The organism is Pseudosulfitobacter sp. SM2401 (assembly GCF_042932805.1).
Classification (GTDB): domain Bacteria; phylum Pseudomonadota; class Alphaproteobacteria; order Rhodobacterales; family Rhodobacteraceae; genus Ascidiaceihabitans.
Window position 1 is genome coordinate 2,620,174 of record NZ_CP170633.1, and the last position, 228,703, is coordinate 2,848,876.

Here is a 228,703-nt window from a genome sequence, read left to right on the forward strand (position 1 = left end):
AGCGGTTCGGATTTGTGCCCGAAGGTGCGGCATTGGTGATCGAGGTTTTATCCGCCGAGGCCATCGGCGAAACCGGCGAAACCGTGACGTTGACTGAGGAAACAAGCGGTCTGAGCACTACGCAAAACAGCGCCATGTGGTCGGACGGCGTACTGCACGACACGCCCGTGGTCGACCGCACCCGAATGGCCAAAGGCGATGTGATCCAAGGCCCCGCGATCCTGACAGAACCCACTGGCACCAACATTTTGGAACTTGGTTGGCAGGCAGAATGCGTCGCAGGGGGTTGCCTTGTTTTGACCCGCACCAAGCCGCTGGCCCGCACAGAGGCCATCGGCACCAAGGCCGATCCGGTGATGCTGGAAGTCTTCAACAACCTGTTCATGTCCATCGCCGATCAGATGGGCGCGACCCTCGCCAACACCGCGTATTCTGTGAACATCAAAGAACGCTACGATTTCTCTTGTGCGATCTTTGACGAAAATGGCGATCTGGTCGCCAATGCGCCGCATGTTCCGGTCCACTTGGGTTCAATGTCCGAAAGCGTGCGCGTTATCCTTGCGCAAAATCACGGCAAAATTCGCCCCGGCGATGTGTTCATGATGAACAACCCGTTTAACGGCGGCACCCATCTGCCAGATGTCACCGTGATCACCCCTGTCTTTGACGCAGCCGGCACGCGAATAATCTACACTGTCGCCAGTCGCGGACACCACGCGGACATTGGTGGGAAAACACCGGGCTCTGCGCCGCCAGACAGCCGCACGATTGATGAAGAGGGCGTTTTGATCGACAACTTCTTGTTGGTCGAACAGGGTCAGTTGCGCGATGTCCAGACCCGCGCGCTGCTTGCGTCAGGTGTCTATCCTTGCCGTAACATTGATCAAAACATGGCCGATCTGTCGGCGCAAATCGCGGCCAACACCACAGGCCTGAAAGAGCTACAAAAGATCACCACGCAGTTTGGCGTCGATACCGTGCACGCCTACATGACCCATGTTCAGGCCAACGCAGAAGAAAGCGTGCGCCGCGTTTTAGACGTGCTGCACGATTGCGAATTCATCTATCCGCTGGACAGCGGTGACCAGATCAAAGTTGCGATTACGGTTCACAAAGCCCAGCGCACAGCGACCCTCGATTTCACGGGCACGTCGCCTCAAAACGAATGGAACTACAATGCGCCGCTGGCGATTTGCCGGGCGGTGGTTTTGTATGTCTTTCGCACGCTGGTTGGCAATGACATCCCCATGAACGAGGGGTGCCTCAAGCCGCTGACCCTTGTTGTGCCCAAGGGCAGCATGATCAATCCCGACGCGCCAGCCGCGGTTATTTCGGGCAATACCGAAGTCAGCCAAGCCATCGCCGACACGCTGTATGGTGCATTGGGGGTGATCGCAGGCAGCCAAGGGACGATGAACAATTTTGTCTACGGCAATGACAGCTATCAGAACTACGAAACCATTTGCGGCGGGACCGGTGCGGGTGATGGGTTTCATGGCACAAGTGCGGTGCACAGCCACATGACCAATACCCGAATGACCGATCCAGAGGTCTTGGAAACCCGGTTTCCTGTGCGTTTGGATGCGTTTTCGATACGGACCGGATCAGGCGGGATCGGCAAATTCAACGGCGGGGATGGCATTGTCAGACGTCTGCGGTTTCTGGACCCCACAACCGTGACTGTCTTGTCCTCGCACCGCAAAATCCCGCCGCACGGCGCGATGGGCGGCGGTGCTGGCGCAACCGGAGAGAACAGCATTGAACGTGCAAACGGGGCGATAGAACAGCTGAGCGGCAACGACGAAGCCGACATGCTGCCCGGTGACGTGTTTGTTCTGAAGTCCCCCGGCGGGGGCGGATTTGGGCAGAAATAGCTATAGCTGAACAGCGGTTTTCATATTTTGGTTTCGGGCGACTTTGGGTCACGTCGCCCGAAACGCTATCTCGTCAAGCGACGAGAATACCATCCGACAGACCATCCAGCGTGTTGGCCCACAACAACGTAATCACGTCTCCATCGCCGAAATCCAGCTCGACGTTGCTGTCCACAACCGAACCGAATGCCTCGACCACATCCGTGCCGGTTGTCTCGCCGTTCAGCAGGTCGCTGTTGATGCGCAGGGTGTCCTCGGAGCTATCAAAGCTGTGGATTTCATCCGCGCCCATGCCTTCTGCGAACACGAATACGTCGGATCCAACGCCGCCTTTCAGGTAGTCGTCGCCGGTGCCGCCGTTCAGCGTGTCATCGCCGCCACCACCGTTCAGGCGGTCAGCACCGGCACCGCCCAAAATCGCGTCATTATCGGCATTTCCGACCATCGTATCGTTCCCGGTGCCACCCCACATTGTGTCGGCACCAACGCCGCCGCGCACATAGTCAGTGCCAGTGCCGCCTTGCAGGAAATCGTTCCCGCCGCCGCCATTCACCGTATCGCCATCAGCACCACCAATCAGCGTGTCATCGCCGCTTTGACCGTACAGCTTGTCAGCGCCACTGCCCCCGGAAATGGAATCGTCGCCGTTGCCGCCTTTGATTTCGTCATCCGCGGTGCCGCCGGTCAGCACGTCATCACTGCCGGTTCCCGATAGGCTGTCGTCGCCAGATTCGACCGTGGCCGAGGTATCGCCATCGGTGCTCGCGAAATTCTGCGTGACGACCACGGCATCCCAACCGTCCATATCGCCTTCTTCGATGCCAATCCCGATTTCTGTGAAATTAGCGTTAAGAATGTTCTCCCGGTGTCCGGTGCTTTCCATCAGGCTTTCGTGCAGATCCACAACGTCATCGGTAATTCCTTCATCACCGCGCTCGGATTGCCACGCGATATTTTCGCCTGACGACCATGAACCCTCAAAAGGGTAATTGGCGGCCTCCATACGCTCTGTGGCTGAGGAGCCATCCTCGCCCGTATGGGAGAATTGATCTGTCTCGATCATCCAGCTGCTGTGATCCTCGCTGGAATCATTCAAAAGCGTGTTGAGCACCAATGCCCCCACACCCACCGCCGCTCTCTCCTCGTTGATCAGGTCCAGCATTTGTTGCTCTGCTGTGCTTGCTAGTGACATTTGTCTTCCTTTCATTGCCTATTTTCGAAAGAAACCCGACTAGGCAGGTCGAAAATATCTGTTGCAATGCACCGCCCAAAAACCAGCCGACTATTGCCGAATGCGCGTTGAAATCCGGCAGCATGCCGCTAAGAATTCTTATGCCGAAGGTGGGCAAAAAACGGCGTTCTACCGCCTAAATGTGCGCGACACCTGCGTCATCCATGGCCATCCGACTGTTTTTCGGTTTTATTCTGTCGCTAATCGAAAACCGGAGAAAGGATTTCCCCAACCATCCGCAACCGTACGGTGGATTTGAGCCTTCTAAGGGTTTGATCACCCAAGCTTCAATATCTTGCAAAAACGGTCGCGACTTCGAATGCCAGCGCTCAGGCTCCAATAGCCCCCGTTTCGTCAATTAACTGGACATTTACGTTTCTATCCCCATATTGATGTCAGAGGTGGCATTTTGCTACCCGCGCTTTGGATGGAGTTTTTATGGCCCAATCTGTCAAACTTGCTGACGATGTCATGTCGGTTGTACGCCGCGAATCCGGTCTGCAAAGCCGGTCTGTGGCCGGACAAATCACCCATTGGATCAACATTGGACGCGCCATCGAAAAATCCAGCGCTTTTGATTATCAACACATCAATGCCGCCCTTGCAGGCACGTTGTCCCCGGATGATCTCAGCGCCGAGGAACAAGAAGTGTGGTTCGAGCAGTTTGCCGATGATGTCGCCGCACCGACACCTCAGGAAGAAGCATTTTTCGCCGCGCGCCGCCAATTGGGACGCGGCGTTGGCCTGAGTGACAAGGGCGAACTGATCTATCCCGAGGCTGCAGCCTAAGAGTGGCCCCCGCCCCGCGGCCGACACTTGTGATGCTTGCCGGTCCCAACGGATCCGGCAAATCCACACTCTATGACACGCGCATCGCACCTAAATTTGCTGTGCCCTTCATCAACGCTGACATCATCCAACGGGACGAGCTGCAAGACGGCGACGTGAATGCAGCCTATGCCGCAGCGCAGATCGCATCCCGGCGGCGTGCATCCCTGCTGGCGGATCGCAAAAGTTTTGCAACTGAAACCGTGTTTTCCCATCCCTCCAAGCTTGATCTGATTGCCGAGGCCAAGGGGCTTGGGTACCGCGTCATGACGTTTCACATCAGTGTTGAGCATCCTGATCTGTCGGTCGCCCGTGTCTGGGAACGGGTCAAAGAAGGCGGCCATCCCGTGCCCGAGGAAAAGATCCGAAATCGCTACGATCGCTCTGGCCCGTTGATCCGGCAAGCGATCCTGCAAAGCGACATCGGCCATGTGTTTGACAACTCGCGTTTGAACCATCCGCCCGTGCGGGCCTTGTCGTTCGCGAATGGCACGCTGACCTTTGCGCTGCCGCAGCTGCCAACATGGGTTCTCGATCTCTACCAAGACGAACTGGTTCTGTAGCGCGCTTGCGGCTGTCCGAAACGTGTCTCGTACGGGATTAACCCCCACACTCTGGATTTTCAGCCTAAATGCGGGTTATTCAGCCACCAACTGCTCACCTTCAACCACCTTAAAGGGCGTGGGTGGCGTCGTTTTGCTGACCCAAAAATACGCGCCGGCGTATTCCATCACGTACCAGCCCTCCCAGTCTTTATCGCTTGGCCAAATACTAAGGTATTCGTCGCGCACAGGGTCCACGCGCCATTCTCCGCGTGCAGATCGCGCGTCCTCTTGGGCATAAATTGTGACGCCGTCCGGGCCAAAAAACTGACGATACTTTGCACCTGCCCACGTCCCGACAGCCGTATTCCCGCTGAGCAACGTGGTGATCTGATCCGCGTTCAGCTTGACCGATTGCGCCGTGGCTGTGCTGGCGGCAAACGCCAGACCTAACGCAAATATCAGTGGTTTCATTGTGCTACTTTCCCATCGTTAACCAAGATCAACGCAACACGCCGCAGCGTCGCCCGCATCCGGTCAATATGCGCGCCAGTGTGGCCCAAACTGTCGAGCGTTTTGTCCATCGTCGCAAGCCACATTTCCGCATCTTGCGTCAAGATTGGCACATGCGCGTGGATGTCTTTCACGTTCATATGCCGGTGTTTTTCCAGGTAATACGCGCGCCCACCCAAAAAACCGGACAGGAATTCGAACTGTTCGATCCGCGTGTGCGCAATGCCGTGCCCGTCCATGTGCAGAATGCGCAGGTTTTCAGTTTCAGGCAGGGATTCGACCAAATCATAGAAAGTCTCGACCAGATCACGCAGGGCACCTTCGCCGCCCATCTGGTCAAGAACCGAACTCATGATCGCGGGCGCGACTTGGTCGGATCGTAATGCGCAAACGGCACGACCTCGGCAGGGATACGCATTTGATGCCCATCCAGCTTGCCGATCTCGACTTTGGTTCCGATGTCCGCATGCGCCACATCCAAACGGGCCAGCGCGATGTTTTTCCCCAACAAAGGCGAGCGCATGGACGACGTCACTTCGCCAATTTGCGCGCGCCCGATGTGGATGCAATCGCCGTGACCCACGTCGATGTTGCTGTCGATATCAAGGCCGACCAATTTGCGCATCGGGTTCTCTTTGCGCCGGATCAAGGCGTCGCGCCCGATGAAATCATCGGTTTTGGATTTCAGCGGCACGGTAAAGCCAATGCCCGCCTCAAACGGATCCGTCTGGTCGGTGAAATCGTAACCGGCAAAGATCAACCCGCTTTCGATGCGCACCATGTCCAGCGCCTCAAGCCCCATCGGTTTAATGCCGTGCTCTTGGCCTGCCTCCCAGATTGCGTCGAACAATTCGGGCGCGTCTTTGGGGTGGCACATGACCTCGTAACCCAGTTCGCCAGTGTAGCCCGTGCGCGACACAACAAACGGCGTGCCGCTCTCATTCTTCAGGCGCGCAGGCGTGAAACGGAACCAACCCAGCTGATCAAATTCGGGATTATGCGGTGCAGTCCAAACCAGTTTACGCAGCAGATCGCGCGATTCCGGCCCTTGGACCGCGACGTTGTGCATTTGGTCCGTGGACGAGCGGATCAGCACCTTCAGCCCCAGCTTTTCCGCCTGCTCGCGCATCCATTCGCCGCCGTAGTCATTGCCGCCGATCCAACGGAAATTATCCTTACCCAGACGGAACACAGTGCCATCGTCGATCATGCCGCCGTGCTCGTAACACATCGCAGTGTAGACGACCCCGCCCACGGCCAAAGTCTTCATGTTGCGGGTGAAAATATACTGGCACAGGGCTTCGGCATCCGGCCCCATGATCTCGAATTTGCGCAAAGGCGACAGATCAAGGATCACACATTTTTCGCGGCAAGCATGGTATTCTTCGATCGGTCCAGCCTCGGCAAAACAGTTCGCCAGCCAATAGCCGTTGTATTCGATGAAATTGCGCGTGTGCTGCGCGAATTTGTCGTGAAAACCGGTTTGTTTGGTCATGATTGGGTCCGCATCTGGTGTGGGGCGGTACGCGACCGACCGTTGAAATGTCTCGACGCCGCTGTAGGTGCGCACGTGAATATCTGTGGGATTCCAGCCATTTGCGGCTGTGGTATCATCAGGACAGGCAGAGCTGACGCAGACGATATCGGTCAAGGCACGCAACAACACAAAATCGCCCGGGCGCGACCAGGGTTCGTCCGCATACATGACCCCGTAATCGTCCAAAAACGTGTTGAAGAAAAAGTTGATCGCCATCCAGCCCGGTCGTGCGGTGACGTTAAATTCGGACAACGCTTTGTTAAAGTTCTCAGAGCAATTCACATGTCCAGGATAGCCGATGTCGTCATAGTATTTCGCCGAACATGCCAGTGCAAATGCGTCGTGGCGCCCACAGGTGTCTTGGACCACTTCGATCAAGGGCAGCATTTCCTGATCGTAATATTTCGCGTGCAGACCCGGCATCGGATAGGCGTGACCCATCAAAGTGCGGGTCGTGGTGACGTCCAGCGCGTGTTCGATGCCTTTGTCCAGTTTGCGCGCGCTAAAGCATTCGAAATCGGTGCACTGACGCCCGTCCACGTCGATAATTTGAATGTAATCGCCAGCTTTGACAAAAAACGCCTCGGCGGTTTGCGTGTGCACCCGGATGTCGGCGATCGGGTCCGCCAGCGGGTCCGGTACCTGAAATTTTGTGTGGCTTTTGATGAGCGCACGTTTGATCATGATTGTCAGCGGTGTCGTGGTGTTTTGCGCTTCGGCGTCCATCGGCCCACCGGGGGCTGCTATGATGACCGCGCCGTCGCGTTGCGTGCGAAAGGTCTCTTGGGATTTGGCGGCCGTGGTGGGGTCAAACAGATGCACCGCCTGCGCACCGCCCAAGTTGATGCTGCGCGCCTCAAGCCCCATGCGCATGCCGCGCAAAGATTGATCCGAACTGGTCAACAGCGCGCGCAAACCATCGGCTGAGCCATTCGCCGAGGCCCCGATTACACCTGCATCAATGACGCCTTTGTCGCCGGTCGCCACGATTTCGCAACGCTGCCCGCCTTCGTCGTTGATCACAGTGATTTGGTCGCCCGCCTCGACGGGAATCAGAACCGCGCCGTTGCCTTCGACCACATAGCGTTCCGTGCCTTGGGGCATCGAAAACTGCACAGGCTTGTACACCTGACTGGGGCGCGGCGGCCCGGGCTGAACCTTGGGATACGGATCGTCGAGCATGTTTCAACCTCGGCTAAGGACCACGCGAGCATTTGTTGCCTGAGTGGAATAATTATTTAACAAGGAGAATATCAATTTTCGCAAGCCACGCAAGAGATTCGCGGCACGTGCGCTAACCCTACTGAAAGCCGATCAAATCCACAGACTTGCGTTCACGCATCTTTGTGGGGGTCACGCCGTATTCGTCTTTGACGGCTTTGGCCAACATCGCGCTGGATCCGAACCCCGTGGCAACGGCCACATCGATGATAGGCAGCAAAGTTTCCTGCAGCATTGCCCGCGCCCGCTTTGACCGCAAACGTTTGTAAAATTTAGCGGGCGTGTCGTTGAACACTTCGCGGAACTGGCGTTCAAGCTGGCGCGTAGAGACGCCCAACTGCTCGGTCAATTCCGTCATCGCCAGCGGTTCCGAAATCGTATTTTCCATCAGCTGGATTGCGGCGGTAATACGTTGATCAAACAGCCCTTCGTTGTGGGCAATGTCGCGGGGTTGCTCGGCATTCGTGGTGCGAATGTTTTGCAGCAACAACCGGTTGCCCAGCTCGGCCACTTTGGGCCCGTCGCACAGCGGAGAGATCATCGCAATCATCAGCTCTTGGGTCGATGACCCGCCTGCCGCAGTGATGATCCCATCCGAACTTTCGGCCAGATTGAACGTCATGTTGGGGTGGTACCCCGTCTCGCTTAGCATCACGGCGTCGCGCCAATGGGTCGTGACCTTGCCCGCCGGATTTTTGGTGTTTTCGATAAACGATGTGGCCGCATCAGACAGCAAAACCACCAACAGGGATCGGCGCTGCATGGCGCGTGCACGCTGGGCCCATGGTTCAGGCTTGCGACGGCGCCCGCCCACAACAACCATCACATCAGCAAAACCGTGATCCGCGATCGCGGGTTCCGCGCGCACCAACATGTCGTTGGCGCCAGAAACAACACCCGGCGTTTCCGACACGTAGCGCCATTCGAACATAGTTTCGGCCATGACTTTGTTGGCCAGCGACAGAGTATGGGTGACGGCCGCGACTTCGAGTTCGCAAAAGCCCTTGGATACAAAAATCTCGAAACGGATCGTTTTTGGCTCGGGACTGCGACCGCCATGCACAAGGCCAAATGCCTCTAGCTTAGAACTTGAATGTTGCATCGCACGCCCCCTTGGTCACCGTTTTGAGCCGATATCCTAGCTAAGATACGTATCGCTTCGATTCGTCGAGTTCAGATGCATTGCGCACGACTCATGTCCGCGCCGAAAGCACCCAATTCATTCATACTGTTAAACATTTTTTCCTGTCAGTCAATTGATGTCGAAAAAGGCACCTCCCTGCCCTCTTTGACACCCAATATCGCGCGTTTCCTTAGCTGTTAGGACGCACGCGCGCGGCGCTTTTGTCAGCAAAGGCGGCCAAACGACTGCGCGCATCGGGCTGCGTGTTCACAACGCCAGCAACAACCGCCTCGGCATAGGCACCATCCATCGCCGACATGTTCTGGATGTGGCTGACCGCAGAGCAAATCGCAAAATTGGACAGCGGCAAATTCTGCGCTGTTTTGCGCGCCAGTTCCAGTGCCGTATCAAAGCTGGAGCCCTCGACAATATACTGCGCCAGCCCCAGATCAACGGCCTCTTGGCCCTGGTAGACGCGGCCGGTCAGCATCATGTCGATCATGCGTGATTTCCCAACCAGATCGGTCACGCGAATCGTTGCACCACCGCCTGTGAACAGCCCACGCTGCCCCTCTGGTAAGGCAAAATAAGCAGTTTTGTCCATCACCCGAATGTGGGCTGAACTGGCCAATTCCAGACCACCGCCCACCACGGCCCCTTGTAGGGCTGCGATCACCGGAACGCCGCCGTATTCCATTTTGTTGAACGCCTCGTGCCAGCGCAGGCACACGTGCATGAAATCGGCCGGGCTGCGATCTTGGTCGTGGTGTTCGATCAAATCCAAACCCGCGCAAAAGTGATCCCCCGCACCCGCAAGAACCACAGCACGCACGCCCGCACGCGGTGCCAGCGAAAAGAAATCGACCAGCTCGTCGATGGTGTGAATGTCTAGCGCGTTACGTTTGCTCGGACGATTTAGGGTCACAATCCAAACGCCGTCATCGTGTTCCTGAAGCGCAAGATTTGTGTAGCGAGAGATATCGATCTGAATGGCCATGGTGGTGTCCTTGGAAAGAGGGTGGAATCAGTGTCAAAGCGATCAGTTGAACCTTTGCATGTGTGTCCTTCCTTTGGGAGTTGATCGCGACGTCATTTTACTGCGTCATGTTGGCCCAGATCGATAAATCATTCCCAGCGCGATGGAATACCACAGGTCGCGGGCACTTTAATCTTGATTAACGCTATGCCTTTCTCTCTTTGCAATTTTATGTAAAACCCTTTCAATAATTTTTGTTTCTTAACGAGGGCATAGATCATGGCCACCATTGCACTTTCAGGAATTTCCGTTCGTTACTCTTATGATAGCGAGGGCAACACTGTCCGCGAAGCATACGCAGATGCGACTTTGGCATCCGTCGGATCCGATGATTGGGAATTCGAATAAAGCCGAAACCCTAACGGAACGATTGAAACGGAAGACACGACAGGTCAAACATATGGCGGCATATTAACAGGCGTTGACGGCCCCGTGTTTGGCCCCGGCGGTCCGGATTATAACGCCCCGAACATCCAGGAATTCAGCTATGTTTACCTGACCACGTGGGATGACAATGGTGTCACGCGTCTGACCTACACCGTCGAATTCGGCTATTTTGATTCCTTGACGGGCAAAGGTACCTTTCAAATGTTCGCCATCGGCGGCGATCCGTTCCCGGCCATGAGCACTGTCGCGGACTATGAGGCATGGCGCGCGACGGTAGCCTCGTTTTCTTCAATTCAGACTGAAGGCACGCCGTTTGCGGCAGGCACGCCCATCGATCTGGCGAATGCACCGGGCGCAATTGTCACAGACGACGACACGGTTGTGGGCCAGGACATTGCAGAGCTGATCAACATCGGCGCAGGCAACGACACTGTTGTTGGCAATGACGGCAACGACACGATCAACGGCGGATCCGGCAACGACAGCTTGAACGGCAACATCGGTAACGATGTTCTGAACGGCGGCGAAGGTGACGACACAGTTGTGGGCGGCCAAGGCGCCGACATGATCCAAGGCGGCGACGGCAAGGACAACATCCGTGGCGGCGACGACAACGACACGATTTACGGCAACGCAGACGACGATTACATCCAAGGCGGCGACGGCGCGGACGAAATCAATGGCGGCAGCGGCGTTAACAAAATGTTTGGCCAACGCGGCGAAGACACTCTGGTGGGTGGGTCGGACAATGACACGCTGAACGGCGGCGGCGGCTCTGACTTTATGAAAGGCGCGCAAGGCAACGATTGGTTCCGCGCGGGCAACGGCAACGACACCCTTTGGGGCGGCAACGGGCGCGACACGATGTTCGGGAATTCCGATGCTGACGAACTGCTGGGCGGCGGCGGCGATGACCGCCTGAACGGCGGCGGTGGTGATGACACATTGCGCGGAGGCACCGGCGACGACTATCTAAAGGGTGGCGCAGGTGCTGACACATTCATCTTTGATGCGGGCATGGGCGCGGACGAAATCTCCGCCTACAACCGCACCGAAGACATCCTGCGCATCGACAGCGACCTGCTGACAGGCCAAACAACCGGCCAACAAGTGATGGACGATTTTGCATCCATTGTCGGCGGCAACATGGTGTTGGATTTCGGTGCTGGCAACTCGATCACGTTCCTCGGGTTTACCACGTTCAGCGGCTTTGAGGACGACATCGTCATATTTTAAAACTGGGGCTTTCCCCTGCCCGCAGGTTTCGTGTGGAATCTGCGGGCGTCAAATTTGCCGAACAAACTGACGCAAAAACAGGTCACAGCTGCGCGCAAGTGAACAAAGCGAATTTCTACGTCGCCACGCCCCATAAGCCACTGTAAAATATATCAATCTGATGCCGGGCATCACGAACGTCGCCAGAATTGAACCACGCACTCATTCTCAAAATGCAGATATTCTAGCGACTGGGGTGTCGATAGCCCTACAATCACATGACCTGTGCTGATCCACCGCATAATAAGTTCGCGATATTGCACATAAATCTCGCATGTGGTGTTGCGATTCCACCTCAGGCTTGCGTAACTGGCGGTGTCGATCAGATCAGGAGTTCACGTGTCCCTCTTTTTTATCGTTGCTTTACCCTTCTTTGGCGCGCTTTTGCCCGGTCTGATGAATTCTGCGGGGCGATCTGCCTGCGCTGGCGTGACTTTTACCGTGTCTCTGGCGGCCTTCATCGGGCTATTAACCAATCTGCCAACTGTTCTGGCAGGCGAGGTCGTAATGGCGCGCATCGACTGGCTGCCGATCTTGGGGCTGAACTTTACGTTGATGCTGGATGGGCTCGGATTTTTCTTTGCCCTGTTGATCCTCGGCATTGGCCTTTTGATCATCGCCTACGCCCGTCACTACCTAAGCCGTGACGACAACATGGGCGAATTTTTCACTTACTTGCTGCTGTTTCAAGGCGCGATGGTGGGCATAGTTCTATCCGATAACATCCTGCTTTTGCTGGTGTTCTGGGAACTTACCTCGCTGTCATCCTTCCTGCTGATCGGCTATTGGAAACACCTGCCCGAGGGACGCCAAGGCGCGCGCATGGCTCTGACCGTGACCGGCATGGGCGGGCTTGCAATGATCGGTGGCATGCTGATCCTTGGGCAAATCGCGGGCAGCTATGATCTGTCCGTCATCCTGCAAAACCGTGATCTGATCCAAGCGGATCCGCTGTACGTTCCTGCGCTGGTCCTGATTTTGCTGGGCTGTTTCACGAAATCAGCGCAGTTTCCGTTTCACTTCTGGCTGCCGCACGCCATGGCCGCGCCAACGCCTGTGTCCGCCTACTTGCACTCTGCGACGATGGTCAAAGCCGGTATTTTCCTGATGGCGCGCATGTGGCCGGTGCTGTCTGGCACGCCTGAATGGTTCATGATCGTGACCTCGGCCGGTTTGATCACGATGGTTCTGGGCGCTGTGATCGCGCTGTTCAAACATGACCTCAAGGCGCTGCTGGCGTTTTCAACTGTCAGTCATTTGGGGCTGATCACGATGCTTTTGGGCACCGGCACGGCGTTCGGCGCAATGGCGGCTGTGTTCCACATCCTGAACCACGCAACATTCAAAGCGGCGCTGTTCATGTCCGCAGGCATCATCGATCACGAGGCCCACACCCGCGACATTCGCCGCCTTGGTGGCTTGCGCAAACTGATGCCGGTGACCTTTGTGATCGCCTCGCTTGCCGCGCTTTCGATGGCCGGAATTCCGTTGCTGAACGGCTTTTTGTCCAAAGAAATGATGCTAGAAGAAGCCAACCACACAGTCCTGTTCAGCACCCCTTGGCTGGTGCCTGCGCTCGCAACCTTCGGATCGCTGTTTTCTGCCGCCTACTGTTTCCGCCTGATCGGGCATGTGTTCTTTGGGCCCGTGCGCGATGATTATCCGGCCAAGCCGCATGATCCCGGTGCTGGCCTGTGGATGCCGCCGGCCATTCTGGTGGTCTTGGTTGTCGTGATTGGCATCGCGCCATTCCTCGCCGAACCCTTTGTGAAAATCGTGACCGCGTCCGTTTTGGGCGAGACCGCAGATGTGCCGAAGGCGTATTTCAAAATCTGGCATGGACTGGTTCCTGCCCTCTACATGTCAATCATCGCTGTGGTTGGCGGTCTGCTGATGTTGACGATTTTCAACCCTGCTTTGCGGATCTGGGAAAACACTCCGCGCCCCGAGGCAAAACCGATCTTTGAGGGCATTGTGGACGCCACTGCCCGTCTGGCACGCGTCCTGATCTTGCCCCTGCACAACGGCGCGTTTTCACGCTACGCCGCTATCGGATCAATCGCTATTGTTGCCGCTGGCTATCACGCGTGGGTCACCGGTACAGTCGGTGCGGCCACCCGCGAAATCCAAGCCGCAGGACCGGTCGCCATCGCAGGCTGGCTGATGCTGGTCGCGGCCACTGGCGGCATGGTGGTCATGCACCGCAACCGGCTTTTGTCGCTGATCCTGATCGGGATTGTCGGCCTGATGGTGTCCATCGGCTTTGTGTTTTTCAGCGCGCCGGATTTGGCGATGACCCAGTTCACCGTCGAAGTTGTGACGATCATCCTCCTGCTGCTCGCCCTCAATTTCCTGCCAAATCGCACACCAGTCGAAAGCTCGGTCTTGCGCCGTGTGCGGGATGCATCGGTAGCAATTGTTGGCGGGTTGGCGACGTTTTCGCTGGCGTACTACTACCTGTTGCGCGACGCGGCCGGCCCGTCGATTTCTGAATTCCACCTCGCAAATTCCTACAAAGGCGGTGGTGGCACAAACGTGGTTAACGTGATTCTCGTCGATTTTCGTGGCTTTGATACCTACGGCGAAATCATCGTTTTGGGCATCGCAGCACTGCTGATCTACGCGCTGACGGAAACGCTGCTCAGCGGGCCCGTTCGCGCACGATTGCTGAACCGCAAACCGGACCAAGCGCGCGCTGGCGACACCCATCCGATGATGATGGTTGTGCTGACCCGCGTGCTGATGCCGGTCATTTTGATGGTCGGGTTCTACATCTTTTTGCGCGGTCACAACGAACCGGGTGGCGGTTTCATCGCCGGCCTCATCGTGTCGATTGCTGTGGTGATGCAGTACATGGCCAGCGGGTTTTCCTGGGCCTCGGCCCGTCTAAGATACCCCTACCACGGCGTGATTGGCGCAGGCGTTTTGATTGCTGGTCTGACCGGCATCGGGTCGTGGTTCGTGGGCAAACCATTCTTGACCTCGGATTTCACCTACGTGCGCATTCCGCCCTTTGAAAAATTCGAATTGGCCACCGCCGCCCTGTTTGATCTGGGCGTGTTCCTTGCGGTCGTTGGTGCGGTGATGCTGTCCCTCGAGAGCTTCTCCCGCCTTGCGCGCAGCGCCCACACATCCGAAAGCGACGAACCGATGGATATCGACCCCTCCAGAGACGATCCAGCACAGGAGGGCGTGTAATGGAATTGCTCGTTGCATCTGCCATTGGCATTCTAACGGCTGGCGGTCTGTATCTGACGCTGCGGCTGCGGACGTTCCCGGTGATTTTGGGGATTTCGCTGCTGACCTACGCTGTGAACGTGTTCTTGTTTGCCTCCGGGCGGCTCACGGTTGGGGCACCTCCGATCTTGCGCGACGGCGTGACGACCTACGCTGATCCATTGCCGCAAGCCTTGGTGCTGACGGCGATTGTGATCTCGTTCGGGATGACAGCCGTGGTGGTGATGATTGGTCTGGGGGCGTTCCTGGGGTCCGACGATGACCACGTGGACGACATGCCTGAACCCTCGAACGACACGACACAGGAGCCCACATCATGAGCCACTGGATCATTGCCCCCGTCGTGCTGCCCGCCATGGTCGCACCGTTCATCGTGCTGGCCGCGCGTTACCACATCGGCATCCAGCGCGCGTTTTCCGTCGCGGGTGTGCTGGCGCTGATTGCCGTGGCCTTGGGGCTGGCGGTACAAGTCGCTGACGGATCGGTTGTGCTGTATCAGCTCGGCGATTGGGCGGCCCCTTTTGGCATCGTGCTGGTTGGTGATCGTCTGTCTACACTGATGGTTCTGCTCACCGCGGTGCTGGCGCTGTTTGTGCTGCTGTATGCCATCGGCTCTGGCTGGGATGATCGCGGGCGGCATTTTCATGCGCTGTTCCAGTTCCAGCTGATGGGCATCATGGGCGCGTTCCTGACCGGCGATTTGTTCAACATGTTCGTGTTCTTCGAAGTGCTGTTGATCGCCTCATACGGCCTGATGATCCACGCAGGTGGCAATGCGCGGCTGCGCGCGGGCGTGCAGTACGTGCTGTTCAACCTGATCGGATCGACGTTGTTTTTGTTCGCGCTCGGGTCGATTTACGCGGAAACCGGCACGCTGAACATGGCGGACCTTGCCAATCGCGTGGCCTTGATCGGGCCCGAAGATACGGTTGGCATTCGTGTTGCCGCTGTCCTGTTACTGCTGGTCTTTGCGATCAAAGCCGCCCTAGTGCCATTGCACTTCTGGCTGCCCTCCAGCTACGCCGAAGCACCCGCCCCCATCGCCGCCCTGTTCGCGATCATGACCAAGGTCGGAGCCTACGCGATCATCCGCGTCTACACGCTGATTTTCCCGCCAGAGCTGTCGGTCACCCAAGGCCTGCACGACGTCTGGCTGCAACCCGCCGCGTTGCTGTCCGTCGCCGTGGGCATGGTCGGGGTTCTGGCCGCCAAACGGCTGGATCGCTTGGTTGCGTTTTCCGTGATCGGGTCGATGGGCATGGTGATGATCGCGATTGCGCTGTTCACACCCCAAGGCATTGCCGCCGCTCTTTACTACATCGTGCACTCGACTTTGGCGGGGGCGACGTTGTTCCTGATCTCTGATCTGGTGCGAACCGGACGCGGCAATCTGGTGCTGACCCCGCAGCCTGCAATCGCGGGCAACGCGCTGACTGCCGCGTTGTTTTTCGCAGGCGCAATCGCGATGGCCGGCTTGCCGCCGCTATCCGGTTTCATCGGCAAACTCTTGGTGCTGCAAGCCTCCTATAGTTCTGACCTGATGGTCTGGATCTGGGTCGTCGTGCTAGGATCAAGCCTGATCAGCATCGTCGGGTTCGCGCGCGCAGGCAGCATCCTGTTCTGGAAGGCGCACAGCGTCACGCCAACGGAGGATGCACCAACACGCCCCGCCGCGCTGTCGTATGTGGCTGTCGGTGGACTGGTGACCTTGCTGATTGCGCATACGGTTTTTGCAGGTCAAATGCATGGCTACAGCACCAAGATGGCCGCCCAACTGTTTGGTCCGGAACCGTATATTTCAACCGTGTTGGACACGCCCGGCAAGCTAAGCAAACCATCCAAGGAGGAGCATTGATATGGGTCGCGCATTTAACTGGTTAATACCGCATCCATTTTTGACGCTTTTGTTGGCTGTGGTTTGGACGCTGTTGCAGAACCAAATCTCGGCCGGAATGGTTGTGTTCGGCATCATCCTCGGGGTGCTCATTCCGTGGGGCACATCGATTTGGTGGCCCGACACGCCCAAAGGATTTCGTCTGGGCAAAATGGTGACCTACAGCGTCATGGTGCTTTGGGATATCATCATCGCCAACATCCAAGTCGCATGGATCGTGCTGACTGTTCCGAATTCAAAACTAAAGCCCGCATGGATCGTGGTCCCGCTAGAATTGCGCCAACCCGAGGCAATCACAGTGCTGGCGGGCACCATTACGCTGACCCCCGGTACGGTGTCTGCGGACCTGTCCGATGGCGGTCACAGCCTGCTGGTGCACGTGCTGCACACCGATGACGCCGATGCTGTGCGCGACGAAATCATGACCCGCTACCAGAGCCGCCTAAAGGAGATTTTCCTATGATGAATGCGTCTGCAATGATGGACATCGCGCTGATCATCGCCTTTATCACGCTGGCGCTGGGGCAAATTCTGTCGATGGTTCGACTGGTACTGGGTCCGACACCAGGGGACCGCATTTTGGCGCTGGATACGATGGTCGTGAACGCCTTGGGGCTGGTGGTCGTGCTGGGCATTCACCAAGGCTTGCAAATCTATTTCGAGGTGTCGCTGCTGATTGCCATGCTCGGCTTTGTGTCGACGGTCGCCTTGGCGCGCTTTATTTTGCGGGGGGACATCATCGAATGACTGTTCAAATTATCGGAACCTATGCCACGGCGCTTTGCTTGTTGATCGGGTCGGGTTTCATCATTGTGGGCGTCATCGGGCTGTTGAAATTCAACGACCCCATGACCCGCCTGCACGCCCCGACAAAGGTTGGAACCATCGGCATCGGCATGCTGCTGTTGGCGTCGATCTGCCACTCTTTTGTGTTGGGCGATGCATCCGTCCACGAGCTGCTGATCATGGCGTTCTTGTTTGTGACAGCACCGATTTCCGCGAACTTTATCGCCAAGGTAAACATCCACCGCGGTGCCTGCGAAACGCCACCGTCGCCGCCGCGTGACGACACGTGGTCCACGCTGGATACACCGAATGCTGATCTGCAAATGGAAAGCGACGCACAGAAATAACCGGGCTTTTAGTGCGTCGCCCTGTAAAAACCGGCGCTGCAAATCCCGCAGCAACGCCAACTTTAATCAGGCCTTTTTATGCCACTCGAACGCTTGGAACGGCGCATCAACCGGTGTGTGTGCGACGTGGTTGGTAAAGTTTGACATCACCTTTTGCGCCTGACCCAAAATGACCTCTAGAACATGGCGCTGCGTGTAACCTGCGTTCAGAAACGCCTGCATCTGCGCCTCGTTTACAACACCGCGTTCGCACACAACAATCAGGGTAAACGTGCGCAACGCCGCAAGCTTGTCGAACGGCAGCGGCGTCTCGTTTCGCAGCGCCTCGGTGATCGCGTCATCGACCTTCATCATTTTGGCGATTCCGGTGTGCGTAAGAACGCAATAATGACAGGAATTCTCGACGTTGATTGCCTGCCAGACAACCGTTTTTTCGTCATTGTCAAAACTGGAGTTCATGAATTGCTGATGGACAAAAGAATAGGCCGCAAACAGGCCCGACGCTTCGGCCATTGTAGCATGAAGACCGGGTAGAAACCCGTTTTACTTTTTGGACGCCACAATCAGTGGCTTGCTTTCGTCCGGTGCCGTTTCTTCGGTATGCAGGGTAAAGTGGGTCATTTTTCTCTCCGGAGATTAGGGGGCATTTATCGTTTCGTGACCCCATGCATCCGTGATTTGAGTGATCACTCAATCGTGACACAAGTTCTTTCATTCTTAGGCGGGACAAATCGGAAAAAGTCACCTATTTTGAAACCGTCATGAGCAGAGCGCACCCATATAACCGAGAGACCGCGATAGACGCCGCGCTGACCATTTTTTGGAAAAAAGGCTATCACGCGACCTCGCTGAAGGACCTTGAGGGCGCATTGAACATGAAACCGGGCAGCATCTATGCGGCCTTTTCCAGCAAGGAGACGCTGTTTGGATTGGCGCTAGAACGCTACTTTGACACCAGCCGCTCCGATTTTTTAGCCTCCGTGCACGCCGCCCCATCTCCGCTTGTTGGTCTCACGCGCTTTGTCCAAAAACTAGGTCGCACCGCAGACGATGACACCCAAAGCCGGGCTTGTATGCTGGTCAAAACCGTCTTGAACGCCACCCAACTGGACCAAGCGATGTCAGCGCAAGCAGAGCGTTATCTGTCATCGATGGAAGACGAGATGCGATGGTTTTTGAGCAAGCAGTCGCAGCGGGCGAATTGCCAAAAGGGTCCGACACCCGCCGCCTCGCACGCCGATATCAATCGGGCATAACCGCGCTCAGGATCGAAGCGCACCGCAACACAGATCCAGCAGATCTTTCGCGGTCTGCGGATGATTTGGCGCGCACTTTCGACGCGCTGAGACCGCCTTCAAATTGATTGCCCATTCCAAAGAAAGCCACCGCATGAGCGACACTTCGTCCGAGATCATTCTACACAATTACCCCCAGTCCCCTGTCGCCGAAAAGGCACGAATTGCGTTCGGGATCAAAGGATTGGCATGGCGTTCTGTCGAAATTCCGCGACTGACACCCAAACCAATGCTGACGAAATTAACCGGTGGGTACAGGCGCACACCCGTGATGCAGATCGGGGCCGATATTTACTGCGACACGCAGTGCATCTTGCGCGAACTGGAACGCCGCCATCCGTTGCCCACGTTCTTTCCCACGCCGGATGCAGGGCTAATGTGGTGTCTCAGCAGATGGACCGATGGCGCGCTGTTTGATCTGACTGTAAAGGTCATTCTGGGTTCTGCCGGTGACGGGTTGCCACAGGATTTTGCCGAAGACCGCGGGCGCTTGTACTTTGGTCCCGATTGGGCCGCAGGGCTCAGGGCCGCTAACGCCGCCCTGCCCCACCTTGCCGCGCAACTGCGCGCGCCGTTGCATTGGGCGAACGATCAGTTGTCAGACAACCGGACGTTTCTGCTGGGCAAAGATCCCGCCGCGATCGACGCCCAACTTTACCACATGATCTGGTTTTTGCGCGGTCGCTGGGACCAAGGTCCGACGTTCCTGTCCGAATTCACGCACCTCGCACGTTGGGAAGAAAACGTAAGCAACATCGGGCACGGAACCATGACTGGAATGTCCCCGGAAGATGCGATTTCGCGCGCCGCAGCGCATGAACCCGTCACAAAACCAGCTACCGATCCGCGTGACCCCCAAGGCCTGAAACCCGGCATGCAGGTGACAGTGTCCCCCGATCTTGATGGCGGCGAACAACCGGTCGAAGGCAAGATCGTCGTTGCCAACAGCGACACGGTGTGTGTCCTCAGACAAGACCCCGACATCGGCCACGTCTGCGTACATTTTCCAAGGGCAGGATACCGCGTCGACATTGACGATGCGTGATTTACCTGCCTTGGATTTTAACCTTAAAGGACCGTTGCGCGCCTGACGGTGGCACAGGAAATGGCCCGGCTTTGCGCACCAATGTCACCGCGTCCTGATCAAGCTGCGCCGAGCCCGAGCTTTGGGCAAGCCCCGCACGCGCCACCCCGCCATTTGCCGCAATCGTAAAGGCGACTACAGCCGTGCCTTTAGACGCGGCACGAGGGCGTCGTTGCCGGGCGAGCCGACGCATAACCTGCCCCGGATAATTGCTGACTGCTGCGTTTGCGGCTTTGGTTGACGCCGCCGACTTGCGAGGTGCCGCAACGGGCGCCGAAGCCCCCGATGTCCCGTCAGACACTCCTGCACGCGCTTGGGTTTTGGCGTTGCCGCGCGGTTCGGGTTTGGGGCGTGTGGCGGCCAACGTATCCTCAAGCGTTTTTGGCCGAACCGCAGGCCTGCGCGACACCCGCACGGAAGCCTCCGGTGGCTCTGGCAACGCGTCCTGAACGGGCTGTGACAAACTTTGCGTTGTCTCAGGAGGCACCGGTTGGGAGTGCGTTGGGGTGGCAGGAAAAACCGCGTTTGCCTGCGGTTGCAACGGCAGCATTGGCGAGTTCTGATCACTCACTACGGTTTGATTGTCTTCCGCAATGGGTTGCACGGGTTGTGCGACATCTGGCGCGTCGGGTTGTTCCGTCGTCGCCGCAGGCGCAGGCGCTGGCTGCACATCTGTCGTGGGTTCGGCCGTCAGCACGCCGACGGCCATGTCTTGAAAACTATTACCCAATTGCGCGACACTTGCCGCAGCACCGCCAGCAATTGATGCATCCTTGGCCTGCTTTTTTGCGCCCAATACTGCACCGTGCAACGCCAATGACGCCGCGAATACGCCAACCGCAACCACATACCGCCGGCGGATCATTGTGCCACCTTTTGCGTCAAAATCACCACGCGCTGCGCGCCGTTTTGACGCAATTTGCGCGCCACTTCGATCATCCGCAACGCCGCAGTATCCTGATCTGGCATCAGGCGCGCGGTGCCGGTTTCGCGGTCGAACTGGTCCAAGAACTCAGCAAGATCTTCGACAACAGCCCCTTGGCTCATCAACGTTCCATCGGCCATGATCACCAACACATCTGCGGGTTCTGTCCCGTCCAAATCCTGCGTTTTGACCAGTTTTAGATCGGGGTCAATCGGGGCAGCCAACGTCCCAGCAACCATGAAGAAAACCAACATCAAGAACACGACATTGATCAGGGCAATCGTTGGTTCCCGGTTTTTTTTCAAAACGTCACGGCGCATCACAAAGCCCCCATGACACTGACAGTAAGATCCGGAATGGTGCGCACGGCGACCAGAATATCCGCGAGGCGTTGCGCCGTGACAGCGTCGCTTACGTTCACCAGCAAAACGACCGGTTCAACGGAGTGCAACGCACGCACCCGCGCGTCCAAATCAGCGAGCGTGACGGGCGTGCCGTTCAGTGTCACGCCTGACTGATCCGCGCGCAAAAACACCAAATTTGGGTCTGGCGTGCCAGTTTGCCCACTGGCTGCTGCTTGCAATTCGATTTCCGCAAAACGCGAAAACGTTGAGGACAACATAAAGAACAACAGCAACAGGAAAATGACGTCGATCAAGGACGTCATCGACAGTTTTCGACGTCTGCGGGCGGTGTTAAGCGACATCGGTTTGCGGGCTTTGTTCGGGTGCCAAAATCGTCGTCATTGCCAGTTCTGCAAACACGCGCTCTGCGCTCATGCGCGCCTCGAACCACGACAAAACAACTGACGTCGGCATCGCAACCCCAAGCCCGACAGCCGTGGTTAACAGCGCCACCCAAATGCCGCCTGCCAGCAGCGACGGATCAACCGAGGACCCAGCATCCTGCAAGGCTTGGAACGCCTCGATCATCCCCAAGACGGTGCCAAACAGCCCCAGCAACGGGGCCAGCTGCGCAACCGTGTCCAGCAATCGAAATCCGCGTTCCAGCTTTAGGAATTGCGCTTCGGCTTCGGCCTCAAGACGCGCGGCGGCGTCCGGTCTGTGGGCGGCCTTCATCGCGTGGGTGACAACGGGGGCGAGGTAACTTTTGGACGTTCCCAAGACCTGCCCGGCCTTGGTTAGCTGCCCGATGTCCCATTCAGACAGGGCGGCGCGGATGGCTGTATGATGACCCACGCGCGCGGCGCGAAACTGCACCAATTTGTACAAAATCACGCTAAGGGTGACGACCGAAACGCCGATCAGAACTGCGACGACCGGCCCCCCGAGGGTAAAAACAGCTAGGATTTGGTCAAAATCAAACATACGGATCACCCCTGCAACTTGATCGAAAGACGGCTTGAGGTCCTAAGGTTTTGGCCACACACAGGCGCGTCCTTGCCCGCAACTGTGCACCTGTTTGCGCCGTTGATCAGGACCATCCCGATGCGGGAACACGAGGTGTCGGCGACCTGAAACTGGCGTACGCGTGGTACCTTGGACGGCAATGCGCCAAAGTCGAACAAGGTTAACATCAGCACCTGACCATCGTCGGAAAACAGCACGGTTTCGTAGATCGCCTTGTCCACTGCCACCTCTGACTTGTTGGTGATGACAAAGGTGACCCGGCAGGATTCACCCACCAAATCAGCAGCGTTCAATTCCAAATTGATGCCTTTGGGTGCGCTAGTTTCTTGGGCCGAAACCGCAGCGCCCCCCAGCGCTGCGATCAATGGAACGACAAACGTCATGTTGCGAAATAGCTGCATTGTGTCTCCTTAGAAGGTTTTGGATAGGCTGACTTTTAGGTTCCGGCCCGTCGAGAGACGGGTGGACAGGCGCGGTTGGTAGGCTTTGTCGAACGCGTTTTCGAGGCCGATGCGGATTTGTGTATCGCGTAACATTCCGGCCTGCGGCACGTAAGTAGCGCGCAGGCTGTGTACGCCATAACCCGCCGACACGGTGCCGCCTTCGTCGTAGCGTTTGGCAGCTTCGATTTCCCAGCTAAGGTCTAATGCCTCGCCGAATTTCTTGCCCAAGGTCAGGCGGAAACTGTCCGCCGGGTTTTGGGCCCAGTCGCTGGTGGTGCCTGTTTCGATCGTCGCTGTGCCGTTTGAAACATGGGCATTGGCGTCGATGTAGAACCCGTTTTGCAAGGCATAGGCCGCCTCAAGCTCGATCCCCTGACGCTCGATTGCGATGGTCGATCCGCCCGGCACAAAGCTGCGGTACGTCGTCAAATCCCACAAATTGGTGGTGTAATAATTCACTTTTGCAGACAGCTGATCACCGCCGGTAAACACATCTGCACGGTCAAACGCCACGCCAAATTCGTAGGTGCGCCCGCGTTCCGACTGGTTAATCAAAACCGGATTCGCGATGTCATCGATGATTGGCAAATTTTCTGTGTAGGCGGCAGAGCCGAACACAGACCAGCCGTTTGCAAAGGCATAGCGCGCCGAAACCCCGCCCATCAAACCGTCCTTGTCATAGGTCGATGTGCCGTTCACAGGGTCTTGGGTGATGGTTTGGTTTTCGTAGCGCAGCGCTGGCGTGATCGTCCATCCTTCGCCGATTTGCATCTCGTCGACAACAAACACCGCTACCGTTTCTTTGGTGCCACCCGGCGCGGATCCGGCCGAGGCATCCTGACGCGTGCGCTGAATGAATTCGACCCCTGTGCGCAATTCGTGATCGACGGATCCGGTCACAAACAGGGCAGAGTTTTTGACCCGCAGCGTCGTGGTTTGATAGCGATTGTCGGCGTCTAGCAATGCGTTGGCCGCACCGATTGCCTCGCTCAGAACCAGTTCATCGGAATAGGTCAGCTCAGCGGTGAGGTTCAGCCAATTGCGATCCACGGGATTAAAGTTGTAACGCAGCGCGGCGACTTCGTTTTCGATCAGGCGATCGACGTTGCCAAATGCGGTCGTCCCGAACGTGTCGTAGGGCACATCGAACTGCTCTTGTTGGGTTTTGGAATAGCTAAAGCTAAGACTGTGATCGCGGTTTTCCCCAAAGGTGTATTTCGCCTTGAGCACGTAGGATGGATCATCGACATCACCGGCCAAGGGGTTGATATCATTCCCGTTCCCGTCTGTACGCGTCCCCAAAGTCCGCCGTGTGTAATTCAGCAAAAACTCCATGTCTGTCGTGGGTTGCCACGCCAAAGTTGTCGAACTGGATATGCCGCCGCCGTTTGACGTGAACTCCAGCGTTTGGCGCCCGACAAAGCCGACCTCGCCCCCGGTCAAATCCGATGCATCAATGGTTTCCAGCAGCACAACGCCGCCAAAAACACCTGATCCGTATTCGAACGATCCGATGGTACCGCGCAGCACCTCGATCTGCTTGTACAGGTAGGGATCGGTGTAAAGCTGGGTGCCGATGCGGTACAATTCTTCGCTGCCTTTCGTCGCCCCGTCGATCTGGATCAAGACTTTTTGATCGGTCCCGAACGTGCTGTTTGCGCCGTACCCACGAATGTTGATGCCAGAGCCCGAGGCCGTCGATCCGTTGACCAACGTCACACCCGGAACGGAATCGATCAGCTCGGCAATTGTGCCGGCTTGACGGTCTTCGATTTCGTCTTGATCAACGATTGTGGTCGGGATCGCAGTGTCGGTTTGAACGTCCCGTTTACTTTCGCCCAACACAATTGTGCCCAAGACGTCTGTGTCGTCAGATGTCTCTTGCGCCTGTGCGATTGCCCCGAATGACAGCGCCATAACGACTGCGGTGGACGCGCTTAGCTGCGCCCTTCTCGATTTGAAAAACATGCTTTTCCCCTTGCAAAACATTGGTTTGGACCGGTGCTTGCAAAAGGCTGGCGTGGTATTTTTGGACTATTTGGCAAAGTTGTATCCTTGCCTCTTGCGTCCGTCTAAAAAAACATACTAAAATTGTCAACAATAGTTTTGGGCAGCGCATTCTGCGACCCAACAGCCACGTCCCCCTGTGTGGATGCAGCCAATCTTTCCGGTAGCCATCATATCAAAAGGGGATGACATGACCCAATTCAATGTCCCGACGACACACGCCATTCGCACGTTCCACGCGGACAATCCAAACATGCGCGAACGCGATATCGCCACGAAACTGGGGATCAGCGAAGCACAATTGATTGCCGCACATGTCGGTCACGGGGCCACGCAAATTGTGGCGCACCCCGATCAGGTGATGCACGCGGCCAGCACATTGGGCGAGGTCATGGCCCTGACCCGCAACGCGTCCTGCGTCAGTGAAAAAGTCGGCGTTTACGAAAATTATCACACAGGTGTACACGCCGCGATGGTCTTGACCGAAGACATCGACTTGCGCATGTTTCCCAGCCATTGGTGCCACGCCTTTATGGTCGAAAAACCAACCGACGGCGGGATACGCCGGTCTTTGCAGGTGTTTGATGCGGCAGGCGACGCGGTGCACAAAGTGTTCATGCGCGACGACGCATACGTCGATCACTGGGACGCCGCCAAAGCCGAAATCGCCCTGCCCGATCAGACCGGTTCCATCGACGTTGCAGCGCGCAAACCCACAGAAGCCGCCAAGGCCGACGCCTCTAAGGTCGACATCCTGCGCAAGGAATGGTCGCGCATGACCGACACCCACCAGTTCATGCGTTTGACGTCCAAGTTAAAGATGAATCGCCTTGGCGCGTACCGCATTGCAGGTGCGCCGTTCGTGCGCCCGTTGGTGTGCTCGGCTGTTGATCAAATGCTGCACGCGGTCCAAACTGCGGGCATCGAAATCATGCTGTTCGTCGGCAACAAAGGCTGCATTCAAATTCACACCGGCCCGATTACCACGCTGAAGTCCATGGGGCCGTGGCAGAATGTTTTGGACCCGCGGTTTAATCTGCATCTGCGGCTCGATCATGTGGCCGAAGTTTGGGCGGTCGACAAACCAACACAGCGCGGTCCGGCAATGTCGCTCGAGGCGTTTGATGCGGACGGGATGCTGATCTTTCAAGTCTTCGGGGTTGGCAAAGACGGGCGCGACAGTCGCACCGCGTGGCGCAAAATTGTCGAAAATCTGCAAGAGCTGAGCATGGAGACGGCGCAATGAGATTGCCAGAGTTTCACGGCCAGCGCGCGACCCATTGGTCGGCCCCGATCTGGCTGCTGGTGGTCTTGATTTTGATCGCAGTTGCGCCGCGCATTTTGGCAGCACAAACCAGCGACCGGATCGTATCACTGGGCGGATCCGTCACCGAAATCATCTATGCGTTGGGCGAACAAGATCGCTTGGTGGCGCGGGATTCAACATCGCTGTTTCCTGATGCGACCAGCGATTTACCGGACGTGGGCTACATCCGTGCCCTCGCCTCCGAAGGCGTGCTGAGCGTTCAGCCCACCATGATCATCACCGAGGACGGCGCTGGCCCACCCGAGGCGATCGAAGTGTTGCAAGCGGCGGCCATTCCGATGATCACCATCCCCGACAGCTATTCAAGCGAGGGCATCATCGCAAAAATCCTCGCTGTTGGGGATGCGTTGGGTGTGCCGGGCAAGGCACAAACCTTGGCAGCCCAGGTTCAAGCCGACTTGGATGCGGTTCGCGCGGCTGTGACCTCATCCTCGCAGGCCCCCAAAACAGTGCTGTTCATCCTCAGTACAAGCGGAGGGCGCATCACGGCATCCGGCGCGAACACTGCGGCCGATGGCATCATCACAATGGCTGGTGCGCGCAATGCGATCACCAGTTTTGAGGGGTACAAACAACTGACCGCAGAGGCCATCGCGGCTGCCGCCCCTGATGTAATCTTGATGATGGATCGCAGTGGCGATCATTCGTCTACCTTGGACGATTTGTTCGCGATGCCTGCACTGATCACGACGCCGGCTGCGGCGAACCTTGCATTGGTCCGCATGAACGGGCTGCTGCTGTTGGGCTTTGGCCCGCGCGCGCCGGGTGCAGCCGAGCAGTTGCACAACGCGATTTATGGAGCCAGCTGATGGTTGTGACAGACGCGACCACAGGCATCGTGCCGTTTGTGGATCGCCAAAACATTGCGCGGCGGGCGCATGTTTGGCTTGCGGTTCTGCTGGGCCTAACGTGTATTGCCAGCCTCGCGGTCGGGGCGTCTGGCACGTCCCTTTGGGGGGCGTTGTTAAAGCTGGTGCAGGGGCAGGAATTGACCCTGACGGAACAGGTGGTTCTGCGCGATATTCGCGCGCCACGCATGATTATGGGCGTGTGTGTCGGGGCCGCTTTGGCTGTGTCAGGCGCGGTGATGCAAGGGTTGTTTCGCAATCCTTTGGCCGATCCCGGCCTGCTGGGCGTTAGCACAGGTGCTTCGCTTGGTGCGATTGGCGTCATCGTTCTGGGGGCCAGCCTGCCTGCGGGCGTCGTTGCGATTGCCGGCGACGGATTGCTGCCCATCGCCGCCTTTGCCTGCGCGTGGGGCTGCATGATGTTGCTGTACAAAGTGTCTACACGCGCCGGGCGCACGTCCGTTGCCACCATGCTGCTGGCAGGCATCGCGCTGAGCGCTTTGTTCGGGGCGCTCAGCGGCGTTTTGGTTTACGTCGCAGATGATTTACAACTGCGCGAACTGACATTCTGGTCGCTCGGATCCTTGTCGGGGGCGTCGTGGGTCAAGGTCAGCGTGGCAGGGCCGGTGATCGCAGGCGCGCTGGTTTTGTCCTGCACGCTTGGGCGCGGGTTAAACGGTTTGGCCTTGGGCGAAGCGACAGCCCACCACATGGGCTTGCCCGTCGAGCGGATCAAAAACATCGCGATTTTCGCCGTCGCGGCGGCAACCGGGGCTGCGGTCGCAATTTCAGGCGGCATCGGGTTTATCGGCATCGTTGTGCCGCATCTTTTGCGTCTCGCCACGGGTCCCGATCATCGCAGTTTGCTGATCAATTCCGGCCTGTTGGGCGCATCCCTTTTGCTGGGTGCCGACATGGTGGCGCGTGTCATCGTCGCCCCTGCAGAATTGCCCATCGGCATCATCACCGCCGTGATGGGCGCGCCGGTTTTCCTTTGGATATTGCTGCGTAAACGCGGCTTGGTGGACATGTGATGCTGCACGCACAAAACATTTCGGTCAGCTACGGCGCCACAACGATTATCGACGGGTTGGATTTCACGGCACAGGCAGGTGCGCTAACCGCGATTGTCGGGCCCAACGGCTCTGGCAAAACAACGTTGCTGCGGGCGCTGACGGCGGAAACTTCGTTTTCAGGCACCATCCAGTTGAACGGTTTGGACATCTCGAAAACCCCCGCTTGGGTTTTGGCCAGCCAGCGTGCGGTTCTGTCCCAAGCGACGTCATTGGCATTTCCATTTCAGGCCATCGAAGTCGTCCGTTTGGGTCTGCAATCGGGGTCAGAAACCGACGATCATCTGGCACAAACAGCCCTGCACCGCGTTGGTCTTGCGGGCTACGAGAGCCGATTTTACCAAGAATTATCCGGGGGCGAACAGCAACGCGTGCAGCTGGCCCGCGTGTTGTGTCAGGTCTGGCAGCCTGTGCAAAACGGAACCCCGCGCTGGTTGCTGCTGGATGAACCGGTTTCGAGCCTTGATATCGGGCATCAGTTGATGGTCATGCGCATCGCCCGCAGTTTTGCGCAGGCCGGCGGCGGCGTGATCGCGGTGATGCATGATCTGAACCTTAGTGCGATGTTCGCGCAGACCGTGGTGTTGATGAGCCACGGCAAGATCGTTGCCAGCGGCACCCCCGCAACCGTGCTGAGCGATCACAACGTCACGCGCGCGTACCAATGCGAGGTGCGCACTTGCACGCAGCCCGCAGCGGACGAGTGGTTCATGCTGCCGCAAGCTGCAGGGCTTGTGCCTTAGGCCGCGATCAAGATGCCCGTCATTCTGACGTTTTTGACTTGGTCGTGTCCGGTGTTCTTGCCCGCGTCGGAAAGCCTGCGCGTTTTAGAATGGTTCCGGTCTCGTCAACGACAAACCGAATGGTTCGCGCCCCATAATAAAACGTCAAGCGCGCGCGCCCTGCGTCATCACCAACGCCGGTTTCACTTAGCGACGTGATTTTGCCGCCGCGCATAAGCGATTGAACATCCTCGGCTTTCAGGTCGAACGCATCAGCCAGCAACGTCGCATCGATCACAAAGCCATCCTGATTTATTTCTATCTGCGTCATGATTTGCTCTCCGGAATCAGTCTTTGTTTGCTGAAAAATTCAGGGGTCGGTCAGACTGGTAGGTGCCTTGGACGTCACCTGTCTGGTGATGATGCGCGCCGCATTTTGCCCTGTCAGGAACGACCACATCCAGCTCCAGGCGACCACAACCCGGCTTCGGGTGCCGATCAGGAAAAAGATATGTGCAATGCCCCAAACCCACCATGCGAACGGGCCTTTTAGCTGCACGCGGCCAAAATCTGCAATCGCGGCTCTTCGGCCCAGCGTCGCCAGACTGCCGCTGTGGCGATAGACAAACGGGGGCGGCGCGTGCGATCCCGACAGCCGTTGGCCAATGACGCGCCCCACATAATTGCCCATCTGTTTGGCGGCCGGCGCGATCCCCGGAACCGGTTTGCCAGTGGAATCCTGCACCGCCGCAGTGTCACCGATGATAAAAACGTCGCTGTGGTTTGGCGCGCTCAGGTCGGGGTCAACAATTGCACGGCCGGCACGATCGCTTTGCGTTCCGATCCAATTTGCAGCACCCGAGGCTTGGACACCCGCCGCCCAAATGATGGTTCTGCACGGGATCATCACACCGCCGGTTTCGATAGATCCGTCGTTACACGCGGTGACCGCATCGCCCAACAAGACCTCGACCCCAAGATCCGAAAGCGACTTTGCCGCATACTCTGACAGCTTTGGGGCAAATGCCGGCAGGACCTGAGCGCCCGCTTCGATCAGTAAAATTCGAGCCGCGCGCGTGTCGATGTTGCGAAATTCGCTGGGCAAAATCCGGTGGGCAAGTTCTGCGATGATGCCCGCCAATTCCACGCCAGTTGGCCCTGCCCCAATCACTGCAAAAGTCAGATGCGCCTTTTGTGCCTCGGGGTCATCGGATTTCTCGGCGGCCTCAAAGGCTGACAGAATACCGCGCCGAATTGTTGTGGCGTCTTCTAGGGTTTTCAGCCCGGGTGCGTGTTCTTCCCACCCTGAATTGCCGAAATACGAATGCTGCGCACCGGTGGCCAACACCAGCGTGTCGTAGTCAATCGTTGATCCGTCATCCAACGCGACCCGCTTGGCATCAGGGTTAACACCCAACACCCGCGCCATCAGCGTGGTGACATCTTTGCGGTGGCGAAACACCTGCCGCAGGGGCCAGGCAATTTCGGACGGGGCAAGGATCGTTGTCGCGACCTGATACAACAGCGGCTGGAACAGGTGGTGATTGCGCTGGTCCACAAGTGTGATCCGCACATTAGCCCGCTTGAGCGATTTGATGCATTGGATGCCGCCAAAGCCGCCGCCGACCACAACAACGTGGTGACGATCATCCGGTGTCAGGTTCTGTGTGCCTGTCATATCTGCGTCTCTTCCACGTTTAATTGCGCAAGCAACCGTGCCATTGGCGCGTCGTTTTTTGTTAAATCAGCCAGCGTAATTTTGTCTAGTGAAGCATAAAACGCATCCTGTGCGTTTCGCAGCGCCGAGGTCAGCCCGCAATTGGGCGACAACAGGCAATTGCCGCCGTCGGGTCGCAAACATTCCACCAACTCTGTTTGGCTTTCCAACCCGCGCACGATGGATCCGATATTCACGTCTCCGGTGTTTTTCGCCAGCCGCAACCCGCCCGTGCGACCACGCACCGATGCCACGTATCCCTCGCGGACCAACCACTGCGTGACCTTTGCAAGGTGATTGTATTTCGCGTCATGAATACCGGCAATCTGGCGGGTGGTCAGCATGTGTTCATCCGCCACCGCAAGATGCATCAACGTGCGCAGGGCGTAATCGGTAAATTTGGTTAATTGCATGGCATTATCCGTATCACACGTGTCTGGTAACTACAGGCCCTAGATAAGGCTGCCTTCGACATTAGAACAGCGGAACTGCACCACGCGGTCTTGCCGCTTCGCGAAGCCCAAGGGACAGGCCCCGCCCGATCCGATGCACCAACGCTGACCACTGATCGCGCTGCGGTGCGTCGATCATGCTGTGCAGAACGTCGTCAAACAGCGCCAGCCAGCGATCGAAATGCGCGGCGTGGACGTTGCCTGCCTGCATGTGCGCGGTCATCGGATTGCCATCATAAGAGCCCTCGAACAGGATTGCGCTCGCCCAAAAACGGGTGATTTTTGCCTCGTGTTCGGGCCAGTTTTCGACGTGCCCTGCAAAAATCGGACCCAACACATCATCCTGCCTGACCCGCGCATAAAAGGCCGCGACAACCTGCGAAATTGCGTCGCGATTTAGATCAATACGAGGCGGGATCATGCAGTCACGGCCCACACGATCGACAGCAACACGACCAGATAAACAATCATGTTGAACATTGATCGGATCAGCCCTGCATCTGCTTCGGGATCGACCCCGAGGCGTTGGCAAATTTTGGTACCAGGCCACAAAAGAACATTCACAATCGACATCGGTTTTCCTTTCCAGAGTTGTTGACTCTGTTTTATCAAAATAATACGCATTGTAAATACCTATTAAATGACACCTCTAGAAAGGCCACCTATGACGCATTCAAACATCAATGCTATTTTGATCACGGCGCTGCTGATCTGGGCCGGTGCTTGCATCGGTGCCAACATGATCGCCGCCCCCGCCAAGTTCCAAGTGGCCGATCTGACGCGGCCCGTCGCCCTGCAAGTCGGGCGGATGCAATTCCAATGGGTTGGTTACCTTGAGTATCTTTTGGCCATCATCGCAGCCCTTGCCACCCTAACCGCAACGCCGCGTACAAGGCTTTTGGTGGGCGTGGCAATCGCCCTTTTTATCGTTCAGCGGCTGATCATTCTGCCGCAGTTGTCAGGGCGTACAGATCAGATCATCGCCGGCACGAACCCGCAAGGTTCATCGCTGCATCTGTATTTCATTCTCTGTGAATCGACCAAAATCATCGCGCTGATGATCGGCGCAATCCTGGCCTTGTCCGCCATGTCACTTCGATCCGAAAGCATCTGATACGCGAGGGTGCGACGCCGTGTGAAAAAACGTGCGATTGACAAAAGAACAAATCGGCCCCTTCCAAACGCGCTACGTTTTGACGATGCTTGGCTCATTTGGGGCTTTTACTCTGCCCGGCGTAAAGCCCACGAGAAACCTCCTCCCGTTCATTGAGGTACAAAGCACATCGTGACTGCCTGCGTTCCGGTGGCCGGAATCCACAGGACAAAGCGACCTGATGCAACTGCAAACATTGCTAACACAGCAGTTCTCCACAGTTGTGACAGGCGTGTTCCGGTGATGCGGTCTGTGTCGTGGAAGTAACGCACAAAAATTTCTGGTTTATCGCTCGAGTTAAGAGTCCCTAAACCGAAAGACTATAGAGCCAGCCTTTACGGAAACATCGTTGAGGAGAGCTTGAGTGCATAGACAGGTTGTTGAATTTATGCACTGCATCATTGTGGCGCTTGCCCTTGTGATCTTCTTTTCCGTGCCAGTGACCTTTGCGCAGACTGACAAGATTCAGCCTGTGAGAATGGCATACCTAGAATACGCCCCTTATTCTTTTACAGACACCGATGGTTCCCCGAAAGGGCTTGCTATCGACTTGGCGAGGCGGCTTGTCGGTGTAATTGGCGCCGAGTTGGAGTTTGTATCTGTCGCAAATCCAACCGAGATGATGGAGTTGATCAGATCCGGTACTGTGGACATTGCGGGGTTGCTTGCATCAACCAAAGATCGTCTCGAAATAGCCCCCATGACTGCACCTGTAGACTCGTTTCGCACAAGTTTGTTTGTGAAGAAGAGTTTGGGGGCTCGGACGCTCGAAGAATTTGATGGGCGAAAAGTCGGCGGCCTTGAAGGGTCTGTCATACTCCAGGCCGCCAGTAAGATCCCCAACGCCCAAATTTTCACATATCCGACCTCAGACGAACGCCTATTAGCGCTTCTGAGAGGGGATATTGACGGGACTGTCAGTACATTAAATGGCTTTTCCGCAACCCTGCGCTCAATTGGTGCTGACGTTTTGATCCACGCCATCGAACCGCCGCTCGAGGAAACCACTGTTGGGTTTTACGTCACCAAATCGCAAACCGCTTTGCTAGAGGCCCTGAACCGGGAAATCACAAACCACCTCACTCAGAAAGAAATGCGCGCGTTCCACGATATTTGGTTTGGAACGCCGACACGCTTGTGGGAACACCAAGTGGTTTTCTGGGGTAGCATTGCCAGTGCTTGTTTCCTTGTTATTGCCGTCTTCGGGTTGATTGCCTTGCAGTTTCAAAGAGCTAAGGCACGGATTCTGCGTGGAGAAAAGGATCAACACCAACTCCTGATTGACGCACTTGATGGCGTGGATGCTGCTATCGTCATCTTTAATGATAAGCTTGAAGCCATTCACTGGAACAAAGGATTTTCCAAAAGCTTACCGCTTGTTTCCGGCATTTTGGAACAGGGGACCGGGCTGCGCGACATGATCGCCGGTTCTTACAAGTCGGGTGCGATGGTGTCATCAATGGACGAGGCCGAGGCGATTGCTTTCGCAGATCACATTTGCGAAAACCTCAAAGCTGGCAAAACAATGAATCGCATCGTTCACGCGTCCGACGGGCGTGTATTGGATGCGACCGATTTTTCGATTGGGCGCAATCAATTCGCGTCCGTGCGTGTTGATGTCACAAAGTTACACCAACAAGCTGCCACCATCTTGGAACAACAGTCCGACCTGTCAGACGCAAATGAGAAGCTCGCGATGTTTGCGACCATTGCGGCGCATGATCTGCGGGCACCTCTGATGCAACAAACAAACCTTATCGAATTCATTAAGGAGGACCTCGAAAAAGCTTCCTTGGAGCTCTCAGAGGACATTCAGCAGTATTTTGGCCTCCTGACCGACAGCTCCACGAGAATGCAGAACTTGATTGTCGATTTGCTAGAACATGCCAAAGCTGCCCAAACGTTGATATGGATTGACCCAAATGAGCGGATGCCAAAGATTCTCGTATTGGCGGGGCTGCCATCGCAGTTCGTCGTGAAAATTGAAGCAGGGCTACCAAACGTTTTTGTCGACCCTACGAGCTTTGACACAGTTATGCGCAACTTGATTTCAAACGCCGTAAAACACCATGATTGCGATGAAGGTGTCATCAGAATTTTCGGCCACGAAGAGAGGGGCATAGCCATCATAAAAATTGAAGACGACGGCACCGGTATTCCTGAAGAATATCGTACGTCTATTTTCGAACCATTCAAACGCTTGTCGTCCAAGGTAGAGGGCAGCGGACTAGGACTGTCCTTCGTTTACAAAACCGTGACAAAATGGGGCGGCAATATTCACGTAGAATGTGCGAACCCACGCGGATCTACGTTTGTTCTGACAATCCCGAATGGAGCCAAAAAGGATGGGTCTTCTAGCTCAGAGCGCCAGACATCGTTGGCCGCGTAGGCAGAAAATCGAGTACACAGCATGGACTCGATCCGGACCTTAGCTGCAACGCGGACAAAGCATGGGTAATCGGGGTGACCATGATGATGGGTCAGGTTCTTGATAGAGTTGCAGAAGTTTTTGCAATTTGGGGAGAACAAAATGGACTACTATTTTGGACTGGATGTATCGCTAAAAACTGTTGCAGTTTGCGTGATCAATGCTGATGGCAAGCTGATCTTTGAGCGCTCGGTTGCCTGCGAGATCGAAGACATCGTCGAATGTTTAGGGGACGTGCCGTCCGCCGCCCTGCACATTGGCTTTGAAGGAGGGCCAATGTGCCAACATTTGTTTAGGGGCCTTCGCGCCGCAGGCTTTGATGTTGTTTGCATGGAAGCGCGCCAGGTGAATGCGGCGCTATCGGCGATGCGCAACAAGACAGATAAGACCGACGCGCGCGGAATTGCACAGGTGCTGCGTTCCGGTTGGTTCAATCCAGTTTACATCAAAAGCCGTGAAGCCCACGCGCTTCGGGCGCTTTTGAGTAGTCGCAAAGCGATCCAGAAGAAGTGTATTGATTTGGCCAATGAAGTCCGTGGATTGTTCAAGATATTTGGTATCCGACTTTCTTCTCGCGTCAAGCAAGGCTCTTGTGATGAGCAGGTGAGACCCTTGGTCGAAGCGGACCCTGATTTGTCCCATGCGCTCTTGCCTTTGCTTGATGCACGGGCCGTGCTTTACACAATTTACCGCGAGCTTTACAGACGCGTAAAACAGGCGGCCAACCGAGACGAAGCCTGCATGCGTTTCATGGCCATTCCGGGCGTCGGGCCAATTGCAGCACTGACCTTTAGGGCTGCCGTTGATGATCCATGGCGCTTTACCAGCTCGCGTACTGTGGCCGCACATTTTGGGCTTACGCCACGGCGATACCAATCTGGCGAAAAGGACAATCCGGGACGCATCTCAAAAGCAGGTGCCTCTGATGTTCGAGCAACACTTTACAGCGCCGCGAACGCCATGATGATGCGCTGGATCGGTCATGCAAGGTCTTGAAGCGAGGCGGTACACTGGTCTCGATCTGTCCGTCGTCAGGGTTTTTGGAACCAATGGCAGCTTAAGCTAAGACAGAGTTTGGCTCATCTGGTTGGTTTGATTATGCGGCGCGTTGTCTGTGATGCAAGCGTCGCGTTTCGAGCGTCTTATGTTTGATCCTTTCTCGTTGCTGTAGAATGGCTTTGTACCGTCCGAAGTAGACATCAGACGGTGTGACGTTGCTCAGGCTCTCGTGGAAGCGCCGATGATTGTAGTGATCGACGAAGGCTTCAATCTGGGCTTCGAGATCACCGGGTAGGAAGTAGTTTTCCAGCAAGATGCGGTTCTTCAAAGTCTGATGCCAACGCTCGATCTTGCCCTGGGTTTGCGGATGATACGGCGCACCGCGCGAGTGCTTCATACCTTTATTCTGCAACCATTCGGCCAGTTCCCCCGAGACGTAGCTGGAGCCGTTGTCGCTGAGCAGTCGCGGCTTGTGGACGACATGAACTTGGTCACATCCCGACGCTGCTAAAGCCAGATCCAACGTGTCAGTGACGTCGCGGGTCCGCATATTGGTGCAAAGCTTCCACGCGATGATGTAACGGCTGTAGTCGTCCAGGATCGTGCTGAGATAGAACCAGCCCCAACCGATGATCTTCAGATAGGTGAAGTCGGTCTGCCACAGCTGATTGATGGCCGTCGTTTTGTCTTTGAACTCACTGGCGGCCTTGATCACAATGAAGGCAGGACTGGTGATCAGATCGTGCGCCTTCAAGATCCGATACGTTGAAGCCTCTGATACAAAGTAGCTTTCTGTATCTGTGAACGTCACCGCCAGTTCTCGCGGTGACAACTCTGTCTCCTTCAACGCCAGTTTGACCACCTTGCGACGCACGTCGTCAGGGATGCGGTTCCAGACGTGCTTGGGCCTGGGAGACTGGTCCTGCAGCCCAGCCTCACCACGCTGGAGGTAGCGATCATACCAACGGTAGAATGTGGTGCGGGGGATACCGAGCTTGGCGAGCGTCAGGCGGGCTGACAGGTGGCTTTCTTCGACCAACCGGATGATCTCTAGTTTCTCAGATGCAGGGTATCTCATTCGGGGTCGCCCCCACCGTCGAACATGCTTTTTTTGAGAAGACGCAGTTCCAGCGTCTGTTCAGCCACCACTTCCTTCAGATCACGGGCTTCGCGGCGCAGGTCCTTAACCTCATCTGTGTTTGCAGCACGTGCCGTATCGCCAGCTAGCCGCCGTTTGCCAGCCTCCATGAAGTCCTTGGACCATTTGTAATAGATGCCCTGTGATATGCCTTCACGGCGGCACAGTTCGGCGATGCTGTCTTCTCCACGCAGACCGTCCAGGACGATCCTGATCTTCTCTTCGGATGAATAATGCTTGCGCGTGGCCCGCTTGATGTCTTTGACGATCTTCTCGCCAGGGCTTTTGCGTGTTCCAGTTGTCTGTCTCATGTCCCACTCCTCAGTGGTTACGATGAGCCAACAACTCTCTCTTATCAAATATACCTATTTGGACCCATAAGCGCTGACGTCAGACAGTTCCAGCCCATGGTGTTGGAGTAGCGGAAATCGGTTTTCATCTTGCCGCAGATTGTAGCGATCCAGACCAGATGGATGCGAGAGGCGATCAGCGCCATGTTCCAGAGGGGGGCGTCGTAGAGGGCGAAGGCTTGATTTGTCGTAACTGCATTTGACGACTTCAAATCCGTTGGAATGTAATCACGAGATTCTGATGAAACGGTCGGCACCAGAATTAAATGGTGTTTTGCAGTATTTCGGTCGCGATACTGGTGAGAGCTCAATGCAAGCTTGTTTAGGGACTTATCGCGGCTGGCCAAACGAGTTTCTTTGACCGCTTCGATCCGTCGAGCCATTTCAGCGTTGGCCTGCGCCGTTTCCAAATCTTCGTCATCAATCCAAAGGCAATAACGCGATAAGCCTTTTATGAACTCTTGAGCCCCATATACAGGTCGGATCAAAGACTCGAGTTCTGGATTGCGGTCCAGAAGCTGGATACGTTCCGCTCCGCTTAAGGTCAGGTGGTTTCCATCACCGGGATAATTCCCATAATTCATGTGGGTTAGCTGGCTCAACGGGGTAGATCTTTTGGTTACGATAAAATCAGGTGCCGCGACCAAGTAGGCGTTGATATTATCGCTTTCTTTCAGAACAATCTCACCGTCCCCACTCAGTGCATAAAGCTTACGCCCCTGCCCTGCATGGTTTGATATGCCCACTATCGCTACGGTCACGCCCGCATTGTGACTGGCAAGGTTCGCCCATTTGAACGAGGTATGGGCAAAGGCAATCTCGTGCCCTGTCTCGAAAATCAACGGCCATAGGATCGGCACTTGCTGGCCCTGACAGATTGAGTTGGTAGACACGAAGGCTGTTACCGTGGGCGTATGCAACCCGTAATCGGCGGCCTTCATGAACCAGCCCGCAACATAATCCAGCGACTTCCAGCTTTTAGCGCGCCCGTCAAAGATGCGGCCAAGGTCTTCTTTCTGTTCGGTGCTTTGTTCTCGTGAACCCAGATAGGGCGGGTTGCCGCAGATATACGTCTCGCCGCCTTCATTCTCGAAATCAATCTGGGCCTGCTCCAGCGGTGACATGAACAGATCATCCGATTGAAACTTCACTCCCGTCCCCGTGGGCGGGCAGATCGACAGCCAGTCGAGCCGCAGCGCGTTGCCACAGGTGATCCAGTTGCGCGCATCCAGCGGCAGGAACTCGGCCAGCGCCTCTTTCTGGCCCAGATAGGTCACATCGCATTGATACTCCGCGATGATCAGCGCAAGGCGGGCAATCTCGGCCGAGAAATCCCGCAGCTCGATCCCACGATAGTTGGTCAGGGGAATGTCGCTGCGCCGCCCAGGCTCGCCGCTGCGTTTGTTCAGCTCGAACTCCAGCGCGCGGATTTCCTTGTAGGCGATCACAAGGAAGTTGCCCGACCCACAGGCGGGATCAAACACCCGTATCTTGGCCATGCGCGCGCGCAGGTTTGCCAGCTTGCGGGCATTGTCCCCCGCCGCCTCCAGCGCCTCACGCAGATCATCAAGGAACAACGGGTTCAGCACCTTCAGGATGTTCGGCACGGAGGTGTAATGCATCCCCAGTGCGCCGCGCTCCTCATCATCCGCCACGGCCTGGATCATCGAGCCGAAGATGTCCGGATTGATCTGGGTCCAGTCGAGCGAGCCGATATGGCTGAGGTAGCGCTGCGCGATCTTGGAAAAATGTGGTGCCTCGGTGCTACCCGAGAACAGGCCGCCGTTCACATAGGGAAAGGCATCGGCCCAGCGGGGCAGCTTGGCCCCTGCCCTGTCCGGAATAGCGGTGTTCATCGCGCGGAATATTTCGCTGATGATCTCATGCGTGTTGGAGCCGTCGCGGTTCGACATCTGGTCGATCGTGGCAGTGAACAGATTGTCGCTGACAAAGATATCGGTGTCTTCGGCAAAGAAGCAGAAGATCAGCCGCGCCATGAAGTGGTTCATATCAGGACGGCGGGCGGACGTGCCCCATTCGGAGTTATCCTCGATCAACTTTATGTAGAGGCGGTTGAGACGGCTGGTCGCGCGGATGTCGAACGCACTTTCGCGGATCTGCTTGACGGTGGAGATGCCCGCCAGTGGCAGGAAAAACCCAAAGTGATCGGGGAAATCAATATAGGCGCAGGCGATGGTTTCGCCGGTGGTGATGTCCTCAGCCTCAAGGTCGAAGCCATCGGTGGCAAGGATGAACTTCGCCTTGGCCTTGGTGGTCGTGGGGCTGGCTTTGAGATCCGTGAGGGTCTGTCCTACCTCACCGTTCGCACAGGTCTTAAGATGAATGTTGTTGGTTTGTAGGACGCCGCCTTGATCGGATTTGTTCGTGGCTCCCGTACGCAATCGCTTGATGGTGGTTTCTTTGTTGCCGAAGGCCAGCAGGAAGTCGTAGGGAAACTCATCGGCATCGAAGGGCTGCTCGGCCAGATCGGTGATTGCTTCTTCGATTTCGACAGCGTTCATGCTTCATCCCTCACGCAGAATCTCTAATGGTGGTTTTAATTGGTAGAAACCACTTACGCCGCTCGAAAGATAGTCTTCGCAAACCAGCCACGAAAGAGGCGCGCGAGCCAAAGGCACCGAAAATCACGGGAGTGGGCAGCCACTATTGGTATTGAGCAAGAGAACTGCGCTTGTTCAAATACCAAATTGTAAATATCGTAAAAAAAGGCGCTAAATTAATAATTTAGAGCAAGTCTTGGAGAGTTAAAACCCTATGTCTTATGCCACCGATACGATCGCCGAGGCCGGCACAAGAACAACAAGCGGGATCATTTGGGTTGCTGAGCAGCTGACAAAGTCTGACAGTTCTCCGGGAATTATTGCGTTGATCCTTTTCGCGACGCTTGCTGCTGCCAGCATTTTCTATTTCATTCGTACCAACATACAAAAATCTGCAATTGCTGAGATGTCAAAGAGCGTCTTTGAAGTATCTGATATCGAAAAGTTTGCAGAAAACTACCCAGATTTGCAGCATACTCTGTCTTTAAGAGGTTCGGGGAAAAAGGGGCCTCGAAAATCGCTCTGGGAAGCATGGGACGAATTCAGCGAAACGATCGTCCCTGACGACATTGATGGACCTCTGCGACTGCGAAACTCGATCCGTCCTGCGTCATTCCTCAACATCGAGGATTTGGGATTTGGTCCTGCCCTTTACCGCATACTACCAAATACATTTGTTTCGGCAGGCCTTTTTCTGACATTCCTCGGATTGGTCGCAGCGCTGCACCAATTTGCGCAGACCATGACAGGTAGTGGCAATAGTATGGATACTGCGATGCAGGATTTCATGCAAATCGCCTCCGCCAAGTTCATAATGTCCCTTGTCGGTCTATTGTGTTCGATTGTCTTCACAGTTTTACTGCGCGCTCGATCCAATTCAATTGATCGTGAGCTTCATAAACTCTGCATCGGTATCGAGCGTCGGTTGGTCTTCGTAAGCTTAGAAGACCTCGGCTTTAGACAGCTACGCGCGGCAACGGAGCAAAGAGAACATCTGCGAGAGATCGGCATGGGAATGGTCGCAGAATTACAGAAACCATTGGAAGCTCTCCCCGATCGAATAACAAGCGCGATTGCAGACAGAATGGATCCGATTTTTGACCGCGTTACTGCAATGGGGACATCAAATATGGAAGGGATGGTTGGTGACTTATCAACACAACTATCTCAATCGGTTGGGAATGCGCTTACCCGCGCGAGCGAGTCCCTTGGCGAAGCAACAGATCGCATCGGTTTAATGGTGGACCGCATGGGCGCGACCAACACGCAGGCAGGTGAAGGTTTACAAACTGCTCTCAACCAGATGGCGACTGCAGTTTCAGACATGCGAAACGAAGTGGCTACAAGCGGCCAGACAGCATCAGATGCGATGAACGCCGGTGCTGAGAACCTGCTTTCTGTTATGAATGAGACATTGACGGGTATTCGTGACAACACAAGTCAGGGTGCTGAGGCAATGCGTACCGCTGCACAAGATATGGGTAAAGCTGCAGAAGGGTTCCGCGATACGCTTGCAGCAGCAAGTGCCGACAGTGCGGAGGCTGCAAAATCAAGGATAGCCGAAAGCACCAATCAGGCCGGTGCCGCGATTGACGGGGCTGGTAAGAGCCTTCTCGACAGCTTTGGCAAAACGAGCCGTGAGATTGCAAAACTTGGTACTGATATGAGCAGCACCATCGGCGATGAAATCCTATCGCGAATGGAAGCGATGAGTACACAACTCGAAGAAACAGCCGACGCGATCCAGCGTAGCACGTCCAGTGCAAATAGCGTGGCGACTGGCATGAACAGTAGTGCCGACGCGATCAATGGTGCATCTGAGAGTTTCAGAAGTGCCGGCCGAGAATTGGTTTCAGCCGCCGAGCCTTTGCGGAATTCGCATGAACGCATCGAAAGCGGATTGCGTCAGCTTGGCGGTACCGTCGAGACTGTGTCTGAAACTCTCATCAGAAACTCCGCTTCAGTCGCTACCAATGCAGCTCAAGTGCTGGAAACCGCCGTTGCTGCATTGGGCTCTGAGCGTGACGGCATCCGCAGCACAATGGAGGCAACCCGCGCCGCTCTTTCACAGCTTTCCAACGAAGCAGAAAAGCTTGATGAAATCGACGAGATGCTGGGCCGAGCCCTGCAACAATACAATGCACAACTCGATGCGGCGCTGGGATCGGCTCAGGACTATGTCACTCAGATGCGTGATACACTTACACCGGGCGTTGACGCTTTGAAGAACGTTGTTGAGCAGGCCGAGAACTTCATGCCTGCACAGAAAAGGTCCGCGCCATGAGGGCACAGGGCAAGCGGGTCCATCACGAGGAAGAAGAAGAGAGCGCCTTTGTTTCAATGACCGACATGACTGTCGGGTTCTTGTTCATCATGATGATACTTCTTGCATTTTTTGTCAGCCAGACCCGTGATAATGAAACCGTGCCTCGAGATCTGTATGAAGACGTCAAACAAGAACGCGACGATGCACTTAAGTTGGCGCAAACTCAGTCCGAAACGATAGTTCGGCTTGAAATTGAGCTGGCGAAGCTGCGCGAAGAACGAGCTGCACTTGTGGAGGAACGAAACCAGATTTTAAAAGAGTTGAAAGATGCGCGCAGCCAAGTGGCGTCACTCAGCGCTCGCATCAAAACTTTAGAAGAAACCTTGGCAAAACTTCTTGTCGAAATTGTCGAAAAGGACGCCCAAATAGAGGAATTGCGTGCCGAATTGGAACGATTGAAACAGGTCGACCCGCTGGAAGCCTATCTTGCTCGGGTTGCTCAGGTCAGGCGCGATGTATTGCGACAATTGCGAGACGCCATACGTTTGGACTTTCCGGATCTTCTGGTGGAGCTGAGCGAAGAAAGTGATGCTCTACGCTTCCAGGGCGAGGGACTTTTTGCGTCAAATCGCTCAAACTTAACCTCGCAGAAGTCCGCTATCGTTGAGCGTCTTTCACAGCGTTTGGACGAAGTTTTACCATGTTTCACTATTGGTCCAGCATCAATTTTTTCCGAAGATTGCAACCCTGGGTTTGTCATGATCGAAGCTGTCCAGATCGAAGGGCATACAGACAACCAAGGCACCGATGTGCGTAATCGAACACTCTCCGCTGAACGTGCAAACAACACATTTTTCGCAATGACTCGTGCAGCAACCCGCATTATTGAACACCGCAATCTAAAAGGCCAACCTGTCCTCTCTGTTGCCGCTTATGGTCCTGACAGACCAGTGACGTCGAACGATAGCCCTGCAGGACGGGCAACAAATCGGCGCATCGATTTGCGCTTTATCATGGTAACGCCTCAGGACACCAACGGCATTGAAACAATCCGAGACGCCTTGAGTTCCATCTCCGAGATACAACAATGAGAGGCTCTGAAGAACTGCGCCACTCGCCCGAGTTAATGGTCCGTGTCCTGCCCCCTCTCGATCCTGTCCGACGTAGCATAGAGCGGGTTATCCAGCGGTGGCCTGATGCGGTTTCTTCACCGCAACCCAAAGAACGCGAGCAGATCGCACAGGACATGTGCCGGCGAGTGCGTGAATGGGATTGGAAAGATATAACCACCCAGCGGATTGCTTCGGCGGCAGTGGCCGTTTTTGACGCCGAGCGTTGCAACCGTGATGATTTGGCCTTGGTAAGAGATTTTTATCTTGCTGAAATCTCAGCTTGCCAGCCGGGGCCGTTTCTGGACGCGATGCTTGGCGTCTACATCGACAGCTTTGCTTCAGAGTTGGTGCATACTCAACGCCTCGCACGCGCTATCGAGACCCGGGCAAATGATCTCGGGCCCCGACACAGTCGATTACTTGTAGCCGTGCCCGACTTATTGAAACCAGACCTCGCACCTGTAAGGTTGGCAGCTATCATGCTGGCGGCTGATGATCCGTTCCAAGCGGTGAGAGAACTTGGATTGCGCAGCCCGCACGGCGCGGGTTTGATGCAATCTACACATATTGCTTTCATCGCTGGCATCAGCAAAAAGCTCGGGAGAGCCGAAGAGCGGCAGCGCCTATTCAATTGGCTGATGCCCAAAGGAGGCACTGTTTTAGAAACTGGTGCAGCGTCTGCGATCGAGGCCCTTTTGGCCATTTGGCGAATTGAATCACCGCCTGAGGCGCTCCGGCAGGACCTCAGCGAGACCATCGTCGCCGCATATAATGATCCGCGTTTGCACCGCGGCGGAATCTGGTCGGGCTTTGACCCGGAACTTAAACAGATCTTGCTGCGTTGGCTGACACGCCAGCACATGAAATATTTCTGTGATATGGTTACGGCAACTCAGGACAGCCACATGTGGGGGCCTCGGCGCGACTTCTGGCTCCAACTTGACGAAGACAAACGCATCGACGAGGCATGGGTTGCTTTTGGTGCATCCGCTCGCCGATATGCGCAACACAACTTTATTCGGAATGATCGCCAAACGCGGGGCCAACAATTTGGAAGTCAGCAAGATCGAGGAGGGAGTACCTCTTTGCTGATTATGCGGATTGGCAACAAAATTGTCGTCGACGGCTGTCATAGTTATAAAACGCACATATTCCGGCAAGATGATCCAATGGCACCCAAACTTTATCAATCGCAATACTATTGCGATGACATCATGCGCAGCGCCCGCAACTCAAAACCCCACAATTCAATTTCTGCTTGGTCACAATGGGTTCTACAACATGTCTGAAAATACCCCTCACGCTTCCTTTGGCGAAGACGCTGTCGAAATCCGATTTCCTGAAGGTAAACATGGCATAATTAGACGTCTCATTTCGTCAAATGACCGACGCTCCTTCACTGAGCTGGGTAAAAACGATCGAGACTTGCTGTTTGCCATAGCGGATTTGCGTAATTGGCAAGATCAGCACCCGCAAGACGTAGAGATAACCGACGACCATCTACGACTATCACACGACGCTGCAGCAAGCTTGTCGGCGGCTGCCGCAGAAGCCATCGGACTGCCGCCTACGGTTGAGTTTACTCTTAAAACGGATGTAACCGGCGTTCTTGGCGGGCAGGATTTCAAGTTACACTACGAGTGGATGCGTCATGGACAGCGCGAAACAGCCAAGCGGATGGGGTCAGTTCTGACCACTTCAAAAGGCAAACGACGCGTCCCGTTGTGGATGAAACGCGCTCTTGATATTGCCGATGACTTCGATGCAAGCCAGCCAATGGAAACACACTGGCGGGCTTTGGCACAATTTCGCCATGCGCTTGAACCCGAAGACATGGTGCCCGAAACAATGCCAGAGAACCGAGAAATGGCGGGCCTTTCGATGACCGCTTTTTTACGCGGTCTTGAAGTGCGGATTGCTGACCGGTTTTCAATTTCCCCTGATCGCACTCTGGGTGAGTTTGAAGTTGTGCCCTATTCCGCAGAACAATTGGCATCAAAAGGCCTTGGTGAAGATGACATTTCGGAATCCGATTCAGAGCTTGATGGTGAAGCGCTGGCAGTGTTCCAGCATAAGCTACGTAGCAGGGGTCCCCGACCAGCATATCAGCTTGGAAGCAACGCGTATTTGGTAATTGACCGAGGAGCCGCACCAATCTTGGAAGAGATGGCACGTGTACAAAGAGCATCAAGGGAGGAACGGCGCACGTTCGTCGAAAATCCGCGTGCTTACATCACCGAAGCGGTGAACCGTCATTTGTCTGAGCAAGGGGCCTTTGAAGGGCTTGATGCCATCGGACAGGAAGAGTTGGTAGAGTCTGTCGCTGGCCCGGCATTAATCGAAAGCCGTGAGTATTCAGATCGCGTGACCGGGACAACAATCTATAAAAAGCCGCCCACCGATTTCGAGAGCAGTGGAACAGCCTGGTTGCCTGAAGTTTTTGATGCCGCGGTCACAGAAACGATCCGTAATATGCCAGTACAAGCGCTGCGTGACTTACATGCGCACATGACTGATGTCTTGGAGAAAAATAGCGACGCACCCGCGCAAATCGAAGAGCACACCATTGCTGTAACACATGGGCGACTGGCCGCTTTGGCCGGTGAGTTAGATCGCCGTGACCGCGAAGAGATGGGCGGCGATGAAAGTACAGAGAAGACCGCAGACGATACAATCGGCCCAATCATACTCGACACGCTCGACAATTTCGAAGAGCTTTCTTGGCATGCAGAACTTGAGCCACGCACGCCTACTCTGCCCTTTGTCCTGCCAGAAACGATCACAACGACGCTTCGAAATCATCAGACCGAAGGCTTTGACTGGGCCACTCGCGCTTGGCAAAGCGGATTGCCGGGAATACTCAACGCCGATGAGCAAGGGCTCGGCAAAACGCTGCAAACACTTTCTTTTTTGGCATGGCTGAAAGAGCACATGAAAAGCTCAGACGCCGCGATCCGTGGACCGATCTTGATCGTGGCACCGACATCCCTTTTGCGCAACTGGGAACAAGAGGTCGAAACCCACGTCGCTGCGCGCGGCTTTGGCACTTTAATTCGGCTCTATGGATCGTCGATTTCGACACAAAAGAAAAACGGTTCCCAAGGGACCGAAACCAACACAGGCCTGCCACTGCTGGATTTCGATTGGCTGGATGAAGCATTTGAAGACGGCCGCGCGCACCGCTATTGGATTTTGACCACATACACGACTTTGGCAAATTACCAACATTCGCTCGGACGCATTCGCTTTTCAGCTCTTGTCATGGACGAGATACAGAACATCAAGAACCGTTCTACACTCGCCTCCAAAGCTGCCGAAGCCATGAACGCTGATTTCCGTCTTGGATTGACCGGCACGCCCATCGAAAACTCGGCCATGGACCTATGGACGATTATGGACAGAATTGCCCCCGGCTCGCTTGGCGCGGGAACCGACTTTAAAAAACAGTACACTCCACCAGATGCAGATAATATGTTGGAACTACATCGTCGGGTTTTCGAGCCACAGGAAAATCATCCACCTTTGGGACTGCGGCGATTGAAAGACGAAGTTGCGCGTGAACTTCCTTCAAAAAGCAGGTTCTTGCACCCCAGACTGATGCCGCAAGTTCAGGCGCTGGCCTACGATCAAGCTCAGCAAAAACTGTCAGCTGGTGGACCCGGTGCTGCTCTACGGATGCTGCATCATATTCGTTCAGTCTCGGTTCATCCTGGTCCATCTGAAGTGAAAATTCCCGACGAATTTGTAGCGATGAGCGCGCGGCTTGATGCAACGATGGAGATTTTGCACAATATTAGATCGCGAAAGGAGCGTGTTCTTGTATTTATTGAGCATCGCGAGATGCAATTCAGATTTGCCGAGATTGTTCGGCATTTTCTTGGGCTGGAGCGTATTGATGTTATCAACGGCGACACTCCAATTTCTCGCCGGCAAGAAATCGTAAATCGATTTCAACGCCACCTGTCGCAAGATGACGGCTTCGACATGTTAATCCTTGGCCCGAAATCTGCCGGTACGGGCCTTACACTTACGGCTGCCACACATGTTATACATCTATCGCGTTGGTGGAATCCTGCTGTTGAGGAGCAATGCAATGACAGGGTTCATCGCATCGGCCAGACCAAGCCAGTGCAAGTACATGTTCCTATGGCAATCCATCCGGGATTGGGGGCGCAAAGCTTTGACTGCCTGCTTCAAAGCTTAATGCAACGCAAACGTCGGCTGGCGGCACAGGCGCTTTGGCCGATGGGTGATACCAAGGCAGACCTATCTATTCTTTTGGACGGTCTGACACAGAACCCGCCAGCAGGCACTCACACATCACTTAATGATTGTATGGCAGAACTCTACCGACGCGATGGCCTCGCCTCCACGGAAGCAAACGCCGACAAAGCTTGGCCAATGCCATAATGAGTAGGGTTTATAACATATATGATTAATGTCGAAATGACCGCAGACGAGCGGCTTCAAAACCCATCAAGTGAGGCAGCATGAGCAATGATAGTGATATCTGGGTGGGGGACCTGGATGGATACGTTAACATTGATGCAATCTCACGTGACCATGAGGCTGAGCAAAAACAAGCTCAATTAGACAGGGATATCGACGAAATCGGCGATATCCCTTTGTTCGGAGGAAAGAGCATTTCGTCGTGGATGCTCTTTTCGCATGGTATAATGACACTCGCCTGGGAGCTGACAAGTCTCGTTGCCTCGAGTCCTGCGACTCTTGGAAGACATCCTTTCAATGCCAGATCAACCAGCCAATATGCAAAAAAGTGAGATTTTTGATCATTAGGCCTATTATCCAAAAACCACTGACATAGCTCAACCTCAGAACATAGAGGATTTTGACATGTTAAAAGAACACGAAAACCTGCCCGGTTGGCTTTCAAAAAACGCCTACTGCAGAGTAAAGGATCTCATGCGATTGTTTGGCGTATCTCGCGCGACAATTGATAGGTGGTGCCGCCAAAACCCTGCATTTCCACAGAAAATAAAACTTGGCACCTCGCGCTGCGAACACTGTAGCACGAGATTTCTTGTGACTGAAGTCGCCGACTATTTCGATGAAGTAAATCGGAAACGGTAATCAATAATGTAACCGACTGTTAGAAGAGCGTGTTTGCCCTCTCCCGTATGATATGTCATTTCTGGATGAGAGAAGTGTTCCTCGGGAGAACACGATAAGCAACCAATCCAGAGGGCGCATGCCGATGTCTTGAGGAGTGCGTGATATGATCAGTCCAAAGCAAGTCCAACGAAACTCGATATGACAACACCACAAGCTGACTCGCAGATCGACCCTTTTGCAGAACTCGAAATGATCCGATGGAAGCAGGCGCGCTTCCAACAAATTACCGAAGTTGTGGAGGGAGCTCTCCCCGAGCTCATGGCGAATATTGAAAAAACTATCGCTGCGCTGCCGTCAATTGCTGTGAGTAAGGCACAGATTTTTCCAGACACCCTTTGGAAAGGGCTCTTTATGCCTTGGGCGACGCAAACCGCCAATCTTATTGAGGCGCAGATCGAAAAAGAAATCGGTGAGCTCGCTGCATCTTCCTCAGAAAAGGGTACTATCCAAGAAGCCTTAAGAGTTGCGCGACCAGCTCTCGCCGGAGCCGGGGTACTCGCCGCATCTCTGGCCGCGATACCCTCCGTTATCTCGCTTGCCACGGTGAGCACGACGTCCTTTTTCGTCTTCACCACGGCAACGATTTCTTGGCCAGTCTTCGCATTGGGCGGTGCCGGTCTTGCCGCAGCAACGTTTGCAGGCAGCAGAGGTGTCAAATGGCTCGGCGACCGAAATCGCTCTAATCTCATCGCCCGCATTCAACGACGGGCTCGCACCGCAGCGATGGGACATGGGCTTGTGTCAAGTGAGCGCAATCTCGTAACTGATCTCCAGGTTGCTGTACTGCGCAGCCTCGAAGCCCGTTTGGAGACCTTTTGATGCCCCTTCTCTATGACATACCTCTCAACATTGTTAATCGGGTTTCGTCCGGCGAAGCTGAGCTTGTTGGCGCCGTCATCAAGGAGGTCGCATCTGGTAGGATTCTGGCTCATGTCCAGCCCACCCAAGGTTTTTACCAGGCGGTTGCTCAGGCTCGTGGAGCCCTGGCACAAAGCGGTTTTTCTCCCCTTGGAGTCATCGGGGCCGTACAGAACGAACAAATCAAGACTTCCCTCGAAAAGTTGGGCCAGGGCTTGGGACTGCTACAAGATCTACAGATCGCCAATATAGCGCTCACAGGCATTGGGATCGGCGTGTCAGTCGCAGGCTTCGCGATCATAAACATGCGCCTGAATGCCATTGAAAAACACCTCGGAAATCTGCGCGAAGAAGTCAGCGAGATCGGCAGGATGTTTCAGGAGGCCGAACTCCGCCGCCTTTTCAGTGAAATCCGCGCTGCGCTCAAGGATCTTGATAGCGTGGCCACCCGAACTGATTATCTTGCCCTTTCGAGTTCTCTACAAAGACAATTTTCCTCCCACCTGAGCACGCTTTCTGATCTTTTGGTGGAAGCGATGACCCCTGGCAGGGCAACCACCCTTCCCGTGGAGCGACTGGATTTGATTTGGACCTTGAGCTCAGCGAAATGGCTCTGCGAGGAGGCCGAGCTACAGGCGCTCTTCGTCTCGGAGGACTTGGACCATGTCGGTGATTTTGCGGGGCGCTACATAAACGACAACCTCAGGTGTCTGGACCAACTGAACCCCGACGCACTGGCCCGCTTGGTTGCCGCGACTGAAGGCGATCTGATCGCCTCGGTCTCCAAACGCCGGCAAGCGGCTCAACACCTCGGCCTTGTCGCAGACGGCTTTGCAGGTGCCATCGACAGTCTCAGCCAACAACAGTCGCTGTCATTGGCACTCCTTGGGGCCGGGATCGGCGGGCGTGAGTATATTGAGGCCACCTCTAAAGAAACAAAAAAACATTTTCTGATTGTCATGCCTGTCGGATAGGCTGTCGTATCTGCTTCTTCACATGGCACTCGCACAGATAAGCAGAGGCCGTCTACTATTGAGAAACAGATAGAATCTTGTCGCAACGCCCGAAGCTATGAGGCCGAAACAGCCTTGCCTTACAATGCACTTCGTATAAGCGCCGAACGTCTAATTTCCAAGAAATCGAAAAAGGTACGCCCGATCAGTCTGTGTCACCAGTGTGTCACGAACGCAAAACAACACCAAATAGCATAGATTGCCTCTTGAAAGGCAATCATCGCAAGTAACTGATATTAAATAAAATTTAAATGGTGCCCGAGGGCGGAATCGAACCACCGACACGAGGATTTTCAATCCACTGCTCTACCCCTGAGCTACTCGGGCACCTTTAACCGCAAAAGCGGTTGGGTGAGGGCGTGATAGGCCGAAGCTGGCAGGCTGTCCAGACCAAAACGGCAAAAATCTGACGCCATTCAAATCACTTGGAACGATTAGCGCCATATAGCTACGGCTGGGGCGGATCAGTGCGGTAAATCTCGCGCGATCTCTTGATCCAGATCGATGTCGTTTTCGTCTTCGCGCTCGGACGGGACGGCGTAGGATCCGTTCACCCAGCGCGCCAGATCGACGTCTGCACAACGCTTGGAACAAAACGGGCGGAATTTCGCATCGGTGTCGCGGGCGCAGATCGGGCAGCTCATTTCAGCACGTCCCCCAAAGGCAGACGCACGCGTTTGCGTTGCAATTCGTAGTGCCCCAAAGGCGTCCAGCCGACCAAAGCCGTCTCGATGTCGTCCGCCTTGAACGCGCCGCGTAGGGCGTCCTCGAACGGGCGGCGATCTTTTTTGGGCATCGGGGCCAGATCCAGCGTGATTTGCCCTGCAAGGCCGCGCACACGCAACGCTTGGGGCAACAGGCGCGCGCAGGTCATGTTGGCCTTGATGCCCGCCGCCAACGACACGTCAGCGCCGGTGTTCACGTCCACAGCGACCAGCGCGCGCGTGGGTTCGACGTACATGCCGCCAGACTTGCCAAAGCTGACGAAGGCACCGCGCGCGTCCTCTAGCGCGTCCAGCACGCCGTGATCGTCAAAGCTGCCGTCTGCGGTGACAACTTCGGCCGGTTCGACCCAGTCGCGCCACGCTAAAACATGGGGGCCATCGCCGCCCAGCAACGTTTCCATTTCTGTGCCGTCGTCCGACATCACCCGCGTTGCGACCTCGAGCATGGTTTCAATGTCGTCACCGATGTCGTCCACGGGCGCCGCCGCGCAGCACGAACGAAGGATCAAGCCCATCTCGGTGTCGTCCATCGCAGCGTCGGCAATTTGCAGCAGCGTGTCGCGCAAATCATCGTCGCGGATGCTGCGCGAAATATTGCGCCCCGGTGCCTCAGGTGTGACGATCGCATAGCGGCTTTTGAACAGCACCTTTTGCGTGACCGGAATGGCTTTGCCCGGCTCGGCGTATCCGGTGACCTGCACCAGCAACGCCTGACCCGGCGCGAGGCCCTTGACCTGACGCAAGAACGCTGACCCATCAGGGGTTTTCAGGAACATGCCGCCCTGCCCTTTGACGGGGCGATCCGCGATGGCGCGGTAAATCGTGCCGGGGGCTGGCGCATCTGCTTCGATCAGAAAATCGCTAAGACGTCCGTCGACCATCAAGGCCGCTGCTTCGCGGTCCTGAACATGGTCCAAAATGATCGTGCGGCCCTTCATGGCGTGTCCTTGTACAATGGGTATCCGGCCGCGATCAGCAGTCCGGCGGTTTCGGTCAGGGGTAGGCCGACGATGCCGGTGAACGATCCGCTGATCCACGGAATGAAGGCGCTGGCGGCCCCCTGGATGCCGTAGCCGCCGGCCTTGCCCTGCCAGTCGCCCGAGGCGATGTAGGCGGCGACTTCGTCCTTGCTGAGGTTCTTCATGCGGACCGTGCTGACCACGTCCTTTTGCCAGACCTGATCGCCACGTTTGACGGCGACCGACGTGATCACCTTGTGGCGACGGCCGGACATCGACCACAGAAATTTCGCGGCTTCATCAGCATCCGCAGGCTTGCCCAGAATGCGACGACCCAACGCGACGGTGGTATCGGCGCACAGCACGATATCATCGACCTCGGCAGGAACCGCCGCCACCTTTTCACGGGTGATGCGCGCACAATACGGGCGCGGCAATTCGGCTTTGATCGGATCTTCGTTGATGTCAGGGGCGCGCACATCGTGCGGCACAACGCCAATTTGCCCCAGCAGCTCAAGGCGGCGGGGGCTTCCTGAACCTAAGATAAACTTCATCCGATCATTCCACATCTTATCCGAAAACCGGTGCCCACTTTTCGGGACGTGGACATACGTTTATTTAAAGCGGTAGTTGATCCGACCCTTGGTCAGATCGTACGGCGTCATTTCGACCTGGACTTTGTCCCCTGCCAAAACACGGATGCGGTTTTTGCGCATCTTGCCTGCCGTGTGTGCGATGATCTCATGGCCGTTTTCCAGCTCGACCCGAAACGTCGCATTCGGCAGGAGTTCCCGCACAACACCGGGAAATTCGAGCAATTCTTCCTTGGCCATGGTTTCTCCTACATGGATTTGCGCCCACCAACTGTGGACGAGGCTGTAGATGAGCGCTTTTTCCTAAGGTTTCAAGGGAACAATCGGCGCTAATCCACTTTTGTGACTGCCACGTCACGTCACAGGCCATGAGACTGCCGAGGCTATTGAATTTGCGTTTAACAAAATGACGCCAGCCTGCTTGTCAATTTTTAAAGCTTTTGTTACGTATCAAATTAACATTTCACAAATAAATACAGGTGAAACCATGATTGCAAAAGGTGTCACACTGCGTGGGCTCGAGGTTTTTGAAGCTTTGGCCAGCAGTGGATCAGTTGCGCAAACGGCCAAAATGACGGGACTCAGTCAGCCCGCCGTCAGCCAACAACTCAGCAAACTCGAGGACGCGCTGGCCACAGGACTGATCGAACACAACCGTCGCCCCATGCGCTTGACGCCTGCTGGCCACAGCTTTTTGACGCGTGCAAAGTCGGCGTTGGCCGAGCTGCGCCTTGCGCACACCGAACTGACGGTGATGGATCTGGCGCACCTCAAGGCGCTCAGCATCGGACTGATTGATGACTTTGACAACGACCTGACGCCGCGCCTTGCGACCATTCTGGCCGACAGTTTGACGGGCTGTAAATTCAAACTGATCACCGCGCCCAGCCACGAAATCTCCAAGGCGATCGAGGACAAATCGCTGCACATGGCGATCTCTGCGAACACCGGCACGATGATGGACGGCGTGCTGGAATACCCGATTGTGCGCGACCCGTTTATCTTGGTGGTGCCCAAAGGCACGGTCAGCAGCACCGCCGCTGCGATGGCCGAGCTAAGCAAAATTCCGTTCATCCGTTACGATCAGGATCAGCTGATCAGCCGCCAGATCGAGGCGCATCTGAAACGCCAGAAACTGGATTTCCCGCACCGGTTCGAGGTCGGCAGCCACCTTGCCTTGATCGCAATGGTCGCGCGTGGGATCGGCTGGACCGTGACCACGCCGCTGGGCTACATGCGCGCCGAACGCTTCCACAACGAGGTCGAGGCATTGCCCCTGCCCTTCAAGCCGTTCTCGCGCGAGATCACGCTGTATGCCAGCGCCGATTGGGCTGGCGATGTGCCCAATGACGTCGCCCAAACCATGCGCCGTTTGGTGCAGCGCCACATCATCGACCCCGCACTGGATCAATTGCCGTGGCTCGCAGGCGAGTTGCGGATTTTGGACGCGTAAAGACGTCGGGCACTACCGGCAGCTTTCACGACAACTTTTCGGCCAGATGATCGAAAACCAATCTGATGCGTCGGCTGGTTTTCATTTCGCTGTGCGTGACCAGCCATGTCGGTATGCGAAAGCTCTCTAAATCGCTTAGGATGTGTTTGAAGTCGAAAAGCCCGTGCGCAATCCGTTCCGGCACAATGATCATTCCCATTCCCCGACGTGCCATTTCCAAGGCCACCAGTTGCGACGACGAGGTTCTGCGAAAATTCGCTTTTGTGAGATCGAGCCCGGCAGGACGCAAGTAATCCAGCATCCGCTCTGCATCGACATAACTGATAATCTGGTGGTCAGACACGTTGGCCACTGTCGGTTCACCCCATGCCCCAAGATAGGTGGGGCTGGCGTAGAATTGCATAACCTCGTCGCGCACACGCCGCATAAGCAAGTTGGGCTGATCAGGGCGTACGTGCCGGATCGCGATGTCAGCCTCACGTCGCACAAGGTCTCGCACGCTATTGTCGGCCACAACGTCGATTTCTAGCGCCGGGGCTTGCGTGCTGAGCGCGTCGAGGATGGGTGGCAAAACGTAGGCCGACATCAGTTCGGATGCGGTAATGCGCACCTGACCAGCGACTGATTGCGATTGCCCCGACGCCGCCAGCGAAACCATATTCGCGCCAACGGCCATTGCGCGCACATGGTCCAGCAACTCGATGCCGAATTGCGTCAACTCAACAGACCGGCGGGTGCGTTCAAACAACGTGACGCTGAGTGATTTCTCAAGCGCCGCGATCTGTCGGCTGACTGTGGGTTGCGTCTGCCCAAGCGTCCGCGCCGCTGCAGAAAGGGACCCCTGATCTGCGACGGCAAGGAAAGTCTTTGCAAGATTCCAATCAAACGTCACGCGGCTAGAGTATGCAATAATTGCATACTCGGACAACATGTTTGTTCAATTTACCTCGAATCCGCGCATAGGTTATTCTCTGGTGCAAAGACTGAGGGGGTCTATCCCACAGACACTGTTAGGAGAGAGAATGTGAAGCTGGTGATTTTGGGTGCGAATGGGCGGACCGGACGGCATGTGGTACAAGAGGCGCGCGACCGAGGGGCAAACGTCACAGCGGTTGTGCGGTCCGATGCCAAGCGCCCCACGGTCAAGCATGACCAATTGCAGGTTGCTGTCGGTGATCCGTGTGACCCAGAATTCTTGTCCAAAGTGTTTCGGGATCAAGACGCCGTAATTTCCACGCTTGGTGGTCGCACTCCGACAAAAAAGGCGACGTCAATCTATTGGAAATCAGCGGATGCGATTGTCGAGGCCGCTTGGGATACTGGCCTGCAAAAAATCGCCGTGACCTCAAGTGCGCTTCTCTTTCCGCCGCAACGGTTGATCGACAGGGTTCTTACAATCCTCGTGCACAATATCGTTCAAAGTGCCACGCGTATGGAGCAGAAATTGTGCAACGCAAACCTCGATGTGAGTGTCGCGCGGTGCGGTTTCCTGCACGACGCCGAGGAAACAAGATATCGCGCCGAACGTGGCGTGCTGCCAAAGGACGGCTCGTCTGTTTCGCGCATTGCTCTTGCCCGGTTTCTTGTCGATCAAATCCATACCCCCTGCTCAGGCTGTCAGGTTTACGGCGTATCAGGGCCGACAGCATAACGGTGATTGCAGCGATTTTGGAAAACGTCGTTTCTCTCCCTAGCGTAATCCTCTTTTGTGGTGTGAGTGGTCCCGGGTCGGTCTGGTCTGGATCGGGTCAGTTTTCCAAAAGCTCGATGCGGTAGCCGTCGGGGTCAGCGATATGGGCCAGCGTGTATTTGCGGCACTCGCCGTATCCCATGAAGACGGCTGTGAACTTGGCATCTGGATAGGTTTCGCGGCCAAGCTCGGTCATGCCGAGCAGGTCACGATAAAAACCAACCGATTGCTCCAGATCGCGCACGCGCAACATGGTGAATAGCAATCGGTTGGGGGCAATTTTAGGCGAAACTGGCATAGGTGTTTTCCAAAATGTTTAGGTCTGGCAATTGGGCGAGCGTCGCGTGTCAGTTTCCGGAATGTGTGTCGTAGACCTTGCCGCTGATCTTCCATGCGCCATCGTGTTTGTAGAGCACGAAGAAATCGGTGAAGCGGTTGCCAAGCCAGTTCACGAACTCGACCTTGGCAGCCGCTGCCGGACCCGAGATGTCGATCCACGCGATCTGATGCTCGACGTCGCCAGAGGGGCCCCCGGCTTGGACCGCATCGCGAAAACTGTCCGCGTCCATGTTGTAGAACGTGCCACCCATTGATCCAACGATATGCGCGTGATCGTAAAATGCAGTGCGAATATGGGCCCCATCACCGGTTGTGGCGCTGTCGATATAAGGCTTAAGGGCGTCTGCGACGGCCCTAATGTCTGCAAAACTCTCGGCGTCTGATTTTGATACTGGCATGATGTGCCTCCAATGGTTCAGGTAAGTTGGATCTTTAGGCTGGGCGGGTGTCCTCGCTGACCTAGAAGGAACAGATAGACCATCCTGATAAATCTTTTGGGTATGGATTTAATACCTATCAAGTATGGCTATGATGACGGACATAAACGCCAACCCAACGAGAGAGCCCATGGATCTGAACCTCAAACGCGTGCGCTATTTCCTGGCACTCGCGCAAACCCTCAACATCTCTCAGGCCGCGCGAAAACTGGGCATGTCCCAACCCGCTTTGACAAAGGCTGTCCAGCGGCTCGAGGAAGAGGTCGGCGGCCAATTGATCCGTCGCGAAGGTCGCCACACGCATCTGACGCAATTGGGCTCGTCCCTGATCGGCCTCTTCGAAAGCCTTGTCACCAACGCAAATTACATCGAGCAAACAGCGCAATCCCTGGTGAGCGGAGAAAACCCCGTTCTGCGCATTGGTGTGATGTGCAGTGTTGGACCAAGTCCGATTGCCGGCTTTCTTGCCGAACACCAGCAGGCCCATCCGAAACTCGAAATCCAGCTACAAGATTACACCCGCTCCGAAATCGCGCCGGCATTGCTAGAAGGACGCATTGATCTCGCCATTCTTGGGGCCACAGTTAAGGATGAAACGCGGTTTCGCTATGCCCGCCTGTACAACGAAACCATGGTTGTAGCGTGCGCTGCGGACGACCCACTGGCAGGGCGCACGTCTGTTGGTCTAAAGGACGTAGCACGCCGGCCCTATCTGGACCGATCACAATGTGAATTTCGACACCTCTTTCTGAGTGCATCGCAGCGAATCGGATTTGTCCCCAAACTTTTCGCGCGCAGTGACAACGAAGACTGGATTCAAAACATGATCCAAGCAGGGGCGGGCGTCGCGATTGTTCCCGATCGATGGGTCACGTTGCCCGGAATAACAAAGATCAAACTGAAAGATCCAAAACTAGTGCGCACGGTGTCGGTTGCGACGACAATTGGGCGCGCAGACAATTCCTCCTTGCAGGCGATTCTACAGGCCCTACGACAGTTCAATTGGGCGTCATCCTGATAAGTTTTGGGTGGGCAATCACGGACAACTTTTGATTGCTCCAAACAGGCTTGCAGCGGTTACGTGTTTGATCTCGCTCCATCGAGCGGTGGACAGGCCGGACGTATCCGGCCCGCGCCTTTAGTCAGATTTATGATCCATGGATCCGTGGGTGCCTTTGCGTTCGTTATCCACCGGAATTTCGATCACAACGTCGCCCGCATTTTCGAATATTAACGTGACCTCAACCGTCTCGCCCTGCACCAGTGGTCCGTTCAAACCCATCAGCATGACGTGGTCGCCGCCGCGCTGCATCATGTGCGCACCACCCGCAGGAATAACGATGCCGCCTTCGATCTGGGTCATCTGCATGACGCCTTCGCCCTTGTCGATGTGGGTGTGCAATTCGACCCGTTTGGCAGCATCAGATCGCACCCCGATCAGCCGGTCGTCCGTGTCTGTGTGGTTCTCGATCATCATGAACGCAGCCCCGGCTTTGGCCGCAGGCGACGCGGCCCGCGCGTAGGGGTCCTTGGCCATGATGCCGTCCGCAAAAGCGCTCGTAGCAAGCATGATCGTTCCGGCCATGGCCGCGGTGAATGTGGTTTTGAAAGACATGTGTTCTGCCCTTTGTCTGAGTGGTTTTGATTTGGGATCGGATCGAAATCAAACCAACGCAGGCGGTGCCCGAGACAAGTAGGCAACCGCGCGTTGCTGGGCATAAATCGCCTGGGTAGCTGGCCGCGGAACCGCCCATTCAGACAAGCGTGCCGCCAGCGTGACAGGCGCGTCGTGGACCGCAATCAGCGACAGGGTGCAGTCGGGGCAAATATGCGGGGCAGCTGTCGGCGCACCGGTGTCGTCCATGTAAACAACGGTTGTGCCGCTGCCCGTACACAGCACCATCTGACCCGTAGCGGGGGCGGATCCACGCGCCACAGCCATGCTTTGCCCCGTCAGGGCCAGCACAAAGGCCAAGCAAATGGCGACAAAACTGCGGTGCGTCTTCATGGGTCCAAACTACCCCGTGCCATCCAGCACTTCAACTGCGACATGAACGACAAAACCCCGCCTGTTGCCAGACGAGGTCTAAAATCTTCGTGATCAAGTGATCAGGCTTAAGCGGCGGCTGCCAGCGCTTTTGCGATCTCTTTTTTCACTTTCAACGCGCTGTCAGACAGCTCGTCTACTTTGGCTTTGGCCATGAAGCCGTCCAAACCACCGCGGTGGTCAACGGTGCGCAAAGCAGCCGCAGAGATACGGAACTTGATGCCGCGACCCAGAACTTCGGACTGCAAAGTCACATCGTTCAGGTTCGGCAAGAACCGACGCTTTGTTTTGTTGTTCGCATGGCTGACATTGTTGCCAGACATGGGGCCTTTACCGGTCAATTCGCAACGACGCGACATGGGATCATCCTTTTGCTACAGTCACAACCAAAGCGGTCTTTGGATAATGACAAAGGGCGCAGCCACGGCCGTGCCCGGAAATTCGTTCGCTCGACTTAGGGGGAATCGCACAGGTGGTCAACCCGAATTGCACCCTTTTGCATCCCTCATCCGTGCAAAAAGGCCGTAACGGAACATCGCATGCCCGCTTGCCCCTGTATACCCTAGGGTGCCACGCTACATCTAGACGCAAATTGAAGGAGCTCCACCAATGTCGACAACAGGTTTTGACCTTATCGTGAACCGTTCGGATTTGACGCAAACGCAAGTCGTCGAGACGGCGTTTTCAGGCACATTGGCCGAGGGAACTTGCCTGTTGCGCATCGACCGTTTTGCGCTGACAGCCAACAATATCACCTACGCGGTTGCGCCCGACGCCATGGGGTACTGGAACTTTTTCCCCAGCGAACAGGACGGTTTTGGCCGCGTACCGGTGTGGGGCTACGCCCAAGTCATCGCCTCGGCCCACCCCCAAGTCATCAAGGGCACCCGCGTCTATGGCTACTTGCCGATGTCCACGCATCTGTTGATCCAGCCGGGCCAAGTCAACGCGTTTTCGATGATGGATGTGACGCCGCACCGCCAAGAAATGTCGGCGATTTACAACCAATACAGCTTTACCAGTCACGACCCCGCCTACGCGCCTGACCGCGAGGGTCTGATCAGTCTGTTTCGCCCGTTGTTTACCACCTCGTTCTTGCTGGACGATTGGCACCGGCGCGAAAACTGCTTTGGGGCGAACACACTTGTGCTGTCCAGCGCCTCTAGCAAAACCGCGCTCGGAATGGCGTTTTTGATGGCGCGCAACAAGCCCGAGGGGCTGACGATTGTTGGCCTGACCAGCCCCGGTAACGTGTCGTTCACGCAAAATCTGGGCTGCTACGATTCTGTGCTGACTTACGCCGATCTTGAAACGCTGCCCCAAACCAAAACCGCGTTTGTGGACATGGCTGGTGACGCGGAATTATTGCGCCGCATCCACGCGCATTTCGACGACAATCTGACCAGCAGCTGCCGCGTTGGGCTGACCCACTGGCAATCAACGTCAAATTTTGTCGACGGGCTAAAAGGCGGGCCAAAACCTGCGTTCTTTTTCGCCCCTACCTACGCCCAAGAGCGGATCAAAGACTGGGGCCCGCAGGATTTCCAGAAACGTGTGGGCGAAGCATCGGCTGCATTCTATCAAGACGCCGCAAAATGGGTTCAGATCAGCGAAACAGCGGGGCCAGAGGCGGTCACCGCATCCTACCTCGAAATGCTCGCTGGGCGCATTGATCCGGCCAAAGGGCACATCCTGTCGATGCACACCTGACGTCAATCGCGCAGCGCGGCCAACATCTGCGTCGCGGCCACAGCGGGGTCTAATTCCCCCGTCGCTACCTGATCGCCCAAGGCTTGCATCGTAGTGCGCATTTGCGGTTGATCCAGTTGTGCCAACAACGCCGCACGCACGTCTTGTTCAAACCAGTATTGCGCCTGCGTGGCCCGCGTTGTGTCGAAAAACCCGTTCTCGACACGCCAGGTGTTCAGCTCTTGCAGTGTCTCCCACGCGGCCTGCAAACCGTCTTCTTCCAAGGCTGAAACCGTTGTTGCCATTGGAAACCCATCAGGGTCTTGGGGTCGTTTGCGCATCAGCCGCAAGGCACCGGAATAATCCGCGCAGGTGCGCATCGCCGCGTGTTTCAGATCGCCGTCTGCCTTGTTCACAAGGATCACGTCGGCCATTTCCATGATCCCACGTTTGACGCCCTGCAATTCATCCCCGCCCGCAGGGGCCAGCAGCAGCAAAAACAAATCCGCCATCTGCGCGACAACCGTTTCGGACTGCCCGACGCCCACGGTTTCGATCAGCACAACGTCAAATCCTGCACCTTCGCACAGGGCCACTGCCTCGCGGGTGCGGCGCGCCACGCCGCCCAAATGCGTCTGGCTGGGCGACGGACGGATGAACGCGTTGGGATCACGGCTGAGCCGATCCATGCGGGTTTTGTCGCCCAAGATCGAACCACCCGAGCGCGCCGACGATGGATCAACCGCCAGCACTGCGACGCGCAACCCCTGCGCCGTCAGCATCATTCCAAAGCTTTCGATGAACGTCGATTTGCCCACGCCTGGCGTGCCAGACAGACCGATCCGCAACGCTTGGCGGTCTTTGGGCAGCTTGCCCAGCAGCGCCGCCGTCTGCGCACGATGATCCGCGCGCGTGCTTTCCACCAGCGTGATCGCCCGCGCCAAAGCCCGCCGTTCGCCTGTCATCAGACGGGATGCAAGATCGTCCAAGTCCATCGTGATCACCTTTTGCCGTTTGCATTGGTTGTCTTGTAGCGCGCCTAAAATGTCTAGTGTGTGGTTGGGCTTGGCCTCTGCGACGCTTTGACAGATAAGACAAGGCATGAGCCAAACCCTTCCTATTGACGCCGTCATGCCACAGGTGATCGACGCGCTGCGCACCCACGGTCGCCTTGTGCTGCAAGCGCCACCCGGGGCCGGTAAAACCACGCGCGTGCCACTGGCGATGTTGGACGCAAACCTGACGGACCAACGCATTTTGATGCTGGAACCGCGCAGATTGGCGGCGCGTGCGGCGGCGGAACGGATGGCGCAGACCTTGGGCGAACCAGTTGGGCAAACCGTCGGCTACCGTGTGCGCGGTGTGTCGAAAGTGGGTAAAGACACGCGGATCGAGGTCGTGACCGAAGGCATCCTGACCCGCATGTTGCAGCACGCGCCGGACCTGCCGGGCATCGGCGCTGTGATCTTTGATGAATTCCACGAACGCAGCCTGAACGCTGATCTTGGCCTTGCCCTGTGCCTCGAGGTTGCGGGTGCGCTGCGCGATGATCTGTTGTTGGTCGCGATGTCTGCGACACTGGATGCAGAGCCGATTGCGCAGGTGATGGACGCCCCGATTGCGACCTCGCAGGGCCGCTCGTTTGACGTGACGCCGCATTGGCTTGCGCGCCCCATCGACAAATCCACGCGGCTGGAACAGGCCGTCACCGACACCACCCTGCGCGCATTGCAAGAAACCACGGGCAGCGCCTTGGTCTTTCTGCCCGGCGAAGGCGAAATTCGGCGGGTCCAAGGGTTGCTGGATGCGCGCGTCCCTGCCGATTGCACCGTCGCCCCGCTGTTTGGCGCGATGGATTTTAGCGCTCAGCGTGACGCTATTTCACCCGCCAAAACCGGCCGCAAAATCGTGCTGGCCACGTCCATCGCCGAAACCTCGCTGACCATCCCCGACATCAAGGTGGTGATCGACGGTGGCCGGTCCCGACGCGCGCGGTTTGACCCCGCCAGCGGCATGTCGCGCCTGATCACCGAACGGGTCACAAAAGCCGAAGCCACACAACGCGCAGGTCGCGCAGGACGTATGCAGCCGGGCGATTGCTACAAGGTCTGGACCAAAGGCGAAGACGGCGCGCTGGCCGCTTACCCGCCTGCCGAAATTGACGTCGGTGATTTGACCGCCTTTGCATTGGAATTGGCGCTGTGGGGCTCTGGCCCTGACGATTTGTCCTTTGTCACGCCGCCGCACGAGGGGCGACTGGCTGAGGCCCGATCTGTCCTACAGATGCTCGAGGCATTGGACGGCGCGGGGCGCATTACAACCCACGGACGGGCCTTGGCCGCCTACCCGCTGCACCCCCGTTTGGCGCACATGCTGGAACGGGCGGGACGTGACGCCGCGCAGGTCGCTGCGGTCTTGGCCGAACGTGATCCGGTGCGCGGGCAGTCGGTTGATCTGGCCCGCACCATGCAAGCGATCAAGGAACCTGCTCGCTTTGGCACTGCGCTAAACCGCGCTACAGTGGAACGGATCAAGCAAGAAACCAAACGACTAGACAAACGCGCGCCAGAACGCGCGGGCCGCCTGTCGTTGGGTGCGCAAGCCGCACTTGCCTACCCCGACCGCGTCGGTTTGCGCCGCAAAGGCGACGCGCCGCGCTACGTTTTGTCAGGCGGCAAAGGCGCGATCATGCCGCTGGAGGATCCAATGGGCGGGCACCGCTTGATTGTGGCCACCGACCTTGACGGCGACCCGCGCGAGGCGCGCATTCGCAAAGCAGCCCCCCTAAACGACACCGAATTGCACGATTTGTTCGCAGACCAGATCGCATGGCACGACGTCTGCTTGTGGTCGCGTCGCGAAGGACGTGTGTTGGCCCGTCGCCAACAACGTTTTGGCGCGTTGGTGCTAGAGGATCAGCCGTGGGGCAATGCACCAGCCGACGCAATTGCCAGCGCGATGCTGGACGGTGTGCGCCAGATCGGGCTGAGCCCAACAGCGGCGGCCAAACGGTTCATCGCGCGTTGTGCGTTGATGTCCGCGCAGGATGCAACCTTTCCCGATTTTGGTGACGAGACGTTGATGGACACGCTGCAAGACTGGCTTTTGCCGCATCTGAACGGCGTGCGCACCTCTGGCGATTGGAAGGGGTTTGACATCACACCTGCCCTGCGACTGCGGCTGAATTGGGACCAAACCCAAGCGCTGGATGCCTCAGCCCCCGGTAAGTTCGAGACGCCGCTGGGCCGGTCCGTACCGATTGATTATTCCGGTGCCCAGCCGCAAATCGCGCTGCGTCTACAAGAGGTGTTCGGGGTAACGCGCCATCCCACCGTTGCAGGCCAACCGTTGCAAATGACGCTGCTGTCACCCGCCCAGCGCCCTGTGCAAGTGACCACTGATTTGCCCGGATTTTGGGCCGGCAGCTACGCGGATGTACGCAAAGACATGCGCGCAAAATACCCGCGTCATCCGTGGCCCGAGGACCCAACGCAAGCTGATCCGACGCTACGTGCCAAGCCGCGAAAGTAGACTAGACGTCGTTCCACGTTCCGTGATGTTTGCCGTCTTCGTCCAGACGTTCGAACCCGTGCGCACCAAAGAAATCGCGCTGCGCCTGGATCATGTTTGCCGTCCCGCGACCCAGCGCCATCGTGTCGTGCCACGCCAGCGCTGCGGCCAAGGCGGGCATCGGTTGGCCCAGCAACACGCCCGCCGCCACGACACGGCGCAGCCCCGGCAAAGCGGTTGCCAAACGCGCGCGCATGTCAGGCGCAAGGATCAAGTGACCGTGCGGTAATTCAGCACGAAACGCAGCTGCGAAATCATCCAGCAAAGCGGACCGGATGATGCAACCTGCACGCCAGATTTCGGCGATGCGGGCCATGTCTAGCGACCATTCGAATTCGTCAGATGCTGACGACAAAATCCGAAAGCCCTGCGCGTGCCCCAAAATGCGCCCCGCCAGCATCGCGTTTTCCATGTCGTCGACGCTTGGCATGTCGGTGGTTTGCGCGCTGCGATCCAACAATTGATCCGCCGCCATGCGTGTGTCTTTTTCCGACGACCAGCCACGCGCGCCAACTGCCGCCTCGATTGTGTTGGCGGATTGGCCCAGCTTTAATGCCTCGACCAAGGTCCACCGGCCCGTGCCTTTTTGCCCTGCTTTATCGAGGATCACGTCCACCATAGGCTTGCCGGTTTTGTCGTCGACGGATTTGAGGGCAGCCGCCGAAATCTCGATCAGGTACGAACCAAGCACGCCCTTTGACCAGCCTTCAAACACGTCGCCAATCGCGCCCGCGTCCTGCCCGCCTTGGTCCCGCATCAGACCGTAAATTTCGGCGATCATCTGCATGTCGGCGTATTCGATGCCATTGTGAACCGTCTTGACGAAATGCCCGGCGCCGTCGGGGCCAAGGTGATCGACGCAAGGCGCGCCTTCGAATTTAGCCGCAATCGCTTCGGCCATCGGTTTCAGTTGCGCCCACGAATGTTGCGTGCCGCCAACCATCATCGACGGGCCAAAGCGCGCGCCATCCGCCCCCCCCGACACGCCCATGCCAACGTAGTGCAACCCCGTGCCTTTCATTGCGGCAGAGCGGCGGCGCGTTTCGTTGAAATCAGCGTTGCCGCCGTCGATGATCGTGTCGCCGTCCGACAACAAAGGCGAGATCGCCTCGATCATCATGTCCATCGGTTTGCCCGACGGGATCATGAACAGGATCGTGCGTGGCGCTTTGATCGCATTGACGAATTCAGCAAGATCGGCGTGCCCGCTTAACTTGGGTGTCAAGTCACCTGCGTCCTGCATGAACCCGTCGATCCAGTCTGCCTCGCGGTTGGTTACCGCCACCTGAAACCCTTTGTCCGCAAGGTTCAACGCAAGCGCGCTGCCCATAGTTCCTAGCCCGTATACGCCGATGTCTGCCGCCATGTTTTGGTCCTTTGCGAAGTTTTGCTCAACGTACACGCAAAGACGGCGGGTACAAGGTGGGGCATCTCAGACTTCGATGTCAGTCGGGGCCAAGCCGGGCGGACCATTGCCAGCGGCTTCGGCGTCATGGATCAGCGCGCGGATACGGGTGTTCAACGGTGCGCTTTGGCCTGATTTGGCGGCCAGACCGATGATCACACCCTGCAACGCCTCGACTTCGGTTTGACGGCGCTGGGTCAGATCATCCCACATTGAGGACCGCGCCTTGGGGTCAATCGTCAGCATTTGCGCAGCGACACGGCGAAAGATCGGCGTTGGCAGGCGCAGGATAAACGGCAGCGCCTTGGGTGGGGCGGCCGTGGTTTTCGCAGGCACGATCCCGTTGGCTTTTAAGATGCCCAGCGCTTCGGCCATCTGGTCCGCCATCAATTTGCGCCATGCCCACTGGTTCAACATCTCAAGCAGCGGCAGATCGGACAGAGCGTTCAAGGCATTGCCCAGATTGATCAGCAGCTTGCCCCATTGCACGGCCTCGATATTGTCGACGCTGCGCCACGCGATGTGCGCAGTGTCGAGGGCGGGCAACGATCCAGCTTGCACCTCGATCTCACCCGAAGTTGCGCGGTGATACGCCGCCTCGCCCACCGGCACGACGTTGAACGGCACCATCGCGGCGCGCACATCGTGATCGGGCAATCCAGCACGTAACACGCCGACATTCCCCACGCCGTTTTGCAGTGAAATGATCAACGCATCCGGTTTTGCGTGGCTCCTAATCAGGGCGGCTATTTCAGCCGTGGCTGAGGATTTCACCGTCACTAGGATCACATCCGCAGTGCCCAAAACCGACGGGTCCTCAGAAAAATCAGGCGTCGCCACTGAGGCGTTCAACCCGTTGTAATCCGAAAGCTTTAGCGCGCCCATTTTCGACAGGCCCGCCACAACCCGTGCCCGCGCCAAAAACCGCACATCGTGACCCGCCAGCGCCAAAACGCCGCCCACGTAGCAGCCAATGCTGCCCGCGCCAGCAACTGTGATCTTTAGGCTCATTCTGATTTTCCCCGCATTTGGCGACGGTCTTTCATCGCGCTGTGCGACTCTGCTGTTCCATTGTGAAACGTCCCGAACCACTTGTCCCACGGCATTTCAAGATTGCCATAATTCACCTCAAAATAGCGGTGGTGCATTTGGTGGTGAAACGTGCCCAGCGACAGTGACTTGCGATCTTTGACCAACAACGCCTCGAACCCCGTGTGCGAGGTCGCCGCCGTTAACGCTTGGTGTTGCATGTGGAACAGAATGTGCAACGGATGTGCTGGCAGAATGAAATGGATCAAGACCGACGAAAAGAACGCAATGTGTTCAATCGGATGCATCGATAGCCCTGACCAAGGACCAACATTGACGTTCTTGTGGTGCAGCGCATGGGCCAGCTTGTACAGCGGACCCCAATGCAAAGCGCGATGGATCCAGTAGAAATGCAACGAGATAATAACCGGCGTCAGCACGAACAGCGCGCAGAACCAAACCGGGCTATCAGACCACGTCAAAACCGGCGCATAGCCGTTCGCCATCGCGTGAAACAGCAGCACCTCGTAGGCGGTCCAAAACCCGACACCACTGGTCAGCGTCCAAAACATGTTGTCGCGCACTTGGCCGCCAAAATTGAACTGCTTGCCTGTGCGCGCTAGATCGCGGGGATCAAATTTCAGCCGCGCCGCCTGCCCGCGCGCGATGTAGAAAAACCAGTGCAAGCCCCCCGCAACCAGCACCATCAACACCAGATTGCGCAGCCAGAGTTGCGCGATCCAGCTCAATTGCAGTGTTTCCATCTGCACCAACGCGGGTTGCGTCAACATCCAAACGACCAACGCAATCACGACAATAACCGTATTTTCGGCAATGCGTAGCCACCGTGCAGCAAGCCAGCTGACCATGCGCGTAGGTTCAGGCGGCCAACTGAAAAACGGACTGACGCGGATCGGCACTTCGGGTAAATGTGCCCAACCCGCCAGCTTGGGGTCCTGTGGTTGCTCCGGCATAATGCTCTCCCGTCTGTCGATCTTGTGACGATGCCCAAGGCGTGCGTCCTTGACAAGAGGCGATGCTTGACAGGGCAGCGCGAAAACCGTGACTTTAGGTTAAACCAACCCCAAGGACACCACATGATCAAAGCATATGAAACCGTCGGCATCATCGGCGGGTCCGGCATGTTGGGGCATGCGATTTCGACCGCCATCGTGCGACGCAATGCCATTTCAGCAGAACATTTCTGGATGTCGAGCCGGTCTGGTAAGGCCGCCCCGATCGGGCGCAAATCGGTGAACATAACCACCGACAACCAAGCGCTGGCGGACAACTGCGATGTGATCATCCTGTGCGTGCCACCCGCCGCTTTGGACACCATCAAAATCGACGCGCCTGACAAGCTGATCCTGTCCGTGATGGCCGGTGCCAGCCTTGCTACGATCAGTGAAATCACCGGATCGCTCCGCGTGGTGCGGGCCATGAGCAGCCCTGCCGCCGCCCAAGGCCTCGCGTATTCGCCGTGGATCGCAAGTGCAACAATCACCGACAACGACCGCGCGTGGGTCACCCATTTGCTGGGCGCATGCGGCACCACAGACGAGATTTTCGACGAGGCTCACATCGATCATTTCACCGCCATGACCGGCCCTGTCCCCGGTTTTGTCGCCTATTTTGCCCAGTGCATGGTCGATTATGCAACCGATGCTGGCATTTCCCCCGACGTGGCGGATCGCGCCATCCGGCAGCTATTTTTGGCGGGCGGTACGATGCTTGCCAAAGACGGACCAACACCGGCAGAACACGTCGCTGGCATGATCGATTACGCAGGCACAACAGCAGCCGGATTGGCGTCGATGCAGGCCTCGCCCATCGCGAGATCCATTTCCGACGGTCTAGACGCCGCCGTGGCAAAAGCACGGTCGATGGGCTAGGATTTCAGCCATGATGAAATGCAGCGGGGTTTTTCTGGTGTGGTTGGTGCTCGCCAGTTTTTCCTTTTGGGTGACGCGCCCATCCCAGCCTGACGTACGGTTTTGAACTGCTTTGCAGCACCGGTATTGTACACGCCGGGCGCTCGCTAGGACTAAACCCTGTTGCGCTGATCAATCAAGCCGACAAATGCTATCGTGAAAACGCACGCCTGTTGATGAACGGCGCCGGGTTCATCACCGCGCATTTTGCGTCAAACCAGGGCAGCTTAGCAACGAATACGAAAAACCCGCGTTGTTGGTTTACGGCGATCCCCATGAACATGTTTTTTTCAGCCCTACGCCGATCATCGCCCGTTTCTGACAGCGCTCGAAGTCTATGGATATCCTGTTATAAAAGCCGTCGAGGTCGAAGTGCGTCTTGGCACCCGCAAGCCGTGCACGCTAGGACGCGTGTTCAGCGACTGTTGCAGCTTAGGCAAACGGCCGCGTTAACGCCCGCTCGAGCATCTCAAGCCGGTCTTGACCGTAAAACATGTCGCCCTGCACAAAATACGTGGGCGAGCCGAAAACATCCCGCTCAATCGCCTCTGCGGTATTGGCCGCGTATTCGGCCTGAACCGCGTCCGAAACTGCTGCCTCTAGCAAAACATCAGCGTCAAAACCCTGCGTTGTGGCGATCCGGTGCAAGGTCGCATGATCTGCAACATCGCTGTCATCTGCCCAGTGCGATTGCAAAATGGCGAACGACAAAGCATCCGCATCCGTGCCCGCATTTTGCGCGGCAATGATCAAACCGCCAGCAATGTGCAGCGGATTGTCGTGATGCGTCGGCCTGCCCGCCATGATTGGCAGATCACGCCATTCGCCCCATCGCGCAATTTCACGCCCAAAGAAATAGGCGGTGTGCGCAGCCGACCGCGCCCCCGAATGATGCGGATTGGCAGTGTTCACCACCGGCCAAAAATCCATCGGGCGGTGGTGAATTTTGCAGCCGTGGGCAGTCGCAATTTCGGACAATTTGCGCGCGCCCAGATAGGCAAATGCAGAATGTCCTGAATAAAAATACTCAATCTTTTTCTGCCCCATGCCTATTTCCCCAAGCAATGACGCATGATCGCTTTTTGCGCGTGCAGTCGGTTTTCCGCCTCGTCAAAGATGACTGACGCAGGGCCGTCCATGACCGAACTGGTGACTTCCTCTTCGCGGTGCGCGGGCAGGCAATGCATGAAAAGCGCGTCGGGTTTGGCATGTGCCATCAGTGCGTCGTTGACCTGATACGGGCGCAGCAGATTATGGCGGCGTTCCTTGGTCGACTGGCTGTCGTGCATCGACACCCACGTGTCCGCGACCACCAGATCAGCCCCTTGCACGGCGGTTTCTGCGTCCCGTTCGATCTGGATCGTGGACCCTGCACGCCGCGCCAACCCAACGAATTCATCCTCGGGATCAAGCTGCGCAGGACCGGTAAATGTCAGGTCAAACTGGAACTGCGCGGCCGCATGCAACAGCGATGCACAGACATTGTTGCCATCCCCGCACCAAACGACTTTCTTACCTTTGATCGATCCGCGATGTTCCTGATAGGTCATCACATCCGCCATGATCTGGCAGGGGTGCGTGCGATCGGTCAGCCCGTTGATCACCGGCACATCGGCAAATTCCGCCATCTCAAGCAGCACGGATTCATCAAAGGTCCGGATCATGATCAGGTCGACATAACGCGACATAACCCGGGCCGTGTCAGCGATGGTTTCACCATGCCCCAACTGCATGTCGGCCCCCGATAGCACCATCGATTGCCCGCCCATCTGGCGCACACCGACGTCAAAACTGACACGTGTGCGGGTCGACGGTTTTTCGAAAATCAGTGCAACCATGTGCCCGTCCAGCGGCAGATCATCATCCAGTGCTGCGCGTGGTCGCCCCGCACGGGCTGTCTTCATCGCGTGCGCCTGATCAAGGATGCTGTTCAATGCAGCGCTGTCGGTTTTGTGGACGTCTAAAAAGTGGTTCATGTGGTATCTCTGAATAGGGTGAGCCTGCTGGCCCCGGAAAATTATGTGACCGCGATGGCTGTTGCGGCGGCATCAAGGCGAAAGACAGCCTCGTTGATTTCATCGTCCGTGATGGTCAGGGGCGGCAACAGACGGATCACGTTGTCTGCTGCGGGCACTGTGATCACCTCGGCGGCGTAGCCTGCGTTGACGATGTCGATGTTGCTGGCTTTGCATTTCAGACCCAGCATCAGGCCCGACCCGCGCACGCATTCGAACACATCCGGATGCGCAGCGATCAACCCTTCGAGCCGTTGACGCAGCAAGCCTGCCTTGCGGTTCACTTCGCCCAGGAATTCAGGTGTGTTGATCGTGTCCATCACCGCGCAGCCGACCGCGCAGCCCAGCGGGTTGCCGCCATAGGTCGACCCGTGCGTGCCTGTGGTCATGCCGGATGCCGCGTCTTCGGTGGCCAAAACCGCGCCTAGGGGGAATCCGCCGCCGATGCCTTTGGCGACCATCATGATGTCAGGTTCGATGCCCGCCCATTCGTGGGCAAACAACTTGCCCGTCCGGCCAACGCCGCATTGGACCTCGTCCAGCACCAGCAGAATGTCGTGTGCGTCGCACAAATCCCGCAGGCCTTTCAGGCATTGATCAGGCAGCGGGCGAATGCCGCCTTCGCCTTGCACAGGTTCCACCAAAATCGCTGCCGTGTTTTCAGTGATTGCCGCCGTCAGCGCATCGTGATCGCCGAACGTCAGATGCGTGAAACCACCCAACAACGGACCAAAACCTTTGGTCATTTTCTCAGACCCTGCAGCGGCGATCCCCGCGGCAGAACGCCCGTGGAAGGACCCATCGAACGTGATGATATCAACCTTTTCGGGGTGACCCTTTTCGTACCAATATTTGCGCGCCATTTTAACGGCCAGTTCGCAAGCTTCGGTGCCTGAGTTGGTGAAAAACACAGTGTCAGCAAAGGTCGCGTCCACCAGTTTGTCGGCCAGCATCTGCTGCTGCGGAATGTGGTACAGGTTCGATGTGTGCCACAGCGTTTGCGCCTGATCCGTGATCGCCTGCACCAACGCCGGGTGCGCGTGACCCAATGCGTTCACGGCAATGCCGGCCCCCAGATCCAGAAAACGTCGGCCATCTTCCTCAATCAGCCAAGAGCCTGAGCCTTTGACAAACGTCATCGGAGCGCGGGAATAGGTAGGCAAAACGGAAGCGATCATCTGGATCATCCTTTGGGAAATGTGGCCGCGAGAATAAGAAGCACGATGTGTGCAACAGAGGCGCGAGCAGGTCAACAGTTTGGAAAGTTTGGGGTGCACCAAAGGTGCGGCGTTCAAAACGAGGGACTTAGGCCGGAATACGGCGTCGTCGGATCAAGGATATGATGCGTTGTTTGAACATGAGACATTCGTAGCGCAGGGAATTCGCTTTGACCAGAGGGAATTTGGACGGTCGAGTTGGAGGCGCTTGCATCCCTGTCCCCTTGGGCAGATAGCTGTGCCATGTTTCAACCACGTCCTCAAAATCCGGCCCTCGCGGCTGCGTTCATCACCGTGGCGGGCGCGTTCATCGCCCTCACAACCCTGATCGCCAAAGCACTTGGTAGCGATCAATTCGGCGACACCCTGCACCCGCTGCAAATCAGCCAGGGGCGGTTCATTTTTGCGTTTATGGCGCTAAGCTTGGCCGCAGCAGTCCTGCGCCCGACGTTTGGTAAAATCCACTGGGGGCTGCATCTGACGCGCACCAGTTCGGGCTGGGTTGGTGTCAGCCTGATGTTCGCCGCTGTTGCGTATATTCCGCTGGCGGATGCCACAGCAATCACGTTTGTGAACCCGGTGTTTGCGATGATGCTGGCGATCCCGTTGTTGGGGGAACGGGTGGGGCCGATCCGGTGGCTGGCAGCTGGCATCGCAATCATCGGCGCGATGGTTTTGCTGCGTCCGACACCAGCCACCTTTCAGCCCGCGGCGTTGCTGGCGGTTGGGGCCGCATTGGCGTTCGGATTCGAGGTGATTTTCATCAAAAAGCTCGCCAATCGCGAGAGCCCGTTTCAGTTGCTGATCATCAACAATCTGGTCGGCATGGGCATTTCAACGCTGGCGGTGCTGCCATTCTGGCAGATGCCATCGCCTGAGCAATGGGCGTTGCTGGCGGCCCTCGGGGCCGCGATGGCCTGCGCACAAGCCTGTTTTGTGAACGGAATGGCGCGCGCAGATGCAAGCTTTGTCGCGCCCTTCAGCTACGCCACGCTGATTTTTGCCGCCCTCTATGATGCGTTGTTTTACAAGGCCTTTCCCGACCTGATCACGTGTATCGGGGCCTCAATTATCGTTGGTGGGGCGGTGCTATTGGCGGTGCGCGAGGCCCGCCATGCAAGTTCTCGTGAACCTCGATGACGTATCTTGCTTGTCACTGGCGTCAGAACCATTAGAATGAAACGCTGAATTACACCTCAAAGCGCCTCGGATGATGGGTCGCTTTTTAGCTAGGGAAACCGCATGTCCTGGACTGACGACCGCGTTGAAGTGCTTAAAAAGATGTGGGGCGAGGGCCAATCGGCCAGCCAGATCGCAAAAGAATTGGGCGGCGTGACCCGCAATGCCGTGATCGGCAAAGTGCACCGTTTGGGTCTGTCCAATCGGGCTGGCAGTGCAGGTGCAGCCAAAGCCGAAGCCAAGCCAAAGGCAGCCCCAAAGGCAGAGGCCAAGCCTAAGCCGGTGATGCGCACCGAACCGGCGGTCAAACCGGTTGATCCAAACGCGCCCAAGCCGAACTTGCCTGCGCGCAAACAGATCATTCCGGCAGGGCAACCTTTGCCACCGCAGCCCTCCGCGAACGAGATCAGCCCAGAGGCCTTGGCCAAGGTCAACGAGATCGAGAAGAAAGCCAAGCGGCTGACCTTGATGGAATTGACCGAACGGACCTGTAAATGGCCCGTCGGTGATCCGGCAACCGAAGATTTCTGGTTCTGCGGTTTGACCGTTCAACAAGGCAAGCCCTACTGCGAGGCCCACGTCGGTGTCGCGTTCCAACCGATGAGCGCTCGCCGCGATCGTCGCCGTTGAACGCATGGTGTGCGACACGCACACCTTACCCGCATAAACGATGAGTAAGGCGCACCAAGGTGCGCCTTTTCCGCTAGAGTGGCCGCATCTTCGTAAGGTGCGGGTGTCCCGCACCACCACCCGTTGAAACATATCCCACACAAGTGTCACTTGAACTCGACCCACTGGGCATGGCACGTCAGAACTGATCTGATCGGAGCTTTGCCAATGACAACCACTATCCGCGCCGCTGATGCCCTTGCCCGCCGCCTGTACGCCGCTGGCTGCCGTGTCGCGTTCGGAATGCCCGGCGGCGAAGTTCTAACCCTCGTTGACGCCCTTGAGGCCGCAGGCATCCAATTTATCTTGGCAAAGCACGAAAACGCCGCCGCCTTCATGGCCGAAGGCGCTTGGCACCGCACAGGCGCGCCCGGCCTGTTGATCGCAACTGTTGGTCCGGGTGCTTTGAACGGCGTCAATGCTGTGGCCAACGCCATGCAAGATCGGGTGCCCTTGATCGTTTTGGCAGGGGCAGTCGATGAGGACGAGGCGCAGACCTACACGCACCAGGTACTTGACCAACGCGCCGTCTTTGCCCCGATCACAAAAGCCACATTTGCGCTGAACGCAGGTGCCGCCCACGTCATCGCAGACAAAGCTGTTTCGATCGCAATGGAAGGCCGCCCCGGCCCTGTGCACATTGATGTCCCGATCACTGTTGCGCTGGAACAGGTTGCACCGACGGCTCCGGCCACGCGCGCCACGGCATCGGCCATGGTTCCGGCTGGTGACGTGATGGCGCAGGCAGCCAGCTGGCTGAGTTGTGCAAAACGACCCGTCATGATTGCCGGTGTGGATGCGATGAACGAAGGGGCTAGCCGCGAAATTGCGGCCATGATCGACGCCTTCAACATCCCGTTGATCACCACCTACAAAGCCAAAGGCATTGTGCCCGAAGACCACCCGCTCGCCCTAGGTGGCGCGGGCCTGTCCCCCTTGGCTGACACGCATTTGCTGCCTTTGGTGCAGTCCGCCGATCTGATCATTTGTGCCGGTTACGATCCGATTGAAATGCGCCCCGGTTGGCGTAATGTTTGGGATCCACGCAAGGTCAATGTCATCGACATCACAGCTGAGGCAAACCATCACTACATGCATCAAGGGACGCTGAATATCATCGGCTCAACCCCTGCTACCTTGGCCGCGTTACACAGCGCTGCAACACCCAACGCGACATGGCCCAACCGAGACATCGCAACCGCAAAGACCAGCCTTGCCCAAGCGTTTCCAAAGGACGACGCATGGGGGCCCGCCGCCGTCGTCGATGTGTGCCGCACCACCCTGCCCCGCAATACTTTGGCCACTGCTGACAGCGGCGCACACCGCATTTTGCTAAGCCAGATGTGGGAGTGTTACGAGCCTCGCGCGTTGATGCAATCGAGCGCCCTTTGCACAATGGGCTGTGCCTTGCCACTGGCTATGGGCGCGCAATTCATTGAACCGGACCGCACCGTCGTCAGCTTTTCCGGCGACGCGGGATTTTTGATGGTCGCCGGTGAACTGGCAACCGCGAAAGAGCTGAACCTAAGCACGATTTTTGTCGTGTTTGTGGATGCCTCACTGGCGCTGATCGAGCTGAAACAGCGTGGGCGCCAACTGCCGCAACACGGCGTTGAATTTGCAGAACACGACTATGCGGCCATCGGGCGTGCGTTTGGCGGGGCTGGACATACCGTGCGCAGCCGTGCCGAATTGGTCAGCGCACTAGAGGCCGCGCAAGCCAGCGAAACATTCACAGTGATCGCAGCCGTAATCGAAAAAGGGGCGTATGATGGCCGCATCTGAGACGCCGACCGCCCTTGGTGATCTGTTCGTTTTGGATCTTAGCCGCATTCTGGCAGGGCCCACCGCAACACAACTTCTGGGTGATTTTGGCGCAACGATTATCAAGGTCGAAAACCCGAAATCCGGTGGTGATGACACGCGCGGATGGGGCCCGAATTTTGCCCGCAACGAGGACGGAACACCGTCCGACCTAAGTGCCTATTTCATGGCCGCCAACCGCAACAAACAATCCATCGCAGTGGATATTTCGACGCCTGAAGGTCAGGATATCGTTCTGCAACTGGCTGCCCGCGCCGATATTATCATCGAAAATTACAAACCGGACGGCCTTGTCAAATACGGGCTGGATCACGCGACGATGCTGAAAAAACATCCCGGCGTTGTCTATTGCTCGATCTCGGGTTTTGGGCAATTCGGACCGAACCGCGACCAGCCCGGCTATGATCTGATGGCCCAAGGCTACGGCGGGGTCATGTCGCTGACCGGTGATCCCAAGGGGCCACCGACCAAAGTTGGCGTCGGAATTGCCGACGTGATGTGCGGCATGTACGCGACCATCGGCATTCTGACAGCCCTGCGCCACCGCGACAAAACCGGCGAAGGGCAACACATCGATCTGTCCTTGGTGGATGCGCAAATGGCGTGGCTGATCAATGAGGGCACCAATTTCCTGACCTCGGGCGAGGCCCCGAAACGACGCGGCAATGCACACCCTAACATCGTGCCTTATGACGCGTTCGAAACATCGGACGGTCATGTCCTGATCGCCGTTGGCAATGATCCGCAGTTTGCCCGCTTTTGTGACGTGATTGGGCGTAGCGATTTGGGCAGTGATGCCCGGTTTCAGACCAACACGCTGCGCATCGAACATCGCGACGTTCTGATCCCGCAAATTCGCGACACCCTGCGTGGTTTTGCCAAGGCCGACGTCCTTGCAAAACTGCAAGGTGTGAAAGTGCCCGTTGGTCCGATCCAAACCGTACCAGAAGCTTTGCAGTCCGATCAGGCCGAGGCGCGCGGCACCGTGATCAGCGTGCCAACTGACGGTGTACAGGACGGCGCGGTCCAGCTTTTGGCGAATCCGCTCAAGCTTTCGCGCACACCCGTGCAATACCGCAGCGCACCACCGCGTTTTGGTCAGGACACCGACGCCGTGCTTGAAACACTGCGCACCTCACCTGTGTCAAAAGACAGTTAATTTTCCCCGTAAAATAGGCGGTAACCGGCTGATTTCCTCCAATTGTTTCGGAAATTTCGCCTTTCGCTCACGAAACGAGGCGGGCTTTTCACGGTTGCGTGTGAAGCCCCTGTAGATCGTGTTTCGAACCCTCACATCGGCTAAACCAATAGCAACACAACCCATTTTCCAAGAGGTGCCCCCGATGATGCACGATATCTGTGACAGCCCTGTTAGCCTGACCGACCAAGCCCAACTGCAAGACTGGAACGGCGTTGTGCACGGATTTCTATCGCACGGCACCAAGACCCCTGTTCATCTGGGCGCATTGCTGGCGGCCAACCCGAATTTCGCCATGGGTCATGCGGCACGCGGTTTGTTTTCCTTGATGATGGGACGCAAAGAATTGTGGAGCGTCGCGGTTGATGCAGCAGCAACGGCCAAAACAGCAGCGGCAAACGCCTCGACAAATACGCGTGAAAACGGATGGCTTCAGGCGCTGGATGCATGGCTTGCGGGCAGCCCCACGGGGGCCATTGACGCGATGGAACGTGTGCTAATCGAAAACCCACGTGACACACTAAGCGCCAAGGTCAGCCAAGCGATCCGGTTCATTCTGGGTGACGGCGTAGGCATGCGCAGATCAGCCGAACGCCTGTTGGGCGCGCATGACAGCGATCACGCCTGCCGTGGTTATATTTTGGGCTGCCACGCCTTTACGCTTGAGGAAACTGGCGAATACGCCGCCGCTGAGCGCACTGGTTTGCAAGGCCTGCGTTATGCCCCCGACGACGCATGGGGCCTGCACGCTGTCGCGCACGTTTACGACATGACAGCCAACCCTGATGCGGGCATCAATCTGATCGAGCAAAACACCGGCGCCTGGACTCATTGCAACAACTTTCGCTACCACGTCTGGTGGCACAAAGCGTTGCTGCACATGGATCGCGGCGAACTGGAATTGGCCTTGTCCCTCTACGACAGCCAAATCCGTGAAGACAAAACCGACGACTACCGTGACATCGCCAACGCCACATCTTTGCTGATGCGCCTTGAACTCGAAGGTATGGACGTCGGCAATCGCTGGGCTGAACTGGCTGATTTCTCTGAAAACCGCACGGATGATGGGTGCTTGGTCTTTGCTGACTTGCACTACATGCTGGCGCTGGCCGGTGCTGAACGCGGTGATGCAAAAGTGGCAATGACCGCCCGATTTGCCCATGATGCCCGTCAATCCGGCGAAATGGCAGGGCGTGTGAATGACCCTGGCCTTGCAGCGCTTAGTGGTCTGAACGCCTTTTCCGAAGGACGTTACAACGATGCGTTCATCGATCTGTCTACGGCCCGTCCCGCCATGCAAACGATCGGCGGCAGCCACGCGCAACGCGACGTTTTTGAACGCATGACCATCGATGCAGGCCTGCGCGCCGGACGGATTGACCAAACCGAGGTCATCTTGTCTGAACGCATGTCCCAACGCGCCGGCCACAAGGATCGTTTCACCGCCACGCGCTTTGAAAGCCTTGCACAAGCCCGTCGAATTCCGGCGCAATAAGCGCGAAATGCTTGACCTGAGCGTACATCCACGTAGATCGCACACATGACATTCGCTGATCCCTCACAGGTTGCATCTGCAACTGCCAAAGCCCCGACTTCGGTCGCCCCTGCAAACGTGCGTGATCTGCGCCTCGATTTCTTCCGAGGCATCGCGATGTTCATCATCCTGATGGCGCACACACCAGGCAACTTTCTGACCAGCTGGATTCCAGCGCGGTGGGGGTTTTCGGATGCCACTGAAATTTTTGTGTTCTGTTCCGGCATGGCCAGCGCCATTGCCTTTGGGCGCGGGTATGATCGCGCCGGTTGGACATTGGCCACCGCCCGTGTCGGCTTCCGCGTCTGGCAAGTCTACTGGGCGCATGTCGGCCTGTTTTTCGCCACGCTGGCGCTGACGGTTGCCCTGACGGATTCCGGGTTCGGCACTCGCAACTATTGGGGGCAGTTGAACTTGTGGCCGATCTTTGTGGAAAGCGACAAATGGACCAATCCTGACATCCTGCTGTCGTTCATGACCCTGCGCTATGTGCCGAATTATTTCGACATTCTGCCGATGTACATGGTCGTTTTGCTGTTGATGCCCATCATCATGGCGCTGTCCAATGTGAACAAATGGCTAATCGGGGCGTTTGTGCTGACGGTTTGGCTATTTGCCCAGAAACAGTTGCTGATCACGCTTGGGCTAGAACAGCTTTACATTGGCCTGCCTGCCGAGCCGTGGACCGATCGCAACTGGTTCTTTAACCCTTTTGGCTGGCAACTGATTTTCTTCACCGGTTTTGCGTTTATGCGCGGCTGGTTGCCCAAGCCACCGGTGAACAAACTGCTGATCGGTTTGGCCTTGTTTCTGGTGATTGCCAACGTGCCGCTGTCCAGCATCGGTGTGCGGGAATTCGGGTTTGAGTGGGCACGTGACTGGCGCATCGCCAACAAGCTTTTGATCGACAAATCCAGCTTTGGGCTGTTGCGCTACGTGCATTTCCTGGCACTTGCCTATCTGTGTTGGGTCGCCGCAGGTGACAAAGGCGATCGCCTGTTGCCCCAAGGCTCCGGCACGTTTGCCCGCATCTGGGAACGTTGCCTCGCGATCATCCTCAAGGTCGGTCAGCAATCGTTGGCCGTGTTCGTCGTGTCGATGTTCACAGCGCGCTTGATGGGCTTCACCATGGACGTTTTGGGCCGCGCGACTGTCACTGTGTTGCTGGTCAATCTGGCGGGTGCCTGCATTCTGATCGCCACAGCCTACGGTGCGGGTTGGTTCAAATCACAACCCTGGAGGGTCAAATAATGCTGCGTCGCGAAGTTCTCGCCTCATTGGCCGCACTGGCCGCGACCCCCTCGCTGGCTTTGGCCGAAGAGCCCGGTTTGCAACTGGGCGATGCCACGCCTTTTGGGGCCGACACCGTCCGCAATCAGGCGCGCGCCCTTGCGGCCGAGGCGTATGCGCCACGCCCGCTGATCCCCGAGGAATGGCGCAATCTAAGTTACGACCAATACCGCAAAATCTGGTTCGATGCGCGCAACGCCTTGTGGGAAGGCACCGATGCACCGCAGCGCGTCGACGTGTTCCCGCCCGGTCTGTATTTCCCGCAAGGTGTCAAAACCAATGTGGTTGAAAACGGCCAGTCGCGCCCCCTGAAATTCGACATGGGTGTGTTCGACACCACCGACAAATTTCCAGATGTTCCGATAGACGAAACGCTCGGCTATTCCGGCCTGCGCCTGCGCGCTGAACTGGAACGCAAAGGCATCTTTCAGGAATACGCCGTGTTCCAAGGTGCCAGCTATTTTCGCGGCATTGGCACGGGTCAAACTTATGGGTTGTCTGCCCGTGGCCTTGCCCTAAAAACCGGCGATCCGATGGGCGAGGAATTCCCGGATTTCGTGTCGTTCTGGATGGAGCAACCCGCCCCAAACGCCGCAAATGTCGTGATCCACGCGCTGCTCGACAGCCCCAGCTGCACAGGGGCCTACCGTTTCGACATCACCCACGGCGATACCTTAGCGATGGAAATCGAAGCCGAAATTTTCGCGCGCACCGACATCGGGCACGTGGGCATTGCGCCGTTAACCTCGATGTTCCTGTTCGACGACATGGACCGTCAACGCTTTGACGATTTCCGCCCCGCCGTGCACGACAGTGATGGCTTGCTGATCCACAACGGTGCCGGTGAAATCATCTGGCGCCCGCTGGCCAACCCGTTGAACCTGCAAATCAGCGCCTTTGCTGATATGGACCCAAAAGGGTTCGGGCTGTGCCAGCGTTCGCGCAACTTTAGCCAGTTCAACGATCTTGAGGCGCACTATCACGAACGCCCAACCGTTTGGGTCACGCCGCACACCGGCTGGGGCCGTGGGTCCGTCACGCTGGTGGAAATCCCTGCCGACCTCGAAATCTACGACAACATCGTCGCCTATTGGCGCCCATCCGGCACGATCAAAGCGGGCGAAAGCCAGGCCATGAGCTACAGTTTGGATTGGGGGCACGACCCGGCACCTGCGGGCGCAATGGAAGTGGTGAACACCGCCGCGGGCGGACGCCCCGAGGGGGGCCGCATTTTCACCATCGATTTTGCCGCTGATGATCGTGTACCCGAGGATCTAAACGATTTAACAAAAATCATCCGCACCACTGCCGGTGAAATCACCGAAGGCGTGTTGCAGCGCAACCCCGACACCGGTGGTCCGCGCCTCGCCTTTACGTTCTATCCTGGGGATGCCACGATCTCTGAATTCCGCGCGCAATTGCGTCTTGATGGCGCACCCTTGTCCGAAGTCTGGCTGTACCGGTGGACCGCAACCTGATGCCCGATACCGCCGATCATATTATTGCGCTGATGCCCGCGCCTGCCCCGTTGGTGATGCCAACGCAGGACTTTGGCGCGTCTGTTCAAAAGCGCAGAATCGCTCGTGGCGGCAGCATTCTTTGGCGTCTGGCCGTGTTTGTGCCTGCTATGATCGGAACTGCATTGCTGATGTGGGGCCTGCACGGCGTGTTGATGCAAGCGGGCATGACCATCCTTGAATGGGTGCTGCTGAGTTTGATCGGGATGACGTTCATCTGGGTCACGCTGGCGGTCAGCACCGTAGGTGTTGGCCTTGCCGGTCGTATGCGCCCGCAGCACGTGGACCCCAGCGCGCATGATCCACTGAATGTAGCCCTGCTGATCCCGATCTACAACGAGGTCCCTTGGGACGTTTTTGGCAACGCCACCGCCATGATGGACGATCTGGTCAACCGCGACAGCGTGCATAATTATACGCTGTTTGTGCTGTCCGACAGCTCGGATGACGCGACCGCTGTGCAGGAATGGAAGGCGTTCGAGGCCCTGCGCGCGACGGCCCCAAAGGGCATTGATATTTACTATCGCCGCCGGTCTGAAAACACTGACAAAAAAGTCGGTAATCTCGTTGACTGGATCACCGGATGGGGTGCCGATTACGACGCGATGCTGGTGCTGGACGCCGACAGCCTGATGACGGGGCGCGCCATTGATCGCCTTGCAAATGAACTGGCCGCAGACGTTGACGCGGGCCTGATCCAAAGTTTTCCCCAACTGGTCGGCGCCGAAACCGTGTTCGCCCGCATCCAGCAGTTTTCGAACACCGCCTACGGGTGGCTGTTGGCCGAAGGGCTGGCGCGCTGGTCCCAGCACGAGGGCAACTATTGGGGTCACAACGCGATCATCCGAACGCGCGCGTTTGCTGCCACAGCAGGCCTGCCGCACGTCAAAGGGTTGCGCGGTGACGACCAACTGATCCTCAGCCATGATTTTGTCGAGGCATCCTTGTTGCGCCGTGCCGGTTGGCGTGTGCGGTTTCTGCCGCGCGTCACCGGATCGTTCGAGGAAACCCCAGGCACGCTGATCGACTACGTCCTGCGTGACCGCCGCTGGTGCCGTGGCAATCTGCAACATTTGCGCCTGCTTGGCACGCGCGGTTTGCATCCGATTTCCCGCTTTCACATGTTCCAAGGGGCCGTCGCCTATCTGATGTCACCTGCGTGGTTTGTACTGCTGGTGTTCTGGGCGTTGCTGGGTCGTGATGCCGACACCAATGTGATCCGATATTTCAACGAAACCAACCCGCTGTTCCCAAACTGGCCTCCCGAGATGAGCCATATCGATTCCACCGTTTTCCTTGTCATCATGTACGCCATGTTGCTAACGCCCAAGATCGCGGGCGCGGGTATAATCGCTGCCAACGGCAAAGCGGTTCGGGTGTTTGGCGGGCGGGTTACGTTCCTCAGCGCATTTGTGACCGAGGTCGCCCTGTCGATCCTATACGCCCCGATCCTGATGGTGCAGCAAACCCGCGCTGTCGGTCGTGCGATGATGGGTGGTTCTGCGAAATGGACGGCCCAAGCCCGCACTGCAGATGCCTATCCACTGCGCACGTTGATCCGCTTTCACTGGATGGAAACGGTGATTGGGCTGATGCTGGTTGCGGGCTTGGCCGCTGGCCTGATTTCACTGTGGCTGCTGCCGATCGTGTTTAGCCTTGTGATGTCGGTGCCGCTGTCCGCGCTCAGCGCTGTGCATCTGGGGCCCGCGCCTGCGGGTCTGCGCATGCACAGCCCCAATTCACTGCGCGAACCGGCCATTCTAACCCGCGCGAAACGTGCCCGCGCCGTGTTGCGCACGGCAGCTGACAAAGAACGCGTGCCGGCGGAATAATCAGTCTAGCGTTTCTGCCCAATCAAATGCCATTTCTGCCCAACCTTCGGGAACGCGGTGCCCGCCCGGAAAGATGGCGAATTCAAGCGCTGTGTCCGCAGCGCAGCGCGCCCAAGAGCGGCGCATAAAGTCGCCTTTGGTCACGAATTTGTCCGCGCGCACTTGCAAACAGTCGTTCACACCGCGCCAGACGTTCATCGCATTGAACACGTCCCCCTGGACAAACGCGCTTGGGTCGTTCAGGTCCTCGCCGCGCACCACGCGCCCCTCTAGCGGGACAGTCGTGTCTGTCCAACCGTGGGTGTGCAGCAGGCGCACTGGCCCTTCGCAGGTTGTCGGGTGCGGGCGCCAAAAACTGCCAGCAACTGGCACGTAGGCGTGAAAGGTATCAGGGGCGGCGCAGGCCAGATACGATGTCATCGAGCCGCCAATCGAAAAGCCACCCAGCATCATTTTATCTGCGTCCAGATCAAAGCGCGCAGCAGCATCGTCACGCACGTCGGTCAGAAACGCGACCTCATCGCGTTGCGGCGGCCAGTCAGGGTGGAACGACCAGCTTCGCCCGTTGCGCCCTGTCCGCGGCATCCCGTCCGGCGCAATCACGGCGTAGCCCCGCTCCAGCGCGACAGGCACCCAAACCTTGTTGTTCAGCGTGCCCGTGCCACTGCCGCCAAAGCCGTGCAGGAACACGATTGACCCTTGGATGTCACCCACTGGCAGAGTGATATTGTAGGTGCCGCCTTCGATCTTGCAGGCGTCTGGATCAGCCGCGCACCCGGCATATGCCGTGACTGTTGAGGCCGCCAAAAGCGCCCATGGCAATACGTATTTTAGCATCTTAACCCTTTGTAACCGGCAAGCCGCGCTTGACCCAACCGGGCCCCGCACCAGAGCCAAGCATGCCTTCCGGCACATCAATAATATTGGTGAAACCGGCCTGCGTCAGACGTGCGCCCATCTTGCGCGATCGCACACCGCGCGCACAAATCAAGGCTACCGGAACGGTGGTATCCCCGACGACGTGCGCCGTCAGTTGATCGATGAAATCACGGTCCAACATGTTGATTGGCACGGCCCCAACACCAACACCCGTGCGCGCCCATTCATCGGGGCGGCGGATATCGATCAGCGTGATTGATCCGGCAGTCGCGGCCTCGTGCGCTTCGGGGGCACTCAGCGCGCCCTTTTGGCCAGCTTGCGCCGTGATGTTGAACCAATTGGCCCCGAATATCGCAGCGCCGCCCAGCGCAAGTGTCGCAGAGCCCACCAAAACACCCCTACGGGTGATTTTCGGGCGCGGGTTTGTGGCTGATGTCATTGCGCGCATTCCAAAACTATTTGACGCAGCCTAGCCCAAATAATTCATCCAAAGCACCCCCACTCGCGTGGATGTGACATCACCAACTTCTTTGTGATCGACGCTATTTTAGTTTTGGCGGCTTTGCGGGGTCCGAACCGGGGGCTGCGCGCTCTAGCGTGACGTCCGCAGGTTGTGGCAGATCGAACCGCAGACCAACCCGTGACAGGCGCGGCGTGATCGGATCATTGCCGTCAAAGAAGCCGACATCCATTGCGCCCGCCTCAATCCCCGAGAATGTGAGCGCTTCGCCTGCGGCCCCCGCCAACGCGTCTTCGGCCCCCGGTTGCGCCCCGACAAACGCCAGCATGTGGCCTTTGGTGCCGCCTTGGTACGTCACGGCAACCAGATAGGCGCTGAGCGCGAGGCCCGTGGCCGTTGCAAGTTTGGTATCAATCGCGGCAATCAGGTTTTCCGGCAAACCGGCAGGGGCTGCCACCTCGTCGATGTGGGCCTCGACCTCGTCGGGTGCGTGGCCCAGCGTTTCGGCCAGCCATTCGACGCCTTCTGCGGGCAGCAAAAATGACGACGGCGCAACCTCTAGGTTCAACCCCATACCAAGGCTTTGACCGTTCAGCATTTGCGCAATCACGCGGCCGGACACGGCAACATACGGCGCGGCTTCGCCCGTAAAGGCGGTCAAGCGTTCGGCGCGGTCAAAGACCAAGACGATCTCCTGAACCCCTGCGTCAAAGGTTTGGGGGGTAACATCCTCGCCCTCCGCTTCGGATTCCAGTAACAAAAACAGCTCCGCATCCGCGAGCCGTTCGTAAAATGCCAGCCGTGCACCATCGTCGTTTGGGGCAGATTCCATCGCGGAGTGGGCCAAATCCAGGGGGGTCATTTCGCTCATTTCAGCACCTCTTTGACACGGCGGCGCAGGGCGGGCAGCGTGTCGGTTTCAAACCACGGGTTTTTCTTGATCCAGCCTGTATTGCGCCAGCTGGGATGGGGCAAGGCAAAGACGTCGGGTGCGCGCATTTCCCAGTTTTCAACGGTCTCGGTGACGCCGGTTTTGACCTTCAGGTGGTATTTATGCGCATGGCCCCCAACGAGGATCGTGAGCGGCATAACACCCAGCATTTCCATCACCCGATCGTGCCACGTTTGTCCGCAAATCTTGGGCGGCGGCAGGTCAGACCCCTTGGCATTGTAGCCCGGAAAGCAGAACGCCATCGGGACAATCGCAATTTGGTCGCGGTCGTAAAACGTGGCCTCGTCCACGCCCATCCAGTCGCGCAGCCTATCCCCCGAGGGATCCGTGAACGGCTTGCCTGATTCGTGGACCCGCGCGCCGGGGGCCTGGCCTGCAATCAGGATGCGTGCGCCGGGTTTGAACCACGCAACAGGGCGCGGTTCGTGGGCGGTGTGCGTCTGGGCAAAGCGCTCAGCACACAATCGGCACGCGCGGATTTGGTCAGGCAGATCAATCATTTGCCCTGTCTATAAGACGCAAAGCAATCAGCAAAGCGTCAATCATTTCGACAATCTTCGAAATAACTATTGCTTCGCTCATTCATTTCTATACTTCTAGAAATATGAAAATAGAATCAACAGACGATCTCGACCTGACCCTTGCCGCAACCAGTTTTGCCGCCCTCGGGTCTGAACAACGCCTTGGCGTTCTGCGCGCTTTGGTGCGTGCTGGCCCCGACGGCCTAAGCATTGGCGAACTCGGCGTGCGATCCGGCGTGACGGGCAGCACCTTGACCCATCACGTCAAGGTGCTGGCCGCCGCAGGGCTGGTCGAACAGGCCCGCCAAGGGCGCTCCATCATCTGCGCGGCCGTCGCCTATGACCAAGTCCGCGCGTTGTCCGAATTTCTGCTAACGGCCTGCTGCGCTGACAGCACGGCCCCCTGTAAGGATCACAATCATGACTGATGTTACCCATTCCCAAGGTCCCTCGATCACTGCCCGAATGGGCGGTGCCTGGGGTGTTTCGGTTCTGCTGTTGGCCGCCGTCGCAATCCTGGACACACCCCAATTTGTGCCAACGGTGATGTTCACCGGCCAAGCGATTGCCGGCACCGCCCCGTTCATTTTGTTTGCGGTTCTCGCCATTGCGTACCTCAAGGCCTCGGGCGCTGAAAACCTGCTGGCCAAAGCCTTCGAGGGCAATCCAGTGCGCATGATCATCATGGCTGCATTGCTTGGTGGGATGTCCCCGTTTTGCTCGTGCGAGGTGATTCCGTTCATCGCCGCGTTGCTCGCTTTGGGCGCGCCTTTGGCAGCTGTCATGGCGTTCTGGCTGGCGTCACCGCTGATGGATCCCGCGATGTTTTTGATCACATCGGGCACGTTGGGCTGGGATTTTGCGTTGGCAAAAACCATCGCCGCTGTGTCCTTGGGCATGTTTGGCGGCTTTGGCACGCTGTTGCTGGCGCGCTCCGTGATCTTTGCCGATCCGTTGCGTGAACGCCCTGCGGTTGGCGGCGGTTGCGGCGTGCAAAAACCGTTCTCCGGCACACCGCAGTGGAAATTCTGGAGCTCGAGCGAGCGTGTCGCGGTATTCAAAGACACCGCAGCCGAAAACGGGCTGTTCCTGTTGAAATGGTTGACCTTGGCCTACGTGATCGAGGCGTTGATGCTAAACTACGTGCCCGCAGAAATGATCGCAGGCGTGCTAGGTGGCACAGGTCTGGGCCCTATTTTTATGGGCGCATTGGTGGGGGCACCGGCCTATCTGAACGGATACGCAGCCGTCCCGTTGGTCGATGCGTTGCTGACCCAAGGCATGTCGCAAGGCGCTGCGATGTCCTTTGTGATTGCGGGCGGTGTCAGCTGTATTCCAGCGGCGATTGCGGTCTGGGCCTTGGTCAAACCGCGGGTGTTTTTTGCCTACCTCACGTTTGCCATTGTCGGTGCGATGATCGCAGGCGTCGCGTGGCAGGCTGTCGCTTAATCACGACGCCCGTCAAAAACTGAACTATCAAAACCAGTGCTGCGGCGCTGGTTTTAGCGTTCGCCTTATCAACAATACATTGCGCCAATGTACATTTGTTTCACAATTGGACATAATGTGGCCAAATTCGGTGCATAAACCGTAAACACACCTCTGGTAAGGAGGGACCGGAAGAACCACCTGTAGTCTACAGATGGCAACCGGAGCAGCAGTCACCGGAGCAGTTGATGCTTGAGTTTGAAAATGTCTCGAAGTCCTATTGGACGGGAACGCAGCGCAAGGTCATCCTTGATCGTGTGTCGTTTCGCGTGGAATTGGGCAATTCGATGGGCATTTTAGCCCCAAACGGCACCGGAAAGACGACACTTATCAATATGATGGCCGGTTTAGAAAAGCCGGACGAAGGTGAAATTCGACGCGGCTGCAACATTTCCTTCCCGTTGGGGTTTATGGGCGGTGTTGTTGGCAAGGTCTCGGCCATGGAAAACGCGCGCTACATCGCGCGCCTTTACGGGCTTGATCCGGACTACGTCGAAAGCTTTTGTCGCTGGCTGTGCAATTTGGGCGAATATTTTGACCAACCGCTGGGCACCTATTCCGCCGGTATGCGGTCGCGGTTTTCATTCGCGTTGATGCTGGCGCTGGATTTCGACATTTACCTCATCGACGAGGGGATGCCTGCGACCACAGACGTGGAATTCAACCGCAAAGCCGGTGAAATCCTGCAGGAACGCCTGCGTACAACGACGATTATTATTGTGTCCCATCAGGCCGGCACGCTCGAAAAATTCGCCCGAACCGCCGCCGTGCTGCTGGATGGGCAATTGCACATGTTTGACTCCCTGGAAGAGGCTAAGCGACTTTATGACTACGAAACCCAAAGCTAGGAAGTTCCGTATCAAGCGCAGCACTCCAACCGCGAGTGCCGCAACGGAAGAGACCGTGCGCCGCGCCGTTCCACAAGCGAGCGAGCCACCCGCGCAAACGCCGCCGCCTGCCCCGCAAGGCCCAGGTCGCGTTGCTGATCAATTGCGCCAACAAACAGCACGTCCGCAGCCGGCCGCCCCGCAGCCGCAGGCCCGCACCGGCGAAGTGTCAAGTGCGGCCCAAGTTGCCGGCGAGACCGACATTGACGCAATCCGGCGCGAAGGTCTGACAGGGCGCCAGTTGCGCATGGCGCGCCGCGTGGCCCAAAAACACAACCTTGCCCCGACGTCCGATTTTGACGCGGTTCGTTTGCTGCGTGAGGCGGGTATCGATCCGTTCCAACGCTCGAATATGCTGGAACTGGTCGTTCCGCCCGCAGGTGGCGAACACCGCGAAGGTGCACCGCCCGAAATGCTTGGCCAGCTGACACCCACCCAAGCTGGTGCAGGCCGTGTGCAACTGCCCCAAACCGTACCTGCGGGTCGCGAAACGCTGCCATCTACAGAAATCAGCCCCGCTGAACGGCGCTCCCGCGAAATCACTGAAATTCAACGTGATATTTCACGTCGCCGTCGCAAGAAAATGGGTCTTTTGCTGGTCCGTTTGGCGTTCTTTGTGATGATGCCGACCCTTTTGGCAGGTTACTATTTCTACGCTATTGCCACGCCGATGTACGCCACCGAAAGCGACTTTTTAATCATCTCGAATGAAGGCTCAGGCGGGACGTCGCCTTTTGGTGGGATATTGCCACCGCAGTTTTCAACCGGGCCTGATGCGATTGCCGTGCAAGGCTATTTGCAATCCAAGGACGCGATGATCCGGTTGAACAACGATGCCGGCTTCAAGGATCACTTTACCCAAGAATGGATCGATCCAATCCAACGCTTGACCCCTGATCCCACAAACGAAGAAGCCTTTAAATTATACAAAAAGAACGTCAAAATCGGCTATGATCCGACCGAAGGCATGATCCGCATGGAGGTTGTTGCCGCTGACCCGAACGTTGCCACAGACTATGCGCGCAACCTGATCAGCTACGCCTCGGAACGCATCAACAATATTTCGCAAGGCCAGCGCGATGACGGGATGCGCGATGCAATCATCGCCTTTGACAAAGCCAAACAAGACCGCCTTGAAGCCCAAGAAAAACTGATCCGTCTCAAGAACGAAAACGGCGCTGATCCTGAGGCGGTAATTGCCGCGTATCGTGCGCAGATCACCAACTACGAAACGTCGTTGATCGAAAAAGAGCTGGAGCTAGCAGCATTGCTGGACAACTCGCGTCCGAACCAAGCCAAAGTGGACGGTGCGCGCGGTGATATCCGTCGCTTGAATGCAACGCTGTTGACACTGAACAATCGTTTGAATTTGCCCGGCGCGGACGGGTTGTCTTTGGCACAGCAAGCCGTCGCGCAACAATTGGCGCAGGCTGACCTTGCAAACGCCGATGCCAACCTGCAATTGGCCAACGGTTCGATGGAACAAGCCCGCACAGAGGCCAACCGTCAGGTGCGCTATTTGAACGTCGCGGTTGAGCCTGTCGCATCCGAGGAACCGTCATATCCCCGCTCATTCGAGAACACGATACTTGCGTTCCTGATTTTCGCAGGTATCTACCTGATGATCTCGCTGACTGCATCTATCCTTCGTGAACAGGTAACTTCTTAGTATGAAACACGTCTCTGTCGCCGATTTTGCCATCGGCAACGACCTTCCGTTAACCATCATCGCTGGCCCCTGCCAATTGGAAAGCGCCGATCACGCGCAGATGATTGCGGGAAAAGTCAAAGAAGCCTGTGATGCTTTCGGGGCGAACTACATCTTTAAGGCCAGTTTTGACAAAGCCAATCGCACATCAATTTCAGGCGTGCGTGGCCCTGGAATCGACGAGGGGCTTGCGATGCTTGCCTCTGTCAAAAAGGCGATTGGCGTGCCGGTTTTGACGGACATCCATACCCCTGAACAATGCGCAATCGCTGCTGAGGTGTGCGATGTTTTGCAAATCCCTGCTTTGTTGTGCCGGCAAACCGACCTGATCCTTGCCGCTGGGAAAACCGGTGCTGCTGTTAACGTCAAAAAGGGCCAATTCCTCGCCCCTTGGGACATGCAAAATATCGTCACCAAGATCGAAAGCACTGGCAATCAGCGTATCCTTTTGACCGAACGTGGCACGTCATTTGGCTATAATACGCTGGTGACCGATATGCGCTCTTTGCCGCAAATGGGCATGACTGGATACCCCACAGTGATGGATGCAACCCATTCTGTTCAGCAACCTGCGGGTTTGGGTGGTTCCACCGGTGGGCAGCGTGAATTTGCCCCGCTCATGGCGCGCGCGGCTGTCGCAATTGGGACGGCTGCTGTGTTCATCGAGACCCACGAAGACCCAGACAAATCCCCTTCCGACGGGCCCAACATGATCTACCTTGATCAGATGCCTGCCCTTGTCCAAACGCTGATGCAACTGGACGCCATTGCCAAATCAAATCCACTGACACTGTAAGCGAGTTTTAACGTGAACAAACCGGCCCCTTCCGTTTCCCAAAACACTTGGGAATTTCTACGCGATGCAATGATCACGCCTACGGGTTTTCGTGAATACGACGCACGTTGGCAGTATCCTGACGCGATCAATTTACCCGGGATCACGGCATTGGGTCTGGGCCTTGGTACGCAGATGCACCTGCGCGGAATTGAACCTGTCATCGCGGTCGGCAATGATTACCGCGAATATTCGCTGTCTATCAAAAACGCATTGATGCTAGGTCTGATGCAGGCTGGCATCCACGTCAAAGACATTGGCCCTGCCCTGTCACCGATGGCCTATTTCAGCCAGTTTCACCTTGATGCGCCCGCGGTGGCGATGGTCACGGCCAGCCACAATCCGAACGGTTGGACAGGCGTCAAAATGGGCTTTGAACGCCCGCTGACCCATGGCCCGGACGAAATGAACGAACTGCGCGACATCGTCCTTGAGGGGCGCGGGCAGCCCCGCGATGGCGGTAAATACGAATTCATCCACGGCGTGCGTGAAGCGTATCTTGATGACCTCGTTGGTGACTTCAAAATGACTCGCAAGCTGAAGGTCGTTTGTGCGACGGGTAACGGCACTGCGTCGGCCTTTGCGCCCGAATTATTCCGCCGCTTAGGCGTCGAAGTTGTCGATAGCCACAACCAGCTGGACTACAATTTTCCCAACTACAACCCAAATCCCGAAGCGATGGAAATGCTGCACGACATGTCCGGCAGCGTCAAAGCATCAGGCGCTGATTTCGCACTAGGATTTGATGGTGACGGCGATCGCTGTGGCGTTGTTGACGACGAGGGCGAAGAGATTTTCGCAGACAAAGTCGGCGTGATCATGGCCCGCGATCTGGCCAAGATTTACCCCGGCTCCACCTTTGTGGCTGACGTGAAATCCACTGGCTTGTTCGCCTCTGACCCAGAGCTGAAAAAACACGACATCAAAGCGGATTATTGGAAAACCGGACACAGCCACATGAAACGGCGCGTCAAGGAAATTGGCGCACTCGCGGGTTTTGAAAAATCCGGCCACTATTTTCTCGCAGAACCCATCGGGCGCGGCTATGACTGCGGCATGCGGGTCGCTGTGGAAATCTGCAAGCTGATGGACCGCAACCCTGACATGACCATGTCAGATCTGCGCAAAGCATTGCCGCAGACGTGGGCGACGCCAACCATGTCACCCTACTGTTCGGACCTTGAAAAATACGACACGCTGGAACGCTTGGTTACAAAACTGGTCGCCAAACACGAGGCCGGCGAAAAGCTGGCTGGCCGCACAATCAAAGACGTCGTGACCGTCAATGGCGCGCGCTTGATTCTCGATAACGGTGCATGGGGCCTCGTGCGCGCCAGCTCGAACACCCCGAACTTAGTGGTTGTCTGCGAAAGCCCCGAATCAGAGGCAGAAATGCGCGCGATTTTTGCAGACATTGATGCGGTCATTCGCACCGAACCTAGTGTCGGCGAATACGACCAAACCATCTAGGTACGACAAAATTGGTAAGGTGCGCGTGTCGCGCACCTCGCCTCAGTCGAACAGCTTGAAGAATTGTTTCTTTAGCTTGTCCTCGATCTTGTCTTTTGCCGCGTCCTCAACCGATTGGCCGTCTTCGGTTTTCACGCCCAACGACTCTTCCACTTTACTGCGCAACGCGTCTTTGGCCTTTTGTTCCGCCTCTTCCCTTTTCTCGGAAAAATTCAGATCAATCGCTGCTTCAAAGTCCGGCAAAATGCGCGGGTTTGCCCAAGGACCCTTGATCGCCACAGGGATGGCAAGCCCCTTGCCCTTGTTCGCGCGCAACGCCGCAGGTGTGATCAAATAGTCAATGTCTTGCGCCCCCAACCCGACACGCCCTTTGCCGCGCGCCTCGTAATTCGTCAGGGCAAACAGCAAATCGCTATTGCGCAAATTGCCGCCATCCATCGTCCACGTCGCGCCCAAAGAATTGAACACTGTCGTGCCCCCCGACCCCTGCCCGCTGCGCAGCAAGCTGTCCAAATCGATTCCCTCGATCGTGCCCTGCCCCATCTTCATAGCGCCTTTGCCCGACAATGATTTCATGATCGCATCAACTGATGAACCAGATGCGAGGAACGACATTTCAAAGTCGCCTTGCCCCGTGAACCGTTCCACCGATGCTGCGTCTTTCAATAGTTTTTGCATGGCGATTGAACTCGCAAAGATCTTGCCGCCCACGGACAGACCGCTGCGGTTGTTCATCACGAATTCGCCGCTCAGCGTGCCGTCATAGGCCTGTACTTCTCGCAGTTCGAACACCGCGCGCGAGCGATCGTTTCGGATAAGTGTGCGGGTCTGGCCCAGCTTGAAAGTGCCCAAATCAACAGACGTCGCGCGCAGGCCAATTTCGCCGTTAAAACTCGCCAACCCTGATGCGTCGATGCGCGTCTTGCTCCAGCCTGAGCCTGCAGATTGACTGCCAGAGCCTGATGCCGAACCGCCTTCACTCTCGGTTGCGCCGGTAAGATCAAGCGCACCAGCAACAAGTTGCGCGTTGACCTGTGGCACGCCATTCAGGCTGATGTCGGCAGCACCACTGATCTGGTTCCCGCCTAAATCGGCGGCCATTTCGCGCAGTGACAAGCGGCGATCAGACGTCAGCGTCAAATCCGTTTTCATTTTGATCGTGCGGCCCAATCCACGCGGCAGGTCAGCACCGCTGAGGCCCAAGCTGCGCGCAAACGCGTCGGTACTGGTCAGGTTCAAATCGAGTTTTCCCGCAACATCACCCGCTGTGCTGCCGCGCCCGCTTAGCCCTGCTGTGCCGCCATTGGTGCTGATCGTGGCCGCGAACGGTTGCACTTGCCCCGCGATGAACCCCGCAAAACTGTCGATCCTTGCGCTAACAGCTACGTCTTGTCCGGCAGGGCGCAAAGTGGCCACAATGTCCGCTGCGCCCAAACGTTCGGGCCAATCCAGTGCCAGATCCACGCCTGAATACGACACCAGATCACTGCCTTCGGCGTCATAGATCAGGGTGGCATCCGTGACCGACAAGTGTTGAATGCTAAACGCTTGCGCCTCGCGCTCCGGTGTTGTTTCGGTTGCAATCACTGCATCGCCGCTTGCATCCGTGAACACCCAGCTCGCGCGCCCGTCCTTGCGGCTTTCCAGCCGGATTGTCGGGCTGGCCGCTTCGATGTTCGTGATTTTGATTTCACCCGTAAGTAGTGCCGCCGCATCGATCCCGATGGCTGCGTTTTGGGCGGTGAACATGGCTCCTTGGCGTGACCAATCTGCGTTCCCGACCTCGATCCCGCCAGCAGACACGCCCAAAACCGGCCAGATCGTCATCGCCACATCACCCGTGATCGTCACGTCGCGCCCTGTCTGCGCTTTGATCTGTTCGGCGGCGATCCGCGCGATCCGATCTGCTGGCAAAAAGAACAGCGACACGATTATGACCACAATAAGCAGCAGCAAAAACCCGAATATGCGCCCGATCCATTTCATGCCAACTGCTCCTTTATTATGGTTACAACTTTGGTAAGCGCAGACGTGCTGCATCTCAATCCCAAACCCTTTCGCAAGGCCGATGGTTCCAGTATAGCGACAGCATGAGCACAAACCCGCCGAACCTACGCCCCGACCTCGCCCCAAAATTGCAAGTGCGCGAACCTGTCCGCACGGGCCAGCCAACCATTGGCATGGTGTCTTTGGGCTGTCCCAAGGCGTTGGTCGACAGTGAACGCATCCTGACCCGCCTGCGCGCCGAAGGTTACGGCGTCTCGCCCGATTATGCCGGCGCGGATGCGGTGATCGTGAACACCTGCGGGTTCCTCGACAGTGCCAAGGCCGAAAGTTTGGATGCCATTGGCGAGGCGTTGAACGAAAATGGCAAGGTCATCGTGACGGGCTGTTTGGGGGCCGAACCGGACTACATTCGCGAACACCACCCGCGCATTTTGGCCGTCACTGGCCCGCACCAATACGAGCAGGTGTTGGACGCCGTGCACGCCGCCGTGCCGCCTTCGCCCGATCCGTTTGTCGATTTGCTGCCCGCGTCTGGCGTGTCGTTAACTCCGCGCCATTTCAGTTATTTGAAAATCTCCGAGGGCTGCAATCACAAGTGCAAGTTCTGCATCATTCCTGACATGCGCGGCCGTCTTGCGTCGCGTCCTGCGCACGCAGTCATGCGCGAGGCCGAAAAACTGGTCGATGCAGGCGTCAAAGAACTGCTGGTGATCTCGCAAGATACATCAGCCTACGGCGTCGATATCAAACATGCGGCGGACCGTGGACACCGTGCCCACATCACCGATCTGGCGCGTGATCTTGGGTCATTGGGCGCGTGGGTGCGCCTGCACTACGTCTACCCTTACCCCCACGTGCGTCAATTGATTCCGCTGATGGCCGAGGGCCTTGTGTTGCCCTATCTGGACATCCCGTTCCAGCACGCACACCCCGATGTTTTGAAACGCATGGCGCGTCCGGCGGCGGCATCCAAGACACTGGACGAGATCGCCGCATGGCGCGCCGACTGCCCCGACATCACCCTGCGCTCGACCTTCATCGTGGGCTATCCGGGCGAAACAGAGGCCGAATTCCAAACCCTGCTGGATTGGATGGACGAAGCGCAATTGGATCGTATCGGCTGTTTTCAATACGAAAACGTTGCTGGGGCGCGGTCAAACGCATTGCCGGATCACGTTCCGGCCGAGGTCAAACAAGAACGCTGGGACCGGTTCATGGAGAAAGCACAGGCGATCTCCGAGGCGAAACTGGCCGCCAAAGTCGGCACGCGCATCGACGTGATCATCGACGAAATCGACGAAGACGCCGCGACGTGCCGGACCAAGGCCGACGCGCCAGAAATCGACGGGAACCTGTTTATCGACGAGGAGTTCAAGGGGTTGTCGGTTGGCGACATCGTTCGCGTTGAAGTTGATGAGGCGGGAGAGTACGATTTGTGGGGCAAGTTGGTTTGAGGCTACCCTAAGATGCCCAAATATTACATAAAAAGAAACAGCACGAGAGAGATCATTTCTGAAATTTCAGAAGCAGACTTCACGCGTTGGATTGCTCTTCAACGCGCAGCAATTGCATTGTCAGAAATCGAAACAATGTACTCTATTTCTGTGCGTTCATATCTCGAGTTGGAATCTTTCCTAATGGAAACCGCGCTTCAATTTTCCGCAAACCGAGCTCCACTGGAATTGTTAGACGGGACCAATGAAAACTGGTTAGAAAATTGCAATCTGAAAGTCCTAAACATCCTGAATGCGCACACGGCTTACTTGGATCACCTGCCGCAACGACTAGTAGATTTAGAGGGCTTGTGTCCTAAGCTTATTCAATCAATGAAAGCGAAAGCATCTAAAACCTTCGACTCTTGCTTTGAGTACAGAATAGTCATGCTGTTGCGCAATATTTCGCAACACTCGCACTTGCCTATTAAAGGTCAGTATTATTCCATGAAAAGTAGATATGAAGGTGATCGAGAGACAACTCCTCCGTCAGTTCTAAGGGTCTCGATAGACCCATATTTCGTCTCACACCAACTTGTTAACGCGAAGAAAGGTCGGGCCAAAACCCGACAAGAGATCAACGATCTTGGGCTTAGTATGCTGGACGCCAAAATGACCCTGCGGTTGTTTGTGCAGGCATTTTTTGATATTCACGATACGCTTAGAACTCTCACCGAGCGGGTCCTGGAGGACGTAGACGCTGGATTCGCAGAGTTACAATCACACCCGAAAACGCGAGTCGATTCAGACAGTTTCGGTTTCGTTCTAGAAGATGAAGGCGGGGGCAGCTATTTCTTCAGTCGAGATCTTCCCTCGACCATCAGGAAAAAGCGAGATCAATGGACCGCAATCCGCAGCGTTGCCAAACGTTACGTTTCATCCGAGGCGACAAAGCGAAACGATACTTATTATGGTTCTGATCCGCAAATTTGGGTCAATTAACTGACAAAAGGACCACAATCATGACCACACCCAATGCCCCCCAACTCGCCCCCTACCCTGTCGAAGTCGAAGCCGGAAAATCCTATTTTTGGTGCTCTTGCGGCCAGTCTTCCAAACAACCGTTTTGTGATGGCTCGCACAAAGGGTCCGAATTCAACCCGATCAAATATACAGCCGAAGACAGCAAAAAGGTGTTCTTTTGCGGATGCAAAGCCTCCGGGAAATCACCACTTTGCGACGGTTCACACTCCAAACTTTAGCCCGTAAGGTGCGGGTGTCCCGCACCACCCCTTGCAAGTGTTCTCTTTTTGTTCTATTTTGGTCTCGCGATAGGACAAAGGAACATTGCAATGCATCACCAAGCACAATTTCCAGGTATGTTTGCCCCTGAACAAGGGGCGTTGCCTATTGAACCGCCCGTTGCGGCGACGGGTAAGCAAATCGCGTTTGCCACATCTATCGCAGGTAAGGTGGGGCTTGCCCCGCCCGTGGCCTTGTTTCGCAACCGCACGGCCCTGTCCGCGTGGATCGACACCCATAAACCCAAACCGCCCACTGGCCAGTTCGCCAATTATCCGTCCTCCAAGCAGGTCGCGTTTGCCGAACGCATCGCCCGCGTTAAACGCAGCGATGTGCCGCACGAGTGTTTTCGCAACAAAACACTCATGTCCCGCTGGATTGACGGCAACAAGCCGCGCTAAGTGACCAAACGTAACCACTGCGGAAGCCCGTTGGTGAAACGTGTTAAACCCCCTAAAGGTGCCCCAAGCTGACTGCAAAGGGCCACCACATGCGCTATCCAACGTCTAACGCTGAAACCGCCGCTGATGGTGTTGTTCATGCAATCTCAGTCTCTTTGGCTCTTTTTGGTGCCGTCTGGCTGTGGCGTTACCCGTCGATGTGGCAGAGCCCCGCAATGGCGTGGGCCGTCGGCGTTTTTATCGTCATCATGGTGGTAGCCCTTGTCACCTCGGCCGTCTATCACATGACGCCGATTTCGCCGCTGCGCGCCACCTTGCGCCGGTGTGATCACGGACTGATTTTCCTGCGCATCGCCAGCACGTACACGCCGTTGGTTTTGATCATAAACACCAACTTTGCCTACGTTGTCTTGGCCGGCGTTTGGGTGATTGCGCTGATCGGAACGGTCCAAAAGTTGTTCTTTTGGCAGGCGGACGGCACATCATCGATCGCGATGTATGCGGTTCTCAGTTGGGCCGCCGTTCTGCTGATTTGGCCAATGTGGGTGCACTTGCCGCACGACGGCGTCGGTTTTGTCGCTGTCGGAGGCGTGCTGTATTCTGTTGGCGCTGTGATCTATTCACGTAAAACAATGCCTTACCGCTACCCGGTTTGGCACGTGTTTGCGACCTCGGCCTCCGTCGCATTTTACATCGCTATTGTGATCTGCATCGCGGCCTAAAGCGAGTCCAAATACGCCCGCACGCAAGTTTGGACATGGCGGAACCGATCACCGCCAAGGTGCTTACCACCGTACCAGCGGGTCACGACGATCATGTGATCGACAAGCCCTTCGCGTTCCAACATCCGCACGATGACCATGCCGGCACCGCTTTCGCCGTCGTCGCCTTTGATCGGGCCGCCGTCGGACAACAAGGCCGCCCAGGTATTATGCGTCGCCTTGGCATATGATTTTTCGCGCAAAAGCGTTTTCAAAGCTGCATCAATATCTGCGCGGGATCCAATCGGGCAGCCCGAAACCGCATATTTGGACCCGCGGTCTGTCAAAATTTGACCCAATTGCTTCAAGGTAAGGTTTCCCAGACCTGCGCATTCAAATCCGCCATGCTAAAACCATCCTTATTGAACGGTATCTTTTTACGATTGTTTTTAAGGACGAGACAGATGAATTTTATCATCGTGAACCCAGACGTATTTGAAATGATTGGCGTGGCGGGCTTTGCCCTCTACGTCATCAACTATTCGTTGCTAACGCTGCGCTTTATGGACGGCCATAGCCTAAGTTACTTTATTCTGAATTTGCTCGCCGCCGCCTTTGTTCTGGTCGGGCTTACGGTCAGTTTCAATTTGGCCTCAGCGATGATCCAACTGTTTTGGGTCGCGATGTCGAGCTTAGGCATTGCGCTGCGCCTCGCGCGCCCAACACCCGCCCTAGCATAACAAATCTTGATTCAGTTTCAGCCGGGATCAAAGCTTGGCTACGGTTTCACGCACGATACGTTGGCGATCTGCATTGGGTGGGTGGGTCCCAAGAAAACGGTCACCCGGGTCGGGGATACGGGCAAAAAACTTTGCACCATTCAGCGGTGAATACCCGGCGCGCGCCGAGATGATTGTACCCAACGCATCCGCTTCTAGTTCGAAATCCTTCGAGTAAACCCGCGCGCCAACTTGTGCGCCCCACTGAACTGCCGTGTCGACAGAGGCCTGACTGGCACCACCAAGTGCTGCGATGCCACCCAAAACCAACGCCGTCGCCGCAGAGTTTCGTTGCTGGCGTGCGATGTGCCCCGCGATGTGATGCGCCGCCTCATGCCCCATCACAAATGCAATTTCATCGGCGTTGCGGGCCTCGTTGATCAACGCAATGGTAAAGGCAATGATCGGGCGGCCATCCTTGTCAAAGGTTTGAAACGCATTGGCCGGTTGCGACGGATCAGGGTCAACAACGATGCGATAATCGCAATTGCTGCCGTCGGTGCGTGCACGGCATTCACGTTCTGCAACCGGTTCCACACGTTCTGTAACTTGTGCAAACGCCCGTTCAGCCTGGGCTTTGTTTTGGAATGTCGACGACGGCTTGCCGGGTGTAATCGGCGCGCTATCGATCGGCGTCGTGGGGGACGGGATTTCATCACAGGCAGCAACAAACAGCGCAGCCACCAACGCCATAGCCAATTTTGGCACCGTACTTGTAAAAATCATGGGCACTCTCTGTTACCTAGAATGACGCCGAACTTAGCATGCCCGCCAACAGCATCCACCCCAAATCCTCGTGAACGGTAAACCTGCCTGATTTGCGGCGATGGATGTTGTCATTTTAGGTCTGGATATATGACCTAACTGTGTTAGGTTTTGCCAATTCGAAAGGACACAAAATGGCGACCGGAACTCAGATCAAGACCTTTTACCAAGACGCATGGCATGATGCGGATGTGCCGATCATGAAGGCTGCGGACCACGGATCATGGCTGGGCACCACAGTGTTTGATGGCGCGCGTTATTTTGACGGGGTTGCCCCCGATCTGCGGGCCCATTGCGACCGGATCAACCGGTCTGCCGAGGCGCTGATGATCACGCCCACGATGACGACAGGCGACATCGTCGAAGCGGTTCAAGAGGGTTTGAAGTCGTATAATTCCGACACGCCTGTCTATATTCGTCCAATGTATTGGGCGCTTGAGGGGGATCCCATGGGGATCGTACCCAAAGCCGGCGCGACAGGTTTCGCAATTTCGCTCGAGGCAATTCCGATGGCAGATCAAAACGCCGCCGCCACGTTGACGCGCACCCGTTTCCGTCGCCCCGTGATGGAAGATGCCGTGGTCAACGCCAAGGCAGGCTGCTTGTATCCCAACAACGCGCGCATGTTGGTCGAGGCCCGCGACAAAGGTTTCAGCAACGCACTGGTGGCAGACGCCATGGGCAATGTCGCCGAAACGGCCACGGCGAACGTGTTCATGGTCAAGGACGGAGAAGTGTTCACGCCCATCCCAAACGGCACATTTTTGGCAGGCATCACCCGCGCCCGGCACATGAAACACATGCGTGCCGATGGCATGAAGGTGCATGAAACTGTGCTGAGTTTTCAAGACTTTCACGAGGCCGACGAGGTGTTTTTATCTGGCAACATGATGAAGGTCACGCCGATCAAAGCCTTTGATGACACGCAATACCAGATCGGTCCTGTGACCCGTCGCGTGCGTGAAATGTACTGGGACTGGGCCTTGTCCGAGGTCTAAGGCCACGCCAACTGGTCTTATAGAAATCGTCCAAAGGCATGCGCAATTGCGTTGCCAGTCCGCGTACTCTGCGTCACAATTGTGGTCGGATCTCAATTTGATCAGCCCTAAGGGAGAACAAGATGCGGAAATTTCTAGTCGTACTTGATGACAGCCATGAATGCCTGAATGCAATGCGCTTTGCCGCGCTGCGGGCGGCCCACACAGGCGGCGGCGTCGAAGTTTTGGCAGTTATCCCGCCAGATGAATTCAACCACTGGATCGGCGTCGGCAACGTCATGCGTGAAGAAGCGCGCGAACGGATCCACGCCCATTTCGAAGTGTTTGCCAAGTGGATGCGCGACAAACAGCACGTCGATCCGGAACTGGTCATTCGCGAAGGCCAGGCAGTCGATGAAATCATCCAGCAGATTGCCGACGACAGCGAAATCGGCGTGCTGGTTTTGGGCGCTGGCACCACCAACAAAGGCCCCGGACCACTGGTCACGCAACTGACCAAAAGTGCCGGCAGCTTGCCGATCCCCATCACAATTGTGCCCGGCGATCTGAGCAAAGAAAAGTTAGAGGCGATCACCTAAAGGGTGCCCCCCCCCAACAGAACCGAGATTACAGGCCATGCCCGACCCGCATTCGATCACAACTGACCGCCTTTTTCTGACGCCATTCGCCCCTGAACACGCGGATGATTTGCTTGCGATGAACTCGGATCCGGACGTCATGCGGTATTTGGGCGACATACAAACCCGCGCGGACGTTGAGACAAGCATCGAGCGCGTGCAGGCCCGCTGGGAGAAATCCGGATACAGCTGGTGGACGATATTTTTGAAAGATACCGACACCATGATCGGTTCTGCCTGCTTGCAAAATCTGGCCCATAAAGACGACGCGCCGCTGGAAATCGGCTGGCGCCTGAAGACAGCCCATCACGGCAAAGGCTACGCAACCGAGGCCGGTCAGGCCGCGATGGATTTCGGGTTCAACACCATTGGCGTCGACTATCTGTGCGCTGTGACGAACCCCGACAATCTAGCCTCGCAAAAGGTCATGCAGCGTCTTGGAATGCACTATGTTGGCATCCAAACGCACTACGACGAACCTTGTGTTTACTATGAAATGCACAAGCCAGGCTGACCCTATTTCTAAAATTCAATCGCCCAACTTAGAATCGTTCCAATACCTTGACTTGGGCCAACCGCAGGCGCATATCTGTACCTGACAGCTCAGGAGGCTTTGCCCATGTTTATCCAAACTGAATCGACACCAAATCCGGCCACGTTGAAATTCTTGCCCGGCCAAGAGGTTCTAGAGGTGGGCACAGCGGATTTCCCCAGCGCCGAAACCAGTGACGCATCGCCTTTGGCGCAGCGCATTTTTGGCGTTGATGGCGTAGCTGGCGTGTTCTTTGGCATCGACTTTGTGACCGTCACCAAGGCGGATGCGATCGAATGGGACCACATCAAACCGGCGATCCTCGGCGCGATCATGGAACATTTCCAATCCGGCCAACCGGTTATGGCGGCGGATCACAAACCAACGTCTGGCCATGCCGAACACACGGGCGAAGACGGCGCAATTGTCGGTCAGATCAAAGAATTGCTCGACAGCCGCGTGCGCCCAGCAGTGGCGCAAGACGGCGGCGACATCACGTTCCACGGATTTGATCGCGGCGTTGTTTACCTGCACATGCAAGGGGCCTGCGCGGGCTGCCCATCGTCCACTTTGACGTTGAAAATGGGTATCGAAAACCTGCTGCGCCACTACATTCCAGAGGTGACAGAGGTGCGCCCTGTTGCCGTCTAAACCGGCATTTACCAGTTTCGGTACGCATATTGCACCGCCCGTCACCGGGCGGTGTTATTGTGGAAAGACATCGATTTCGGCGACATCCCTACCGATTGTCACCACGTATTGCCATTGCACGTCTTGTCGTCGTTTAACTGGTGCTCCTGTTGCCGCGTTCAGCGCATTTGCCGTAGGGCAACTGGATATTTCGCCTGCCCCGCACCACGCCGATCCGGTCACCGCCGGTGTTGATCGTTGGTTCTGTGCCAGCTGTGGCACAGCAATGGCCGCAACGTACGACTACCTTGCGAACCACGTTTATGTTCCAATCGGCGTATTGGATCAGGCAGATGATTTTGCCCCAACGCAGCACAGCCATGCCAGCGCGGCAATCTCGTGGCTGCACATAAATGATGATCTACCACGTGCCGAAAACAGCGGACGTGATGCCTTGAACGCAAGCCATTCCGATTAGTATGAGAGCGCCAATTTACATCCTTGGGCTTGATACATCCGCCGCCCACTGCGCCGTGGCTTTGATGCGAAATGGTGTGATCATCGAACAGGTTGCCGAGGACATGAGCAAAGGCCAAGCCGAGCGCCTTATGGGTTTGGTCGATGACGTTTTGGTTCGCAACGGCGTGACCTATAGCGATCTTTCGGCAATTGGCGTTGGCGTTGGACCGGGCAATTTTACCGGCATTCGCATCGGCGTTTCCGCAGCGCGCGGTTTGGCCTTGGGGCTTGGCATACCGGCCTACGGCATCGACGGGTTTGATCAACGCGAGCGGTGCATTCCAAATGCGCCGTATCAATGCGTGCCTGCCCCGCGCGATCAAATGTATGTGCGTCGCGGTGGTGTGGCGGCGTTGCAAACGCGCGGCATGCTGGATCAAATCCCGAACGAACCCAGCCCTACCGATCTTGCGGCGAGTGTCGCGCAATTGGCCCACAGCCGCTGGCCCGATCCGGCCTCTGCCCCCGCGCCCTACTATTTACGCGCACCTGATGCAGCACCGGCGCGTGATGCGCCGCCGACGATCCTGCCATGACACCCGCCGAAATGGCCGAGATTCACGCGGCTGCTTTTACGCAATCGCGCCCGTGGGCTGCGGATGAATTTGCATCGCTCATGGAACACCCGACAACCGAAGCATTCACCCATTCGCGTGGATTCGCTTTGGTGCAAAACATTGGTGGCGAAGCAGAATTGCTGACAATCGCGGTGTCCCCCAAGGCCCAAGGCAACGGGATCGGGCGCGCCCTGATGCAGGCTTGGATGCAGGGAATCGATGCATCCATGGCGTTTTTAGAGGTCGCGCAAGACAACGCAGCTGCTATTTCCCTCTATAAATCTTGTGGATTCGCAGACGTCGGTCGCCGAAAAGCCTATTATCGACGCAAAGATGCACCCGGCGTCGATGCAATCATCATGCGATGCTGCCTCACTTAACGTCATTATGTCCAAAACCTTAAGGTTCGGCTGTCCAGCCCCAAAAAGCAGTTGACCCTGCGCGCCTGCTGCGGCCTTATTTGTATCTGATCTAAAGCTATCTGCTGGCTTAAGATGGCCAAATGGGCCGCGTGGAGCATTTTCACGGCCTCAAAAATAGACAACTGGGAGAGAAATCTTATGACCCTCATGACCAAATTCCTTGGCGCTGCCGCCGGGATCGCATTGTCGGCTGGTGCCGCATTCGCAGACCCTGCACTGATCTTTGATCTGGGTGGCAAGTTCGACAAATCCTTTAACGAAGCTGCCTTTAACGGCGCGCAACGTTGGGCCGAAGAAACCGGCGGTTCATTCCTGGAAATCGAACTGCAATCCGAAGCACAGCGCGAGCAAGCGTTGCGTCGTTTCGCCGAAGCTGGTGCCAACCCTGTCATCACAACCGGTTTCGCCTTTGCTGATCCGGTCAGCGTCGTGGCCCCTGATTACCCAGACACGAAGTTCATCAACATTGATGGCTGGATGCCCGAAGTACCGGCCAACGTTCAGTTGATCGGTTTCCAAGAGCACCAAGGATCGTATCTGGTTGGCATGATGGCCGCGATGGCGTCAAAAACCGGCACAGTCGGTTTTATCGGCGGCATGGACATCCCGTTGATCCGCCACTTTGGCTGCGGTTTTGCCCAAGGCGTTAAGGCTGTGAACCCGGACGCAAAAGTGATCGCCAACATGACCGGCACAACACCAACCGCATGGAATGACCCGGTAAAAGGCTCCGAGTTGACAAAAGCGCAAATCAGCCAAGGCGCTGACGTTGTGTATGCAGCGGCCGGCGGCACAGGCGTTGGCGTTCTGCAAACAGCAGCAGACGAAGGCATCTTGTCGATTGGTGTGGACAGCAACCAGAACCACCTGCACTCAGGCAAGGTTTTGACATCCATGCTGAAACGCGTTGACGTTGCGGTGTACGATTCAATGACCGCCGGTGCGGCGATGGAAACGGGTGGTTTCACCACGCTTGGTCTGGCCGAAGAAGGCGTTGGCTACGCGTTGGATGAACACAACGCCGCCCTCGTGTCCGCGGACATGAAAGCCGCCGTTGACGCAGCCCGCGAAAAAATCATCGCAGGCGATCTGGAAGTTGTTGCATATTACGCCAACGACAGCTGCCCAGTTCTCGACTTCTAAATAAAAAGGCCCCAAGCCATGACAGATTGTCTTCACACACTCTTCTCGGCTTGGGGCGAGCTATCGCCTGAGGCACGCGCCACCAAAACGGACGCCGCCATCGGTGACACATTTTACTACGCTGACCCAAATGCACCCGCGCCCATTCATGGCCGCGACGACTACCTTGCCTACATCCAGATGTTCGGCGATATGGCCCCCGGCGCAACGGCGCGCGTCGTTTCAATTTCAGAAAAACACGGCCACGCACGAGCAACGGTCGAATTTGTAATCAACAAAGACATGTCGCAGTTCGGTCAGTATTTTGCAGATATCAAAGACGGGAAAATCACCCGCCTGATCGGATTTGCTGGGATGGGAGAACCCACTTGAATACCACGTCTCCTGCTATCGAACTGAAAGGCATTTCCAAGGCCTTCGGTCCGGTTCAAGCCAACAAAGACATTTCAATCCGCGTTATGCCTGGCACAATCCACGGCATTATCGGCGAAAACGGGGCTGGAAAATCCACCCTGATGTCGATCCTGTACGGGTTTTACAAAGCTGACAAAGGCGAGATTTTCATCAGCGGGACCAAGACCGAAATCCCCGACAGCCAAGCCGCGATTTCCGCCGGCATCGGCATGGTGTTCCAGCACTTTAAACTGGTCGAAAACTTTACCGTTCTCGAGAATATCATTCTGGGGGCCGAAGGTGGCTGGTCACTGACGACTTCACTGGCCAAGGCGCGCAAATCGTTGATCGAACTGGCCGCTGAATACGAGCTAAACATCGACCCCGACGCCTTGATCGAAGAGATCGGCGTGGGCATGCAGCAACGGGTCGAGATCCTCAAGGCGCTGTATCGTCAGGCCGATATTTTGATCCTGGATGAACCCACCGGCGTGCTGACCCCGCCCGAAGCTGATCAATTGTTCCGCATCCTTGGTCGTCTGCGCGAAGAAGGCAAAACCATCATTTTGATCACGCACAAACTGCGCGAGATTATGGACATCACTGATACCGTCAGCGTGATGCGGCGCGGCGAAATGACCGCAACTGTGAAAACCGCTGACACCAGCCCAGAACAACTGGCCGAGCTGATGGTCGGGCGCAAAGTGTTGCTGCGCGTTGATAAAGCGCCCGCCAAGCCGGGCAAAGTTGTGTTGGATATCCAGAACCTACGCGTTGTTGACGAACAAGGCGTCGAGCGCCTCAAAGGGATCGACCTACAAGTACGCGCCGGCGAAGTCGTGGGCATCGCCGGTGTTGCGGGCAACGGACAATCCGAATTGCTTGAGGTGCTTGGTGGCTACGCAGACGGCAAAGGCACCGTGCTGCTGAACGGCGAACCAATTGATCTAACAGGAAAAAATTCAGACGGACAATCGCGTCGTGCCCGTGGTATTGCCCACGTCCCCGAGGATCGGCAACGCGAAGGCCTGATTATGGACTTTATGGCGTGGGAAAACACGGCCTTTGGCTATCATCACGACGACGCCTACCGCGCTGGCATCTTGATGGACAATGCCGCGATCCGCCAAGACACCGAAGAAAAAATGGAGCGTTTTGATGTGCGCCCGCCCGATCCACGCTTGTCGGCCAAGAATTTTTCGGGCGGCAACCAGCAAAAAATTGTGCTCGCGCGCGAAATCGAACGCAACCCCGACCTGCTGCTGATCGGTCAACCGACGCGCGGCGTTGACATTGGGGCCATCGAATTCATCCACCAACAAATCGTGGCGTTACGCGATCAAGGCAAGGCGATTTTGCTGGTCAGCGTCGAGCTAGAGGAAATTCTAGCGCTATCAGATCGGGTCGCGGTCATGTTTGACGGTCACATCATGGGCGAACGCATGCCGAACGATACAGACGAAAAAGAATTGGGCCTGCTGATGGCCGGGGTGGGGTCGTAAAATGGACGTGATGCCAAAATGGGCCGAGGTGATCCTCGTGCCGCTGATTTCGTTGTTGTTGGCCGCTATTTTGTCAGCTTTGATCATTCTCGCGATCGGAGAAGACCCGATTGCCGCCGCCAAACTGATGTTTGAAGGGGCTGTCGGCTCTGTGCGCGGCTGGGGCTACACCCTGTATTATGCCACGAATTTCATGTTCACGGGGCTGGCCGTATCTGTCGCGTTCCACGCACGCATGTTCAACATTGGCGGCGAAGGACAGGCTGTCTTGGGCGGTTTGGGGGTCGCACTTGTTTGCCTCTACGTCCCTTGGCCGCATTGGTCGATTGCCTTGGTCGCAGCCACTGCAATGGCCGCAGCGTTCGGCGCATTCTGGGCCGCAATCCCTGCATATTTGCAAGCCAAACGCGGCAGCCACATCGTGATCACGACGATCATGTTCAACTACATTGCTGCTGCAGTTTTGATTTATTTGCTCAATGAGTTTCTGAAACCTGCGGGGGCCGCTGACCCGTCTTCAGCGAGATTTGCAGCGCATCTGGACCTGCCAACGCTCAACAGCATGCTGAACGGCATGGGCATCAAGGCGTCCAAAGACGACTCTGTAAACGTCACGTTTCTGATCGCCATTGCGTCTTGCGTTGCCGTCTGGGTGTTGATGTGGAAAACCCGTTTGGGCTATGAAATTCGCGCCTTTGGGCATTCGGAATCGGCCGCCCGTTACGCCGGCATCAACCCCACAAAAATCGTCATGGTATCGATGATCATTTCCGGCGCACTGGCTGGAATGATGGGCATCAACGTGGTGATGGGCGAGGCCGAGCGATTGGTGCTTAACTCTGTCGAGGGGGCCGGATTCATCGGAATTGCCGTCGCCCTGATGGGGCGCAACCATCCGTTTGGCGTGTTCTTGGCAGCGATCCTGTTCGGATTTCTGTACCAAGGCGGGGCCGAGCTGGATTTCTGGACCTCGATTCCGCGCGAATTGATCGTAGTAATCCAAGCCCTCGTGATCCTGTTCACAGGCGCGCTTGACCACATGGTTCGCATGCCGCTGGAACGCGTATTCCTGGCCTTCCGCAAGGGAGACGTCTGATGGATTACATGACGCTTCTTCAGGTGCTCGACACCACAGTCCGCCTTGCGATCCCGCTGCTGTTGGCCTGTTTGGCTGGTCTGTTTTCCGAACGCGCAGGCATTTTCGACATCGGGCTTGAGGGTAAAATGCTGGCGGCTGCGTTCCTGTCTGCTGCCGTCGCGGCCACGTCAGGGTCTGTCTGGGTCGGGTTGTTGGCAGGCATCGGGGCTTCTGTCGCTCTCAGCTTGATCCACGGGTTGGCATCGATCACATTCCGCGGCAACCAATTGATTTCGGGCGTCGCCATCAACTTTTTGGCAGCTGGCATGACAGTGCTGATCGCGCAAAGCTGGTTCCAACAAGGCGGACGCACACCGTCGCTAACCGGTGCAGCACGATTTAACCCGCTGACCCTGCCGTTTGCAGACAGTATTTCGGACGTGCCCGTCATCGGGCCGGCCTATTCCGAATTAATCTCGGGCCACGCGCTGGTCGTCTACATCGCCTTTGCCATCGTGCCGTTGTCGTGGTGGGTGTTGTATCGCACACGGTTTGGCCTGCGCCTGCGCGCCGTTGGGGAAAATCCCGCAGCTGTCGACACTGCTGGGATTTCGGTCGTCGGATTGCGGTATGCGGCCGTGATCATCTGCGGTGTTTTGTGCGGGATTGCGGGGGCGTATCTGTCGACTGCCCTGCAGGCCGGTTTCATCAAAGATATGTCTGCGGGCCGTGGATTTATCGCGCTTGCCGCGTTGATCTTTGCCAAATGGCGCCCGTGGCATGCGATGTATGCCTGCCTGCTGTTCGGCCTGTTCCAAGCGCTCGAGCTGCGCCCCGACATTATCGAACGGTTGATCGGCATCAGGGTCCAAAGCCAATTGCTCAGCGCGCTGCCCTACATCATGACGGTTGTGATTCTTGCAGGGTTGGGCGGCAAAGCCATTCCGCCACGCGCGGGTGGCGAGCCCTATGTCAAAGAGCGTTAATGGAAGTTTAGCACGCCGATAAGTCCAGATTCCCGTAACCTATCACACCATTTTGCGGCATCGCGGCGAGACATCTTGATTTACGCCCTGCCTTGGGGTTAGGGGTTCTCATGCAAATTTACCTTCCCATCGCCGAAGTATCGGTTAACGCGTTCCTCCTGCTCGGGTTGGGCGGCATCGTTGGAATTTTGTCAGGCATGTTTGGTGTCGGTGGCGGTTTCTTGATGACGCCCCTGTTGTTCTTTATCGGCATCCCGCCGGCCGTGGCCGTTGCAACCGAAGCCAACCAAATTGTGGCATCATCGTTTTCCGGCGTTCTTGCGCATTTCAAGCGAAAGACCGTGGACCTTAAAATGGGGACCGTGCTGCTGATTGGCGGCCTGGTTGGCGCGGCATTGGGCGTTGTGGTGTTCAACTATCTCAAGGCGCAGGGTCAGGTCGATCTGCTGGTTAAACTTTGCTACGTGCTGTTCCTTGGCGTCATCGGCGGGCTGATGTTTTTCGAAAGCCTGAATGCGATCCGCAAGACGGCAAAAGGCAAACCTGCAACGCGCAAGAAACACAACTGGATCCACGGTCTGCCGTTCAAAATGCGGTTCCGGGTGTCAGGTCTGTATATCTCCGTCATTCCACCGCTGATCGTTGGTCTTTGCGTCGGTATTCTGGCGGCGATCATGGGTGTTGGCGGCGGATTCATCATGGTGCCTGCGATGATTTATCTGCTGGGCATGCCAACCAAAGTGGTCGTTGGTACGTCGCTGTTCCAGATCATTTTTGTGACCGCATTCACCACGATGCTGCACGCGACGACCAACTTTACCGTTGATATCGTTCTGGCGGTTTTGCTGCTGGTCGGCGGCGTGATCGGTGCCCAGATCGGCACGCGCATCGGGGTCAAGATGAAGGCCGAACAACTGCGCATCTGGCTTGCGGTTATGGTGCTTGCAGTTTGCTTTAAACTGGCGCTTGATCTGCTGCTGCAGCCTACCGAATTATATTCCATCGGCGTGGGGGGGCATTGATATGACGCTTTCCAACACACTGCGCTGGCTGGTTGCCGCCTTGTTCATCGCGATGCCCGTGACTGCAGAAGAGGTCGTATTGGGCCTCAGCAAAAACGAAGTTGCGATCACTACGTCGTTCAACGGTTCTGAAATTCTGATCTTTGGTGCGGTGAAACGTGAAAAACCGATCCCTGATGGTGAACCGCTTGCGGTGATCATCACGATCGCTGGCCCATCGGAAACCGTTACCGTTCGGCGCAAAGAGAAGAAATTGGGCATCTGGGTCAACACCGATTCCGTAGACGTTGACGCGGCACCCAGCTTTTACGCCGTGGCCACCAGCGGTCTGCTGCGCGACGCCCTGAATGATGTCGAAGATTTACGTTACAAAATATCTGTCCCCCGCGCCATTCGCTCGGTCGGGGCACCGATGAACGTGCTCGACGCTGCCAGCTTTACCGAAGCCGTCATTCGCATCCGCGGTGCATCCGATTTGTACCAACTGCTCGAAGACAGTGTGACGGTCGACGATCAAACCTTGTTTCAGACTTCGGTGCGCATGCCCGCAGCCCTGACCGAAGGGGCCTATGCCACCCGTATTTTCCTAACGCGCGGCGGCAAAGTTGTGTCGAGCTACGAGACCGCAATTGATGTGCGCAAAGTCGGGTTGGAGCGTTGGCTGTACACGCTGTCACGGGAAAACGCGTTCCTTTACGGCCTGATGTCCTTGGCCATCGCAATCGCTGCGGGTTGGGGCGCGTCCGCCGTCTTCCGCTTGTTCCGCGCCTAAACCAACGAGGTCAACCGCGACCGACGAACGGCATCTTGGTGGCCATCACGGTCATGCTTTGCACATTTGCGCCAAGCGGTAGGTCGGCCATGTGCATCACCGCATCTGCGGCGTGGCGCACATCCATCGTTTCCGTGTTTGGCTGGCTCGCCTTGAGTGACGCAACCATATCGGTTTCGGCATTGCCAATATCCAGCTGACAACACGCAATATCGAATGCGCGCCCATCCAACGACAAGGTCTTGGTCAGGCCAGAAACCGCGTGTTTTGTCGTCGTGTAGCACACCGAATTCGGGCGTGGCACATGCGCAGACAGTGAGCCGTTGTTGATGATGCGCCCGCCTTGTGGATCTTGGTGGCGCATCTGTGCAAACGCCAGTTGCGCTGCGATAAACATGCCGCCCACATTAACGTTCAAAACCTGCGCCCACGCATCCAGCGGAATTTCGTCGATTGTCGTCATCGGCCCGAACATGCCGGCATTGTTGAACAACACGTCCAAATGCCCGGTTTCTACAACAAAGGCGTCAAATGCGGCCTTCATTGCAGTTGCATCAGTCACGTCCGTCGGCAAGGCAACTGCTGTGTCGTACTGAGACGCGATGTCTTCGAGCAGTTCGGCGCGGCGCGCAATCAGCCCAACACGCCAACCTTTGTCCAAGAACGTCTCGGCTGTGGCGCGCCCGATGCCCGAACTTGCACCTGTGATGATGATCGATTTCATATGAATTCCTCCGGATCAGGTTCTGCCAATGTCAAAGGTGCCGGGGCAATGCTGCGCAAATCATCGACGCGCAGCCCTTCCGTGGGCTTGGACAGACGGTTGCGCACGACCCAAATCAGGCGCTCTTGCGCGCGGGTGATCGCGACGTAAGCCAGGCGTTTCCATAGTGGTTGCCCCGCCTCCATCCGGCCCATGCGCGCGGCGACAAACAGATCGGGGGCGAACACCTGGACCGTGTCCCACTGACTGCCCTGCGCCTTGTGAATGGTCACCGCAGCGCCGTGTAGAAATGTGGCCCCCATGCGGGCAGCAAAGGGGATAAACGGTTCTTCTTCATCAGGTTTTTCGATTTTCACGATGGACGCAGCGCTGATTTGCGGGTCTTGGGCCCCCATCACGTGCAGCCGCGAAAATCCGGGTTTGCGCCCCTGGCCTAGGAAAATCACCTGCGCGCCTTTGATCAAACCGCGTGCTTCTAGATCGAGCCGCTTTTTGCGGTGTTTCATCGGCAATTCGATACCGTCACAAATCAGCGGTTCGCCTTCGAGCAACGCATCTTCGGGTGCACCGTGCACTGCGCGAAACGCATTGATCAGGCGAATGCGGGTGGCGTTGCGCCACACCAGAACCGGACTGCGGGCCATCAGATCGACTTCGACGCGCTGGCCCCAAACGACGCGCTCGTCCTTTTTCGAAAAGTCCTCAACCATCTTTTCGAAATCGCTAAATTCGAGGCTCGGATCAGCAAGCGCATGCGCCAGATCCAGAATTGGATTGTCTGCCGTCTGACGATGCACGCGTTCAAGGTTCAGCACGCGCGGCGCAGGCAGTTTTTCAAAAACCATGGCACCTGATTGTTTGACCGGTGCCAACTGGGCCGGATCACCAAACAGTAGCAACGTTGGGAAAATCTCTTTTAAATCCTCGAATTGCTTGTCGTCCAGCATCGAACTTTCGTCGACAAACCCGATGTCCAGCGGCTCTTCGCGCCGCTTCCAACCGGTGATGAAATCAGAGCCACGCAACCCTGCCGCCGCCAGCGCACCCGGAATAGATTTGTTGCCCGCATAGAATGTCGCGGCGCGGTCCAGCGAGATGTCTGTGATGCCTTCGATCTCGGGGCGCTCGCCCCGCCCCTCAAGCCATTCCGCAATGCGTTCGTATTCGGGGTCGTACATCGGCGTGTACAAAATGCGGTGGATCGTGGTGGCAGGCACGCCGCGTAATCGCAAAACCGACGCCGCTTTGTTGGTTGGCGCAAGGATTGCCAAGGTCCGTTTGTTCACGCGCTTTTTGGATTCGTAGTCGCCCGAAACGATATCGACGCCTGCGGTCTCAAGTGCCTTGTACAATTCTGCCAACAAGAGCGTTTTGCCCGACCCCGCCTTGCCGGTCACCGCCATCACAGAATGCGCGGAGCTGACCGGCGGTAACAGCAGATGATCGTCCAAATTGACCCCCGCCGAACGCAGCATTTCTGTAACGCTGTCAAAGGCGCTGGCTTGGTCATCCGAAAGGGTCAATGTGGGGATATTCATGACCCGACACTATAGGCCAGGCGCGCGCTGTACTAGCCTACTTTGGCCAATTGGGTGCGGTGTTCGGTGCCAAATGCGCGCTCGAACCAAAGGCGTGAAATGGCGGGCGATAACCCTGCACGGCGCGCGACTTGCAACTGGTGTGCTTTGTCGAAATGCCACAGGCCGACACTGATGCTATCGCGACCTGTTCCAGAGCTACCCAATACTTCGGGGGACGAACCGATCATACGGTAAATGCGAACCATACGGGCATCAAAAACGCCAACAAAGTGTTCAATGTCAAAGCCTTGCATGATTTCACCACCCCCCAGCATCAAGGCCGCTGCGACTTTGGCATCGGCACTACGAGACAAGCAAAACCGTGTGCATTCCCAGATGACCGGGCTGGATACTGGCCCGCCGCCCAACAGTTCGGAAAAGTGATCGTTGACCATTACAGAACCCGTTGTCGGCAAGAACCGCATAGAGCCCCCGTGGGTTCCATCTGCGTTTTCCCAGATCACGTAAAGCGGGTTCAGATCATCATATTCGTCACGCTCGTGGCCCGCTGCATCGACTGTCACATCCCAGCCGAGGCGGGTTTTGAACTGGTCTGCGCGGTCACAGAACATTGTGTCAGCGAGTTTTGGGTACTTCGGCAATTCGTTAGCGTAAAGGTAGCGCAACATATCTGATCTCCATGTCAGCGGTCCGAATGAACCGTTAACCAGGAGTACTGTTCGCTGACTTAAGGGAGCGTGTTAGCGCCGCGCGCACTGTTGTGGAAATGCGCAACGGCTGGCATTAATAAATTGATATTAAACGACAATCAGACCACGCGAGATGGCGCGCGCAACAGCATGGGTGGTATTCATCGCCCCCAATTTGAAACGCGCACTTTCGATGTAAACCCGTACCGTGTGCTCGGAGATCGCCAGCGTCTGCGCAATCTGCGCGCGGCTATAACCCATACCCAACAGCGTCATCGCGTCAATTTCACGTGGCGACAGCGCTTGCGACGCTTCGGGCGCACGATCCGGTTCCAGGTCCAACGCTTTTTGATTGAACGCATGCGCGATCAAGATCATGTCGCGACGATGTAATTCGGTGAATTCCGCCCAGTGCTCATCATCGACCGAGTGATTGACACTAAACAATGCGAACTGCCCGTTCGGCCCACGGATCGGAACCGAAAACCCTTGGTTGCCAACGCCGTATTCGATGGCTTCTGCCTGAAACAGACGCGCCGCTTTGCTGGACCAATCCAAACGCTTCCAATCGACGGGGTGAAATCGTTGATAGCATCCAGCGATCACAGGATCGATGCGCAGATAGTTTTGGTCCAGATACCGATCACGCCACGCGTCGGTGTATGTGCCGCAACCATATTGGTCACCGGCACTGTCGACCCAATGGTAAACCATATGGTTCACGCCCATCAGGTCACGCAATTTTTCAATCGCCGCTTGGAGCGACGGGAGCCCCTCAGCTTGTTCTAGTTCCTCCAATATGCGTTCCAGACGCGTATTCGGTTGCAGGGGCACTTGCGGCTTGCCTTTCGTTGAGGGTCGCAATTTCGGCCATCGCCACAATTGCCGTGTCCTCAAGCTGTTCGGCCAAGGCCATCAACTCGTTAGAACGGGCAAATGTTTTGAGGTCCGTTAGAACGTCCAAAATCCAGTCACTTCTCATATCACGATACACCCTTTGTTAGTTAACGAAAGCTTAACACAACTCTAGCATGAGCGGAAAAGGTAAAGATATTCCCTCATTTCAACTCCCCCGATATAGGGAGGTGCAGATTTGCAACTCATTGAAAAGGCATATTTGGGTGGTTAATACGACAAACGCCCGCGACAGGAGACCTGATTCGCGGGCGTTTCCATGGCATGGTGACGTGAGCGAGAGGCTATTTGCCCGCTTCGACGACGTCCTCGACGGTGCGCAAACCGGTTTTTGGTGCCTGAACCAAGACTGACATGTTGCCTGGTTTATGTTCGTTGCGCAGCATCTTCATGTGCGCATCTGGCAACGCGCTCCATTCGAACACTTCTGACATGCACGGATCCAAGCGACGCTCAACCATCAGGTTGTTGGCCGCAGACGCTTGTGCGAGGTGGGCAAAGTGGCTGCCTTGCAGACGCTTTTGGTGCATCCACATGTAGCGCACGTCAAATGTCAGATTGAAACCTGACGTGCCTGCGCAAATCACGACCATGCCGCCTTTTTTGCAAACCAAAGTGGACACAGGGAACGTCGCCTCGCCCGGGTGTTCGAACACCATGTCGACGTTGTTGCCTTTGCCGGTGATCGCCCAGATCGCCGCGCCAAATTTGCGGGCCTCTTTGAACCAAGCGGCATATTCCGGTGTGTTTACTGTCGGCAATTGGCCCCAGCAGTTGAAATCTTTGCGGTTCAAAACACCTTTTGCGCCCAGCCCCATGACAAAGTCACGTTTGCTTTCGTCGGAAATCACACCGATGGCGTTGGCACCGGCTGTGTTGATCAACTGGATCGCATACGATCCCAAACCACCGGACGCGCCCCAAACCAGAACGTTCTGGCCAGGTTTCAGATCGTGTGGTTCGTGACCAAACAGCATGCGATAGGCAGTGGCCAGCGTCAGCGTGTAGCACGCCGCCTCTTCCCACGTCAGGTGCTTGGGGCGTGGCATCAGTTGTTGGGCTTGCACGTTGGTGAATTGTGCAAAAGACCCGTCAGGCGTTTCGTAGCCCCAGATGCGCTGGCTGGTCGAAAACATCGGATCGCCGCCGTTGCAGTGTTCATCGTCGCCGTCGTCTTGGTTGCAGTGGATCACAACCTCGTCGCCGACTTTCCAGCGTTTTACTTTATCACCAACCGCCCAAACGATGCCCGACGCGTCAGAGCCTGCGATGTGGAATGGTTGTTTGTGACCGTCAAACGGGCTGATCGGTTGACCCAGTGCGGCCCACACGCCGTTGTAGTTAACACCAGCGGCCATTACCAAAACCAAGACTTCGTGGCTGTCGAGCGTAGGCACATCGACGACCTCTTGCAGCATCGCTGTGTCCGGTTCGCCGTGGCGTTCTTTGCGGATGGTCCATGCGTACATTTGCTTTGGCACATAGCCCATCGGCGGCATTTCACCGACCTCGTACAGATCTTTTTCGGGTGCGTCGTATTGCGCGATACCATTGTCCAAAGCCATGCCAGCCTCCTGAAAAGTTACAAACGTGCCGCAACGCAGAATCGCGCTGCTTTCACAGTGGAATATGGGTCACAAGGTAATATTGCAACCTCTTGGGTATGATTTTTGTAACTTTATGACTTTGCGAGTGCAGAAATTTTGCTGCGACTGCATCTATTGCGCGAAAAAATGCGCAATCGAATTTGAATAGTACTGCAAGACAGGAATCTGATCCGGGGTCTTTTCCCAGCCTCCATCCGTTTGCGTAATCAGCTTGCGCTGTTCCATGTGTTCGCGGGCCAACCGCACTGTCGCCGCAAAGTCCTCTGGTGCGGTCAACGGCAGCTCGCCTTGGCAAGCAGCGATCTGTTTGTTCACGGCCCGTGCAAGTGCCGCATCATCCAAAGCAGCTTCGGCTTGCAACACTGCGCGCGACAAGAGAGGTACGAACAACACCGGCATGACGTCCTGAATGCGGGCCATCAGATCTTGGGCCAGTTCTTGGGCGCTCGGCGGTTCTGCATAGGTGCGCAAAGACACAGGTTCCCCGAACACGACGGCCGCCGTTCCAAAACGCAAGAACTTGCCACGCAAACGCAACCAAATCTTGCGGGCGATGAATTTGAACACAACGGACACTTTGCCGCCAAACCGGCGATCGCCCCTCTGATCCGCAGCAATCAGCACGCGGTCTTCCAACACACGGTCGTAGTTAATTGCAACGGGAACAAAGATCACTTCGCGGGCTTCGGGGTCGTATTCCTCAAGGATATAAGACAACAGGCCCATCTTTGGCGGCATCAGTTTGCCATTTAGACTTAGGCCGCCTTCGGGAAACACCGCTTGGGTCACGCCGCCGTCGCGGGCCATTTGCACGTAACGCGCCAGAACCTTGCGGTACAACGCACCGCGCGATTTGCGTCGAATGAAATACGCGCCGAGCGATTTGATCAGTTTGGACAACGGCCACACCCGCGCCCATTCGCCAACCGCATACGACAAGGCCGACGCGCGTGCGGCCAGATACGTGACCAACAGATAGTCCATGTTGGATCGGTGGTTCATAATGAAAATAACGGTCGCGTCCTTGGGCAAATCGGCCAGACGCGCGTCGTTTTCAGGCCCTGTCCGCACAGTATAGAGCGCATTGGCCAACCAGCGCGCGACCCGAATGCCGAACCCGAAATATGCGAAAGCACTAAAGCTGGGCACGATTTCGCGGGCGTAAGACTGCGCTTTTTGAAAGCCGACGTTTTCGGGCACATCATGTTCACTCGCGTAGTCAACAATGGCGCGGGTCACTTCGGGATCATAGCTAAGGCGCTGGATCATGTCGTAACGACGCGCCAGCTTGAATGGCTCGATCGGGCGTTCTAGGCGTTCGTTCAATTTCTTAACCGCTCTTTCAAGGCGGCGGCGAAAATACCAGCGCACCGAAGGTAACAAAAAATGGCTAAGAGCAGTGACCGCAGCAAACAGCAGGATCAATACAAATAGCCAAATAGGAAGTTCAATGGTTTGCGTCATTGCCGACCACCCTTACAGGGCTGGTCAAATGCGTAAACCAAAAACAACCGCAGTCTGGTTTTCATTTCGTCGCGCGACCTTTATCCTCTTCGGAATGTATCAAGCTGATTCATTCTTTACACTTAGCATCACAGATCAGATCTTTTTGGGGTGGCTTTCGCTAATCCTGTTTTCCGGTGCCATCTGGGCGATGACGCGCGTGAAAGGGATGTGGGCATTGCGGTTATTGATCGCTCTGCTGTCGTTTTGGCTGTTTGTCTGGCTGTCGCCACAAATATACTACTTATACTACATTATGATTATCGACGGTTTGCCCGTACAATGGGTGATCCGAACCGCGCCAAGCCCTGTACACATCATTCAACTGCTCACGTTTTGGACAAATGACACCCTTTCTGCCCATTCTCAGGGGGTGCTTGGCTGGGCCATGATTGCTGCGGCTGCAATACGTAGATAAGGTTCGATTGCCGCAACGCAGCGAATTGACAACGGTACAAAATTCCACGTATCAGTCACGCAGCGCAATAAAATTACCAAAGCGATTCACGAGGTTTTCGATGACACAGCACCAAAAAGACCGCCCTTGGCTGATCCGCACCTATGCCGGACACTCCACCGCCAAGGCATCAAACCTGTTGTATCGCTCGAATCTGGCCAAAGGCCAAACCGGCCTGTCCGTCGCTTTCGATTTGCCCACACAAACTGGCTATGACAGCGATCACGTCTTGTCGCGGGGCGAAGTCGGCAAAGTCGGCGTGCCAGTGTCGCACCTTGGCGACATGCGCGCCTTGTTTGCGGACATTCCGCTTGAGCAGATGAACACGTCGATGACGATCAACGCAACCGCCCCTTGGTTGCTGGCGCTGTACATCGCTGTGGCCGAAGAACAGGGTGCGGATGTGGCCACTCTGCAAGGCACGGTTCAAAACGACCTGATCAAAGAATACTTATCGCGCGGCACGTATATTTGCCCGCCAAAACCATCGTTAAAGATGATCGCGGACGTGGCCGAGTATTGCTACACAAACGTGCCAAAATGGAACCCGATGAACGTGTGTTCCTATCACTTGCAAGAAGCAGGCGCGACGCCGGAACAGGAATTGGCCTTTGCATTGGCGACAGCTACGGCCGTCTTGGATGAATTGCGCCCGCGTGTTGCGGTTGAGGATTTCCCCGCATTGGTTGGACGTATTTCGTTTTTCGTAAACGCCGGAATTCGGTTCGTCACAGAGATGTGCAAAATGCGCGCTTTTGTCGATCTTTGGGATGAAATTTGCGAAACCCGTTATGGCGTAACCGAGGCGAAATACCGCCGTTTCCGCTATGGCGTTCAGGTCAATTCCCTTGGGTTGACCGAGCAGCAGCCAGAAAACAACGTTTATCGTATTCTCATCGAAATGCTGGCCGTGACGCTTTCTAAAAAGGCACGCGCGCGGGCCGTGCAATTGCCCGCCTGGAACGAAGCCCTCGGCCTGCCCCGCCCATGGGACCAGCAATGGTCCATGCGCATGCAACAAATCATGGCGTTTGAAACAGATCTGTTGGAATTCGACGACCTGTTCGATGGCAACCCTGCGGTCGATGCAAAGGTAGAAGAATTAAAGAACGGCGCGCGCGCTGAATTGGCGAACCTTGACGGAATGGGCGGGGCGATCGACGCAATCGACTATATGAAATCGCAATTGGTCGGATCGAACGCTGCGCGCCTGAACCGAATTGAATCTGGTGAAACGGTGGTGGTTGGCGTCAACAAATACACCAGCACAGAACCTTCGCCGCTTATGACCGCTGATGGTGGCATCATGGTTGTCGACCCTGCCGAAGAACAAGGGCAAATCGATCGCCTGAACGTCTGGCGCGCGGATCGTGATCAGGTCGCTGTCGACGCCGCTTTGGCGGATTTGCGTAGTGCCGCCGCTGAGGGGCGCAATGTGATGGAACCCTCGATTGCTGCGGCCAAAGCGGGCGTGACCACCGGCGAATGGGCCGCCCAAATGCGCGCTGTGCATGGAGAATATCGCGGACCAACCGGAGTTGCCGCTGGCCGTTCCAACCAAACCGAGGGCCTGGATGATCTGCGCGACAGCGTCGATGCGGTCAGTGACAAATTGGGCCGGCGTCTGAAGTTCTTGGTTGGTAAACCGGGGCTCGATGGCCACTCGAACGGGGCGGAACAAATTGCTGTGCGCGCACGCGATTGCGGCATGGATATCTCGTACGAAGGTATTCGCCTGACGCCAGAAGAATTGGTCACCGCCGCAATTGAAGACGGCGCGCATGTTGTGGGTCTTTCAATTCTGTCCGGCAGCCATATTCCGCTGGTCGAAGAATTGATGCACCGGATGCGGACTGCTAACCTTAGTGAAATTCCGGTCATCGTCGGAGGAATCATTCCCGACGAAGACGCAGAACGCCTGAAAGCAATGGGTGTTGCGCGCGTATATACGCCGAAGGATTTCGAATTGAATACTATTATGATGGATATTGTGACGCTCGCAGACCCATCGGAAGTAGAAGCAGCATAACCCAGAGTTATTGATACAAAATAGATCAAGGGTTTTTCTTGATCCTCTTGGTTATTGTCGTATATGCCCTACGCAATTCGAATTGAATTGCGAGGACAATCCTATGAAATTTGATCTTAAATCCCTGACACGTAAAGAGTTAGAAAAGCTGGCTGCAGATGTTAAAAAAGCACTGCTTACAGCCAAAGCCCGTGATCGTCGTGAAGCCATGAAAGCCGCAGAAAAAGCTGCTGCTGAATTCGGGTTTTCGCTGAATGATTTGGCCAAAGACAAAGCGCCAAGCGTGGCGGCCAAACCCAAAAAGAAAAAAAGCAAACCGGCTGTAGCCCGCTTTGCAAACCCAGAAGACCCGGCACAAACTTGGACTGGGAAAGGGCGTCAGCCATTCTGGTTCAAGAATGCCGTTGAGGCCGGAACGTCTCCGGACGATTTGGCAATCTAGGTTCAAAGAGATTTTGGAAATGGCCTGCGTATTCGACGGGCCATTTCCATTCCGACGCTGCTAGACGGATAATGCACCCCGTCCAAAGATGAATTGCCAGCGGCTACCATCTTGCATGACAATTTCACCACCACCTGAACGCGGCGTTTCATATTGCGCAGTGCCTACCCCTGTCAGCCCGTTTGAGCATTTGACAGGAAAGGTCACTTTGCGCGTCTCGGACGCTGGTGTGTATCGACCGGAACAATTGGTTCCGCCATTGCTGACCTGAAACCAGCCGCCTTCCAAAAATGTGGCCGTTGCAGTGCCGCGATAAACTGTGTTGGCCGGACCAACCACTGCGACTGGATGTGAAACATCACAGGCCGTTAATCCAATTGATCCCAAAAGAGCGGCGACAAGAATAGTTTTCATAACAAACACCTTTGTGTTGCGGCGAACATCTTGAACGCCGTTCATGGATATATGAACAATGTTCACCGCATTCCTCAAGTATGGTTTTCCCCACTTGTCTCTTGCCCTATTCATCCCCTCGGGGCAGGTTGCCAAAAACCTGAAAGGATCCTTCATGACAGTTCACATCGGTGCAAAACCAGGCGAAATCGCTGAAACAGTCCTGCTGCCTGGCGACCCTTACCGCGCCAAATGGGCCGCAGAGACGTTTTTGACAGACGTCAAACTGGTCAATGAAGTCAGAGGCATGCTGGGGTTCACCGGCACGTGGAATGGCAATCGCGTGACCATCCAAGGGTCAGGCATGGGCATGCCGTCATTGTCGATCTATGTGAACGAGCTGATCAAGGACTACGACGCAAAAACTCTGATCCGTATTGGCAGCTGTGGCGGCATGCAGCCTCAGGTCAAGGTCCGTGACGTGATCATCGCGATGACAGCCAGCACAATAAATTCGCCATCCTCTGGTATCTTTAAAGAGTTCAACTACGCGCCCTGTGCCGATTACGGGCTGCTCGCAGCCGCAGTGAACGCCGCACAAGCCAAAGGCACAGACACTCATGTTGGCGGCATTTATTCGTCGGATGTGTTCTATGACGAACGCCCTGATCTGAACGAACAAATGACGCGCCACGGCATTCTTGGCGTCGAAATGGAGGCCGCCGAGCTTTACACGCTTGCTGCCCGTTACGAGCGTCGCGCATTGGCTGTTTTGACCGTGTCGGACCACTTGCAAACGGGTGAAGCCTTGCCCTCGACAGACCGCGAACGCAGCTTTGGCGACATGGTCGAAATCGCGTTGCAAGCCGCGTTTAACTAGCCGCGCCCGTGGCTGCGATCATATCTGTTGGGCTGGGGTGAAACCCAGCCATCCAAACTGCCTGCTGCCGGTTTGAACACTTCAACCAGCAGCGGGTAACACGCGGCCTCGTCCGATGAATGTTCAGATGAACAGTCCCCGCCAGGGCAGGCACTGAGGCAACCAAGCAAATCAATCTCTGCAAAGAATTCAAGGTAGTCACCGGGGCGTACCGGTGATGCCTTCATAAAATATTGTCCAGTATCGCGGGTAAACCCTGTGCACATAAATACGTTGAGCACGTCGTGAACATAAGACTCCGCCTCTTGCGGTGTCAAATCCAGATGGTCCGCCATCGCACGCGACAGGTTCGAATGACAACAATGGTGGTACTGCCCACCGGCCAGCAAGTTATGTGTATAGGGATCGCAGCGCGTGCCAATCACGTCGTGCACCGAGCCGCCAAATTCATCCATTCCGTACCAACCAAGCGTGTCATGGGTGATCGTCGCCATAGGCCGCAGCCCTGGAAAACTAGACCACATGCGTTGACCCGTCGTGATGTGTGTACCGTGCAACGCACGCGTTTTGCCGGAATAGAACCGCTCGTTCAGGTCATTCGCATTGAACAGATTGAGGTCGCCAACCTGCGAACCTTCCACCGATGTGATGCGGAAAAAATGACCTTTTGGAACATGAAACGTTGCCGCCTCGCGGGCAGGTGCAATGACTTCATGGACCTTGGTCAAAGTGTCCCGCGCCCTCGTATACAGATCCATATCCGGGGCCGGCAGCGTATCGACGGGGTAGCAAATGACTGGCTTTATGGCGCGGCGCGCAGCTGAATCTGAGGGTTGGGTCACGTTGTATCCTTACAAGCTGGGTGGACGATGCAGCGATTTGCAGTCTTTTGGAACACCCGTTGACGACGTAAACGCCTCGGCTCCGCAGGCGGCACAATTGTACTTGCGCAAGGTTCCACGGTTACCGGATGCGTCAGCCCGCCAGCGGCATTCGCGATTGGGTCGTGCGCGGCGGGCTAAAAACGCCACGACAAAAAACGCAATAACGGCGACAAGAATTAAGGGCATGTGTTTCGTCCTGTTGGCACCTGCGTCCAAGGACATTGGCGCAACTGGAATTTAGGTACAACACACAAAAACGGCGACCCTTGGGCCGCCGTGATGTTTTGGATTGCTGACCAGCTTAGACGCGACGTTCAACCATCGTCTTTTTGATGTTGGCGATCGCCTCGGCTGGGTTCAGGCCTTTCGGGCAGGTCTTGGCGCAGTTCATAATCGTGTGACAGCGATACAGTTTGAACGGGTCTTCGAGATCGTCGAGGCGTTCGCCTGTTGCCTCGTCACGGCTGTCGATGATCCAGCGGTAGGCGTGCAGCAATGCGGCTGGTCCAAGGTAGCGATCGCCGTTCCACCAGTAGCTGGGGCAGGACGTTGAGCAGCACGCACACATGACGCATTCGTACAGACCGTCCAGTTTGGCGCGGTCCTCGATGGACTGTTTCCATTCTTTTGCAGGACGGTTGGTTTTGGTTTCCAACCACGGCATGATCGACGCGTGTTGGGCGTAAAAATGCGTCAGGTCCGGGATCAAATCCTTAACCACCGGCATGTGCGGTAGCGGATAGATTTTCACGTCACCTTTGACTTCGTCCATGCCGTAGATGCAGGCCAATGTGTTGATGCCATCGATGTTCATCGCACAAGACCCACAGATGCCTTCGCGACACGAACGACGGAAGGTCAGCGTCGGATCGATCTCGTTTTTGATCTTGATCAGCGCGTCCAAAATCATCGGGCCGCAGGTGTCCATATCAACCCAATAACTATCAAGCTGAGGGTTCTTGCCGTCATCCGGGTTCCAGCGATAAATGCTGAATTTGCGCAAGTTCGTTGCGCCCTCGGGTTTTGGCCATGTTTTGCCCCGCGTCATGCGGGAATTTTTCGGCAAGGTCAGTTGAACCATGTCAGTGTTCCTTTCTGCTCTGAACGAGCACATCGGTCAAAGAATCAAATACGGGTTGGTTTTGCACAACAGATTTCGCCAATTCGCGGCGCACATTGCGCGGCAATTGAAGCGTGTTGGCAAGGCGCATGAATTCGAGCGCGCCGGGCGTTAAGCTTTCGTTGCGATCACCCGGAATTGGATCAAGGGCCGCAATATCAGCGTCAGTGAGGCCAGCAATTTTCAACAATTGTTGGCCAGGGCGGGCGCGGTCAGTTTCGTCTTCTAGTGCGATCCACGTGATGCGATCTGCACCCACCGCCGCGTTCAGGCGCGATTTCAGATCATCCCAATCGGTTAGGGCGTTCGTGTCAGCGCGAAAACGTTCTAACGCGTGGGTGTAGTTGTTGGATTTCACGACTTGGTTGTGCACCGAAGATTTCCAGCGCTGAATGTCGCGGGTATAGAAAACATACTCCGGAATAAGCGGCGCAAGATGCTTGTCCAACAGGCCCATAATCTCGGGGAGGTGCGGGTACAGATCTAGCAAATCGCCCGTCCCCGGCATCGCGCCGCACAGGTTTTCGTGGCTCAACAAACACAGATCGTGATCAGAGGCTTGCATCGTGTCACGCGCCGTTTCGATAGCTGTGATCAGTTCAGCCTTGTCGACGATCCCTTGCGAATAATCCCACGCAGCACGCCCCACCAAACGGCAGACGGACTTGGCGTTTGGAACCATCACCAACATGCGAGACGCCAACGCATCTTTGTTGCGCCGCAAAAAGTGCTGCAGCGACGTGGTGCCCGTTTTCTGGACACCCATATGAAGGATCAGCCGCACGGGTCTAGCCTGCGAGCGCCGCGACGCCAGCCTTGGTCACGCACTGCGTCGTTTCGGGCCGCGACAGGATCGTGCGCACCAATGTGACGGTGGTTTCATCAACACCAACCACGGCTGCCTTAGCGAATTTCGCAATCTCGCTGGTGTTTGAATTATCGATGATGCAATCGGAAAACGGCGTCACGACCTTGTTAGGCACGCTTGGGAATTGCGTGGTCAATGTCTCTGCCACGGCCGCCTTCGCACTGCGCCGTGCGACATCATCAACCGCTTGTGTTGCACTTTCACAGCCCACAAGGGCCATGAGACTTACCGTTAGAAGCGCCGGTTTCAACATCAGAAGTTACGCACTTTTGGAGCGATCTTCTTGGGGTCGATACCGCCGTCATTGTGGCTGGTCAAAGGCTGTAGATGCACGCCGCGATAAGATAGGCGCGCCTCGTTTTTGCCGTTGAACCACGTCAGTGAGTGCTTGCGCCAGTTCTCGTCATCGCGCTCCGGGAAATCTTCGTGCGCGTGGGCGCCACGGCTTTCTTTGCGCGCCTCGGCCCCGGTGATCGTGGCAACCGCGTTGGGGATCAGGTTGGCCAGTTCCAGCGTTTCCATCAGATCAGAGTTCCAAACCAGTGACCGGTCCGTGACACCGATGTCCGACCATTTCGCCGCGACTTCGTCCATTTTTGCCTTGCCCTCGGCCAAAGTATCATTGGCACGAAACACAGCTGCGTCTTTTTGCATCGTCTGTTGCATTTCCATACGCAGCGCCGCCGTTGGCGTGTGGCCTTTGGCATGGCGCGTGTTGTCGAAACGTTCAAACGCGGCGTCTACCGATTTTTGGTTTGGCGTTGGCACGGGTGTCGACGGGTCCACGATTTCGCCTGCGCGGATCGCAGCGGCGCGGCCAAATACGACCAAATCGATCAGTGAATTTGACCCCAAACGGTTTGCGCCGTGCACCGAGGCACAGCCCGCTTCGCCCACGGCCATCAGGCCCGGTGACACTGCATCAGGCGTATCAGCGGTTGGGTTCAAAACCTCACCCCAATAGTTCGTCGGAATACCGCCCATGTTGTAGTGAACAGTTGGCAAAACCGGGATCGGTTCTTTGGTCAAATCGACGCCGGCAAAGACGCGCGCGGATTCCGAAATACCCGGCAGGCGCAGGTCCAGCGTTTCTTTGGGCAGGTGGTTCAGGTTTAGGTGGATGTGATCGCCGCTTGCGCCTACACCGCGCCCTTCACGGATTTCCATCGTCATGCAGCGCGACACGTAATCGCGCGGTGCGAGGTCTTTGTATTGCGGTGCGTAGCGTTCCATGAATCGCTCACCTTCGGAGTTGGTCAGATATCCACCTTCGCCGCGCGCGCCCTCGGTGATCAAACAACCGGCGCCGTAGATCCCTGTCGGGTGGAATTGTACAAATTCCATGTCTTGCAATGGTAGTCCAGCGCGTGCCGTCATGCCGCCGCCGTCGCCGGTGCACGTGTGCGCAGACGTGGCCGAGAAATAAGCGCGCCCATAGCCACCCGTCGCCAGCACCACCATTTTGGCAGAGAACAAGTGCATCGTGCCGTCGTCCAGTTTCCAACACAGCACGCCTTGGCAAACACCGTCATCGGACATGATCAAATCGATCGCGAAATATTCGATGTAGAATTCCGCGTTATTCTTGAGGCTTTGGCCATAAAGCGTGTGCAGGATCGCGTGGCCGGTGCGGTCAGCGGCAGCACAGGTGCGCTGCACGGCGGGGCCTTCGCCAAATTCGGTGGTGTGGCCGCCAAACGGACGCTGGTAAATCTTGCCCTCTTCGGTGCGCGAAAACGGAACGCCGTAGTGCTCAAGCTCGTAAACCGCTTTGGGGGCTTCGCGCGCGAGGTATTCCATCGCGTCCGTATCGCCCAGCCAATCAGAGCCTTTGACCGTGTCATACATGTGCCACTGCCAGTTGTCGGGGCCCATGTTGGACAACGATGCCGCGATCCCGCCTTGTGCGGCAACAGTGTGCGAACGGGTCGGGAAAACCTTGGTCACGCAGGCCGTGCGCAACCCTTGTTCTGCCATGCCGAGCGTGGCGCGCAAACCTGCGCCCCCTGCCCCGACAACAACCACGTCATATTCATGTGTTTCGTATTCATAAGCAGCCATTTTCAGGTCTCCTTTGTATCGATTAAAGCGCGAGACGGGCGATAGCAAAAATGCCAGTCGCAGCCGCCGCATAAGAGAGACAGATCATCAAAACGATGCTGACCTTTTGGGCCGTCCCATGAACGTAGTCCTCGATCAGGGTTTGGACACCCATTTTAAAGTGCATCATGGTGACGCCAATGGTCAGGGCCGCGATGATTGCCGGAAAGGGACGCGCAAAATAGGCGATCACTTCGGCATAAGGCTTGCCCAACATCGGCCCAAAGGTGAAGACGAACATCGGGATCAACAGCAGCAGTGCAACCGCGCTGACCTTCATTGCCCAGAAATGTTCGGTGCCGGTCTTTGCAGACCCCATGCCAACGGCGCGTTTTCGGTCGGTCAAAAATGCCATGCTTTGCGTCCCTTAAACAATGATGATTGTGAGAATGGTCAGAATGACGGAACCGGCAATCACGGCCCAGCCCATCTTTTCTGCAGTTGGGATATCGAGGCCAATGCCGTTGTCCCAAATCAGATGCCGCACACCGGCGAGTGTGTGATACCACAGCCCCAGGACGGACAAGGTCATCACAATGTCGCCAAACCAGCTGGTCAAAAGCCCGTCTGCATACGCGAAATATGTTTCCGACGTTGCAGCCGCCAAGAACCACCAAATCACCAAAAGTGACGATATCAAAAGTGCGTTGCCTGTGATCCGCGTCAGGATCGAAGTCATCGACGTCAGTTGTGGTCGATAGATTGACAGGTGCGGTGAAAGCGGGCGATTGCCCCGATTTACATCAGCCATGCTACTGGTCCCTTTTCAAAACTTGTCTCTTTACTAGCGATTTTTACGGCAGTGTCACGTAGCACAGGGTTAATATTGCTGTGAATTTCTATAGGATTGATACGGTTTTGGTAATTTGTGATCACAGCCTCAAGTCGTGTGATCACATTCATGGCGAATCTACCCGCCTTGCCAAACCTGTCACCTGCTTTGTCGTTTCGCGTTGCAGTTTGCGTCTGATTTGGGCGGGATAGTCGTCAAAGCCTTGTGCGGTGACCACAAATGCCCCCTCGCCCGAGATCAGGTTTTCGTAAAAATAGGCCGTCAGGTCCGTCTTGTCGGTTTCGATGGCAAGCGCATTTACGATCACACCTGCTGCGCGGATTGCTGCCAATTGCGTGATCGGCTCAGCGCCTTCGTTCGACACCCCGTCACCCGACACATCAATGACTTTGCGCGCGCACTGCGGCACTTGGTCGAACAACGCCAACGACATCGACACTGCTTCGCCTATAGCTGTCGAGAAATTGCGCCAAATGCGTGGATCTTGGTCAATCGTATCCGCCAGACTGATGACATCAGCGTAGGTGCGCATGCTGGTCCACGGAATTGTTTGTTTTTGGCGCGATGATCCGGTCCATTGCACCAATGTGATTTGTGCTGACTGGTCGATCAGCGCATCAACAACGATACCGTCACGCAGCGCCGTGGCCAGCCCGCCCATCTGGATCGCATATTCATTGCTATCCACCGACCCCGACACATCCACCGCCAACACCAACGCCAATTCGCAGGCGACCACGGGGGCGGGCGACAGCAGCATGGCGGCAAAGGCAATAGGTTTCATAGGTGCTAGCCTAGCCGTTAACGTCGCAGGCCGCACTTCAAATTGACGTGGGTTTAGAGGTGGGTTTAATCGACGGGCAGTTCGCGCAGCCAGTTGACCATTTCCGCGCACATGATGATCTCGACCGTTTCCGGATCGTAAAACGCGTTCGGCTCACCGCAGGAGGCGACGCTGATGGCTAGGTCTTGGGGCAAACTAAAATCGCGGTTCAGGGCTGCGACCTCTTCTGCAACCAGCTTTTCCGCAAGCGTGTCTGTCACGCCGTCGTAGATCATTGACGTGCCGGGGGAATCAACTGCGAGGTCATCAAACACTGGTCCCCAGCTGTCATCGGCAAGCGTGAATTCTTCTTCGCAGGTGTCCAAGCGGTCCTGTGGCAGGCCCAATTCACCGGCGATATCAGAGCGTTCATCGATGTTGGCCCCTGCAAACAAGCAGACAAGATTGTAATAGCGCTGCAAATCCGGGCCATGCAGATCCCACCACGCGGGGTCTTGCCCGTCTTGTTCGATGGTGCGCGCCTCGCCCAAGAAACCAAACGCGGAATCGTAGGCGATTTCGGTCGCGGTCGCCTCGTCGAACAGCTCGTTAATCAACAGGATCGAAGCGACGTCTGCGGCGTCTTCTTCTTGACCAAAAACCGGCAACTGGACCAGATCAATGATCGCATGGCCCAATTCATGGTACAGGACCGACAACAGATTTGCGCGGATGAATTCATCTGAATTCTGCGCCTGCGCACTGCCTGCCAAAACGGCAAGCACAAACACCAATGACCGGATCATATGGAACCCTCTCAATAGACTTCTATGCGACGCAAAAGCTGCGCGCCCAACGCATCCTTGTAAGGGACAAAGGACGCATCAATTGCATCCGCCTGCTGCTGGGAAAACGTAACGCGTGCAGGCGTATCTGGCAATTGATCGACAAAAGCGATGCGATAAACCGTTGGCGGGTGACTGTCGTCTATCGACGATTTCTTGGCTTCGACCACAGACATCAGATGTTCTTTTGTCTCGTCAGAAGTGTTGTGGACTGCAGCCGCCATATGATCAAAAATCCAACCATCATGGGGCTGATCATGGGTGCGCAACCGCCGCGTTGATCGCTCTGCCTCAGGGCTAAGGACGCTTGTAAACAGCAGCGTATGTGCAGACCGTTTGCCCGCCACAGATACCGATTTGGCATCCGCCACATATTCGGCGATCTGCGCGTGATACATCATGCTCCAATTCAGCAGAGTCCAAATCAGCTCGCACAGCAGCCCAAACACCGCCAAAGCAAAATGTGTAAGCATCTCGCCCAAACCCCTGCCACCAATATCATCATCTGGACGCAGCCAATACAACCACGCCTCAAGCGTTTGCATGGCGTACCAGATAATCAAACTGCGACCGGGATCGCGGTTAACCAAATGGCCGATCTCATGCGCCATCAATGCCAAGCGTTCCTTTGGCGCAAGCGTGTACCAAAGCCCAAGGCCAATCCCCATGATATTCTGTTTGGCACCGAAAAGTGGCCGATATTCAAACAGGTAGGCGTTCATTTCCGCCATCAAATGCACACCATCAATCTGCGGCGCATCAAGGTCTGCACAGACCTGATCCAGCAGTTCAAACAGCTCGGGCAGGTCATCACGGCCATAGGTTGTTAGGTCGTTACGCGGGCGGCGCGGGATCAACACCCAAGCCAACCCCAGCAGCAATGCCACCAAAATCCAGCCCAAAACCGTGTCATAACTGACTGACAAAAGCCAACCCGCCAGCGCAAAAACCATCAACGGCGTCGACAACACCAACACAGCAAGTACATTCGCTAAAATCAGCGATACGCGTCTTTGGGATTGCGCAGCATCAACATCCTCTTGGGCCGCCTGAAACGCACGCGCCGCCAAATGCCCGTTCATCCGTTCAAATAATCTACGCATGGTTTCCCGTTTCTTTTGGTCTCAAATATCCCGGGGGAGGCCGCAGGCCGGGGGCAGCGCCCCTGCCCTAATTACGTCGGGATCAGCACCCAATAATCTAGGTCCAGCAACACCTCTGGCAGATACTTTCCATCTTCGCCGCGCAGTTGGAACGGCGCGCCACCTTTGGTCGCCACCAATCTCATCCGCAACGCACCAACGCCGGGGGCTGCAGTTTCGGCCTTGTCCAACACTTCGGACCATGCCCGCACGGTGTCACCGGCCAAACACGGGTTCGCGTGCGCGCCACCGTTCAGACCCACAACCATCTGCGCATTCGCCAATCCGTTGAACGACAGTGCACGCGCCATCGAAATCACGTGGCCACCGTAGATCAAACGTGACCCATCGGGGCGTGCCGAGGTGTCAAAATGCACCTTGGCAGTGTTCTGCCACAGGCGCGTGGCCATCATGTGTTCGGCTTCCTCGATCGTGACACCGTCGACGTGGTCGATCTGTTCACCAATTTCGTAGTCGCCCCAGCGGTGCGGTTCGCCCGCCAGTGCAAAGTTGTAGTTGCTGAAATCGAGCCCCTTGGGGATCGCAAGTTGATCCACGCCCAGCGCGTCCGGCAAATCGGGCACAACCGTTTCAGGGGCTGGGGCATCGACGTCGCGTTTGCGCACCATCACCCAGCGCACGTATTCCATGACCGTTTCGTCGTGCTGGTTCAGACCCGTCGTGCGCACATACAACACGCCGGTTTTACCGTTCGAATTCTGCTTTAGCCCGATCACTTCGGAACGCGAGCGCAGCGTGTCCCCCGGCCAAACCGGCATCAGCCAGCGCCCTTGCGCGTAGCCCAAATTCGCCACCGCATTCAGCGACACATCAGGCACGGTTTTGCCAAAAATCACGTGAAACGCGATCATATCGTCCAGCGGGCTGAACGGCAGACCGCAGTCTTGGGCAAACTGGTCAGACGAATACAGCGCGTGGCGCGCCGGATAGAGCGCGTGATAGAGCGCCCGTTCGCCCATTTTCACAGTCCGCGGCACCGCGTGATCGATCACCTGCCCAATAGAATAGTCTTCAAAGAACCGGCCCGAATTCGTCTTTTTCATCTAGTATTGTCCTAGCTTGGTGTCGGGGGTGTAGGTGCCGTCGACCTCTTTTACGACCGACTGCCCGCAGCGCATGATGCCTGCGGCGTGGTCCCATGTCTGGGTGGGCGCGCCGTACAGCTCCCACCCTTTGTTGAGCGCCTCAGTGACCTTATGGCAAAAGGCGGATGTGTCTTCTTCGGACAAAAAGCGGTACAGTTTCATGAGGTTACCTTACCCAAACGGGTTGACGCCAAGGGCGATGTGAATGCCTGCGGTGATCGAAAACGTGACCAGCGTGATCACAATCAACAAGATGTCTTTGGACGCGGCACCGGGTGCCGGACGATCCCAGACGGGCACAGAACGGTTGATCAAAATGACCGATCCGACGGCCCATGCCAACATCCCGCCAAACAGGATGACAGACGCGACATCGCCGTTCACCAACAGGTGCGCGACGGCCCAGACCTTGACGCCCAACAACATCGGGTGGCGCATTTTGCCGCGCAAACGGCCCGTCGTCGCCGACATCCCGATCAGGAAAAACGCGCCCAACATCATAAGGTTGTTGATGTGCTGGAAAAAGCTGGGTGGGTTCCAAACGGGGATAAACTCAGCGCTGCGATAGCCGATGACCATCAGCGCAATGGCCGCGAAACTGGCGATCGTGACAACTAGTTTGCCTTTGTCGCCAAAGCCAGCGCGATGCGCAGGTGCCAGACGTTTCCAATAATGTGCGCCAGTCCAAAGGATCAGGCCGAGGATGATCAATAGCATAAGGTTACTCCGTGGCGATTGCTGCGATTGCCTCTACCTTTGCCAGAGTATCGCGGGCAGTAGCAACATGAAGGTTCTCGACGATCTTGCCATCCACGACGGCTACGCCCTGACCTGTGGCCTCGACAGCATCAAAGGCTTCGATCTGACGGCGTGCCAAATCGACCTCGGCGTCGGACGGCGAGAAGGCAATATTTGTGACATCGACCTGTGCGGGATGGATCAAGGTTTTGCCGTCAAAGCCCATGTCGCGCCCTTGGTCACATTCGACTTTCAGGCCCTCGTCGTCTTTGAACGCATTGTATACGCCATCGATGATCACTTGGTCGTTGGCTTTGGCGGCCAAAACACACAGACCAAGACCGGTTTGCAATGGCAGGCGGTCGGCGCGATGGCGCGTTTGCAGCTCTTTCGCCAGATCATTGGTGCCCATAACCATGCCCTGCAACATCGGGTGCGCGCCGATGGCGGCGGCATTCAACATGCCAGCAGGCGTTTCCATCATCGCCCACAACGGGATGTCGCCAGTGATCTTTTGCAAAGCGTCCAGATCAGCTGGGCTAGACACTTTGGGCAATAGAATCGCATCAGGGTTCATCGCGGCCGCGGCCTTTGCATCCGCCTCGCCCCACTGCGTATCCAACCCATTGATGCGGATAACCTTCATGCGTGCACCGTAGCCACCTTCGGCCAAAGCGGTGGCAAGGGTATCACGCGAGGCGTCCTTTTCATCCACTGAAACAGCGTCTTCAAGATCAAAGATGATCGCATCGACGGGCAAGCCACGCGCCTTGTCCAGCGCACGCGGTTTAGAGGCAGGAATGTACAGAACAGATCGAAGGGGGCGGGCCAAAGGCATAAGCATGGGCTTTCTTTGCGGTGATGACGACGTGATTGAGTGAGACAGAATGTTGCGCGCAAAGGGACATTTTCGAGAGAAAAGTTCAAGCGGTTTTCGCTGCATTGCGGCAAAAATCAAATTGAACGCATTATTTTTCCAAGCAACGTTCGGCCCGTTAACCATTATTTCAGAGCTAAAGGGCAAATATTTGATCAGTCAGATAAACCTAAGAGGACCGTCTCGGCAGGCCGCCGCATAGTGGCCGCCTAACCAAGGACGGAGGCGGATCAGACATAGGACTGGAACCGGGGCCGCTTGGTCTTTTGCACAGTGTCGCCGAAAAATTTGGCGGGCCGAAAGGCAGTGTAGAATGATTGTGCGACGCCTTTGAATAAAGGCTGACACGAAATGAAACGCAGAAACAAAATACTGCATCTGAGCGCGCTGACAGTTGGCGCCGGGATGTATTTGGCGCTGGCGACAGATGTTGTGGCGCAAAATGCACGCAATTGTGGACCACGCGAGATGGTGGTGGATCGTCTTGCAAATGGCTACGGCGAAACCCGTCAATCGATGGGGTTGGGTGCTAACAATGCCGTAGTAGAGGTGTTCGCCTCTGACGACACCGGTACCTGGACGATCACGGTCACATCGGCAAACGGGACCACATGTCTTGTTGCATCCGGTCAATCGTTTGAAGAATTGGTCGAGGCGCTGCCCGCCAAAGGGAACGACGCCTGATCATGGTGGTGGGCGACACGCCCACCTTACAAAACATAACATTTGACGTGTAAGGCGGATGGGATCATCCGCCTTTTTTGCATACTGGGCCGCGCAGCCAGCTGCACCATACTTTAATCACAACAGGATGAGTAAGGTGGGCGTGTCGCCCACCATCCGCCTTACGACAGCCCATCCCAAATCAATTTGCATCCGGTGATCGCCAAAATCACATATGTGAGGCCAAAGAACACACGCTCAGACACCAAATGATGCGCTTTGACCCCCACCCACGCCCCGAACAGAGCAAAAGGGGCAAGTAGTAAATTCGCAATCCCTGTTTGCAGTGTGAACATCCCTAAAAACGCATAGGGCACAAATTTTGCGACATTTATCACCCAGAACACCAAGACGGTTGTCGCTTGATACTGGGCCTTTGTAATGCCTTTGGATAGCAAATAAACCGCTACGGGCGGTCCGCCTGCGTGACTGACAAAGCTTGTGAAGCCCCCCGTAAATCCGGCCACTGCGCCCGCGTAATTGCCCATAGATTGGCTCCCGATTTTTACCCAATCCAATCGCAGCACCAGTCGCCAGACCACAAAGCCTACTGAAATTGTGCCAATTAAAACCCGCAAAAAATCATCATCAACCAATCGGTACAAAAGCGCCCCAAAGGCCACGCCCGGCACACCGCTTATCATCAGCAAACGCGCCTCGCCCCAGCACCATTTGCCCCAGTACGGACGCAAACTGGCGACATCGACCAACATCAGCAGCGGCAACATCACGCCCAAGGCTAACCCCGGCGGGACCACCAGTGCCAGAATCGATGCACCCGCAAATGCAGCGCCTGATCCAAAACCGCCCTTGGAAATACCTGCAAAAATCACCGCCGGAGCCGCGATCACGAAGAAGTTGAAGTCGAGTGTGAGCACGCGAAACCTGCTGAAAAACTGATCCTCCTTTATGGTTTACAACCAATTGCCGCGCCCGCCCACCCGCATTGCGCGGCAACGCTGCAACGCAGCACCCTTGCTAAACCGCGCATTTGGGACTAGGCACAGCGCGAAATTCAACCTTATTTCGGAGAACACTCATGGCTCGACCCAAGATTGCCCTTATCGGCGCTGGTCAAATCGGCGGCACGCTTGCCCACCTCGCAGCGATCAAAGAATTGGGCGACGTCGTCATGTTCGACATCGCACCCGGCACGCCAGAAGGCAAAGCGTTGGACATCGCCGAATCCGGCCCGTCCGAAGGGTTTGACGCCTCGATGTCCGGCACGCAGTCTTACGAAGACATCGCAGGCGCCGACGTTTGCATCGTCACAGCCGGCGTTCCACGCAAGCCAGGCATGAGCCGTGATGATCTGTTGGGCATCAACCTGAAAGTCATGAAATCTGTCGGCGAAGGCATCCGTGACCACGCGCCAAACGCCTTTGTGATCTGCATCACCAACCCGCTTGACGCGATGGTTTGGGCCTTGCGCGAATTCTCTGGCCTGCCCCACGAAAAAGTTTGCGGCATGGCCGGCGTTCTTGATTCAGCACGCTTCCGTCACTTCCTCGCCGAAGAATTCGAAGTCTCCATGCGCGACGTCACAGCCTTCGTTCTGGGCGGTCACGGCGACACGATGGTGCCATTGACGCGCTATTCTACAGTTGCTGGTATCCCCTTGGCCGATATGGTCAAAATGGGCTGGACCACACAGGAAAAACTCGACGCAATCGTTCAGCGCACCCGCGATGGCGGTGCCGAAATCGTCGGCTTGTTAAAAACAGGGTCCGCGTTCTACGCCCCTGCCACGGCCGGCATCGAAATGGCCGAAGCTTACCTCAAAGACCAGAAACGCGTTCTGCCATGTGCAGCTTGGGTTGACGGCGCATTGGGTCTGAAAGGCATGTATGTTGGCGTGCCAACTGTCATCGGCAAAGGCGGCGTTGAACGCGTTCTCGACATCCAAATGACCAAAGACGAGCAAGCCATGTTCGACAGCTCGGTCACTGCGGTAAACGGTTTGGTCGACGCCTGTAAAGCCATCGACAGCTCGCTGACGTAAAGCTTTTTAGCACTGAAGCTCAGAAAAGGCCGGATGCATCACGCGTTCGGCCTTTTTCTATTCAGGCCAGTTTTCTATTCATGCCCGCAATTTTCTACGCTAGTCTAACGACATGACCCAGCCCCCTGCTATCAAACGCAAATTAACGACAATTCTGGCGGCAGATGCTGCGAATTTCTCGGGTCGAATGGCCCAGGATGAGGTTGCAACGGTTCAAGCCTTGCGCAAATCCCGTGCCATTTTTGAAACAAGCATCGCCAATCGTGGTGGCCGGATTGCAAACACTGCGGGCGACGGGTTGATCGCCGAATTTCCGTCTGTGGTCGAAGCGGTCGCCGCTGCGATCACCATCCAAAGAAACCTCTGCGCTGCTGAAAACCTGCTGCCGTTTCGCATTGGCCTGCACTTGGGCGACGTGATCGTTGAAGGCCCGGATTTGCTTGGCGATGGCGTAAACCTCGCAGCCCGCCTGCAAGAAGCTGCCCCCGAGGGCGGCATTTTCGTCTCGCGCCAAGTGGTCGATCAAGCCAAAGGCCGCCTGGACGCCGAATTCCGCCCACTTGGCCCCGCATTGCCAAAGAATTTCACCGAAGAAGTCGCGATTTACGCAGTTTTGGCGGATGGCATACAAAGCCCGTCCGACTTGGCCGCCGTTCGCCCAAATCGCGCGGTGCCAAGCCTCGAGCAAGACGCCCATGCCAAATTCAAACGCACCAAATGGCGCGCCGGTTTGGGTGGCGGTGGCTTGTTCCTGATCGACCTGGTCAATGGGGCCGGGCCAAGCTGGCCCGCGTTTGGAATCGTGGCCATTGCTATTTCGGTCTTTGTAAAATGGCGTAAATTGCCGCCAAAGTAATTTGGGCACGCAGCGCATGTCATCGGCAATGTTATTGCCAAACTGATAACCCTTAAGAATCAACCGATTTCATGCAAATTCTACACGCTCGCGCGCATTGTGATCACAAATTTTTTCACTGTGATCACAAAATCCCGAAAACTCCGTATAATCGTCTAAAATCAGCATTTTCCCATTTACGGACCCTTTAGACATGTTCGTATAGAGCTAACCAAACGCAAATTCGCCAACGCACTTACACGGGACCAAACTTATGAACATTCATGAATACCAAGCCAAAGCACTGTTGCGCACGTATGGGGCACCAGTTTCGGACGGTCGCGTTGTGCTAAAAGCGGAAGATGCGAAATCTGCGGCGGGCGAAATGGATGGCCCGTTGTGGGTGGTCAAAGCGCAAATTCACGCAGGTGGACGCGGCAAAGGTAAATTTAAAGAAGCAGACGCAGGTGACGCCGGCGGCGTACGTTTGACCAAATCGGTCGAAGAGGCGGCAAATGAAGCTAAGAAAATGTTGGGCCGCACGTTGGTCACACATCAGACTGGCCCCGCTGGCAAGCAAGTCAACCGCATCTACATCGAAGACGGCGCTGGCATTGAAACCGAATTGTATTTGGCTTTGCTGGTTGATCGCCAAACCTCGCGCGTGTCGTTTGTTTGCTCGACCGAGGGTGGCATGGACATCGAAGAAGTCGCAGCCGAAACGCCTGAAAAAATCCTGTCCTTCTCGGTTGATCCGGCATCGGGCTATCAAGCGTTCCACGGCCGTCGCATCGCATTTGCGTTGGGTCTGGAAGGCAAGCAAGTCAAACAGTGCGTTGGCCTGATGGGTCTACTGTACAAAGCGTTCATGGAAAAAGACATGGAGATGCTGGAAATCAACCCGCTGATCGTCACGGATGCTGGTGATCTCAAGGTTTTGGATGCCAAGGTCAGCTTTGATGGCAACGCCATGTACCGCCACCCAGACATCAACGAATTGCGTGACGAAACCGAAGAAGACGCGAAAGAGCTTGAGGCGTCCAAATACGACCTCAACTACATCACGCTGGACGGTGAAATCGGCTGCATGGTGAACGGCGCGGGCCTGGCCATGGCAACGATGGACATCATCAAATTGTACGGTGCCGAGCCTGCGAACTTCCTCGATGTTGGCGGCGGCGCGACCAAAGAAAAAGTCACCGAAGCGTTTAAAATTATCACCTCTGATCCGAACGTCAAAGGTATTCTCGTGAACATCTTTGGTGGCATCATGCGTTGCGATGTCATCGCCGAAGGTGTGGTTGCAGCCGTCAAGGAAGTCGGTTTGAAAGTACCATTGGTGGTGCGCCTCGAGGGCACAAACGTGACCGAAGGCAAGGCGATCATCAACAACTCCGGCCTAGACGTAATTGCAGCGGACGATCTGAAAGACGGCGCTCAGAAAATCGTGAAAGCGGTTAAAGGGTAAGTCGAATGAACCCCGCCAAATTGGCAGTGACTAGCGCAATTTTTGCGCTCTGTGGATCGGCTCTGTTTGCGCAGAAAGCCGGCACTGCAGACTATCCCAATTTGGTGAGCGTTCTAAAGCAAACCTGTCTTGCCACTTTCCCAAACTATAATGGGATGGAAACAAAAGCCGTTGCAGCTGGCTTCAAATCCACAAAGGATGGCGGATGGACAAGTGATGATGTTTTCCTCAGGGCCGCTGGGACGAAGACACCAGAAGAAAAGCGTACTTGCGCGGTGAACTTGCGAAAAGAGTCTGACGCGAAAAGTGTTTCCACCTATTTGCAATCGGAAATCCAAAATCTGGGTGTTAGAGAAATAAGTGCAGAACGAAAAGGTGTCCGCCTTTCGGTCGGGTTTTCCTTGCACGGCAGGAATGGCGTAATGCGGGTCGAACCGTTAGGTGGTCGCACGGCCTCTATCATTGTATTGGTTCAATCAGACTGATGTCGTTAACCAAGACATATCGCTCCGGCACTTATCCACTTGCTTTGATCTTGTCACTTTCACTGGCAGATTTGGCGCACGCGCGCAGCACACATACCTTTGCGAACCTAGGTATGCAGTCATTTGCGACCCATTGCTTTTCCCCGTTTTTGACGCGTCAAAAAGCCGTCGACGTCTTTGGTGTTACTGGCTTCGCTTATGATTTTTACGATTTAGATCCATTCTCGTCTGCCGCTCCATCGCCCGCCGAAGGACGCAAAGTTACGGTAGGCACGGACCGGCGCTGCGAAATTAGTTTCGATGGCACCCACGGCCTGCAGGCTGCCGATGTAGCCATCGCCGCCCTCAAATCTGAGGGTCTTGATACACACGCCGATGTCCCCGCGCATTTCATACGCACCGCAGACACCACATTGCTGGCTGCCCGCCGCCTGAACCCGCGTCGCGTCGCGGTTGTTCATGTGGGCACCCGCGTAGGCGAAAACGGCATTGAAACATTCATGTCCGTAGAGCGACTTTTGCCTGAGCAAGTGGAAGGATAACACATGCTAGACACGCCAACATATCGCTCTTGCCCCGGTTGCGAAACGACCTCGTCCACCCCTTGGGTCCAGTATTCGCAAGATGACTGGCAAGTTGTGGCTTGCGTCTCGTGTGATCTTACCTACTTGCGAAACCCGCCCGGTCATGACGCGCTCAAAGAAGACTTCGCTTGGGAAAAAACCTATACAGCGAAGACTGCCAAATCCAAAGGCTCGACTGTATTCAGCCCTTTTGTGCGCAAGTTGCGCGGGGCGTTGAATATGTATCGCGACAAGACGCAAGAGTTCCGCCATTGGTTTAATGACGGTCACGTCTTGGACATCGGGTGTGGTTGGGGTCAGCGTATCTTGGCCCCGATGACACCTTACGGGATCGAACTGTCCACCGAGCTGCACAAAATTTCGGATACCGCCATGCGCGAGCGCAATGGTTATTGCCTGCACGGTGCCGGTGCCGAGGCAATCTGGGAATTCGGCGAAGCGCAGTTTGACGGCATCGTCATGTTTTCCTACCTCGAACACGAAACTCACGTGATGGACGTGCTCAAAGGGGCCCATCGCGCACTCAAGCCTGACGGTGCCGTGTTTATTCGCGTGCCGAACTTTGGCTCTTTGAACCGATGGGTGATTGGTGCCAAATGGTGTGGTTTTCGCTATCCCGACCACGTGAATTATTTCACTCTGGCGACGCTCACCGCAATCGCAAAGCGTGCCGGTTTTGAAACAATTCTCGTCAACACTTTCACCCGCCATGTGGATGACAACATCTCGGTTTTGCTGCGCAAGTCCGTAGCCCCGTAACCTCTAATCTTATCAAATACGCCGCATCAGCGGTAAAGAATTATCACGCGAAGGAAGCAAAATGGCCGTACTTATCGACGAAAACACCAAAGTGATTTGCCAGGGGCTGACCGGCTCGCAGGGCACGTTCCACACGGAGCAAGCGATTGCTTACGGCACGAAAATGGTTGGCGGTGTCACTCCGGGCAAAGGTGGTCAATCGCATCTGGATCTGCCGGTCTACAATTCCGTGCACGAAGCCATGGCCATGACCGAAGCAAATGCGTCCGTCATCTACGTTCCGCCGCCGTTTGCCGCCGATTCCATCCTTGAGGCAATCGACGCCGAAATGCCGCTGATCGTCTGCATCACCGAAGGCATTCCTGTGCTCGACATGATGAAAGTGCAGCGCGCGCTGGATGGGTCTAAATCGCGCCTGATCGGGCCAAACTGCCCCGGTGTGATCACGCCAGATGCGTGCAAAATCGGTATTATGCCTGGCCACATTCACAAGCGCGGCACCTGTGGTGTTGTGTCCCGTTCCGGCACGCTGACGTACGAAGCAGTCAAGCAGACCACTGATCTGGACCTTGGCCAATCGTCTGCTGTTGGCATCGGCGGCGACCCCATCAAAGGATCAGAACACATCGATATCCTGGAGATGTTCTTGGCCGATCCCGAAACGCAATCGATCATCATGATCGGCGAAATCGGTGGTTCTGCCGAAGAAGAAGCAGCACAGTTCCTTGCAGATGAGAAAAAGAAAGGCCGTTGGAAGCCAACAGCCGGCTTCATCGCAGGTCGCACAGCCCCTCCGGGTCGTCGCATGGGCCACGCAGGCGCGATCGTCGCAGGCGGCAAAGGTGGTGCTGAAGACAAAATCGAAGCGATGAAACTGGCCGGTATCGTTGTGGCAGACAGCCCTGCAACCTTGGGCGAAGCTGTCATCGAAGCGATCGGTTAAACATCATGGTGCGCTGTTCCGGCGCACCATGCACAGACCGCGCAGGCGGAAAAAGACGGATAGTGGACCACTAGATGATCAGTGCCTTGAAAAATGGATTTCTGAGCGGCTTGAATTTCTCAGGGAGAATGAGCCGCAAAGAATTTTGGGCGTTTGCGCCAATTTGGGCGGCTTTGTGCGCAGCCCTGCTGGTAGGTTTACGGTTGCTGTTTCCGTCAAACGCAATGGGCATTCCAGTTCTGATTGTTGCGGCATTGTTCAGCATTCCTGTTTGGTCCGCGGTCTGGCGACGTTTTCAAGATGTCGGAATATCTGGAATTTACGGGATTTATCCCTTGGCCCCGATAGCCTGCGCGATGTCCTGCCTTTTTGTGATTTTCGCGAGCGAAGGGCCTTTGACGCTCGGGTCCAAAGACCCTGTCGCTATTGTCCTTGTCATTTGTGCATGTGCCGTTTTTCCCGCTTTTTCCTTTCGTCTTTTCACGTCGCAATCCATCGGCGAGCGAATTGGCGAATTGCTCGTTTCTTCTGACCCCAACGCCAACAAATACGGTCCCAACCCCCTTGAGGTGTCCCAATGACAGACCACCCAGCCAACGACCAATTCCACGCCTCCAGCTTTATGCAGGGGCACAACGCGGAATATCTGGAACAAATGTATGCGCGCTACGCAAACGACCCGAATGCGGTTGATGATGCATGGCAAGCATTCTTCAAGGCCATGGGTGACGACGATGTGTCAGTCAAACACGAAGCTGCCGGACCGTCTTGGGCGCGCGCCGATTGGCCACCGATGCCAGGTGATGATCTAACGGCTGCGCTGACCGGCGAATGGGCCCCCGAACCAGAAGTCAAAGGGGCCAGCGACAAGATCAAAGCCAAGGCTGCAGCCGCCGGTGTTGCAGTCAATGACGAGCAAATAAAACGCGCTGTGCTTGATAGTATCCGTGCGCTGATGATCATCCGCGCCTACCGTATTCGTGGTCATTTGGTCGCTGATCTGGACCCGCTGGGCATGCGCGAAACCACCCCGCATCCGGAGCTTGAACCGAAGTCTTACGGCTTTACCGAAGCGGACATGGATCGCCCGATCTTCATCGATAATGTTCTGGGTTTGCAGGTCGCGTCGATGCGCGAAATCATCGCCATCGTGAAACGCACTTATTGTGGCACATTTGCTCTGCAATACATGCATATTTCCAACCCCGAAGAGGCGTCTTGGCTGAAAGAGCGCATCGAGGGTTTGGGCAAAGAAATCCAGTTTACCCGTGAAGGGCGCAAGGCGATCCTCAACAAGATGGTCGAGGCCGAAGGGTTCGAGAAATTCTTGCACGTCAAATACATGGGCACCAAACGGTTCGGCCTTGATGGTGGCGAAAGCCTGATCCCGGCGATGGAACAAATTATCAAACGCGGCGGGTCACTTGGCGTGCGCGATATCGTCATCGGCATGCCGCACCGTGGGCGTTTGTCTGTCCTCGCGAATGTGATGCAAAAACCCTACCGCGCGATTTTTAACGAATTTCAGGGCGGCTCTTCCAAGCCGGAAGATGTGGATGGATCAGGCGATGTGAAGTACCACCTCGGTGCCTCTTCGGACCGCGTTTTTGACGACAACACCGTGCATCTTTCGCTGACGGCAAACCCATCCCACCTAGAAGCCGTGAACCCGGTTGTGTTGGGCAAGGTGCGCGCCAAACAGGACCAGTACAAAGACGACGAACGCACGACTGTCATGCCGATCTTGCTACACGGTGACGCCGCATTTGCAGGCCAGGGCGTTGTTGCAGAATGTTTCGCTCTGTCCGGCCTGAAAGGGCACAAAGCCGGCGGCACGATGCACATCGTGGTGAACAACCAGATCGGCTTTACCACCGCGCCGCATTTCTCGCGCTCTTCTCCGTATCCGACAGACAATGCACTGGTCGTCGAAGCGCCGATTTTTCACGTTAACGGTGATGACCCAGAGGCGGTTGTGCACGCGGCCAAGGTCGCGACTGAATTCCGTCAGAAATTCCACAAAGACGTGGTGATCGACATCTTCTGCTACCGCCGTTTTGGTCACAACGAAGGCGACGAGCCGATGTTCACCAACCCGGTCATGTACAAAAAGATCAAGACGCAGAAAACGTCGCTGTCTTTGTACACAGAACGCCTTGTGCGCGACGGATTGCTTCCTGAGGGCGAGATCGAGGACATGAAGGCCGCGTTTCAGGCCCGCTTGAACGAAGAATTCGAAGCCGGCAAAGATTACAAACCCAACAAGGCAGATTGGCTTGACGGCAAGTGGTCCCATCTGGATCGCAACAAAGAGGACTACGTGCGCGGCGACACAGCCATTGTGCCCGAAACATTTGCCGATGTGGGCAAGGCGCTATCCACCGCGCCCGACGGCGTTCCGCTGCACAAAACTGTGGGCCGCCTTCTTGCCTCCAAGGCTGAAATGTTTAAATCCGGCGAGGGAATCGACTGGGCAACCGGCGAAGCATTGGCCTTTGGTTCCTTGTTGACCGAAGGCTATCCTGTGCGTCTGGCAGGCCAGGATTCAACCCGCGGCACCTTCAGCCAACGCCATTCGGGTCTGGTCAATCAAGACACCGAAGAACGTTACTATCCGCTGAACAACGTGCGCAAAGGTCAGGCCCAATACGAGGTCATCGATTCAATGTTGTCCGAATATGCGGTGCTTGGGTTTGAGTATGGTTACTCGATGGCCGAACCCAACGCGCTGACATTGTGGGAAGCCCAGTTTGGTGATTTTGCCAATGGCGCGCAGATCATGTTCGACCAATTCATCAGTTCTGGCGAAAGCAAATGGTTGCGCATGTCCGGTCTGGTCGTGTTGTTGCCGCATGGATATGAAGGGCAAGGGCCGGAACACTCCTCTGCCCGTCTTGAGCGGTTTTTGCAGATGTGTGGGCAGGACAACTGGATTGTCGCCAATTGCACGACGCCTGCCAACTACTTCCATATTTTGAGGCGCCAACTGCATCGCTCCTTCCGCAAGCCTCTGATCTTGATGACGCCAAAGTCGTTGCTTCGTCACAAATTGGCAGTGTCCAAGACCGAAGAATTCACAACTGGGTCGTCCTTTCACCGCTTGATGTGGGATGACGCCCAGCATGGCAATTCAGATACAAAACTGGTCGCTGACAAGAACATCAAGCGCGTCGTGATGTGCTCTGGCAAGGTTTACTACGACCTGCTCGAAGAACGGGACGCGCGTGGCATCGACGATGTTTACTTGCTGCGGGTTGAACAATTCTACCCCTTCCCCGCCCAGTCTGCGGTGCAGGAACTGGAGCGGTTCAAAAACGCCGAAGTCGTCTGGTGTCAAGAAGAGCCTAAAAACCAAGGGGCCTGGACCTTTATTGAACCTAACATTGAATGGGTTTTGGGACGCATCAAAGCCAAACACACGCGTCCCGTTTTTGTGGGTCGCGCAACGGCGGCGTCCCCTGCCACGGGCCTCGCATCAAATCATAAAGCACAACAAGCAGCTCTCGTAGACGAAGCGCTGACGATCAAAGGAAATTGAGCCATGACAACTGAAGTACGGGTGCCCACATTGGGCGAAAGCGTCACCGAAGCCACCGTTGCCACGTGGTTCAAAAAACCGGGTGATCCGGTTGCTGTGGACGAAATGCTCTGCGAACTGGAAACTGACAAAGTCACGGTCGAAGTGCCGAGCCCAGTGGCAGGATCCATGGGCGACATTATCGCTGCCGAAGGCGAAACTGTCGGTGTCGACGCGTTGCTCGCAACGATTGCAGACGCGGGCGCAGCAACCGCAGCCCCCGCCAAAGCCGACCCACCTGCCGCAGCATCCAAAGACACAGGCAACGATTCCGTCGATGTCATGGTTCCGACATTGGGCGAAAGCGTCACAGAGGCGACTGTTTCAACATGGTTCAAGGCTGTCGGCGACAGCGTAGCCCAAGACGAAATGCTCTGCGAACTGGAAACTGACAAAGTCAGCGTCGAAGTCCCGGCACCAGCCGCTGGTGTTCTGGCTGAAATTACCGCAGCAGAAGGCACAACTGTTGATGCATCCGCCAAGTTGGCCGTCATCTCGGCGTCTGGTGCCGTGACTGCTGCACCGGCAAAAGCCGAGGCTGCACCCGCCCCCAGCGCCGGTGGCAAAGACGTCGAAGACGCACCATCCGCCAAAAAAGCCATGGCCGAAGCAGGCGTATCGCGCGATCAAGTCACAGGTTCGGGCCGTGATGGCCGCGTGATGAAAGACGATGTTGCGCGCGCAGTAGCGGCCGCGGCTTCTGCACCAACGCCCGCTGCTGCCGCCCCGCGGGCACCCACATCCGCCGACGATGCGTCACGCGAAGAACGGGTGAAAATGACCCGCCTGCGTCAGACCATCGCCAAACGCCTGAAAGACAGCCAAAACACCGCCGCGATGCTGACCACCTACAATGAGGTCGACATGACCGAGGTGATGGCCCTGCGCAACGAATACAAAGACCTGTTTCTCAAGAAGCACGGCGTAAAACTTGGCTTTATGTCCTTCTTTACCAAAGCCTGTGTGCACGCCCTGAACGAAGTGCCCGAGGTCAACGCAGAGATCGACGGCACGGATGTGGTCTATAAAAACTTCGTCCATATGGGTATCGCCGCAGGCACGCCCCAAGGTCTGGTTGTGCCGGTGATCCGCGACGCCGACGCCATGAGCTTTGCTGGCATCGAAAAAGCGATTGCCGAAAAAGGTGCACGCGCGCGTGACGGCAAGCTGTCCATGGCAGAGATGCAAGGCGGCACGTTCACGATCTCGAACGGTGGCGTTTACGGTTCGCTCATGTCCTCGCCCATCCTGAACCCACCGCAGTCCGGTATCCTTGGCATGCACAAAATCCAGGACCGCCCAATGGCGATTAACGGTCAGGTTGTGATCCGCCCGATGATGTATCTGGCGCTGTCGTATGATCACCGTATCGTTGACGGCAAAGGGGCCGTGACTTTCCTTGTGCGCGTGAAAGAAGCGCTTGAGGATCCACGTCGCTTGTTGATGGATCTGTAAAACAAGGCACCGCCCATGGCCCACCTGCGCCCCAAACACCTGACCTGCCCGAAATGTGATTTCAGCGATGAAATCGGGCTGGTCATTGGCGTTGGGCCAAGCAGCACCAAAGGCGATATTCCCTACCGCCGCTTTCGCAAGACAGGTGGTTTCAACATCGGACTCACTGCAGATGGATCACAAAACGGCACGCTCATCTGCCCAAACGATGGCACCATCGTCTGGACCAACCAATCCGGCAAAAAGGCAAACCTCGCATGACCCCCGAACTCACCGCTCTCACCCTCGCAGCCCTTTTGCAGGTCATCCAATTCAGCATGTATTCCGCAACATCAGTGGCCCAAGTCGGCAAAAAGAACGCAGCGGGCTCTCGTGATACCCCGATGGAGTTGACCGGCACCGCTGGGCGCCTGCAACGGGCAATGAATAACCACTTCGAAGCGCTAATCCTCTTTGGGATCGCCTGCGCCGTCACCAGCATTTCCGGGCAATCAACAGGCTTCACCGCCACTTGCGCCTACGTTTACCTAGGTGCGCGTCTGCTTTATGTGCCCGCCTATGTGTTTGGCTGGGTACCTTGGCGCTCAATCATCTGGCTGATTGGCCTTTTGGCGACCACGTTTATGCTCATTGCAGCGCTTCTTTGACTTTTCTGTTCCAAAAAATCCAAGGGGAGGTGCACAACGCCGAGGGCAACGTCCCAACCCCACCAGACAAAAAGGACCACATCCATGGCAAACTATGACGTGATCATCATCGGCTCCGGCCCCGGCGGATATGTCTGCGCGATCCGCTGCGCGCAATTGGGCCTGAAAACGGCCGTGGTCGAAGGGCGCGACACTTTGGGTGGGACGTGCCTGAACGTCGGCTGCATCCCTTCCAAAGCACTGCTGCACGCCAGCCACATGCTGCACGAAGCAGAGCATAATTTCGCCGCCATGGGCCTAAAGGGCAAAAGCCCTTCGGTCGATTGGAAACAGATGCTGTCGTACAAAGACGACACCATCGGCCAAAACACCAAAGGCATCGAATTCTTGTTCAAAAAGAACAAGGTAGACTGGCTAAAGGGCTGGGGCAGTATCCCTGCTGCAGGTCAGGTCAAAGTCGGTGACGAGGTCCATCAAGCCAAGAATATCATCATCGCGTCCGGCTCTGAGCCGTCCTCATTGCCCGGTGTCGAAATTGACGAAAAGGTCGTGGTGACGTCCACAGGCGCGCTCGAACTGGGCAAAGTCCCCAAAAAGATGGTTGTTATCGGCGCAGGCGTCATCGGCCTCGAACTGGGCAGCGTTTATGCGCGTTTGGGGTCCGACGTGACCGTCGTTGAATTCCTTGACGCCGTCACCCCGGGCATGGACGCCGAAATCCAAAAAACGTTCCAACGGACGCTGAAAAAACAAGGCATCACCTTTGTGATGGGCGCTGCGGTGCAAAAAACCGAAGCCACCAAAACCAAAGCCAAAGTGCATTACAAACTGCGCAAAGATGACTCTGAGCACGTCATCGATGCGGACACTGTTTTGGTTGCGACAGGCCGCAAACCGTTTACCGATGGCTTGGGGTTAGACGCGCTTGGGATTGAGATGACCAAACGCGGGCAGATCGCAGTAGGCGCCGATTGGCAAACCAACGTCCAAGGCATTTACGCCATCGGCGACGTGATCGAAGGACCGATGTTGGCGCACAAAGCCGAAGACGAAGGCATGGCAGCCGCCGCACAGATCGCTGGCAAACATGGCCACGTGAACTACGGCGTCATCCCCGGCGTGATCTACACCCACCCCGAGGTCGCAAATGTCGGCGCGACCGAACAACAGCTCAAGGACGACGGGCGTGCCTACAAGGTCGGTAAATTCAGCTTTATGGGCAACGGTCGTGCCAAGGCGAATTTTGCCGGGGACGGATTTGTGAAAATTCTCGCCGACAAAGACACTGATCGAATTTTAGGCGCGCATATCATTGGGCCAGCCGCGGGCGATCTCATCCACGAGGTTTGCGTCGCAATGGAATTTGGGGCCTCTGCCGAAGATTTGGCAATGACCTGTCACGCCCACCCGACCTATTCCGAAGCGGTTCGCGAGGCCGCATTGGCATGTGGGGACGGCGCAATTCACGCCTGATGTTTACGGCTTGGTTGTTTTGGAAAGGCGGGCTATCCGCTCGCCTTTTTCACCCTGAAAACACTATAATACAGGTTCCGTAAGGTGCGTCTTGACGCACCGATGCCTTCACCACATGGTTTTGGCTGCACGTGGGGCCCACTCGGCGTCATAAGCAGCGCCGCCCTCAACCCCGTCTGTCATTTCAGCTAGGATTTCGCCGGCTGTCGGCAACCCTTCGGAATCATCACGCGCCCAAGTTCCGGCGCGCATCAGCGCACGCGCACATTGCGTATAGATTTCGGAAATGCTGATCACAATTACTGTTGCAGGCAAATGCGACTTTCGCTCAAAGCGAGCGCGTAAATCCGCATCATCGGTCAATTGCGCCATCCCGTTCACACGCACGACGGTGTTTGAACCTGGGATCATGAACATCAACGATACCCTCCCGTCTGAAACGATATTGCGTAGCGAATCCAACCGGTTGTTGCCGCGCCAATCGGGCATCGCCAATGTTGAAAGGTCTAGTTCGACCACCACAGGTCCGTCATCGCCACGCGGACTGCCGTCTGTCCCTTGCGGACCAACAGTGCTGAGAACGCACAAGCGCGACGCCATAATCCATTTGCGATACAGCGGAGTCATCTGACCTGCCACCTTGCGCAACGACGGTTGCCCCGGCGTGCCATACAGCGCCTCTAACGCGTCGATATCAGCGATCCAATTCATGACACATCAAACCCTGCATCGCGCATCAAGCGGTTTGAGTTTGTCTCAACGACGTCTTCCAACTGCGCCATGAATGCGTCACGGTCCAAGCCCTGCTCGATGTGGGGAAGAAATTCGACCACCGCCAAACCCGGCCTGCGAATGACGCCGGTGCGGGGCCAAAACACACCGCAGTTGGTCGCCACGGGCGCACAAGGCTGGTTCAGCTGTTTGTACAGAACACCCGTGCCCACTTTGTAGGGCAGCTTCGCGCCGGGCGCGACACGTGTCCCTTGTGAATAGATGATCAATTGTCCCGCTTCGGTGTGACCTGCTTCGACGTCCCTCACCATCTTGGAAATGGCCGCCCCCCGTTTGCCTCGAACCACTGGCACGCAGCCAAGCCGTTTGGCGTACAGCCCAATCACGGGCGTCCACAAAATCTCGCGTTTCATGATGAATTTTGCCGCCGGAGAGGCGTAGAAAATCATCATAATGTCCAGAAACGATTGGTGCTTGGCAGCGATAATGACTTCGCCCGAAGGTGGCGTGCCGCGAAATTCAGTGCGCAACCCGATCATCCAACGCGCGGTCCAAAAGATCCAAACGCAGTAGCATTTGCAGGCAGCCCGCGCGCCGTGTCTGCTAAAAATTGCATACGGCGCATAGGCCAATCCGATGACCAGCATCATGATGTAGGCTTGGGTCATAAAGACCAGCGACTTAATCCACTGAAACATTTAACGCAGCGCCTCCAACGCTTTACGGGCGGCAAAGCGGGTTGCGATCAACGCAACACCGGCGGCCAGAATTGGGATCAACAATGGCGCCAACCAGCTGGCACCTTGAAATCCGAGCCCTGTTAGAAATCCTGCTTCGTCCGCTGCGGACGGCAACAATAGCACTGCCAAAAGGCCTGCGATCATACCGGTCGTGGCACCCAAAAATGCACGGATTGTAAAACGTCGAATGAACGCATCCGCGATGTAGTGGTCGGTCGCCCCGACCAGACGCAAGACGGCAATGACCTGCGCGTTGGCAGACAAGGCCGCATTAGCAGCCAACGTTATGATCGCGGCAACTGCCGCGGCGATCAGCACAATTGCGACCCAGCCCAACAGACGAAGCCGGTTGGCGGCTTGAACCAAAGGCGCGCGCCAGCGGGTGTGGTCATCTAAAAATGCTGCAGGCACTTCGGCGGACAAACGCAATCGCAAGCCTGCCGCATCGAACCCGTTTTCTGCCTCGATCACTTCGATCAAACGCGGCACTGGCAAATCATCAAGGCTGATGTTGCCACCGAACCACGGCGTCAGCAGCGCCTGTTGTTCATCATCCGTAAGCGCCCTTGCACTTTGCACGCCTGCTGTGGTTTGAAGCACGCGCAGGGCCGCTTCGGTCTGGGTCACGCGCTGGCCATCGGGTGCAACAATCCGAATGGTCGATGTGCGCGCCAGCTCGTCGCCCCAGCGCGTCGCCAATCGGCCAGATGCCAGCGAAAGCGCCAGCGCAAACACTGCCAGAAATGCCATTGCAGCCGCTGCAAACAACGTCAATTGCGCGGTAAACCCAGAGGGCGGAACAACGCGGTCAGCTTGTTTGTCGCCAGCAAACAGGTTTTGCACAAGCGTACGCACCTGCCTCATAGGTCTGCCCCCGCAAGTTGGACGCGACGGTTTGAAATCCGCAAGACGCGGGCTTGGACTTCGGATTTGGCAGCGCGGATCAGCGACAAATCGTGGGTCGCAATCAAAACGGTTTTGCCCATTTTGTTCAATTCCAGCAGCAACCTCAGTAGGCGTTGCGACATTTCCCAATCGACGTTGCCGGTCGGTTCATCCGCCAGCACAACGTCCGGCGACATGATAACTGCACGCGCAAGGGCCGCGCGTTGACGTTCACCACCAGACAGTTCCGGCGGCAAGGCATGCGCGCGATTGGTCAGTCCGACCCATGACAGCAATTCACCCAAGTCCGGCCCAGCGGCTTCTGCATGACGCCCTGAAACCGTCAGCGGCAAGGCCACGTTGTCCGCCACAGGCAGGTGGTCAAGAAACTGCACGTCTTGATGCACCACGCCAACTTTGCGGCGCACCATCGCAATGTCATCACGGTTCAGCCCCCGCACGTCATTGTCAAACAGGCGCACATGGCCCGCAGTCGGCAGCAATGCGCCGTAGCACAATTTCAAAAGCGTCGTTTTGCCAGCACCCGACGGGCCCGTCAAAAAGTAAAACGATCCCGGCGCCAGCTTGACCGAGACGTCCGACAACAATTCGCCTCCGCCATAGCTATAGGCCACATTTTCAAGCTCGATCACGTGGGATCCCCAATTTTTCTTATATTTATGTTGTGCCTGAGCAGCACTTGCGTTGCAATCCGCCAGCAAGCACGCACTGGTCGCAAATAGCACTTTTCTGCCCAAACAACACACCATATGGTGGCCAACATGGAATTGACGGGGGTCATGACAAAAATATGCGACTGATTTGTCCGAATTGCGATGCGCAATATGAGGTGCCCGTGGACGTGGTCCCGACAGAAGGGCGCGACGTACAGTGTTCAAATTGCGGTCAAACGTGGTTTCAGAACCATCCAGATCATGAACCGGATCCTGCGGAGGTTGCTCAGGCCGCCGCTGTGGATGACACCGAAGAGCGCGTGACAGCCCCACCGGAACCGCAGCGTCGCGAGATTGATCCGGCAGTCGCCGACATTCTGCGCCAAGAGGCCGAGCACGAAACGCAGTTGCGCGAACAAGAGGCCGGCGGGTTGGAAAGCCAGCCTGATTTGGGCCTAGATGACGCCCAAGACGAATCTGCCCGTCGCGCCCGCGAAGCCCGTGATCGCATGGCCCGAATGCGCGGCGAAGATCCGGTTGTTGAAACCTCTGCCACAGATGCAGCCGTTGGGTCGCGCCGTGATCTGTTGCCCGACATCGAAGAAATCAACTCGACCTTGCGATCGACCAGTGATCGCCAGATCGCAGGGGATGATCTGTCCGCACAGGCCCCCAGTCGTGTCCGCAAAAAACGCGGGTTCCGCCGTGGGTTCATGCTGGTTGTCTTGATCGCGATTATCATGGCCGTGCTTTATATTTTTGCGCCCGCGATTGCCAAAGCTGTCCCTCAGGTTGACCCGTATCTGTCGGGCTATGTCGGATGGATCGATCAGGGCCGCACCTGGCTGGACGGGCACGTACAATCCCTGCTCAAATGGCTGGATGACACGGCCGCATCGACCACAAAAGGCTAACGTCTAGAACCGGTCGAGCAGCCGTTTAAGGTAGTCCAACTCTTGCTCTGGTCGCTCGCCCTGCGCCGAGCGGCGACGGATTTCAGCCAACAAATCACGGGCGCGACGATAGACATCTTCGTCCCCGATGTTGCCTTCTGCATTTTCAGACGATCCCGAACCGTTCTGGTCACGACCCAACGGATCGCTAGACGGTCCTTGGCGATCGGCCTGTTGCTGGCCTTGCCCCTGCTGTTGGTTTTGCTCTTGCGCAAGGGCCTCGCCCAAAGACTGCAAACCTTCACGCAGCGCTTCCATCGCTTGGGCTTGATTGTCGATGGCACCGGCCATGTCATCGTTGCGCAGCGCTTGTTCTGCGTTATCCATCGCATCACCCGCACGGTCCAATGCGTCGCGTGCCGCGTCCCCCTCAGGGGTTCCAGCGCCGGGCAAAGCGCCCTGCTGGCGGCGCAATTCCTCGCGCAATGCTTGTTGGCGATCGGCAAGTGATCCCTGCCCTTGCTGGTCACCGGACTGAGCTTGATCGCCGGATTGACCTTCGCCTTCGCCGTCACCTTGGCCGCCTTGACCCTCGTGGTTTTGGCCTTCGCCTTGGCCGCCATTGCGACCACGGTTGCCTTCGCTTTCCCCAGCTTGGGCGTTCGGGTTGAACTGTTCTTGCAGGTCTCGGAATGCTTGATCGCTCAGACCTTGTTGCTCGCGCAGGGACTCAGACAGACCTTCCATCGCTTGTTGACCTTCAGACTGGCCTTCGCCGCCCTCACCTTGGGTGACGCGCATGTTTTCCATCATCTCTTGGAACTCTTTCAGCGCTTGTTCAGCCTCGGCCATCCGACCTTGTTCCATCAACTCCTGAATGCGGTCCATCATCGCTTGCAGGTCATCCTGCGACAGCTGCATGCGTTCGCCGCCCTGTTCTTGGCCGTCTTCACCCGCTTGCTGGTTTTCTTGGGACTGTTGCTGGGCCAACTGGCGCATGTAATCCTCGGTGGCTTGGCGCAATTCCTGCATCAATTCGGCAATTTCGGCATTGGATGCCCCGTCACGCATCGCTTGTTCAAGACGTTCTTGCGCCCGGCGCATGCGGTCCAGTGCGTCGGCCAAATCGCCTTCTTCTAGTTCGATAGCCAAGCCCCACAGGTCTTCGGCAATTTCATCACGCGTGTCCGCATCGAGCTGATCCAACCGCACCAATGTCTCGAGCCGTTTGACTAGTTTGCGCAGGCGCAGATACGTCACTTGCTTGCGGAAAACATCATCCGGGCGATGCGACACTGCGCGCAGAATTTGCGAAACACGGGTCGAATTTTCACGCGACCACAGCAGATCACGGCGCTGTTCGATTACGGCTGCGGCCATCGGATCAAAGAACCTACGACCCGGCAGCAGCATTGTATGCACGTCGGATTCGGTTTGCTGTTCGGCGGCATCCAGAACGCTTAGCCGCACTTGAACCGGTAAATTCGCCCACGGGTGTTCCGAGAAATCCTCGATCAGGTTTTCCTCGAATTCCGTGCGTGTGCCAACGATCGGCATCGGTAATGGCATGATCAGTTCTGGACGGGCTTCGGGGGCCGCGGTCAATCCATGGCGGCGCGTGACCGCACTCAGATCCAGACTAATGCGCGCCTCGCCTGCCTCAACGCCGTAATCATCCGCGGCGGCAAACGGCAACGTCATTTCACCCAGTGTGCCGGCTTCGGGCGGTTCAAGGATGCTGACCACGGGCGCTGCATCTTCGATAATTTCGATGTTCCATGCGCGCCCACCGGGGCCGTTGATTGCAATTTCACCATCCTGTAGCACGGTGAAATCCTGGGCCGAGTCTGACGCTGGCGGCACATCAATCCGCCCTGATACGGTTTCGGATAAAGTCAACGCACCAACCTGACCGTACATGCGCAGGGTGATCAGGCTGCCTTCGGGCACTTGCAATGGACCCTCAGCAATGTCGTTCAGGTACAGGGTCGGGCGTCCTGTGTAGCGCGGGCTTTCGACCCACCCTTCCCAAACCGGACCTTGCGCGAGCGCTTGACCACCGGGGGTCATGTCACTGACGGATGCGACCTTGAAAATAGATCCAAACAGCAGCGCGATCGCAAAGGCAATTGCCGCGACATAGCGCACCGCATAGGGGTCGCGCCGTGCGATACGCAAGTCGGCTGGCACCGCTTCGGCTGCAGCGGCGCGGGTCGCCATGCGTTGCTGATGCGCGCGCCAAACGGCAGTCGATGCATCATCGGTGGCACCAATCGCTTGGGTGTCCATCAACGCTTTGATCGGGCGGCCGGGCAGACTGGCATCCAGCCGTTCCATCGCCGCAAAACCTGTCGGAATTCGAAACCGCATGAATGCATAGATGAGTGCGGCAATCCCAGCCACAGCCGCCACCACCGCGCCAATCCAAACGGCTTCGATCGCGACCAATTCGTGTAGGCCCAGCATCAAAACCGCCAAAACCAGCAGCACAATTGTCATCAACGGCCAAAGCGCATTTGCGATCGCTTCGGCCAGCATACCCGCCCACGTCCAGCGCAAAGGCCAACGCAGCGCGTCTAGCCCGCGGCGAATGTCATGTCTGGAAAAATTCGAGGCCATATTGCGTTCTCCGAGCCGTCAAACGCGCAACTGCGTTCACAACCATTCAGGAATGGTATCGCGATTTATCATTTCGTCAAAGGTCGGACGTCGGCGAATAACCGCGAATTGATCGCCTTTCACCAAAACTTCGGGGATCAGAGGGCGCGAATTGTATTCGCTGCTCATTACCGCGCCATAGGCACCGGCACTGCGAAAGGCGACCAGATCGCCCGCTGTCATCGGCGTCATGGTGCGATGTTTGGCAAATGTGTCGCCAGATTCGCAGACCGGACCAACGATATCGTACTTCGCAGGCTCAGCCCCGGGGGCCGGTTCGACCACAGGAATGATGTCGTGGTGCGCGTCGTACATCGCAGGGCGGATCAGGTCGTTCATGGCCCCGTCGATGATCAGAAATTCGCGGTCTTCGCCCTCTTTGACGTAAATGACTTCGGATACCATCAGACCCGCGTTGCCCGCGATCAAACGCCCCGGTTCGATTTCGATTTCGCAGCCCAGATGGCCCAATGTGCGCTTGACCAACGCGCCGTAATCAGACGGCAGCGGCGGTGCCTCGTTTGAACGTTCGTACGGAATGCCAAGCCCGCCACCAAGATCAAGGCGGCGAATGTTGTGACCTTGGGCGCGCAATTCTTCGGTCAGTTCCGCGACCTTTTGATAGGCCAATTCGTAGGGCGTGAGATCGGTCAACTGGCTGCCGATGTGCACGTCGATGCCCATCACGTCCAAGCCCTGCATCGCACCGGCCATCGCGTAGACTTCGCGTGCGCGCGAAATCGGAATGCCGAATTTGTTCTCAGATTTTCCGGTCGCAATTTTGGCGTGGGTTTTGGCGTCAACGTCCGGGTTCACGCGGATTGTGATCGGGGCGACCTTGCCCAGTTCCAATGCGACGGCGTTCAACACTTGCATCTCGGGTTCGGATTCGACGTTGAATTGGCGAATGCCGCCCGACAACGCGAGGTGGATTTCATCGCGGGTTTTGCCAACGCCAGAAAACACGATCCGCTCGCCGGGAATACCTGCGGCTTTGGCGCGCAAATATTCGCCGCCAGACACGACATCCATGCCAGCACCCGCGTCACCCAACGTCTTGAGGATCGCTTGGTTGCTGGCTGCCTTCATCGCGTAGCAGACCAAGTGGTCCATGCCCGCAAGTGCCTCATCGAACAGATGAAAATGGCGCAGCAGCGTCGCTGTGGAATAGACATAAAACGGAGTGCCAACAGCAGCTGCAATTTCAGCCACGGGCACGTCTTCGGCGTGAAGTACGCCATCTTTGTACAAGAAATGATCCATGCCCCGCATCAGCCATGAAATGCGGGGCAGGTCAATGTCGATACGCGTGGTTTTTACTTCGCGATTTTTTTCATGCGGGCAATTTTGGCCTGTTGGCGCTCGGAAACCGCATCCCAGATTGGCGAGAAACCGGTGTGCAAAACGCCGCGACGGGTGGCTAATTGGTAGAGCGAATGGGACGGATTGTCGTTGCATTCCACTATTTTTGGACCCTCATCCGTCATCGCGATGTCCCAACCGCAGACACCGAATTCCGGAAAAATCGCATGCGCTTCGCGAGCCAGATCAATGGCGGCTTGCCAATCCGGCATCAGCGTTCCCACAACTGCCGCGCCCGACTTCGGATGTTGCTTGATCTCAACGGTGTCGAGGCCAGAGCCTTGGCGGCAGGCCTGAACAACGCCGCTGTCCAGATCGATATGCGCCAACATACTGCCGTCTTGCCAGAAATTGTCAGACATTGCGGTCGCTGCCGGGATTTTCCAGACGCTATAGACCGGGCGCGGTGCCTCACCGTCCATAGCCGTCACGATGCGCACGCACCCGATGGCGCTGCCGGTGATATTCGCCAGCGTTTCGTGTTGGACCAGCGCCTTTTGGAACAGATAGCCACCGGCATATTTCGCGGTCACTTCTTTGCAAAAACCTTCCAGATCAACGGTCTTGCCATTGCCCAAAGTCAGCGTCGTTCCGTTACAGCCAGTCAACAAGACAGACCCCACGGATTCGGACCCGTGCGCGGGTTTGCCAAAGACCGGATAGTTGGATGCGTCTTTCAGAAACGTTTTGATTGCTTCCGCGTCACGTAACGTTGGTAAAGTTCCGAAATGGCGGTGTGTTGAGGCAACAGCCAATGTTTCAGTGGTGGCAATTCCCAACTGACGCAGCAAGGATGTGTAGAGCACTTTGTTGCCCACAAATGCGGCCGTTGGAACCGCTGCACGAGGCGACAAACGAGCGTTTAATGCGATGTTGGAGGTGATCCCGACATATTCGCGGCGCGCCTCGGCGGACATTGCTGGATCATACAGGCCGTATGCATAATAATCCTTGGCCGTCAGCTTGTTCTTGCCCAATCGCAGGGCCAGGGATTGACGCAATTGTTTGATCGGGCTGACGCCGAATTCTTTGGCCACCTGTACAATTGCGGGTGACGATGCCGCCGCTGCGGGGGCCGTTTTTTCCAGAAGGGTGTTGTCGAGTGTTGCTGTTGTCATGCCAAATGTCCTGCTCGGTTTTTTACCTTTGCAGCAGGGATAAATGGAAATAATGGCGCAAATTGGGCATCACTGTTTCCAATTTTAGCCAAAAGGGCTGGGATCAGACCACAGGACGCGTGCGCAGGAACAGATACAATGGCAAACCGCAGCTTACGCCGATGCAAAATGTTGCAGGGATCGCGATCAGCGCGATGAAATTGCGGCGTGTGGCGACTTCGGCGATGATCCAAACGGTCAGCGCGATGGCCGCGATTGTCAGATCCCAAACCAGCCCGCTAGAGGCGGCATTTGTGTGCCACGCATCAACCATCGCCGTGATGTCATAGCCATTCGTCTGAAACCATTGGATAAAATAGTACATCGGGTGGATTGCACCCCAAAGGGCAAGGCCCAAATAAATTATGCGCAATGGGGACATCTCAGAACGTTTTCATCACGCCGACTTCGACCGAGCCTGAGACAGTGACGCCCGGTTCGGTTGTCGATGGTTCTTGTCTTTGATGTGTCGCCGGATCAGGTGCGGGAAAGCGGTTAGGATCGCACGCGGCCAAGGCAAGAACGCTACACATTGCGAATACGGCTTTCAAAAGATGTTCCACCCCAGGCTAAACGGTCCTTTTTGCACGCTGACACCGGCGTTCGTGTTCAGCCCGTTTGGTCCGACACTGACACCCGCGTTCAGGTTCGGCGTTATCGGTTCGCCATCAGCGCCGCACCCAGCAAGGCCCAGCGCCAAAATCAAAGTCACTGCGTATTTCATGCCAGTTGGTCCTTCCAGCGTTGTACCTGCGCGCGCACTTGTGCAGGCGCGGTTCCGCCGTAAGACATACGCGAATTGACCGAGTTTTGCACGCCCAAGACGTCAAATACTTCGGCTGTGATCTGCGCATGCACCGATTGCATGTCCGCGAGTGTCAGATCTGGCAAATCGCAATTTTTGCTTTCGGCCATGGCGACCAGTGTGCCAGTAATGTGATGGGCGTCGCGGAACGGCATGCCCAAAACGCGCACCAGCCAGTCGGCCAAATCGGTTGCCGTGGAAAAACCAGAGGCCGCAGCCACAGCCAGTTCGTCGCGGTTGGCGGTCATGTCTTTGACCATCCCCTCCATCGCGGCCATCGCCAGCATCCATGAATCGGCGGCATCGAACACCTGTTCTTTGTCTTCTTGCATGTCCTTGGAATAGGTCAGCGGCAGCCCTTTCATCACCATCATCAGGCCTGTGTTCGCCCCGTAAATACGGCCCACTTTGGCGCGGATCAGCTCAGCCGCATCAGGGTTTTTCTTTTGCGGCATGATGGATGAGCCTGTCGAAAACCGATCCGACAGGGTCACAAAGCGGAATTGTGCCGAGGACCAGATCACCAGTTCTTCGGCAAAACGGGACAGGTGCATGGCGCTGATGGACGCGACGCTTAGGAAATCGAGCGCGAAATCGCGATCACTAACCGCGTCCAGCGAATTGGCAGAGGGGCGATCAAAACCAAGCGCCTCGGCGGTCATGTGACGATCAATCGGAAACGACGTGCCGGCCAAAGCCGCAGCACCCAACGGCGATTCATTCATCCGTTTGCGTGCATCTCGCACCCGCGACAAATCACGACCGAACATTTCGACATAAGCCAACATGTGGTGGCCCCACGTCACAGGTTGGGCAACTTGCAGGTGGGTAAAACCGGGCATGACCCAGTCGGCCCCTGCCTCTGCTTGCCCCAGCAGCGCGTTGATCAATGCCAGCAAACCTGCTTCGGCCGCATCAAACTGGTCACGGACCCACAGTTTAAAATCTGTCGCCACTTGGTCATTGCGCGACCGACCGGTGTGCAGGCGCCCCGCCGGTTCACCGATAATTTCTTTGAGACGGCTTTCCACATTCATGTGGATGTCTTCCAATGCGGTCGAAAACTGAAACGTTCCGCCCTCGATTTCTGACAACACCGTGAGCAGCCCTTCACGAATGGCCGCAACGTCGGTATCTGTCAGAATGTCTGTGGCCCCCAACATGGCGGCATGGGCGCGCGACCCTGCGATATCTTGTGCAGCCATGCGCTGGTCAAACCCGATGGATGCGTTAATTGCCTCCATGATGGCGTCTGGTCCAGCGGCAAAACGGCCGCCCCACATGGTATTGGAAGAGTTGTCAGTCATGAGAAACGAGCCTTTGGAGACAAGATGAAACGTATTGTTGCTGCGATCATGTATACGGCGCTGGCCTTGGGCGCAAACGCTGCGATGGCGGATACGTCCGACGCTGCGGCTCTGCGTACGGGTGATATGAAAAAACTGGTGTTTTATGGCACGCCCGAAAGCGTTTCAAACGCGGCGTTCGAATTGGCGGATGGCGAAGGTGATCAAACGCTTGAGGCGTATCAGGGCAAATATGTTTTGCTGAATTTCTGGGCGACGTGGTGTGCGCCGTGCCGCAAAGAAATGCCAATGCTGTCGGAATTGCAGGACCAATTTGGCGGCGATGATTTCGAAGTGCTGACCATCGCAACGGGACGTAATTCGCCTGAGGGCATCACCAAGTTCTTTGCGGACACCGGCATCTCCAACCTGCCCCGCCATCAGGACCCGAAACAAAAACTGGCCAGCCAGATGGGGATTTTTGGCCTGCCGATTACTGTGATTTTAGACCCCGAAGGGCGCGAGATAGCACGTCTGCGCGGCGATGCGGATTGGGCCAGCGATAGCGCCAAGGCGATCATCGCAGAACTGATTTCAGAGGAATAGACGGCGAACCACTCGGCGATCGTTACGCCGCGTGGTTCAGAATTGCTGCCTCGGACGCTGACAAGTTACGGCGTGCGTATCCGCCATACGTGTGCGGGTCGTATTCCAGATCCGGGAACTGCGCGAGCAAACGCGTGCGATCGCTGTCCTCAAGAGTCTTGAGCGAAGTGTTCGCAGGGTGGAAGCTTTCGGTTTCGACACCATTCGCCCACAGAACCTGATGATCTGGCAGCAATAAGTGCACGTACGTGACTTGTGGAACGTTCAGATCGACAGTGATGGACGACCCGTTGATCAAATCCTTGGCCGCGACCAGAATCTCCGGGGTGTTGAACAGCGCGCGCGCCTCGTCGCCTTGGATAACCATGCGATGTTCCGGCGAAACCAGCAGTTCTTCGTCCGGACGTTCGACGCACAAAGCACCGGCCTTGATCCGGATTGGGCGCAGATGCGGCATGGCAAACAGACGTGCGCCCGTCATGCGACGACTGCCAATCCACAAAATGTCTTGTGCGCCATTGTCCTTGGTCTGAACCTTGTCGCCTTCGCGCAAATCCTGAATCAAACGCGGGCCATCCGGCGTTTCGATCCGCGTGTTCGGCGTAAAGCAAATCACCCCCCCACTGGCCGGCACCATCGGGTTCACCGACGCTGTTCCTAGCGTGTGATGCACGATCCACAGATCACTGTTGCGCGGCGGCATCTGGTCCATGAACATCAGCAAAGGCTGCGATCCGCGCCCCACTTCGATCAAGGTCACCGTATAGCTTTGCGCCCCGTCTGTGACCACAAAACTGCTGTCCATCAAAGGACTGTCGTCCTCGACAACTGCTGCCAATGGTTTGTTTTCAACTGCTGCACCAACCAAGCGGTGCACCATACGTGCCGCTCGTTTGCGCAAATTTTCCGAACCGTTTGCCCCATCCAATCGCAATACATCAGCCGGACCGTCCACGCGGACTGCGTCCCCTCTCCATGACCACGCGGCACCCACACTCAGCGAGTGCACTGGCGCGCCATCAAGACCATCAACTTCTGTTTGCGACCAAGAGATAACAAACGTGCCTTTAAAGCCCGTTTTCATATCTTAATTGCCTGCCTCTTCGATATTGAGCGGTTTTCCGCTTCTATTAATCAATCGTTAACAAACACGAATCACTTCTAAAAGACCGGTTTTGTGTCAGTCGCGAAACTGTGTCTTTTAGAACCTAAGGTTGAACTGAGCCGAACCTACGACCTGGCTGCCGCCTTGACCCTCGAATTCTTCGCCCAGCCATGTGACCCCGTAAAAACCACCTGCACCATTCTTGTTTTGAAAATGCAGGCCTGCGCGCACGCGATCACGGCTGTCTGTGATCGAAAATCCGCGGTCCGTCGGCAAGAAAATCGAGGAGTCAACATAGGCCATGTCTGCGCCAACGACAAAGCTGGCACCGGACCAGCCGTCATTTTTGATCGTCCGGTAACGTTGCCCTGTGACCGGATCACGCACCAGCAATTCGCCTTTGCCGACCTGTCCAAAACTAAGATCGAACCCTGCACGCAGCAGCGTTTCTGCCCCTGCCCGCGCCTCGATGAACGGGCGCACATTGGCTGTCGGGCTTAGGTCAACGGAACGCCCCGTCTCCATCACGAATGTCGGGCGCACCTGATTGCCGATCTGGTTTGCCAGCACGCCGCTGGACGGGCGCGCAATGCCACCCAAATCATGCAGTGCGTCTTGAAAACGCCCCAGTCCGGTCGATGAGCCCACCAGAACCAAATCAGCCCCGAGTACGAATTCGGTGTTTTTCTTTTGAAAATGCGTGTGCGCGCCAATCGAAAGTGCCCCCGCGTAGGGGCGATCACCCGCGGCGGGCGTGCGCAAATTGGCAGGGGCGATGATTTCACCACCGATCCGCAATTCGATAATCTCACCGAAATTGTTGGGCAGCTCGCCCGTCCATTCAGGCCCCCAGATCCGCGAGGACGTCACAGACCCCGTGCGCCAGCGGTCTTCGCCGTCGCCAACAAAATCATTGGTCAAAAGCAATCCAAATCCGAGGCGCGCTCGTTCTGCGTCGGCCGCACTGGACAAGAGGATCAGCGCACTAAGTGCGACTGCAATTCGGCGAAACATCAGGAAAACCCCGTCTGAAATGCCCCCCCGAGCGGCTTTTTCTTAGCGCGCCTTGCTCAGGGTGACTAGAATTTTCAAACGAGTGTTTCGGATTTTGCCAAGGTGTTGCGTCTTAGCCCAGACTGCGCAGCAATGCGACGGACGGATCGCCAGTCGCCGCTTGCCCGATGCTGCTTTGATACGCGCTGATGGCTTTGCGGCTGTTCGGTCCGATCACGCCGTCCGAACCATCAGTGTCAAAGCCTTTGGCCGTCAAGCGTTCCTGCAGCTTCACCCGATCCTTTTTGGTCAACCCGTAGGCGTCTGGCGGGAATGATCCACGCAGCGGTCCTGCGCCCCCAATTCGGTCCGCCAAATGGCCAACACCAATCGCGTAGGCATCAGAATTATTGTAGCGTTTGATCGCGCGAAAATTTCCCGTGACCGAAAATTTCGGCCCGCCCGGCTGCGGCTGAAGGATGCTGCCTGCGGGTGCGTTTGGCCCGGTTTCAGCCCCCCAGCGTGTGCCGCGTGTCCAGCCACTGCGTTGCAGGTACGCAGCCGTTGACGCCAAGGCATCTGTAGGGTCATCCGACCAAATGTCGCGCCGCCCGTCGCCAGTGAAATCAACCGCAAAGGCTTGGTATGACGTTGGGATGAACTGTGTGTGGCCCATCGCGCCCGCCCAGCTGCCAGTCATTTGCGACGCTGAAATATCACCGTTTTGAATGATCTTAAGCGCTGCGATCAGCTGCTTTTCAAAGAACGCACCGCGCCGCCCATCAAAGGCCAAGGTCGAGGTTGCCGAAATCACCGGCACGTCGCCGCGACGCTCGCCAAAGAAGCTCTCTAATCCCCAAATCGCCGTAATGATTTCCGCATCAACACCGTACTTGCCCTCAAGCGTGCTGAGTGTGGCGCGGTGCTGCGCAAAGGCGGCACGCCCCTTGCTGATCCGTTCATCTGAGGCGGCGATGGAGAGATAATCTTCGAGGCTGCGTTTGAATTCGGTTTGGTTGCGGTCGCGTTTTACCACGCCGGGCAAATATCCGGTGCCGCGAAAAGCTGTGCGCAGGGTGGCCTCGGATATCCCTTTGCCAGCAGCGCGCCCGCGAAAGGCTTTGACCCACGCGTCATAGCTGCTGTTCGGGACGGGGCGCAGGTCGGCGGCCAACCTTGACGGGCGCGCAGCACCACGCGTGGCCCCCGTTTGCGCCGTCGAACTGCACGCCGCTAACCCAAGAGCCAAGGCTCCAAATCCGAAATTCCGTCTTGTAATGCTCATACCACTGCTCGTTTTATGTTATTGTTTTGGGGCATTCTAACGACAAAAGCCCCGTTCGCAAACGAGGCTTTTTCTTGTGGTAGCTGACGTCCGACATCGAAACTCCGTTCTGGCCGAAATTCCACATCAATAAAAACAACCGCTTAGCAGTATGGGCGACAAAGGTAAATCCGTCTTGCGACGCGTGAAACCCGTTCTACGTCATCGAAAACCCGTCTTGGCGGCGCGGTCACATAACGATAAGGCACAAAAAAACCGCCCCGAAGGGCGGTTTCATGTCCAGCAATGTTGGAAAAATCAGGTAGTTTTGGGGCGACTGCGGCGCTGCTGGGTTTCCGCCTGATAACGCTGAAGCGCTTTCCCCGTATCGATGGTACTCCAGTCATCAGCAACAAAGGGATTCAGCTCTTCGTCACAGTCATTCCGGAAAGCATAGGCATCCGCGAAATATCCCATATCGATTTCATTACTTCCGTCTTCCACACATTCACCGATCGCCTCGATGGCCAATTCCATCGCAACACCAAACCGGCCAACAGCTGCATGGATCAGGATTTTGATGAATTCATCCTCATCAAGCAAGCGGTCAGAACCATCGATCTCCGCATCTGCCAACAGCTGCTTGAGGGCGCCACGCAACTGCTGACCGGACTCCTTGAATGTGATGGGCTTGATTTCAATCGGGCGCAGGCGCCGTGTAAGTGTGGGGTCGTGGTTAATCATCTGAGGTGCCCCTAGTATTGTAGACGCTTTGCTTGGTAATTTTGGAACCAAGGAGAGACGGTTATGAACAAGGGAATACGGTTTACGGACGAGTTCAAACAGGACGCCGTGGCGCAGGTTGTTGAGCGTGGTTACGCTGTCAGCGAAGTGGTCGAGCGGTTGGGTATCAGCACCAAATCCTTGTACACTTGGAAGGCGCAGTTTGCGAAGTCACCACGCGCCCGATCTGAGGTTGCGGAACAGGCTGCTGAGATAAGACGGTTGAAGCGCGAACTGGCCCGGGTGACCGAGGAACGCACCATCTTAAAAAAGGCGACCGTCGCGCTGCCCGGCAGGGTATTGCGCAGCAATGCACGAGAGGGAACTTCGCGCGAGAGTCTCAGTGAAGTACGCATTTATTGAGGCTCATCGGGCGGAGTTTTCGGTGCGGTCAATGTGTCGTGTGCTGATGGTGCATTTCAGTGGCTTTTACGCATGGGTTAAAGAACCGTTGAGCCAGCGTGCGCTTGAAGACGCTCGGCAAACTGATCTGCTGCAACAGGCATGGACGGACAGCGGCAAGGTCTACGGCTACCGCAAACTGCACGATGATCTTTTGGATCAAGGCGAGACCTGCTCAGAGAACCGTGTTGCACGTTTGACCAGCTTAGCAGGCATCTCGGCACAGATTGACTACAGACGCCGTCCAGGGCGCTATGGCGGCAAGCCTGCTGTTGTTGCCGACAACACCTTGGACCGTCATTTCGAAGTTGATGCGCCCGATACGGTATGGGTGACAGACATTACCTACATCAGAACGCATGAGGGCTGGTCGTATCTCGCTGTGGTCATTGATCTGTTCTCGCGGCGTGTCGTTGGCTGGTCAATGCAGTCGCGCATGACAACTGATCTTGCTTTGCAAGCACTGTTAGCTGCTGTTTGGCGGCGCAAACCAAAGACCAAGGTGATGATCCATTCTGATCAAGGATCGCAGTTCACGGGCAAAGAGTGGCAATCGTTCCTGGACAAACACAATCTGGATGCCAGCATGAGCAGACGTGGGAACTGCCATGACAATGCGGTGGCTGAAAGCTTCTTCCAGCTTTTGAAACGGGAACGCGTCAGGCGGCGGACATATGTCACACGCGATGCTGCAAGGCAGCTGACCTGCCCCCCGAAACTTCCCTCGTTTTAATGTAAAGTTTGCTCAACTTTCGAAGGAGCAAACAAATGCGACAGAGTCGTTTTACTGAGGCCCAGATTATTGGGATGATCAAAGAGCAAGAAGCTGGAATGCCAACGGCTGAGGTGTGTCGGAGACATGGCCTGAGCCCTGCGTCGTTCTACAAGTTCAAAGCCAAAGGTGGCATGAACGTTTCTGACACCCACCGCCTTAAATCGCTGGAGGACGAGAACGCCAAGCTGAAGCGTCTTCTGGCGGACACGATGCTCGACAATGTTGTGTTGAAAGATTTGCTGGGAAAGAACTGACGACACCGAATTTGCGACGGGCTGTAGCACGCAAGGCAATGCGGGATCATGATATCTCGCAACGTCGTGCGTGCAGGCTGGTCGGTGTCGATCCCAAGACCGTACGGCGCGACAAGCCGCCGGATAATCCAGAAGTTCGCGAAGAGATGAAGGCGATTGCCAGCAAACGGCGTCGGTTCGGCTATCGCCGGATTGGCGTGCTGTTGGAACGCAAAGGCATGATTATGAACCACAAGAAGCTGTATCGTCTCTACACCGAGGAAAAGCTGGGTGTCAGGCGGCGCAGAGGCCGTAAACGTGCGCGTGGATCGCGGACACCTATGCCCGTGGCTTTGCGCCCGGGCGAGCGTTGGTCGTTGGATTTTGTGTCGGACACGTTTGGTGCGTCTCGCAAGTTCCGCATGCTGGCAGTGAATGACGACTGCTGCCGTGAGAACCTGTGCCTGATGGCCGATACCAGCATCTCTGGCGCTCGGGTTGCCCGTGAATTGGACGCACTGGTGCGCGTCTACGGAAAGCCTGCTTGTATTGTCAGTGACAACGGGACGGAGTTTACCAGTCGCGCGATCCTGAAGTGGGCTGGCGATAGCGACGTGGATTGGCATTACATCGATCCGGGCAAACCGCAGCAGAATGGCTTCATCGAAAGCTTTAATGGCAGCCTGCGAGACGAGCTGCTGAATGAGGAGATCTTCGACACTTTAGATGACGCCCGCAGAAAACTGGCGCTTTGGCGATACGACTACAATCAGGTCAGACCGCACTCGTCTCTCGGGAACAAAACGCCCACTGAAGCGCGCCGGGCGCTTGAGCAACTTGAGGGCTCCGCGCACGACGCGCTTGCCCAAACTGACGATGAAGAATATGAAATCCAAACCCGCAAACTCTCGTTATGAATGAGGGAGCCTCGGGGGGCAGGTCAAGAGGACTATAAATGATTGCCGACCGACCACTTCCCATGACGGTTCCCCTCCAGCCACGAGAGACCGCGTTCTCTTATATGTCCCGTCTGGCTGCCCGGAACGAGCTGTCAGCGGTTGATTTCGGGCGATACACAGGCGTGACCTTCACGAAGGTTTTACGGGGCGATTCAGAAATCATGATGATGCTTGCAAGTCGTGGTGGCATTGACTGTCATGACCTTCAGGCTTGGTCACCCTCGTCCATAGACGGACCACTATTGTCCGTCGTCAGGGTTTTTGGAACCAATGGCAGCTTAAGCTAAGACAGAGTTTGGCTCATCTGGTTGGTTTGATTATGCGGCGCGTTGTCTGTGATGCAAGCGTCGCGTTTCGAGCGTCTTATGTTTGATCCTTTCTCGTTGCTGTAGAATGGCTTTGTACCGTCCGAAGTAGACATCAGACGGTGTGACGTTGCTCAGGCTCTCGTGGAAGCGCCGATGATTGTAGTGATCGACGAAGGCTTCAATCTGGGCTTCGAGATCACCGGGTAGGAAGTAGTTTTCCAGCAAGATGCGGTTCTTCAAAGTCTGATGCCAACGCTCGATCTTGCCCTGGGTTTGCGGATGATACGGCGCACCGCGCGAGTGCTTCATACCTTTATTCTGCAACCATTCGGCCAGTTCCCCCGAGACGTAGCTGGAGCCGTTGTCGCTGAGCAGTCGCGGCTTGTGGACGACATGAACTTGGTCACATCCCGACGCTGCTAAAGCCAGATCCAACGTGTCAGTGACGTCGCGGGTCCGCATATTGGTGCAAAGCTTCCACGCGATGATGTAACGGCTGTAGTCGTCCAGGATCGTGCTGAGATAGAACCAGCCCCAACCGATGATCTTCAGATAGGTGAAGTCGGTCTGCCACAGCTGATTGATGGCCGTCGTTTTGTCTTTGAACTCACTGGCGGCCTTGATCACAATGAAGGCAGGACTGGTGATCAGATCGTGCGCCTTCAAGATCCGATACGTTGAAGCCTCTGATACAAAGTAGCTTTCTGTATCTGTGAACGTCACCGCCAGTTCTCGCGGTGACAACTCTGTCTCCTTCAACGCCAGTTTGACCACCTTGCGACGCACGTCGTCAGGGATGCGGTTCCAGACGTGCTTGGGCCTGGGAGACTGGTCCTGCAGCCCAGCCTCACCACGCTGGAGGTAGCGATCATACCAACGGTAGAATGTGGTGCGGGGGATACCGAGCTTGGCGAGCGTCAGGCGGGCTGACAGGTGGCTTTCTTCGACCAACCGGATGATCTCTAGTTTCTCAGATGCAGGGTATCTCATTCGGGGTCGCCCCCACCGTCGAACATGCTTTTTTTGAGAAGACGCAGTTCCAGCGTCTGTTCAGCCACCACTTCCTTCAGATCACGGGCTTCGCGGCGCAGGTCCTTAACCTCATCTGTGTTTGCAGCACGTGCCGTATCGCCAGCTAGCCGCCGTTTGCCAGCCTCCATGAAGTCCTTGGACCATTTGTAATAGATGCCCTGTGATATGCCTTCACGGCGGCACAGTTCGGCGATGCTGTCTTCTCCACGCAGACCGTCCAGGACGATCCTGATCTTCTCTTCGGATGAATAATGCTTGCGCGTGGCCCGCTTGATGTCTTTGACGATCTTCTCGCCAGGGCTTTTGCGTGTTCCAGTTGTCTGTCTCATGTCCCACTCCTCAGTGGTTACGATGAGCCAACAACTCTCTCTTATCAAATATACCTATTTGGACCCATAAGCGCTGACGTCAGACAGAGACGGGATCGATTACGATCAGTTAACTGAAGAAGAAAAGGAAGAATGGGACGCCGTAGAATGGGATGAAGATGGCAGCGTTCCCGATCGAGTTGAGAGCGCTGAATTGAACAAATGGCTATTCAATGAAGACACCGTCGACAAGGTGCTCGAACACCTAATGCGCAACGGGATAAAGGTTGAAGGCGGCGATCGCTTTGGCAAGACAATCGTGTTCGCGAAAAACAGTAAACATGCCCAATTCATCGTTGACCGCTTCAACGCCAATTATCCTCACCTACTCGATTTTTGTCGACTGATCGACTATTCCGTCACCTATGCCCAGTCCTTGATCGACGACTTCTCTGATCCAGAAAAGATGCCGCAAATCGCAGTTTCTGTGGACATGTTGGATACCGGCATTGATATCCCCGAAGTCGTCAACCTCGTCTTCTTCAAGATTGTCAGATCAAAAACAAAATTCTGGCAGATGGTCGGACGCGGAACCCGTTTACGGCCTGACTTATTCGGGCCCGGTGAAGACAAACAGGAATTCATCATTTTTGATTTCTGCCAAAACTTGGAATTCTTCAAAGAAAATCCAAACGTCTCAGAGGGCCCAGGATCCAAACCCATGGGTGAGCGTCTATTTATCGCCCGCGTCGAATTGATCAATGCGCTTGGGGATAGTGAGGACTCCCACGAGGAACTGATTTTGGGAACGAAACAGCGTTTGCATGATGAAGTTTTAGGGATGCCAGTTGAGAACTTCATAGTTCGAGCAAAGCGCAAAAGTGTCGAGAGGTTCCAGAAAGGAGAAAGCTGGAACAACCTGGATTTGGATGCCCGTTTGGCTCTGATTGAAGACCTTGCTGGCCTACCTTCTGCCTATGACGACGGCGCGTTACCGGCAAAGCAATTTGACCTTTTGATCCTCAACACACAGTTGCAACTGGTAAAAGCAGAGAGCGGCTTTGAAAGGCTTCAGCAGAGGATTATCCAGTTTGCCTCAGCTCTTGAACTGCTGCCAAATGTGCCTTTGGTGGCAAAGGAAATGGAACTGATCCTCGACATTCAGTCGGACAGTTTCTGGGAGGGTATTACGCCTCAAATCTTAGAAAATGTCCGACGTCGGTTACGCAATCTGGTTGCTCTGATCCCTGCCAAAGAACGCAATGTTGTCATAACCAATTTTGAGGACGAAATCGGCGACGGCGAAGAAGTGAAAATGCCTGAAGTCGGTAGTGGGGTTGATAAGGCCCGTTTCAAACTGAAAATGCGCCGCTTTGTAGAAGAACATCGCGATCATATCACCTTGATCAAGGTCCGACGCGGAGAACCGTTAACCAAGCAAGATCTCGATGAGCTCGAAGCTATTCTACGTGACCAAGGAGTTGCCGATGATGAACACCTCAATCAGCTTAATGACGACGGTGGCCTTGGCGCATTTCTCCGGTCTTTGACCGGATTGGACAAATCTGCTGCAAAAGACGCATTCAGTAATTTTGTGACGCAGCATCAGTTGAGTGGAAACCAAACAGAGTTCTTAGACCTTGTGATCGACAGCCTCACAGAAACTGGCATTGTTGAGCCGGCCACGTTTTATGAAAGCCCTTTCACTGACTTGGATGACATGGGTATTGCAGGTGTTTTTGATCGGGATCAGACGAGCGAGATAATTCAGATTGTAAGAGCGTTGAATGCGTCAGTCGCAGCGTAAGTTGAGGCTGTATTGGGACGATTCCAGCGATCGCTCTAAAATCGTTACGAACGCCACTTTGCCAGGTTTGCTGTTTAATTTAAACGATACGAAACCCATCGCGCACCTTCGGGCGAAGCCACGCGCGGCAATCGATGTGTTGCGACTACTTGATACGCCGAATGATCTTTCGACTGCTTTTGGATTCTTATTCAAAGCAGTCGTCCAGATGAGCAAAGAAAAAACTTAACAACCTCCGGTTTAACCTTGCTATAGACGTCTAATATGAACAGGCTTTACACGTTGATATACAAGTAATAAATCAGAAGCTCGCACAATGAATGCTGATCCACTTATTGAGAATCCATCTGACGCGGGCGGTGTTTCTGCCAGGGCCGGCTTTCGTTTTCAGGACCATGCTGGCGCAGGCATACTTTTAGATATGCTCGTTGACAGCTCTACCGTCGCTGTAGAATTCGAGACCGCCGACGATATTACCCTTCGGATCATCGATGAAATAGGGCCCTTAAGCGAGTACATTCAGGTAAAGACAACCGAGGCCAATGGGAAGTGGAACCTTAAAGAGCTCACAGAACGCGCCAGTAGTAACGGGAAAAAGATCGAGTGGTCGTCTCTATGTGAAAAATCGTTGGCTTGTGACAAATTTTCCGACCGTGCCCGCTTCAGACTGGTAACGAAAAGGGATGTAGCTACCAATCTAAAACCTTTCTGCGTTCAGCGTGATAATCGACAAACCGTAGGGGAAAAGATTGCTACGCTGGTCACGAATTTCAGCAAAAAATATAAGAAGTCAGTTTCTGAGAAGGGGCGTCATCTTGGCGACTGGGCTGCGTCGTTATATTGGCATGTAGCTGGCTCAAGCGACGCTTTAGAGAACCAATCTATCAACCGAATTCTCAGACTCTGTGAGGGTAGAGGGGCGTCTCCGTTGTACTCCATGGTCGAAGCCATTTACGAAGACCTGATGAAGCAGGTTCGTAAAGCATCAGATGCATCGAGGATGAGCGAACCGCTCTTGAAGTCGATAGGGCGCAAGAGCCTTCTGCTTTGGTGGGAGGATCAAATCGTAAAAATCAGAGCTACATCACATGTAACCATGAAGGTCTACGAAGTCCTCCCAGAACCCTTTTTGACCGAGTTTTCACTGCAGAACGATGGCGACATCAACAGGTCTATGACCGCCTATGATGTAGAATTCGACGAGGGAATCTGGAGAATCGAAGAGCTTTGTGATTATTTACTCGACTGGTTGCCAGAAATCACCCTGCCGTCCAGCACTCTTTCACATTTCAACCGGTTTAATGCCCGAGAACTCCTTCCAAAGGCCAAAACCGCTTTGAAGGGGAAGTCGATCGACAACGAAGGGCTACTTGCAGAGACGCTTCTGCATGCGATCATGCGAAACCATCTAGGCAGCGAACCTATTCCCTGTCGCCTTTTCAGCCTTGACGATGGCACAGCAACGAGCGCCCACATTGTTTTCCATGCCAGCGGCGACCAGCTTTGGCTGGGTCGGCCCAGTCTTCTTCCCCTTGTGGAGCGGGACAAAATTCTGAAGGAGATCGTGTCAAGAATTGAGGCTGCCGTCACCTCTGGAGTCTTAAAGAAGGAACGCGAATTTGCGTTGTCGCTTCGCCAACCCCTCAACAGCCGGCCAACGACCATTCAGGCATTACTATCCAACCGCGCCAAGATCGAAGATCTACGAAAAGTCGTTAGACTCCCCGTGTTATTGGCCTACGAAAGCCCTCACTTGGGAAAGTCGTTCTATGAGGATTACCTTACTGACCTCATTGCGGAAGCCGATGTGGAATACCAAGCATTCAAAGAGCTACTACCAGATTCCTTACTTGATGTCTCAGTGGCCGTATTCTTAATCCCAGTTCCCAATGTTGCGAATCTTACACGTTTCTTTGAAAAGGCATTAAACTGATGACAGTTGCAGAAGTGCAGTCAGCTCTGGATATCCTTCAGGCGGATGACCGCAGTGAAGCGGATTGGGTCCATATCCTTCGCCTGACGGCCGCCCTATCGAACGATAGAGAAACGCATGATCAAGCACGTGAGTTGGTTATCCGAGCGCTCGATAAGCGTCGAGATCTGCCACTCAAATTTGGACAATTGATGAACAGCTTGATCAAGTCGGTTGGCTTGATCCCTTACCTTTCCGAGGTCAATGACTTTGCAGACGCCATGTTGGTCGGGGCCCATGAGGCTCCCGGTCTCGACGGGAGACGATTTCATTCATTACAGCTGAATGTCTACAAGCAGATCATTGCTGGCCGCAGCGTTGTGCTGAGTGCAACCACGAGTGTGGGCAAGAGCATGATCGTCGATGCTGTTGTCGCTTCAAACAAGTTCCGCCAAATCGTTATCATCGTGCCGACGATCGCATTGATCGACGAGACCCGGAAACGGCTCACCAACCAGTTTTCTGAAACGTATACGATCATTACTCACGCATCCCAAGCCGTGCCCGCTGGTAGAAATGCTATCTTCATTCTTACCCAGGAGCGCGTGCTTTCTCGATCCGACCTTCAAAATATCGACTTCTTCGTAGTAGATGAATTCTACAAGCTTGATATCAGGTCAAACCTTGCTGGCGGGCAAGACCGTGCCGTCGATCTGAACCTTGCTTTCCATAAGCTCGCTTCATTGGATGCACAGTTTTACCTGATTGGACCGCATGTTGACGCTGTTCGGGGTATTGCTGGGAAGTATCAGCATACCTTCATTCCATCGAAGTTTTCCACGGTGGCTCTAGATGTGGAGTATTTCAATCTACCCAGAGATGGCGAAGACCGTCTCAGTAAGGTCTTCGAACTCATCACAGTGAATACCGGCCCTACTCTGGTGTATTGTCAGTCCCCCGCCAAATGTGCAGAAGTTGCCCAGTTCCTAATTGAGAAGGGTGCCGCGTCCCCGTCGCCAACAACTGCGGACGCTGCATCTTGGCTCGAGCAGGAGTTCCCAAGTGAATGGGTTGTTACTGAAGCCCTGAAACAGGGCATTGGTATTCACCATGGCAATGTGCCGCGCGCAATTCAGCAGTATATGATCAGGGCATTCTCGGAAAGGAAACTCTCGGTAATCCTCTGCACTTCCACACTGATTGAAGGAATCAATACGATCGCTGAGAACGTGATCGTTTATGATCGCAGGGTCAGCACCTCAAACATCGACTATTTCTCCTATCGGAATGTTGCTGGCCGTGCCGGCAGAATGGGTGAATGGTTTGTCGGTAAGGTGTTCGTTCTGGAGCAACCGCCGGAAGCCGTCGATATGCTGGTGGATATTGCCGTGGATGAACAGCCAGACGATACGCCTATTTCGTTACTGCTCGGCCTCGCAAATGAAGATCTGACACCTTCCTCGAAAACCCGTCTTGAGGTCGAGTTCCGAAACAGTGAGCTCGAAATCGCCACAATCCAAGAAAATCGATACATCGGCATTGAAATTCAAGAGAGCATTGCGAGGCGAATTCGGTCAGATATGGTTTACCGCAACCTCCTCAACTGGACCCACCTTCCGAACAGCGAAGAACTCATATGTGCTTGCGAAATTATCTACCAAGAGATGGCGATGGCATCGAGACTGAACGGTTTTCAAATTCATGATGGTACCCAATTGGCTGCGGTTCTGACGAAGGTCCGGCTCTCGAGCTCACTGAAGGAATTCCTTGAGGATCGTGTGAAACACCGCCGCGCTGAGCAATCGGTCAGCGATGCCATCGATAATGGTCTTCGCTTCCTGCGAAGTTATGTCTGCTTTACTTTCCCCAGACAACTTGCTGCCATTGAAAGGATTCATAGGGACGTCTGCAGTAAATTGGGCAAACGATCCATCGCAGATTACCGCTACTTCGTGGGACAAGCCGAAACCATGTTTCTAAATTCAAACGTTTTCTTTCTGGATGAATTTGGAATCCCAGTTTCTCTGGGTCGAAAGCTCCTTCGCGAAAGCGGCTCCGAGGAACCTCTCCAGGAAGCGATAAACAGGATTGTATCAACGGCCCTGAACACTCCAAACTTGCACCCGTTCGAGGTTGATATATTGAATAGTGTTTCCGCGAGCATGCCACGATAATTACCTATCAACTGACAATTACTCTGCGTCGCGACGATTCAGACTATCGTAGCGGCCCACGAATTTACACGAGTGCTCCAAACCTGCCGTTCGCACTACAGGCCATCGCCGCAACGCAGCATCACCGAAGCCGGCATCGATAAATGACATCCCAAAAAGATGCCCTGGCAGCTCTTCTAATATAGGGTCCAAATGAGCCCGTACGCGAAAATTATACTGAGAGGAACATACCTTGGGACAACCTTATCACTACGGGATCAACCTGCCAGAACGCTGTCTACAACTCATTGATGGCTTGTGGGATCAGGCACAAAATGTTCATGGTAATGATCGCCCCGAACTCGGGCCTTTAACATCGACATTCCTGATCTCTATGGCGATGCCGATCATTAATCTCCCAATAGAACGTATCGAGCGTCAAATTGACAAACCCCCAGGCTACGCCGACGACCGACATATCAGTGAAGATACCGTTCAAGCCTTTATTGACGTGATCAGAAAGGGGAGCTTCGCCGCCGCTCCATTTTGCGAAGACTCCGCTTGGTCGTTTGCAAACGTACGTGAACAACCATTCTTCAACACCGCAGACGGAATCCCGAATAACATCGCTGAATACCTTGGCGGTGATGAGGCAAGAGAAGCCGCCCGTAACATGCCAGCTTCACAGTGGATAAGTATTCTTCGAAATGCGCTGGCACATGGAGGCGTCGCATACCTCGATGAGAACGGAAGGCGCGGGCATGATAGCCCAGTCAAGATGTACGCGTTTGTCAGTGGGAAATATGGTCGCTTAGAGTGCAAAAACGGAGAGGGGAAATGCCCAAGTGGGCTCGGAGACTTGGAGGGATTGAATGTCTTGCGCATCAAGGAGACTGATTTTCGAAGTTTTCTTACAAAGTGGGTTGATTGGTTGCGCGTCAGCCATATCGCTGCGAAGGCATAGCTCGCAGCGTCTTTTTTGCCGGCCCACTCGCGGCCATTGATCGCCGCATCAAAATGCTGCGATGACCATGTACGCCGCCAATGACGAACATCTCCTCGCCTTGGGGCAACCCACCGGGCAGTTCCGTCACGGGAAAAAATGGTGCTGCATTTCGTTATTTTTTTACATCAAGCCAGCACCTTCAAAATAGCTGTGCTGAAAATGCGATCCTTAACCATTCCGTCCTCCGGAACTTGCTCGGGATACCCAAGCGACACGCTTCGGACAATTGTTTTGCCGTGATTGAAAAGCCTTGGAACATGAGCATGGCCATAAAGCCATTCATGTGGACGATGCCGCTCAATAATCTCATCCAAGTCAGACGCGTACACACATGGATCACTGGTAGCGTGATGCGAACCCCAACTGATGCTCAGCTCAAGGCCAAAGCCCCCGAGGCAGTGACAGATTTTTCTGAAGCTCATCCCGCTGGAGCTCTCCATGAAACCATCAAAAGGATCAGAAATGTTACCCCAACGTGTAAGGGCGCTTCTTTGTGAGATTGCAGCGAAAGCGCAGCCAGTTACCTACCAAGCACTCGCAAAGGCCCTTGAACTTTCGCCCCCAAATACCATTCACCAGCTGACAGCGGCCCTCGAATGCCTGATAGAAGAGGATGCTGCCGCCTCTCGGCCATTGATAGCAGCGTTGGTTATCAGCAAGGCAAGAGGTGGACTTCCCGCGCCAGGGTTTTTCGAATGCGCTAAAAGGGTGGGCCGGTTTCACGGGGACTCTTTGGGGTCCGAAGCCTCCGCCTTTTATGGGACCGAGTTCAATAGTGCTGTCGAATTCTGGCGCTCCCCTGCGTCGTATTGAACGGCCCATTCCTGCCGTTCGCCCCGCCTCGATCATGCTGCAGTGCGGCCACTCATTGCGGACTTTCGCCGCAACCGCAAAACCAGATGGTGGGTGAAGTCACACAATGCGGGACATTGCTGACCGTCACCGGCGGATCCTAAATGTCTGCTTCGAGATCACGCACATATTGGGTTTGGGGCAGATGTGGCAGCTTGATAAGATATATAAATCAAACTGCTGGATCCGGACATTTTTTTAGAGATGGTGCAAGAGAGACGATGTGATACCTGCGACCTGTGTAACAACAAGCAATGAAGGAATTGAACTGCGATGAAACCCTTAACTTGGCTTGTTGCCTATTTCCTTCTCGCATGCGCCGCTGCTGGGTCTGTATGGGCGGAATCTATTTCTGTTGAACGCTGGCGGGGCCACGACGTTCTACGCCTTTCTGGCCCCATTGAAAGCGGCCTCAGCGACGAGCTTTTGAGCAAGTTGAAGCTCGCAGACACCTGGGCTCATGGCGCGAAGGTCCTTCTTCTTGACAGTCCTGGGGGAAGTGTCGACGAAGCTCTAAGGATTTCAAAAATTCTCGATGAGAACCCAGTCCATACGGTCGTCCCAAACTACGCAAAATGCGCATCAGCTTGCGGATCAATCATCTTCATCGCAGGAACTTACCGGACTGTGGAAACCTTCGGGGCAATAGGCCAACACTCCTGTTCTAGAGGTGGCGTCAAGGATGACGAGTGCAATGAGGAACTTGCGATGCATGCGTTTCTTCATGGCGTTTCGCACGGCTCTATCGCTGCATTTGTCACTTTCGTACCCCCACAGGACATTATCTGGTTCTCTCGCGAAGATGTCGATGGGTGGGGTATGAGCCGTTATCCTGGGGAGCAAGAAAGCGGCTTCGAAAAAAGCGAGCCAAGGGTCATCAAAATGATAACTGGCTCGCTTCCGCCGGCTCAGTCCGCTTGGCGGCTCGATTTTATGGATGATGGCTACCGCGCCTTTCTGAGGCCATGGTCAGACAACGAACGTGAAATGCAACTGAACCTTTTTTGCTATGAAGAGCTTCCCGGTCGCCTCTTTCTTTCCATGGAGATTAACGGCCCCGAAGACGCAGTCCGCAGCGCCGTCACAACCGTTCTTGTTGCAACTCCCGACTTTAGTTGGACAAATGAATCACCATGGATTGTTCGCGACGATCCCACGGCAACAAATATCGTTGTCGAGATACCTCCAGAGGTCATCAAGCAATTCTTAACCGAAATTGACGAACTGATGTTCAGAGTTGAAACCCGCCCCCCTTTAGATCCAATGGTTGCCCGCACCTTCCTTGCCGGTAGCCGACAAAACCTCATTTTTGCTGCAAATCATTGCGTGCGCCGAGAGCACAATCTGTTCGGTGCTGTCCAGCAACAGTGATGCTGTCTTGAGCGGAGATCATGAGGAAATTAATAAAGCAGACCTCTGGGAGACGTTCAGCATTTGGAAAAGTGGGCTCTCTGCCGCCATTAGATCGAATGCAGCATTTTTGAGTTCGACCGACATATGAACGGCAGCTTCCTTGAGATTGGCCAGAGCCCGCGCAAATGCAGCGAACGACCGCTTACCACTCAAGTTACAGCAGTCACGTCGAACCTACATCGCAACGGACGAGAAACACTGATCAATGCAGCAACGGGCGAACGTAAGCGATTTCTGCCCGTTCGATCATCCGCTTAACAGTTCTCAGGCTCGGCCCCCCGATATCCCCACGACACGACCGGATGATCTCTTCGATAGTAGCGATCGCTTCATCAGGAAGGTCGTACACCTTACCCAAACGTTGCGCAAAACCGATAAGGTGCTGCTTTGATACCTGAGGGAGTTCCAGCGGTGGGCAACGGCTCAGAAGGGGTTCGGGAAGGCCGTGTAGACTGTTGGCGGTCAGGATCCATCCCACCCACGAGAGATCAAACTGAACGCGGAAGTAGGGGCACTGCCACGTCGAGGCCGTCATCCTTTCCAAAAGTGGCAAGAGGGCGTCGGTCAAACTGAACCGCAGTCCTTTCTCCGAGTTAACTTCCCCTGCCTTTTCGACCTCATCAACGACCATGACCGGGCTGGCGCATTTCTCTCTGAGGATCGTCTCCATGATCTTACCAGGCCCGGCATTTCCCCAGCCCCGTTGTGATCCGATAAGGGCAAAAGATGCAGGCTCTCCCGTGGCCTCCACGACCGTGGTCGGCACTTCAAGCAACTTACCCAGCCTGCGCGCCCAGTGCGACTTCCCGATGCCAGGCGGGCCGAGTAAAAGCAGAGGGGCAAACTGGAAACCGGGAAGGTCTTCGCGAACAGATTTCCGGAGGGCGTGCCAGATATGCTCGGTGGCCGGTCCCATCCATGGCATCTCCTCGTGGAGGGTCGCCGCCAAGACATCCGCGTCATGCTCGGTCGGAACCCTCGAAACCGTGACACCGTCCTTCAGTCTGCGCAGTGCTTTGCGATCGTCGGTCTTAAGATGCTGCATTCCGGTTGCGGCGTCCAAACGGTCGACACAGTTTACGGCACGATTTGCGATCCTCATCTTGTCTTCAGATGAAAGGCCGCTTGGAAACAGGTCAAGAGTTTCGTCAGATCCGCCTTCAGCTTTGGCCTCGATCAGTCGCTCAGTTTCTCGCCTGTCGCGTAACTGCCTTAGAAATTTGGTGAACCGCATTTCCAGCCTACTCACTGTGGGGACGTCATCGAAGAAGCGGATGTTCGCGAAGGGGATAGTCGATTTCAGCATAGCGGATTCCTTTCAGATCCCGGCGCAGGGCTTGCCCTTGCACCGGCTGCCTGACCTGTGGTCTGGCAGAGAGATTGATATGAAAGGTCCCGGAACCTTGGAACAGAAAGTGAACAAATGAAGGGGCTGTGTCAACGTATGTGAAGGGCCACTGCAGATGTTTATCTGCAGTGGCCCTTCAAAACGCTCAGATTACCAGAAACGAAAAAAACATATATAACAATGCCTTAACTTCGACTGGCAAAAATAGCATGGTAAAGTGGCAGACTTTTCACCCCGTTTGGCAGAAAATGGGGTGTCGTTTCATCTGGCTGTTTTGTCTACGGCGTCAGCCGCATTTGCTAAAGCCACAGCTGGCGCAGGTCATGCACCCCTCAACCATCCGCAATTCGTAGGAACCGCAGCTAGAACAGGCCTTGCCCCGTGGTGCGCTGCCTGGGTTCATCTGGGCTTGCGGGTCCGTTTTTAGCCCCATGCCTTCGCCCTCAATAAAGCCCGTCGCCACCAAGTGTTGTTCAATCACGCCGCCAATCGCTGCCAAAATCGACGGGATATATTTGCCGCCCATCCACGCACCGCCGCGCGGATCGAACACCGCTTTCAGTTCTTCCACAACAAACGACACGTCGCCGCCGCGCCGGAACACGGCCGAAATCATCCGCGTCAGTGCTACGGTCCACGCAAAATGTTCCATGTTTTTGGAATTGATGAACACCTCGAATGGGCGACGATGCCCGTTCAGGACGATATCGTTGATCGTAATGTAAATCGCGTGCTCGCTGTCGGGCCATTTGACTTTGTAGGTGTTGCCTTCCAGTTCATTTGGGCGGTCCAACGGCTCGGCCATGTAAATCACGTCAGCACCGGTATCGATTTGCGGGGCCGCTTCGGAGGTTTCAGAAACGGTCAGAACCGATCCGGTCACGTCATTCGGACGATATGTTGTGCAGCCTTTGCAGCCTGTATCCCACGCCTGCATGTAGACGCTTTTGAACTCGTCAAAGCTGATGTCAGCCGGGCAGTTAATCGTTTTCGAAATCGAACTGTCGACCCATTTTTGCGCTGCGGCCTGCATCTTGACGTGGTCGGCAGGGGCCAAGGTTTGGGCATTCACAAAATAGTCCGGCAGCTCTGCATCGCCAAATTTGTCGCGCCACATTTGCACGGCATAGTCGACGACTTCTTCTTCGGTGCGCGAGCCGTCTTTTTGCAAAACTTTGCGCGTATAGGCGTAGGCGAAGACAGGTTCGATGCCAGAACTGACGTTGCCCGCATACAAGCTGATCGTGCCAGTGGGTGCGATCGAGGTCAGCAACGCGTTGCGAATGCCGTGCTCTGCGATCTGGTCACGCACGTCGTCATCCATCATTTGCATCGTGCCAGACGCTAAATAGCCTTTGGCATCGAACAGAGGAAACGCGCCTTTTTCCTTCGCCAAATCCACGGACGCCAGATACGCGGCGCGCGCGATAGCGTGCAACCAATCCTCGGTCTGACGCGCCGCCTCGTCGGAACCATAGCGCTGACCAACCATCAAAAGCGCATCCGCCAGCCCCGTGACGCCTAGGCCAATCCGGCGCTTGGCCTGTGCTTCTTGCGCTTGTGCCTCCAGCGGGAATTTCGATGCATCGACTACGTTGTCCATCATACGAACAGCCGTCGCGACCAACTCGCTCAGCGCGTCTTGATCCAGCTTGGCATCCGCTCCAAACGGATCGCTGACCAGACGGGCCATGTTGATCGAGCCCAGCAAACACGCGCCGTAGGGTGGCAAAGGTTGTTCCCCGCACGGGTTCGTCGCTGCAATCGTTTCGCAGTAGTTCAAGTTGTTCGCGGTGTTGATCCGATCGATGAAAATCACACCGGGTTCCGCGTAATCATAAGTCGACTGCATGATCTTGTTCCACAGTTCCAGCGCTTGAACCGTACGGTAAACCTTGCCGTCGAATTTCAAATCCCACGGGCCATCCGCTTTAACTGCTTCCATAAAATCATCGGTGATCAGGACGGAAACGTTGAACATGCGCAAACGTGCTGCGTCAGATTTCGCCGTGATGAAATCGTCGATGTCAGGGTGGTCGCAGCGCATCGTCGCCATCATAGCACCGCGTCGCGATCCTGCCGACATGATCGTGCGACACATGCTATCCCACACATCCATGAACGACAGCGGGCCCGAGGCATCCGCTGCAACGCCCATCACATCCGCGCCCTTTGGTCGGATGGTTGAAAAATCGTAACCGATGCCGCCACCTTGCTGCATGGTCAGTGCGGCCTCTTTGAGCATGTCAAAAATACCGCCCATGCTGTCAGGGATCGTGCCCATGACAAAGCAGTTAAACATCGTGACTTTGCGCGCGGTGCCGGCACCCGCCGTAATGCGGCCAGCGGGTAGGAATTTGAAATCTTCCAGCGCTTCGTAAAACTTGCCTTCCCAGCCTTTTGCGTCTTTTTCAACGCTTGCCAGATCGCGTGCGATCCTGCGCCAGGAATCCTCGACAGTGACATCCTTCGGAGTGCCGTCGGCCTCCTTGAAACGATATTTCATATCCCAGATTTGTTCGGCGATGGGGGCAGCAAAGCGTGACATCAGAGTGATTCCTAGTGAGAGGTGGCAGACTGCGAAGGTAGCTCAAAAAACAGGGAGGTAAACTACAAGACTTTGCCCTTTCTGTCAAAACACCTACATTATGTCGCGTGACCGTCACAGATTCTGTGCATAAACCGGTGGGAAACTTGTGGATAAAATTGTGAACCTAATCAAACTGTCCGTCGGCACCGAAACGGTCGAGGATCTTGCCCTGTGGCAGGCGACAAAACGTGCGCAAGCGCCAGACGGTTTACCGCGACACGTCACGCGCATGTGGCCAAAACGCGAAGCTGAAATCATCGCCGGTGGCTCCATTTATTGGGTGATCAAGGGCGTCATCCAGTGCCGCCAAACCGTGTTGCGTTTGGACGAGGTGATAGGATCAGACGGCATCCGCCGCTGTGCTATTGTGTCTGATCCAAAGCTGGTACGCGTTGCGGGTAGCCTCAAGCGCCCGTTCCAGGGTTGGCGATATTTACAGCCCGCAGACGCCCCACCAGATTTGCCGAAGGGGCGCGAAAACGAAGACCCGCTTCCGATAGAGCTGAACAAGGCGCTCGCAGAAATCGGTGTGCTTTAGATTTGCTCAGCCGAGGCGCTGCAACAGTTCGTCCATCACAGCCTGATCTGCGCCTTCGACGCGCGCGGTATGCGATGACCACAGTGTCGCCTGTGACGCCAACATCAACCCATCCGCCAAAATCTTGAGGTGGTTTGCCTCTAGCGTCGCGCCAGAGCTCGTGATGTCCGCAATCGCCTCGGCAGTCTCATTTGCCACGGTGCCTTCGGTCGCGCCTTGGCTGTCGACCAGTGCATAATCGGCCACGCCCGCGTCCTGTAAAAATTCACGGACCAAGCGGTGATATTTAGTGGCAATGCGCAAACGCATGCCGTGATGTGCGCGAAATGCTGCCGCAGCCGCGTCCAGATCATCCAGCGTATCCACGTCGACCCACGCAGCAGGCACCGCCATGATCAGATCTGCATGGCCAAATCCCAGCTCGGCCACAGGCGTTACTTGGGCTTTCCACAAAGGCAGTTTTTCGTGAACCAAATCAGTTCCGGTCACGCCCAGATGAATGCGTCCGGCGGCCAACTCGCGCGGAATTTCACCGGCAGACAGCAGCACCAGGGAAACGCCTTCGATCCCGTCAACCTGACCCGCATATTCCCGCTCTGACCCTGCCCGAGACAGTGTTATGCCCCGCGCCGCAAACCACGCGAATGTGTCGTCCATCAGCCGGCCTTTGGACGGCACACCTAGCTTGATCGTCATTGCGCGCCCTCCAATTCTACGATGATACCGGGGCGCAAAACTGCCCCAACAGCCGGAATTTCCGCGCCATCGCCCAAGCGACGCGTCAATGCATCGTATCTGCCACCGCTAGAAACTGCCGGTAAATCAGGGTGTTGGACTGCGTAAAATCCAAAGACAAAGCCGTCGTAATATTCCATCGATGTGCGCCCATAGCCTGCCTCAAAGCCGAGGGTATCAACCTCGACCCCACGTGCAGCCATTGCAGAACTGCGTGCCTCAAGGCGGTCCACCGCAGAGCCGATCGCGGGCAAATCACGCGCCAGTGCACGCAATTTTTTCAAGGCATTTGGCACAGCGTCGTTGACCGCCAACAGCGCCTCGATCGCGTCGATTTCGCGGGCGCTGATGGGTGCCACGGCCGCGTCGTCGCGCAACGCTGTGACGCGCGCGTTGATTTCGGACAGGCTGCGTTTGCCGATCATCGGGGCCGTGATCGCAACGGATTTTGCCAACAGTGCCGCCCGTGTTTCAGGCACCGGCGCGCGTCCGGAAAAGCGATCCAGCAAGGCGCGGAACCGACGCGGGCGCCAGACGTGGCGCAGCAAAGCAGCCTTGCGCGCATCGCTGGTTTCTAGCCCTGCGACGGCGGCCATCAAAATGCCGATGTCACCGGTGGCGGCACGCACGTTGAGATGTGCAAGCGATCCAGACACAAGCGCAAACACCTCTGCGTCCGCGGCAGCAGGGTCAGTGCGGTCAAACACTTCGTAGCCGACTTGCATGTATTCGCTGGCGCGGTCCGGGTCATGTTCCTGGCGGCGAAAAACTTCGCCCGCATAGGTGTAACGCGCAGGATCAGCCCCGTGCGCCATGTGCATTTGCACCACTGGCACCGTGAAATCAGGGCGCAACATTTGTTCGCCCCGCAGCGCGTCACTGGTGATGTAGGCGCGGCCACGAATGTCCTCGCCGTAGAGATCCAACAGTGTTTCCGCGGGCTGCAAAATCGGCGGTTCAACAATCTGCGCACCTGCCGTCACAAAGCTGTCGCGCAGGGCAATCGCGCGCAATCGAGCATCAGCCATTTGCTAAAATCTCTTTGACCTTGGCGACCAATTGATCGCGTGGCACTTCGAACTGGCTGGGCAGTTCTTTCCATTCCTCAAGGGTCGCAGTTTCGGCAATTTTGGCCCCGAGGATCAAGTCTTTGATCTGGACAACACCACGGTCCTTTTCCTCGCCACCTTCGATGATGGCGATGGGGGATGCGCGTTTGTCGGCGTATTTCAACTGGTTGCCAAAATTCTTGGGATTGCCAAGGTAAACTTCGGCGCGAATGCCGGCTTGGCGCAATTCTGCGACCATCGCTTGGTAGTCCGCCATGCGGTCGCGGTCCATAACGGTGACGACGACGGGGCCGGGGTTTGTGGCTTCCATCCGGCCTTTGGCCTGAAGCGCTGCGAGCAAGCGATCGACGCCGATTGAGACACCTGTTGCTGGTACTTCTTGACCTGTGAACCGCTTGACCAGATCGTCGTAACGCCCCCCCCCTGCGACAGAACCAAAGTTGCGCTTGCGCCCCTTTTCGTCGAGGATTTCGAAGGTCAATTCGGCCTCGTACACCGGACCAGTGTAGTAGCCGAGGCCGCGCACGACAGAAGGGTCGATTTCGATCCGGTCAGCACCGTACCCGCCCGCGTCCAGCAGGCTGGCGATGGTTTCAAGCTCTTGGACACCGGTTTTACCTGTCGCGGATCCTTCGACCAATTCATACAAACGCGCGACAGTTTCACCACCAGTGTCGCGCTTGGCTTGCATAAAGCCCATAACGATGTCGGCCTGCGCATCATCCAAACCCGCGCCGTCCGTGTAATCACCACTGTCGTCCTTGCGCCCCTTGCCCAGCAAGGCGCGCACGCCGTCCAGCCCAAGGCGGTCCAGCTTGTCGATGGCGCGCAAAACGATGCCGCGCTCGGCCGCTTTGTCATCACCGGACAGGCCAGCAACTTCCATCACGCCATTCAGAACTTTGCGGTTGTTCACACGCACAACGTAGTCACCGCGCGGGATGCCGACCTCTTCCAAAGTATCAGACAGCATCGCGCAAATTTCGGCATCTGCGGCCATCGAGGCCGTGCCGACGGTGTCCGCATCGCATTGATAAAATTGACGAAAACGACCTGGCCCAGGCTTTTCGTTGCGCCAAACCGGGCCCATCGTGTAGCGGCGATAGGGATTTGGCAGATCGTTGCGGTGCTCGGCGTAGACGCGCGCCAACGGGGCCGTCATGTCATAGCGCAGGGCCAGCCAATCGCCGGGTTTGTCACCCTCGGAATCCTCTTGCCACGCAAATACGCCTTCGTTCGGGCGATCCACGTCGGGCAGGAATTTACCCAGCGCCTCGACTGTTTCCACAGCACTGCTTTCGAGCGCGTCAAACCCGTAGCGATGATAAACCGCGCCGATTGCATTCAGCATCTCGGCGCGCTGCGTCACCTCGGTGCCGAAATAGTCGCGAAAGCCTTTGGGCGCTTGGGCCTTTGGGCGCGGGGTTTTCTTGGGCTTTGCCATGACAGGGTCCTTGATCGTATCCTTGGCCCACGCTCTAACGGATGCACCCCACAGGGGCAACTTAGAACAGCATTGCGCATCGTTAGAAGGCATTGCGTGTGCCTGCAAAAATGGCCTAGGAGGCGATCATGGAAAAACTAGAAGAAGACATCGCCCACCTGACCCGCACAGTCGAAGACCTGTCCGACATCGTTGCGCGCCAAGCAGAAGAAATCGATAACCTGACACGCCGCGTGCACATGTTGATGCAGCGCGAAGGTGAACGCGAGGCCTCAGGCGCTGGCGGCGCTGTTATTGGCGACGAACGTCCACCGCACTATTAGGTGACGATCAGGGTTAGGGTTTTTTGATCGCTGCTGCCAAAACGGCCCCATCGTGGATCAAGATATCTGCCCAACGCGCGTTGTTGCCAAAGCGTTCGTAGGTGCTGATGAAAACCGTATTTTTTTCCAACTCGCCAATCTTTGCGCCACAAGGCTTGCGTTTGCTGACGCGGCACACTGATGATTTCACCTTTTCATAGGCTTTGTCGATTGTTGAATACGGGTATTCATCGCTGGGCAGGCCATAGCGTAATTGTTCGTGCAACGTTGGCGCGCCCAACAAAGCAAGGGCTGCGGTGAACTGACGGGGGCAGCCATCGCCAAATCCGGTGACGTAAAATGTGCGCGGTGCTTCGCTGTTTGGGGCGCTGTCATACAACGCATAGCCACGTCCGCGCGCTGGTGCTTTGTCGATTTTGCGGCCCAACGGGCGGCCACGGGCAGAGCACACCCGGGCGACCTCGCCGTATGGCAAGACTTCTCCGTATTCCACATCGCGGGCGTCAGGCCCGTTGCGCGGCGCACTTGCTGTTGTGCCGCCAAAAAGGCCGCGACGTTTTTTAGGTTCGACACTTAATTCAGGCACCGGTTGGGCCAAAGCATCGGTTTGCGGCGCGGCGGGTTCCGGCGACAAAGATGCCGTTTTCACGTGCGCCTCGTCCACAGTTTCAGGCTTGAAAATCCCAAGTAGACCTCTGCGTTTTTCGGCCTCTACGACGATGGCAGGCGCGGCGTCGGGGGCTGGTTCACTGACTTGCGGAATTTCTACCGCGGCGTCGACTGGGGCAAGCGCTTCGACAGGAGCAGGTATTTCCGGTGCCACTGGAACGGCTGCTTGAGCCGTGTCTTGCGCCTTGGCTCGATCGGCCGAACGGCGCAACCATCCTCGCACGCCGGTTGGCGCGGGTTCGAGCGTTTCCAAAGCCTGCGCTTCGGTCAGCGCAGCGGTTATCGGATCAACAGGCGCATCCAACGTCACGCTTGTCGTCGCTTCGGACACAACCACATCTTGCGTAATTTCAGATACAGGTGCTGCGACAGGTTCAACTGTCTTGGGCGCGATCAACCGCGAAAGGAACCCGCCCTCTGATTGCGTTTCTAACGCATCTGGCAAGGCCTGCGCGATCGGCTCTTCTGGTGCCAGCTCGACGTCACCAATCTTTTCGATGTTCGCCAACGGGTCGCCGCACGCACTGAGGCTTGCAAGCAAAATGAGAGCCACAAAATATCGCACGCAGGACTGCCTCGCTGTGAAAGGTTAAGCGATCCTTAACGTAGGCAGGCGACACCTGTCCACTAATGGCTTGGTTAACGTGACGGGGAAAATTCAGAGATCTTCGACTTCCAAAACACCCATCAACGACTTGATCGCGCCCTTGATCTGCGGATTCACTGGAAAATCCTGACCCAAATCGATCTCGACTTCGCCCGGTAACCCCGCGTCCATCAAGCACAATTGCACTGGTCCACGCCCGGCCGCTTTGGCAGCCGTCGCAGCCCCCTCAAGCACCGAAGCAACAGCCGCAATCGCGCCAGCATCCTCGACAAAAATCTTAAGACCCATGCCGCCAACGTCCGCGACAACAGTGTCGATTGGCACAATCGAGCGGCCCAATAATTTCAACTGATCGCTTTCCAAGGTCGCCTCGACCGTTACGATGACCTTGTTGCCGGTGACCAAATGATCCTGCGATTTTTCCAACGTGTCCGAGAAAATCGTGATCTCGTAGGCCCCGGTTGTGTCGCTCAGTTGGGCAAATGCAAAACGGTTGCCGCGCGCAGATTTGCGGATTTGAACGCCCGCAACGACGCCCGCCAACTTGGCGATATGCGCGCCGCCTTCGGCACGGGCGCGGACCTGATCCAGCGTTTTGACATCCTTGCGTTTCAGCGCGCCCATGTAGTCATCGAGCGGATGACCGGACAGGTAAAATCCGACGGCTTTGAATTCTTCGCTGAGGCGTTCGGCGGGTTCCCAATCGTCCATCGGCAAGATACGTGGCTCGGGCAAATCGTCGCCTGCTTCACCAAACAAAGACACTTGGTTGGACGCTTTTTGTTCGTGGATTGCGGCGGAATATCCGACCAGACCGTCCAATGCGTCAAACACGCGACGGCGGTTGCGATCAAGGTCGTCAAACGCGCCAGAACGGGCCAGCATTTCCAACGGGCGCTTGCCGACGCGCTTGAGATCAACGCGGCGGGCAAGGTCGAACAGGGTTGCGAACGGCTTGCCGTCACGCCCGTCAACGATCAGTTTCATCGCCTCGACGCCGACGTTTTTCAGAGCGCCGAGGGCGTAGACCAAAGCACCATCGACAACTTTGAACGTCGCGTCCGAACGGTTTACACAGGGCGGCACCCACGGCAGGCCCAGCTGCTTGCGGACCTCCTCAAAGTACACCGCCAACTTGTCTGTCAGGTGGATGTCGCAGTTCATCACGCCGGCCATAAATTCGACCGGGTGGTTCGCCTTTAGCCATGCGGTTTGATAGCTGACAACGGCGTAGGCGGCGGCGTGTGATTTGTTGAAACCGTAGTTGGCAAATTTCTCGAGAAGGTCAAAAACCTCTTTGGCTTTGCTCTTGTCGACACCATTTTCCATCGCGCCTTTTTCGAATTTCGGGCGCTCTTTGGCCATCTCTTCGGCGATCTTTTTACCCATCGCACGGCGCAACAGGTCAGCCCCGCCAAGCGAGTATCCCCCCATGACCTGAGCGATTTGCATAACCTGTTCTTGGTAAACAATAATCCCTTGGGTTTCGGCTAAAATGTGGTCGATGGACGGATGGATCGATTCCAGTTCTTTTTGCCCGTTTTTGACCTCGCAGTAGGTCGGAATATTCTCCATCGGGCCGGGACGATACAGCGCCACAAGGGCCACAATATCTTCGATGCAGTTCGGTTTCATCCGTTTTAGCGCGTCCATCATACCGCTGGATTCCACTTGGAAAACGGCGACGGTTTTGGCGCTGGCGTACAGCTTGTAAGACGCCTCGTCGTCCAGCGGGATGGTCGCGATGTCGTCAATCAAACCTTCGGGTGGTGTGAACAGTTCGACGTCGTCCGCGCGGATGTGCAAATGCCGTCCTGACGCCTTGATCTGCTCAACTGCGTTTTGGATCACAGTCAGGGTTTTCAGGCCTAAAAAGTCGAATTTTACAAGGCCTGCTTGTTCAACCCATTTCATGTTGAACTGGGTGGCCGGCATGTCGGACCGCGGATCTTGGTACAGCGGTACCAATTCGTCCAGCGGGCGATCACCGATCACGACACCCGCCGCGTGGGTCGATGCGTTTCTCAGCAAGCCTTCGACCTGTTGGCCGTACTCCAGTAGTCGGGCGACGACCTCTTCGTTCTTGGCTTCTTCGCGCAGGCGCGGTTCATCCGCCAGCGCCTTTTCGATAGAAACCGGTTTGACGCCCTCAACAGGGATCAGTTTGGACAGACGGTCCACCTGCCCGTACGGCATTTGCAAAACACGCCCGATGTCGCGCACCGCCGCCTTGGACAAAAGCCCGCCGAACGTGATGATTTGACCGACTTTGTCGCGCCCGTATTTGTCCTGGACGTAGCGAATAACTTCTTCGCGGCGGTCCATGCAAAAATCGATGTCAAAATCGGGCATCGACACACGTTCCGGGTTCAGGAACCGTTCAAACAGCAACTGATACCGCAGCGGATCAAGGTCGGTGATCAGCAGCGCATAAGCCACCAGCGATCCCGCACCGGAACCACGACCCGGACCCACTGGAATGTTCTCGTCCTTGGCCCATTTGATGAAATCCGCAACGATCAGGAAGTAGCCGGGAAAGCCCATGCCTTCGATGATCTTCAGCTCAAAATCCAGACGCGCTTCGTATTCGGACACCTCGACCGCGTGCGGGATGATGGACAAACGATAGCGCAGGCCTTCTTCGGCTTGGCGGCGTAATTCGGCGACTTCGTCATCCGCAAACTTGGGCAGGATCGGGTCGCGACGATAGGCCTGAAACGCGCAACGCTTGGCGATTTCAACTGTATTTTCAATCGCTTCTGGCAGATCCGCGAACAGCGTAACCATTTCGGCCTGGGATTTAAAGTAGTGCTGCGGGGTTAGGCGACGACGCCCATCCTGCTGGTCAACATAGGCCCCGTCAGCAATGCAAATCAGCGCGTCGTGGGCCTCGTACATTTTGGATTCGGGAAAATAGACATCGTTTGTCGCGACCAACGGCAGGTCCATCGCATAGGCCATTTCGACAAACGGACGTTCAGTTGAACGCTCTGCGTCGGGCAGACCGCCATCACCGGGGTGACGCTGCAATTCAACGTACAGGCGGTCGCCGTAGATACCAGCCAACCGGTCCATCAACGCTTGGGCGGCGGGGGTTTGACCCGCTTGCAACAACTGCCCAACGGGGCCGTTCGGGCCACCGGTCAGGCAAATTAAACCCGCGCCATATTTCGCCAATTCATCAACCGTGACCTGCGGCAACTGGTCATTGTTGCCCACGTAAAGGCACGAATTCAGCTTCATCAGGTTTTCGTAGCCGGTTTCGTTCTGTGCGAGCAAAACCACAGCAGCTGGCAGGCGCGGCTTTTCACCGGGGCGCGTTTCCATGAACGTCACATCGACCTGACAACCGATGATGGGCTGAATGCCCGCGCCAGACATCGCGATGGAATACTCCAACGCCGCAAACATGTTGTTGGTGTCGGTCAACGCCATCGCAGGCATGCGCGCATCGGCACACAAGGCTGGCAGTTTTTTTAACCGCAGCGCCCCCTCTAAAAGAGAGTATTCGGAGTGGGTGCGCAGGTGAATGAATCGGGGATCAGCAGACATGAGCAAACTTTAGGCCAAACGCACAGCGCCCGCCACACACCATTGCATCCAAAACCAAGAGACTTGCCAAAAAGCTTTTCGCCCTGCAAAGTCGGCCCACATTTGGCCCGCGCCCGTCTACGCCACATCGACGCCGCGCACGACTTCGGGCTTTGGTATCGTGGCGGGTTGCTCTCACATGAACGTCTCTTTTCGGCTTAACGGAAAGGCCGTGGACCTGGTGGACGTTAGCGCCACAACCACTCTCCTTGATTGGCTGCGGATCGATGCTGGATTGACCGGCACCAAAGAAGGCTGCAACGAGGGCGATTGCGGTGCCTGTTCCGTGATGATCACGGATGACAGCGGGGCCAAAGCGCTGAATGCTTGTATTTTGTTTTTGGGCCAGCTGAACGGCAAGGCGATCCGCACAGTCGAAGGCATCGCCGCACCCGACGGCACGCCACATCCTGTGCAAAGCGAGATGATCAAGCATCATGGGTCGCAATGCGGGTTTTGCACGCCCGGTTTTATTGTTTCGATGGCAACGGCACATCTGAACGGTGCGACAGATCACGACACGCAGCTGGCTGGAAATCTGTGCCGCTGCACCGGATACGCCCCGATTGTGCGCGCCGCCAAAGCCGCCGAAACGGCCGCCATTCCCGATCACATGCGCGACGTGCCGCATTTGAGCGCGGGGAAATCCGGGGCTGTGGACCATCCGACAAGCCTGAATGATTTTGCCAATTGGTACGCAGACAACCCCGACACAACGCTGATTGCGGGCGCAACTGACGTTGGTCTTTGGGTCACCAAACAGTTCCGCGATCTGGGGAAAACCGCGTTCCTCAATCCCATCCCAGAGCTGTCGGGCATCTCGATCAACGACACGCACATTCACATCGGGGCGATGACAACGCTGACCGATCTTGAGGTCGCCATCGCGCCGTATCACCCCAGTTTTGCCACGCTGATCCGTCGTTACGGATCGACCCAAGTGCGCAACGCGGCCACCATCGGCGGCAATATCGCCAACGGATCCCCTATCGGGGACGGATCGCCAGCATTGATCGCTCTGGACGCGACGTTGCATCTGCAGCACGGAACCACGAAACGCGACGTCCCGCTGGCGGATTTCTTTGTCGAATACGGCAAGCAGGATCGGAAATCCGGAGAATTACTAACAGGCGTCAGCATCCCGAAAGCTGCCGATCATTTGCACTGCTACAAACTGTCCAAACGCTTTGATCAGGACATTTCCGCCGTCTGTGGATGTCTTTGGATCGAGGTCGAACACGATAGGGTTAAAGCGGCGCGCCTGGCATTCGGCGGCATGGCTGGCACGCCGAAACGGGCCACATCTACTGAAGCCGCGCTCGTTGGGCACGACTGGAGCGAAGCTACCATACGTCAAGGTATGGTAGCATTGAGGCAAGATTTCACACCCTTGTCCGACATGCGCGCAAGTGCGGACTACCGAATGCAAACAGCCCAGAACATGTTGCTGCGCGTCTGGCACGAAAAGCAGGGGCATTTGACCTCTGTGCATGCGGTGACATCATGAGCGTCGCCAAGCCCCTACCCCACGATGCCGCAGCTTTGCACGTGTCAGGACAAGCCCGCTATGTTGATGATATTCCAACACCTTCGGGCACATTGCATTTGGCGTTTGGCACAAGCCCCATCGCCTGCGGGACCCTTAACGAAATTGATTTGGATGCCGTGCGCTCGACCCCGGGCGTTGTCGATGTTCTGGTCGCAGCCGACCTGCCGCACGAAAACGATGTGTCGCCTTCGGCGCATGATGAACCCTTGCTGGCAACGGATACGGTAGCGTATGTTGGACAACCTATTTGCCTAATTATCGCCACGTCACACGGGGCAGCGCGGGCCGCAGCGCGCCTTGCAAAATACGATATTTCCGAAGGCGCACCCATTTTCACAATCGAAGATGCACTGGCTGCAAATGCGCGTTTCGAGGACGCCCCGCGCGTTTACGGGCGCGGCGATGTGCTGGCGGCCCTCAAATCCAGTCCGCAAACTGTAAGCGGGACCATCCATCTGGGTGGACAAGAACACTTTTATCTCGAAGGCCAAGCTGCCCTCGCGCTGCCGGGTGAAGATGGCGACATGTTGGTGCACTCCTCGACCCAGCATCCGACAGAAATTCAGCACAAGGTCGCCCACGCCATTGGCAAACCGATGAACGCTGTGCGCGTCGAAATCCGCAGAATGGGTGGCGGTTTTGGCGGCAAAGAAAGCCAAGGCAACGCGCTGGCCGTTGCCTGTGCTATTTCCGCGATGCGCACCGGGCATCCCTGCAAGATGCGATACGACCGCGACGACGACATGATCATCACTGGCAAGCGCCATGATTTTCGGATCGACTACACCTGCGGTTTTGACGCAGGCGGCACGATAACGGCGTTAAACGTTGTGCATTACACGCGCTGCGGATGGGCGCAGGATTTGTCGTTACCCGTCGCGGATCGTGCGATGTTGCACGCGGACAATGCCTATTTCCTGCCGAATGTGCGGATCGAAAGCCATCGTTTGAAAACCAACACTCAGAGCGCGACTGCATTTCGTGGATTTGGCGGCCCGCAAGGCATGATGGGGATGGAGCGGATTGTCGATCACGTTGCCCATGCCTTGGGTGTTGATCCGCTAGCTGTGCGACGACAGAATTATTATGCCTCCGGCGGGAGTATTTCTGATCAGAACAAGCAGGACACGCCGTACGGTCAAATCGTTGAAGACGCCTTAATTGAAGAGTTGAGCGCTGAAGTCTGCGCCTCCTGTGACTATGATGTTCGTCGGGCCGAGATTTCAGCGTGGAATGTCGCAAATCCGCTGATCAAACGTGGGATTGCCCTGACACCAGTCAAATTCGGCATCTCGTTTACCTTGACCCATCTGAACCAAGCCGGTGCTTTGGTCCATGTTTATCAAGATGGGTCTATCCATCTGAACCATGGTGGAACGGAAATGGGGCAAGGTTTGTTTCAAAAGGTTGCCCAAGTTGCGGCGGCAAGGTTTGGCGTGCCGGTGGACATGATCAAAATCACCGCGACGGATACTGCCAAAGTGCCAAACACATCCGCCACTGCGGCGTCCTCGGGCAGTGACCTGAACGGGATGGCCGTCAAAGCGGCATGCGATACAATACGAGAGCGTATGGCAGAGCACTTTGCAGCCTTGCATGAATGCAGCATTTCAGACGTTACGTTTGCCCATGGCCAGGTGCGTATCAATGACCACATCTACAGTTTTGCCGAGGCTGCAATGGCCGCGTACCAAGCCCGCGTGAGCCTTTCTGCGACAGGCTTTTACAAAACGCCTGACATCGAATGGGACAGAATTGCAGGCAAAGGCCGGCCGTTCTTTTACTTTGCTTACGGCGTTGCCGTCACTGAGGTCGCGGTGGATACTTTGACAGGTGAAAATCGCATTTTGCGCGCTGATATTTTGCATGATGCGGGGTTGTCGTTGAACCCCGCGTTGGATGTTGGTCAGATCGAAGGCGGATACGTTCAGGGTGCCGGGTGGCTCACCACCGAAGAGCTGGTTTGGGACGACAAAGGGCGGCTACACACGCACGCACCGTCCACCTATAAAATTCCAGCCTGCAGTGATCGCCCTGACGTTTTCAATGTTGCGTTATGGGAAGGTGAAAACCGCGCCGACACAATCTACAAATCCAAAGCCGTCGGAGAACCGCCATTCATGCTGGGCATGTCGGCGTTTTTCGCACTTAGCGATGCAGTTTCAGCCTGCGGTCCTGCGTACGCAGATCTGCAAGCCCCTGCTACAGCGGAAGAAATTCTAAGTGCGATTGGTCGGGCCCGCGATGTTTGATCGGGATGCATTGATCGCTGCGTGTCAGGCACATGGCACCGTGTCGCGTGTGGTTGTTGCTGGCGTAAAAGGGTCAGCCCCGCGTGAAATTGGTGCGGCGATGCTGGTCTGGCAAGACGGGCAATCGGGCACAATCGGGGGCGGCGCATTGGAATTTGAACTGGCCCAGCGTGCGCGTCGCGGAACATCCGGCTTTAGCAATCACGCTTTGGGCCCTGACATGGGACAATGCTGTGGTGGGGCCGTTCAGGTTTTCACGGAGCAGTACGATCTCGTAACGGCGCAGGCGCTTGCCCCGACTGTCATCGCACGTGGCCAAGGTGACATGCCGCTTGCAGTCACAAAATTGCTGAGCGATGCGCGGAACGGAGGCCAACTGCCAACGGCCCAGCGCATTGCAGATTGGTTTGTTGAACCTGTTTTGCGGCCAAAGCACACGCTTTGGATTTGGGGCGCCGGGCATGTTGGACGGGCCTTGGTTTCGGTTCTGTCGCCGCTACCGGATTTTGAAATCACGTGGGTTGATACGGCACCAAACAGATTTCCGGACGACTGCTCCGCCAACGTAAGAATTTTGCCGGTACATGCGCCTGAGACCGCGATTCCTTTAGCGCCGGTGTCTGCCCACCACCTGATTTTGACCTATTCACATGCGATTGATCTGGCTCTTTGCCACGGGGTTTTGAGCCATGGCTTTCAAAGCTGTGGGCTGATCGGATCCGCGACAAAATGGGCCCGTTTTCGCAAGCGATTGGCCGCGCTCGGGCATACAGACGTGCAAATATCGCGTCTCAATTGCCCCATCGGTGATCCGGTTTTAGGAAAACACCCGCAAATGATTGCGATTGGCGTTGCTGATCAGCTAATCAGATACGCACAATCCAATCAGGCGCGTTCCCAAAATTGGACGCTGGAGGCCACGTCATGAGTTCATCTTTATTGTCCCTAAATGGACTGACCAAAGCCTACCCCGGCGTGGTCGCAAATGACGATGTCAGCCTTGAGATCGGGCGCGGCGAAATCCATGCGTTGCTTGGCGAAAACGGTGCTGGGAAATCCACTTTGGTCAAAATGATCTATGGCCTGGTCAAGCCGGATTCTGGCGCGATGACCTTTAACGACACTGCTTTTGCGCCGCCAGACCCGCGCACCGCACGGGCCAGCGGTGTGGGCATGGTGTTTCAACATTTCTCACTGTTTGACGCGCTGAGCGTTGCGGAAAACATCGCGTTGGGAATGGAAAACGCGCCTAAAATGGGGCAACTCGCCGCACGCATCACCGAAGTGTCAGACGCCTACGGATTGCCGTTGGCCCCTGACCGAATCGTTGGCGATTTATCCGCTGGCGAACGTCAACGGGTCGAGATTATTCGCTGCTTGTTGCAAGACCCTAAATTGCTGATCATGGACGAACCAACGTCGGTTTTAACGCCGCAAGAAGTAGCGATCCTGTTCGAAACGCTGAATAAGTTGCGCAGCGAAGGCACTGCAATCTTGTACATTTCGCACAAGCTCGAGGAAATCCGTACGCTGTGTGACAACGCGACGGTTCTTAGGTTGGGCAAGGTTGTTGGCACCTGTGTGCCGGCCGAAACCTCGGCCAAGGAAATGGCCGAAATGATGGTCGGCACCGCGCTTAAAACTCCGCAACGCACGGCTGGATCACCCGGCAATGTGGTGTTGGAGCTAACAGGGTTGTCGGTGCCACCTGCGTCAGCATTTGGAATGCCTTTGCGAGATGTGTCGTTGACGTTATCAGAGGGCGAAATCCTTGGAATCGGCGGTGTCGCGGGCAACGGTCAGGACGAATTGTTGGCGGCATTGTCCGGCGAAACACGCGTGCGCGCAGGCATGGTTCATTATCTGGGTTCGGACATCGCAGGATTGGGTCCGAACGAGCGGCGCACCCTTGGTTTGCTGACCGCCCCCGAGGAACGCTTAGGCCATGCTGCGGCCCCCGACATGTCACTCACGGAAAACGCCATGCTGACCGGTGCCACCCGAGAAGGCCTACAGAATCGCGGCTTTTTGAACTGGGGGAAGGCCAAAAGTTTTGCAGAACGGATAATCGAGGCCTTTGATGTCCGTACGCCCGGTCCTGCAAACGCTGCGCGGTCTTTGTCTGGCGGCAATCTGCAAAAGTTTGTGATTGGCCGCGAAGTCATGCAGCGCCCAAATATTTTGGTGGTCAACCAACCCACCTGGGGCGTCGATGCCTCTGCCGCCGCGGCAATCCGTCAGGCGTTGCTGGATCTTGCTGAAGGCGGGGCTGCATTGATCGTGATCAGTCAGGACCTGGACGAGTTGATGGAAATCTCGGACCGGTTTGCTGCATTAAACGAAGGCCGTTTGACCCGTCCCGAACCTGCGGCGGGCTTAACTGTCGAGGCGATTGGCCTGATGATGGGCGGCGCGCATGGCATGGAAGTCGCCCATGTTTGAGCGGCGGATACCCTGCGGGGCGAGTATTTTTGATCAGAACAAACATGGAATTATGACATGATCAGACTAGAAAAGCGGCTGCAACCCAGCCGCGCCTTTGCCGTGGCCGCCCCATTGCTGGCCGTGTTGGCGACGATGGTCTTTGGTGGACTTTTGTTTGCGATTTTGGGCAAAGACCCGGTGCAGTCAATCATCACCATCTTTTGGGAGCCTCTGTTTGGCGAATTCGCATTTTACTATCGCCCACAGTTGTTGATCAAAGGCGCGCCACTGGTGTTGATCGCCATCGGTTTGGCCTTGGGGTTTAAGGCTGGCATTTGGAATATTGGTGCCGAAGGGCAATACATAATGGGAGCGATTTGCGGGGCCGGCGCAGGTCTCGCGTTTTATCCAACCGAAAGCGTGTTCATCTTTCCGCTGATGATTTTGGCCGGTGCGTTTGGTGGATGGGCATGGGCGATGATCCCGGCAGTTCTTAAAGTGAAATTTGGCACAAACGAGATTTTGGTGTCGTTGATGCTGGTCTATGTGGCCGACAATTTGCTTGCTTCTATGTCATTGGGGTTGTTGAAAAATCCGGAAGGGTTCGGATTTCCGGGCAGTCGGAATTTGCAGCAGTACGCCAGTGCTCACAATAGTGAATTGATTGCAAATTCTGGAATGCACTTGGGTGTTGTTACGGCATTGATTGCGGTCATCTTTGCTTATGTTTTGTTGGCGCGCCACCGGTTGGGGTTTGCTATTCGCGTCACCGGCGAGGCACCACGCGCTGCGCGTTTCGGCGGAATAAACTCATCCCGATTGATCCTGTTTTGCCTTGGCCTGTCCGGTGCATTGGCCGGGTTGGCAGGCATGTTCGAAGTGTCGGGACCGTCTGGCCAAATCTCGATCGAGTTCCCCGCAGGTTACGGATTTACCGCGATCATTGTGGCTTTCCTTGGGCGGCTTCATCCGGTCGGAATCCTGTTGGCGGGGTTGCTCATGGCGCTCACGTATATCGGTGGCGACATCGCACAAAGCCAATTGCAATTGCCCGCAGCCGCCATTCAGGTGTTTCAGGGCATGCTGTTGTTTTTCCTGTTGGCCATTGATTTGCTGACCAATTACCGGCTGCGCCTGACATCCGGTGACGCCGTAAAAGGAGCCGCATAATGGATTTGTCAGCCATCAGCCCCGTCATCCTGATCGCGGGTTTAATCAGCTCTGCGACCCCCATCTTGTTGGCTGCCACAGGCGAATTGGTGGTCGAGCGTGCTGGCGTTCTGAACCTTGGCGTTGAGGGGATGATGATCACCGGCGCCGTATGCGGGTTCATCATTGCCGTGAACACAGGCTCGCCCACAACCGGCTTTTTGATGGCCGCAGTCGGCGGTGCCGTCTTGTCATTGTTGTTCGCGTTTTTGACCCAAGTTGCATTGGCAAATCAGGTCGCATCCGGGCTGGCGCTGACCTTGTTTGGTTTGGGTATTTCCGCGCTAATGGGGCAAAGCTATGTGGGGATCAAACCACCGCAAATGCCTGATGTGAACTTTGGTCCGTTAACCGACATCCCTGTCATCGGACCGATCCTATTCAACCAAGACCCGATTGTGTATCTTGGGCTGGTTTTGGTTGCGGTTGTTTGGGGTGTGCTAAACTACACCCGTGCCGGATTGGTGCTGCGCGCTGTTGGTGAAAACCACGACGCCGCACATGCGCTGGGGTACAAAGTCAAACGCATCCGGACCCTCGCGATCATGTTCGGAGGCGCTTGCGCAGGCTTGGGCGGGGCGTATTTGTCGTTGATCCGTGTGCCACAATGGACCGAAGGCATGACGGCCGGTGTTGGCTGGATCGCTCTCGCTCTGGTCGTATTTGCCAGTTGGAAACCATGGCGCGTGTTGCTGGGTGCCTATTTATTCGGCGGAATCGACCGATTGCAGTTGAATTTGCAGGGCGCAGGCGTTGCGATTCCAGTAGAGTATCTGGCAATGTCACCCTATATCGTCACCATCATCGTGCTGGTGATCTTGTCTGCTGATAAATCTCGTGCACCGGGCTCACTCGGGCGCATATTCCACGCCTCGCAATAGAGGCCAAAAACCAACTGGGGAACTACACATGAAATTCACCAAACTGATAGCTGGCGTTACGCTTGCATTCGGCCTGGCAACAGCTGCTGTTGCAGAAGATAAAACCAAAGTCGGATTTGTCTTTGTTGGCCCCGTCGGCGACGGCGGCTGGACATACGAGCACAACAAAGGACGCTTGGCTGTTGAGGCTGAATTCGGCGACAAAGTCGAAACCGTCTTTGTTGAAAACGTGGCCGAGGGCCCCGATTCAGAGCGTGTGATGACACAGATGGCGCTGAACGGCGCTGACCTGATTTTCACAACGTCTTTTGGCTACATGGATCCAACGATCAACATCGCCAAAAAATTCCCTGACGTGAAATTCGAACACGCAACCGGCTACAAACGCGCCGACAACGTATCGACATACTCCGCACGTTTCTACGAAGGTCGCGCAATTCAGGGCCACATCGCCGGTTCCATGACCAAATCCAACATCATCGGCTACATCGGGTCCTTCCCGATCCCGGAAGTTATCCGTGGCATTAACTCTGCCTACATCCACGCCAAAAAAGTGAACCCGGACGTCGAGTTCAAAATCATCTGGGCCTACACATGGTTTGACCCTGCAAAAGAAGCAGACGCAGCCAAGGTTCTGATCGAACAAGGCGCGGACGTGATCCTGCAACACACCGATTCAACGGCACCACAAGCTGCAGCCCAAGACGCAGGCAACGTGATCACATTTGGTCAAGCATCTGACATGGGCCAATACGGTCCATTGCCCCGCGTGTCCTCGATCATCGATGACTGGGCCCCTTACTACATCGCCCGCACCAAGGCTGTCATGGACGGCACATGGACGTCCACAGACACGTGGGACGGCATCGGCGCAGGCATGGTTGGCATCGGTGAAATCTCTGACGCGGTACCAGCAAACGTCAAAGCCGAAGCGCTGGCATTGAAAGCCGCATTGGCCGACGGTTCCTACCACGCGTTCACCGGTCCTTTGAAAAAGCAGGACGGTTCTGATTTCCTCGCGGACGGCGAAACAGCAGATGACGGCACATTGGCTGGCATGGGTTTCTACGTCGAAGGCATCACGGGCGACATCCCGCAGTAAGCTTTTACGGTCGAGAAATAGAAAAGGCCTCGCAGAAATGCGGGGCCTTTTTTGCGACCGTTCACATAGAAATATTTTTGACAACGACAACCAGCATAAATACCAGTAGCTAAATTTTTAAGAGGTATCACTATGACTATTTGGAAAACAATCAGCGGCATCTGTATACTTTTTCTTGCCGCCCTGACTTTTATCTACATCAACCTAAATTCTGAATATGAAGCATTAAGTAAGGCGAACGCGAAACAAGTTTTCGAAAACAATACTCTTTCTTCTGAAAACTCAATGCTAGCCACCGAACTGGCTGCCGAAAAAGTCAAATTTGCTGCCGTGTCCAAGAAACTTGAATATGCGAACTCTCAGGCTGGGTATGATATTCTGCTAGAGACATGTTTCACATCTATCAACGGCAAAACGACCCGTTTGAATTATGACATCGATAACTCTCCGGATGAGCAAACTTTCAGGGATGCATTATTTGGAGGAAAAGGCGAAATAGACTGCCCTGCTCATGTAACATTACGCAATTTAACACAGGAACTGTCCGATACGGAACGTGGGGTGTTTTGCCTGAATTATGACCAAGAACGCACAACATATACTGGCATCTCACATGGCGAACGAGACGCCTATCTGGTGTGTAAAAGTTCAAAAACCTTCTGCGAACGGGTGAACGTCGCCAAAGACGAAGTGCTCGCTTTTGCCGCTCTCGGCGGAGCTGCTGCGACAGCCTCGGCAAGCGCTACTGCCGTTGCGAGTGCAGCAGGCGTCACTGCCGTCACACACAGTTCGGGTGCAGTCATAATAACTGGCACAAGCGGGTACATTGCTGGAACGCTGGGCCCGTCGGGGCGAGTGCATTGGCTGTTTTGACATCCCCTGTAGTGATTTCTGCCGGGGTCATAACGGTGGTCGGCGTCGGGGGGTCAATTTACTTGTGTAAGTGAACAGACTTCCCTTCACTCAAACCGCCTCACATTTTCGAACCGGCAGCAGCTATTGTGAGTACGTTTCGGATACCGCTTGGCCTGTCGTTCACACGTCCAGATCGATCACCAGAATTCCATCTATCCCGTTGACCGCGTTGGCGACCAAGAGAGCGCCCAACGCCTTGTGTTCCGGGTGCTCAGCATAAGTTTTCAGCGCCGCCCAGCTGTCAAAATCAATGACAAACCCGTGGGTGTAGCCGCGTTCTAGGTTTTCGGGGCTGGTAGATGGCGCACCAGTAAATGCCTGCGCGCCGTCGAGGTTTTCGACAAGCTGCTCAAGTCCTGCAAAAATTTCTTCGATCCGCTGTTGGCTTGTGTCCGGTTTGCATTTGGTCAAAACAATGTGGCGTATCATATGGTTCCCTTTTGAGTAGCTTGCGCAAATGCGCTCACTCAAACCCCACGAACCGCGTCAGGTTTTCAACCGGACGGCGCCGCGACACCACCGAATTCGCCTCAAATTCCTCATCCGGCCAGCCGAGTGCGACACAAGTCATGATGATCTGATCGTCGGGGATTTGCGCGATTTCACGCACCACGGGCGATTGCATAATCCCCTGCCCGTTTATCACAGCACCCAGCCCCTTGGACCAAGCCGCCAGAACCAGACCGTAAGTCACAGCGCCCAGATCAAAGTGGGCAATCGTGCCCCCCGGCTCCATCGATTTGTCGTAGCACACCACAATCGACACGGGCGCGTCGAACTGGCGGAATCCGCGCATAACCCAATCGAGCCGCTTTTCCTTGTTGTCGCGTTCAATCCCCATCGCCTCGAATAATTGCACTGCGATCTCGATCTGGCGGTCACGGTGCACACCCGCATAGGCCCCGTGATCGGTGATTTCGCGGGACGGCGGCACACCTTCCATCATGCGGGTCTGGTTGCCCATGCGCACTTGGTTCAGCGGCTCGCCGGTCAGCACATGCAAGTGCCACGGCTGCGTGTTCATCGACGACGGCGCACGATTGGCCAGCGCGATGATCTCTTCTAGCAATTCACGCTCGACAGGTTTGTCGGTAAACCCACGGATCGAGCGGCGCTCGCGCATTGCTTGTTCTAGGTCCATGGGGTGTCTCCTGCTGAATTTCGATCTTGTCACAGCGTTGGGCAGCGCGACCAAAGGGTCAAGCTGTGCCGTTCCGTCACGCGCTACAGATGTTTGTCGAACATCTCCCAAACCGGCTGCAAATCTCTGATGCGCGCGTTCAGTGCTTTGATCAGCCCTTGGGTGCGCCAGTCGTCGGGCATCGGCAAGGAAATGGACAAAGCTTTGCGTTTTAACAATTCCGCATGCGGATGGTCGGCGTCATAGGGTTTGGGCACCCGTTTTAGCGACCCAGGGCCCCAATCGGACACCTCTGCACCCAGCGCAAACACGCGGTCCATCGCATCGCTCAGCCCGTCGCCCCACGCATCAACAAACGCACGGTAGCGGGTTAGGCTGTCGCCTTTCATCGGCATCACGCCGACCCCAAGCAGAAAGTAATCAGGGGCCAACCCCATGAACCACGCAGGGGCAAGCGGATCCTTGTCAGAGGATGCCCACATCACATGCAGATGCGCATTCAACGGGGTCTTGTCCTTGGAAAATCGCACGTCGCGGTAGATGCGAAACACCTTTGGCGAATGCGGCTTGCCGGTGATACGCGCGAGGTCTTCTGACACCAAATCTGCCATAAATTCCGCTGGTTTGCGGATGTCATCCACGTAGCGCGCCTTGTGCGGCTCGAACCACGCTTTTGAATTGTTCGCAGCCAGTTTCGTGAAAAACGGCAGCGCCGTATCCACCATCTGTTCAAAGCCGTCCGCCATGCTGTCCCCTCACGTCACTTGTTCGTAAGGTGGGTTTCAACCCACCCAACGCCGTGGCAGGCTATCACAATGATCACATTGCACCACCTCAACCGGTCCCGCTCGCATCGTATCCTTTGGCTGCTCGAAGAAATTGGCGTTGACTATGACGTCAAGCACTACGCCCGTGACGCCAAAACCAGCCTCGCGCCGCCTGAATTGTTGGCCATTCACCCGCTTGGCAAATCTCCGATGATCGAAATGGATGGCCGGCTGATCACCGAAAGCGCGGCGATTGTCGAAAGGCTCTGCACCAAGCAAGCCCCGCACATGATCCCCGCGCACACCAGCGACGCCTACATTCAGCATCTCGAGCTCATGCATTTCGCCGAAGGGTCCGCCATGACCCCGATCTTGCTGAACCTCTACGTGGGCAAGTTGGGGGGCGCGGGCAAGCCCCTGCACCCACGCATCCAGCACCAGTTGGATTCCCACTTTGGCTACATGAATGATGTGCTTGGCGATACTGGTCACTATGTGCTGGATGATCTGTCTGCCGTCGACATTATGCTAAGCTTTCCTGCTGAAATCGCGATGATGCAAGACCGCGCCGCAGATTTCCCGAGGCTTGCGCAATTTGTCGAACGCATCCATGCCCGTCCTGCCTATCAACGCGCAACCGCCAAGGGGGCTATCTAGACTGCATTGATCGTTGCACCGCGCGAAATCGCGTGTCACGACTGTGCCTATGACACAGTTGATTTCGCCCAATGGCACCCCCGCCTCGCGCCTGACATACGGCACAATGCAATTTGGTGACGCCGCTGACGCCGCCGCATCGCGTGCGATGTATGACGCCGCGCGCGCCGCCAAAATCACCCACTTTGACACGGCCTATGTGTACACCGACGGGGCGTCGGAAACACTGTTGGGCCAGATGGTCCAGCGTGAACGCGACGATCTGGTCATCGCTACCAAAGCTGCCTTTGCCGAAGGGTCCAATTCGCAGTACATTCTCAAGCAATTCGACGTTTCGCGCCAACGTTTGCAACTGGACATGATTGATCTGTTTTACCTGCACCGCTTTGACGACGACACGCCGCTCGAAGACACCTTTGCAGCGCTTGCCAGCCTGCAACAACAGGGCAAAATCCGCTACATCGGCGTGTCTAATTTTGCCGCGTGGCAAGTGATGAAGGCCCAAGCTGTAGCCGCCACATTCGACACCCGCATCGACGTGATCCAGCCGATGTACAATCTGGTCAAGCGTCAGGCAGAGGTCGAAATCATGCCGATGTGCATGGATCAAGACATTGCTATCGTGCCGTATTCGCCTTTGGGCGGTGGCTTGTTGACCGGAAAATACGCGCGCGGCGAAACTGGGCGCCTTACTGAAAACGATATGTATGCGGCGCGTTACGGCCAGTCTTGGATGCACGAAACGGCGCGTAATTTTAGCGCCCTTGCCGATGATCTGAATGTGGCACCAGCGACGTTAGCCGTGTCATGGGCCGCAGCGCATCCAAGCGCGCCAAACCCGATTGTGTCGGGTCGCTCTGCCGAACAACTCGCCCCGTCGCTGCTGGCCGAAGCGTATGAAATGACCCCGGAGCTTTATGCGCGAATCGCGGCACTCAGCCCGACGCCAGCCCCCGCAACAGATCGGCTAGAAGAAGCATGACTGACATTCTGGTCATCGGTGGCGGCATCGCTGGAATATCCGCAGCTGCACGCCTGTCGGATCACGCATCCGTCACGTTGCTTGAAGGCGAAAGCGCGCTTGGCTATCACGCCTCTGGCCGCTCTGCTGCGTTGTTCGAGGAAAACTACGGCTGCGCGTCCGTCAACGCCCTCAGCCGCGCCAGCGCCGATTACCACATGCATGCCAACGGCGGCTACCTATCGCCGCGCGGGTTTCTATTGTTGGGGCGCAAAGGCGAAGACGCCGCATTTGACGCAGACTTATCCGAACTGGCATCCACTGAAATCTCTGTATCAGACGCCCGCGCCCGCGTTCCAATTCTGAACGACACAATCACCCGCGCCGCCTACCATCACAGCGCCCAAGACATCGATACAGACCGATTAATTCAGGACTTTGCCAAGCACCTGCGATCCAACGGCGGCAAAGTCATCACCAACGCCACAGTCGACGCAATCACCTTTGAAAACGGGGCGTGGTCCGTGCGCGCAGGCGATCAAACATTCAACGCATCCACGCTGGTCAACGCGGCAGGCGCGTGGGTGGATCAAATCGCTGACCTCGCAGGCGTTGCCCCCATCGGCATCACACCGCTACGCCGGTCCATGGCACGTGTCCCTGCCCCCGGCGGCCATGACGTGTCAAACTGGCCGATCTTTTTCGGCGTCGGTGAATCGTGGTACGCCAAACCAGATGCGGGAAAATTACTGATCTCGCCCGCAGACGAGGACCCCGTCACACCCCACGACGCCTACGCCGACGACATGGTTTTGGCTGTGGGTATCGACCGCTATCAGCAACACGTGACCGAGGAAGTAACCCGCGTCGAAACCACATGGGCGGGCTTGCGCAGCTTCGTGGCAGACAGGACGTTGGTGCTGGGCCGTGATCCGGTTTACCCCAGTTTTGTTTGGTGCGCAGCGCAAGGCGGATACGGATTTCAAACCGCCCCCGCAGCATCGCAACTGATCGCGGATCTTGTGCTGGGCCACGCCTCTGAATTGGGCGCTGAGACCATCGCAGCCTTGTCGCCAGCGCGCCTCGCATCATGAGCGTCCGCCCGCCCCCACCAAGCGCCAGTATCGCAGCCCCGCTTGAGGGCGAGAAAATGTTTGCGCCCTCGGCAGATCGCAACAGCGCCGACATTTGTGAATTGATCCAATCGCTGGTTCTGCCAAAGACGCATGCATTGGAAATTGCCAGCGGCACCGGCCAGCATGTCAGCGCTTTGGCAACGGCGATGCCCGACGTGCATTGGCATCCAACCGACGTGGATCCTGCGCGCTTGGCCAGCATCTCGGCCTACACCCAAGAGCTGGGACTGACCAACATCGCTGGACCCATTTTTCTGGATGCAACTGCGGCCGGCTGGGGTGCGTCGATGCCGGCCGTGGATTTGGTATTTTTGACCAATTTGTTACACCTGATCAGCGCCGATGAAAGTCGCACTTTGATCCTTGAGGCGGCGCAAGCATTGTCGCCCGGCGGCACCTTGATGCTGTATGGTCCGTTTAAACGCAGCGGCGTATTGACCAGCGATGGCGATGCCCGTTTTGACGCTGATTTACGCGCTTCGGACCCGAACATCGGCTACAAAGATGATCTCGACATGCGCACGTGGCTCAGCGATGCTGGGTTCGCCCGGGTCGCGGTCAACCAAATGCCTGCCAACAACCTCGCTTTTGTCGCACGGAGTACCAGTTCATGATGTTATCACGCTTTTCACTACGCCATTTTGCTGCTCTGGCGTTACTGGCCTTAGCCGCTTGCGGCGGTGGGTCCAGTGCGCCGCCCGCAGAACCCGGCGTGTTATTTGCCCCCAACTTTGGCGACAATGATCCGGTGAATTTTGCAGGGCGCGCGCCCTCACGCTACCCCGTCCAAGGGATCGACGCAGCGCGGTTCCAAAAAAGCATCAATTGGAACACGGCACGCCGCAACGGCGTAAACTTCGCGTTCCTCAAAGCCACCGAAGGCGGCGATTTACTGGACACCGCGTTCAAAGATCACTGGCGCGGGGCTGGTCGTGCGGGCGTCGTGCGCGGGGCCTATCATTTCTATTATTTCTGCACCCCACCCGAAGTACAGGCGCGCTGGTTCATCAAAAATGTTCCGAAAGGCAACATGCTACCGCCGGTTTTGGACATGGAATGGAATCCGTTTTCACCAACCTGCGCCACGGTCCGCCCGCCAGCCCGCGAGGTGCGCGCGCAAATGCGTCGCTGGTTGGACATCGTGTCCGCCCACTATGGCCAAACGCCGATCATCTACACGACGCCACGGTTTTACAAAGAAAACCAATTGGGCAAATTGCGTGGATACGAATTCTGGCTACGCTCGACCGCCAAACGCCCGTCTGAAACCTTTCCCGGCGAACGCTGGACGTTCTGGCAGTATTCGGCGACGGGTTTGATCAACGGCATCGAAGGTGAAGTCGATCTGAACACGTTTTACGGATCCCGCGATCAATGGAAAGCATGGCTCGCGGCGCGCTATAAATAGAATGGTTTCAGCGCGGTCGGTGTATCACCCCCGCGCTGAAACCGATTTAGCCGTCGATGCGGATCACGGCATTTTTCGGATCGTATGGTGAATCCTCGACGATCTCGGCGTCCCACAACTGATCCATGATTTTGACCTTCAGCTTGGTGCCGACAACAGCGTGCTCTGGCTTGACGTAGCCCATGCCGATAGATTTTCCGAAGGCCACGGAATAGCCGCCAGACGTCAAACGGCCCGTGCGTTCTTCGCCGACATACAGAACCTCGCGGCCCCACGGATCGGCATCTGCCGGGCCATCGATCAGTACGGTGATGCACTTGGCACGAATGCCGTGGCCTTGCATTTTGTCCTTGCCGTTGAATTCTTTGGACAGATCAACAAAGCGCGGCAGGTCGGCCTCGAGCGGAGTGGCGTCACGGCCCAGTTCGTTGCCAAATGCGCGATAGGATTTTTCCTGACGCAACCAGTTTTGCGCACGTGCACCGACCAGTTTTAGCCCATGCGGTTCACCCGCTGCCATCAGCTGATCCCAAAGGTATGCTTGCATTTCGATCGGGTGGTGCAATTCCCAGCCCAGTTCGCCAGTGTAGGCCACACGGATCGCGCGCACAGGGCACATGCCCAATTCGATATTGCGCATTGTCAGCCACGGGAACCGCTTGTTCGACAGCACGGTAGACGGGTCGCCATCCTTGACCAATGCGTTCAGAACGTCGCGGGATTTTGGACCTGCGATTGCGAAAACGCCCCATTGCGTGGTGACATCGTGGCATTCGATGTAGCCAAATTCAGGTGCTTTGTCCTCAATCGCCTTGCGCAGGAAGTCGCTATCATACGCTGTCCAAGCCCCTGCGGACACAAGATAATATTCGTCCGTCGCGATGCGCACGATGGTGTATTCCGTGCGCGTCGTGCCGTTGATTGTCAGCGCATAAGTCAGGTTGATGCGCCCAACGGACGGCAGTTTGTTGCAGGTGAACCAGTCCAGGAATTGCGTGGCACCGGGTCCCTTGACCACATGTTTTGTGAACGCGCTGGCATCGACGAGGCCGACGCCTTCGCGGATCGCCTTGGCCTCTTCTACCGCATGTGTCCACCATGTCCCACGGCGGAACGAACGCCCTTCGATGTCGAAGTTGTCTGGCGCATCCAATGGGCCGTAATAGTTCGGGCGTTCCCATCCGTTCACGAACCCAAACTGCGCGCCCAGCGCTTTTTGACGGTCATAAACGGGGCCTGTGCGCAGTGGGCGACAGGCAGGGCGTTCCTCATCCGGGTGGTGCAGCGTGTAGACGTGATCGTAGCATTCTTCGTTTTTGCGCGCGGCAAATTCCGTGGTCATCCAGTCGCCGTAGCGTTTGGGGTCCAGCGATGCCATGTCGATTTCAGCTTCGCCCTCGACCATCATTTGAGCAAGGTAATAGCCCGTGCCACCCGCCGCCGTGATCCCGAACGAGAACCCCTCGGCCAGCCACATGTTGCGCATGCCCGGGGCCGGACCAACCAGCGGATTGCCGTCCGGCGTGTAGCAAATAGGGCCGTTGAAATCGTCTTTTAGACCGCTGTCTTCGCACGACGGCACACGGTGGATCATCGCCATGTACTGCTCTTCGATGCGCTCCAGATTCAGCTGGAACAGATCGGCGCGGAAACTGTCCGGAACACCGTATTCAAAACGCGCTGGCGCGTCTTTTTCGTAGACACCCAAAATCCAGCCGCCGCGCTCTTCGCGCACATAAGACTGTGCATCTGCGTCGCGAATGACGGGGTGTTCGGGATTGCCCGCAGCACGGTGTTCAACCAACGTGGGGTCTTGTTCCATCACGATAAACTGGTGTTCGACCGGGATCGCGGGCATCTTGATGCCCAGCATTTTTGCAGTGCGCTGCGCGTGGTTGCCAGAGGCGGTCACAACGTGCTCGGCCGTGATCACAATCTGCTCGTCAGACGGGATCAGGTTGCCGCCTTTTTCGATCATTTTGGTACAAGTAACGTCCCACGCATCGCCATTCCAATGGAAGGCATCTGCCTGCCATTTACGTTCGATCACAACACCGCGTTGGCGCGCGCCTTTGGCCATCGCCATGGTCACGTCAGCAGGGTTAATGTAGCCATCCGTGTGGTGATAGAGCGCGCCTTTCAGGTCTTCGGTGCGGATCAGCGGCCATTTCGCCTTGATCTCGTCCGGCGTCATGAAGACATAAGGCACATCGCAAGTTTCGGCGGTGGCGGCGTATAATTTATACTCGTCCATCCGTTCGTCCGTCTGGGCCATGCGCAGGTTACCAACAACGGCAAAACCTGCGTTCAGGCCGGTTTCTTCCTCTAGCGCTTTGTAGAAATCGACCGAGTATTTGTGGATGTGCGTTGTCGCATACGACATGTTGAACAACGGCAGCAAACCCGCCGCGTGCCACGTCGACCCTGACGTTAATTCGTCGCGTTCCAGCAGAACAACGTCGTCCCAGCCAGCCTTAGCCAAGTGATACGCAATCGACGTGCCAACGGCCCCGCCGCCAACAACCAATGCTTTAACCTGAGTTTTCATGGCCCGACTCCTTAATGCAAACTTGCACCCGTTTTAAGGCGCGCATCAGAAAACCGCGCCAAAGGCCCGACAAGTCATAGCAAAAAACCGACCTCTGAAAGGCCGGTTGGTTGTCGTTTTCTAAAATGCGGTGACGTGGCGCGGATCAGACCGCGATAATCTTGCCCGGATTCATGATGTTGTCGGGGTCTAGCGCGCGCTTGATCATCACCATCATGTCCACGGTTTCTTGGCCCAGCTCTTTGGACAGATAGGCCATTTTGCCCTGACCAATGCCGTGTTCACCGGTGCACGTGCCGTCCATCGAGATCGCCAATTCGTTCAACCAGCTGACAAAGGCGGCAGCGCGGGTCATCTCGTCTTCGTTTTGTTCATCAATCAACAGCAAACAGTGGAAATTGCCGTCACCAACGTGCCCAACGATTGGCGACAGGAACTTTTCCTCTTCTAGCCGTGCGCGCGCGGCATTCACGCAATCCGCAAGGCGCGAAATCGGGACACACACATCAGTGGAAATACCTGATGCACCGGGGCGCAATTGCAGCGTCGCCCAATAGGCGTCGTGACGGGCCTGCCACAGCTTGTTGCGTTCCTCGGTCGAGGTGGTCGACGTGTAGCCCGCCCCCCCGTGTTCTTCGGCAATTGCGCCAAACATCTCCGCCTGTTCCAGAACGCTGGCATCCGAGCCGTGAAATTCCAGCAGCAACAAGGGTTGTTCCGGCAAATCCAGTTTGGAATAGGCGTTGCAGGCGCGGACCTGAACCGCATCAAGCAATTCAATACGCGCCACCGGAATGCCGTACTGAATGACCTGCATCACAGTCTGACACGCAGCGTCCACCGACGGAAACACACAGCGCGCCGAACTGATCGCTTCGGGAATGCCTTGCAGCTTGAGCGTGATTTCAGTGATCAACCCCAGCGTTCCTTCGGACCCAACCATCAGACGCGTCAGATCGTAACCGGCAGATGATTTTTTGGCCCGTTGCGCTGTGCGGATAACATCGCCATTCGCCATCACGGCTGTGACCGCCAAAACGTTGTCTTTCATCGTGCCGTAGCGCACCGCGTTGGTGCCGCTTGCGTTTGTCGAAGCCATCCCGCCAAGGGATGCATTCGCGCCCGGATCGATAGGAAAGAACAAGCCTTTGTCACGCAGATACGTGTTCAGCTGTTCGCGGGTCACGCCGGGCTGCACAACGCACGACAGATCATCAGAGTGCACAGAAACGATCGCATTCATCTCGCTGACGTCTACCGAAATGCCGCCTGCGGGCGCATTGACATGTCCCTCTAGCGACGTACCGGTGCCGAATGGAATTACCGGTACTTTGTGAGTGGCACAGACCTTGATGATGGCGGCCACGTCGTCTTGTGATTTCGGGAACACGACGGCGTCAGGCGACTGGTTTGTCAGCCAAGTGGTCGTGTGCCCATGCTGTTCACGCACCGATGCACCGGTCTGGAAACGTTCCCCGAACTGTTGTTTGAGCACGCCCAGAACCGACGCGATCCCGTCTTCGTTGCGCGGTAGCGCCGTTACGTTCGCCATAATCGTTCTTTCCTAACTGCCCAGCCCCAGTTGCCCGACCCTAGTTGCCCAGCGCGATGCCTTCGCGACGCGGATCAGCCCCACCCAGCAAAGTGTCGCCAATCGAAATTGCGTGCAAGCCGGAATTCAAACCCCGCACGCCCACTTCGAACCCCATCGCACTCAGCGGCCCCTCAAGAGCCGCGGCATCTGTGCCTTCTTCTAGATCATAAGTGCCAAAGCGATTGACCATATGCGGCACAGAAACGGCCTGCTGCACGTCCATACCCCAATCGATGTGCGCGACAATTGCCTCGGCCACGTACCCGATGATGCGGCTGCCACCGGGGCTGCCGATGGCCAAAACCGGCGCGCCGTCTTTCATCACAATCGTTGGTGCCATGGATGACCGTGGGCGTTTGCCCGGCTCTAACCGATTGGCGACAGGCACGCCGTCACGATGACTGCGGAACGAAAAATCGGTAAGCTCATTGTTCAACATGAACCCGCCCACCATCATGCGCGAACCAAACGCGTTTTCGATGGTCGTCGTCATCGACGCAACATTGCCATAGCTATCGACGATCGACACATGCGAGGTCGAGGGCAGATCGATGGGGTAATCATCCGCAAAGTTCAGCGCGTGGTCAAATTCCGGACTGCCTGCGGACACCTCAGCCAAAGCCATGTCGCCACCCAGCAACTTGGCACGATCCGCGAGATATGCAGGATCGACCAAGCCTGCCGTCGGCATTGGCACATAATCGCTGTCCGCCATGTAACGCCCGCGATCCGCAAAAGCGAGCCTTGCAGCATCCCCCATCAGGCGGCGCACATTGGCATTATTTGGTCCCGCACTCAGGTCATAGCCGTCCAACATTCCGAGGATCTGGCCCACCGTCAGCGCACCAGAACTGGGCGGCCCCATGCCACACACATCATGGGCACGGAATGTGGCGCAGACTGCCGGACGTTCCTTGACCTGATAAATCGACAAATCGACGTGGCTGAGAACTCCGGGATTGCCCGGCGCGTTTTGCACCGCCGTGACGATCGCATCAGCGATTTCGCCGGTGTAGATTGCAGACGCCCCTTGGGTCGCCATCGCGGTCAGGCTGTCAGCATACGCGGTATTGGTCAGCGTCGCACCGATTTGCAACGGCGCACCGGCAGGCAGGAAGTATGCGGCACCAGTGGCGTCACTTGCCAGCCGTTCTGCATCACTCTGCACCAATCCGGCAAGCCGGGGTGACACGGCAAAACCGTCTGTCGCCAAGGTGATTGCCGGGTCAAACAGACCGGCCCAATCTGCCTTGCCCCATTTGTCATGGGCCATTTGCAGCAGCGCTGGCGTGCCTGGTGTTCCAACAGATCGCCCACCGACAACGGCGTCGAAGAACCCTAGCGTTTCCCCGTTTTCGTCCTGAAACAACGTCGGCGTTGCGGCCAGTGGTGCTGTCTCGCGCCCGTCCAATGTGGTCAGCGCACCGCTAGCCGCGTCATACCAGACAAGGAACGCGCCACCGCCAAGACCCGAGGACTGCGGTTCAACCAAACCCAACACTGTCTGCACGGCAACCAGCGCATCAGCGGCCGTACCACCAGCGGCCAAAACGTCAGCGCCGGCCTTAACCGCATGGGGATTGGCGGCCGCGACCATCCAATCTTTTGCCGCGAAGGGCGTCCCGCTGGCTTTGGCCTGCAAAGCGCCTTGAACCACAGGATCAAGCGATTGGACAACACCGGTCGCGGCCCCTTCGGGTTGTACGGAATCTGCGGTTTGCTGAGCGGCGAGCGGCGCGCCCAACATCATTGCTGCTAGAAAAATGCTTTTGTTCATCGTCTTTCCTTTCGCGTTGAATTGCGGCCAGAGCGCTGTGTTACAGCATCGACGGAACCACTTGGTCCGGCGGCCTGTGACCGTCTTGGAATGTCTTGATGTTGATGATGACTTTTTCGCCCATCTCGATCCGGCTTTCGAGCGTGGCAGAGCCCATGTGCGGCAACAAAACCACGTTTGGCAGTGCGCGCAGGCGCGGGTTCACATCGGTGCCGTTTTCGTACACATCCAGTCCCGCGCCACCGATTTCACCCGCACGCAACATGCGCGTCAGGGCGTTTTCATCGATGACTTCGCCGCGCGAGGTGTTCACGATCACCGCGTTCGGTTTCATCAGTTTCAAACGCCGCGCGTTCATCAAATGAAAGGACGACGGCGTGTGCGGGCAATTGATGCTAAGCACATCAACGCGCGACACCATCTGATCGAGGCTGTCCCAATAGGTCGCGCCGAATTCTTCTTCGGTTTCGGGGCGCAGACGACGACGATTGTGGTAATGCACCTGCATCCCAAAGGCACGCGCACGTTGCGCCACTGCACGGCCAATCCGGCCCATGCCCAGAATACCGATACGCTTGCCGCCAATGCGACCACCCAACAGGGCCGTGGGCGACCATCCCTCCCAATTGCCGGTTTGCATCGTAGCGAGCCCTTCTGGCAGGCGCCGCGTGATGGCCAGAATCAAACCCATCGCCATATCGGCGGTATCGTCGGTCAAAACACCGGGCGTGTTAGACACCAGAATGCCGCGTTGGCGGGCTGTTGCCACATCGACGTTGTCGACCCCTGCCCCGTAGTTGGCGATCAATTTCAGTTGTGGACCCGCCTGCCCGATCAGGGCCGCATCGATTGTATCCGTGATCGTTGGCACCAAAACATCCGCTGTTTTCATGGCGCGGGCCAGCTCTGCACGGCTAAGAGGCACATCATCCAAGCGCAATTTTACATCGAACAATTCTGACAACCGCTTTTCCACAGCTTCGGGCAACCGTCGCGTCACGAACACACTTAGACGTTCCTTTGTCATGTCATCCCCTATGTGCTTGGCCTGATGGTGGCGTTTGTGTCATGCTGGCTCATGTCGAAGCGAGGCACAAGACCAAGCTCGGCAATTTGACGGATAACCTCTGGGTGCGTTCGTTTTGGATCCGGCAGTACAGGCCAATGACATGATAAAAGTTTTGCGGACCCTTGGGTTGGGAATAATGACGGCATGTGCGCTGTCGGCCTCTGCTGTGTTTGCACAAGACAAAGGGCCGGTGACGAACCTGCCTTTGCCACGTTTCGTGTCGCTCAAGGCGGCCGAGGGCAACGTGCGCCGTGGACCGTCCTTGACCCACCGGATCGACTGGGTGTTCAAGCGCCGCGATATGCCCCTGCGCATCACCGCCGAACACGGGCACTGGCGCCGCGTCGAGGACCGTGACGGCTTGGGCGGCTGGGTGCATTATTCGCTGCTATCGGGCACGCGGACCGTGTTGATCGAACAAGATTTGCTGACCTTGCGGGCGCGTCCAGATGCGGCTGCACCTGTCACGGCCGCATTGGAAATCGGCGTCGTTGCGCGCCTTGGCAAATGCGATCTGGAATGGTGCCGCCTCAGTTCAGGCGGCTACCGTGGCTGGGCCCCCAAAGCCCGCCTTTGGGGCGTCGGCGCAAACGAAATCCGCGACTAACTGGTTTTCGCGATAAATGCATTTGTGCAGGCCGCCAGCTCTGGTCCCACGTCCTCTTGCAGGAAATGCCCCGCCCCTTGCAGGATTGTGTGATCTTGGCCCGCAGCGCCCGGCATCATCTTTTGAAACACCTGATCCACCCCTGCCATGATTTTGTCGTCCGCGCCAAAGGCCGTCAGAACTGGCAAGTTTAGCCCGCGCAAAATGCCCCATGCCTCGCGATTGGGCTGGGCCGCCGGATCATCCGGGCTGGCAGGCACCAGCATCGGAAACTGGCGCGCGCCTTCCTTGTAGCTTTCGTCAGGAAACGGCGCGTTGTAGGCGGCAATTTCCGCCTCGCTCAGGTCTGAGGTCGTGCCACCCGAAACGATCCGCCCCGCGTCAAAAACCGGCACGGTTTGCGAAAACTCGCGCCACGCAGTGAACGCGTCATTCATCGGCTGATCGCCCGTCGGCAACGCCGTGTTCGCCACAACGATCCGCGCAAAACGATCAGGGCGCGCGGCAACCAGACGCAAACCAATCAGCCCGCCCCAATCCTGACAGACCAGCGTAATCCCCGTTAGGTCCATCTGATCCAACCAATCGAGCATCCAATCCACATGGCGCTGGTAGGTGTAATCCGTGCGCAGCGTCGGTTTGTCCGACCGCCCGAACCCGATCAGATCAGGGGCAACAACGCGGTGCCCTGCTCTTGTAAATTCAGGGATCATGTGGCGGTAAAGGTAGCTCCAGGTTGGTTCACCGTGCATCACTAGGATCGGGTTCGCATCCTGGGGACCTTCGTCCAGATAATGCTGACGCAACGTTCCGCCTTCGGTATCATCCACCTGCACATAATGCGGATCGTAGTTAAAATAAGGCAGGTTTTCGAAACGATCGTCTGGCGTGCGCAGGAATTTCACATTGTTCTCCTTAGGTGCGGTTCGTTTCAGCCTAGCTATCGCTGCGCGGCGCGATAGGGTTAACGTGACGGAAATGTATCAAATTCGGAGCCACCCATGCGCGCAGTCACCTATTCAAAATTCGGATCAGCAGCAGATGTCTTACAGGTCCAGCAAATGGACACTCCGGCTGTTGGCGCGGGCGACGTCTGCGTTGAAATTACATATTCAGGCGTGAACCCGTCCGATGTCAAATCACGCAAAGGCCGCCCCGATTTGGCCAAACCCGCGTTTGACATGATCGCACCCCACAGCGACGGCGCGGGGGTTATCTCGGCCGTGGGCGATGGCGTTCCAGCCAGTCGCATCGGTGAACGCGTCTGGATCTGGAATGGCCAGTGGCAACGCGCACTTGGCACCGCAGCCACACACATCGTGTTAGACCAAACCCAAGCCGTCGCAATGCCCGACGACGTAAGCGACGAGGTCGGCGCCTGCATGGGCATTCCGGGGCTAACGGCCTGCCATGCCGTATTCGGGTCAGGTGATGTAAAAGGCCAAACCGTTTTGATCCAAGGCGGTGGCGGCACTGTTGGATACCTCGCCGTGCAACTCGCCGTTTGGGGCGGAGCGACCGTGATTGTCACATGCTCTCCCTCCGACATGCAGTTGTGCACCGACGCCGGTGCCCATCACGCACTTGACTACAGAGACCCAGAATTGGCGGCGAAAATCCTGGCCGCGAATGGCGGTGCGCCGGTTGACCGAATCGTCGAGGTCGAATTCGGTATCAACGCCGATATTGACGCCGCAGTGATCGCTCCGAACGGGACAATCGCCGCGTATGGCTCAGCCAAAAACCTAACGCCAGAGCTGCCGTTTTTCCAAATGCTGTTCAAAGCAGTCACGATCGACATCATCCTGATCTACCTTTTGCCACTGCCCCAACGCCAAGCAATCATCGCAAGATTGCACGCAGCACTCACAGATGGTGCACTATCATGCCCAATCGCTGCGGTTTTCCCTCTGGATCAGACAATTGCAGCGCATGAACTCGTCGAAAGTGGCGTGCGCAACGGAGCAGTATTGATCGACGTGAGGGCTTAACGCCCGGGTTTTTGACATCCGGCCCGTTGGCAAAACTTTTTCGCACTTCGGGTCTTGTCACCGCCTCTTTCACGAACTATTTAGCGTCTGAGATTGGGATGTGGCCTAGCGGTAGGGCACCTGTTTTTGGTACAGTAGATCGTAGGTTCGAATCCTACCATCCCAGCCACTCTTCTTTATTTTTTAAAATCAATACGTTATACTTCTCCAAGCGTAACACATGACACAATATTGTGTTACAGTTATGTAGACAAAAATCCGACACCTCCGGCGACTCACAAAAAGAACCAACAAGCATGTGCCAGAGAGCCAACCAAACATGTTCATCAGTTTGGTTCTGCCATATCAATGTGAGCCGCAATCTTATGCATCTACGTGACATTGAACGTATCTATTGGCACAGTGGCGCGAACATCAGAGAGTCGCATAATGACAGCTATGACCGAGAACCTGCCTAATCGGGTTCGCAAACTAGCAAAGCCACGCAATCAATCTCAAGCTCTGCAACCCTTCTTCGAAGCTGTGAGCAATGGTCTCATGGCAATCTAAGAGCGCGAAAAAGAACAAGGTCAGGGTGCGTCTGGAGTTGTTGCTGTTAAGGTGACAAATCTTGGAAGTGATGATGTTCTGATTACCGTGGCCGATAATGGCGTTGGCCTGACCCAAAGCCGATTTGACACGTTCTGCGAGTTGGACACTGAATTTAAAAAAGAGCGGGGCGGCAAGGGAGTCGGTCGACTTTACTGGCTGGATGCCTTCAAAAAAATTGAAGTATTTCACAATTCTTTGAGAACGGCCGTCTGGAAAAGCGCTCGTTTGCGTTCCAACTTGCACGCGAAGATCAAATACAGCTGATAGATTTTGAAGATGGGTTACTCACAAGCGACAAAAGTGGGACCGTGATCCGCCTTTCTGGAGTTCGCCAAGGTGCTTATTGGGAACAATTTTCCAAGCAGGCGGCAACCTTCAAGGATTATCTGGCAGCAGAATTTATCGCTGATTTTCTTGGTGGTAAAGGTTCACACGTGAACTTGGACATCACCAGCAAAGCGGGAACAAATTCGGCGGCCTACTGTCCTCGTGACGTGTCACAACTCGTAGAACTAGGACCCCAAATCCTGTCACCTATCGAGTGTGCAGAAACCGAACAATTGAGCGTCGTCGGATATGCGCGCTACGATTGCATCATGGACAGCTTCCCGGTTGGTGCCGTCGGGGTCTGTGCAAACAGGATAATCCTGTTCTTCAATCAAGATTGCTGCTGCCATGGGTTTGCATAACGGAAGAGCGGTGAAATGCATTGCCGGGGCCAAATTGTCGATATGCGCATCAGGCAGCAGCGCGCTAAGATCGCTCAAATCAAAGTCAGCGGCCAGCAGCCGGTCATCGCCCTGCCCAGCAGCGCTGTTGCCGGCATGTTTCTTGAGCCAAGGTCTAGAAGAGATATTCTTCGGCTCAAGAAGAGTTGGTTTCTGCTTTCATTGATATGGGAACTCAGGACTCAATCCGGACTTTCGCTGCGTTTGCGAAGGCCACATCGTGCCATGGAGCACGCCAAGTGTCGGCTGTGCGGACGGAGCTGACCTATCAATCAGATAACCAAAATCAGTATTTGTAAAAGGATCCAACTCCCAATGAATGCGATCATAGCAATACGTCCCGCACTTAGTCGGGATCGTAAAATCAAGGAAGTGATGGAACCAACAGCGACGAGCAAAGCTCCGATTACTAAACTTGTCGTAATGCCTAACTGCGGGGAGTTTGCTGGGTTTTCAGAGGGACTCACCTGTAGAAACAACACATTGGTAAGGCCGAGAGCTAAGAGGACAGTTGCGCCCACTAGTCCTTTCCAACCTGCGGAATCCGTTTGAAGAAACGCAGTAGCCGCAACGATGCCCGCCGCAAAAAATGCGAAGAAAATCAAGTCACGCACCCATCCATATTCTGCATTTCGAATTCAGAAAAATCATGAGCGATGCGAACTAAATATGCAACCTTAACATGGGTACTTCGGGCTCGATGCGGTCGTTGGGCATCATCGACGAGACACTTGAGGCGTCAAGATCGACTCAGAGCCCAAAGTGAATGATGCGGCACTTCGCATGAAGGTCTACTTTAGCAGAGAAGTCAGCGTATCAGTTAACGGTTTTGAAAACGTTGTTAAAACCCAGTCCAAGGTGCGACAAACTACTGTGCATGATAGACGTTCTTCTTAACTGAAATTCCGCGGTTACTTACACAGCCGTTTTTCATCCTTAGACAAGATGAAGTCATTTCCCATATTGGACAACCAACACATAGAATCCTCGAATAATATTGGTGGAAAATACGTGGGGGGAACAGTTAGGCGCGATAAGGCGAGTTCAAAACCACTCAACTTTCTTTCGTCTCCATTGACCAACCCCAATACTGCGGCATATCGAAGTGATGCGGTAAGTACGCTAAAGACGTGCGCTTCACACACGGGATTTCTGATTTGTTCTAAAGTGGAAATTTCAGCGAGACCAAGAGCGAGGCTATATTCTTTAAGAAGAATTGAATTGTGCCCGGACACTAGCAAATATAGCGGATCATAATCAATTTCAGGAAAGGCCTTGGCGTCTTAAACAAGGTTTACCACTGTACCATTTCGGCGCTCCTTGAACGAGAGAGTAGATTTCTCAAGAAGAATTTTGCTTTGTATAAACACCGTCTCGGAGTGCGGGAATAGCTCGGCATAATGCGTACAAGTATCGTTTTCAGTATTCTGTAATAAGGCCGATTGAGCCGCAATCAAGTACACGCCAAAACCCAAAAGTAATTCCACCGCAAAAAATTCTCCTAACGGATAGCAATCAATTGCACATGCAATTGCACGTCATCGGCAGCTAGTGTCAACTACTTGCGGTAATGCCCGAAAGCGGCCTTTGGTGCGCCCGCCGCTAATACTTGCTTTGTCCGCAATCTGTGAATTCGACCTCTGATCCTTGCTGCGCTCTGCACGAATGGCTGGTTTTCCCGCCGCGCGGCAGCACCGAATTTTACGCTGGCGCAGCATTTTCCATGCTGCGAACGCATGCAGCGAGAAAACCGAATTCACACAATGGGCTCAGACCTGCCGTTAGCGGCATTGCAATGATCCCGTTGATCGATCTCGCCCGGACCTGCATGGGCGGCCCGAAAGCGGATGAGGTGGGTGGCTCCTGCTTCACCGGCATCGAATGTGCCAAAGTGCAGTTGTCATCGACTGCTAGGAAAGGAGCCACCTCATGACAGTTAAAACAATCGGCCTGGATTTGGCCAAGGATGTTTTCCAAGTTCACGGTATTTCCGAGAACGGACGCGTGATTTTCAACAAGGCGATCAAGCGTGCAAAGCTCTTGGCGTTCTTTGAGACTTTGCCGCCTTGCACGATCGGGATGCAGGCCTGCGGATCCTCACACCATTGGGGCCGTACGTTGCGCAAGCTCGGTCATGACGTCAGGCTTATGCCAGCAAACTATGTGAAGCCTTATGTCAAACGCGGAAAGACAGATGCGGTAGACACGGAGGCAATTTGCGAAGCCGTCAGGCGTCCGACAATGCGCTTTGTCGAGATCAAGACCGAGGATCAACAGGCTGTCTTGTCGATCCATCGCACCCGTGATTTGGCAGTCCGACAACGCACCCAGATGGCCAATATGATCCGCAGTTTGTTGCGCGAGTTCGGGCACATTCTGCCAATTGGCGTCGAGGCGGTCACTGCGTTCGCAAAGCGCCATCTCGATGGTGATCACCCGGATATGCCAGACATCGCAAATGGAATGCTTGGGATGCAGTGTTATCAGTTCATTGGCTTGAACGAACGCATTGCGGGGTATTCAAAGATGATCGAGCAGCATGCTTTGCTGAGCACAGATGCACGGAGATTAATGCGCATGCCCGGCATTGGTCCAATTACAGCATCTGCGATCATTGCGACGATCGGTGATGCAAAGCCATTTAGAACCGGGCGTGACTTTGCGGCTTGGCTCGGTCTCACACCGCTCAACAAATCGAGCGGCGGAAAAGAACGTTTACGCAAGATCACGAAGAAGGGTGATCGTTACATTCGCAAATTGCTGGTCGTTGGCATGACGTCTCGCGCCGTGATGGCAAAACGTTCACCGGAGAAAGTAGACCTTTGGACCGCAAAGATCATCGCTGGCAAGCCAATCAGGCTGGCGACAAAAGCCATGGCCAACAAAGCTGCTCGGATCATCTGGGCCATGCTGACGAAGAAACAGGAATATCGGCAGCCAGCGTTCTAACCACGCCAACTGCCAAGAGATGCAAGACGTTGAAGTGATGATGCGGAATTAAGTCAACCAAGAGTAAGGACACTCCGGGAATGGCAGCGGCCCTCTGAGGTCGATAAGCCGATCGGAACCTCGCTCGCGGAATTCATCCACTGCCCGGCAGTCGCTGCTTGCAGCGATGAGAGGGAGGGCCAGTGGAGGCAATGCCAAAACATAAACAGGCCGGACAGACGACAGTACTGACAAAAATGACCGCAAATATCGACAGAAAACGCTTGCAATGCAGGAGCCACCCACAGATGCCATTCGTTGTAGCGCTCGGTGCTGCGGTGCAGCTTCCCCGAAAGCCGACATTGGTAAAGGTGTGCAGCATTCAGGCTAGCTCGAGGCCTGCCCTTGGTCGCCTAATCTCGACCGTTGCTTTTCGAATGGATTTATTGATCGAGAAACAACTTTTGCGAGCCCGAGTAGCCGCGGAGGTCACACAATTGCACAAATCTAATTCGGAAAAACTCTCCATCATTATGAAATGCAGTGCAAAAAGGGATAGACGAAATCTTCGACTTACCAACTCGCCCGGCGGGCAATCCTCAGTCAGCACCTGCAATTACCCGAATTAATCCACGAAGCTTAGCTGCAATACTAAGGGTATAGATCACTTCGGCGGTCTTCGAGGTGGGACAGTGAATTGTGAACCCGTGCAACTTTGTCTTTGGAAATGTCGGCAAAAATCATCTCCTCGCTTTAACCGGCGCGTGCAACATCAGTCTCGTCAGGTCCTGACACGCACGACAGGCCGCAGTATTCAAACGCGCCTTCAACGCTCACGCGATTGGCACAAAGCATCGGGGTTCAGAACAGGGACGGTGTTTAGGCTCGAAGTTGGATTCTGGCAAACATAGTATTGCTCAGGCAAATGGTGAGACATGACTATTCTTGGGCCGCCGTAGGGCTGCGCTAGAGCATCGAACAAAGCGGTCTTTTCCGCTGATGTAGCTTAAACACGTCGTCAATCGAGAAACCCGCGTTTCGTGAAGCGTCTATTGCGTGATAGTCTTGCATGCGGGCCAATAACCCATGTTTAATGCGGCGCGTAAGGCATCTAGCCGAACAGGTTTTGAAATGAACCCTGCAAAGCCTGCCTCGTCGCATTCGTGCCGTTGCTGACTTGTTGCGTTCGCGGTCACCGCGATCACTCTGGGCCCCTTGGGTGCTAAACGACGGGCAATTTCCCGAGTGGCTTCGACACCGTCCATCTTCGGCATATTGATATCCATCAAGATAACATCAAACCCGCCCAAATTTGCTTTCTCGACACACTCCACACCGTCTCGTGCGATCTCACATCTGAGACCACAATGCTTTAGTAGCTTGCTCAAGATCATAACGTTCATCGGCTCGTCGTCTGCGACAAGGATGCGCAGTTCGGCCTCATTAATTTGAGTGTCGGTCATGCAGCTTTCTCCGTGGTAATCTGGTGCGTAGAAACCTCTGATCGTGCAAGACGAACCGGCAACCGCACTGTGAAAATTGATCCGTGATCGGGAACGCTGGTAAGCGTAATTTCACCTCCCATTTCGTGCACGATAGCCTGCGAGATCGCAAGGCCAAGGCCGCTCCCCCCGGTGCTCCTGCGTGACGAGCTGTCAACTTGGGTAAAGCGTTCGAAAATACGCTCATGCTGGTCGGGTGGGATACCTAGGCCAGTGTCCGTTACGTCGATACGTAGCTCACCCACATCGGTCCCCTCAGCTGGCGTGAAAACAGACCTCAACTCGATTTTGCCCGCATCAGTAAATTTCACAGCATTGCCGACCAAATTCGTGAGAACCTGGCGCAAGCGCATCTCGTCAATCATCACCCTTAGGTCGTCGTCGTGCGTTGTAACTTCGAATGAGACGCCCTTTTCAAAAGCAGTAACAGTGGCGAAACCGGTCGCCCGCCTGACAAATGACGACAGTGTCACTGGTTCTTCTGACAACTGGAGAGCACCAGCTTCCAAGGCTCCAAATGTCAATAATTCTTCGATCAGTGTCATCTGTGCCTCCGAGCATGAAACGAGAATGTCGAGCAGCTCGGTTTGCTCCTGCGAGAGCCCGTCATCCTCCAGCAACTGGGTTACGCCAATTATGCCGTTCATGGGCGTTCTCAGTTCATGGCTTACGGTTGCGATGAACGCCGTCTTTGCTTGATCAGCTGCCAAGGCGCGTAATCGTTCTTTGTCCAGCTCTGCGTTCTGTCTGCGAAGACGTCGAAAAAGGAAAACGAGGCCAACGGAGGGGACTGCGAGGGCGAGGCTGACGAGACCAATGATGAATGCGCTAAAGCGGGCGTATTCTGTGCGAACCATAGCAGTCGTGCTGGTTTGGTCAAAATAGGTTTCTAGGATTGCGACGATCTTCCCGTTGATTGTGACCGGAAGATAGGTCTCGCTGTATAGATCGGGTCTGTTCGCTTTTCCGGTCCCGTTGGCCACAACGCTGAACGCTTTCCCTGACGCCACAACACTAAAAGCATCGTGATTGTGCTGTCCCAAATCTTCTCCGCTAAGGCCTGGATTTTCTGAATCAAATTGCAGTTCCCCGGTGGGCGCGAATACCTTGAAGCGAAACACGCCACCGAATGCCGCGAGATCCTTGATGATCGCCCATTCGTTTGAGGTCGGAGACTCGCCCGCCGCGAGTGTTTCGATCCTATCGAGCCGGTGAACGGCATATTGTGTCCACTCCACCGAACGTCGTGTGGCATCGCGGGTTACAGCCCTGTCGACGATACTAGACGCAACCCACAGCGTTGCGGCCCCCAAGATGGCTGTCAACACAATGCCAATGAAAAAGGCGGCAGATATTCGCATGAAACTAAACCTCGCAACAAAAACTCTTGCTGCACGATGGTTTGGACGCAATGAATCCCGCGTTAATCCCCACCGCCAATAATTTGATAATTTTAGGTATTAGCCATTCACTGAGCTGTAACCTGTGCAAGCCGGTAGGTTTGGGCTCACTTTACCGGATGCTACACAATGTTTGAATGGCAGCTTTGTTGCCGGCTCACTACAAGTGCAATAACTGGGAAATATCCTTTCCGATCATGCACGGCTCAAAAGGCCTGTAGGGAAGAGATTCAGCTGACCAATCGTGGTCGTTTTCGGCTTGGAACCCAATTGCAGCAAATTTGTCGACGCGATAAATGAATGTCCTAAAGTTCGTGGAAACTGGCAACCGATCCAGTCTTGGCGCTAGGGCGCTGATTGCGAAGATAGAAAATTCTAGTCTAGATTGGGAAACAGCTGCTCTTTATCTGCCGTAGAAGATATTTCAGGTATCAGAACCAGGGTCACTGTTGTCCCCGATATTGACGTTTGTACATCTAGCGTCGCCCCGATGCTTTTGGCCCGGGACAGCATACTGTCCAAACCCAGACCGCTGTTGGCACCTTTTCGCTTTAGGCTGACTGGATTGATCATTCCTTTGCCATCATCGCGAATGATCAATGACGAAGCCGTTGTTTCTACAGTTATTTTCATCGCTTTGGCATGCTTTACAGCGTTGGTTATCGCCTCTTGCGCAATTCTCAGAACGCTCAGAATCTGCGTGGGGCCCAGATGCTCAATGACTGGTTCTTCCCAGACCAACCATTCGAATTTTAGCCCGGTGACTTCTAACAAGGGTTCTAGGCGCGCGCGTAACATGCCCAGCGATGTGGTCAGGCTGTCATGGCTTTCAAGACTATCAATCATTAAGGAAAGATCACGCAATGTAGAGTCCAAAGCGTGTTCCAGAACCGGATCATCGACATTCTGGTTTTGCAGATAGGCCAGAATATTCACCAATTGCCCGCCAACGCCATCATGCAGATCGAGCATGATGCGTTTGCGTTCCATATCCAGAACATGTTGCTTTTCGATCACCGCCAGCTTCTCGTAAGACTTGGTTAAGCTGGCAGAGATTTCATCCGTTTTCGCCTGAAGCGATTTGTTCAACGTCTCGAACCCTTTCAAGGATGCAATCAGTTCTGACAAAACCAGCCAGATCGAAACACCCATCATCAGCGTCACGCCGATTTGCCCAACCTGAACGTTTGTGAACATGGGCCGCTGGTAGAAAAAGAACCAATCATGCATCCCGACGGCCAGTGAAATGGACAGCAAAAAGAAGACAATCGAGAAACCCTCTGGGGTGACCTTGCTTCGGTGAACACATAGCGTGGTCAAAACGCCGATGGCCATCACGATGGTCGCCACGTGAAAGATCGACGCAATCAACGTCACATATTCCATTGGACTGAGGGCAAAAATCGCGAACGAAACCCCCAGGAATACTGCGTAGTATGTCCCCAAAGCTTTGAGTTGAACACCAACCCGGTGGCACACGAATTGCAGCAACGCGAACACGAATGCATTCAGCGACATGTTCCACATTATAGTCCAGGCGTGAAATCCAATTGGGTTTTGCACCAGCGCATAATGGCTGGAAAAGATGACGGCTGCCAAACTGGCCATCGCCAGCCAGCCGGAGGATTTGCTTTCCCGACGGGCATAATACAACAACCCAAACAGCACCGCAGAAAGAGCCATAAAGGCAAACCCAAGCTGGGCAAGGTCCTTGGTGAACCACAACCGCTTTTGATAGGCAGGCAGCAAGGTCTGTACAGATCCAAAGTAAAACGGATGCAAACCTGTCCCGACTTGAGGATATCCGTTGGTGATAATCTCGATCCGGTTCTCAGCAGACAAAAGCGGTTGTGGCACGGGCACAAAGCTTGGCCTGCTCCAATGCTGAATTGGCGGTTGGTCCAGTGCGCCCATGTCCAATAACGTATGGCCGTTGAACGTAACACGGATCGCGTCGGCGAAACCCGGCAGATAGAGCGCCATAGCGCTGGGATCAGCTATCGACAGCGGCACCGAAAACTGGAACCGGTTCAGTTTGTAAGAGCCTGCATCGCGGGTAGTATCGAAGGCCGGCAGCTTAATAGGTAAGTATGCCGAGTTTTGGCAGGTCTGACTGGTGTGCAGCAGGTTTTGGTCGTGGCAGTGAACCCCGTGTTCAACCAAAATGGCGTTTGGAATCTGGGGAAGGGTCGCAGGAAAGATCCAAAACAAAACGGCAGTTTCAAACCCCACAACGACAATACAAATCGCGGCGTATTTAACAGCAGTCCAGATTACAAAAGCCCCATCTTGTTCGCCTCACTTATGGCCTCGATGCTAGAGTTAACCGCCAGCTTTTTGTAAATGTTATTGATGTGATTGCCGACGGTGCCCGCAGAAATCAATAAATTGGCCGCGATCTCATGGCGCTTGTGACCTTTCGCCACTGCCATGAGGATTTCGGCTTCTCGTCCCGTCAAAACGATCTTTTCTTTTGTAGGTTCTCTTGCCGGTTCAGACGTTTCTGCAAGCGTTAGAAGATACCGCGCAATCTTGGGGCTTATGGGGCTGCCGCCGTGAACCACTGACAAGATATCTGATGCAAGATCATGGGCATTGCTGTTTTTCAGGATGTACCCCCGCGCGCCGGCCCGGATCGAATTCAGAACGCGTTCCTCGTCGCCAAATACACTGATTACAATACTATCACAGTCCCAATCACACCGTGCAACGGCTTTGATCAGATCAATGCCAGTGCCATCAGGCAGACCCAGATCACACAACACAATGCGCGGTTTATGCTGATTGAACAGCACCAAGCCGGTATGCAGGCTGGATGCCACAGCGCAGACCGTCAAATCGGGATGCCGCATGACGTCACGACGCAAACGGGTTGCGGTGTGATCGTGGTCTTCCAAAATCAGAACCGAAAGCACGTTGTCATCCATTTGTTTACCCACCGTCTGAACAAGTGTTTCCCCGCGCAGAGCATGCTGCTGAGACGGTGCTTGCAGCGATCTGTTGCGGTTCAGTTTCGCCCATCCAAATTCCGAAGGACATGTATGAATTCGTACATATGCATCCATAAAAACGCCAAGTAATTTCGAAATCAGACGTCATTAAATAATTTGGTTAAGGCGACATTTTCATGAGCAATTTACACAATCGTTTTCTGCCCCGGCATGTCCCGTCCTTTCAAACAGTGTGTGCAATCGCAGGGGGGCACAAGAGCAAAGCGGCTTGCAGTGGCACATTGATCTATCTGTTATGGTCAACTTCGGCCCTAGCAACCTGCCCCGGCGTCATCATCAATGGCCAAACCGAAGGTGCTACACAGTCAATCGGCAGCGATGCCTCGTGCGAGGTACAGGCCGGTGGCGCAATCTCGACCACAGGAGCGGACCAATCCGCGATACTTGGCGAAAACAACAATGTTATTACCAATGCAGGAAATATCACAACCAATGGCGCTGGGGCTTCGGGCGTCGACGTTCTAGATGGCAACACCGTCACCAATTCTGGCAATATCGAGACAACTGGGACGCTCACAAGGGCGGTTTGGGTGGGTGACAACAGCACGATCGTCAATGAAGGGTCCGTTACCGTAGAGGGAACTTTTGCCACTGGCCTCAGAGCTGGCAGCGGAAACACGATCCACAATACCGGAACAGTAACAACAACTGGCGTGTTGGCCCACCAAATTGTGATGGGAAACGACAACTCAGCGGTCAACGACGGGACACTATCGGCTTTGGGGGTGTTGTCTGCTTGGGGAATCCTGGGCGGCAACAACAATGTCATACATAACAACGGAACCATTATCGGGACCACGGAACGCCATAATGGCATGTCATTGGGTTCGGGAAACACGGTGTTCAACACTGGTTTGATGACCAGTTCTGGCGAAGGCGGCTACGGCATTAGAATGAGCCACGACAACCATGTGACCAACTCTGGCAGCATCGTTTTAACCGGTGACGGCGCGGCGGGACTTGAAGCGCAGGGGACAGGAAACACAATCGTATCCAGCGGCGAGATCCGCTCTATCTCAACAAACCAATACGACGTTTTTGGTGACGGGACAGAATTAGAAATCGCGACAGCGATACGTATCAATCAGGGCACCGTCATCAACTCGGGCATTCTGCAAGGTGTGCGCGCGGTTGATTTCACCGGCACAGGGGATGACACACTAACACTGTTGCCAGGTTCGGTTCTGATGGGTGAACTCTATCTTGGCGCGGGCAGCGATACCGCCAATATTCTGACTGGTACGGGGACAATTCTGACGTTTGACAGCTTGCCAGAAGTAATCAACACGGGCGGATTGCCCTTTGTCACAAGTGGTTCAACTGTTGCCGTGATTGATCAGACCGCGTTTTCGCTGGATGCAGCGCTTGGCAGTAACCTGACAAACAGCATTCATGGCCAGGTTTCCGACCATCTGGGCCAAAACTATGATGCAGGGCCCGGTGTGAGCCGCAATGCCTCTGCCCCGTTTGGCATCGAGGATGGGCCGGATTTGCGGTTCTGGGGGCAGGTGAACGGCTCTGCCCGCGAAAGTGGTGCAAATTCCACCTTTGGCGAAAGCAGCTATTCCGACTTTGGTGGTGTCGTTGGGGTTGATGCCTTTGCCCTGTCAAATGGCCATGTCGGCTTTTTCGGCGGGATAAGTCAGGCCATCGTTGATCTGTCGCCGACAGGACAACCCAAGCGATCGCTGCAGGCCGACACTTATTTCGCCGGCGTATATGCCCGATTTGAAGGGCACAACGGGTTCACCAATCTCTCCCTTAGTGTGGGGCAATCCGATACGTCAAGCACCCGCACTATTCTGAACAACGCAGCTGTCGGTGGTGTTGAAACCGCACGCGCGGCCTATGACAACACGTTCATTTCGCCGTCTCTCGCATTTGGAAAGACCGTGACGCTTGGTGGGCATGATCTCGATCTGACCGGCAATCTCAGCTACACCCACATCATGCAGCATGGCTATACCGAAACAGGATCCACAGGTGGCGCAACAGTGCAAGATCGCGATATTTCGCTGTGGCAAGGACGCCTTCAAGTTGCCTATCCAATACATAGTGCATATGGCGTTTTCACCCCGAGGGTCGGGATCGCTGCGCGCACAACAGGGCGCAACGCCGTGGCAGGAACGGTTCTGGGCCAGAGCTTTGGCTTTGGTACCGGCAGGGGTTCCGACATCACCGCATTTGCAGGTTTCAACGCATCCATCCCACTTTCAGACAATGCAAACCTGATCTTTGACACAGAATTTCATGGCAACGGGAATGGAAAAATCGCTTTTGGGGCGCGCGTCGGGCTTGGCATTAAATTTTAGACAGAGTGTTCTGCCCGGATCCTTTAAAACATAGGCGCAAGTTGGCAAACTTATCGCCATTCGCCTGTTTGGGAAGTGCACAAATCGCAGTTTACCGATCAGCTAAGATCTAAAACGTAGCCATTGGTGCGGTTGCCGCGAACGTCGGATCTGTCCGCGTCTCGATCGTTAACACCCACCGCCGCGCAGAGGCAGATGCCTCGTGGCGGCACTCAATGACCGTTTCGACGACATGGGTTGCAACGCAGCGACAGAGATGCCGCAGTTCTAAGTTAGCATGGGGGCAGCCTCCTAAAAAGGTTGGATGAAATTTTACCCCCTAGTCAAAATCGGATAAGGTTCAACATGTAAGAATTCTATCCTTGTGGGGATGACTTACTGGGGCAGTGACCTGTTGCGGCAGGCAAAATAACTTCCCTAAAGCGGTCGTTGGTCAGCCACGGCAGCGAAAGTCTGTTATGGGCAGTTCGCGCCGGTCAGAGCAATGCTGCATCTGCGAGGGTCACGGAGCGGCCCAGATCTGGCAGGTCACCACCGGGGCCTACCCCGACCAATCCGGAGGTCACTACAGCCCTCCGGCGAGCCCTTGGTCGCTCCCCCTAGATACCCCGCAGAACCCTACGTCGTTCCGGACGGCTTGGCCTGGCGGCGGTCGGCTTGGACCCCGAACTCAGACAGTTCCGAGGTGGGTGGTGCGGGAGGAAACGGTGTCGACGGTCTTCGGCTCCCTGCCGGGGAGAGGCGCACGGGAGGTCGGAGTGGACCACCCGCAGTACCCGTAATGCCCCGGAGAAGGCCACAACCGCCACCGCCACCAAAAGCCTTCCGGATCAACGCGGTCAAGGGGCCCTA

The 228,703-nt window shown here is 55.9% G+C and carries 219 protein-coding genes, 2 tRNA genes and 1 pseudogene (1 of these 222 cut by a window edge); 116 read left to right on the forward strand and 106 right to left on the reverse strand.

Annotated features, from left to right (window positions below; genetic code table 11):
• Positions 1-1,874, forward strand: partial view of a hydantoinase B/oxoprolinase family protein gene (locus ACFIO0_RS13020; RefSeq protein WP_390910827.1) — the 3' portion only. Its footprint begins 1,702 nt before the window's first position; 1,874 of the gene's 3,576 nt are visible here — the last part of the coding sequence; its start codon lies off the left edge, out of view; it ends in the stop codon at positions 1,872-1,874.
• Between the two features lie 73 nt (positions 1,875-1,947).
• Here ACFIO0_RS13020 and ACFIO0_RS13025 read toward each other — a convergent pair whose 3' ends face one another.
• Entirely contained in the window at positions 1,948-3,066 is a 1,119-nt protein-coding gene (locus ACFIO0_RS13025; protein WP_390910828.1) for a CAP domain-containing protein, read from the reverse strand.
• 477 nt (positions 3,067-3,543) lie between these two features.
• On the opposite strand from ACFIO0_RS13025, the gene ACFIO0_RS13030 reads away from it, so the two are divergent.
• Together ACFIO0_RS13030 and ACFIO0_RS13035 are read left to right on the forward strand one after the other, a co-directional pair.
• Complete coding sequence (locus tag ACFIO0_RS13030) at positions 3,544-3,894, forward strand: hypothetical protein (protein ID WP_390910829.1); 351 nt, start codon at positions 3,544-3,546, stop codon at positions 3,892-3,894.
• 2 nt (positions 3,895-3,896) lie between these two features.
• Positions 3,897-4,496: a zeta toxin family protein gene (locus tag ACFIO0_RS13035; RefSeq protein ID WP_390910830.1), complete on the forward strand. Its 600-nt coding sequence runs from the start codon at positions 3,897-3,899 to the stop codon at positions 4,494-4,496.
• A 75-nt stretch (positions 4,497-4,571) separates the two neighbouring features.
• Here ACFIO0_RS13035 and ACFIO0_RS13040 read toward each other — a convergent pair whose 3' ends face one another.
• The 5 genes from ACFIO0_RS13040 to ACFIO0_RS13060 all read right to left on the reverse strand — a co-directional run bounded on the left by ACFIO0_RS13040 (position 4,572) and on the right by ACFIO0_RS13060 (position 9,866).
• A complete protein-coding gene (locus ACFIO0_RS13040) occupies positions 4,572-4,949 on the reverse strand; it encodes a hypothetical protein (RefSeq protein WP_390910831.1) in 378 nt (125 codons plus the stop codon).
• Complete coding sequence (locus ACFIO0_RS13045; RefSeq protein WP_390910832.1) at positions 4,946-5,341, reverse strand: group II truncated hemoglobin; 396 nt, start codon at positions 5,339-5,341, stop codon at positions 4,946-4,948. The genes ACFIO0_RS13040 and ACFIO0_RS13045 overlap by 4 nt, the downstream gene beginning before the upstream one ends.
• A complete protein-coding gene (locus tag ACFIO0_RS13050) occupies positions 5,338-7,707 on the reverse strand; it encodes a DUF1989 domain-containing protein (RefSeq protein ID WP_390910833.1) in 2,370 nt (789 codons plus the stop codon). The genes ACFIO0_RS13045 and ACFIO0_RS13050 overlap by 4 nt, the downstream gene beginning before the upstream one ends.
• 118 nt (positions 7,708-7,825) lie before the next feature.
• On the reverse strand, positions 7,826-8,848 hold the full coding sequence (locus tag ACFIO0_RS13055) for a helix-turn-helix domain-containing protein (RefSeq protein ID WP_390910834.1): 1,023 nt from the start codon (positions 8,846-8,848) through the stop codon (positions 7,826-7,828).
• 211 nt (positions 8,849-9,059) lie between these two features.
• Complete coding sequence (locus ACFIO0_RS13060; RefSeq protein ID WP_390910835.1) at positions 9,060-9,866, reverse strand: crotonase/enoyl-CoA hydratase family protein; 807 nt, start codon at positions 9,864-9,866, stop codon at positions 9,060-9,062.
• 258 nt (positions 9,867-10,124) lie between these two features.
• On the opposite strand from ACFIO0_RS13060, the gene ACFIO0_RS13065 reads away from it, so the two are divergent.
• From ACFIO0_RS13065 to mnhG, 8 genes are all read left to right on the forward strand, one after another.
• On the forward strand, positions 10,125-10,253 hold the full coding sequence (locus ACFIO0_RS13065; RefSeq protein ID WP_390910836.1) for a hypothetical protein: 129 nt from the start codon (positions 10,125-10,127) through the stop codon (positions 10,251-10,253).
• A gap of 84 nt (positions 10,254-10,337) precedes the next feature.
• Positions 10,338-11,528: a calcium-binding protein gene (locus ACFIO0_RS13070; RefSeq protein WP_390910837.1), complete on the forward strand. Its 1,191-nt coding sequence runs from the start codon at positions 10,338-10,340 to the stop codon at positions 11,526-11,528.
• 378 nt (positions 11,529-11,906) lie between these two features.
• Entirely contained in the window at positions 11,907-14,765 is a 2,859-nt protein-coding gene (locus ACFIO0_RS13075) for a monovalent cation/H+ antiporter subunit A (protein WP_390910838.1), read from the forward strand.
• Positions 14,765-15,124, forward strand: a complete 360-nt coding sequence (locus ACFIO0_RS13080; protein WP_390910839.1) for a Na+/H+ antiporter subunit C — start codon at positions 14,765-14,767, stop codon at positions 15,122-15,124. The genes ACFIO0_RS13075 and ACFIO0_RS13080 overlap by 1 nt, the downstream gene beginning before the upstream one ends.
• Positions 15,121-16,659 carry a monovalent cation/H+ antiporter subunit D gene (locus ACFIO0_RS13085; protein ID WP_390910840.1) on the forward strand — a complete coding sequence of 513 codons (1,539 nt, stop codon included), beginning with the start codon at positions 15,121-15,123 and terminating at the stop codon, positions 16,657-16,659. Before ACFIO0_RS13080 ends, ACFIO0_RS13085 begins: the two co-directional genes overlap by 4 nt.
• A 1-nt stretch (position 16,660) precedes the next feature.
• Positions 16,661-17,161, forward strand: a complete 501-nt coding sequence (locus tag ACFIO0_RS13090) for a Na+/H+ antiporter subunit E (protein WP_390910841.1) — start codon at positions 16,661-16,663, stop codon at positions 17,159-17,161.
• Between the two features lie 14 nt (positions 17,162-17,175).
• Positions 17,176-17,445 (forward strand): K+/H+ antiporter subunit F, encoded by a 270-nt coding sequence (locus ACFIO0_RS13095; protein ID WP_390915339.1) that lies wholly within the window; start codon positions 17,176-17,178, stop codon positions 17,443-17,445.
• On the forward strand, positions 17,442-17,831 hold the full coding sequence (gene mnhG, locus ACFIO0_RS13100; protein WP_390910842.1) for a monovalent cation/H(+) antiporter subunit G: 390 nt from the start codon (positions 17,442-17,444) through the stop codon (positions 17,829-17,831). Before ACFIO0_RS13095 ends, mnhG begins: the two co-directional genes overlap by 4 nt.
• 66 nt (positions 17,832-17,897) lie before the next feature.
• Here the strand turns inward: mnhG and ACFIO0_RS13105 are convergent, their stop codons facing one another.
• Complete coding sequence (locus ACFIO0_RS13105) at positions 17,898-18,344, reverse strand: carboxymuconolactone decarboxylase family protein (protein ID WP_390910843.1); 447 nt, start codon at positions 18,342-18,344, stop codon at positions 17,898-17,900.
• Positions 18,345-18,592: 248 nt separating this feature from the next.
• Here ACFIO0_RS13105 and ACFIO0_RS13110 point away from each other — a divergent pair, with 248 nt between their 5' ends.
• A complete protein-coding gene (locus tag ACFIO0_RS13110) occupies positions 18,593-19,087 on the forward strand; it encodes a TetR family transcriptional regulator (protein WP_390910844.1) in 495 nt (164 codons plus the stop codon).
• Positions 19,088-19,220: 133 nt separating this feature from the next.
• Positions 19,221-20,171 (forward strand): glutathione S-transferase N-terminal domain-containing protein, encoded by a 951-nt coding sequence (locus tag ACFIO0_RS13115; RefSeq protein ID WP_390910845.1) that lies wholly within the window; start codon positions 19,221-19,223, stop codon positions 20,169-20,171.
• A 1-nt stretch (position 20,172) separates the two neighbouring features.
• On the opposite strand, the gene ACFIO0_RS13120 is transcribed toward ACFIO0_RS13115, so the two are convergent.
• Genes ACFIO0_RS13120 through ACFIO0_RS13145 form a run of 6 tightly spaced genes read right to left on the reverse strand, consistent with a single transcriptional unit; the run spans position 20,173 to position 24,916 of the window.
• Entirely contained in the window at positions 20,173-21,075 is a 903-nt protein-coding gene (locus ACFIO0_RS13120) for a TonB family protein (protein WP_390910846.1), read from the reverse strand.
• Positions 21,072-21,455 (reverse strand): biopolymer transporter ExbD, encoded by a 384-nt coding sequence (locus ACFIO0_RS13125; RefSeq protein ID WP_390910847.1) that lies wholly within the window; start codon positions 21,453-21,455, stop codon positions 21,072-21,074. Before ACFIO0_RS13125 ends, ACFIO0_RS13120 begins: the two co-directional genes overlap by 4 nt.
• Positions 21,455-21,841 carry a biopolymer transporter ExbD gene (locus tag ACFIO0_RS13130; RefSeq protein ID WP_390910848.1) on the reverse strand — a complete coding sequence of 129 codons (387 nt, stop codon included), beginning with the start codon at positions 21,839-21,841 and terminating at the stop codon, positions 21,455-21,457. Before ACFIO0_RS13130 ends, ACFIO0_RS13125 begins: the two co-directional genes overlap by 1 nt.
• Complete coding sequence (locus tag ACFIO0_RS13135) at positions 21,831-22,463, reverse strand: MotA/TolQ/ExbB proton channel family protein (RefSeq protein WP_390910849.1); 633 nt, start codon at positions 22,461-22,463, stop codon at positions 21,831-21,833. Before ACFIO0_RS13135 ends, ACFIO0_RS13130 begins: the two co-directional genes overlap by 11 nt.
• Before the next feature lie 5 nt (positions 22,464-22,468).
• Positions 22,469-22,906 (reverse strand): hypothetical protein, encoded by a 438-nt coding sequence (locus ACFIO0_RS13140; protein WP_390910850.1) that lies wholly within the window; start codon positions 22,904-22,906, stop codon positions 22,469-22,471.
• Between the two features lie 9 nt (positions 22,907-22,915).
• The gene (locus ACFIO0_RS13145) at positions 22,916-24,916 is read right to left on the reverse strand and encodes a TonB-dependent receptor domain-containing protein (RefSeq protein WP_390910851.1); all 2,001 of its coding nucleotides are present in this window, start codon (positions 24,914-24,916) and stop codon (positions 22,916-22,918) included.
• A 229-nt stretch (positions 24,917-25,145) separates the two neighbouring features.
• Here ACFIO0_RS13145 and ACFIO0_RS13150 point away from each other — a divergent pair, with 229 nt between their 5' ends.
• Genes ACFIO0_RS13150 through ACFIO0_RS13165 form a run of 4 tightly spaced genes read left to right on the forward strand, consistent with a single transcriptional unit; the run spans position 25,146 to position 28,946 of the window.
• Positions 25,146-26,201 carry a ChuX/HutX family heme-like substrate-binding protein gene (locus ACFIO0_RS13150; RefSeq protein ID WP_390910852.1) on the forward strand — a complete coding sequence of 352 codons (1,056 nt, stop codon included), beginning with the start codon at positions 25,146-25,148 and terminating at the stop codon, positions 26,199-26,201.
• A complete protein-coding gene (locus ACFIO0_RS13155; protein WP_390910853.1) occupies positions 26,198-27,091 on the forward strand; it encodes an ABC transporter substrate-binding protein in 894 nt (297 codons plus the stop codon). Before ACFIO0_RS13150 ends, ACFIO0_RS13155 begins: the two co-directional genes overlap by 4 nt.
• The gene (locus ACFIO0_RS13160) at positions 27,091-28,164 is read left to right on the forward strand and encodes an iron chelate uptake ABC transporter family permease subunit (protein WP_390910854.1); all 1,074 of its coding nucleotides are present in this window, start codon (positions 27,091-27,093) and stop codon (positions 28,162-28,164) included. The genes ACFIO0_RS13155 and ACFIO0_RS13160 overlap by 1 nt, the downstream gene beginning before the upstream one ends.
• A complete protein-coding gene (locus tag ACFIO0_RS13165; protein ID WP_390910855.1) occupies positions 28,164-28,946 on the forward strand; it encodes a heme ABC transporter ATP-binding protein in 783 nt (260 codons plus the stop codon). Before ACFIO0_RS13160 ends, ACFIO0_RS13165 begins: the two co-directional genes overlap by 1 nt.
• Positions 28,947-28,965: 19 nt before the next feature.
• Here ACFIO0_RS13165 and ACFIO0_RS13170 read toward each other — a convergent pair whose 3' ends face one another.
• The 5 genes from ACFIO0_RS13170 to ACFIO0_RS13190 form a co-directional block, all read right to left on the reverse strand.
• The gene (locus ACFIO0_RS13170) at positions 28,966-29,256 is read right to left on the reverse strand and encodes a DUF6522 family protein (RefSeq protein ID WP_390910856.1); all 291 of its coding nucleotides are present in this window, start codon (positions 29,254-29,256) and stop codon (positions 28,966-28,968) included.
• A gap of 39 nt (positions 29,257-29,295) precedes the next feature.
• A complete protein-coding gene (locus ACFIO0_RS13175; RefSeq protein WP_390910857.1) occupies positions 29,296-30,603 on the reverse strand; it encodes an FAD-dependent oxidoreductase in 1,308 nt (435 codons plus the stop codon).
• Positions 30,600-31,055 carry an Rrf2 family transcriptional regulator gene (locus tag ACFIO0_RS13180; RefSeq protein ID WP_390910858.1) on the reverse strand — a complete coding sequence of 152 codons (456 nt, stop codon included), beginning with the start codon at positions 31,053-31,055 and terminating at the stop codon, positions 30,600-30,602. Before ACFIO0_RS13180 ends, ACFIO0_RS13175 begins: the two co-directional genes overlap by 4 nt.
• A 61-nt stretch (positions 31,056-31,116) precedes the next feature.
• Positions 31,117-31,515, reverse strand: coding sequence for a group III truncated hemoglobin (locus ACFIO0_RS13185; RefSeq protein ID WP_390910859.1), 399 nt, complete (start codon positions 31,513-31,515; stop codon positions 31,117-31,119).
• A complete protein-coding gene (locus ACFIO0_RS13190; RefSeq protein ID WP_390910860.1) occupies positions 31,512-31,667 on the reverse strand; it encodes a hypothetical protein in 156 nt (51 codons plus the stop codon). The genes ACFIO0_RS13185 and ACFIO0_RS13190 overlap by 4 nt, the downstream gene beginning before the upstream one ends.
• A 91-nt stretch (positions 31,668-31,758) precedes the next feature.
• Between ACFIO0_RS13190 and ACFIO0_RS13195 the strand changes: the two genes are divergently transcribed.
• The 3 genes from ACFIO0_RS13195 (at position 31,759) to ACFIO0_RS13205 (ending at position 35,671) form a co-directional block, all read left to right on the forward strand.
• Positions 31,759-32,208 carry a hypothetical protein gene (locus ACFIO0_RS13195; protein WP_390910861.1) on the forward strand — a complete coding sequence of 150 codons (450 nt, stop codon included), beginning with the start codon at positions 31,759-31,761 and terminating at the stop codon, positions 32,206-32,208.
• Between the two features lie 403 nt (positions 32,209-32,611).
• Entirely contained in the window at positions 32,612-34,636 is a 2,025-nt protein-coding gene (locus tag ACFIO0_RS13200; RefSeq protein ID WP_390910862.1) for an ATP-binding protein, read from the forward strand.
• A gap of 108 nt (positions 34,637-34,744) precedes the next feature.
• Positions 34,745-35,671 carry an IS110 family transposase gene (locus ACFIO0_RS13205; RefSeq protein WP_390910863.1) on the forward strand — a complete coding sequence of 309 codons (927 nt, stop codon included), beginning with the start codon at positions 34,745-34,747 and terminating at the stop codon, positions 35,669-35,671.
• A gap of 100 nt (positions 35,672-35,771) precedes the next feature.
• Here ACFIO0_RS13205 and ACFIO0_RS13210 read toward each other — a convergent pair.
• A protein-coding gene (locus ACFIO0_RS13210) for an IS3 family transposase (RefSeq protein WP_390910864.1) occupies positions 35,772-37,123 on the reverse strand; the annotation gives its coding sequence in 2 pieces (ribosomal slippage) (positions 35,772-36,787 and positions 36,787-37,123; 1,353 coding nt in all).
• Positions 37,124-37,167: 44 nt separating this feature from the next.
• On the reverse strand, positions 37,168-39,684 hold the full coding sequence (locus ACFIO0_RS13215; protein WP_390910865.1) for a DNA methyltransferase: 2,517 nt from the start codon (positions 39,682-39,684) through the stop codon (positions 37,168-37,170).
• 253 nt (positions 39,685-39,937) lie between these two features.
• On the opposite strand from ACFIO0_RS13215, the gene ACFIO0_RS13220 reads away from it, so the two are divergent.
• The 7 genes from ACFIO0_RS13220 (at position 39,938) to ACFIO0_RS13250 (ending at position 50,066) form a co-directional block, all read left to right on the forward strand.
• A complete protein-coding gene (locus tag ACFIO0_RS13220; protein WP_390910866.1) occupies positions 39,938-42,007 on the forward strand; it encodes a hypothetical protein in 2,070 nt (689 codons plus the stop codon).
• Entirely contained in the window at positions 42,004-43,080 is a 1,077-nt protein-coding gene (locus ACFIO0_RS13225; protein WP_390910867.1) for an OmpA family protein, read from the forward strand. Before ACFIO0_RS13220 ends, ACFIO0_RS13225 begins: the two co-directional genes overlap by 4 nt.
• A 35-nt stretch (positions 43,081-43,115) precedes the next feature.
• Complete coding sequence (locus tag ACFIO0_RS13230; protein WP_390910868.1) at positions 43,116-44,390, forward strand: EH signature domain-containing protein; 1,275 nt, start codon at positions 43,116-43,118, stop codon at positions 44,388-44,390.
• Positions 44,383-47,511: an SNF2-related protein gene (locus ACFIO0_RS13235; protein WP_390910869.1), complete on the forward strand. Its 3,129-nt coding sequence runs from the start codon at positions 44,383-44,385 to the stop codon at positions 47,509-47,511. Before ACFIO0_RS13230 ends, ACFIO0_RS13235 begins: the two co-directional genes overlap by 8 nt.
• 80 nt (positions 47,512-47,591) lie before the next feature.
• Complete coding sequence (locus ACFIO0_RS13240) at positions 47,592-47,882, forward strand: hypothetical protein (protein WP_390910870.1); 291 nt, start codon at positions 47,592-47,594, stop codon at positions 47,880-47,882.
• Positions 47,883-48,372: 490 nt separating this feature from the next.
• Positions 48,373-49,053 carry a hypothetical protein gene (locus ACFIO0_RS13245; protein ID WP_390910871.1) on the forward strand — a complete coding sequence of 227 codons (681 nt, stop codon included), beginning with the start codon at positions 48,373-48,375 and terminating at the stop codon, positions 49,051-49,053.
• On the forward strand, positions 49,053-50,066 hold the full coding sequence (locus tag ACFIO0_RS13250; protein ID WP_390910872.1) for a hypothetical protein: 1,014 nt from the start codon (positions 49,053-49,055) through the stop codon (positions 50,064-50,066). Before ACFIO0_RS13245 ends, ACFIO0_RS13250 begins: the two co-directional genes overlap by 1 nt.
• 291 nt (positions 50,067-50,357) lie before the next feature.
• Here ACFIO0_RS13250 and ACFIO0_RS13255 read toward each other — a convergent pair.
• From ACFIO0_RS13255 to infA, 5 genes are all read right to left on the reverse strand, one after another.
• Positions 50,358-50,432: transfer RNA gene (locus tag ACFIO0_RS13255), tRNA-Phe, on the reverse strand.
• Between the two features lie 137 nt (positions 50,433-50,569).
• Positions 50,570-50,749, reverse strand: a complete 180-nt coding sequence (locus ACFIO0_RS13260; protein ID WP_390910873.1) for a DNA gyrase inhibitor YacG — start codon at positions 50,747-50,749, stop codon at positions 50,570-50,572.
• Complete coding sequence (locus ACFIO0_RS13265) at positions 50,746-51,768, reverse strand: ribonuclease E/G (RefSeq protein ID WP_390910874.1); 1,023 nt, start codon at positions 51,766-51,768, stop codon at positions 50,746-50,748. Before ACFIO0_RS13265 ends, ACFIO0_RS13260 begins: the two co-directional genes overlap by 4 nt.
• A complete protein-coding gene (locus ACFIO0_RS13270; protein WP_390910875.1) occupies positions 51,765-52,343 on the reverse strand; it encodes a Maf family nucleotide pyrophosphatase in 579 nt (192 codons plus the stop codon). Before ACFIO0_RS13270 ends, ACFIO0_RS13265 begins: the two co-directional genes overlap by 4 nt.
• Before the next feature lie 60 nt (positions 52,344-52,403).
• Positions 52,404-52,622, reverse strand: a complete 219-nt coding sequence (gene infA, locus ACFIO0_RS13275) for a translation initiation factor IF-1 (RefSeq protein ID WP_089270552.1) — start codon at positions 52,620-52,622, stop codon at positions 52,404-52,406.
• A gap of 247 nt (positions 52,623-52,869) precedes the next feature.
• On the opposite strand from infA, the gene ACFIO0_RS13280 reads away from it, so the two are divergent.
• Positions 52,870-53,835 carry a LysR substrate-binding domain-containing protein gene (locus ACFIO0_RS13280; RefSeq protein WP_390910876.1) on the forward strand — a complete coding sequence of 322 codons (966 nt, stop codon included), beginning with the start codon at positions 52,870-52,872 and terminating at the stop codon, positions 53,833-53,835.
• A 25-nt stretch (positions 53,836-53,860) separates the two neighbouring features.
• Here the strand turns inward: ACFIO0_RS13280 and ACFIO0_RS13285 are convergent, their stop codons facing one another.
• Positions 53,861-54,766, reverse strand: coding sequence for a LysR substrate-binding domain-containing protein (locus tag ACFIO0_RS13285; RefSeq protein WP_390910877.1), 906 nt, complete (start codon positions 54,764-54,766; stop codon positions 53,861-53,863).
• Between the two features lie 93 nt (positions 54,767-54,859).
• Here ACFIO0_RS13285 and ACFIO0_RS13290 point away from each other — a divergent pair, with 93 nt between their 5' ends.
• On the forward strand, positions 54,860-55,486 hold the full coding sequence (locus tag ACFIO0_RS13290) for an NAD(P)H-binding protein (RefSeq protein WP_390910878.1): 627 nt from the start codon (positions 54,860-54,862) through the stop codon (positions 55,484-55,486).
• A gap of 97 nt (positions 55,487-55,583) precedes the next feature.
• On the opposite strand, the gene ACFIO0_RS13295 is transcribed toward ACFIO0_RS13290, so the two are convergent.
• Together ACFIO0_RS13295 and ACFIO0_RS13300 are read right to left on the reverse strand one after the other, a co-directional pair.
• Positions 55,584-55,823: a VOC family protein gene (locus ACFIO0_RS13295; RefSeq protein ID WP_390910879.1), complete on the reverse strand. Its 240-nt coding sequence runs from the start codon at positions 55,821-55,823 to the stop codon at positions 55,584-55,586.
• A 49-nt stretch (positions 55,824-55,872) separates the two neighbouring features.
• The gene (locus ACFIO0_RS13300) at positions 55,873-56,262 is read right to left on the reverse strand and encodes a nuclear transport factor 2 family protein (protein ID WP_390910880.1); all 390 of its coding nucleotides are present in this window, start codon (positions 56,260-56,262) and stop codon (positions 55,873-55,875) included.
• A gap of 169 nt (positions 56,263-56,431) precedes the next feature.
• Between ACFIO0_RS13300 and ACFIO0_RS13305 the strand changes: the two genes are divergently transcribed.
• The gene (locus ACFIO0_RS13305) at positions 56,432-57,319 is read left to right on the forward strand and encodes a LysR substrate-binding domain-containing protein (protein ID WP_390910881.1); all 888 of its coding nucleotides are present in this window, start codon (positions 56,432-56,434) and stop codon (positions 57,317-57,319) included.
• Positions 57,320-57,439: 120 nt separating this feature from the next.
• Here the strand turns inward: ACFIO0_RS13305 and ACFIO0_RS13310 are convergent, their stop codons facing one another.
• The 3 genes from ACFIO0_RS13310 to rpmB all read right to left on the reverse strand — a co-directional run bounded on the left by ACFIO0_RS13310 (position 57,440) and on the right by rpmB (position 58,707).
• Positions 57,440-57,916: a copper chaperone PCu(A)C gene (locus ACFIO0_RS13310; protein ID WP_390910882.1), complete on the reverse strand. Its 477-nt coding sequence runs from the start codon at positions 57,914-57,916 to the stop codon at positions 57,440-57,442.
• A gap of 48 nt (positions 57,917-57,964) precedes the next feature.
• Positions 57,965-58,309 (reverse strand): hypothetical protein, encoded by a 345-nt coding sequence (locus tag ACFIO0_RS13315; protein ID WP_390910883.1) that lies wholly within the window; start codon positions 58,307-58,309, stop codon positions 57,965-57,967.
• A gap of 107 nt (positions 58,310-58,416) precedes the next feature.
• Positions 58,417-58,707 (reverse strand): 50S ribosomal protein L28, encoded by a 291-nt coding sequence (rpmB, locus tag ACFIO0_RS13320; RefSeq protein WP_390910884.1) that lies wholly within the window; start codon positions 58,705-58,707, stop codon positions 58,417-58,419.
• 250 nt (positions 58,708-58,957) lie between these two features.
• Between rpmB and ACFIO0_RS13325 the strand changes: the two genes are divergently transcribed.
• Positions 58,958-60,058: a DUF2855 family protein gene (locus tag ACFIO0_RS13325; RefSeq protein WP_390910885.1), complete on the forward strand. Its 1,101-nt coding sequence runs from the start codon at positions 58,958-58,960 to the stop codon at positions 60,056-60,058.
• A 2-nt stretch (positions 60,059-60,060) separates the two neighbouring features.
• On the opposite strand, the gene meaB is transcribed toward ACFIO0_RS13325, so the two are convergent.
• Positions 60,061-61,032 carry a methylmalonyl Co-A mutase-associated GTPase MeaB gene (gene meaB, locus ACFIO0_RS13330; protein ID WP_390915340.1) on the reverse strand — a complete coding sequence of 324 codons (972 nt, stop codon included), beginning with the start codon at positions 61,030-61,032 and terminating at the stop codon, positions 60,061-60,063.
• A gap of 106 nt (positions 61,033-61,138) precedes the next feature.
• Here meaB and hrpB point away from each other — a divergent pair, with 106 nt between their 5' ends.
• Positions 61,139-63,568: an ATP-dependent helicase HrpB gene (gene hrpB / locus ACFIO0_RS13335; protein WP_390910886.1), complete on the forward strand. Its 2,430-nt coding sequence runs from the start codon at positions 61,139-61,141 to the stop codon at positions 63,566-63,568.
• A gap of 1 nt (position 63,569) precedes the next feature.
• Here hrpB and gndA read toward each other — a convergent pair whose 3' ends face one another.
• From gndA to ACFIO0_RS13350, 3 genes are all read right to left on the reverse strand, one after another.
• Positions 63,570-64,973, reverse strand: a complete 1,404-nt coding sequence (gndA, locus tag ACFIO0_RS13340; RefSeq protein ID WP_390910887.1) for an NADP-dependent phosphogluconate dehydrogenase — start codon at positions 64,971-64,973, stop codon at positions 63,570-63,572.
• 66 nt (positions 64,974-65,039) lie between these two features.
• Positions 65,040-66,023: a 2-dehydropantoate 2-reductase gene (locus tag ACFIO0_RS13345; RefSeq protein WP_390910888.1), complete on the reverse strand. Its 984-nt coding sequence runs from the start codon at positions 66,021-66,023 to the stop codon at positions 65,040-65,042.
• A complete protein-coding gene (locus tag ACFIO0_RS13350) occupies positions 66,020-67,015 on the reverse strand; it encodes a sterol desaturase family protein (RefSeq protein WP_390910889.1) in 996 nt (331 codons plus the stop codon). The genes ACFIO0_RS13345 and ACFIO0_RS13350 overlap by 4 nt, the downstream gene beginning before the upstream one ends.
• A 123-nt stretch (positions 67,016-67,138) precedes the next feature.
• Here ACFIO0_RS13350 and ACFIO0_RS13355 point away from each other — a divergent pair, with 123 nt between their 5' ends.
• Positions 67,139-67,933: a pyrroline-5-carboxylate reductase dimerization domain-containing protein gene (locus tag ACFIO0_RS13355; RefSeq protein ID WP_390910890.1), complete on the forward strand. Its 795-nt coding sequence runs from the start codon at positions 67,139-67,141 to the stop codon at positions 67,931-67,933.
• Positions 67,934-68,404: 471 nt separating this feature from the next.
• On the opposite strand, the gene ACFIO0_RS13360 is transcribed toward ACFIO0_RS13355, so the two are convergent.
• Genes ACFIO0_RS13360 through ACFIO0_RS13370 form a run of 3 tightly spaced genes read right to left on the reverse strand, consistent with a single transcriptional unit; the run spans position 68,405 to position 71,165 of the window.
• Complete coding sequence (locus ACFIO0_RS13360; RefSeq protein WP_390910891.1) at positions 68,405-69,019, reverse strand: DsbA family protein; 615 nt, start codon at positions 69,017-69,019, stop codon at positions 68,405-68,407.
• Positions 69,020-69,021: 2 nt separating this feature from the next.
• Positions 69,022-69,948, reverse strand: coding sequence for an ornithine carbamoyltransferase (gene argF / locus ACFIO0_RS13365; protein WP_390910892.1), 927 nt, complete (start codon positions 69,946-69,948; stop codon positions 69,022-69,024).
• Between the two features lie 41 nt (positions 69,949-69,989).
• A complete protein-coding gene (locus tag ACFIO0_RS13370) occupies positions 69,990-71,165 on the reverse strand; it encodes an acetylornithine transaminase (RefSeq protein ID WP_390910893.1) in 1,176 nt (391 codons plus the stop codon).
• A 282-nt stretch (positions 71,166-71,447) separates the two neighbouring features.
• Here ACFIO0_RS13370 and ACFIO0_RS13375 point away from each other — a divergent pair, with 282 nt between their 5' ends.
• From ACFIO0_RS13375 to mdoH, 8 genes are all read left to right on the forward strand, one after another.
• Positions 71,448-72,344, forward strand: coding sequence for an EamA family transporter (locus ACFIO0_RS13375; RefSeq protein ID WP_390910894.1), 897 nt, complete (start codon positions 71,448-71,450; stop codon positions 72,342-72,344).
• Between the two features lie 102 nt (positions 72,345-72,446).
• Positions 72,447-73,013 (forward strand): GcrA family cell cycle regulator, encoded by a 567-nt coding sequence (locus tag ACFIO0_RS13380; protein WP_390910895.1) that lies wholly within the window; start codon positions 72,447-72,449, stop codon positions 73,011-73,013.
• Between the two features lie 207 nt (positions 73,014-73,220).
• Positions 73,221-74,837: a thiamine pyrophosphate-binding protein gene (locus ACFIO0_RS13385; RefSeq protein ID WP_390910896.1), complete on the forward strand. Its 1,617-nt coding sequence runs from the start codon at positions 73,221-73,223 to the stop codon at positions 74,835-74,837.
• Positions 74,821-76,035, forward strand: a complete 1,215-nt coding sequence (locus tag ACFIO0_RS13390; RefSeq protein WP_390910897.1) for a CoA transferase — start codon at positions 74,821-74,823, stop codon at positions 76,033-76,035. Before ACFIO0_RS13385 ends, ACFIO0_RS13390 begins: the two co-directional genes overlap by 17 nt.
• A 184-nt stretch (positions 76,036-76,219) precedes the next feature.
• Positions 76,220-77,569, forward strand: coding sequence for a tetratricopeptide repeat protein (locus ACFIO0_RS13395; protein ID WP_390910898.1), 1,350 nt, complete (start codon positions 76,220-76,222; stop codon positions 77,567-77,569).
• A gap of 45 nt (positions 77,570-77,614) precedes the next feature.
• Entirely contained in the window at positions 77,615-78,859 is a 1,245-nt protein-coding gene (locus tag ACFIO0_RS13400) for an OpgC domain-containing protein (RefSeq protein WP_390910899.1), read from the forward strand.
• Positions 78,859-80,376, forward strand: coding sequence for a glucan biosynthesis protein (locus ACFIO0_RS13405; RefSeq protein ID WP_390910900.1), 1,518 nt, complete (start codon positions 78,859-78,861; stop codon positions 80,374-80,376). The genes ACFIO0_RS13400 and ACFIO0_RS13405 overlap by 1 nt, the downstream gene beginning before the upstream one ends.
• Complete coding sequence (gene mdoH, locus ACFIO0_RS13410; protein WP_390910901.1) at positions 80,376-82,247, forward strand: glucans biosynthesis glucosyltransferase MdoH; 1,872 nt, start codon at positions 80,376-80,378, stop codon at positions 82,245-82,247. Before ACFIO0_RS13405 ends, mdoH begins: the two co-directional genes overlap by 1 nt.
• Here mdoH and ACFIO0_RS13415 read toward each other — a convergent pair whose 3' ends face one another.
• From ACFIO0_RS13415 to ACFIO0_RS13430, 4 genes are all read right to left on the reverse strand, one after another.
• Positions 82,248-83,084, reverse strand: coding sequence for an alpha/beta fold hydrolase (locus tag ACFIO0_RS13415; RefSeq protein ID WP_390910902.1), 837 nt, complete (start codon positions 83,082-83,084; stop codon positions 82,248-82,250).
• A 1-nt stretch (position 83,085) separates the two neighbouring features.
• On the reverse strand, positions 83,086-83,565 hold the full coding sequence (locus tag ACFIO0_RS13420) for a rhodanese-like domain-containing protein (protein ID WP_390910903.1): 480 nt from the start codon (positions 83,563-83,565) through the stop codon (positions 83,086-83,088).
• 103 nt (positions 83,566-83,668) lie between these two features.
• Entirely contained in the window at positions 83,669-84,457 is a 789-nt protein-coding gene (locus ACFIO0_RS13425) for an SseB family protein (protein WP_390910904.1), read from the reverse strand.
• Positions 84,454-85,038, reverse strand: a complete 585-nt coding sequence (locus tag ACFIO0_RS13430) for a uracil-DNA glycosylase family protein (protein WP_390910905.1) — start codon at positions 85,036-85,038, stop codon at positions 84,454-84,456. The genes ACFIO0_RS13425 and ACFIO0_RS13430 overlap by 4 nt, the downstream gene beginning before the upstream one ends.
• Positions 85,039-85,142: 104 nt before the next feature.
• Here ACFIO0_RS13430 and ACFIO0_RS13435 point away from each other — a divergent pair, with 104 nt between their 5' ends.
• From ACFIO0_RS13435 to ACFIO0_RS13460, 6 genes are all read left to right on the forward strand, one after another.
• The gene (locus tag ACFIO0_RS13435) at positions 85,143-85,487 is read left to right on the forward strand and encodes a helix-turn-helix domain-containing protein (RefSeq protein ID WP_390910906.1); all 345 of its coding nucleotides are present in this window, start codon (positions 85,143-85,145) and stop codon (positions 85,485-85,487) included.
• Positions 85,480-86,508 (forward strand): permease, encoded by a 1,029-nt coding sequence (locus ACFIO0_RS13440; RefSeq protein ID WP_390910907.1) that lies wholly within the window; start codon positions 85,480-85,482, stop codon positions 86,506-86,508. The genes ACFIO0_RS13435 and ACFIO0_RS13440 overlap by 8 nt, the downstream gene beginning before the upstream one ends.
• A gap of 227 nt (positions 86,509-86,735) precedes the next feature.
• Positions 86,736-87,395 carry an ATP-binding cassette domain-containing protein gene (locus ACFIO0_RS13445; protein ID WP_390910908.1) on the forward strand — a complete coding sequence of 220 codons (660 nt, stop codon included), beginning with the start codon at positions 86,736-86,738 and terminating at the stop codon, positions 87,393-87,395.
• A complete protein-coding gene (locus ACFIO0_RS13450; RefSeq protein WP_390910909.1) occupies positions 87,373-89,103 on the forward strand; it encodes a capsule biosynthesis protein in 1,731 nt (576 codons plus the stop codon). Before ACFIO0_RS13445 ends, ACFIO0_RS13450 begins: the two co-directional genes overlap by 23 nt.
• Before the next feature lies 1 nt (position 89,104).
• Positions 89,105-89,938, forward strand: coding sequence for a 3-deoxy-8-phosphooctulonate synthase (gene kdsA, locus ACFIO0_RS13455; protein ID WP_390910910.1), 834 nt, complete (start codon positions 89,105-89,107; stop codon positions 89,936-89,938).
• A gap of 69 nt (positions 89,939-90,007) precedes the next feature.
• The gene (locus tag ACFIO0_RS13460; RefSeq protein ID WP_390910911.1) at positions 90,008-91,447 is read left to right on the forward strand and encodes a phosphomannomutase/phosphoglucomutase; all 1,440 of its coding nucleotides are present in this window, start codon (positions 90,008-90,010) and stop codon (positions 91,445-91,447) included.
• 42 nt (positions 91,448-91,489) lie between these two features.
• Here the strand turns inward: ACFIO0_RS13460 and ACFIO0_RS13465 are convergent, their stop codons facing one another.
• Complete coding sequence (locus ACFIO0_RS13465; RefSeq protein WP_390910912.1) at positions 91,490-93,433, reverse strand: AsmA family protein; 1,944 nt, start codon at positions 93,431-93,433, stop codon at positions 91,490-91,492.
• Positions 93,434-93,537: 104 nt separating this feature from the next.
• On the opposite strand from ACFIO0_RS13465, the gene rimO reads away from it, so the two are divergent.
• The 5 genes from rimO to ACFIO0_RS13490 all read left to right on the forward strand — a co-directional run bounded on the left by rimO (position 93,538) and on the right by ACFIO0_RS13490 (position 97,312).
• A complete protein-coding gene (gene rimO, locus ACFIO0_RS13470; protein ID WP_390910913.1) occupies positions 93,538-94,908 on the forward strand; it encodes a 30S ribosomal protein S12 methylthiotransferase RimO in 1,371 nt (456 codons plus the stop codon).
• A 12-nt stretch (positions 94,909-94,920) separates the two neighbouring features.
• Positions 94,921-95,889 carry a hypothetical protein gene (locus tag ACFIO0_RS13475; protein WP_390910914.1) on the forward strand — a complete coding sequence of 323 codons (969 nt, stop codon included), beginning with the start codon at positions 94,921-94,923 and terminating at the stop codon, positions 95,887-95,889.
• Between the two features lie 20 nt (positions 95,890-95,909).
• Positions 95,910-96,149: a CDGSH iron-sulfur domain-containing protein gene (locus ACFIO0_RS13480; protein ID WP_390910915.1), complete on the forward strand. Its 240-nt coding sequence runs from the start codon at positions 95,910-95,912 to the stop codon at positions 96,147-96,149.
• A 90-nt stretch (positions 96,150-96,239) separates the two neighbouring features.
• Positions 96,240-96,590: a hypothetical protein gene (locus ACFIO0_RS13485; protein ID WP_390910916.1), complete on the forward strand. Its 351-nt coding sequence runs from the start codon at positions 96,240-96,242 to the stop codon at positions 96,588-96,590.
• A gap of 89 nt (positions 96,591-96,679) precedes the next feature.
• A complete protein-coding gene (locus ACFIO0_RS13490) occupies positions 96,680-97,312 on the forward strand; it encodes a hemolysin III family protein (protein WP_390910917.1) in 633 nt (210 codons plus the stop codon).
• Here ACFIO0_RS13490 and ACFIO0_RS13495 read toward each other — a convergent pair.
• Entirely contained in the window at positions 97,309-97,659 is a 351-nt protein-coding gene (locus ACFIO0_RS13495) for a YigZ family protein (RefSeq protein ID WP_390910918.1), read from the reverse strand. The two genes, ACFIO0_RS13490 and ACFIO0_RS13495, sit on opposite strands and share 4 nt — an antisense overlap.
• A gap of 96 nt (positions 97,660-97,755) precedes the next feature.
• Here ACFIO0_RS13495 and ACFIO0_RS13500 point away from each other — a divergent pair, with 96 nt between their 5' ends.
• The gene (locus tag ACFIO0_RS13500; RefSeq protein WP_390910919.1) at positions 97,756-98,031 is read left to right on the forward strand and encodes a hypothetical protein; all 276 of its coding nucleotides are present in this window, start codon (positions 97,756-97,758) and stop codon (positions 98,029-98,031) included.
• Between the two features lie 27 nt (positions 98,032-98,058).
• On the opposite strand, the gene ACFIO0_RS13505 is transcribed toward ACFIO0_RS13500, so the two are convergent.
• Positions 98,059-98,796: a M48 family metalloprotease gene (locus ACFIO0_RS13505; RefSeq protein WP_390910920.1), complete on the reverse strand. Its 738-nt coding sequence runs from the start codon at positions 98,794-98,796 to the stop codon at positions 98,059-98,061.
• A 173-nt stretch (positions 98,797-98,969) separates the two neighbouring features.
• On the opposite strand from ACFIO0_RS13505, the gene ACFIO0_RS13510 reads away from it, so the two are divergent.
• From ACFIO0_RS13510 to ACFIO0_RS13575, 14 genes are all read left to right on the forward strand, one after another.
• Positions 98,970-99,833, forward strand: coding sequence for a branched-chain amino acid aminotransferase (locus tag ACFIO0_RS13510; RefSeq protein WP_390910921.1), 864 nt, complete (start codon positions 98,970-98,972; stop codon positions 99,831-99,833).
• 122 nt (positions 99,834-99,955) lie between these two features.
• Positions 99,956-100,411 carry a universal stress protein gene (locus tag ACFIO0_RS13515; RefSeq protein WP_390910922.1) on the forward strand — a complete coding sequence of 152 codons (456 nt, stop codon included), beginning with the start codon at positions 99,956-99,958 and terminating at the stop codon, positions 100,409-100,411.
• A gap of 37 nt (positions 100,412-100,448) precedes the next feature.
• Complete coding sequence (locus ACFIO0_RS13520; protein WP_390910923.1) at positions 100,449-100,964, forward strand: GNAT family N-acetyltransferase; 516 nt, start codon at positions 100,449-100,451, stop codon at positions 100,962-100,964.
• Positions 100,965-101,069: 105 nt separating this feature from the next.
• Complete coding sequence (locus ACFIO0_RS13525) at positions 101,070-101,633, forward strand: NifU N-terminal domain-containing protein (protein ID WP_390910924.1); 564 nt, start codon at positions 101,070-101,072, stop codon at positions 101,631-101,633.
• Positions 101,623-102,090 carry a GFA family protein gene (locus ACFIO0_RS13530; protein ID WP_390910925.1) on the forward strand — a complete coding sequence of 156 codons (468 nt, stop codon included), beginning with the start codon at positions 101,623-101,625 and terminating at the stop codon, positions 102,088-102,090. Before ACFIO0_RS13525 ends, ACFIO0_RS13530 begins: the two co-directional genes overlap by 11 nt.
• Position 102,091: 1 nt before the next feature.
• Complete coding sequence (tsaB, locus tag ACFIO0_RS13535) at positions 102,092-102,667, forward strand: tRNA (adenosine(37)-N6)-threonylcarbamoyltransferase complex dimerization subunit type 1 TsaB (protein WP_390910926.1); 576 nt, start codon at positions 102,092-102,094, stop codon at positions 102,665-102,667.
• On the forward strand, positions 102,664-103,068 hold the full coding sequence (gene rimI / locus ACFIO0_RS13540) for a ribosomal protein S18-alanine N-acetyltransferase (RefSeq protein ID WP_390910927.1): 405 nt from the start codon (positions 102,664-102,666) through the stop codon (positions 103,066-103,068). The genes tsaB and rimI overlap by 4 nt, the downstream gene beginning before the upstream one ends.
• 180 nt (positions 103,069-103,248) lie before the next feature.
• The gene (locus ACFIO0_RS13545) at positions 103,249-104,253 is read left to right on the forward strand and encodes a BMP family ABC transporter substrate-binding protein (protein WP_390910928.1); all 1,005 of its coding nucleotides are present in this window, start codon (positions 103,249-103,251) and stop codon (positions 104,251-104,253) included.
• A gap of 18 nt (positions 104,254-104,271) precedes the next feature.
• Positions 104,272-104,625 carry a nuclear transport factor 2 family protein gene (locus ACFIO0_RS13550; RefSeq protein WP_390910929.1) on the forward strand — a complete coding sequence of 118 codons (354 nt, stop codon included), beginning with the start codon at positions 104,272-104,274 and terminating at the stop codon, positions 104,623-104,625.
• Positions 104,622-106,148: an ATP-binding cassette domain-containing protein gene (locus ACFIO0_RS13555; RefSeq protein ID WP_390910930.1), complete on the forward strand. Its 1,527-nt coding sequence runs from the start codon at positions 104,622-104,624 to the stop codon at positions 106,146-106,148. The genes ACFIO0_RS13550 and ACFIO0_RS13555 overlap by 4 nt, the downstream gene beginning before the upstream one ends.
• 1 nt (position 106,149) lies before the next feature.
• On the forward strand, positions 106,150-107,244 hold the full coding sequence (locus ACFIO0_RS13560) for an ABC transporter permease (protein ID WP_390910931.1): 1,095 nt from the start codon (positions 106,150-106,152) through the stop codon (positions 107,242-107,244).
• Positions 107,244-108,212 (forward strand): ABC transporter permease, encoded by a 969-nt coding sequence (locus ACFIO0_RS13565; RefSeq protein WP_390910932.1) that lies wholly within the window; start codon positions 107,244-107,246, stop codon positions 108,210-108,212. The genes ACFIO0_RS13560 and ACFIO0_RS13565 overlap by 1 nt, the downstream gene beginning before the upstream one ends.
• A 110-nt stretch (positions 108,213-108,322) precedes the next feature.
• A complete protein-coding gene (locus tag ACFIO0_RS13570) occupies positions 108,323-109,234 on the forward strand; it encodes a TSUP family transporter (RefSeq protein WP_390910933.1) in 912 nt (303 codons plus the stop codon).
• A 1-nt stretch (position 109,235) separates the two neighbouring features.
• Positions 109,236-110,006 carry a TIGR02186 family protein gene (locus ACFIO0_RS13575; protein ID WP_390910934.1) on the forward strand — a complete coding sequence of 257 codons (771 nt, stop codon included), beginning with the start codon at positions 109,236-109,238 and terminating at the stop codon, positions 110,004-110,006.
• Positions 110,007-110,016: 10 nt separating this feature from the next.
• On the opposite strand, the gene ACFIO0_RS13580 is transcribed toward ACFIO0_RS13575, so the two are convergent.
• The 7 genes from ACFIO0_RS13580 to ACFIO0_RS13610 form a co-directional block, all read right to left on the reverse strand.
• On the reverse strand, positions 110,017-110,730 hold the full coding sequence (locus tag ACFIO0_RS13580; protein ID WP_390910935.1) for an SDR family NAD(P)-dependent oxidoreductase: 714 nt from the start codon (positions 110,728-110,730) through the stop codon (positions 110,017-110,019).
• On the reverse strand, positions 110,727-112,268 hold the full coding sequence (locus tag ACFIO0_RS13585; RefSeq protein WP_390910936.1) for an AAA family ATPase: 1,542 nt from the start codon (positions 112,266-112,268) through the stop codon (positions 110,727-110,729). The genes ACFIO0_RS13580 and ACFIO0_RS13585 overlap by 4 nt, the downstream gene beginning before the upstream one ends.
• 32 nt (positions 112,269-112,300) lie before the next feature.
• A complete protein-coding gene (locus ACFIO0_RS13590; protein ID WP_390910937.1) occupies positions 112,301-112,939 on the reverse strand; it encodes an acyl-homoserine-lactone synthase in 639 nt (212 codons plus the stop codon).
• 129 nt (positions 112,940-113,068) lie between these two features.
• On the reverse strand, positions 113,069-113,788 hold the full coding sequence (locus ACFIO0_RS13595) for an autoinducer binding domain-containing protein (protein ID WP_390915341.1): 720 nt from the start codon (positions 113,786-113,788) through the stop codon (positions 113,069-113,071).
• Positions 113,736-113,942, reverse strand: coding sequence for a hypothetical protein (locus ACFIO0_RS13600; RefSeq protein WP_390910938.1), 207 nt, complete (start codon positions 113,940-113,942; stop codon positions 113,736-113,738). The genes ACFIO0_RS13595 and ACFIO0_RS13600 overlap by 53 nt, the downstream gene beginning before the upstream one ends.
• Positions 113,943-114,159: 217 nt before the next feature.
• A complete protein-coding gene (ccrA, locus tag ACFIO0_RS13605) occupies positions 114,160-115,440 on the reverse strand; it encodes a crotonyl-CoA carboxylase/reductase (RefSeq protein WP_390910939.1) in 1,281 nt (426 codons plus the stop codon).
• Positions 115,441-115,593: 153 nt separating this feature from the next.
• Positions 115,594-116,946, reverse strand: a complete 1,353-nt coding sequence (locus ACFIO0_RS13610; protein ID WP_390910940.1) for a 1-acyl-sn-glycerol-3-phosphate acyltransferase — start codon at positions 116,944-116,946, stop codon at positions 115,594-115,596.
• A gap of 28 nt (positions 116,947-116,974) precedes the next feature.
• Between ACFIO0_RS13610 and ACFIO0_RS13615 the strand changes: the two genes are divergently transcribed.
• The 3 genes from ACFIO0_RS13615 (at position 116,975) to ACFIO0_RS13625 (ending at position 119,913) form a co-directional block, all read left to right on the forward strand.
• Positions 116,975-117,403 (forward strand): hypothetical protein, encoded by a 429-nt coding sequence (locus ACFIO0_RS13615; protein ID WP_390910941.1) that lies wholly within the window; start codon positions 116,975-116,977, stop codon positions 117,401-117,403.
• Between the two features lie 67 nt (positions 117,404-117,470).
• Positions 117,471-119,471 carry a methylmalonyl-CoA mutase family protein gene (locus ACFIO0_RS13620; protein ID WP_390915342.1) on the forward strand — a complete coding sequence of 667 codons (2,001 nt, stop codon included), beginning with the start codon at positions 117,471-117,473 and terminating at the stop codon, positions 119,469-119,471.
• Between the two features lie 103 nt (positions 119,472-119,574).
• Positions 119,575-119,913: an H-NS family nucleoid-associated regulatory protein gene (locus tag ACFIO0_RS13625; RefSeq protein ID WP_390910942.1), complete on the forward strand. Its 339-nt coding sequence runs from the start codon at positions 119,575-119,577 to the stop codon at positions 119,911-119,913.
• Positions 119,914-119,973: 60 nt separating this feature from the next.
• Here the strand turns inward: ACFIO0_RS13625 and ACFIO0_RS13630 are convergent, their stop codons facing one another.
• On the reverse strand, positions 119,974-120,327 hold the full coding sequence (locus ACFIO0_RS13630) for a hypothetical protein (RefSeq protein WP_390910943.1): 354 nt from the start codon (positions 120,325-120,327) through the stop codon (positions 119,974-119,976).
• A 154-nt stretch (positions 120,328-120,481) separates the two neighbouring features.
• On the opposite strand from ACFIO0_RS13630, the gene deoD reads away from it, so the two are divergent.
• On the forward strand, positions 120,482-121,186 hold the full coding sequence (gene deoD / locus ACFIO0_RS13635; protein ID WP_390910944.1) for a purine-nucleoside phosphorylase: 705 nt from the start codon (positions 120,482-120,484) through the stop codon (positions 121,184-121,186).
• Here the strand turns inward: deoD and ACFIO0_RS13640 are convergent.
• From ACFIO0_RS13640 to ACFIO0_RS13715, 16 genes are all read right to left on the reverse strand, one after another.
• Positions 121,183-122,028: a DUF1989 domain-containing protein gene (locus ACFIO0_RS13640; protein WP_390910945.1), complete on the reverse strand. Its 846-nt coding sequence runs from the start codon at positions 122,026-122,028 to the stop codon at positions 121,183-121,185. The genes deoD and ACFIO0_RS13640 overlap by 4 nt on opposite strands.
• A 9-nt stretch (positions 122,029-122,037) precedes the next feature.
• Positions 122,038-122,256 carry a hypothetical protein gene (locus ACFIO0_RS13645; protein WP_390910946.1) on the reverse strand — a complete coding sequence of 73 codons (219 nt, stop codon included), beginning with the start codon at positions 122,254-122,256 and terminating at the stop codon, positions 122,038-122,040.
• 115 nt (positions 122,257-122,371) lie between these two features.
• Complete coding sequence (locus ACFIO0_RS13650) at positions 122,372-123,151, reverse strand: succinate dehydrogenase iron-sulfur subunit (protein ID WP_390910947.1); 780 nt, start codon at positions 123,149-123,151, stop codon at positions 122,372-122,374.
• Position 123,152: 1 nt separating this feature from the next.
• A complete protein-coding gene (locus tag ACFIO0_RS13655; RefSeq protein WP_390910948.1) occupies positions 123,153-123,974 on the reverse strand; it encodes a hypothetical protein in 822 nt (273 codons plus the stop codon).
• A gap of 4 nt (positions 123,975-123,978) precedes the next feature.
• Entirely contained in the window at positions 123,979-124,278 is a 300-nt protein-coding gene (locus ACFIO0_RS13660; RefSeq protein WP_390910949.1) for a hypothetical protein, read from the reverse strand.
• Between the two features lie 32 nt (positions 124,279-124,310).
• Positions 124,311-126,119, reverse strand: coding sequence for a succinate dehydrogenase flavoprotein subunit (gene sdhA / locus ACFIO0_RS13665; protein WP_390910950.1), 1,809 nt, complete (start codon positions 126,117-126,119; stop codon positions 124,311-124,313).
• A gap of 22 nt (positions 126,120-126,141) precedes the next feature.
• Complete coding sequence (gene sdhD / locus ACFIO0_RS13670) at positions 126,142-126,513, reverse strand: succinate dehydrogenase, hydrophobic membrane anchor protein (protein WP_390910951.1); 372 nt, start codon at positions 126,511-126,513, stop codon at positions 126,142-126,144.
• A gap of 12 nt (positions 126,514-126,525) precedes the next feature.
• On the reverse strand, positions 126,526-126,909 hold the full coding sequence (gene sdhC, locus ACFIO0_RS13675; RefSeq protein WP_390910952.1) for a succinate dehydrogenase, cytochrome b556 subunit: 384 nt from the start codon (positions 126,907-126,909) through the stop codon (positions 126,526-126,528).
• Positions 126,897-127,061 carry a hypothetical protein gene (locus ACFIO0_RS13680; protein ID WP_390910953.1) on the reverse strand — a complete coding sequence of 55 codons (165 nt, stop codon included), beginning with the start codon at positions 127,059-127,061 and terminating at the stop codon, positions 126,897-126,899. Before ACFIO0_RS13680 ends, sdhC begins: the two co-directional genes overlap by 13 nt.
• Entirely contained in the window at positions 127,058-127,735 is a 678-nt protein-coding gene (locus ACFIO0_RS13685; protein ID WP_390910954.1) for a DUF1194 domain-containing protein, read from the reverse strand. Before ACFIO0_RS13685 ends, ACFIO0_RS13680 begins: the two co-directional genes overlap by 4 nt.
• Before the next feature lie 65 nt (positions 127,736-127,800).
• A complete protein-coding gene (locus ACFIO0_RS13690; protein WP_390910955.1) occupies positions 127,801-128,520 on the reverse strand; it encodes a DUF4344 domain-containing metallopeptidase in 720 nt (239 codons plus the stop codon).
• Between the two features lie 11 nt (positions 128,521-128,531).
• Positions 128,532-129,662 carry a M48 family metalloprotease gene (locus ACFIO0_RS13695; RefSeq protein WP_390910956.1) on the reverse strand — a complete coding sequence of 377 codons (1,131 nt, stop codon included), beginning with the start codon at positions 129,660-129,662 and terminating at the stop codon, positions 128,532-128,534.
• 71 nt (positions 129,663-129,733) lie between these two features.
• Positions 129,734-130,765, reverse strand: a complete 1,032-nt coding sequence (locus ACFIO0_RS13700) for a MaoC family dehydratase (RefSeq protein WP_390910957.1) — start codon at positions 130,763-130,765, stop codon at positions 129,734-129,736.
• Positions 130,766-130,969, reverse strand: a complete 204-nt coding sequence (locus tag ACFIO0_RS13705; protein WP_390910958.1) for a DUF1737 domain-containing protein — start codon at positions 130,967-130,969, stop codon at positions 130,766-130,768.
• Positions 130,970-130,978: 9 nt separating this feature from the next.
• Positions 130,979-131,524 carry an NnrU family protein gene (locus ACFIO0_RS13710; RefSeq protein ID WP_390910959.1) on the reverse strand — a complete coding sequence of 182 codons (546 nt, stop codon included), beginning with the start codon at positions 131,522-131,524 and terminating at the stop codon, positions 130,979-130,981.
• Positions 131,525-131,528: 4 nt separating this feature from the next.
• The gene (locus tag ACFIO0_RS13715) at positions 131,529-132,383 is read right to left on the reverse strand and encodes an aldolase/citrate lyase family protein (protein ID WP_390915343.1); all 855 of its coding nucleotides are present in this window, start codon (positions 132,381-132,383) and stop codon (positions 131,529-131,531) included.
• Positions 132,384-132,773: 390 nt separating this feature from the next.
• Here ACFIO0_RS13715 and ACFIO0_RS13720 point away from each other — a divergent pair, with 390 nt between their 5' ends.
• Positions 132,774-133,106, forward strand: a complete 333-nt coding sequence (locus ACFIO0_RS13720) for a hypothetical protein (RefSeq protein WP_390910960.1) — start codon at positions 132,774-132,776, stop codon at positions 133,104-133,106.
• Between the two features lie 161 nt (positions 133,107-133,267).
• Here ACFIO0_RS13720 and ACFIO0_RS13725 read toward each other — a convergent pair whose 3' ends face one another.
• The gene (locus ACFIO0_RS13725) at positions 133,268-134,023 is read right to left on the reverse strand and encodes a TSUP family transporter (protein WP_390910961.1); all 756 of its coding nucleotides are present in this window, start codon (positions 134,021-134,023) and stop codon (positions 133,268-133,270) included.
• Between the two features lie 161 nt (positions 134,024-134,184).
• Between ACFIO0_RS13725 and mdh the strand changes: the two genes are divergently transcribed.
• The 13 genes from mdh (at position 134,185) to lpdA (ending at position 147,373) form a co-directional block, all read left to right on the forward strand.
• A complete protein-coding gene (gene mdh, locus ACFIO0_RS13730) occupies positions 134,185-135,147 on the forward strand; it encodes a malate dehydrogenase (RefSeq protein WP_390910962.1) in 963 nt (320 codons plus the stop codon).
• Between the two features lie 112 nt (positions 135,148-135,259).
• A complete protein-coding gene (locus ACFIO0_RS13735) occupies positions 135,260-136,003 on the forward strand; it encodes an adenylate/guanylate cyclase domain-containing protein (protein ID WP_390910963.1) in 744 nt (247 codons plus the stop codon).
• Between the two features lie 253 nt (positions 136,004-136,256).
• Entirely contained in the window at positions 136,257-137,450 is a 1,194-nt protein-coding gene (gene sucC, locus ACFIO0_RS13740) for an ADP-forming succinate--CoA ligase subunit beta (protein ID WP_390910964.1), read from the forward strand.
• Positions 137,451-137,455: 5 nt separating this feature from the next.
• Complete coding sequence (locus ACFIO0_RS13745) at positions 137,456-137,935, forward strand: hypothetical protein (RefSeq protein WP_390910965.1); 480 nt, start codon at positions 137,456-137,458, stop codon at positions 137,933-137,935.
• The gene (locus ACFIO0_RS13750) at positions 137,935-138,477 is read left to right on the forward strand and encodes a succinyl-CoA synthetase subunit beta (RefSeq protein WP_390910966.1); all 543 of its coding nucleotides are present in this window, start codon (positions 137,935-137,937) and stop codon (positions 138,475-138,477) included. The genes ACFIO0_RS13745 and ACFIO0_RS13750 overlap by 1 nt, the downstream gene beginning before the upstream one ends.
• Positions 138,478-138,480: 3 nt before the next feature.
• The gene (locus tag ACFIO0_RS13755) at positions 138,481-139,278 is read left to right on the forward strand and encodes a methyltransferase domain-containing protein (RefSeq protein ID WP_390910967.1); all 798 of its coding nucleotides are present in this window, start codon (positions 138,481-138,483) and stop codon (positions 139,276-139,278) included.
• A 61-nt stretch (positions 139,279-139,339) separates the two neighbouring features.
• On the forward strand, positions 139,340-140,221 hold the full coding sequence (sucD, locus tag ACFIO0_RS13760) for a succinate--CoA ligase subunit alpha (protein ID WP_390910968.1): 882 nt from the start codon (positions 139,340-139,342) through the stop codon (positions 140,219-140,221).
• 128 nt (positions 140,222-140,349) lie between these two features.
• Positions 140,350-140,802, forward strand: coding sequence for a DUF805 domain-containing protein (locus tag ACFIO0_RS13765; RefSeq protein WP_390910969.1), 453 nt, complete (start codon positions 140,350-140,352; stop codon positions 140,800-140,802).
• Entirely contained in the window at positions 140,799-143,759 is a 2,961-nt protein-coding gene (locus tag ACFIO0_RS13770) for a 2-oxoglutarate dehydrogenase E1 component (protein WP_390910970.1), read from the forward strand. The genes ACFIO0_RS13765 and ACFIO0_RS13770 overlap by 4 nt, the downstream gene beginning before the upstream one ends.
• Before the next feature lie 3 nt (positions 143,760-143,762).
• Positions 143,763-145,253, forward strand: a complete 1,491-nt coding sequence (gene odhB / locus ACFIO0_RS13775; protein WP_390910971.1) for a 2-oxoglutarate dehydrogenase complex dihydrolipoyllysine-residue succinyltransferase — start codon at positions 143,763-143,765, stop codon at positions 145,251-145,253.
• 15 nt (positions 145,254-145,268) lie between these two features.
• Positions 145,269-145,514, forward strand: coding sequence for a hypothetical protein (locus ACFIO0_RS13780; RefSeq protein WP_390910972.1), 246 nt, complete (start codon positions 145,269-145,271; stop codon positions 145,512-145,514).
• Positions 145,511-145,900, forward strand: coding sequence for an MAPEG family protein (locus ACFIO0_RS13785; protein WP_390910973.1), 390 nt, complete (start codon positions 145,511-145,513; stop codon positions 145,898-145,900). The genes ACFIO0_RS13780 and ACFIO0_RS13785 overlap by 4 nt, the downstream gene beginning before the upstream one ends.
• Before the next feature lie 84 nt (positions 145,901-145,984).
• Positions 145,985-147,373 carry a dihydrolipoyl dehydrogenase gene (lpdA, locus tag ACFIO0_RS13790; protein ID WP_390910974.1) on the forward strand — a complete coding sequence of 463 codons (1,389 nt, stop codon included), beginning with the start codon at positions 145,985-145,987 and terminating at the stop codon, positions 147,371-147,373.
• A 108-nt stretch (positions 147,374-147,481) separates the two neighbouring features.
• Here the strand turns inward: lpdA and ACFIO0_RS13795 are convergent, their stop codons facing one another.
• The 4 genes from ACFIO0_RS13795 to ACFIO0_RS13810 are packed head-to-tail and all read right to left on the reverse strand — an operon-like array spanning position 147,482 to position 150,383.
• The gene (locus ACFIO0_RS13795; protein WP_390910975.1) at positions 147,482-148,084 is read right to left on the reverse strand and encodes an MSMEG_1061 family FMN-dependent PPOX-type flavoprotein; all 603 of its coding nucleotides are present in this window, start codon (positions 148,082-148,084) and stop codon (positions 147,482-147,484) included.
• Entirely contained in the window at positions 148,081-148,803 is a 723-nt protein-coding gene (locus ACFIO0_RS13800) for a 1-acyl-sn-glycerol-3-phosphate acyltransferase (RefSeq protein WP_390910976.1), read from the reverse strand. Before ACFIO0_RS13800 ends, ACFIO0_RS13795 begins: the two co-directional genes overlap by 4 nt.
• On the reverse strand, positions 148,804-149,709 hold the full coding sequence (locus ACFIO0_RS13805; protein ID WP_390910977.1) for an FtsX-like permease family protein: 906 nt from the start codon (positions 149,707-149,709) through the stop codon (positions 148,804-148,806). It lies immediately after the preceding gene.
• Entirely contained in the window at positions 149,706-150,383 is a 678-nt protein-coding gene (locus tag ACFIO0_RS13810) for an ATP-binding cassette domain-containing protein (RefSeq protein WP_390910978.1), read from the reverse strand. The genes ACFIO0_RS13805 and ACFIO0_RS13810 overlap by 4 nt, the downstream gene beginning before the upstream one ends.
• 158 nt (positions 150,384-150,541) lie before the next feature.
• Between ACFIO0_RS13810 and ACFIO0_RS13815 the strand changes: the two genes are divergently transcribed.
• Positions 150,542-151,318, forward strand: coding sequence for a zinc-ribbon domain-containing protein (locus ACFIO0_RS13815; RefSeq protein WP_390910979.1), 777 nt, complete (start codon positions 150,542-150,544; stop codon positions 151,316-151,318).
• A 3-nt stretch (positions 151,319-151,321) separates the two neighbouring features.
• On the opposite strand, the gene ACFIO0_RS13820 is transcribed toward ACFIO0_RS13815, so the two are convergent.
• From ACFIO0_RS13820 to argH, 7 genes are all read right to left on the reverse strand, one after another.
• Entirely contained in the window at positions 151,322-153,916 is a 2,595-nt protein-coding gene (locus tag ACFIO0_RS13820) for a TIGR02302 family protein (RefSeq protein WP_390910980.1), read from the reverse strand.
• A gap of 36 nt (positions 153,917-153,952) precedes the next feature.
• Positions 153,953-155,218 carry a diaminopimelate decarboxylase gene (gene lysA / locus ACFIO0_RS13825; RefSeq protein ID WP_390910981.1) on the reverse strand — a complete coding sequence of 422 codons (1,266 nt, stop codon included), beginning with the start codon at positions 155,216-155,218 and terminating at the stop codon, positions 153,953-153,955.
• Between the two features lie 53 nt (positions 155,219-155,271).
• Positions 155,272-156,435, reverse strand: a complete 1,164-nt coding sequence (locus ACFIO0_RS13830) for a sugar-transfer associated ATP-grasp domain-containing protein (RefSeq protein ID WP_390910982.1) — start codon at positions 156,433-156,435, stop codon at positions 155,272-155,274.
• A 103-nt stretch (positions 156,436-156,538) separates the two neighbouring features.
• Positions 156,539-156,856, reverse strand: a complete 318-nt coding sequence (locus ACFIO0_RS13835; RefSeq protein ID WP_390910983.1) for a DUF2834 domain-containing protein — start codon at positions 156,854-156,856, stop codon at positions 156,539-156,541.
• Between the two features lies 1 nt (position 156,857).
• Positions 156,858-157,007 carry a hypothetical protein gene (locus ACFIO0_RS13840; protein ID WP_390910984.1) on the reverse strand — a complete coding sequence of 50 codons (150 nt, stop codon included), beginning with the start codon at positions 157,005-157,007 and terminating at the stop codon, positions 156,858-156,860.
• A gap of 14 nt (positions 157,008-157,021) precedes the next feature.
• Complete coding sequence (locus ACFIO0_RS13845) at positions 157,022-157,198, reverse strand: hypothetical protein (RefSeq protein ID WP_390910985.1); 177 nt, start codon at positions 157,196-157,198, stop codon at positions 157,022-157,024.
• Positions 157,195-158,586: an argininosuccinate lyase gene (gene argH, locus ACFIO0_RS13850; RefSeq protein WP_390910986.1), complete on the reverse strand. Its 1,392-nt coding sequence runs from the start codon at positions 158,584-158,586 to the stop codon at positions 157,195-157,197. The genes ACFIO0_RS13845 and argH overlap by 4 nt, the downstream gene beginning before the upstream one ends.
• Before the next feature lie 24 nt (positions 158,587-158,610).
• On the opposite strand from argH, the gene ACFIO0_RS13855 reads away from it, so the two are divergent.
• Positions 158,611-159,171: a redoxin domain-containing protein gene (locus ACFIO0_RS13855; protein ID WP_390910987.1), complete on the forward strand. Its 561-nt coding sequence runs from the start codon at positions 158,611-158,613 to the stop codon at positions 159,169-159,171.
• 22 nt (positions 159,172-159,193) lie between these two features.
• Here ACFIO0_RS13855 and ACFIO0_RS13860 read toward each other — a convergent pair whose 3' ends face one another.
• The 4 genes from ACFIO0_RS13860 to ACFIO0_RS13875 all read right to left on the reverse strand — a co-directional run bounded on the left by ACFIO0_RS13860 (position 159,194) and on the right by ACFIO0_RS13875 (position 163,277).
• Positions 159,194-160,255 carry a Hint domain-containing protein gene (locus ACFIO0_RS13860; RefSeq protein WP_390910988.1) on the reverse strand — a complete coding sequence of 354 codons (1,062 nt, stop codon included), beginning with the start codon at positions 160,253-160,255 and terminating at the stop codon, positions 159,194-159,196.
• Positions 160,256-160,372: 117 nt separating this feature from the next.
• A complete protein-coding gene (locus ACFIO0_RS13865; RefSeq protein ID WP_390910989.1) occupies positions 160,373-161,290 on the reverse strand; it encodes a lipid A-modifier LpxR family protein in 918 nt (305 codons plus the stop codon).
• A gap of 112 nt (positions 161,291-161,402) precedes the next feature.
• Positions 161,403-162,554, reverse strand: a complete 1,152-nt coding sequence (locus ACFIO0_RS13870; RefSeq protein ID WP_390910990.1) for a lytic murein transglycosylase — start codon at positions 162,552-162,554, stop codon at positions 161,403-161,405.
• 297 nt (positions 162,555-162,851) lie between these two features.
• A complete protein-coding gene (locus ACFIO0_RS13875; RefSeq protein WP_390910991.1) occupies positions 162,852-163,277 on the reverse strand; it encodes a hypothetical protein in 426 nt (141 codons plus the stop codon).
• Positions 163,278-163,340: 63 nt separating this feature from the next.
• Here ACFIO0_RS13875 and ACFIO0_RS13880 point away from each other — a divergent pair.
• Both ACFIO0_RS13880 and ACFIO0_RS13885 read left to right on the forward strand, forming a co-directional pair.
• Positions 163,341-164,418: pseudogene (locus tag ACFIO0_RS13880) on the forward strand (IS3 family transposase); the annotation flags it as partial.
• Between the two features lie 68 nt (positions 164,419-164,486).
• Positions 164,487-165,643 (forward strand): IS3 family transposase gene (locus ACFIO0_RS13885; RefSeq protein WP_390910992.1). Its coding sequence is split into 2 segments (ribosomal slippage): positions 164,487-164,733 and positions 164,733-165,643, totalling 1,158 coding nucleotides; the frame shifts between segments, so codons are not numbered across the junction.
• Between the two features lie 359 nt (positions 165,644-166,002).
• Here ACFIO0_RS13885 and ACFIO0_RS13890 read toward each other — a convergent pair.
• Positions 166,003-167,354 (reverse strand): IS3 family transposase gene (locus ACFIO0_RS13890; RefSeq protein ID WP_390910864.1). Its coding sequence is split into 2 segments (ribosomal slippage): positions 166,003-167,018 and positions 167,018-167,354, totalling 1,353 coding nucleotides; the frame shifts between segments, so codons are not numbered across the junction.
• Between the two features lie 193 nt (positions 167,355-167,547).
• Between ACFIO0_RS13890 and ACFIO0_RS13895 the strand changes: the two genes are divergently transcribed.
• The 6 genes from ACFIO0_RS13895 (at position 167,548) to ACFIO0_RS13920 (ending at position 176,434) form a co-directional block, all read left to right on the forward strand.
• Positions 167,548-169,140 (forward strand): type I restriction-modification enzyme R subunit C-terminal domain-containing protein, encoded by a 1,593-nt coding sequence (locus ACFIO0_RS13895; RefSeq protein ID WP_390910993.1) that lies wholly within the window; start codon positions 167,548-167,550, stop codon positions 169,138-169,140.
• Between the two features lie 316 nt (positions 169,141-169,456).
• Complete coding sequence (locus tag ACFIO0_RS13900; RefSeq protein ID WP_390910994.1) at positions 169,457-171,073, forward strand: dsDNA nuclease domain-containing protein; 1,617 nt, start codon at positions 169,457-169,459, stop codon at positions 171,071-171,073.
• Positions 171,073-173,226 (forward strand): DEAD/DEAH box helicase, encoded by a 2,154-nt coding sequence (locus tag ACFIO0_RS13905; protein WP_390910995.1) that lies wholly within the window; start codon positions 171,073-171,075, stop codon positions 173,224-173,226. The genes ACFIO0_RS13900 and ACFIO0_RS13905 overlap by 1 nt, the downstream gene beginning before the upstream one ends.
• Before the next feature lie 232 nt (positions 173,227-173,458).
• Complete coding sequence (locus ACFIO0_RS13910; RefSeq protein ID WP_390910996.1) at positions 173,459-174,169, forward strand: hypothetical protein; 711 nt, start codon at positions 173,459-173,461, stop codon at positions 174,167-174,169.
• 80 nt (positions 174,170-174,249) lie between these two features.
• Positions 174,250-174,708, forward strand: coding sequence for a hypothetical protein (locus ACFIO0_RS13915; RefSeq protein ID WP_390910997.1), 459 nt, complete (start codon positions 174,250-174,252; stop codon positions 174,706-174,708).
• A 628-nt stretch (positions 174,709-175,336) separates the two neighbouring features.
• Positions 175,337-176,434 (forward strand): hypothetical protein, encoded by a 1,098-nt coding sequence (locus ACFIO0_RS13920; RefSeq protein ID WP_390910998.1) that lies wholly within the window; start codon positions 175,337-175,339, stop codon positions 176,432-176,434.
• Positions 176,435-176,678: 244 nt separating this feature from the next.
• Here the strand turns inward: ACFIO0_RS13920 and ACFIO0_RS13925 are convergent, their stop codons facing one another.
• Together ACFIO0_RS13925 and ACFIO0_RS13930 are read right to left on the reverse strand one after the other, a co-directional pair.
• On the reverse strand, positions 176,679-177,782 hold the full coding sequence (locus tag ACFIO0_RS13925; protein WP_390910999.1) for an AAA family ATPase: 1,104 nt from the start codon (positions 177,780-177,782) through the stop codon (positions 176,679-176,681).
• Between the two features lie 328 nt (positions 177,783-178,110).
• Entirely contained in the window at positions 178,111-180,372 is a 2,262-nt protein-coding gene (locus tag ACFIO0_RS13930; RefSeq protein ID WP_390911000.1) for an adenosylcobalamin-dependent ribonucleoside-diphosphate reductase, read from the reverse strand.
• Between the two features lie 148 nt (positions 180,373-180,520).
• On the opposite strand from ACFIO0_RS13930, the gene ACFIO0_RS13935 reads away from it, so the two are divergent.
• Entirely contained in the window at positions 180,521-180,952 is a 432-nt protein-coding gene (locus tag ACFIO0_RS13935; protein WP_390911001.1) for a DUF1489 family protein, read from the forward strand.
• A 6-nt stretch (positions 180,953-180,958) separates the two neighbouring features.
• Here the strand turns inward: ACFIO0_RS13935 and hisG are convergent, their stop codons facing one another.
• Genes hisG through hisS form a run of 3 tightly spaced genes read right to left on the reverse strand, consistent with a single transcriptional unit; the run spans position 180,959 to position 184,201 of the window.
• Entirely contained in the window at positions 180,959-181,648 is a 690-nt protein-coding gene (gene hisG, locus ACFIO0_RS13940; protein ID WP_390911002.1) for an ATP phosphoribosyltransferase, read from the reverse strand.
• Entirely contained in the window at positions 181,645-182,715 is a 1,071-nt protein-coding gene (locus ACFIO0_RS13945; protein WP_390911003.1) for an ATP phosphoribosyltransferase regulatory subunit, read from the reverse strand. The genes hisG and ACFIO0_RS13945 overlap by 4 nt, the downstream gene beginning before the upstream one ends.
• A complete protein-coding gene (hisS, locus tag ACFIO0_RS13950; protein ID WP_390911004.1) occupies positions 182,708-184,201 on the reverse strand; it encodes a histidine--tRNA ligase in 1,494 nt (497 codons plus the stop codon). Before hisS ends, ACFIO0_RS13945 begins: the two co-directional genes overlap by 8 nt.
• Before the next feature lie 128 nt (positions 184,202-184,329).
• On the opposite strand from hisS, the gene ACFIO0_RS13955 reads away from it, so the two are divergent.
• Positions 184,330-184,524, forward strand: a complete 195-nt coding sequence (locus ACFIO0_RS13955) for a SlyX family protein (RefSeq protein WP_390911005.1) — start codon at positions 184,330-184,332, stop codon at positions 184,522-184,524.
• Between the two features lie 13 nt (positions 184,525-184,537).
• On the opposite strand, the gene ACFIO0_RS13960 is transcribed toward ACFIO0_RS13955, so the two are convergent.
• Together ACFIO0_RS13960 and dnaE are read right to left on the reverse strand one after the other, a co-directional pair.
• Positions 184,538-185,746 (reverse strand): hypothetical protein, encoded by a 1,209-nt coding sequence (locus ACFIO0_RS13960; RefSeq protein WP_390911006.1) that lies wholly within the window; start codon positions 185,744-185,746, stop codon positions 184,538-184,540.
• 105 nt (positions 185,747-185,851) lie between these two features.
• Complete coding sequence (gene dnaE, locus ACFIO0_RS13965; RefSeq protein ID WP_390911007.1) at positions 185,852-189,352, reverse strand: DNA polymerase III subunit alpha; 3,501 nt, start codon at positions 189,350-189,352, stop codon at positions 185,852-185,854.
• Between the two features lie 178 nt (positions 189,353-189,530).
• On the opposite strand from dnaE, the gene xdhA reads away from it, so the two are divergent.
• The 8 genes from xdhA to ACFIO0_RS14005 all read left to right on the forward strand — a co-directional run bounded on the left by xdhA (position 189,531) and on the right by ACFIO0_RS14005 (position 199,681).
• A complete protein-coding gene (gene xdhA, locus ACFIO0_RS13970; protein WP_390911008.1) occupies positions 189,531-190,898 on the forward strand; it encodes a xanthine dehydrogenase small subunit in 1,368 nt (455 codons plus the stop codon).
• Positions 190,895-193,192 carry a xanthine dehydrogenase molybdopterin binding subunit gene (gene xdhB, locus ACFIO0_RS13975; RefSeq protein WP_390911009.1) on the forward strand — a complete coding sequence of 766 codons (2,298 nt, stop codon included), beginning with the start codon at positions 190,895-190,897 and terminating at the stop codon, positions 193,190-193,192. The genes xdhA and xdhB overlap by 4 nt, the downstream gene beginning before the upstream one ends.
• Complete coding sequence (gene xdhC / locus ACFIO0_RS13980; protein ID WP_390911010.1) at positions 193,185-194,120, forward strand: xanthine dehydrogenase accessory protein XdhC; 936 nt, start codon at positions 193,185-193,187, stop codon at positions 194,118-194,120. The genes xdhB and xdhC overlap by 8 nt, the downstream gene beginning before the upstream one ends.
• On the forward strand, positions 194,117-195,634 hold the full coding sequence (locus tag ACFIO0_RS13985; protein ID WP_390911011.1) for an ATP-binding cassette domain-containing protein: 1,518 nt from the start codon (positions 194,117-194,119) through the stop codon (positions 195,632-195,634). The genes xdhC and ACFIO0_RS13985 overlap by 4 nt, the downstream gene beginning before the upstream one ends.
• Before the next feature lie 57 nt (positions 195,635-195,691).
• Positions 195,692-196,786 carry an ABC transporter permease gene (locus ACFIO0_RS13990; protein ID WP_390911012.1) on the forward strand — a complete coding sequence of 365 codons (1,095 nt, stop codon included), beginning with the start codon at positions 195,692-195,694 and terminating at the stop codon, positions 196,784-196,786.
• Entirely contained in the window at positions 196,786-197,706 is a 921-nt protein-coding gene (locus tag ACFIO0_RS13995; RefSeq protein ID WP_390911013.1) for an ABC transporter permease, read from the forward strand. Before ACFIO0_RS13990 ends, ACFIO0_RS13995 begins: the two co-directional genes overlap by 1 nt.
• 28 nt (positions 197,707-197,734) lie before the next feature.
• Complete coding sequence (locus ACFIO0_RS14000) at positions 197,735-198,808, forward strand: BMP family ABC transporter substrate-binding protein (RefSeq protein WP_390911014.1); 1,074 nt, start codon at positions 197,735-197,737, stop codon at positions 198,806-198,808.
• A 132-nt stretch (positions 198,809-198,940) separates the two neighbouring features.
• Entirely contained in the window at positions 198,941-199,681 is a 741-nt protein-coding gene (locus ACFIO0_RS14005) for a hypothetical protein (RefSeq protein WP_390911015.1), read from the forward strand.
• A gap of 162 nt (positions 199,682-199,843) precedes the next feature.
• Here ACFIO0_RS14005 and ACFIO0_RS14010 read toward each other — a convergent pair whose 3' ends face one another.
• The 3 genes from ACFIO0_RS14010 to ACFIO0_RS14020 all read right to left on the reverse strand — a co-directional run bounded on the left by ACFIO0_RS14010 (position 199,844) and on the right by ACFIO0_RS14020 (position 201,610).
• Positions 199,844-200,152: a Dabb family protein gene (locus ACFIO0_RS14010; RefSeq protein WP_390911016.1), complete on the reverse strand. Its 309-nt coding sequence runs from the start codon at positions 200,150-200,152 to the stop codon at positions 199,844-199,846.
• Positions 200,153-200,186: 34 nt separating this feature from the next.
• Positions 200,187-200,864, reverse strand: a complete 678-nt coding sequence (locus ACFIO0_RS14015; RefSeq protein WP_390911017.1) for a nitroreductase family protein — start codon at positions 200,862-200,864, stop codon at positions 200,187-200,189.
• Between the two features lie 83 nt (positions 200,865-200,947).
• Entirely contained in the window at positions 200,948-201,610 is a 663-nt protein-coding gene (locus tag ACFIO0_RS14020) for a TIGR02453 family protein (RefSeq protein ID WP_390911018.1), read from the reverse strand.
• A gap of 69 nt (positions 201,611-201,679) precedes the next feature.
• Between ACFIO0_RS14020 and ACFIO0_RS14025 the strand changes: the two genes are divergently transcribed.
• From ACFIO0_RS14025 to ACFIO0_RS14045, 5 genes are read left to right on the forward strand one after another with little or no spacing between them, the layout of a single operon-like run.
• On the forward strand, positions 201,680-202,288 hold the full coding sequence (locus ACFIO0_RS14025; protein ID WP_390911019.1) for a glutathione S-transferase N-terminal domain-containing protein: 609 nt from the start codon (positions 201,680-201,682) through the stop codon (positions 202,286-202,288).
• Positions 202,289-202,337: 49 nt separating this feature from the next.
• The gene (locus ACFIO0_RS14030) at positions 202,338-203,270 is read left to right on the forward strand and encodes an aldo/keto reductase (protein ID WP_390911020.1); all 933 of its coding nucleotides are present in this window, start codon (positions 202,338-202,340) and stop codon (positions 203,268-203,270) included.
• Positions 203,267-204,343: an FAD-dependent oxidoreductase gene (locus ACFIO0_RS14035; RefSeq protein ID WP_390911021.1), complete on the forward strand. Its 1,077-nt coding sequence runs from the start codon at positions 203,267-203,269 to the stop codon at positions 204,341-204,343. Before ACFIO0_RS14030 ends, ACFIO0_RS14035 begins: the two co-directional genes overlap by 4 nt.
• Positions 204,340-204,999 carry a DUF938 domain-containing protein gene (locus ACFIO0_RS14040; protein ID WP_390911022.1) on the forward strand — a complete coding sequence of 220 codons (660 nt, stop codon included), beginning with the start codon at positions 204,340-204,342 and terminating at the stop codon, positions 204,997-204,999. The genes ACFIO0_RS14035 and ACFIO0_RS14040 overlap by 4 nt, the downstream gene beginning before the upstream one ends.
• Positions 204,996-205,793, forward strand: a complete 798-nt coding sequence (locus tag ACFIO0_RS14045) for a GH25 family lysozyme (RefSeq protein ID WP_390911023.1) — start codon at positions 204,996-204,998, stop codon at positions 205,791-205,793. The genes ACFIO0_RS14040 and ACFIO0_RS14045 overlap by 4 nt, the downstream gene beginning before the upstream one ends.
• A gap of 46 nt (positions 205,794-205,839) precedes the next feature.
• Here the strand turns inward: ACFIO0_RS14045 and ACFIO0_RS14050 are convergent, their stop codons facing one another.
• From ACFIO0_RS14050 to ACFIO0_RS14065, 4 genes are all read right to left on the reverse strand, one after another.
• Positions 205,840-208,341, reverse strand: a complete 2,502-nt coding sequence (locus ACFIO0_RS14050; RefSeq protein ID WP_390911024.1) for an FAD-dependent oxidoreductase — start codon at positions 208,339-208,341, stop codon at positions 205,840-205,842.
• Positions 208,342-208,486: 145 nt separating this feature from the next.
• Complete coding sequence (locus ACFIO0_RS14055; protein WP_390911025.1) at positions 208,487-209,893, reverse strand: FAD-linked oxidase C-terminal domain-containing protein; 1,407 nt, start codon at positions 209,891-209,893, stop codon at positions 208,487-208,489.
• A gap of 40 nt (positions 209,894-209,933) precedes the next feature.
• A complete protein-coding gene (ggt, locus tag ACFIO0_RS14060) occupies positions 209,934-211,712 on the reverse strand; it encodes a gamma-glutamyltransferase (RefSeq protein WP_390911026.1) in 1,779 nt (592 codons plus the stop codon).
• Positions 211,713-211,752: 40 nt separating this feature from the next.
• Positions 211,753-212,739, reverse strand: a complete 987-nt coding sequence (locus ACFIO0_RS14065; protein WP_390911027.1) for an NAD(P)-dependent oxidoreductase — start codon at positions 212,737-212,739, stop codon at positions 211,753-211,755.
• 178 nt (positions 212,740-212,917) lie between these two features.
• On the opposite strand from ACFIO0_RS14065, the gene ACFIO0_RS14070 reads away from it, so the two are divergent.
• Positions 212,918-213,388 (forward strand): SH3 domain-containing protein, encoded by a 471-nt coding sequence (locus ACFIO0_RS14070; protein ID WP_390915344.1) that lies wholly within the window; start codon positions 212,918-212,920, stop codon positions 213,386-213,388.
• Here ACFIO0_RS14070 and ACFIO0_RS14075 read toward each other — a convergent pair.
• Positions 213,385-214,293: a haloalkane dehalogenase gene (locus ACFIO0_RS14075; RefSeq protein WP_390911028.1), complete on the reverse strand. Its 909-nt coding sequence runs from the start codon at positions 214,291-214,293 to the stop codon at positions 213,385-213,387. The two genes, ACFIO0_RS14070 and ACFIO0_RS14075, sit on opposite strands and share 4 nt — an antisense overlap.
• Positions 214,294-214,389: 96 nt before the next feature.
• On the opposite strand from ACFIO0_RS14075, the gene ACFIO0_RS14080 reads away from it, so the two are divergent.
• Both ACFIO0_RS14080 and ACFIO0_RS14085 read left to right on the forward strand, forming a co-directional pair.
• Positions 214,390-215,379 carry a zinc-binding dehydrogenase gene (locus ACFIO0_RS14080; RefSeq protein ID WP_390911029.1) on the forward strand — a complete coding sequence of 330 codons (990 nt, stop codon included), beginning with the start codon at positions 214,390-214,392 and terminating at the stop codon, positions 215,377-215,379.
• 94 nt (positions 215,380-215,473) lie between these two features.
• Positions 215,474-215,548 (forward strand) — tRNA-Gln (locus ACFIO0_RS14085).
• 302 nt (positions 215,549-215,850) lie between these two features.
• Here ACFIO0_RS14085 and ACFIO0_RS14090 read toward each other — a convergent pair.
• Positions 215,851-216,159, reverse strand: a complete 309-nt coding sequence (locus tag ACFIO0_RS14090; protein WP_390911030.1) for a hypothetical protein — start codon at positions 216,157-216,159, stop codon at positions 215,851-215,853.
• Positions 216,160-216,278: 119 nt separating this feature from the next.
• Here ACFIO0_RS14090 and ACFIO0_RS14095 point away from each other — a divergent pair, with 119 nt between their 5' ends.
• Positions 216,279-216,659: a hypothetical protein gene (locus ACFIO0_RS14095; protein WP_390911031.1), complete on the forward strand. Its 381-nt coding sequence runs from the start codon at positions 216,279-216,281 to the stop codon at positions 216,657-216,659.
• A gap of 1,968 nt (positions 216,660-218,627) precedes the next feature.
• On the forward strand, positions 218,628-219,647 hold the full coding sequence (locus tag ACFIO0_RS14100; protein ID WP_390911032.1) for an IS110 family transposase: 1,020 nt from the start codon (positions 218,628-218,630) through the stop codon (positions 219,645-219,647).
• A gap of 1,028 nt (positions 219,648-220,675) precedes the next feature.
• On the opposite strand, the gene ACFIO0_RS14105 is transcribed toward ACFIO0_RS14100, so the two are convergent.
• The 4 genes from ACFIO0_RS14105 to ACFIO0_RS14120 all read right to left on the reverse strand — a co-directional run bounded on the left by ACFIO0_RS14105 (position 220,676) and on the right by ACFIO0_RS14120 (position 225,455).
• Complete coding sequence (locus ACFIO0_RS14105; protein ID WP_390911033.1) at positions 220,676-221,089, reverse strand: response regulator; 414 nt, start codon at positions 221,087-221,089, stop codon at positions 220,676-220,678.
• Positions 221,086-222,489 carry an ATP-binding protein gene (locus ACFIO0_RS14110; RefSeq protein WP_390911034.1) on the reverse strand — a complete coding sequence of 468 codons (1,404 nt, stop codon included), beginning with the start codon at positions 222,487-222,489 and terminating at the stop codon, positions 221,086-221,088. The genes ACFIO0_RS14105 and ACFIO0_RS14110 overlap by 4 nt, the downstream gene beginning before the upstream one ends.
• A 414-nt stretch (positions 222,490-222,903) precedes the next feature.
• Positions 222,904-224,739 carry an ATP-binding protein gene (locus ACFIO0_RS14115; RefSeq protein WP_390911035.1) on the reverse strand — a complete coding sequence of 612 codons (1,836 nt, stop codon included), beginning with the start codon at positions 224,737-224,739 and terminating at the stop codon, positions 222,904-222,906.
• Positions 224,740-224,801: 62 nt separating this feature from the next.
• Entirely contained in the window at positions 224,802-225,455 is a 654-nt protein-coding gene (locus tag ACFIO0_RS14120) for a response regulator (protein WP_390911036.1), read from the reverse strand.
• Positions 225,456-225,655: 200 nt separating this feature from the next.
• On the opposite strand from ACFIO0_RS14120, the gene ACFIO0_RS14125 reads away from it, so the two are divergent.
• Entirely contained in the window at positions 225,656-227,851 is a 2,196-nt protein-coding gene (locus ACFIO0_RS14125; RefSeq protein WP_390911037.1) for an autotransporter domain-containing protein, read from the forward strand.
• Positions 227,852-228,703: the final 852 nt, after the last annotated feature.

Bases quoted from the DNA above. Each gene is read 5' to 3' on its own strand.
- ACFIO0_RS13025 (WP_390910828.1), bottom strand. From the start codon at position 3,066: ATGTCACTAGCAAGCACAGCAGAGCAACAAATGCTGGACCTGATCAAC.
- ACFIO0_RS13030 (WP_390910829.1), top strand. From the start codon at position 3,544: ATGGCCCAATCTGTCAAACTTGCTGACGATGTCATGTCGGTTGTACGC.
- ACFIO0_RS13040 (WP_390910831.1), bottom strand. From the start codon at position 4,949: ATGAAACCACTGATATTTGCGTTAGGTCTGGCGTTTGCCGCCAGCACA.
- ACFIO0_RS13045 (WP_390910832.1), bottom strand. From the start codon at position 5,341: ATGAGTTCGGTTCTTGACCAGATGGGCGGCGAAGGTGCCCTGCGTGAT.
- ACFIO0_RS13050 (WP_390910833.1), bottom strand. From the start codon at position 7,707: ATGCTCGACGATCCGTATCCCAAGGTTCAGCCCGGGCCGCCGCGCCCC.
- ACFIO0_RS13055 (WP_390910834.1), bottom strand. From the start codon at position 8,848: ATGCAACATTCAAGTTCTAAGCTAGAGGCATTTGGCCTTGTGCATGGC.
- ACFIO0_RS13060 (WP_390910835.1), bottom strand. From the start codon at position 9,866: ATGGCCATTCAGATCGATATCTCTCGCTACACAAATCTTGCGCTTCAG.
- ACFIO0_RS13065 (WP_390910836.1), top strand. From the start codon at position 10,125: ATGGCCACCATTGCACTTTCAGGAATTTCCGTTCGTTACTCTTATGAT.
- ACFIO0_RS13080 (WP_390910839.1), top strand. From the start codon at position 14,765: ATGGAATTGCTCGTTGCATCTGCCATTGGCATTCTAACGGCTGGCGGT.
- ACFIO0_RS13085 (WP_390910840.1), top strand. From the start codon at position 15,121: ATGAGCCACTGGATCATTGCCCCCGTCGTGCTGCCCGCCATGGTCGCA.
- ACFIO0_RS13090 (WP_390910841.1), top strand. From the start codon at position 16,661: ATGGGTCGCGCATTTAACTGGTTAATACCGCATCCATTTTTGACGCTT.
- ACFIO0_RS13095 (WP_390915339.1), top strand. From the start codon at position 17,176: ATGATGGACATCGCGCTGATCATCGCCTTTATCACGCTGGCGCTGGGG.
- mnhG (WP_390910842.1), top strand. From the start codon at position 17,442: ATGACTGTTCAAATTATCGGAACCTATGCCACGGCGCTTTGCTTGTTG.
- ACFIO0_RS13105 (WP_390910843.1), bottom strand. From the start codon at position 18,344: ATGGCCGAAGCGTCGGGCCTGTTTGCGGCCTATTCTTTTGTCCATCAG.
- ACFIO0_RS13110 (WP_390910844.1), top strand. From the start codon at position 18,593: ATGAGCAGAGCGCACCCATATAACCGAGAGACCGCGATAGACGCCGCG.
- ACFIO0_RS13115 (WP_390910845.1), top strand. From the start codon at position 19,221: ATGAGCGACACTTCGTCCGAGATCATTCTACACAATTACCCCCAGTCC.
- ACFIO0_RS13120 (WP_390910846.1), bottom strand. From the start codon at position 21,075: ATGATCCGCCGGCGGTATGTGGTTGCGGTTGGCGTATTCGCGGCGTCA.
- ACFIO0_RS13125 (WP_390910847.1), bottom strand. From the start codon at position 21,455: ATGCGCCGTGACGTTTTGAAAAAAAACCGGGAACCAACGATTGCCCTG.
- ACFIO0_RS13130 (WP_390910848.1), bottom strand. From the start codon at position 21,841: ATGTCGCTTAACACCGCCCGCAGACGTCGAAAACTGTCGATGACGTCC.
- ACFIO0_RS13135 (WP_390910849.1), bottom strand. From the start codon at position 22,463: ATGTTTGATTTTGACCAAATCCTAGCTGTTTTTACCCTCGGGGGGCCG.
- ACFIO0_RS13140 (WP_390910850.1), bottom strand. From the start codon at position 22,906: ATGCAGCTATTTCGCAACATGACGTTTGTCGTTCCATTGATCGCAGCG.
- ACFIO0_RS13145 (WP_390910851.1), bottom strand. From the start codon at position 24,916: ATGTTTTTCAAATCGAGAAGGGCGCAGCTAAGCGCGTCCACCGCAGTC.
- ACFIO0_RS13150 (WP_390910852.1), top strand. From the start codon at position 25,146: ATGACCCAATTCAATGTCCCGACGACACACGCCATTCGCACGTTCCAC.
- ACFIO0_RS13155 (WP_390910853.1), top strand. From the start codon at position 26,198: ATGAGATTGCCAGAGTTTCACGGCCAGCGCGCGACCCATTGGTCGGCC.
- ACFIO0_RS13160 (WP_390910854.1), top strand. From the start codon at position 27,091: ATGGTTGTGACAGACGCGACCACAGGCATCGTGCCGTTTGTGGATCGC.
- ACFIO0_RS13165 (WP_390910855.1), top strand. From the start codon at position 28,164: ATGCTGCACGCACAAAACATTTCGGTCAGCTACGGCGCCACAACGATT.
- ACFIO0_RS13170 (WP_390910856.1), bottom strand. From the start codon at position 29,256: ATGACGCAGATAGAAATAAATCAGGATGGCTTTGTGATCGATGCGACG.
- ACFIO0_RS13175 (WP_390910857.1), bottom strand. From the start codon at position 30,603: ATGACAGGCACACAGAACCTGACACCGGATGATCGTCACCACGTTGTT.
- ACFIO0_RS13180 (WP_390910858.1), bottom strand. From the start codon at position 31,055: ATGCAATTAACCAAATTTACCGATTACGCCCTGCGCACGTTGATGCAT.
- ACFIO0_RS13185 (WP_390910859.1), bottom strand. From the start codon at position 31,515: ATGATCCCGCCTCGTATTGATCTAAATCGCGACGCAATTTCGCAGGTT.
- ACFIO0_RS13190 (WP_390910860.1), bottom strand. From the start codon at position 31,667: ATGTCGATTGTGAATGTTCTTTTGTGGCCTGGTACCAAAATTTGCCAA.
- ACFIO0_RS13195 (WP_390910861.1), top strand. From the start codon at position 31,759: ATGACGCATTCAAACATCAATGCTATTTTGATCACGGCGCTGCTGATC.
- ACFIO0_RS13215 (WP_390910865.1), bottom strand. From the start codon at position 39,684: ATGAACGCTGTCGAAATCGAAGAAGCAATCACCGATCTGGCCGAGCAG.
- ACFIO0_RS13220 (WP_390910866.1), top strand. From the start codon at position 39,938: ATGTCTTATGCCACCGATACGATCGCCGAGGCCGGCACAAGAACAACA.
- ACFIO0_RS13225 (WP_390910867.1), top strand. From the start codon at position 42,004: ATGAGGGCACAGGGCAAGCGGGTCCATCACGAGGAAGAAGAAGAGAGC.
- ACFIO0_RS13230 (WP_390910868.1), top strand. From the start codon at position 43,116: ATGGTCCGTGTCCTGCCCCCTCTCGATCCTGTCCGACGTAGCATAGAG.
- ACFIO0_RS13235 (WP_390910869.1), top strand. From the start codon at position 44,383: ATGTCTGAAAATACCCCTCACGCTTCCTTTGGCGAAGACGCTGTCGAA.
- ACFIO0_RS13240 (WP_390910870.1), top strand. From the start codon at position 47,592: ATGAGCAATGATAGTGATATCTGGGTGGGGGACCTGGATGGATACGTT.
- ACFIO0_RS13245 (WP_390910871.1), top strand. From the start codon at position 48,373: ATGACAACACCACAAGCTGACTCGCAGATCGACCCTTTTGCAGAACTC.
- ACFIO0_RS13250 (WP_390910872.1), top strand. From the start codon at position 49,053: ATGCCCCTTCTCTATGACATACCTCTCAACATTGTTAATCGGGTTTCG.
- ACFIO0_RS13260 (WP_390910873.1), bottom strand. From the start codon at position 50,749: ATGAGCTGCCCGATCTGCGCCCGCGACACCGATGCGAAATTCCGCCCG.
- ACFIO0_RS13265 (WP_390910874.1), bottom strand. From the start codon at position 51,768: ATGAAGGGCCGCACGATCATTTTGGACCATGTTCAGGACCGCGAAGCA.
- ACFIO0_RS13270 (WP_390910875.1), bottom strand. From the start codon at position 52,343: ATGAAGTTTATCTTAGGTTCAGGAAGCCCCCGCCGCCTTGAGCTGCTG.
- infA (WP_089270552.1), bottom strand. From the start codon at position 52,622: ATGGCCAAGGAAGAATTGCTCGAATTTCCCGGTGTTGTGCGGGAACTC.
- ACFIO0_RS13280 (WP_390910876.1), top strand. From the start codon at position 52,870: ATGATTGCAAAAGGTGTCACACTGCGTGGGCTCGAGGTTTTTGAAGCT.
- ACFIO0_RS13285 (WP_390910877.1), bottom strand. From the start codon at position 54,766: ATGTTGTCCGAGTATGCAATTATTGCATACTCTAGCCGCGTGACGTTT.
- ACFIO0_RS13295 (WP_390910879.1), bottom strand. From the start codon at position 55,823: ATGCCAGTTTCGCCTAAAATTGCCCCCAACCGATTGCTATTCACCATG.
- ACFIO0_RS13300 (WP_390910880.1), bottom strand. From the start codon at position 56,262: ATGCCAGTATCAAAATCAGACGCCGAGAGTTTTGCAGACATTAGGGCC.
- ACFIO0_RS13305 (WP_390910881.1), top strand. From the start codon at position 56,432: ATGGATCTGAACCTCAAACGCGTGCGCTATTTCCTGGCACTCGCGCAA.
- ACFIO0_RS13310 (WP_390910882.1), bottom strand. From the start codon at position 57,916: ATGTCTTTCAAAACCACATTCACCGCGGCCATGGCCGGAACGATCATG.
- ACFIO0_RS13315 (WP_390910883.1), bottom strand. From the start codon at position 58,309: ATGAAGACGCACCGCAGTTTTGTCGCCATTTGCTTGGCCTTTGTGCTG.
- rpmB (WP_390910884.1), bottom strand. From the start codon at position 58,707: ATGTCGCGTCGTTGCGAATTGACCGGTAAAGGCCCCATGTCTGGCAAC.
- ACFIO0_RS13325 (WP_390910885.1), top strand. From the start codon at position 58,958: ATGTCGACAACAGGTTTTGACCTTATCGTGAACCGTTCGGATTTGACG.
- meaB (WP_390915340.1), bottom strand. From the start codon at position 61,032: ATGGACTTGGACGATCTTGCATCCCGTCTGATGACAGGCGAACGGCGG.
- hrpB (WP_390910886.1), top strand. From the start codon at position 61,139: ATGAGCCAAACCCTTCCTATTGACGCCGTCATGCCACAGGTGATCGAC.
- gndA (WP_390910887.1), bottom strand. From the start codon at position 64,973: ATGGCGGCAGACATCGGCGTATACGGGCTAGGAACTATGGGCAGCGCG.
- ACFIO0_RS13345 (WP_390910888.1), bottom strand. From the start codon at position 66,023: ATGAGCCTAAAGATCACAGTTGCTGGCGCGGGCAGCATTGGCTGCTAC.
- ACFIO0_RS13350 (WP_390910889.1), bottom strand. From the start codon at position 67,015: ATGCCGGAGCAACCACAGGACCCCAAGCTGGCGGGTTGGGCACATTTA.
- ACFIO0_RS13355 (WP_390910890.1), top strand. From the start codon at position 67,139: ATGATCAAAGCATATGAAACCGTCGGCATCATCGGCGGGTCCGGCATG.
- ACFIO0_RS13360 (WP_390910891.1), bottom strand. From the start codon at position 69,019: ATGGGGCAGAAAAAGATTGAGTATTTTTATTCAGGACATTCTGCATTT.
- argF (WP_390910892.1), bottom strand. From the start codon at position 69,948: ATGAACCACTTTTTAGACGTCCACAAAACCGACAGCGCTGCATTGAAC.
- ACFIO0_RS13370 (WP_390910893.1), bottom strand. From the start codon at position 71,165: ATGATCGCTTCCGTTTTGCCTACCTATTCCCGCGCTCCGATGACGTTT.
- ACFIO0_RS13375 (WP_390910894.1), top strand. From the start codon at position 71,448: ATGTTTCAACCACGTCCTCAAAATCCGGCCCTCGCGGCTGCGTTCATC.
- ACFIO0_RS13380 (WP_390910895.1), top strand. From the start codon at position 72,447: ATGTCCTGGACTGACGACCGCGTTGAAGTGCTTAAAAAGATGTGGGGC.
- ACFIO0_RS13385 (WP_390910896.1), top strand. From the start codon at position 73,221: ATGACAACCACTATCCGCGCCGCTGATGCCCTTGCCCGCCGCCTGTAC.
- ACFIO0_RS13390 (WP_390910897.1), top strand. From the start codon at position 74,821: ATGATGGCCGCATCTGAGACGCCGACCGCCCTTGGTGATCTGTTCGTT.
- ACFIO0_RS13395 (WP_390910898.1), top strand. From the start codon at position 76,220: ATGATGCACGATATCTGTGACAGCCCTGTTAGCCTGACCGACCAAGCC.
- ACFIO0_RS13400 (WP_390910899.1), top strand. From the start codon at position 77,615: ATGACATTCGCTGATCCCTCACAGGTTGCATCTGCAACTGCCAAAGCC.
- ACFIO0_RS13405 (WP_390910900.1), top strand. From the start codon at position 78,859: ATGCTGCGTCGCGAAGTTCTCGCCTCATTGGCCGCACTGGCCGCGACC.
- mdoH (WP_390910901.1), top strand. From the start codon at position 80,376: ATGCCCGATACCGCCGATCATATTATTGCGCTGATGCCCGCGCCTGCC.
- ACFIO0_RS13415 (WP_390910902.1), bottom strand. From the start codon at position 83,084: ATGCTAAAATACGTATTGCCATGGGCGCTTTTGGCGGCCTCAACAGTC.
- ACFIO0_RS13420 (WP_390910903.1), bottom strand. From the start codon at position 83,565: ATGACATCAGCCACAAACCCGCGCCCGAAAATCACCCGTAGGGGTGTT.
- ACFIO0_RS13425 (WP_390910904.1), bottom strand. From the start codon at position 84,457: ATGAGCGAAATGACCCCCCTGGATTTGGCCCACTCCGCGATGGAATCT.
- ACFIO0_RS13430 (WP_390910905.1), bottom strand. From the start codon at position 85,038: ATGATTGATCTGCCTGACCAAATCCGCGCGTGCCGATTGTGTGCTGAG.
- ACFIO0_RS13435 (WP_390910906.1), top strand. From the start codon at position 85,143: ATGAAAATAGAATCAACAGACGATCTCGACCTGACCCTTGCCGCAACC.
- ACFIO0_RS13440 (WP_390910907.1), top strand. From the start codon at position 85,480: ATGACTGATGTTACCCATTCCCAAGGTCCCTCGATCACTGCCCGAATG.
- ACFIO0_RS13445 (WP_390910908.1), top strand. From the start codon at position 86,736: ATGCTTGAGTTTGAAAATGTCTCGAAGTCCTATTGGACGGGAACGCAG.
- ACFIO0_RS13450 (WP_390910909.1), top strand. From the start codon at position 87,373: ATGACTACGAAACCCAAAGCTAGGAAGTTCCGTATCAAGCGCAGCACT.
- kdsA (WP_390910910.1), top strand. From the start codon at position 89,105: ATGAAACACGTCTCTGTCGCCGATTTTGCCATCGGCAACGACCTTCCG.
- ACFIO0_RS13460 (WP_390910911.1), top strand. From the start codon at position 90,008: ATGATCACGCCTACGGGTTTTCGTGAATACGACGCACGTTGGCAGTAT.
- ACFIO0_RS13465 (WP_390910912.1), bottom strand. From the start codon at position 93,433: ATGAAATGGATCGGGCGCATATTCGGGTTTTTGCTGCTGCTTATTGTG.
- rimO (WP_390910913.1), top strand. From the start codon at position 93,538: ATGAGCACAAACCCGCCGAACCTACGCCCCGACCTCGCCCCAAAATTG.
- ACFIO0_RS13475 (WP_390910914.1), top strand. From the start codon at position 94,921: ATGCCCAAATATTACATAAAAAGAAACAGCACGAGAGAGATCATTTCT.
- ACFIO0_RS13480 (WP_390910915.1), top strand. From the start codon at position 95,910: ATGACCACACCCAATGCCCCCCAACTCGCCCCCTACCCTGTCGAAGTC.
- ACFIO0_RS13485 (WP_390910916.1), top strand. From the start codon at position 96,240: ATGCATCACCAAGCACAATTTCCAGGTATGTTTGCCCCTGAACAAGGG.
- ACFIO0_RS13490 (WP_390910917.1), top strand. From the start codon at position 96,680: ATGCGCTATCCAACGTCTAACGCTGAAACCGCCGCTGATGGTGTTGTT.
- ACFIO0_RS13500 (WP_390910919.1), top strand. From the start codon at position 97,756: ATGAATTTTATCATCGTGAACCCAGACGTATTTGAAATGATTGGCGTG.
- ACFIO0_RS13505 (WP_390910920.1), bottom strand. From the start codon at position 98,796: ATGATTTTTACAAGTACGGTGCCAAAATTGGCTATGGCGTTGGTGGCT.
- ACFIO0_RS13510 (WP_390910921.1), top strand. From the start codon at position 98,970: ATGGCGACCGGAACTCAGATCAAGACCTTTTACCAAGACGCATGGCAT.
- ACFIO0_RS13515 (WP_390910922.1), top strand. From the start codon at position 99,956: ATGCGGAAATTTCTAGTCGTACTTGATGACAGCCATGAATGCCTGAAT.
- ACFIO0_RS13520 (WP_390910923.1), top strand. From the start codon at position 100,449: ATGCCCGACCCGCATTCGATCACAACTGACCGCCTTTTTCTGACGCCA.
- ACFIO0_RS13525 (WP_390910924.1), top strand. From the start codon at position 101,070: ATGTTTATCCAAACTGAATCGACACCAAATCCGGCCACGTTGAAATTC.
- tsaB (WP_390910926.1), top strand. From the start codon at position 102,092: ATGAGAGCGCCAATTTACATCCTTGGGCTTGATACATCCGCCGCCCAC.
- rimI (WP_390910927.1), top strand. From the start codon at position 102,664: ATGACACCCGCCGAAATGGCCGAGATTCACGCGGCTGCTTTTACGCAA.
- ACFIO0_RS13545 (WP_390910928.1), top strand. From the start codon at position 103,249: ATGACCCTCATGACCAAATTCCTTGGCGCTGCCGCCGGGATCGCATTG.
- ACFIO0_RS13550 (WP_390910929.1), top strand. From the start codon at position 104,272: ATGACAGATTGTCTTCACACACTCTTCTCGGCTTGGGGCGAGCTATCG.
- ACFIO0_RS13560 (WP_390910931.1), top strand. From the start codon at position 106,150: ATGGACGTGATGCCAAAATGGGCCGAGGTGATCCTCGTGCCGCTGATT.
- ACFIO0_RS13565 (WP_390910932.1), top strand. From the start codon at position 107,244: ATGGATTACATGACGCTTCTTCAGGTGCTCGACACCACAGTCCGCCTT.
- ACFIO0_RS13570 (WP_390910933.1), top strand. From the start codon at position 108,323: ATGCAAATTTACCTTCCCATCGCCGAAGTATCGGTTAACGCGTTCCTC.
- ACFIO0_RS13575 (WP_390910934.1), top strand. From the start codon at position 109,236: ATGACGCTTTCCAACACACTGCGCTGGCTGGTTGCCGCCTTGTTCATC.
- ACFIO0_RS13580 (WP_390910935.1), bottom strand. From the start codon at position 110,730: ATGAAATCGATCATCATCACAGGTGCAAGTTCGGGCATCGGGCGCGCC.
- ACFIO0_RS13585 (WP_390910936.1), bottom strand. From the start codon at position 112,268: ATGAATATCCCCACATTGACCCTTTCGGATGACCAAGCCAGCGCCTTT.
- ACFIO0_RS13590 (WP_390910937.1), bottom strand. From the start codon at position 112,939: ATGTTGCGCTACCTTTACGCTAACGAATTGCCGAAGTACCCAAAACTC.
- ACFIO0_RS13600 (WP_390910938.1), bottom strand. From the start codon at position 113,942: ATGAGAAGTGACTGGATTTTGGACGTTCTAACGGACCTCAAAACATTT.
- ccrA (WP_390910939.1), bottom strand. From the start codon at position 115,440: ATGGCTTTGGACAATGGTATCGCGCAATACGACGCACCCGAAAAAGAT.
- ACFIO0_RS13610 (WP_390910940.1), bottom strand. From the start codon at position 116,946: ATGACGCAAACCATTGAACTTCCTATTTGGCTATTTGTATTGATCCTG.
- ACFIO0_RS13615 (WP_390910941.1), top strand. From the start codon at position 116,975: ATGCGTAAACCAAAAACAACCGCAGTCTGGTTTTCATTTCGTCGCGCG.
- ACFIO0_RS13625 (WP_390910942.1), top strand. From the start codon at position 119,575: ATGAAATTTGATCTTAAATCCCTGACACGTAAAGAGTTAGAAAAGCTG.
- ACFIO0_RS13630 (WP_390910943.1), bottom strand. From the start codon at position 120,327: ATGAAAACTATTCTTGTCGCCGCTCTTTTGGGATCAATTGGATTAACG.
- deoD (WP_390910944.1), top strand. From the start codon at position 120,482: ATGACAGTTCACATCGGTGCAAAACCAGGCGAAATCGCTGAAACAGTC.
- ACFIO0_RS13645 (WP_390910946.1), bottom strand. From the start codon at position 122,256: ATGCCCTTAATTCTTGTCGCCGTTATTGCGTTTTTTGTCGTGGCGTTT.
- ACFIO0_RS13650 (WP_390910947.1), bottom strand. From the start codon at position 123,151: ATGGTTCAACTGACCTTGCCGAAAAATTCCCGCATGACGCGGGGCAAA.
- ACFIO0_RS13660 (WP_390910949.1), bottom strand. From the start codon at position 124,278: ATGGCCCTTGTGGGCTGTGAAAGTGCAACACAAGCGGTTGATGATGTC.
- sdhA (WP_390910950.1), bottom strand. From the start codon at position 126,119: ATGGCTGCTTATGAATACGAAACACATGAATATGACGTGGTTGTTGTC.
- sdhD (WP_390910951.1), bottom strand. From the start codon at position 126,513: ATGGCATTTTTGACCGACCGAAAACGCGCCGTTGGCATGGGGTCTGCA.
- sdhC (WP_390910952.1), bottom strand. From the start codon at position 126,909: ATGGCTGATGTAAATCGGGGCAATCGCCCGCTTTCACCGCACCTGTCA.
- ACFIO0_RS13680 (WP_390910953.1), bottom strand. From the start codon at position 127,061: ATGAATGTGATCACACGACTTGAGGCTGTGATCACAAATTACCAAAAC.
- ACFIO0_RS13685 (WP_390910954.1), bottom strand. From the start codon at position 127,735: ATGAAACCTATTGCCTTTGCCGCCATGCTGCTGTCGCCCGCCCCCGTG.
- ACFIO0_RS13690 (WP_390910955.1), bottom strand. From the start codon at position 128,520: ATGATCCGGTCATTGGTGTTTGTGCTTGCCGTTTTGGCAGGCAGTGCG.
- ACFIO0_RS13695 (WP_390910956.1), bottom strand. From the start codon at position 129,662: ATGCGTAGATTATTTGAACGGATGAACGGGCATTTGGCGGCGCGTGCG.
- ACFIO0_RS13700 (WP_390910957.1), bottom strand. From the start codon at position 130,765: ATGAAAAAGACGAATTCGGGCCGGTTCTTTGAAGACTATTCTATTGGG.
- ACFIO0_RS13705 (WP_390910958.1), bottom strand. From the start codon at position 130,969: ATGAAACTGTACCGCTTTTTGTCCGAAGAAGACACATCCGCCTTTTGC.
- ACFIO0_RS13710 (WP_390910959.1), bottom strand. From the start codon at position 131,524: ATGCTATTGATCATCCTCGGCCTGATCCTTTGGACTGGCGCACATTAT.
- ACFIO0_RS13715 (WP_390915343.1), bottom strand. From the start codon at position 132,383: ATGCCTTTGGCCCGCCCCCTTCGATCTGTTCTGTACATTCCTGCCTCT.
- ACFIO0_RS13720 (WP_390910960.1), top strand. From the start codon at position 132,774: ATGAAACGCAGAAACAAAATACTGCATCTGAGCGCGCTGACAGTTGGC.
- mdh (WP_390910962.1), top strand. From the start codon at position 134,185: ATGGCTCGACCCAAGATTGCCCTTATCGGCGCTGGTCAAATCGGCGGC.
- ACFIO0_RS13735 (WP_390910963.1), top strand. From the start codon at position 135,260: ATGACCCAGCCCCCTGCTATCAAACGCAAATTAACGACAATTCTGGCG.
- sucC (WP_390910964.1), top strand. From the start codon at position 136,257: ATGAACATTCATGAATACCAAGCCAAAGCACTGTTGCGCACGTATGGG.
- ACFIO0_RS13745 (WP_390910965.1), top strand. From the start codon at position 137,456: ATGAACCCCGCCAAATTGGCAGTGACTAGCGCAATTTTTGCGCTCTGT.
- ACFIO0_RS13750 (WP_390910966.1), top strand. From the start codon at position 137,935: ATGTCGTTAACCAAGACATATCGCTCCGGCACTTATCCACTTGCTTTG.
- ACFIO0_RS13755 (WP_390910967.1), top strand. From the start codon at position 138,481: ATGCTAGACACGCCAACATATCGCTCTTGCCCCGGTTGCGAAACGACC.
- sucD (WP_390910968.1), top strand. From the start codon at position 139,340: ATGGCCGTACTTATCGACGAAAACACCAAAGTGATTTGCCAGGGGCTG.
- ACFIO0_RS13765 (WP_390910969.1), top strand. From the start codon at position 140,350: ATGAGCCGCAAAGAATTTTGGGCGTTTGCGCCAATTTGGGCGGCTTTG.
- ACFIO0_RS13770 (WP_390910970.1), top strand. From the start codon at position 140,799: ATGACAGACCACCCAGCCAACGACCAATTCCACGCCTCCAGCTTTATG.
- odhB (WP_390910971.1), top strand. From the start codon at position 143,763: ATGACAACTGAAGTACGGGTGCCCACATTGGGCGAAAGCGTCACCGAA.
- ACFIO0_RS13780 (WP_390910972.1), top strand. From the start codon at position 145,269: ATGGCCCACCTGCGCCCCAAACACCTGACCTGCCCGAAATGTGATTTC.
- ACFIO0_RS13785 (WP_390910973.1), top strand. From the start codon at position 145,511: ATGACCCCCGAACTCACCGCTCTCACCCTCGCAGCCCTTTTGCAGGTC.
- lpdA (WP_390910974.1), top strand. From the start codon at position 145,985: ATGGCAAACTATGACGTGATCATCATCGGCTCCGGCCCCGGCGGATAT.
- ACFIO0_RS13795 (WP_390910975.1), bottom strand. From the start codon at position 148,084: ATGAATTGGATCGCTGATATCGACGCGTTAGAGGCGCTGTATGGCACG.
- ACFIO0_RS13800 (WP_390910976.1), bottom strand. From the start codon at position 148,803: ATGTTTCAGTGGATTAAGTCGCTGGTCTTTATGACCCAAGCCTACATC.
- ACFIO0_RS13805 (WP_390910977.1), bottom strand. From the start codon at position 149,709: ATGAGGCAGGTGCGTACGCTTGTGCAAAACCTGTTTGCTGGCGACAAA.
- ACFIO0_RS13815 (WP_390910979.1), top strand. From the start codon at position 150,542: ATGCGACTGATTTGTCCGAATTGCGATGCGCAATATGAGGTGCCCGTG.
- ACFIO0_RS13820 (WP_390910980.1), bottom strand. From the start codon at position 153,916: ATGGCCTCGAATTTTTCCAGACATGACATTCGCCGCGGGCTAGACGCG.
- lysA (WP_390910981.1), bottom strand. From the start codon at position 155,218: ATGGATCATTTCTTGTACAAAGATGGCGTACTTCACGCCGAAGACGTG.
- ACFIO0_RS13830 (WP_390910982.1), bottom strand. From the start codon at position 156,435: ATGACAACAGCAACACTCGACAACACCCTTCTGGAAAAAACGGCCCCC.
- ACFIO0_RS13835 (WP_390910983.1), bottom strand. From the start codon at position 156,856: ATGTCCCCATTGCGCATAATTTATTTGGGCCTTGCCCTTTGGGGTGCA.
- ACFIO0_RS13840 (WP_390910984.1), bottom strand. From the start codon at position 157,007: ATGTGTAGCGTTCTTGCCTTGGCCGCGTGCGATCCTAACCGCTTTCCC.
- ACFIO0_RS13845 (WP_390910985.1), bottom strand. From the start codon at position 157,198: ATGAAATACGCAGTGACTTTGATTTTGGCGCTGGGCCTTGCTGGGTGC.
- argH (WP_390910986.1), bottom strand. From the start codon at position 158,586: ATGACTGACAACTCTTCCAATACCATGTGGGGCGGCCGTTTTGCCGCT.
- ACFIO0_RS13855 (WP_390910987.1), top strand. From the start codon at position 158,611: ATGAAACGTATTGTTGCTGCGATCATGTATACGGCGCTGGCCTTGGGC.
- ACFIO0_RS13860 (WP_390910988.1), bottom strand. From the start codon at position 160,255: ATGAAAACGGGCTTTAAAGGCACGTTTGTTATCTCTTGGTCGCAAACA.
- ACFIO0_RS13865 (WP_390910989.1), bottom strand. From the start codon at position 161,290: ATGTTTCGCCGAATTGCAGTCGCACTTAGTGCGCTGATCCTCTTGTCC.
- ACFIO0_RS13870 (WP_390910990.1), bottom strand. From the start codon at position 162,554: ATGAGCATTACAAGACGGAATTTCGGATTTGGAGCCTTGGCTCTTGGG.
- ACFIO0_RS13875 (WP_390910991.1), bottom strand. From the start codon at position 163,277: ATGATTAACCACGACCCCACACTTACACGGCGCCTGCGCCCGATTGAA.
- ACFIO0_RS13900 (WP_390910994.1), top strand. From the start codon at position 169,457: ATGAATGCTGATCCACTTATTGAGAATCCATCTGACGCGGGCGGTGTT.
- ACFIO0_RS13905 (WP_390910995.1), top strand. From the start codon at position 171,073: ATGACAGTTGCAGAAGTGCAGTCAGCTCTGGATATCCTTCAGGCGGAT.
- ACFIO0_RS13915 (WP_390910997.1), top strand. From the start codon at position 174,250: ATGACGAACATCTCCTCGCCTTGGGGCAACCCACCGGGCAGTTCCGTC.
- ACFIO0_RS13920 (WP_390910998.1), top strand. From the start codon at position 175,337: ATGAAACCCTTAACTTGGCTTGTTGCCTATTTCCTTCTCGCATGCGCC.
- ACFIO0_RS13925 (WP_390910999.1), bottom strand. From the start codon at position 177,782: ATGCTGAAATCGACTATCCCCTTCGCGAACATCCGCTTCTTCGATGAC.
- ACFIO0_RS13930 (WP_390911000.1), bottom strand. From the start codon at position 180,372: ATGTCACGCTTTGCTGCCCCCATCGCCGAACAAATCTGGGATATGAAA.
- hisG (WP_390911002.1), bottom strand. From the start codon at position 181,648: ATGACGATCAAGCTAGGTGTGCCGTCCAAAGGCCGGCTGATGGACGAC.
- ACFIO0_RS13945 (WP_390911003.1), bottom strand. From the start codon at position 182,715: ATGGCTGATGCTCGATTGCGCGCGATTGCCCTGCGCGACAGCTTTGTG.
- hisS (WP_390911004.1), bottom strand. From the start codon at position 184,201: ATGGCAAAGCCCAAGAAAACCCCGCGCCCAAAGGCCCAAGCGCCCAAA.
- ACFIO0_RS13955 (WP_390911005.1), top strand. From the start codon at position 184,330: ATGGAAAAACTAGAAGAAGACATCGCCCACCTGACCCGCACAGTCGAA.
- dnaE (WP_390911007.1), bottom strand. From the start codon at position 189,352: ATGTCTGCTGATCCCCGATTCATTCACCTGCGCACCCACTCCGAATAC.
- xdhA (WP_390911008.1), top strand. From the start codon at position 189,531: ATGAACGTCTCTTTTCGGCTTAACGGAAAGGCCGTGGACCTGGTGGAC.
- xdhB (WP_390911009.1), top strand. From the start codon at position 190,895: ATGAGCGTCGCCAAGCCCCTACCCCACGATGCCGCAGCTTTGCACGTG.
- xdhC (WP_390911010.1), top strand. From the start codon at position 193,185: ATGTTTGATCGGGATGCATTGATCGCTGCGTGTCAGGCACATGGCACC.
- ACFIO0_RS13985 (WP_390911011.1), top strand. From the start codon at position 194,117: ATGAGTTCATCTTTATTGTCCCTAAATGGACTGACCAAAGCCTACCCC.
- ACFIO0_RS13990 (WP_390911012.1), top strand. From the start codon at position 195,692: ATGATCAGACTAGAAAAGCGGCTGCAACCCAGCCGCGCCTTTGCCGTG.
- ACFIO0_RS13995 (WP_390911013.1), top strand. From the start codon at position 196,786: ATGGATTTGTCAGCCATCAGCCCCGTCATCCTGATCGCGGGTTTAATC.
- ACFIO0_RS14000 (WP_390911014.1), top strand. From the start codon at position 197,735: ATGAAATTCACCAAACTGATAGCTGGCGTTACGCTTGCATTCGGCCTG.
- ACFIO0_RS14005 (WP_390911015.1), top strand. From the start codon at position 198,941: ATGACTATTTGGAAAACAATCAGCGGCATCTGTATACTTTTTCTTGCC.
- ACFIO0_RS14010 (WP_390911016.1), bottom strand. From the start codon at position 200,152: ATGATACGCCACATTGTTTTGACCAAATGCAAACCGGACACAAGCCAA.
- ACFIO0_RS14015 (WP_390911017.1), bottom strand. From the start codon at position 200,864: ATGGACCTAGAACAAGCAATGCGCGAGCGCCGCTCGATCCGTGGGTTT.
- ACFIO0_RS14020 (WP_390911018.1), bottom strand. From the start codon at position 201,610: ATGGCGGACGGCTTTGAACAGATGGTGGATACGGCGCTGCCGTTTTTC.
- ACFIO0_RS14025 (WP_390911019.1), top strand. From the start codon at position 201,680: ATGATCACATTGCACCACCTCAACCGGTCCCGCTCGCATCGTATCCTT.
- ACFIO0_RS14030 (WP_390911020.1), top strand. From the start codon at position 202,338: ATGACACAGTTGATTTCGCCCAATGGCACCCCCGCCTCGCGCCTGACA.
- ACFIO0_RS14035 (WP_390911021.1), top strand. From the start codon at position 203,267: ATGACTGACATTCTGGTCATCGGTGGCGGCATCGCTGGAATATCCGCA.
- ACFIO0_RS14040 (WP_390911022.1), top strand. From the start codon at position 204,340: ATGAGCGTCCGCCCGCCCCCACCAAGCGCCAGTATCGCAGCCCCGCTT.
- ACFIO0_RS14045 (WP_390911023.1), top strand. From the start codon at position 204,996: ATGATGTTATCACGCTTTTCACTACGCCATTTTGCTGCTCTGGCGTTA.
- ACFIO0_RS14050 (WP_390911024.1), bottom strand. From the start codon at position 208,341: ATGAAAACTCAGGTTAAAGCATTGGTTGTTGGCGGCGGGGCCGTTGGC.
- ACFIO0_RS14055 (WP_390911025.1), bottom strand. From the start codon at position 209,893: ATGGCGAACGTAACGGCGCTACCGCGCAACGAAGACGGGATCGCGTCG.
- ggt (WP_390911026.1), bottom strand. From the start codon at position 211,712: ATGAACAAAAGCATTTTTCTAGCAGCAATGATGTTGGGCGCGCCGCTC.
- ACFIO0_RS14065 (WP_390911027.1), bottom strand. From the start codon at position 212,739: ATGACAAAGGAACGTCTAAGTGTGTTCGTGACGCGACGGTTGCCCGAA.
- ACFIO0_RS14070 (WP_390915344.1), top strand. From the start codon at position 212,918: ATGACGGCATGTGCGCTGTCGGCCTCTGCTGTGTTTGCACAAGACAAA.
- ACFIO0_RS14080 (WP_390911029.1), top strand. From the start codon at position 214,390: ATGCGCGCAGTCACCTATTCAAAATTCGGATCAGCAGCAGATGTCTTA.
- ACFIO0_RS14100 (WP_390911032.1), top strand. From the start codon at position 218,628: ATGACAGTTAAAACAATCGGCCTGGATTTGGCCAAGGATGTTTTCCAA.
- ACFIO0_RS14105 (WP_390911033.1), bottom strand. From the start codon at position 221,089: ATGACCGACACTCAAATTAATGAGGCCGAACTGCGCATCCTTGTCGCA.
- ACFIO0_RS14110 (WP_390911034.1), bottom strand. From the start codon at position 222,489: ATGCGAATATCTGCCGCCTTTTTCATTGGCATTGTGTTGACAGCCATC.
- ACFIO0_RS14120 (WP_390911036.1), bottom strand. From the start codon at position 225,455: ATGGATGACAACGTGCTTTCGGTTCTGATTTTGGAAGACCACGATCAC.
- ACFIO0_RS14125 (WP_390911037.1), top strand. From the start codon at position 225,656: ATGAGCAATTTACACAATCGTTTTCTGCCCCGGCATGTCCCGTCCTTT.